This window comes from Bradyrhizobium mercantei (assembly GCF_001982635.1).
Lineage (GTDB): Bacteria > Pseudomonadota > Alphaproteobacteria > Rhizobiales > Xanthobacteraceae > Bradyrhizobium > Bradyrhizobium mercantei.
In genome coordinates this window covers 168,960-399,645 of the sequence record NZ_MKFI01000005.1, presented here as the reverse complement: position 1 = coordinate 399,645, position 230,686 = coordinate 168,960, and the positions used below count along the sequence as shown (strand labels likewise).

The window sequence follows — 230,686 nt, the reverse complement described above, 5'->3', positions numbered from 1 at the left end:
TTGCCCGGCTTGACGTCGTCGGCGACCCATTCGCGATAATCCAGCGCGCCGTGTTCGCGCCAGACCTTGCCGGCCATCTTCGACAGCTTCGCATAGGCCTTGAGTTTCTTCTTCGGCACGGCGACGACGAAACCATCGACGTAAGGCATTGCGGCGATTCCCGTTGTTTGGTTTCCCCGTCGTTGCGGGCGACAGCGAAGCAATCCATCGTTCCAGACGCTGAGGAATGGATTGCTTCGTCGCCAGCGCTCCTCGCAATGACGATCAGGAGTGACAGCAGGATGCCTGAACCGGCGCCGGTTGGTATTGGTCACGTAGCCGCACCCAGTCCATCGGATAGGGCAAGCCCTCCTCATGGCGGCCGAGTGGCGTCAGGTCGAGATAGTGATAGGCCGCATTCATCATGTCGAGGCCGCGCGCGAAGGTCGAGTAGGTGTGGAACACGCTTCCGTTCTCGTCACGATAGAACACGCTGATGCCAGGCAGCTCGGGGCCATAGAGCGGTGTCGTTCCATAATTGTATTTCGCTTCCCCCGCGTCGATCTGCCCTTGCGTGAACGATACGCCATAATCGTAGTTGAAGTCGTTGGCGCCCGACGACAGCCAGTCGAAGGTCCAGCCCATCCGTTGCTTGAAAGCCTCGAGCTTTTCCAGCGGCGCCCGCGAGATCGCGACCATGGTGGTGTCGCGCGCGGCCAGATGCGGAACCATGCGCTCGAAGCCGTCGACCCAGAACGAGCAGCTCTTGCAGGCAGCGTCCCACTCCGGCGCGAACATCACATGCTGCACCACGAGTTGCGGCCTGCCCCGGAAGAGATCGCCGAGCGTCACCTTGCCGTTTGGCCCGTCGAACACATAGTCCTTGTCGACCTTGACCCAGGGCAACTCGCGGCGCTGCCGGCTCAGCGCTTCGCGAGCCTGGGTGAGCTCCTTTTCACCGGCCATCAGCGCCTTGCGCGCCGCGATCCAGTCTTCGCGCGAAACGATCTTGTGCTGTTGCATGGAATGCTCCTTGCAGGTCAGGCGTTGACGTACTGTTCCAGATTGCCGAGGAACTCGGTCCAGCCGCGCTGGTGATTGTCGCGCGCAGTCTCGTCGACGAACTGCGCGTGATGGAACGTCAGCAACGTGCCGCCGGCATCGGGCTTGATCGACACCGTCACTTCCGACTCGCGCTCCGGCGTCGAATGCCAGGCCCAGCTGAATACGAGCGTCTGGTTCGGCACCACCTCGCGATAGATGCCGCCGACCTCGTGATATTCGCCGTTCGAGCCGGTGAACTTGATCCGGTAGCGGCCCCCGACGCGGACATCGAGTTCGGCCTGCGTCGTACCGGGCTTGACCTGGCCCGGCCCGAACCACTGCACTAGGTTTTCCGGCTCGGTCCACGCGGCGTAGACTTTTTCCGGCTTGGCGCGGAGGCGCCGCGTGAGGGTGAGGCTTGGACGCGGGAGATTTGGACGCGGGAGATTTGGACGCGCGGTGAGGCCGGCGTCGGCGGCGACTGCGGATTTGTTGGCCATGGATCTTCCTCCACAAAGGCAGCAAGGCGGTCGAGATTGTCGGACCAGAATTGCGCGTAGCGATTGAGCCAGTTCATCGCCTGCTCCATCGGCCGCGCCGTGAGCCGGCACGCCACCGTGCGGCCGGTCTTTTCGCGCGCCACGAGACCCGCATCCGTCAGCACGTCGAGATGCTTCATGATCGCGGGCAACGACATCGCGAATGGCTGCGCCAGTTCGCTCACCGACAGGCCGTCCTGCTCGCCAAGCCGCGCCAGCAGCGCGCGACGGGTGGGGTCTGACAGCGCCGCAAAGGTGCGGTCCAGCGTCTCGTCCTGATACTTAACCATGTGGTTTAGTATAGGCGCAAACGGCGCGGCGTCAAGCGCGCCCGCTCACGATCGCGCGACGATGGACCGCCCTGCGCGGAGCTGGCTCTGAAGACTGCTAGTCGGGGTAGACGGTCCGGTGCCGACGATGATGGCGGCGCGGCGGCGGAGGCGGCGGCTCGCGAAACAGAAAGCGCGGATTTTCGCCGCAAGCAAGATAGCGGCCCGACACGCTGGCCTGGCACTGCTGGTAGGTGCGATAGGCGCACTCGCCGGGATAGCCGAGGCTCGGCCCCTGCGCGCACCACGGATAGTCATAAGGATCGGCGGACGCGCGCGTGACGCTCGCCGCTCCGGCAAGCGTCATCGTTCCCAAGACAAGCACTGCCAATCGCGATGTGCGCATGACCCAACCCGTTCCGACTCTCAAGATGCCACAGTCAATCAAGCGCGGCATATCGGGTTAGGTTCCTGAATGCCATCTTATTCGACCTCAAGGACACTCAATTTTTAGAAGCCGGATGCGAGACAAGTCTGCGCCTTGCGGCTGGACTTGTCCCGCTGGTGTTCAGCCCGGAGTCTATTCGACCTTGAGGCCGGCGAACTCGACCACCTTCTTCCACTTGTCGGTCTCGGCCTTGATGTCATTGCCGAACGCTTCCGGCGTCTGAATCAGCGAGTCGCCGCCGAGCTCGACCAGGCGCTTCCTCATGTCGGGCTCGGCGAGGATGGCGTTGATCTCGGTGTTGAGCTTGGCGATCAGCTCCTTCGGCATGTTCTTCGGCGCACCCATGCCGAACAGCGCGCTCGCCTCATAGCCCTTCACGGTGTCGGCGATCGCCGGCACGTCGGGCAATTGCGAGGAGCGCTCCGTGGTCGTCACGCCGAGCGCGCGCAGCGAGCCGGAGCGGATGTGCTGGATGATCGAGGGCATGTTGTCGAAGATCACCTGCACCTGGCCGCCGAGCATGTCGGTGATCGCAGGCGCAGCGCCGCGATACGGCACATGCTGCATCTTGCAGCCGGTCATCGACATGAACATCTCGCCGGACAGATGCACCGAGGTGCCGTTGCCGGAGGAGGCCATGTTCACCTTGCCGGGATTGGCCTTCACATAGTCGATGAACTCGGCGACGGTCTTGGCCGGGACGTCCTTGTTGACTGTCATCACGTTCGGTACGCGGTTGAAGGACGCAACCGGCGCGACGTCGCGCACGAAGTTGAACTTCAGATTGGCGTAGAGCGAGGCATTGATGTAGTTCGCCGGATTGACCAGCAGCACGGTGTAGCCGTCCGGCTCGGCATTGATCGCGGCCTCGGTGCCGATATTGTTGCCGGCGCCCGGCTTGTTCTCGATCACGAATTGCTGCCCGAGCTTCTCCGACAGCCGCTGCCCGATCAGGCGCGCGATGATGTCGGTGGCGCCGCCCGGCGGATAGCCCACGATCCAGCGCACCGGCCGCGCCGGATAGTCGGCTGCGGACGCGCGGCCGATCGCGAATGTCGAAATCCCCGACCCGATCAGGCCTAGCGCGGTGCGGCGTGAAATCATGAAGTCTCTCCCCGATCCAGCAGGGTTTGGCGCCCTGCCCGTTTCTGTTGCGTTGCGTGCGGCGCGGTTTTAACAAACAATGTCTGAAGCGGCCAGTGCGACACGTGCGCCACCGACCGCGACGAAAGGCTAAGCTGCAATCTTGTTATGACGCGTTTTCTTCACGCGAACCGGTGTCCACCTCGCTCGAAAACGCTCTGGACCGAAGAGGATCGATCATGTCCGTCAAGGTGAATGGGCTCGACCATCTCGTGATCAACGTCACCGATGTCGTGCGCTCGGTTGCCTGGTACAGCAGGATCCTCGGCATGGAGGTGAAGGTGTTCGACCCCGGCAAGGGCAAGACACCGCGCACCTCGCTGGTATTCGGCAATCAGAAGATCAACGTGCGGCCGTACGATGCCGACAAGGTGGACTGGTTCACCGCCGATCATGAAGCCGCCGGCAGCGACGATCTCTGCTTTCTCACCTCGAGCACCCCTGAGGAAGTGGTCGCGCATCTGAAGGCCAATGGCGTCAGGATCGAGGAAGGCCCGGTGGCCAAGCAGGGCGCGCGCGGCACGCTGCGCTCGGTCTATTGCCGCGACCCCGACGGCAGCCTGATCGAGATCTCGTCGTATGAGCGGGATGTAACGTAACTCTCGTTCGTCATTGCGAACGCGCAGCGCGCCCGATGAGCGAAGCAATCGATGCCTTCCGCGCGGCGGAACGGATTGCGTAGGCCGCGTCAAATCCCGATTTGCTCTCGGCGCACACCGATGGCAGAACTGCTCCCAACCAAGACCAATGGCGGCCGGCAAGGCTGCGCGGGAGGACATATGAGCAATTCAAAGCCGGTGCCGGGCATCGTCGGACCGTTTGCGGGACTCGACGTGCCGTGGCTGCTCAAAATGCGCGCCGAGGTACGCCGCGATCATCCATTCCTGATCTGGGCGCCGTTCGACGCACCGGCGCGGCGCTGGAGCTACGGCGAATTCCACGAAAGCGTCGGCGCGCTGGCCGCGGGCCTCGTCAAACGCGGCATCAGGCAAGGCGATTATGTGCTGATCCACCTCGATAACTGCATCGAGGCGATCATGTCGTGGTTCGCCTGCGTCGAGCTCGGCGCCGTCGCGGTCACCACCAACACCCGCTCGGCGGCAGCCGAGATCGAATATTTCGCCGGCCATTGCGGCGCGGTTGCCGCGATCACCCAGCCGGCCTATGCCGAATTGATATCAGCCAATTGCAAGGGGCTGCGCTGGATCGCGGTGACCTCGCATGATGCGGGGCAGGCACCGGCCCAGGCGCCCGCGTTTGGCGACAGCTTTGAGGCCTTGTTTGCCGACAGCGCCGACCGGCCGCGCCGCCCGACCGATCCGCTCGCGCCCTGCAGCGTGCAGTACACGTCCGGCACCACGTCGCGGCCGAAGGCGGTGTTGTGGACGCATGCAAACGCGCTGTGGGGCGCCAAGATCAACGCCGCGCATCAGGACCTGCACGCCTTTGACGTGCACCAGACCTATCTGCCGCTGTTCCACACCAACGCGCTGGCCTATTCGATGCTGGCGAGCCTGTGGGTCGGAGCGACCTGCGTGATCCAGCCGCGCTTCTCGGCGAGCCGCTTCTGGCCGGTGGCACTCGAGCACGGCTCGACCTGGACCTCGACGATCCCGTTCTGCATGAAGGCGCTGCTCGAGCACGAGGTGCCGAAGCACCACAAGTTCCGGCTCTGGGGCACCGCCGTGAACGATCCGCCGCCATTCGCGGTGTTCGGCATCAAGATCATCGGCTGGTGGGGCATGACCGAGACCATCACCCACGGCATCATCGGCGAGGTCGATCAGCCGAACACGCCGATGTCGATCGGCCGCGCCGCGCCGGAATACGAAATCCGCATTACCAATGATGACGGCACGGCGACCGGCGTCGGCGAGACCGGCAATCTGCTGATCAAGGGCATTCCCCGCCTGTCGCTGTTCGCCGAATATCTGCACAACGAGACGGCCACGCGCGAGAGTTTTGACGAGCACGGCTATTTCATCACCGGCGACCGCGTCACGATGCTGGAGCACGGCTATATCAAGTTCGGCGATCGCTCCAAGGACATGCTGAAGGTCGGCGGCGAGAATGTCGCGGCCTCCGAGATCGAGCAGGTGATCGCGGTGGTACCGGGCGTCCGCGAGGCCGCCGTGGTGGCGAAGAAGCATCCGATGCTGGACGAGGTGCCGGTCGTCTTCATCATCCCGCAGGCCGGCGTCGCGTCCTTGCCGGCCGATCTGCACGACAAGGTCATGACCGCGTGCCGCGCCGCGCTCGCCGACTTCAAGGTGCCCCGCGAGATCCGCTTCGTCGACGAGATGCCGCGCTCGACGCTGGAGAAGGTCGCGAAGGCAGAGCTGCGGAAGATGCTGGAGTGACGTTTCTCCGTCATTGCGAGCCACCCGGTCGGCACGAAGCGCCGCCGGATGACAGGCTCAGCGAAGCAATCCATTCGCTCCGCATATGCCGAAGCATGGATTGCTTCGTCGCTCCGCTCCTCGCAATGACGGATAGATATCAACTCACCTCGAACCGGATCGGCAGCTTCTTCGGGCCGTTGACGAAATAGGCCTGCGTCATCTTCACCTCGCCGTCGAGCGAGAGCGATTTCAAATGCGGCAGCAGTTCCTCGAACAGGATGCGCATCTCGAGCTTCGCCAGATACTGGCCAAGGCAGAGATGGGCGCCATAGCCGAACGCGACGTGGCGGTTGGGCTTGCGGTCGCTGCGGAAGCGATCGGGTTCCTCGAACACCTCCTCGTCGCGGTTGCCCGAGGCGTAGCACAGCATCAGCCAGTCGCCCTTGGCGATCTTGCGGCCGCCGAGCTCGGTATCCGCAGTGGCCGAGCGCATGAAATGCTTGACCGGCGTCATCCATCGGATCGACTCGTCGACCAGGCCCGGGATCAATTCCGGATTGGCCTTCACCTTGGCGAATTCCGCGGGGTCCCTCGCCAGCGCCCAGATCGCACCCGCGGTCGAGGATGAGGTGGTGTCGTGGCCCGCGGTCGCGACGATCATGTAATAGCTGGTCTGATCATGCTCCGGCATGTAGTCGCCGCCGATCTTCGCATTGGCAATGACGGTGGCGAGATCGTCGCGCGGATTCTGCCGGCGCTCCTCGGTGATCTTGCGGAAATAGGCGGAGAAGTCGGCGATGATCGCCTGCAACATCACGGAGACCTGCTCCGCGCTCAGCGCGTCGCGGACGCGCGCGGTGTCGGGGTCCTGCGGGCCGAACAATTCCTGCGTCAGCTTGAGCATGCGCGGCTCGTCCGCCTCGGGCACGCCGAGGATTTCCATGATGACGTGCAGGGGATAGCCGAGCGCGACGTCCTCGACGAAATCGCAGGCGCCGCCGCGATCGAGCATGCGCTGCACCGTGGCGCGCGCGATCTCGCGGACGCGGGCTTCGAACTTGCCGAGATTATTCGGCATGAACCAGCCCTGGGTCAGCGCGCGGTATTTCGGATGGTCGGGTGCGTCCATCTGCACCAGCGAGCGCACCAGATTGGGGGTGCCGGTGATCTTGCGGACGCGCTCCTCGAGCGCCTGCGTCGTCAGCGTGGTCGGCCGGTCGGCATTGTGGAACAGGTCGTTCTGCCGGCTGATCGCCTGGATGTGCGCGTGCTTGGTCACCACCCAGAACGGATCGAACTTCTCGGTCCGCGCGATCCCGAGCGGATTGTTGGCGCGCAGCCAGCGATAGCTGTCGTGGATGCGGTCGTCGGCATAGGCGACGGGATCGACGAGGGTTGCCGCGATGTCGGCGGGGATGTCGAGATCCCCGGTCGTTGCCGTGTTCATGATCGTCCTCACCTGTCCCGTCATCGGTCATGCCGATGATCGCCGGAATCTAGGCGGGGTCAAGGACGCGGACTTGCGTTGATTGGCTAAAGGCGTCGTCACAAACGACATGGCGCGGCGTGACGGCAATGACGGCAAATGCCGCGAGGCCTCAATAATGCCCGAACGCCACCGGGCGGAACGCCTGCAGCAATTGCTGGTCGAGCTTGCCACCCATCTCCTCCATCATGGAGAACGCCTTGGCGTGGGTGAACTGCAGCCGGTAGGCGCGCTTCTCGACGAGGGCGGCATAGACATCGACGATCGTCGTGACGCGGACGATGTCGCTGATCTGGTTGCCGCTGAGGCCGTTCGGATAGCCGGTGCCGTCGAGGAATTCGTGATGGTGCAGAATGACGTCGAGCATTTCCGGCGGGAAGCCGCCCTGCGCCGACAGCGCCTCGTAGCCGCGGCGCGGATGCTCGCGCATCTCGGCCATCTCCTCGACCGTCAGCGCGCCGGGCTTGTCGAGCAGCGCGACCGGAACGAACGCCTTGCCGACATCATGCAGCAGCGCGGCGCGGGCGAGCCGGCGCTGATCGTCGTCGCGCATGCCGAGATGCTGCGCGAACGCGACCGCAAAGCCGGTTACGAACAAGCAGTGGCGATAGGTCTCCTGGTGATGGCAGCCGACCGTGGTCAGCCACTCACGCAGCGAATTGTGCTTGATCGCCTTCAGGATCTTGTTTTCAGCGGCGACGATGTCCTCGAACTTCAGCGGCTCGCCGGCGCGCATCCGCTCGAACATCTTGACCATCACGCCGTGCGCGGCTTCGACGCCGCGGTTGAGCGCCTTGCCGCGGTCGGTCTCGTCGTAGCCGCTGTTGTCGGGAAACGCGGCACGGATGCGCTGCAGGAGGCCGCGCGCATCGAACGGCCGCGAGATCGTGTCGGTGGCGCCGAGCGCCCAGGCCTGCATCGAGGCGTGGTGCAGCGCGTCCGCCAGCACGAACAGCCGCGGCATCTCGCGATAGGCATCGGCCTGCAGCTTGGCGCGAACCAGCTGCACGGCCTCGGGCGAGCGCAGATTGATGTCGACGACGATACCGGAGAGATCGTGGGCCGGCTGCTCGGGAATATCCGACGTCAGAACGGTATCGACCTCGCCGACCGAGCGCAGGATGCTGGCGAGTTCGTTGCTTTGATCGCTTCGATCTGACGCCAGAAGGAGACGGCGCTTCGAAGTCTGGTTATTGGCTAAGGCAGTCATGACATCCCCGTCGCGGTAACGACCGACGCTGGGACGCTACCTGACGATGCGTTCCCTCCAACTTAATGGGGATGCTGAACGGCGGCTGAGCGCAATGGATACAATTTGAACGATCGTCAAATCCGCCAGCAAAATCAGGTTCGCCGAAATTGAACGTCGCCGGACGCATCGTCGGCCAATCATGAATTTTTGGAACGTCGAAGATACTTGATGCTTCCGTTCGTCGGACGCATCGAGCAAGCGAAAACGCCGGAGAGCTTGTCGCTCTCCGGCGTCTTCATCGTTCGGGTCGTTCAGGGCCCTTATCTTACGCTTTCATTGCCGCCTTCACCGCTTCCGCGGTGATCGGCAGGCCGCGGACGCGGGCGCCGACCGCATTGAAGACGGCATTGCCGATCGCCGGCGCCACCACCGTCACTGCGGGCTCGCCGACGCCGGTCGCCTTCTCGCCATTGGCGATGACGTTGACCGCAACTTCCGGCAGCTGGCTCATCCGAAGTGGCGTGTAGCTGTCGAAGTTGGTCTGCTCGATGCCGCCGTCCTTCAACGTCGCCTTCTCGAACAGCGCCAGGGACATGCCCCACAGCGCCGCGCCCTCGACCTGGGCGCGGATGCCATCGGGATTGACCTGCGTACCAACGTCGGTCGCAACCGTCAGCTTCTTCACCGTCACTTCGCCCGACGGGGCGACCGCGACATGGGCGACGCAGGCGGTCCAGCTCGCCGTGGCGCGCTCCTGCGACGACACGCAGGCCACGCCCATGCCTTCGCCCTTGGGCAGCTGCTTGGTGCCGTAGCCGGCGAGACCCATCGCAGCGAGCAAGGTGTTGCGGAGACGCTGCGCGCCGCCGTCATTCTTGCCCTTGCCGTCGAGCAGCGAGATGCGCAGCTGCGCCGGGTCCTTGCCGGTCGCATGCGCGATCTCGTCGATCATGCTTTCGACCGCCCAGAACGTCCATCCCGGCGCCACCGAACGGAGCTGACCCGACGGGGTGGCGTTGTGCGCCATCTCGTTCTTGATCGCCCGCACATAGTGATTGGGCACGGTGTAGAAGAAGTCCGCGCCGTTCACGGTGAAGGAATCGAGCGGGCCTTTCTTGTCGACCGACGGCGTGAGGAAATCAGGGATCCCCCAGCGCGCGGTCGGCCAGGCCGAGACCACGTCATGGCTCAACGCGACGATCTTGCCGTCGCCGTCCATGCCGGCCTTTACTTTCTGGTAGGTCAGCGGACGCGAGAAATCCATCGTCATGTCGTTTTCGCGCGTGTAGATGACCTTGACCGGCTTGCCTGTGGCTTTCGCCGCCTGCACCGCGGGCACCATCATGTCGGCGTCGAGACGCCGGCCGAAGCCGCCGCCCAGCCACATCTGGTGCATCACCACGAACTTCGGATCGATCCCGGCGGCGCCGGCCGCAATCGCGCCGGAGCGCGTCGCAAACTGGTTGCCGGAATAGATGTGCAGGATGTCGCCCTTGAACTCCGCGGTGGCGTTCATCGGCTCCATCGGCGCGTGGATGTTGATGTTGGTGGTGTACTCTGCCTCCAGCACCTTGGCCGCCGAGCCGAACGCCGCATTCGGATCGCCGTCCTTGACGAAGAACTGGCCGGAATCGCTCAGTCCCTGAAGCCGCTTGGCTTCGGTGAGCAGCGATTCGCTCGACAGTTTGGCGTTCGGGCCGCCGTCATAGGCGATCTTCAGCGCCGCCGCCGCCTTCTTGGCGTTGGCGTAGGTGTTGGCGACCGCGACGACCCAACCGGTCGTGGTGGTGGTCTTGTCGTCCAGGGTGACGGCCTTGATGAAGCCCGGCACCTTCTTGGCCGCGGAGTCGTCGACCGACTTCACGGTTGCGCCGTAGCGCACCGGCGGGGTGACCAGCGCGCCGTAGACCATGCCCGGCAGCATCACGTCGATGCCGTATTTGGCCGTGCCGTTGACCTTCAACGGGATGTCGAGCTGCGGCACCGAGACGCCGATCATGGTGTACTGGTCGGCCGTCTTCAGCTTGATCGCCTTCAGATCGTCAGCCGTGAACGTCTTGGTCGCCTTGCCGCTCTTCACCACTTCGGCGAACGACATCGACTTCTTCGACTTCGGATGGCTGATCGTGGATGCGCGCACCACCAGCTCGCTGGCCGGCACGCCCATGGAGGCCGCCGCCGCCTCGCTCAGCGCGATACGGCCGGCCGCGCCGGCGCGGCTCATGGCGTCGAAGTTCATCATCGTCGACCAGCTGCCGCCGGTGATCTGCGCGCCCAGCACGGGATCGTTGAACTTCGGATCGTTGGAGGCGAGCTGGACCCGCATGTCCTTCCAGTTCGCGCCGAGCTCTTCGGCCACGATCTGCGCCATGGTCGAGGCGACGTGCTGGCCCATGTCGGCCTTGCCGCAGGTCACGGTGACGAGACCATCAGGCGCGATCGAATACCAGACGCTCGGCTCGAAATTGGCGGGCGCGGGCGCTGCGAGCGCCTGATCGATGCCCGACGCGGCGTAGCCGAGCACGAGACCGGTTGCAGCGGTGCCGACCAGGAAGGAGCGGCGGCTGAGGTCGCTCGTCTCGGGAGCGAGATTCTTCACGTGCTTGTTCATGTGGCCCTCCGCTCGGATCCGGTGGCCGATGCGGTGCGCATGTCGGACGCAGCACGCATGATCGCCTTCTGAATTCGTGAATAGGTCATGCAGCGGCAGAGATTGCCGTCCATATGCGCGACCACTTCTTCCTTCGTCGGGTTGGTGTTCTTCGACAGCAGCGCGGCTGCCTGCATGATCTGGCCGGACTGGCAGTAGCCGCATTGCGGCACCTGCTCGGCGACCCAGGCCTTCTGCAGGGGATGATCGCCCTTGGCGGAGAGGCCTTCGATGGTGGTGATCTTCTTGCCGACGGCGTCGGCGACGGAGGTCTGGCAGGACCGCACCGCTTCGCCGTTGAGGTGAACCGTGCAGGCGCCACAGAGACCGGCGCCGCAACCGAATTTGGTGCCCGTCATCTGCAATTGCTCGCGGATGACCCAAAGCAGCGGCGTATCACTGGCCGCCTCGACGGACATATTCCGTCCGTTGATATTGAGATTTGGCATCTCTCTCCCCTTCCGGTGTCGGAAGCCGCTTACGGCGGCAACTCACTTTTGGGTCATGGCTGCCGCCCACCGGGTAAGCGAACAGTTGCCGAAACAATGATCCGGTTCCCGGCTGGTGGCAATCCAATTTGGAATTGCTCGAAAAGAATAAATTTCGGAAACTGCTTGTTGTGCGATGCGGCAACGGCATGAAGCTTTTGAAATGCCAGTACTGATGCCGTATCGATCACTCCTACCAAGGTCGGTAGCGCTGCCGGACCTGACATCGACAACAGAAGGAGCCCGTCAATGGCCAAGCTCAACCGCAGCGGCGTCGATATCTACTATGAGATCCACGGCAGCGGCCCGCCTCTGATTCTCACCCACGGCTATTCGTCGACCTCGGCGATGTGGCAGGGCCAAATCGAGGCGCTGTCGAAGCAACACAAGCTCATTCTCTGGGACATGCGCGGGCACGGCCAGTCCGACTATCCCGACGATCCGGATGCCTACAGCGAAGCCCTGACGGTCGGCGACATCGCCGCCCTGCTCGACGCCGCCGGCGCCGACAAGGCGATCGTCGGCGGCCTGTCGCTCGGCGGCTACATGTCGCTTGCCTTCCATCGCGCCCATCCGGAGCGGGTGCGCGCGCTCTTGATCATCGACACCGGTCCGGGATTCAAGAAGGACGACGCCCGCGAGATCTGGAACCAGCGCGCCCGCGACACCGGCGATCGCTTCGATCGCGAAGGGCTCGAGGTGCTGAAGTCGCTCAGCGCCGAGCGCGCGTCGGTCACCCATCGCAACGCCAAGGGGCTGGCCCTCGCCGCGCGCGGCATGCTGGCGCAGCGCGACGCACGGGTGATCGAGTCGCTGCCCGCGATCAATGTGCCAGCATTGGTTGTGGTCGGAGCCGACGACACGCCGTTCCTGGCGGCGTCCGACTACATGGCGGCGAAGATTCCCGGCGCACAAAAGGCGGTGATCCCGCACGCCGGCCATGCCGTCAACATCGACCAGCCGCAGGCCTTCATCGCCGCCGTGCTGCCGTTCCTGGACGGCCTCGAGGCGGGCAAGGCGCAATAGAGGATCAAGCCATGAAGACGATCGCCGCCGCCTTGTTGCTGACCGTGGCCGCGACGGAAGCGAGCGCCGAAAGGCTGCCGCCGTTCGGCGGACCTCCATCGGCTTTTCCCGCGACGCTGTCGAACACCACGCCGCTGGTGTTCGGCATGGGCGTCGTGGATGCGCAACGCGCGCTCGGCACGCCCTTCACCTATGTCAGCGGACGGCCCGGCAACGAGATCTTCCTGACCTTCCGCGACCTCGGCGGCAGCGGGCTATTCCCGCACCACGATCGTCTCTTCCTGCAATTCCGCAGGCATCGGCTGACCGGCTGGAAGGCCGACTGGGGCGAGAACTGGATGTGGCGCTAGAGCATGATCCGGAAAAGTGCAAAGCGGTTTTCCCTCGCGACGAACGCGCAGCGTTGGCGCGGAGATCATGCTCAAACAACAGGCTTCCTCGCCAAGACCTTCATGCAACCCCCAACATGACAAGGATGGACCATGGGACAAGACATCAAGCTCAAGGCTTCGGACGGATTTGAACTCGACGCCTATCGTGCGGATCCTGCCGGCGCGACGATGGGCGCTGTCGTCGTGATCCAGGAGATCTTCGGCGTCAATCACCACATCCGCTCGGTGTGCGACCGGCTGGCGAAGGAAGGCTATGTCGCGGTTGCGCCCTCGATCTTCGACCGCATCACGCCGAACTTCCAGAGCGGCTACTCGCCCGATGAAGTCGCCGAGGCACGCAAGTTCGTCGCCAATCCGGACTTTGCCGCGATGCTGCGTGACAGCCAGGCCGCGATCGACGCGGTGAAATCGGTCGGGCCGGTCGGCATCATCGGTTTCTGCCTCGGCGGCAGCATCGCCTATGCCGCCGCCACCAAGCTCTCCGGGCTCTCCGCCGCGATCGGCTATTACGGCGGCGCCATCATCCGCTTCGCCGACGACAAGCCGGCGGTGCCGACGCAACTGCATTTCGGCGAGAAGGATGCCGGCATTCCCCTGAGCGATGTCGAGACCATCAAGTCGAAGCGGCCCGAGGTCGAGGTCTTCATCTATCCCGGCGCACAGCACGGCTTCCATTGCGACGAGCGGGCAAGCTACGACAAGGCGAGCGCCGAGATCGCCTGGCCGCGCAGCATGGAATTTTTCGCGAAGCATTTGAAGAGGTAGCGCCGACATTGCCGGGCTTGACCCGGCAATCTACCGCCTTCGGAAGAGTCTTGTCGGATGGATGCGCGGGTCAAGCCCGCGCATGACGAGCGGTGGTCAGAACCAGCGCTCGCCGACGAACACCGTATCGCCCGGGCTCATCGGTGTGCCAAGCGGCACCACGAAGCGGCCGGAGCCGGACGCATCCGTATGCGTCAGCGTCACGCCGTCGCGCTTGGCGCGTGGCGAGAAGCCGCCGGCAATCGCGACCGCGCTCTCGACGGTCATGTTCGGCACATAGGGATATTGGCCGGGAGCCTGGACTTCGCCCAGGATGAAGAACGGCCGGTAGGATTCGATCTCGACCGCCACCGAAGGCTCGCGGATGAAGCCGTTGCGCAGCCGCGCCGAGATTTCACCGGCGAGCCCGGCCGGCGTGCGGCCGCGTGCCGGCACCGAGCCGATCAGCGGCATGGTGATCGCGCCCGCGGCGTCGATCGCATAGGAGTTGGTCAGGCCTTCCTGGCCATAGACCACGACGCGGAGCTTGTCGCCCGGGCCGAGATGATAGCCATTGTCGTAACCGGCGGGCCCACCTGGTGCGGCGGCGTAAACGACCGGGGCGGGGACCGGCGCGGCATAGCCATATCCAGGGGAAGCGCTGGCGAAGGCGGAACGCAATGCGCTGATCGCACCACCGCCGCCTGCATCGGCAACCGGAGCGGGTGCGTAAGCCGGGCCATAGGTGACGGCGTCGACACCTTGCGGGCCGACGGCAACCGGACCGGACGTGCTCATGCAGCCAGACAGCGCGAGCGCAGCCACAACGGCAGTGATCGGCAATCGTAACGCGCGTGCAACCGGCACCGGACCTATCCCTCAACGGCGAGACAGGCCCAGTCTTGCACCACTTATGGTTAATAAAGGGTTTTCGCGGTCCGGGTGGGGAGCCGGAAAGTCCGGCCCCCCTCGCGATTTAAGGCATGATCCGGAAAAGCGGGAACCGGTTTTCCCTCGCGACAAACGCGAAGCGCTTGCGCGGAGATCAGGCGGCGGTAACGCCGACGCCGATCGGGCAGGACACGCCGGTGCCGCCGAGCCCGCAATAGCCCGCCGGATTCTTGGCGAGGTACTGCTGGTGATAATCTTCGGCGAAGTAGAATTCGCCTGATGGTGCGATTTCCGTCGTGATCGCGCCGAGGCCCTTGGCGGCGAGCGCCTTCTGGTACATCGCCTGCGACTCGTCTGCGGCTTTGCGCTGCGCGTCGCTGAAGGTGTAGATCGCGGAGCGATACTGCGTGCCGATGTCGTTGCCCTGGCGCATGCCCTGCGTCGGGTTGTGGTTCTCCCAGAACGTCTTCAGGAGCTTCTCGTAGGAGATCTTCTTCGGGTCGAACACGACCAGCACCACTTCGGTGTGGCCGGTGCGTCCCGAGCACACCTCCTCATAGGTCGGGTTCGGCGTGTGACCGCCGGCATAGCCGACCGCGGTGGTGTAGATCCCGTCGCCGAGTTCCCAGAACTTGCGCTCCGCGCCCCAGAAGCAGCCGAGCCCGAACACCGCCTGCTCGAGGCCTTGCGGATAAGGCGGCGTCAACTTGCTGCCGTTGACGAAATGGGTGGTCGCGGTCGGGATCGGCGTGGCGCGGCCCGGCAGCGCCTCGGCGGCGCTCGGCAACGCGGTGGTCTTGCGCATGAACAACATGGATACCTCCAGGCGGGACATCGGCCGACGCGGGCTGCGGCCTGCGGGCCGGCTGTCACCTATATAGGTCCTTACGCAAATGATGGCAGCCCCGTTACGGGGCCGCGGGCCAGCTCAGTCGCGGGCGTAGCCGATCAGCGGCTTGCGCGGCCGGAACAGGATCATCAGCAGGATGCCGGCGATGCCGAGCACCGCGAATACCGGCTGCTCCAGAAGCAACCGGATCACACCGTTCCAGAGCCAGGGCGCGAAGCGATCCACCCAGGCGTGGAATGCCTGCTGGCTCGACTGGTGGATGTCGTTCCAGAACTGGCCGAACTGGGTGAACCGCAGGCTCTGGTCGGCGACGTAGCGGGCCCCGTCATAGACCATGAAGATGAAGCTGCCAGCGAGCAGCAAAAGGCCGATCAGACGGAAAAAGCCGCGGATCATGCGTCACCCAAACTCCCTGTCGCGCCCCACGCGTCGTCAGGCCTTACCGGGCGCCCCCCGGAAATTCAACCTCTTCAGCGGCTTATCCGGCCCTTGGAGGCCGATTTCAGGCCTTTTTTCGGTCCCGAAAGCGTTGACGCTATGGCCTGCGCCATCTATAAGACCGGCCGATGGCGGCGGGCGCAATCCTGCCGCCGCTGTTCTTTGGACAGTGCCGCATGCGGGGGCAGCAATTTGCGCTCTTTGCATGGCCGCCTCAAGGACACCCAATACATCAGAGTTGAGATTTGAACCGGCCGGTGCGCGCAAGCCCGACCAAGCGATCACCGCCGAAGGACAGTTAGAGAACCATGGCCAACACCACCTCCGCCAAGAAGGCGACCCGCAAGATTGCCCGCCGCACCATCGTCAACAAGTCGCGCCGCACGCAGATGCGTGGCGCGGTGCGCACCGTCGAGGAAGCGATCAAGAGCGGCGACCGCGAAGCGGCACTCAAGGCGATGAGCCGCGCCGAGCCCGAGCTGATGAAGGCAGCGCAGCGCAACATCATTCACAAGAACAATGCGAGCCGTAAGGTGTCGCGACTCTCGCAGCGGATCGCCAAGCTCGCGAAGTAAGTCAGCTCGCCGCGCGAGCTGACTGAAGAACACATTTGTCACGAAGCCCGGCTCGCGCCGGGCTTTTTATTTTTGCATCGTCTTTTGTCGTGGAAGTTTCACAACGCGAGAACAAGTCGGCGTTGCCGAGCAACGAACGGCGTGTCATGTTTCATCGCGTCCGTAGTTCTACCGGCTAATATGCTTAACGCGCTGCACTCGCCCAGAGATTGTTCTGCACTAAGCTGGATAGATGGAATAGCGCACAGCGTCGGGACGAAAATTGCGACGCGGGTTACCCTGCAAAAGTAATCGAGAAAAATGACGTCTCGCGAATTACTTATGCACATAGCGCCGCTCAGCGATTGGAAAAATGACCGGCGCGAGACCAAATGTAAATTTTCTATGAAAAATTTTTGGTATTGCACCGTCGTTTGTGACGCGCGCGAATCTGTGCGGTGATTCAAAAACTTGCTTTCGCAACTCAGCATCGGCAACGCCGCAACAGTCGCGAAGAGTCTCGATCCCCGTCGAATCCACGGATTGTCAGAAAATGCGCTTGGTGTATTTATTTCTTGTTCGCGACGTCCACGGCTCTCCAGATCAGCGCGGTTTGAGACCCAAGGGCGGACGCACAAATCGGCGGCGGTGTGTGCGTTAGCGACGCTTTCCAAGCGAAGCTAGATTGACGGCTCATAGCGATATGAGGACGGACGACCTGTGTCAAAATATCTCCGGCGATGTCCCCGGCAATTTGGGGCATCGAACAAGAGAGACCAGGGCGTCAGTCGGAATCGGGCAGCGGGGAACGCGGAGCAAGTGAACGGGTTGACGACGGCACGGCGGCGGCGAAGCGCCGGACATTTTGGTGTTCGGTAGCGGCAGTTCGATTTTGAAGACACCAGCAAGCTGACAACTTGCCGCGATACGTCGCGGTGGGAGGGGGAGGACTTATGCCTTACGGTATCATCACTGCAGTCGAACCAGCGACAATTGAAATGCAGATCTCCCGTGGTGCCGTAATCAACCCCTCGGACGTCAGCTCTCACCCGCAGCGACCGTCGAGTACGCGCTGACCTCGCGGGACGCATCTTCTCCAAACAGCTGATCTGTCGCGTGGCGCATGGCCGCTACACGGGAGAGCTTTGTCCGGAGCAGACCGCGCCCGCTGGAGGTCGCGCCGTGGCAGGAAGTCTGCGCGGCGCTTTCGCAATCATCATCTCTCAGTTTTGGAAAAGTACGAAGGCAATGACGAACACGGAACAGGATCGCTGGTCGCGGGTGAAGGGACGTTTGCGGACGAGTGTCGGCGAGGACGTTTACACGAGCTGGTTCGCACGGATGGATCTGGAGAGCGTGCATGATGAGAGCGTGCACCTGTCGGTTCCGACCCGGTTCCTGAAGAGCTGGATCCAGGCGCATTATGCCGACCGCGTGCTCTCCTGCTGGCAGGCCGAGATGCCCGAGGTACACAAGATCGATCTCACCGTGCGCTCCGCGATCCGCGCGATGGCACCGGTGAAGGAAGCGGCGGCCCCGGTCGAAGTGCGCCGCGTCGAGCGCCACGATGGTCGTCCCGCGCCCGAGCTGCGCTCGTTTGCAACCGCGCCGGTGTCAGCAGGCCATGACGCCCTCGGTGGTTCGCCGCTCGATCCGCGCCTGACCTTTGCAAGCTTCGTCGTCGGCCGTTCCAACACGCTGGCCCACGCGGCGGCGCGCCAGGTCGCGGAAGGCCGCCGCGGCGATCCCGTGATGTTCAACCCGCTCTACATCCATGCCGGCGTCGGCCTCGGCAAGACGCACCTGCTGCAGGCAGTGACCTGGGCCGGCAATTCCGGCGCCGAGCGCAAGGTGTTGTATCTCACCGCCGAGAAGTTCATGTACGGCTTCGTCGCGGCGCTGAAGACGCAGACCGCGCTGGCGTTCAAGGAAGCGCTGCGCGGCATCGACGTGCTCGTGATCGACGATCTGCAGTTCCTGCAGGGCAAGTCGACGCAGGCCGAGTTCTGCCACACGCTGAACGCGCTGATCGATGCCGGCCGCCAGGTCGTGATCGCGGCCGACCGTCCGCCGTCGGATCTGGAAAGCCTCGATGACCGCGTGCGCTCGCGGCTCGCCGGCGGCCTCGTGGTCGAAATGGGCTCGCTCGGCGAGGAACTGCGGCTCGGCATCCTGAAGTCGCGCGTTGCCGCGGCCCGCGCCCACCATGCGACGTTCGACGTGCCGGAGGAGGTGCTCGACTATCTGGCGCGCACCATCACACATAATGGCCGCGACCTCGAAGGCGCGATCAACCGCCTGCTGGCGCACTCCAAGCTCAACAACCAGCCGGTGACGCTGGAGATGGCCGAGCGCGAGGTGCGCGACCTGATCCGCCCGCAGGAGCCGAAGCGGATCAAGATCGAGGACATCCAGCGCGTGGTCGCCCGGCAGTACAATGTCAGCCGCTCCGACCTGTTGTCGTCCCGCCGGACCGCCAATGTGGTGCGCCCGCGCCAGGTTGCGATGTATCTGGCGAAGACGCTGACCCTGCGCTCGCTGCCGGAGATCGGCCGCAGGTTCGGCGGCCGCGACCACACCACGGTGCTGCACGCCGTGCGCAAGATTGAGGCACTGGTCGCCAAGGACACGACGCTGTCGGAGGAAGTCGAATCGCTGAAGCGTCAGCTCCAAGAATAAGGCGGAGGCGTCTGCGCGTTCCATGGCCCTCCCCTTAACCAAAGGGGAGGGCTAAACTTTTTTCCGACCCAAAACGTGGGGAACGGTCCCCGTTTCCGGCCCGTGTCCCTTGCACCGGCCGCCCATCCGCGCCACCTTGCGGTCCCCCCGTGGGTTTGATCAAATCCGGTATTGATCCGGCTTTTCGGGTTTCCAATGCCGCGGTGCTGCCCTGAACGGCCGCCCGGCTTTTCCATCTGAGGGATCTGGCGGGTATTGCAATGAAGGTCACCGTCGAGCGCGCGCAACTCCTGAAATCGCTGGGTCACGTTCACCGCGTGGTCGAGCGCCGCAACACCATCCCGATCCTCGGCAACGTGTTGATCCGCGCCGAGGGCGCCAAATTGTCGCTGAAGGCGACCGACCTCGATCTCGAGGTGACGGAGACCTTGGCGGCCGAGACCGGAACCGCCGGCTCGACCACGGTGCCCGCGCACATGTTCTACGACATCGTCCGCAAGCTGCCCGACGGTTCGCAGATCGTGCTCGAGGCCGACGGCGACCGCTCGGTGCTCGCCGTGCGCGCCGGCCGCTCGCGCTTCACGCTGCAGACGCTGCCCGAGAGCGATTTCCCCGGCCTTGCCGCCGGCGACATGACGCATTCGTTCTCGCTGCCGGCGTCCGACATCAAGCGCCTGATCGACCGCACGCAGTTTGCGATCTCGACCGAGGAAACCCGTTACTACCTCAACGGCATCTACCTGCACGCGGCCGGCAGCGCCAAGGCGGCGACCCTGCGCGGCGTTGCGACCGACGGCCACCGCCTGGCCCAGATCGACCTCGCACTGCCGAAGGGCGCGACCGGCATGCCCGGCGTGATCGTGCCGCGCAAGACGGTCGGCGAAGTGCAGCGGCTGATCGAGGGCGACGATGCCGAGATTTCGATCGAGCTGTCGGACGGCAAGATCCGCTTCACGCTCGGCAATGTGGTGCTGACCTCGAAGCTGATCGACGGCACCTTCCCGGACTATGGCCGCGTCATTCCGCAGAACAACGACAAGGAACTGGTGGTCGACAAGAAGGATTTCGAGGCCGCCGTCGACCGCGTCTCGACCATTTCCAGCGAGCGCGGCCGCGCGGTGAAGCTCGCGCTGTCCGCGGGCAAGCTGGTGCTCTCGGTCACCAACCCGGATTCCGGCAGCGCCACCGAAGAGATCGAGGTCGAGTACGCCTCCGATGCGCTCGATATCGGCTTCAACTCGCGCTATCTGCTCGACATCGCCGCCCAGATCGAGGGCGAGGTCGCGGTGCTGAAGCTCGCCGATCCCGGCTCGCCGACCCTGGTGCAGGACAAGGACAGCAAGGGCGCGCTCTACGTGCTGATGCCGATGCGGGTGTGATGCATGCGGGGCCCACGTTTGCCCTCGTCATGGCCGGGCTTGACCCGGCCATCCATCCAATAAGATGACCTTTTGGGTATACATCCTCGCCAGCAAGCCCGGTGGAACCCTTTACGTCGGCGTGACCAATAATCTGATCCGGCGCATCTACGAGCATCGCGAAGGTCTGGCAGAGGGCTTTACCAAGAAGTACGGCATCAAGACGCTCGTCTATTTTGAGGCGCACGAGACCATCGCTGCCGCACTTCAGCGCGAAAAGAATATCAAGCACTGGTCTCGTGAGTGGAAGATTGATCTGATCGTTACCGGAAATCCCGACTGGCGCGACCTATATGATGAAATTGTCCGCTGATGCGGACGATGGATTGCCGGGTCAAGCCCGGCAATGACAGAGTACATATGACCCCGTCCCGCATTCATCGCCTGTCGCTGACGCATTTCCGCAATTACCGGACGGCGACGCTGCAGGTCGCGGGCGACATGGTGGTGCTGGTCGGGCCGAACGGCGCCGGCAAGACCAATTGCATGGAAGCGGTCTCGTTTCTGTCGCCGGGCCGCGGCCTGCGCCGCGCGACGCTGGAGGACATCGCCGACAATCAGGGCGACGGCTCCTGGGCGGTCTCGGCCGAGGTCGAGGGCGCGCTGGGCCTTGCCACGCTCGGCACCGGCATCGACGCGCCGACCGGCGAGGCGGGCGGCACGCGGCGTTGCCGCATCGATCGCGAGCCGGTGGGTTCCGCGACCGCCTTCGGCGACCATCTGCGCATCGTGTGGCTGACGCCCGCGATGGACGGCCTGTTCATGGGGGCCGCGTCGGAACGGCGGCGCTTCTTCGACCGCCTGGTGCTGGCAATCGATCCCGGGCATTCCAGCCGGGTCTCGGCCCTGGAGCGCTCGCTGCGTTCGCGCAACCGGCTGCTCGAGGTGCGCAACTATGACGACCATTGGTGTGATGCGATCGAGCGCGAGACCGCGGAGCTCGCGGTCGCGGTCGCCGCATCGCGCGGCCAGACCGCCGCCAGGCTCGCAATGATGCTGCGCGAGCGCGGCGCGGCGTCGGCGTTCCCGTCCGCCGAGATCATGCTGGACGGCTGGATGGAGAATGCGCTGCTCCAGGAACCCGCCACGGCCGTGGAAGATCGCTACCGCGAGATCCTGCGCGCCGGCCGCCCCCGCGACGCCGCCGCCGGCCGCACGCTCGACGGGCCGCATCTGACCGACCTGCAGGTGGTCTACGCGCCGAAGAACATGCCGGCACGCGACGCCTCGACCGGCGAGCAGAAGGCGCTGTTGATCGGGCTGGTGCTGGCGCACGCCACCATGGTTGCGGAGATGACCGGCATCGCGCCGCTGCTGCTGCTCGACGAGGTCGTCGCGCATCTCGATCCCAATAGGCGCAAGGCGCTGTTCGAGGAGCTCGCCAAGCTCGGTGCGCAGGTCTGGATGACCGGCGCCGACCCTGCCGCCTTCGCCGACATCGGTCCGCGAGGGGAGATTTTCGACGTCGAATCCGGCCGTGCCACACGGCGCGGCTGAGGCCGCGGAGCAGGTGCCAAAACGGCCTCGAATCCACCTCCGAATCGAGCTTTTCGACACCTCCGGAATCGGCCTCTGAAGACCTTGAAAAAGGCCTAAAAAATCCCATCTATTCAACAGTTTGCAGACAGAGACTTTGCGCTAGGCGCAACTCCTCTTTCGTGGCACAAATAGCGGAATCAGCGCCTCATATTGCGCAGCTGATTCGGGACATCCTCGAAGGCCTCACATGACAGAACCTGCCCGGCAGACCCCTGCCGAATCTGAGCATCCCGTTTCGGGCGAATATGACGCGGGATCGATCCGGGTGCTGAAGGGCCTCGATGCCGTGCGCAAGCGGCCGGGCATGTATATCGGCGATACCGACGACGGGTCCGGCCTGCACCACATGGTCTACGAGGTCGTCGATAACGCGATCGACGAGGCGCTGGCGGGGCATGCGAGCCGCGTCCTGGTTACCCTCAATGCCGACAATTCCGTCACCGTGTACGACGACGGACGCGGCATTCCGGTCGACATCCACAAGGAAGAAGGCGTGTCGGCGGCCGAGGTCATCATGACCCAGCTGCACGCCGGCGGAAAGTTCGACCAGAACTCCTACAAGGTTTCCGGCGGCCTGCACGGCGTCGGCGTCTCCGTCGTCAACGCGCTGTCCAGCAAGCTGAGCTTGCGAATCTGGCGCGACGACAAGGAGCACTACATCGAATTCGCGCACGGCGACGCCGTGGCGCCGCTCAAGGTGGTCGGCGATGCCCCGGGCAAGCGCGGCACCGAGGTCACCTTCCTCGCCTCGACCGAGACCTTCAAGAACATCGAGTATGATTTCGCGACGCTCGAGCACCGGCTGCGCGAGCTCGCCTTCCTCAATTCCGGCGTCAACATCGCGCTGTCAGACATGCGCCACGCGGTCGAGAAGCGCGAGGAGATGCACTATTCGGGCGGCGTCGAGGAATTCGTCAAATATCTCGACCGCAACAAGAAGGCGATCGTGCCGACGCCGATCATGGTGCGCTCCGAAGCCAACGGCATCGGCGTCGAAGCGGCGCTGTGGTGGAACGACAGCTACCACGAGAACGTGCTGTGCTTCACCAACAACATCCCGCAGCGCGACGGCGGCACCCATCTGGCCGGCTTCCGCGGCGCACTGACGCGCCAGGTCAACGGCTATGCCGAAGCCAACGCGAAGAAGGAAAAGATTGCGCTGACCGGCGACGACTGCCGCGAAGGCCTCACCGCGGTGCTATCGGTGAAGGTGCCCGATCCGAAATTCTCGTCGCAGACCAAGGACAAGCTGGTGTCCTCGGAAGTCCGCCCGGTGGTCGAGAACGTTCTCAACGAAGCGCTCCAGGCCTGGTTCGAGGAAAATCCGAAGGAAGCCAAGGAAATCGTCGGCAAGGTGATCCAGGCCGCCGCTGCCCGTGAAGCTGCGCGAAAAGCGCGCGAGCTGACGCGCAAGAACCCGCTCAGCGTCTCCTCGCTGCCCGGCAAGCTCGCCGACTGCCAGGAGAAGGATCCGGCGAAATCCGAACTGTTCATCGTCGAGGGCGACTCTGCAGGCGGCAGCGCCAAGCAGGGCCGCAACCGCGAATTCCAGGCGGTGCTGCCGCTGCGCGGCAAGATCCTCAATGTCGAGCGCGTGCGCCCGGACAAGATGCTGTCGTCCGAGCAGATCGGCACGCTGATCACCGCGCTCGGCACCGGCATCAGCGACGATTTCTCGGTCGACAAGCTGCGCTATCACAAGATCATCGTGATGACCGACGCCGACGTCGACGGCGCCCACATCCGCACGCTGCTCCTGACCTTCTTCTATCGCCAGATGCGCTCGATCATCGACGGCGGCTATCTCTATATCGCCCAGCCGCCGCTCTATAAGGTCTCGCGCGGCAAGTCCGAGCAGTACCTGAAGGACGAGCGCGCGCTCGAGGATTATCTGATCTCGACCGGGCTCGACGAATGCGTGTTCAAGCCGGCCTCCGGCGACGACCGCTCGGGCCGCGATCTGCTGTCGCTGGTCGAGGACGCGCGGGTCATCCGCTCCGTGCTGCGCAACCTGCACAGCCGCTACAATCGCGCGGTCATCGAGCAGGCCGCGATCGCGGGCGTGCTGAGCCCGCGGATCACCAGCGAGATCGCCACCGCCAACTCGGCGGCGGAATACATCGCCAAGCGGCTGGATGCTGTGGCCGAAGAGGTCGAGCGCGGCTGGATCGGCACCTTCACGGAAGGCCATGGCTTCCAGTTCGAGCGCACCGTGCGCGGCGTCAAGGAAGTGGCTGTGATCGACGACGCCTTCCTCGGCTCGGCCGATGCACGCAAGCTCGATGAATACGCGACCAAGCTGCAAGAGATCTACGTGCGGGCCGGCAAGTTGCGGCGCAAGGATGCCGAGCAGATGATCCATGGTCCGGTCGACCTGTTCGAGGCCGTGACCGACGCCGCGCGCAAGGGCATCTCGCTGCAACGCTACAAAGGTCTCGGCGAGATGAACCCGGAACAGCTTTGGGAGACCACGCTGGATACCGAGGCCCGCTCGCTGCTGCAGGTGAAGGTCAAGGAGGTCGACGAGGCCGACGATATCTTCACCAAGCTGATGGGCGACGTGGTCGAGCCGCGCCGCGACTTCATCCAGGAAAACTCGCTCAGCGCGACCGTCGACGTCTGAGGGCTCGTTCGCTCTCAGGCCGCGCTGCGCTCTCCGAAGCGATGGCTCGGCGGGAATGACGTCTCCGTGACATCACGATCGACACCGTCGCGCGGCTACCTTTCGGGTGGATGCTGCGCCGGGAATTGTGTTACGGTGCCGGCCAGCCATTGATTCCGTTACGGAATTTTGCGTGGCCGAGCTTGAATCCAAGTCTGAATGCGTTAGGGGACATTCCGCGTGCCGCCGATCCAATACATCGTCGAAGGCGGCCGCCGCCTTTCGGGCACCATCGAGCCGTCGGGCAACAAGAACTCTGCGCTGCCGATCATCGCCGCTGCCCTGCTCACCGAACATCCGGTCACGCTGACCAACGTGCCGCGTATCCGCGACACCGAGACGCTGGTCGAGCTGTGCCGTTCGGTCGGCGCAAGCGCCGAATGGACCGAGCGCAACACGTTGCAGATCCATGCCAAGGAAATCCGCGCCGCCGATCTCGATCCGGCGCTGTGCGCACGCATCCGCGCCTCGATCCTGCTGGCAGGACCGCTGCTCGCCCGCTGCGGCGAGGTCGCGCTGCCGCCGCCCGGCGGCGACGTGATCGGCCGCCGCCGGCTCGACACGCACTTCCTGGCCTTCGAGCAGCTTGGCGCCACCGTCACCGCGACGCACCGGCTCGAATTCCGCGCCTCGCGCCTGAAGGGCGCCGACGTGTTCCTCGACGAACCCAGCGTGACCGCGACGGAGAATGCGCTGGTCGCCGCCGTCGCCGCCCGCGGCACCACCTATCTGCGCAACGCGGCCTCCGAGCCGCATGTGCAGGACCTCGCCAACTTCCTGATCGCGCTCGGCGCCAAGATCGAAGGCGTCGGCACCAACACCATCATCGTGCACGGGCCGGCGACGCTCGGCAGCACGAGTTTCGCGATCCAGCCCGACCATATCGAGGTCGGATCGCTGATCGGGCTCGCCGCGGTGACGCGCTCGCCGCTGCGCATCGCGCGCGCCGGCGTCGAGCATCTGCGTTCGATCCGGATGGGCTTTGAGCGACTCGGCATCGTCTGCGGCGTCGAGGGCGACGACCTCGTCGTGCCGTCGAACCAGACCATGAAGATCCACGATGATTTCGGCGGTCACGTGCCGAAGCTCGAGGATCAGCCCTGGCCGGCCTTCCCGGCCGATCTGATGTCGATCGCGATCGTCACCGCGACGCAGTGCGACGGCGTCATCCTGATGCACGAGAAGATGTTCGAGTCGCGAATGTTCTTCGTCGATAATCTGATCGCGATGGGTGGCCGCATCGTGCTGTGCGATCCGCACCGCGCAATCGTGGCCGGCCCGAGCCGGCTGCGCGGCGCGCCGATGAACTCGCCCGACATCCGCGCCGGTATGGCGATGCTGCTGGCCGCGGTTTGCGCCAACGGCACCTCCACCATCAACAATGCCGACCAGATCGAGCGCGGCTATGAGCGGATCGACGAACGCCTCAACGCGCTCGGCGCCAAGATCAAGCGGATACCAGCCCGGTCGTGATCCGGGAAAACGTGAAACGCTTATCCGGTCGGGCCATGCTCCAACGACAGTTCGGGACGCGATGATCTCTGCGTGAGATCGTCGCGTTTCGGCAGTTCGGCCATCCTTCTGGCCAGTTTGCCGTGCTAGACGTGCCGTCATGACCTGCATCGACAAGATCGATCCGGTCGCGGCGCGCGCGGCCGTCGTCCCCTCTCGCAAGCTGCTCTCAGCCGAGCTCGCGGAAACGCTGAAGCTCGCGGTGCCGCTTGCGCTGACGCAGCTCGGGCAGATCGCGATGATGACGACCGACCTCGCCTTCATCGGCCGGCTCGGCAGCGAGAACGTCGCCGCCGCGGCGCTGGCGCATACCGTATATTTCGTCAGCTTCACCATCGGCATGGGCATGATGTCGGCGGTCTCGCCGCTGGCCGCGCAGGCATTCGGCGCGCGCGACCCGCGGGTGATGCGGCGCGCGCTCCGCGTCGGCCTGTGGGCCGGTTTCTTCATGGTGCTGCCGTTGATGGCACTGCCGTTCCACGGCGAGCGCATCCTGCTCGCGCTCGGCCAGACCCAGGCCACCGCGCATCTGGCGCAGCAATATCTGTTCGGGCTGGCCTGGGGCATCCTGCCGGCGCTGTGGTTCATTGCGCTCCGCGGCTTCATGAGCGCGGTGAACCGGCCGGAGCCGGTGCTGTGGATCACGCTGGCGGCGATCCCGGCCAACGCACTGATGGTCTATTTGTTGCTCTACGGAAAATGGGGCATGCCCGAGCTCGGCATGTTCGGCGCCGGGCTCGCGACCACGATCGTCAATCTCGGCACCTTCCTCGCCGGCGTGTGGTTCGCGGCGCGGCGCCGTCCGTTCCGCAAGTATCATGTGTTCAGCCGCGTCTGGCGCATCGACTGGCCGCTGATGGGCAAGCTCGTCGCCGTCGGCGCGCCGATCTCGATCGCCTTCCTGCTGGAATACGGCCTGTTCGGTGCCGCCGGCCTCTTGATGGGGCTGATCAGCACCACGGCGCTGGCCGCGCACCAGATCGCGCTGCAGATCGCGGCGATTTTGTTCATGGTGCCGTTCGGCGTCAGCATGGCGGCCACCGTGCGGGTCGGCCAGGCCGTCGGCCGCCGCGATACCGACGCAGTGCAGCGTGCCGGCTTTGTCGCGATCGCGCTCTCCGGCGTGTTCATGAGCGTCATGACCCTCGCGGTGATCCTGGCGCGCTTCGAGATCGCGGCGCTGTTCCTCGGCGAGGCCTCCGACGCCACGGCGCAACTCACCGCGGCGCTGCTGCTGATCGGCGCGACCTTCTTCATCGCCGACGGCGTGCAGACCACCAGCGCCGGCGCGTTGCGCGGCATGAACGACACCCAGGTGCCGCTGCTGTTCGCCGTCATCAGCTATTGGCTGATCGGCTTCGCGTCGGCCTCCGCGCTGGCCTTCTGGGCCGGGTTCAATGCCCCCGGCGTCTGGATCGGATTGTCGCTCGGCACTGCCGTTTATGCGACCCTCCTGGTCTTGCGTTTCCGTCTGCTGGCACGCAGACTGGCTGGATGAGGGTCGACGAGGTCACGCCGAACGTGGATTCCGACGCGCTGCTAACCGGCGCGCAATTCATCGACGCGTTCCGGATCGCGACCACGCAACCGGATCTCGATGCGCGGCACGCCACCGAGACGATGTTGGGCCAGCAGCCGCGCTGGGCCAAATGGCTGATTGCCTTGCGAAACGTTCTGGTCACGCCGCTCGGCCTGAAGACCTCGGGCGCGGCCGACGGCGTGGGGCGCGACATGATCGGACTATTCCCCGTGGTCAGCGAGACGCCCGAGCGGCTGGTCGCCGGCTTCAACGACAAGCATCTCGACTTCCGCCTGGTGGTCGACGTCACCAGCACCGGCGCTGCGCGCAACATCACCGCCACCACGCTGGTGCTGACCCACAACTGGCTCGGCCGCACCTATCTCGCGGTGATCATGCCGTTCCACCGGCTGATCGTGCCGGCGATGTTGCGCAAGGTGGGAGAGTAGCGCGTGGCATTGGCGGTCGACCTGTTCTTCTCGTTTCGCAGTCCCTACAGCTATCTGGCGCTACCGAAGACGTTGCGGATGGTGTCCGACTACGACGTCGAGGTGAATCTGCGGCCGGTCTATCCGCTGGCGGTGCGCGTGCCCGGCTTCTTCAAGAAGACCAATCCGCAGTTCGCCCGCTATGTCGTGCTCGACTCCCGCCGCGTCGCCGAGCACGAGAACATCCCGTTCCGCTTTCCGCGTCCGGACCCGATTGTGCAGGACATGACGACGCTCGACGTCGCCGCGCACCAGCCCTACATCCATCGCCTGACCCGGCTCGGTGCCGCCGCCCAGTTCGAGGGACGATCGCTTGCATTCACCTCGGCCATCAGCCGCGTGCTGTGGGATGGCTCGGTGAAGGGCTGGAACGAAGGCGATCATCTGGCGCAAGCGGCTGATGCCTCAGGCTTCGATCTCGCCGCAATGGATGCGGCCGTCGCCGCCGATCCCGATCGCTATGAGGCGGTCATCAAGGGCAATGAGGACGCGCATGCCGCGTCCGGCCATTGGGGCGTGCCGACCTTCGTCTTCGAGAACGAACCGTTCTTCGGTCAGGACCGCATCGACCTCCTGATCTGGCGCATGGAGAGCAAGGGCCTGACGCGCCGCAAGACATAGCCGGAGATCACGCCACGCTCTTCTCCGGTGCGTCGGCGACGATCTTCTCCGCAGTCTCGCCGTTGGTGCACCAATTGCCGTGGCAGCGCTTGAGGTCGTTGAGGTTCTGCCGCATCTGGTCGAGCGAGAAGCCGAGCGCGTAGAAGCGTTCGGCGGCATCGACCGGCAGGCCGCGGATCAGGCCATCCCTGCGAACCGCGGCGACCTCCTCGCTATAGGCATGCAGCGCCGCGTCGACCGGCGCCATATCGGCCGGTCCGCTGCCGGCGCGCAGGGCGGTCGCGACCGCCACCATGTAGGTGACGATCGCCTTGCTGACCTCGGCGAGCGGCCGCGCCAGCCTGGCCTGGATATCGGCCGGCAGCGGCACGACACAGGCGCGCCCGATCATCACGACGTCATGCCGCAGCCGCTGAATGGTTCGCAGCAGCGGGCCGGTGTCCGGTCCCGACGACAGATGCATCGAGCGCTCGCGCTCGGCCTCGAGGCCGGTCGCGTGCAGATTGGTCACCGCGGTGCCGATGCCATCCTGGATCCGGTGCAATGCGTCGTTGTCGAGACCGCGGGTCAGGCCGGCGAGCAATTCGGCGAACGCCGCCGAAAGCAATTCCAGCAGCTTCGACGCATTGACCCGGATCTGGCTGACCGCGCGCGACGGCAGCACCAGGAACGAGATCACAAGGCCGGTCAGCGCGCCGACCGTGACCTCGAGCACGCGGTCGATCGCCGAATCCAGCGGGTTGGAGTGATGCATCGTCGGCAGCAGCAGCACGATCACCGCCGTCACTGTCGCCGAGTTCAGGCTGGGATTGAGCGCGGCGATGAAGGCCAGCGGCACGATCGCCAGCACCAGCAGCGCCAGCAGGCTGCCCTCGCCGGAATGCGGGATCAGCACCGCGATCGCGCCGCCATAGATGGCGCCGCCGATGGTGCCGAGCATGTAGTCGCGGGTCGCCTTCAATGACCGGCCGACGCTCATTTGGGTCACGATCAGCGAGGTCAGCACCGCCCAGAGCGGTAGCATGAGGTTGAGCGCCAGCGCGACGGTATAGGCCGCGACGCCGGCGGACGCGATCCGGACCGCCAGCGCCAGCTGCGTCTTGCGGGTCCAGAGCTTGTCGAACATGCGTTTTGCGAAGGTCCTCATGCACCCTGATCCGCAATCAATGGAAACGCCTATGTTAAAGCACGTCGAGCATGGCTGCTGCCCGCGGCGGCAAGGTGGCTTGAAAGGCCAAACCCGCCCGCCTACCCTGCGCCGCAAAATTGAGGAAACACGATGGCCCACGAAACCGCAACGCTCGCCGCCTATGTCGCCGACCTGAAATTCGAGGACATTCCGTCCGAGGTGCTGGAGCGCGCCAAGGTTTTGACGCTGGATTTCCTGGGCAGCACCATCCGCGCCCGCCGCGATGCGGAATCCACCCCGTCGCTGATGAAGATGCTGGAGGCGCTGGCGCTCGACGGCAAGGGCGAGGCCACCGTGTTCGGCGATTCCAAGACCTGGACGCCGGCCGTGGCGGCGCTGCTCAACGGCGCGCTCGGCCATTCGCTCGACTTCGACGACACCCACGCCGATTCCTCGCTGCATCCGAGCGCACCCGTGGTGCCAGCGGCGTTCGCAGTCGGCGAGATGGTCGGCGCCTCCGGCCGCGACGTGCTGACCGCGATCGTCGCCGGCTATGAAGTGTGCTGCCGGCTCGGCAATGCGCTCGACCCGACCTCGCATTATGCCAAGGGCTTCCACCCGACCGCGACCGCCGGCACCTATGGCGCCGCCGCGGCCGCGGCCAAGCTGTTCGGCCTGTCGAAAGAGCAGATCATCTCCGCGTTCGGCGTCTCCGGCAGCCAGGCTGCCGGCTCGCTGCAATTCCTGGTCAATGGCGCCTGGAACAAGCGCTACCAGGTCGGCGCCGCCGCGATGAACGGCGTGATTGCAGCGACCTTGGCGCGCAACGACTTCATCGGTTCGAGCGAGTCGGTCGAGGGCAAGCATGGCCTGCTGGTCGGCTATACCGATGACGCGCATCCGGACAAGGCGGTGGCGGACTTGGGCCACACTTACGAGACGCTGAAGATCGGCGTGAAGCCGTATCCGAGCTGCCGCTACACCCATGCCGCGATCGACGCACTGATCGCGATGCGGCGCGAGCACAATCTGACCCCGGACCAGATCAAAAGGGTCGAGATCGGCCTGCACCGCAACGGCATCACGCTGACCGGAGATGCCGCCACCAAGCGCCATCCGACCTCGGTGGTCGGCGGCCAGTTCTCGATGTTCTTCACCGGCGCGATCGCGCTCGACCAGGGCCATTTCGGCTGGGACGATTACGACCGGCTGGGCGACAAGGCGATCGACGCGCTCGCCGACAAGTTCGACGTGGTGCAGGACGACCGGCTCGAGGTCGGCCGCACCCATCCGTTCGGCGCCCGCGTCTCGATCACGACCGATGACGGCGTGCATGAGCGCCTCTATGCCGATCCATCCGGCGAGCCGACCTCGTTTCCCGACGCGCAGGCGATGCAGCAGAAGTTCCTGACGCTGGCCCGCCCGGTGCTCGACAAGCGCGCCGACCAGCTCGCCGACGCGATCCTGACGCTGGAACGGTTTGACCGCGTGGAAAAGGCGACGCAGCTGGGACGGCAGTAGAGGGATCTATCGTTGCTGCGCAGGCTGCGCACATCACCCACAGCCGTCGTCCCTGCGAAAGCAGGGACCCATAACCACAGGGTTGCGTTGTGAACGTGAGCTGCGGCCCCAGCGTCCCGCAACAATTGAGATTTGGGGTAATGGGTCCTGGCTTTCGCCAGGACGACGATGGGGATGGTCCTCGGGAGCCTACTCCGCCCCATCAATAATCACGAAATCCCCGTCCGAATATTTCTGCCGGATCGCTTTCGCGGCTTGATAGTCGGGGCAGGTGTAGCATTCCATCGCGGTGGCGCGATCCTTGAACTCGATGACGAAGTTGCGTTGGCGCGTCGCGCCTTCCATCACCTCATACGGGCCATTGCGCACGATGAAGTTGGCGCCGTATTTCTCAAACACCGGCATCGCCGCGGCGAGATATTCGGGATAGCGGGCTTCGTCGTGAACCGTGACGTGCACGATCCAGTAGGCTTTCGGCATGATGGTCTCCTGCTGACGCGCGTTTCAAGAAACGGTGGCGCACCTCCTGCGAGATGCGCCACGACATCAGAAAATTCCTCGGCCGGAGATTCAATTCACGATCGCGCGGGTATTGTGTGACGTGCCGGTCAACTGCCGCCCGCGAGCCGTGCGCTTGTGGCGGTCGCCGTCATCACATCGCGAACCAGATCGAACACGCCGTCCGCCGCGGGCGGCACATTCGGCGAGCGGCCGAGCCGCACGATGACGAGCCGCTGCGACGGCACGATCACGACATATTGCCCGATCGTGCCCTTGGCGAAGAAGGCGTCGCGCGGCATGCCGTGCTCGACGCGGTATTTGGCGCCAAAGCTGTCGCCGAGATTGGTCCAGAAGCCCGCGCCGATACCGACCCAGGCGTTCGGCGTCGGCGACGCCGAGTATTTCACCCAGCCTTCGGGCAGGATGCGTTTGCCGCCGGCGACGCCGTCATTGAGGTAGAGCTGGCCGAACCGCGCCCAGTCGCGCGCGCTCGCGAGCATCTCGCTCGATCCTTCCGGCGTGCCCGCCGCGTCGAACTGCATCACGACATGGTGCATACCGAGCGGATCGAACAATTCGCGGTGCGCAAAGCGGACCACGTCGGCGGCACGGCCGCCGGCGGCATTGCGGATCAGATGCGAGAGGATAAGAAAATTGCCGTCGTGATAATTCCACACCTGGCCCGGCGCGGTCTCGAGCGGAATGCTCTCGGCGTAGGCGGCCATGTCGGATTCCATGAACTTCATCCGGTTGACCGGCTCGAGCGCGGACATCAGCGAGGCTTGCAGCGAGCTGCCGAGCGCAATTCCCGCGGTGTGACGCAACAGCTGATCGACCGTGATCGCGTGCCTCGGATCGTTCCGATCCTGCCAGGCCACGACCGGCGCCGGTTTATCAATCCCAAGCTTGCCGTCGCGCACCAGGATTCCGATCAGGGCCGAGATCACCGATTTGGTGGCGGAGAAGCCGAGCAGCGGCGTGTCGACACCGATGCCGTCGGCATAGCGCTCGGCGACGATGCGGCCGTCCTTCATCACGACGACCGCGCGGGTGCGCCGGAACGGCGGCTCAGCCGGCTCGGCGAAGGCGCGATCGAGCGCGGCGGCGAGTTGCGGCGTCTGCGGCGCGACGATGGCGGGGCCGGCGATCTCGGGCAGCAGCGCGGCCTGCGGCTGCATCGGCGGCAGCGGGACGTCGGCCGGCGCCGCGCCATGATCGAGCGTGCAGCCGAGCCCCTCGCGATAGACCGCATGGCTGCGCCCGACGCCGAACAGCGTCACCGTGACATCCCTGCGGTCGAGGTCGACCTCGGTGTCCATCGCCCAGGTGATCAGGCCCACCCCCGGCATCGCCTCGGTGGTCTCGGTGAAATCGCGCCTCGGATCGAGGCCGCTGACGAAGGTTTCGGAGCAGAGGATGTTGGCGACAAATCCGGTTGCCACCTTCGGCACGTCCCGGGCGCGGGCGGCGGACCAGCCCAGCGCGCCGAGGGCTGACGTGGCAGCGAGGATGAGAATGAGCTTTCGACGGGTCACTTGTGTCCTCCGGGCATGCAAGAGTGCGTTGGCGGGAGGAAGCAGGAGCGGAGGCGAAAGGGCTCGCCGGATTTGGAAATCGGGCTGGTCGAAGGTTAGATGAGGCTCGCCGATTTTGGAATTGTGCAGTGATTACAACGCCGGCTGGGCCTGCTTGCCTTTCCCCCTGGTGAGGGACGCACATCAAGTCGGACAATCGCATATGAGGTTTGAGGCGCAACGGCATCGACACTGCCCTGCCGCCGCAGGCGTGCTCGCCAAAATATCGAAAACAACCCCATGCAAAGGACCTGGCGGCTGCCGGTGTTCGACAGGGCAAACTTGACACATCGGGCAACTCAGGAATATATTTCCAATATTCCGAAATCGTGCAGGCACCCCTCGCGGGCCCCTAAGGGAGGACCTGCCGCCGGTGCGTCCTTCATATCAGCGGTGCCTTACGCCGCGCTCGCCTTCAGCTTCCGGTACTCCGTCGGGGTGACGCCGGTGGTCGCCTTGAAGGCGCGGTTGAAGGGGCCGAGGGACTGGAAGCCGGCATCCATCGCGATGGTGATGACGGGGACTTCGGCCTGGGCGGGATCGGCGAGCGCGGCCTTGGCTTCCTCGATACGGTGGTTGTTGAGGAAGACGTTGAAATTGCGGTAGCCGAGCCGCTGGTTGATCAGGCGCCGCAGCCGGTATTCGGGAATCTTCAGCCGGGTCGCCAAGGTGCCGATGGTGACGTTGTCCTGGCGATAGATCCGCTCGTCCGCCATCAGGCGCATCAGGGCATTGACCAGTTTCTGGTCGGCGGCCTCTTCCATCGCGGCCGGCTGCGCATTGACAATGACGGGCTCGACCGGCGCGGCGAACAGATCGGCGCCGTCGATACGCATCATCGACCAGGTGATACCAGCGACTATGGCGGCGAGCACGGCCATGTTGAGCAAATTGGCCCACTCCACGGTCATACGGCTGCCGGCATACGCGATCTGCAGCAGCGCGTTCATGCCGCCGTACAGCGCAGAGGCCACGACGATGAAGACACGGACACGGCGGCGGCGCTCGACCAGATCCGCCGACCATGATCCGATGGTCTGCGCCACGGCAAGCGCGATGAAGACCAGCACCAGCAGATTGACCGTGGTAATCGCCGCCTGCGCGTGGCCGCCGGGCGCGATCCACATGCAATTGACGAAGCTGAACGCGACCACCGCGATCCAGATCAGACCGTGCCACCAGCGCAAGGCGAAGGCGTCATCGAACAGCGCGCGGGTGAACAGCCAGAACACCACGATGTCGCCGGTCGCAAGCGCGATCAGCGGCGCGTGCCAGATCGAGATCGGCGGCCCGGCGCCAATCGACGCGGTCACAGCGTGCGCGGCCGCGCCGAGCGCGAAGGCGATCACGAGCCGCCCCGCCAGCACCTTGCGGAAATCCGCAAACATCGAGGCCGCAAGCACCAGCAGCAGCGTCACGGCGGCGGCGCGCAGGCAGAGTTCGGTTGCGGCCAATGTCATCGGTCGAAAGGATCTCCGGGTCCGCCGAACAATCGTCGCTCAGGCGGCGTTTTTCAAGCCGGATCGCGGCGCCAGCGCTCGCGCGTCGTGACCCAGATATCGACGATCTCGCCCTCGAGCTTGCCCGGGCCCTCATTGTCAGCCCCGAGCCGCCGCGCCACGGCCTGCGACGCCACATTAGCCGGATCGATGCAGTGGATGATGCGGTCGAGGGTGAAAGTGGCGAACACCCAGTCGATCGCGGCGCGCGCCGCCTCCACCGCGTAGCCCTTGCCGCGGCACTCCCTGGCGATGCCCCAGCCGACCTCGAAGCCCGGCCACTCAGGCGGACAATACGGGCCGACGCGGCCGATATAGCGGGTGGAGGATTTCTCCTCGACCGCGAACATGCCGAAGCCATACAGCGCCCAATGGCCGGAGATGACGGCGGCGTTGCGCCAGCCCTTCAGCTCCGAGGTGATGGGCTGATGATCCGGCGTGATGAAGCGCGCCGTTTCGGGATCGGACAGCATCCGCGTATTCTCGGCGATATCGGACGCGCGCCACGGCCGCAGGATGAGGCGCGCGGTCTCGATCACGGGACCATCGACCTGCAACAGTTTTGCGCCGGGCCTGATCAGAGAAACCATCGGCAGCTCCGGTTTCCAAGATTGCTCTGTTATCACGCGTGCGCACGCGCCAAAAGCATATCGTCGTCCCTGCGAAAGCAGGGACCCATAACCACCGTTATCGTCTGGTACGCAGGGCTGGGTCCCCAGCCTTCGTAACATAAGCATTTGTGGTTATGGGTCCCGGCTCGCGCGGAGCCTGTCATCGGGTGGCGCGTCGCGCCGACCCGTTGGCTTGGCCGGGACGACGGATAGAGAGTACGATCGCGTCAAAAGAGAAGGAGACTTTCCATGAGCTGGCAGCCCTCGACCGATCCCGAACTCGGCGACGCCAAGACCTGCGACGCGCTGGATCTGATCATCGTGCCGCGCACGCGCGATCTCGGCGACGGCTTCGCGGTGCGCCGCGCGCTGCCGCACGGCAAGCGGCAGATGGTCGGGCCGTTCATCTTCTTCGACCATTTCGGCCCGGTGCAGTACCTCGCCGGCAAGGGCATGGACGTGCGGCCACATCCGCATATCGGCCTTGCCACCGTCACCTATCTGTTCGACGGCAGCATCATGCACCGCGACAGCGAGGGCAACATCCAGGAGATCCAGCCCGGCGCGATGAACCTGATGACCGCGGGCCGCGGCATCGCGCATTCCGAGCGCACCCCCGACGTGCAGCGCCGCGACGGCCAGAAGATGCTGGGCCTGCAAAGCTGGATCGCGCTGCCTGCCGGCAAGGAGGAGATCGCGCCCTCGTTCCAGCACTACGGCGCGGGCGATTTGCCGATGATCTCCGAGCGCGATTTCACCGCGCGGGTGATCGCGGGCTCGGCGTTCGGCATCTCCTCGCCGGTCAGCATGGTCTCGCCCTGGTTCTATACCGAGGTCACCGCGCAGGCCGGCACCTCGGTTCCGCTGGACCCCGACCACGAGGAGCGCGCGATCTATCTCGTCGACGGCGAGGTCGAGATCGCGGGCGATCGCCATGAGGGGCCGCGGCTCCTGATCTTCCGGCCCGGCGACCGCATCACCGTGAAGACGCTGCGGCCGACCCGGATGATGTTCCTGGGCGGCGACGCCCTGGAAGGGCCGCGCCACATCTGGTGGAATTTCGTCTCCTCCTCGAAGGAGCGGATCGAGCAGGCCAAGCAGGACTGGAAAACCGGGCGTTTCGCCCAGGTTCCCCACGAACACGAGTTCATTCCGCTGCCGGAGTGAGCTAATTCCTGTAATAATCTGTACGCCCGCACGCCTCGTGTGCGGGCGTACGTCTTTGAGAAGCCAGCCAGAAAGACCCACGCCATGACCGCGATGCTATCCAGCGATTTGCCCCTGCCCCGGATCGGCCGCGGCAAGGTGCGCGATATCTACGCCGTCGGCGACGATCGCGTGCTGCTGCTCACCACCGACCGCATCTCGGCATTCGACGTGGTGATGGCGGAGACCATTCCGATGAAGGGCGCGGTGCTGACCCAGATCAGCGCCTGGTGGTTCCGGCAGCTCGAAGGCACCGTGCCGCACCACATGATCAGCGCCGATGCCGACGAGATCATCCGCGCGGTGCCCGAGCTGAAGAACCATCGCGCCGACATCATCGGCCGCGCGATGCTGTGCAAGCGGACCACGGTGTTTCCGATCGAATGCGTGATCCGCGGCTACATCTCCGGCTCCGCCTGGAAGGAATACGCGGCCGAAGGCACCCTTGCCGGCGAGAAGCTCGCGGCGGGCCTGGTGGAGAGCCAGAAGCTCGAGCCCGCGATCTTCAGCCCGGCGACCAAGGCCGAGGCCGGCCATGACGAGAACATCACCGTCGCGCGGGTGCGCGAGATCGTCGGTCCCGACGTCGCCGCGACGCTCGAGAAGATGGCGCGCGATGTCTATGGCTATGGCGAGCAGACCAGCCGCGCCCGCGGCATCATCATCGCGGACACGAAATTCGAATTCGGGCGCGACCAGGACGGCCGCATCATCCTGATCGACGAGGTGATGACGCCGGATTCGTCGCGCTTCTGGGCGGTCGATGCCTACAAGCCCGGCCAGCCGCAGCCGAGCTTCGACAAGCAGCCGCTGCGCGACTATCTCGACGTCGAGCGCCGCGCCGGCCGCTGGAACGGCGACGCCCCGGCCCCGCCGCTGCCGGACAGCGTGGTGGATGCGACGAGCAAGCGGTATCTCGAGGCGTATCGCCGCGTGACCGGAAGCGAGCTGAAGATTTAGCCGAGGTCCTTCCAACCCATCACCGTCACCCTGAGGAGGCCGCAACGCGGCCGTCTCGAAGGGTCGACGGCCCCGCTGGTGGCCGTGCATCCTTCGAGGCTCGCTCCGCTCGCACCTCCAGCTACAAGGCGAAGCCTTTGCGCGGGATGACGGGGAGAGAAGGACGCGCGTCTCCCTTTGCCCGCCTGACGGAATTGCACTTTCCGTCGCGGGATTGCGCGCACCTCGCCACTGATGTCACTCTCCCGGCACAACAAAAGAACAGCCCAGGGAGCGCCCCATGTCCGATGCCGATACCGTGCTCGTCGAGCGCGATGGTCCGATCACCATCATCTCCATCAACCGTCCGCATAACCGCAACGCAGTCGACGGCGCCACCGCGCGAAAACTGTATGACGCGTTCCTCGCGTTCGACGCCGATGCCAGCGCATCGGTCGCGGTGTTCACCGGCACCGGCGGCTATTTCTGCGCGGGCGCCGACCTGAAGGCGGTGGCGACGGGCGATCCCGAGAAGAAGCGCGAGGTCGGCGGCCACAACACGATCGCGCCGATGGGGCCGAGCCGGCTGCGGCTCTCGAAGCCCGTGATCGCCGCGATCGAGGGCTTTGCGGTCGCCGGCGGCATGGAGCTCGCGCTGTGGGCCGACATGCGCGTGGTCGCCGAGGACGCCACCTTCGGCGTGTTCTGCCGCCGCTTCGGTGTGCCGCTGATCGACCTCGGCACCATCCGCTTGCCGCGGCTGATCGGCCATTCGCAGGCGATCGACCTGATCCTCACCGGACGCCCGGTCACAGGCCCAGAGGCGCATCGCATGGGCCTCGCCAACCGGCTGGTGCCGAAGGGCGAGACGCGCGCGCACGCCATCGCGCTCGCCAAGGACATCGCGAAATTCCCGCAGAACTGCATGCGTGCCGACCGCCTGTCGGCGCTGCGGCAGTGGGACCTCGACGAGGAAGAGGCCATCCGGAACGAGATGCGCGGCGGCCTTGAGGTGATCGCCTCGGGCGAAACGCTGGCGGGTGCGACCCGCTTTGCCTCGGGCGTCGGCCGTCACGGCACCTTCGGCAATGAGGGCGGGCACGGTTAGTCGCAAAGCGCCCGCCTTTGCGTTCCTGCCGGCGACGTGCTGAGCTGTCGCAGCCATTCCGAAAGCAAGACAATGACCGAACAATCGATCGCAACCGAGCTGAAGACCTTCACCACGTCGGATGTCCGCTTGCAGAACGGCAGCGTGCTGCCGGAAGTCACGATCGCGTACCGCACCGTCGGTACGCTGGCGCCGAACCGTGACAATGTCGTGCTGGTCACCCACGGCAACACCAGCGGGCCGCAGATGATCGATCCCGGCGGATCGACCGGCGAAGGCAGCTGGTGCGAGATCGTCGGCCCCGGCAAGGCCGTCGACACCAACCGCTACTTCGCGATCTGCCCGAACATGCTGGGCTCGTCCTACGGCTCGACCAACGCGGCGAGCATCGATCCGCGGACGGGCCGGCGTTATGGATCACGCTTTCCTGATATCACCGTCAGCGACATCGTCGCCACCCAGCGCGCCCTGCTCGATGATCTCGGCATCGGGAAGCTGGTCGCGATCGTCGGCCCGTCCTACGGCGGATTCCAGGCGCTGCAATGGGCGGTGAACTATCCCGACGCCATGCGCGGCATCGCCGCTGTCGTCACTGCACCGCTGGTGCCGCGCGAGCGCGCCGAAGGCAACGTTGCACGCTTAATGGCAACGCTGTCGCAGGATCCGAACTGGAACGGCGGCGATTATTACGATCACGGCGGCATGCTCGAAAGCATGATCCAGATCCGTACCGCAACCTTGAAGACCTACGGCATCGAGACGCGGCTGCGCGATACGCTGAGCGATCCCGGCGACATCGAGGCCGCGATCCGCGCCGAGGCGACGGAATGGGCGAGAGGGTTCGACGCCAATTCGCTGCTGACGCTCGCCAAGGCGCTGCGCGGCTTCGACGTGACGGCGCAGTTCGGACAGATCAAGGCCAAGCTGCTCTACGTGCTGTCGCGGACCGACCGACTGTTTCCGCCGGAGCTCGCGCAGCAGGTGATGCCGGCGCTGAAGGGCGCCGGCGTCGACGCCGATTACTTCCTGCTCGACAGCGACTACGGCCACTCGGCATCGGGCCGCGACGCGCACAAGTGGGCGCCGCGGTTGCGCGCGTTCATGGATGGCCTCGGTTAGACACCTGTGATGCCCGATTGAACGGGCCTCGCGGCGTACCGGCGCCCGCGCAAGCGGGAGCGGGAGCGGGAGCGGCGAAAAATGCACGCGTTGAGAACCGCTTGTCACAAAAATCCTGTTGTGGTCCTGCGCTGGGCTCGTCTACGACTGGCGGCGAAAGTTTAGGACATTTTTTCAACGTGATTAGTCGGTCGCTTTATTTCGGCTCGCGGGCGCGGCGGGCCATGCATGACATTCTCGGCGGCGGTGCGGCCAGCGTGCTCGGCATCACCTTCGGCCTGTCCTATGCGCTGCTGATCTTCGCCGGCCCATTGTCGCCCTATCTGTCATACGGCGTCGCGGCGACCTTCATCTCCTCGGCGGTGCTCGCGACCCTGATCGCGCTCGGCAGCTCGCTGCCGTTCGCGGTCGCAGGACCCGACACCTCCACCGCGGCGGTGACGGGAATTTTGATGGCCTCGCTGGTCGAGCGCATCACTGCCGTCAATCCGACGGCGCCGCTGCTTGCGCCGGTGCTGATCACGCTGGGGCTCGCGACCATCGTCACCGGCATCGTGCTGTGCTGCCTCGGCCTGACGCGGTTCGGCCGCGCCATCCGCTACGTGCCATATCCCGTGGTCGGCGGGTTCCTCGGGGCGACCGGCCTATTGATCGTGCTCGGCGCAATCAGGGTGATCACGGGTTATCCCGTGCAGCTGAGCACCCTGTTCCACTTCACCAATATGATCACGATCTCCGAGCTGAGCGCCGCCTGCGCCATGGCGCTGGTGCTGTATCTGACCTGGCACCGCTCGCGCACCCCGTTCGGCCTGCCGATCATCCTGGTCGGCGGCGTGATCGTGGCGCATCTCACCTTCTGGATCATCGGTCTCACGCCCGAGGAAGCGCACCTGACCGGCTGGACCTTCGAGCCGCCGCCGGCATCGACCTTCATGCTGCCGTGGCACGCAGCCGAGCTTGCGCAATATCCGTGGTCGGCGGTGCCGGACCTGCTCGGCAACATGATCGCGGTCATCTTCGTCACCGCGGCGAGCACGCTGTTCAACACCACCGGAATCGAAGTCGCGGTGCATCGCGAGGCCAATCTGGAGCGCGAGCTCAACATCACCGGCTTCGCCAACATCCTGACCGGCGCGCTGGCCGGCTATGCCGGCTGCATCTCGGTCAGCCGCTCGATCCTGAATTTCTCCAGCGGCGGCCGCGGCCGGCTGTCCGGGCTGACGGTCGCGGCGATCTCGCTCTTGATGCTGGCCGTGGCGCCGCAGCTGCTCGGCTACATGCCGAAATTCGTGCTCGGCGGGCTGTTGATCTATCTCGGCGCCGACCAGCTGCACAAATGGATGATCGAGTCGCGCAAGCGGCTGTCGAAGACCGAGTATGTCTCGCTGCTTGCGATCGTCGTCATCATCGTGGCTTGGGGCTTCGTGCCCGGCATCCTGATCGGAATCATCATCGGCTGCGCCACGTTTGCGTTGAGCGCGGCGCGGGTAGAGGCGATCAAATACGGCTTTGACGGCTCGGAATATCGCAGCTCGCTGGATCGCTCGCGCGACGACCGCGAGGTGCTGTCGGCCCATGGCGGCAAGATTCAGGGACTGACCCTGCAAAGCTATCTGTTTTTCGGCTCCGCCAACCGGCTCTACCAGCACGTCAAGGCGCTGCTGCGCGAGCAGGCGGAGTGCCGCTATTTGCTGTTCGACTTCAAGCTCGTCACCGGCGTCGATTCGTCGGCGGCCTACAGCTTTGCGCAGATCAAGCGCAGCGCGCACGAGGTCGGCGTCGAGCTGGTGCTGGTGCATCTGTCGGCGAAGGCGGAGCAGGTGCTGCGCGCCAGCGACTTCATCACCGATGATGTCGCCGTGATCGACGAGCTCGATCACGCGCTGGAATGGTGCGAGAACCAGATCATTGCCCAGCACCAGGAGCTGGCGCAGGAAGAGGCCGATCTGCGCGGCTGGTTCGCCGGCATGCTCGACAGCGAGAACGATGCCGACGAACTGATCCGGCGCTGCCAGCGCATCGAGGTCGACGCCGGCGACGTCATCGTGCACGCCGGCGACGCCGCCGATTCCATGCACTTCATCCTCGACGGCCGTGTCGGCATCATGGTGCCCGCCGAGGACGGCCGTACCACGCGGGTGCGCAGCCTCGGCCGTTACACCACGATCGGCGAGATGGGCCTCGTCGCACACACCCCGCGCAGCGCGACCATCCAGGCCGAGATGGCGAGCGTGCTCTATGTGCTGAATACCCACCAGTTCGCGGCACTCCGCGACGAGGACCCCGAGCTCAGCCAGAAGCTGCTGACCTATTTCGTTTCCGTGATGGCGGAGCGGCTGACCTTCGCCAACCGCACGATCGCCGTGCTGCGGCGTTAAAGCAGGCCTCGGCTCTCGCTGGCCTGAAGTTCGTCCATCAGCGCCTTGTCGTCATAGCGTGCGAGCGAGAGGCTGCGGGCGAAACCAGGCACCGGCGCGCCGGCGACGGCGCGGGCACAGAGGTCGCCGGTGGCGCAGGCGCCCATCGTGCCATAGCCCGACAGCGCGGTGGCGAGGAACACGCCCGGCGTCTTCGCAGCGCCGATCAGCGGCCAGTTTTCCTTCGTCATCGGATAGTAGCCGCCATAATGCACGCGGTCGCGCGGCAGCGCGCCGAGATACTGCGCGAGCTTTGGCTGTAGCCGGCTCGCCGCGCGCAGCACGACTTCCGGGAAATAAGGGTTCAGCTCCGGCTCGCGGACCGGTGCCGTAGTCTGCTCTTCGTTGAAGGCCCAACCGAGCTTGATCCATTCGCCGTGATCGCCGCCGTCAGGCCGGCAATGGATGCTGCCCGGCATCGGCGCCAGCAGGCGCGAAAATTCCGGCGCCGCTGAAAGCGCCTCGCGCTCGTCGTTGGACCAGGCCAGCGTCTGACCGTCGAGATCGATCGCAAACGGCATCTTGCGATCGACCGCGCGGTTTCGGTCGGCGAACGCGATCTTTTGCTGCAGCATGTTGACGATCGGCAGCTCTTCGCCATGCATCGCCGCGACCTGCGCGGCGAACGGCCCAGCGGCGTTGACGATGATGTCGGCCTTGATGGTCTGTCGCGAGCCATTGGCCAGCACATCGACGATGAAGCGGTCGGCCTTCGCGATGCCGAGCACTTTGGCCTGCTGAAATTGCGCGCCTGATGGCCGCATGGTCTCCAGCATGTACTGGCCAAGCTGCTGGCCGCTGATGTCGCCGGCCCTGCGGATATGCAGCGCGGTCGAGACCTCCGGATCGAATGTCGGGTAATGCGCCCTGATCAGGTCGCGCCCGAGCAGGACGTCGACGCCATCGGGCGCGCCCTGCCAGTCGGCCGAATCCGGCGGCGCGTAGCCGCGGCCAGCGCCCTCATGCAGGCGGATCAGCTTTGCGGCCTGCGCGCCGTAGCCGGCGTGGATTTGCCGCAGCAATTCCTCCGGCTTTGCCTCGCGCGTGACCAGAAGATAACCGCGCCGCGTCATGTGGATGCGGTTGTCGCTGCGGCGCGCGATCTCCTCCATCAGGTCGGTGGAATGATTGGTGAAGTCGGCCATCGTCGGATGCGGCCACCAGTTGCGGTAGTTCTCGCCCGACTGTGCCGAGGTCAGCGCCATCGGCTGGCCCTCGTCGACGACGAGCAGGCGCGACCGCCTGTGTTGCACGGCGAGGTAATAGGCCGTGGCGATGCCGACGATGCCCGCACCGATCACCAGGATTTCGACGTCATTGGTCTTCACGCAGAATCTCCGATCGGCCCGCAACGGAGCCAGCGATTGTTCAAACTGTCCTACGGCGATCCGATCGGGCGTTCGGGGCCGACATCGCGCAACGCCTGGCGCTGCGCCGAGCGCAGTGTCTTCTGCGTCTCCTCGATGTGATCGCGCAGCAGGCGGACCGCCTTCTTGATCTCGCCGTCGCGGCAGAACTCGAGCAGACGGTAATGCTCGCGCTGCGGCCGCTCCTTGCCGGTCGCCTGGGAGACCAGCGCCCGCGTGAAGCGGCCGACATGGCCGTAATTCGCCTCGATCATCGAAAGCAGGCGCGGCCGGTTGCACGGCGCGTAGAGCGTGGCGTGGAATTTCCAGTTGAAGGCGCCCCATTGCGCCGGATCGGGTTCGGCGTCGTAGGCGCGGAGGATCTTCGTCGCCGCCTCGAGATCGATCTCGCCCATCGCGGGGATCGCCAGTCGCAACGCGTGGCATTCAAGTGCGATGCGAATCTCGAGCAGCTCGATCACCTCGTCGATCGATAGATCCGAGACGACGGCGCCGCGATTCGGCAGGAAGGTGACGAAACCCTCGGCTTCGAGCTGGCGCAGCGCCTCACGCACCGGGATGCGGCTGGTCCCGAACCGTGCGGCGAGCTCGTCCTGACGCAGTTGGGCGCCGGGCGCGAGCTCGCCCGAGCTGATCGCAGCCCGCAGCGCCTCGCGGACGGCGTCGGGCGCCGAACCGTGGGCTCCGGCCCCGCGATGGCTGGTGGCGGTGACTGGTTCCATCCGGCTTCTCTCTTCCTCGGTGCCACAGGATATCCGATCGAGTTCAGATTGTATAAAATCGATTTGCCGATTATGCAATCCTGTGTATAAAATCTTGGTCTATTGTATCCAGTCCCGCCGATGTTCGCGAGAACCAGATGAGCCAAACCGCCAAGCAATTGATTTGCATAGCCTTTCTTGCGGCGACCGGATCCGCGCCGGCGCTGGCCCAATCGCCTGGTGACACCCTGGCCAAGATCCGCGATGCCGGTGAAATCCGGCTCGGGCACCGCGACGTCTCGGTCCCCTTTTCCTATCTCGACGACAATCAGAAGCCGGTCGGCTTTGCGATGGACCTCTGCGCGCGGATCGTCGATGCGGTGAAGGCCGAGCTCAAGCTGCCCGCGCTACAGACCAGGCTGCAGCCGATCCAACTCTCTACCCAGATACCTCTCATCGAAAACGGCACCATCGACATCGTCTGCGGCCCCGCGACCAATACGCTGGAGCGGCAGAAGGTGGTCGCCTTCAGCGACACGATCTTCGTGTCGAGCATCCGCGCCGTCGTGCAGAAGGACGCGCCGATCAAGACCTTCGAGGATCTCGGCGGCCGGCCGGTCTCGCTGACCTCGGGCTCGACCTCGATCGGGCTGCTGAGCGCGCGTGCGCAGGAGAAGAACTTTCAGACCAAGAACATCCTGACGGCGGACCATGCCGCGTCGTTCCTTGCGCTGACCACCGGGCGCAGCGAGGCGTTCGTGATGGACGACATTCTGCTGGCGAGCCTGATCGCGGGCAGCCGCAACCCGGCGGACTGGCGCATCATCGACGACAGCCTGCGCACCGAGCCCTACGGGCTGATCATCCGCAAGGGCGATCCGGAGTTCAAGGCGCTGGTCGACAACACGCTGGTCGCCATGATGAAGAGCAACGAATTCCAGGAGCTCTACGCAAAATGGTTCACGCGGCCGATTCCGCCGAAGAACGTGAACCTGAATTTCCCGATGACGGCGCCGCTGAAGGACGCCGTCGCGAATCCGAACGACAAGGGCGTGTGAGGGGCCATCGCCAACGCGGCGGTGGATCGGCAGCAGGGCTTCACCTCTCCCTTGGGTGAGGTGAAGCGAGCCGCGTGGCCAAAACGATTCAATTCATCATGCCCTAGAAGTCGACGGTCATGGACAGCCACAGCGTCCGCGGCATGCCGCTGATCACATAGCCGGTCGGATTGCCGATCCAGTAGTGCTTGTCGAACAGATTGGTCAGCTGTGCCCTGAACGTGGTCGGACGCCCCGCGAGCGTCGTCGCGTAGCGCGCACCGATGTCGAAGGTCGCCCAGTCGGGGACGCTCTGGGTGTTGTCGGCGCTGACATAGGCCCGGCTGGTGTAAATCGCACGCGCCGTCGCGGTGAGGCCGGGCACGAAAGGGGTATCCCATTCGACGCCGAGATTGCCTTGCAGACCGGGCGCGCCGATCGCGTGATTGCCGTCGTAGAGGTGGCCTTGTGTCTGGGTGAGCCGGGCATCGAGCCAGGTCACGCCGCCGAGCACGCGGACGCCGGGCGCGACCTCGCCAAAGGTGTTGAGCTCGATGCCGCGATTCCTCTGCTGGCCGTCGAGGCTGTAGATCTTGGTGATCGGATCGATCACGCCGCTCGGTTGGCTGATCTGGAACGCCGCAAGGCTCGCGCCGAAGCCGCCGAGATCCAGCTTGGTGCCGACCTCGACTTGCCGCGTCTTGAACGGCGCAAACACCGCATTGGTATTGACCGCGCCGGAGGGCGGCGTCGGCCCGGGCGACAGGCCTTCGATGTAGTTCGCATAGAACGACAGCTGCTTGATCGGCCTGACCACGAGGGCGATCGACGGCGATGTCGCGCTCTGATCGTAGTGCGTCGTCTCGAGGCCGGTGACCGGAGCGAAGCTGTTTGCGATCACCTGCTGCTGCCGCGCGCCAACGATCAGTTGCAGCATCCCGCCCATCGTCGTGAGCGTGTCGGCGACGCCGACGCTGCGCAGCCCGAGGAAGCCGGACTTGCCCTCCGCGAACGTCGAGACCGGCGTGCCGGGCGTCGCCAGCAAGGTCGGGCTGTAGATGTTGGTAAGATAGGTCCCGTAATTGGTCTGGCCGAGCCAATCGGTCCGGTTCTGCGCGCTGCCGCTGACCACGACCTCATGACCGATTGGGCCGGTGTCGAAGCGCGCACGCACCCCCGCCTCGCCCGAGAAGGCTTCCGATTTGCCGGTCTGGAAGCGGGACGTGCCCAACGCATCGCCCGCCGTGTCGAGGATCGTCGCGCCCGGGTCTTCCCGCTTGTCGTAGCGGAATTCATTGCCGCCGATCGCGCCGAACATCGTGACGTTGTTGCTCAGATCGTATTCCGCACGGGTCAGCCCGGTCAGACTGCGCGACCGCGCATAGTCGAATGGCTGCGCCAGGTTGATGCGTGGATCGGGTGCGTTCGGCATGGCGATGCCGGGCACCGGCGTATAGCCGCGCTGGGCGGCCTTCATCCAGTCATCCTGCGAGATGATGTCGGCAGACCAGCGGAAGCGCTCGCCGTGGTAATCCACGCCGAGCGAGCCGACGCCGTTGCGCACCGACTGACGGTCGATCGCGGTGTTGCCACCGTCGATCCCGCCATTGAAGCGAACGCCCCACTCCTTTTGCTCGCCGTAGCGCCGCGCGAGATCGAGCTCGGTGCCGAAACGTCCATCCGAGATATAGCCCGCGGTGAGGCGGGTGAGGTCTTCCGTGGCCCGCTTGGTCACGACGTTGACCGTGCCGCCGATGCTGCCTTGCGGAGCCATGCCATTGAGAAAGGCAGCCGGTCCCTTCAGCAGCTCGATGCGCTCGATCGGAGCCGGATTGACGCGATAGGCCGGAACAAGGCCATAAAGTCCGTTCAAGGCGATTTCGCTGTTCTCGATCCGGAAACCGCGGATGGTCAGCGCGTCATAACGGTTGCTGCTGCCGATCGCGGCACGCACCGAAGGATCGGAGTTTGTCAGCACTTCCGCAACGCTGGTCGCCTGCTGATCCCTGATCGTCTGCTCCGTGTAGCTCGTCTGGCTGTACGGCGTGTCCATATAGTCCTTGTTGCCGAGCAGGCCGAGTTGCCCGCCGCGCGCGACCTGGCCGCCGATATAAGGCACGGGCAACGCCGCCTGCCGCGTACCGGCCGTCGGCGTGGCTGCTTGTGCCGGCGCGTGCTGCCGCTGGCTCGCTTGATGCGCTGCCGACGAGCGCGCCGGCCGCGACGATGACGACCTCCGAACCGGCGTCGAGCGATGCTGAGGCGCGGTTACGACAACAGGGGGAAGTGGAGCAACGTTGCTCACAGGTGCTTGCTGCGGCGACTGAGCAAACGAGGGAACCGCGGATAGGACGAGAGACGCGCACGCGAGCCGGAATGCGCGCGGAGCGTTTGAACTGACGAGCATGAGTTCCCCGGAGTCTTTTTGGTTTCGTTTCGAACACATCGTCAGAGTTCGAGCGCGACGACCGGGGCATAAACAGCACGCGCTGTGACGCCAACTAGAACGCATCTAAGCAACAGCGATGCAGCGCGCCGCGCGAGACTGCGTCGATGCGGCAGATTACGCGTTTCGGATATTGTTTACCGTAGGCTGCGCGTTGTTGCGGGCTGCTGACAGCGCTTTTGAGATTAGAGAGATTCTCGATGCGACCGCCGTCGCGATCGGAGCGACACATCAGTGGTCGCGGTGAATTGTCGCAGACTGCTGAGCGTCGGCAGACCGAGCCATCGACAAGCGTACGTGACACAGCAAAAAGCCCGGCCCTGATTCAATCAGGACCGGGCTCGAGCAAGCAGGCAATGACGGCGATCAGACGCCGGCCATCATCACGTATTTGATCTCGACATACTCATCCATGCCGTGGCGCGAGCCTTCGCGGCCGAGGCCCGATTCCTTGACGCCGCCGAACGGTGCGACCTCGGTCGTGATCAGGCCGGAGTTGACGCCGACCATGCCGGACTCCAGCGCCTCCGCGACACGCCAGACGCGGCCGATGTCACGCGAATAGAAGTACGAGGCCAGCCCGAATGGTGAAGCGTTACACATCGCGATCACGTCGGCCTCTTCCTTGAAGCGGATCACCGGTGCGAGCGGACCGAAGGTTTCCTCCCGCGCGACCAGCGCATCGGGTTTCACATCCGACAGCACGGTCGGCTCGAAGAAGCTGCGGCCGAGCGCGGAGCGCTTGCCGCCGGTCACGATCTTGGCGCCGCCCTTTACGGCATCGGCAATGTGCCGCTCGACCTTCTCGATCGCCTTCATGTTGATCAGCGGCCCCTGGGTCACGCCCTGCTCGGTGCCGTCGCCGATCTTCATCTCCGCGACCTTCTTCGACAGCTTCTCGACGAACTGGTCGTAGACCTTGTCCTGGGCATAGAGGCGGTTGGCGCAGACGCAGGTCTGGCCCATGTTGCGGTACTTCGAGACGATGGCGCCTTCGACCGCCGCATCGATATCGGCATCGTCGAACACGATGAAAGGCGCGTTACCGCCGAGCTCGAGGCCGAGCTTCTTCACGCCAACCGACGCCTGCTGGTAGAGGATCTTGCCGACGTTGGTCGAGCCGGTGAAGCCGACGAAGCGCACCGCCGGATGCTCGCACAGCACCTTGCCGATCGGCGGCGCGTCACCGGTGATGATGTTGAACACGCCCTTCGGCACGCCGGCCTTCTCGGCCAGCGCCGCGAGCGCAAGCGCCGACAGCGGCGTCTCGTTGGCGGGCTTCAGCACCACGGTGCAGCCCGCCGCCAGCGCCGGCGACACCTTGCGGGTGATCATCGAGTTCGGGAAATTCCACGGCGTGATGGCGCCGCAAACGCCGACCGGCTGCCGGATCGCAAGCAGGCGCGCATCCGCACGCTGGGTCGGAATCGTCTCGCCATAGACGCGGCGGGCTTCTTCGGCGAAGAACTCGACATAGGCGGCGCCGATATCGACTTCGCCGAGCGCTTCCGCCAACGGCTTGCCCTGCTCGGAGGTCAGGATCAGCGCGAGATCCTCGCGGTTGGCGATGATCAGGTCGAACCATTTGCGCAAAATGTTGGAACGCTGCTTGGCGGTGAGCTTGGCCCAGGCGGGAAACGCGCGCTCGGCCGCCTCGACGGCCTTGGTCGCATCGTCGGCGCCCAACTGCGGGATCTTGATCAGCTCGACGCCGGTCGCCGGATTGTTGACGGCGAATTCGGGCGTGCCGACCCAGGCGCCGTCGATGTAGCAGCGGTCGCGCAGCAGCGACGGGTCCTTCAAGCGGCTTTGCAGGGACGATGCTGCGGGTTGCGTGGCGCGTGCGGCAACGGGCGGGGTCATGGCGTTACTCCTGGAATTTCTTGGGAGGGTATTCGCCGCCTATATAGTCGGAAAGCCGCCGCGGTGCACCGGCGCCGGGCGCGACCCTGCTTCAAGCAATATTGGGGGCTGGCGCGCGATTGCCGCTCAGACCGCCCCGCCGGACATGTAGGCTTCACGCCGGCCGATCATGCGCTCGGCTGCGGCCTTGGCATCCGCCTTGGTCGAGGTCGCGCAGGTCCGGTATTCGAGGTCGGCCTCGGCCCGCGCATCGCGGCGGCCGAACCAGGATCTCGCGCCGGTCTGCAGCAGCGCCAGCGCCTGCGCGACATTGTCGACTGCCTCGAATGAGTGCAGTGCGCCGGTACCCGCGTAGCGGACTTCGTAAAGACCTGGGCTGATCGGCGCCTCGATATTCTCGCCGCGGCCCGGCCGCGGATAGCGCTTCCATTCACTCCATGTCGAAATCATTGCTGCGTCCCCGCAAGGCGCGAAATGACGATGCTTTTCGTCAAATTCGTCCCAATCCGCCGCACGGTTTATGCAGCGATCTGAATGCGTTAATGCAAAAAAACAGGTACGAAAATCAATCTGCCGATCACGTTACCGTGGCCGCCCTCTTGGGTCACCGGGACTTGCGCGGAGTCCACCGCAAAATCTGCGCGCGTGGTGAACACCTTCTGAGCCAGGCCGTTCCTGCGCAGCCCAGCCTTCACGACATCGCGACACCAACGCGCCGCACCCGCCTTGCGGGAGCGGAAAAGCGGGAGGATGATCCGCCCACTTCAAAACAATAAACCCCACCGGAGGAAGCCCCCTATGCAAAGCAAGGCCCAGATCGATCAGGTATTGCGTCAGAAGAGCGAGGCAAAGGAGATTCCCGGCGTGGTCGCCATCGCGGCCACCGGCAAGGACGTGATCTACCAAGGCGCGTTCGGCAAGCGCGACCTCTCCAAGAGCGATCCGATGACGGCGGACAGCGTGTTCTGGATCGCCTCGATGACCAAGGCGGTGACCTCTGCCGGCGCGATGCAGCTGGTCGAGCAGGGCAAGCTGTCGCTCGATGAGCCGATCGGCAAGCTGTTGCCCGACCTCGCCGCGCCGCAGGTGCTCGAGGGCTTCGATGCCAAAGGCGAGCCGAAATTGCGCCCGGCCAAGACCCCGATCACGCTGCGCAAGCTCATGACCCATACCGCCGGCTTCTGCTACGACCTGTGGAACGCCGACATGGGGAAATACATGGAGAAGACCGGCACGCCCGGGATCATCTCCTGCCTGAATGCCGCGCTGAAGACGCCGCTCGCGAGCGATCCGGGCACGCGCTGGGAATACGGCATCAATATCGACTTCGTCGGCAAGGCCGTGGAAGCAGCATCGGGCAAGAAGCTCGATGCGTATTTGCGTGACAACATGTTCGCGCCGCTCGGCATGAGCGACACCGGCTTCAAGATCTCGGACGACATGCGCAAGCGGCTGGTCGGCATGCACGCGCGGGGCGAGGACGGAGCGCTGGCGGCGATGCCGTTCGAGCTCGAGCAGAATCCTGAATTCCACATGGGTGGCGGCGGCCTCTATTCGACCGCCGCCGACTACATCAAGTTCTGCCAGATGATCCTCAACAAGGGCAAAGGCAACGGCAACCAGCTGTTGAAGCCCGAGACCGTCGCGGCCATGGGGCAGAACCAGATGGGCGATCTCAGCGTCAGCAAGATGACCACGGCAGCGCCGCCGTACACCAACGATGTCGACCTCTATCCGGACCAGGTGAAGAAGTGGGGACTGAGCTTCCTGATCAACACCGCCAAGACGCCGGAAGGCCGCAGCCCCAACAGCCTCGCCTGGGCGGGCCTCGCCAACACCTACTACTGGATCGATCCTTCGCGCGACGTCTGCGGCGTGATCCTGACCCAGCTGCTGCCGTTCGCCGACAAGCACAGCCTGGAGGCCTTCGCGGGCTTCGAGAAGGGCATCTATGCCGGCCTCGATGCCGGCAGCGGACAGCGAGCGGCCTGAGGTTCCAACGCGAACAGCGACTGCGATGGCAGCCTAACTCCCTCTCCCCGTTCTTACGGGAGAGGGTTGGGGTGAGGGGCTGCTTCCTCGTCGGCGGTTACAGTCGAGCTCGCGGAGACTCCCCCTCACCCGGATCGCATCTTCGATGCGATCCGACCTCTCCCCGCACGCGGGGCGAGGTGAAGCGGAGACCGCTGTTCCATCTCGTCCCTTCATCCCTCCCCTCGCGGGGAGGGATTTTTCATACCCGCCATAGGTCGGGCCTGTCCCATCGTCGCCAAACGACTAAGATTGCGCAAAAAAGTGCGACACGAACACGCCCACGAGGAGGACCAGCTTGGCACCCACACCCAAGGCAGACAGCTATGTCTGCGGCATATCAGATACGCCGCTGCTCGGCGAAACCATCGGCCGCAGCCTCGATCGCGCACGCGCGCGCTGGGGCGACCGCGAGGCGCTGGTGTCGCCCAGCCACCATGTGCGCTGGAGCTGGAACGAGTTCGCCGCGCGCGTCGAGGCGCTTGCGGCGGGCTTCCTCGCGCTCGGCCTGCAACGCGGCGAGCGGATCGGCATCTGGTCGCTGAACCGGCCGGAATGGACACTGACGCAATTCGCCGCCGCGAAAGCCGGACTGATCCTCGTCACCATCAACCCGGCGTATCGCTTGAGCGAGCTCGAATTCGCGCTGCGTAAGGTCGGCTGCGCCGCGATCGTGACCGCGACTGCATTCAAGACGTCGGCCTATATGGAGATGATCAACACGTTGCTGCCCGAGCTTGCGAGCGCCGAGCCCGGTCAATTGCGATCGGCGCGGCTGCCGCAACTGCGCGCCGTGATCCAGATCGACGGACCGGCAGCGCCGGGCACGATACCGTTCGATGCGGTGTCTCAGATGGGCGGCGAGCGCCATCGCGAGCAACTCGCGGCGCTCGGCGACAGCCTGCAATTCGACGATCCGGTCAACATCCAATTCACCAGCGGCACCACCGGCTCGCCGAAGGGCGTGACGCTGACCCATCACAACATCCTCAACAACGGCTATTTCACCGGCCGCGCCATGCGCCTGACCGAACAGGACCGCATCTGCATCCCGGTGCCGCTCTATCACTGCTTCGGCATGGTGATGGGCAACCTCGCTTCGGTCACGCTCGGCACCACCATGGTATATCCCGGCGAAGGCTTTGATCCCTTGGCGACGCTGACCACGGTCGCGCAGGAGAAATGCACAACGCTGTACGGCGTGCCGACCATGTTCATCGCCGAGCTCGACCATCCGGAATTTTCGCGCTTCGATCTGTCCTCGCTGCGCACCGGCATCATGGCCGGCGCGCCCTGCCCGATCGAGGTGATGAAGCGCGTCAACACCGAGATGAACATGCGCGAGGTGACGATCGCCTACGGCATGACCGAGACCAGCCCGGTGAGCTTCCAGAGTGCGACCGACGATCCGCTGGAGCGCCGCGTCTCCACCGTCGGCCGCATCCATCCGCATGTCGAGGTCAAGGTGGTCGATCTCGACGGCAAGGTGGTGCCGCGCGGCGAACGCGGCGAGCTCTGCACCCGCGGCTACAGCATCATGCTCGGCTATTGGGACGAGAAGGAAAAGACGTCTGATGTGCTCGACGCCAATGGCTGGATGCACACCGGCGATCTCGCCGTGATCGACGATGAGGGCTATTGCAACATCGTCGGCCGCATCAAGGACATGGTGATCCGCGGCGGCGAGAACCTTTATCCGCGCGAGATCGAGGAATTCCTCTACCGCCATCCCAAGATCCAGGACGTGCAGATCTTCGGCGTCGCCGACAGCCGCTATGGCGAGGAGTTGTGCGCCTGGGTGAGAGTCCGCCAAGGCGAGACGCTGACCGCGGACGAGGTCCGCGCCTTCTGCCAGGGCCAGATAGCCCACAACAAGATCCCGCGCTATGTCGAGTTCGTCGAGGAATTCCCGATGACGGTGACCGGCAAGATCCAGAAGTTCGTGATGCGCGACGCGGTCGAGAAGCGGCTGGGATTGAAGGCGGCGAAGACGGCGTGAGCTTTGCTCCCCCTCTCCCCGTTCTTACGGGGTGAGGGCTGACTTCGCCGGGGCGCAATGTCAAAATATCGAAAACAACCCCATGCAAAGTAGCCAACGGCTGCCAGTGTTCGACACGACGACTTGACATGTCGGGCAACTCAGCGGCATTATTCCATTATTCCGAAATCACGCGGCGTACATCGCCCGGACTATCTGGCGCTTGCCATCTGCCCTCGTGGGTAAGCAATACTCGCTCCACCACCTATTACATTGAAATATCAACGGAATTCCGGCCGGAAGAATTCGCCGGCCGAGTGAGATTAGGCAAAGTGCCGACTACCTGCGACGCAACCGCCGCTTGAGCTTGGTGGCAAACCGTATAACTTTGCGGATATGGGGGTCGCCAGCAATTTCAGCTTTCTTGCCGCGCAGGATGAACGTCTTGCGCGCCTGGGTGCCCTTGCCGAACGGTATTTTTTCGACGATGCGCCGTCGACCCTGATCAAACTGCGGCAGCTTGCCGAGTTCATCGCAAAGGACGTGGCGGCTCGCCACGGGCTTTTGCCAACAAGCTCCGCGACATTCGATGAAGTGTTGCGCAGCTTGAAAGTCAGGTCTGTCCTACCACGCGAGGTCGCAGACCTTTTCTTCCATATCAAGCGGTTGGGCAATGCAGCAGTCCACGAGAACGCTGGTACTACGGCCCAGGCGCTCTCCGCGCTGAAGATTGCGCGCGCAGCCGCGATCTGGTTCCATCAAAGCTACGGTGGAGTTCCCGGCTTCAAGCCGGGGCCTTTCGTGCCGCCGGCCGCGCCCGTCGACGCGACAAAGGCGCTGAAAGCGGACATTGAGGAGCTTCGCAAGCAGGCGCGCATCAGCTCGGACAATGAAGCCAAGGCACTCTTGGCCTACCAAGAGTCCGAGACCGCTCGCCTTGAGGCGTTATCAACGGCTGAAGCTCATCAGAAGGAACGCGAATTCTGGGAGAAATATGCGGCTGAAACGGAAGCCGGTCTTCGGAAGACCGAAGCGGCTCTCAAGGCCGCCCAAGCCACCGCCGAAGCCACCTCGCCGCTGCAACTTGATCTGCTGACCCAGCTTGCCAACAAGCAGGCAGAGAAGGTCGAACTGGACGAAGCGACAACCCGCATCCTGATCGACGATCAGCTTCGCGCAGCCGGATGGATTGTCGACAGCAGCAAGCTTCGCTATTCGGCCGGGACACGGCCGCAGCCTGAACAGTCGATTGCAATCTCCGAATGGCCCACCGAGAGCGGTCCTGTGGACTACGCTCTTTTCATCGAGGGGCGCTGTGTCGGCGTCATCGAGGCCAAGCGCGGCGTCAAGGATGTTCCGGGTCGGCTCGGGCAGGCAAAGCGCTACGCACGAGACATCAAGCTGACGCCTGACGAAACCGGCTTTGGTGGCCCGTGGATTCAGGGCCTGGATCAGTTCCGTGTACCGTTCCTGTTTGTGACCAACGGCCGTCCCTATGTGAAGCAACTCGCGACCAAGTCCGGTATCTGGTTTTGGGATGCGCGGCCTACTGGCGGGGCGCCTCGCGCGCTTTCCGAGTGGTTTTCGCCGCGCGATCTGTCGGAGCGGCTCGATCAAGAGACCGGCGAGCTGCGCGAAATTGCCGACCGCGAACTGGGCGTCACTGGTTTGCGGCCATACCAGGATGAAGCCATCTCCGCGGTTGAAACGGCGATCTCGGCTGGCCAAAGGCACATCCTCCTCGCGATGGCGACAGGCACCGGCAAGACCCGCTTGGCCATCGCGCTGATGTACGAGCTTCTTCGCCGTAAGCGGTTCCGCAGAATCCTGTTTCTCGTTGATCGCAACGCGCTCGGCCGCCAGACCCTCGATGCGATGAGCACAACGGATACCGCAGGCTTCCTGAAGTTCGATCAGGTATTCCCTGTCGCCGACCTCGCCCGCAAGTTTCCGGAGGCGACCGATCGGGTCCAGGTGGCTACGGTCCAGGCCATGATCCGGCGCATCTTCGACGATCCGGACACGAGCCGACCAACGCCCGGCACCTACGATCTCATCATCGTTGACGAGGCACACAGAGGCTACACGCTCGATGCCGAGTTGCGCGAGGATGATCTCGGCTTTCGCAACCTCGATGACTACCTGTCAGCCTACCGGCGGGTGCTCGACTATTTCGACGCGACGCAGATCGCGTTGACCGCGACCCCGGCACTGCACACCCGAGAAATCTTCGGCGCCCCGGTGTTTCGCTATGGCTACAGGCAGGCGGTCATCGATGGATATCTGATTGATCATCGGCCGCCGCGTCGCATCACAACGGCACTGAGCCAGACCGGCATCAGTTTCGAGCAGGGAGAAGAGGTCAATATCATTGACCCGCGCACCGGGCAGGTTGATTTGTTCAACCTGGAGGACCAGGTCGATTTCGAAGTCGCCGAGTTCAACAAGAAAGTCTACACCCACGCGTTCAATCGCGCGGTGGCTGACGCCGTCGCACGGGAATGCCCTCCGATGGAGCGCGGCAAGACGCTGCTGTTCGCCGCGCGCGATGATCATGCCGACATTCTGGTGGAGGAACTGCGCGCGGCTCTGATCGAGGAATATGGCACGCAGCCGCATGACCTGGTCGAGAAGATCACCGGCTCGGTCGACAAGCCGCTCGATCGTATCAAAGCCTTCAAGAACGACCCTCGCCCGAAGTATGTCGTGACGGTCGACCTGCTCACCACCGGTATCGACGTGCCGGCGATCACCAACCTCGTCTTCGTCCGCCGGGTCAACAGCCGCATCCTCTATGACCAGATGATCGGCCGCGCCACACGCCGCTGCGACGAAATCGGGAAAGAGTATTTCCGCATATTCGACGCAGTCGATATCTACGCTAATCTTCAGGACGTCACGGACATGCGGCCCGTGGTCGTCGACCCAGCCCTGTCGTTTGCCACGCTCGTAGGCGACCTCCAACGTGCGTCGACGGATGAAGATCGCGCTTTCGTCCGAGACCAGATCGTCGTCAAGCTGCGCCAGCGCATCAAGCATATCGACAGCTCCCGGCGCGAGGCGCTGGAGACCGTGCTCGGGCCGTTGATAGACCTTGCGGACAAGCTCAAGGCTACGCCACCCGCGGAAACACTCGCCCTGTTTCAACAACATCCGTTGCTGGCGTCGGTTCTCGATGCTGCCAATCCGGCGCGGAAGGGCGATGGCGTTTATATCTCGGAACATGAGGACGAACTGGTCGGCGTCGAGGACAATTACGGCGGCAATGCAAGCCCAGGCGACTACATCGAGAGCTTTGAGACCTTTGTGCGCGCCAACATGAACGCGGCGCCGGCATTGATTGCAGCGACCCAGCGGCCGCGCGAACTGACCCGCAAGGAACTGAAAGCGCTCGCTGTGCTGCTCGACGAGAACGGATTCTCGGAGGCCAGCTTACGGCAGGCCTACGGCCGCGCCCGTAACGCCGACATCGCGGCCCACATCATCGGTTTCGTGCGCCAGGCGGCGATGGGCGATCCGCTGGTGCCATATGCGACGCGGGTCGAGAACGGCGTGCAACAAATCATTGCCAGCCGAAACTGGACCTCCAAGCAGCGACAATGGCTCACTCGCATCGGTCGTGCCCTCAAGGAACAGCCCGTTGGTGATCCCGAAATCCTTGCCGATCCCCTGTTTGCACAGGCTGGCGGCTTCGAATCGGTGGACCGCGAGTTCGATCATGGATTAGGTGACGTGCTGAAAGATCTCAATTCCGCGATCTGGGATCATCCCGCTGCATAGGCCAGAGAATCAATGAATCCATCAATCGATCTCGTCAATCGCCTGTGGCGGCTCTGCGCATTGCTGCGCAAAGACGGCGTCACCTACCAGCAATACGTCACCGAACTGACTTACCTGCTGTTCCTGAAAATGGCCTCTGAGCAGAAAGATGAGAGCCGTATTCCCGAACAATATCGCTGGGCCGCGCTCAAGTCGGCCAGCGAGACCGAGGTGCTGCAACGCTATCGGCAGGCGCTGATCGACCTCGGCGACGGCACCAAGATCGCCGACCGCTCGGTGGTGGCGATCTTCCAGAATGCCGCCACCATCGTCCGCGAACCGGCCAATTTGCGCAAGCTGATCGACGCTATCGACGGACTGCACTGGTTCAGCGAAGAGCGCGACGCCTTCGGTGACACCTATGAGGGCCTGTTGCAGAAGATGGCCGAGGAGACCAAACGCGGCGCCGGCCAGTATTTCACGCCGCGCGTGCTGATCGACGTCATGGTTCGTCTGATGCAGCCAAAGGCTGGGGAAGTGCTTCAGGACCCGGCCGCCGGCACAGGTGGCTTCCTGATCGCGGCCGACCGCGCCATGCGGGCGGCGACCGACGACTATTTCGAGCTTTCACCCAAGCAGCAGACGTTCCAACTGCAATCGGCGCTGCGCGGCCTCGAGAATGTGCAGGACACCTTCCGCCTGCTGCTAATGAACCTGCATCTGCACAAGGTCGATCCGGACCACCTTGATCTTGCCGACACGCTCTCGCCGAGCGGCGCGCAGCCCAAGTTCAAAGATGCCGATCTGATCCTGACCAATCCGCCATTCGGACCAGCCGGTGGCCCGCCGACTCGCGACGACCTGACCATCACCGATCGGGTTTCGTCCTATCAACTGCCGTTCGTCGAGCATTGCATTCGCGCGCTCAAATTGGGCGGTCGCGCCGCGGTCGTCGTGCCTGACAACGTGCTGTTCGATGATGGGCGCGGAAAGCAGCTGCGCCAGCGGCTGATGAACTGGTGCGACCTGCACACCATCCTGCGGCTGCCGACGGGAATTTTTTACGCCCAGGGGGTGAAGACCAACGTTCTGTTCTTCACCCGCGCCGAGGAAGAGGCTCCGGCTGAGGATGCCACTAAGGCGGTCTGGATCTATGACATGCGCTCCAATGCGCCCGCCTATGGCAAGACCAATCCGCTTAAGCCGTCGGATTTTGAGGATTTTGTGCGGGCCTTTGGTAGCGATCCGCGGGGGCGCGCGAAAAGGAGAGACGAGGGCGAGACCGGCCGGTTTCGTTGCTTCGCACGGGAGGACATTGCTGCTCGCGGCGATAGCCTCGACGTTACTTGGCTCAGGGATATCGATGGAGACCTTGAGGACGGATTGAAAACCCCTCAAGACATCGCTGCAGCGATTGAGCTTCACCTCTCATCGGCACTAGAGGAAGTCCGTGCGCTCGTTGAGGAGCTCGAAGTTGTGACGGCCGCTTCTGCGGTCGAGGAAGCGGCGGAATGACTATCGAACGATGGTCCATCCCAAATCGATGGGTCTGGTGCACCGCCGCTGATGTCGCAAGGATCGTTGGCGGAGGCACACCCTCGACGAAGGTCCCGGAGAATTTCTCTAACAACGGAATCGCATGGATAGGCCCAGCCGATCTAACAAACTATCGAAAGACCTATATTGGCCGCGGTAGGCGCGATCTTTCCGAGAGAGGCTACGCTAATTCGGGGGCAACTTTGCTTCCGGCCGGCGCCGTCTTGTTCTCGTCGAGGGCGCCAATCGGCTACTGCGCGATTGCGGCGAACCCAATCTGCACTAATCAAGGCTTTAAGAGTTGGGTCTGCGAGAATGGTGTAAGCCCTGAGTTTGTGCGCCACTACTTACTTGCTTCGACGGATTACGCGGACAGTTTAGCCAGCGGGACAACGTTTCGTGAGGTATCGACCAAACGCGTCGAATCCATGGCGTTTCCACTGCCCCCCACAACCGAGCAGCTTCGCATCGTAGCCAAGATAGACGGACTGACGGCGCGCCTCGCCCGCGCTCGCGCGGAGCTGGATCGCAGTTCAGCGCTGGCCGCGCAACTGCGAAAGCAGTCCGTGTGCCGCGCCTTTGATGGGTCTCTTACAGCCGATTGGCGTATGGTGAGGGACGATTCTGGAATAGTCACGGACGATGCACTGGATCAAGCCTACCGGATTGAGGCAGGTTCGCCCCGCAGGAAACCTCCAAGCGAAATCGATTGGCGCCCTCGCTTCAATGTCCCGCCCTCGTGGCGCTGGGTTTCAATTGATCGGGTCGTCGCTCAAGTCCAATACGGATCATCGGCCAAGACAACATCCGACTCGAGCGGTGTTCCAGTTCTGCGGATGGGGAACATCCAGCAAGGAAAGCTCGATCGCACCGATCTGAAGTACCTCCCCAGAGATCATCACGAGTTTCCTGATCTTTTGCTCAAGCAAGGCGATGTGCTGTTCAATCGAACGAACAGCTTTGAGCTCGTGGGCAAAGCGGCTGTTTGTGGGGACTTGAACAAGCCGACGTCGTTTGCTTCCTACCTGATAAGGATTCGACCTTCTGGCATATTGCCTGAATTACTCTCCGCATATCTGAATTCGCCGTTCGCGCGGTCGTGGATCGAACGCGTGGCAAGCCAACAGGTTGGTCAGGCAAACGTCAATGGATCGAAGCTCAAGGCGCTGGGCATTCCGCTTCCACCATTCGATGAACAGGCCGAGATACTGCAACGCCTAAGCAACGTGTTCGCCCACGCCGATCGTCTCGAAGCCGAAGCTTCGCGTGTCCGCGTGCTCCTCGATCGGCTGGAAGCCTCCATCTTTACCAAGGCGTTCAGTGGTGAGTTGATGCCCCAGGACCCCAACGACGAACCGGCGAGCGTCCTGCTGGACAGAATTCGGGCCCAGCGGGCGTCTACGCCGAAGACCAAAGGCAGGCGGAAACGCGCAGTAGCGGTCTGAGTGGCGCGCAGATATACTCGTACCCCCTCACCCGGAATGCATCTGGCGATGCATTCCGGCCTCTCCCCGCAAGCGGTGCGAGGCAAGAGAGCGCCGTGCTTAAACCAGCAACCCCTTCTGCTTGGCCAGATCCTTCAGCGACACCCGCGGCCGGGCGCCGATATGCTGGATCACCTCGGCGGCGGCGAGCGCGCCGAGGCGGCCGGCATTCTCATGGCCGACATTGCGGACAAGGCCGACCAGGAAGCCGGCGGCGAACAGATCGCCGGCGCCTGTCGTGTCGACCAGTCTGTCGATCGGCGAGGCCGGCGCCGCCACAACGCCGTCGCCTGAAATCACGACGCAGCCCTTCTCGCTGCGGGTGACGACGCCGAGCTTTGTATCCTTACCGAACTGCTTCAGCGCGGTGTCGAAATCCGAGGTCTGGTACAGCGAGTGCAATTCGGATTCGTTGGAGAACACCAGATCCACGATGCCCTTGCGCATCAGGTCGAGAAATTCGTCGCGGTAGCGGTCGACGCAGAACGAATCCGACAGCGTCAGCGCGACCTGGCGGCCGGCGCCATGCGCGATCGTTGCGGCCTTCACGAAGGCGTCCTTGGCGTTCTTCGGGTCCCAGAGATAGCCCTCGAGATAGATGATGCCGGCGGCTTCAATCTGCGCCGGAACGATGTCGTCGGGCGTCAGGTCCTGCGCGGCGCCGAGATAGGTGTTCATGGTGCGCTCGCCGTCCGGCGTCACCAGGACGTAGCAGCAACCGGTGGCCGGGCCGGTCTTGGCCGGCGCGGTGTCGAAGACCACGCCGGCAGCGCGGATGTCGTGGACGTAGAGCTTGCCGATCTGGTCGTCCTTGACCTTGCCGACATAAGCGGCGCGGGCGCCGAGACTGCCGACGCCGACGATGGTGTTGGCGGCCGAGCCGCCCGACATCTCGGTCGCGGTGCCCATGTCGCTGTAGATTGCGGTGGCGCGCGCCTCGTCGATCAGCTGCATCGAGCCCTTGGTCATGCCGTGACGGGCAAGGAATGCCTCATCTGTTTGCACCAGCACGTCAAAGATCGCGTTGCCGATCCCGAGAACGTCATATTTTGCGTCAGCCATAGACCTGCCCTGTGTTAACGCCACCCAACAAGAGCCGCGACCTATCACGTTACGCCTTGGGGCAGCAAGGGAAGCGAAGGCTGCCAGTTCCGTCATGCCGCGCTCGCTGACCCGTCATCCTGAGGTGCGAGCCTCTTCGGCGAGCCTCGAAGGATGGACGGCCCCATCTGTGGCCGATTCATCCTTCGAGGCTCGCTCCGCTCGCACCTCAGGATGACGGGTCTAAGATCGAGCCGCTGGCAGCTTAACCTGCTGCTGCTATACAGACCCAATGTTCCGCTCCTTCCTCACCGTCTCCACGGGAACGCTGGCCTCGCGACTGCTCGGTTTCGTGCGCGATTCCGTGATCGCGGCGCTGCTTGGTGCGGGCCCGGTCGCGGATGCCTTCCTGGCGGCATTTCAACTTGTGAATGTTGTGCGACGGCTGCTGGCCGAGGGCGGGCTGAATGCCGCCCTGGTGCCGGCTTGGCTGAAGGTGCGCGACACTGATGGAATGGACGCGGCAACCGCGTTTGCCGGTCGCGTGCTCGGCACCGTCAGCGCCGCGGTCATCGCGGCCGCGCTCGTGATCGGCCTGGTGATGCCGCTGGTGATCGCCGCGATCGCGCCGGGCTTCGTCGGCCGCGACACGCTGCAATTCGCCGTCGACGATGCCAGGTTGATGCTGCCCTATCTCGCCTTCGCCGGCCCGGTCACCGTGATGATGGCGCTGCTCAACGCGCAGGGCCGCTTCGCGCTGGCCGCGTTCGCGCCGCTGTTGTTCAACATCGCGCTGATATCGGTGATGGCCGTGCTGCTGGTGCGGCAGCAGGAGCCGGTGCAGGCCGCGCTGGTCATGGCGGCCACCATCGGCGCCGCCGGTTTCCTGCAACTGTCGATGCTGGCGCTGCGCGGCGCCAAGCTCGCTGCGCCGCTCCGCGTCTCCTTCGATCCTGAGATGCGCAGCTTTCTCGGCCGCGCGGTCCCCGGCATGGTCGCGAGCAGCGCGCCGCAATGGCTCATGGTGGCCGGCGCGGTGATCGCATCGACCTCGCCGTCGGCGGTGTCGTGGCTGTATTTCGCCAACCGATTGCTCGAATTGCCGCTCGGCATCGTCGGCGTCGCGATGGGCACCGTGCTGATCCCGGAGATGACGCGCGCCGTGCGCAGCGGCGAGCACGCTGCCATCGCGCATGCGGAATCGCGCGCCCTCGAGCTCGCGGCCGGGCTGGCGCTGCCGGCGACGCTCGGCCTGATGGTGCTGAGCGAGCCGATCGTGCGGATGCTGTTCGAGCACGGCGCCTTCACCACGGAGGATACCGCGGCAACGGCGCAAGCTCTGGTCTGGCTGACGCTCGCATTGCCGGCGCATGTGCTGGTGAAGGCGCTGTCGCCGGCGTTCTTCGCCCGCGAGGACACGCTGACGCCACTGTTTGCGACGCTGAAGGCCATCGTGGTCGCGATCGCGGCCGCCTTCGTGCTGGGACACATCTTCGGCGCCAGCGGAATTGCCGCAGGCATCGCGCTCGGCGCCTGGAGCAATGCACTGGCGCTGATCCGCAAGGGGGCGGCGACCTTCGGCTTCTCGATCGATGCCGAGGCACGCCGCCGCCTGCCGCGCGTCCTGGCCGCCGCGCTCGCGATGGGCGCCCTGCTATGGCTCGCGGACGGCGCGTTGCCGGTCGCCGGCAGCCATGGGTTCGTGCAGGCGGTCTCCCTGCTCATGCTGATCGCAGCCGGTATCGCCGGTTACGGGCTGTTCTTGCAGCTTTTCGGCGTCACCGGCTGGCGCGCAGCGGTTAAGGCCATCAGGCAAAGGCATCCCGCCTGACTTGCGCACGCGCGGCTTAAGTGGCAAACGACGCGGCAAAACTAGCCATTTCCGGGAATTAGACCATGGCGTTCGTTGAACGGGTTTTCTCAGGCGTCCAGCCGACGGGCAATCTGCACCTCGGCAACTATCTCGGCGCCATCGTCAACTTCGTGAAGATGCAGCAGACCCATAACTGCATCTATTGCGTCGTCGACATGCATGCGATCACGCAGGGCGTCGAGGTCTGGGGCGGCCCGGCCGAGCTCGCGCGCAACACCCGCGAGGTGACCGCGGCCTTCATCGCCGCGGGCATCGACGCCAAGAAGCACATCGTATTCAACCAGAGCCAGATCGCCGGCCATGCCGAGCTGACCTGGATCTTCAACTGCGTCGCGCGGATCGGCTGGCTGAACCGCATGACCCAGTTCAAGGAGAAGGCCGGCAAGGACCGCGAGAACGCGTCCATCGGCCTCTATGACTATCCGGTGCTGATGGCCGCCGACATCCTGCTGTACCGCGCGACTCACGTGCCGGTCGGTGAGGACCAGAAGCAGCATCTGGAGCTGTCCCGCGACATCGCGCAGAAGTTCAACAACGACTTCGGCGATTCAATTCGCGGCCAGGGCTTCGCCGACGGCCTGTTCTTCCCGCAGCCCGAGCCCTTGATCACCGGGCCCGCGACGCGGGTGATGAGCCTGCGCGACGGCACCAAGAAGATGTCGAAGTCGGATGCGTCGGACAATTCGCGCATCAACCTCACCGACGATGCCGACACCATCGCGCAGAAGATCCGCCGGGCGAAGACCGATCCCGAGCCACTGCCGTCGGAGGAAAAGGGCCTGGAGACGCGCCCCGAGGCCGACAATCTGGTCGGCATCTACGCGGCGCTCGCCGGCATCTCCAAGCAGGAGGTGCTGACGCAGTTCGGCGGCGGCCAGTTCTCGACGTTCAAGAACGCGCTGGTCGAGGTTTGCGTCACCAAACTGGCGCCGATCGCCTCCGAGATGAAGAAGCTGGTCGCCGATCCCGGCCATGTCGACGCGGTGCTGGCCGACGGCGCCAACCGCGCCCGCGGCATCGCCGACGAGACCATGCGCATCACCAAGGACATCGTCGGCTTCATCCGCCCGCGCTGACACTGCAAGGTAAGAACTGCGCGCTCCCTCTCCCAAACGGCGAGGGAGTATGGCAGCATGGGTTGGTTTGGTTCAGCACCGGGACATGCATGACCACCCAGCGACGAAGCTACGAGACAGGTCACAAGCCGAAATGCCTCGTCATCGTTGACGACACCGCGGAATGGGACCGCGCGGTGTATTACGCCAGCCGATGGGCGATCCGGGTCGGAGGCGGCGTCGTGATGCTGCGGGTGATCGAGACCGAGGACCAGAACCAGCAATGGCTCGGGGTGGCCGACATCATGCGCGCGGAGGCCGAGGAGGCCGCCAATGAAGCGCTCGACCGCGCCGCCGGCCGCGCCAACGGGATCGCCGCGATCACCCCGGAGCGGGCGATTCGCGAGGGCGACCCGACCGAGCAGATCCTCGACGTGATCGACAAGGACGTCGATATCGCGATGCTGGTGCTGGCGGCCAATCCGGGCGCCGAGGGGCCCGGGCCGATCATCACCACCATGGCCAAGACCATGGGGGCGTTCCCGATCCCGGTGACCATCGTGCCGGGCGGCCTGACCGACGCCGAAATCGACGCCCTGTCCTAGCGCTTTGCCGGCTCCGGCACGGCGCCAGGGCATGGGTAAGGGCCTGGAACCGCGGTTTTGCGGCTTGATCGCGGGCTTTTTAATTGCCATTTCATAGGGGAACCCAACGCGCCGGCCTTGAACCGGCGACGCCGGAGACAGCAAATGTTCATTCAGACCGAAGCTACCCCCAATCCCGCCACCCTGAAATTCATTCCGGGCCGCATGGTGCTCGACAGCGGGACCATGGAATTCTCCACGCCCGAATCCGCCGCGCGCTCGCCGCTGGCCGAACGGCTGTTCGCCATTCAGGGCGTCACCGGCGTGTTCTACGGCGCCGACTTCGTCACCGTAACCAAGGCTGACGGCGACTGGCAGCACCTCAAGCCCGCGATCCTCGGCGCCATCATGGAGCACTACATGTCCGGCGCGCCCCTGCTCGCCGACGGCACGGCCGGCAGCGACGATGCGCGCGACGAGGCAGACGAGTTCTTCGACGAGGCCGACGCCGAGACGGTCGAGCAGATCAAGGACCTGATCGAGACCCGGGTGCGTCCCGCGGTCGCCAATGACGGCGGCGACATCACCTTCCGCGGCTTCAAGGACGGCATCGTCTATCTCAACATGAAGGGCTCCTGCGCCGGCTGCCCGTCGTCGACCGCGACCCTGCAACACGGCATCCAGAACCTGCTCCGGCACTTCGTGCCCGACGTGCAGGAAGTCCGGCCGATGTGATTTGCGCCGGGTGGGCCGCCACGCGCAGCCCACCTTCGATACGACACAGTTGATGGTGGGCAATGCACTGCGCGTTGCCCGCCCGAGAGGGGGGACGAACAGTGAGCCGGCGAATCGGAAATGGTTCTGACCTTCCGTTCGCCCTGACGTTTGCCCCATGATGATTCTCGCGATCGATACGGCACTGGACGCCTGCTCCGCGGCGGTGCTCGACACCACCTCCGGCAATACCATCGCGATCGAATCGCAGACGATGCAGCGCGGTCATGCCGAGGCGCTGATGCCGCTGATCGCGCGAGTGATGAAAGAGAGCGGCATCGGCTTTGCGGGGCTCGACCGCATCGCCGTCACCACCGGTCCCGGCAGTTTCACCGGCCTGCGCGTCGGCCTCTCGGCGGCGCGCGGCATCGCGCTCGCTGCCTCCAAGCCGGTGGTCGGGTTGTCGACGCTCGCCGCCTACGCCGCGCCCGTGGTTGCCGAGAATGGCGAGCATCCGATCCTGTCGGCGATCGATGCGCGGCACGATCACGTCTATTTCCAGCTGGTGGCCGGCGACGGCAGTCCGATCGTCAAGCCGAAGGTGGCGCCGATCGCGGAAGCGCTCGCGGCCTCGCAATTCGGCGCGCTGCATCTGGTCGGCAACGCCGCCAATATCCTCGCCGAGCGTTGGCCCGCCGATGCCATGCCGCCGGTCAAGGTCGACCGGCAACCTGCGCCCGATATCACCTGGATCGCCTGGGTCGGCGCCGCCATCGATCCCGAGACCGCGCCGCCGCGGCCGTTCTATCTGCGCGCGCCCGATGCGAAGCCGCCGAAGGATCGCCTCGTCATCAGCGCGCCGCCATCGACATGATCGGCTTTCTGTCGCGATGGTGGGGCGGTGGTCCGCCCGCGGTCGAGCCCGCATCCCTGCGTGACGCGGCGCGGCTCGCGCAATTGCACGGCGCCTCGTTTCATCGCGGCTGGGGCGAAGGCGAGTTCGAGGCGATGCTGGCCGAGCGCAACACGCTGGTGCACCGGCTGCGCCAGGGCCGCAAGGTGATCGGCTTCGCGGTGTCGCGGATGGCGGCGGACGAAGCGGAAATCCTCTCGATTGCGATCGATTCCAATCAGCGTGGCCGCGGCCTGTCGCGCGACCTGCTCTTGACCCATCTCGGCCATCTTGCCGGCCGTGGCATTCGCACCATCTTCCTCGAAGTGGAAGAGAACAATCAGCCGGCGCGACGGCTCTATGAAAGGGCCGGATTCGGCGTGATCGGCCGCCGCGAGCGCTATTACAAGCAGCCCGGCGGGGAACATTTGAACGCGCTTCTGATGCGGCGCGACTTGTCGTAACATCGGCGCGGTGGCAGAACAGCGCCCTGCTCTGCCACTCAAGGCTCTGGACCATGACGACGGTGAAAATCACGCCTGCGCAAAAGAATACCGGCATCGAGGCGCGCTGCGCCGCGACCGGCATGCGCATGACCGAACAGCGCCGCGTGATCGCGCGGGTGCTGGCGGAGGCCATGGATCATCCCGACGTCGAGGAACTCTACCGCCGCTGCGTGGCGGTCGACGACAAGATCTCGATCTCGACGGTCTACCGCACCGTCAAGCTGTTCGAGGATGCAGGGATCATCGAGCGTCACGACTTCCGCGAGGGCCGCGCGCGCTACGAGCAGATGCCGGAGAGCCATCACGACCACCTGATCAATCTCCGCGACGGCAAGGTGATCGAGTTCACCTCCGAGGAGATCGAGAAGCTGCAAGCCGAGATCGCGCGCAAGCTCGGCTACAAGCTGGTCGATCACCGTCTCGAGCTCTATTGCGTCCCGCTCGACGAAGACAGCAAGTCGTAGACGCGTGCAGCTTCACGCGACGCAGGCGCGCGCAAGGAAACGCATCACCAGACCATGAGCTTCGATCTCGTCATCTTCGATTGCGACGGCGTGCTGGTCGACAGCGAGGTGATCTCCTGTCGCGCGCATGCGGAAACACTGACGCGTCACGGCTTTCCGATCACACCCGACGGCGTGCTCAAGCGTTTCCTCGGCGTATCCGACCGCGAGGCGCGACGGATCGTGGAGAGCGAGATCGGCCGCGCACTGCCCGACACCTTCGAGGCCGAGGTCAAGCACGCGACGCTGAGTTTCTATGCCGACGATCTCAGCGCGATCGCGCATGTCGGTGACGCGATTGCCGCGCTCACTCTGCCGAAATGCGTGGCATCCAGCGGCACGCCCGAAAAGATCCATCACGGCCTGACCTGCGCCGGGCTCTACGACCAGCTCACGCCGCATATTTTCTCGGCCACCCAGGTCAAGCGCGGCAAGCCGGCGCCCGATCTCTTCCTGTTCGCCGCCACCCGGATGGGCGCACGGCCGGAACGCTGCGTCGTGATCGAGGACAGCGTGGCCGGCGTCACCGGCGCCCGCGCCGCCGGCATGACCGTGCTCGGTTTCCACGGCGGCAGCCATTGCACGGCGGAACACGAGGACATGCTGCGCAAGGCTGGCGCGGCCATAACCTTCGCCGATATGCGCCAATTGCCCGATTTGATCGCCCAGACGGGCCAAAAACACGGCTCGATCGCTGGATTTTCGCCGGTTTAGGCTATATTTCAGCCCCGGCGCCCCGATGGCGCCGCTTCCATTTTCGCACTCAGGGTTCCATGACGACGCCGCGCAAGCTGCACATCAAGTCCTATGGCTGCCAGATGAATGTCTACGATGCCCAGCGCATGGTGGACACGCTGGCCGGCGAGGGCTTTGTCGAGACCGCGAGCGCTGAAGACGCCGACCTGGTGATCCTCAACACCTGCCACATCCGCGAGAAGGCATCGGAGAAGGTCTATTCCGAACTCGGCCGGCTCCGTGTCGCCAAGGATGAGGCCGCGCGGGCGGGCCGCGAGATGAAGATCGCGGTTGCCGGCTGCGTCGCACAGGCCGAAGGCGCGGAGATCATCCAGCGTGCGCCGACCGTCGACATCGTGGTCGGGCCGCAGAGCTATCACCATCTCCCTGAGCTCTTGAAGCGCGCCAAAGAGAACGGCCGCGCGCTCGAAACCGAATTCCCGGTCGAGGACAAGTTCGGCTTCCTGCCGCAGCCGAAGCCCGATGCGATCCGCGCCCGCGGCATCTCCGCCTTCGTCACGGTGCAGGAAGGGTGCGACAAGTTCTGCACCTTCTGCGTGGTGCCCTATACGCGCGGCGCGGAAGTCTCGCGGCCGGTCGCCAGGATCATCGACGACGTCAAGCAGCTCGCCGACAACGGCGTGCGCGAATTCACGCTGATCGGACAGAACGTCAACGCCTATCACGGCGAAGGCCCCGACGGCCGTACCTGGTCGCTCGGCAGATTGTTGCAGCGGCTCGCCGAAATTCCCGGCGTCACCCGGCTGCGTTATTCGACCAGTCATCCGCGCGATGTGGATGACGACCTGATCGCGGCGCATCGCGACCTGCCGGGACTGATGCCGTTCGTGCACCTGCCGGTGCAGTCGGGGTCGGACCGCATCCTTGCCGCCATGAACCGCAAACATACCGCCGATGACTACCGGCGCGTCATCGACCGGTTCCGGGCCGCGCGGCAAGACATTGCTTTTTCATCAGATTTTATCGTGGGCTTCCCCGGCGAGACCGAGGAAGAATTTTCCGCCACCCTCGCGCTTGTCATGCAAATCGGGTACGCTGCGGCATATTCATTCAAGTATTCGCCACGGCCGGGCACGCCGGCGGCGGAGATGCGGGAGACGGTGTCAGCAGCCGAGATGGACGAGCGCTTGGGGCGGCTTCAGGGATTGATCGACAGCCAGCAATCGGCCTTCAACCGTGCTGCGATTGGCACAACGGTCGACGTGCTGTTCGAGCGCGCCGCGCGCAATCCGGGCCAGATCGTTGGCCGCACCGCCTATCTGCAGCCCGCCCATGTGATGGCGTCGCCCGACATTATCGGCCAGGTCCTCCCGGTGAGGATCGACAGCCTCGAGCGCTACAGCCTGATCGGCGAGCTTGCGACACCGGCAGCGCCGCGCCTCATTTCGCAGACCATTGGAGCCTGAAATCCTTGCCCAAAAGCGCATCGGATTCGTCTTCGCTCGCTCCCAGCCGCAAACCAGACCGCGACATGCAAATGCCACCTGAGACCCGGCCGCCTGAAACTCAGGTCGTCATCGATTTCGACGACAACCGCGCCGCATCCGCGCTGGTCGGCCCCTATGGACAGAATCTGGCGCTGATCGAACGGCGGCTCGGCGTCGTGGTCGATTCCCGCGGCAACCATGTCAGCATCGCGGGCTCCCGCGACGGCTGCGACGCGGCGCGGCGCGTGCTGGAGACACTGTACGCCCAGGCTGTCGCCGGGCACGATCTCGATCAGGGTGAGGTCGAAGGCGCGATCCGCGCCGTGCTCGCGCAGGGCTCGCTGTTCGAATTCGACAACAAGACCGCCAAGCCGACATTCGAGACCATCAATCTGCGCAAGCGGCCGGTGCGCGCCCGCACCGCGGCGCAGGATTCCTACATCCGCGCGCTGAAGCGGCATGAATTGGTGTTCGGCATCGGCCCGGCCGGCACCGGCAAGACCTGGCTTGCGGTCGCCCATGCGGCGCAGCTGTTCGAGCGCAAGGAGGTCGACCGCATCATCCTGACGCGGCCCGCGGTCGAGGCCGGCGAGCGGCTCGGCTTCCTGCCCGGCGACCTCAAGGAGAAGGTCGATCCGTATCTGCGTCCGATCTATGATGCGCTGTACGACCTGATGGATGCCCGCGTCGTCGAACGCGCGCTGCAGGGCAACGAAATCGAGATCGCGCCGCTCGCCTTCATGCGCGGCCGCACCCTGACCAATGCCGCCATCATCCTCGACGAGGCGCAGAACACCACGACGATGCAGATGAAGATGTTCCTGACGCGTCTCGGCGAGAACAGCCGGATGATCGTCACCGGCGACCCGTCGCAGGTCGACCTACCGCACGGCCAGGCTTCGGGGCTCACGGAAGCCGTGAAGCTGCTCGACGGCGTCGAAGGCATCGCGCAGGTCCATTTCAAGGCCGAGGACGTCATCCGCCATGAATTGGTGGCGCGCATCGTGGCCGCCTATGAGGGATTGCCGCAAAAGCCGGCAAACGCCAGATCTTGAGACCACCAGCTTCGGCCGCGAGCCCGCGCGATGCGGGTTCCGGCCATAACGCAGATTTTGAAACGAAGGTGTCCGCTTTTCCTGCAACCGAGGTTCTCGTCACCGCCGAATGCTGGCAGGCCGAGCCCAATGCCGACGCGGTGATTCACCGCGCCATCGAGGCTGCCGCAGGGATCGCCGATGCCGATGTCGCCGACGCCGAGCTTGCAGTGATGCTGACCGACGATGCCGGCATCCGCACCCTGAATGCCAACTGGCGCAGCATCGACAAGCCGACCAATGTGCTGTCGTTTCCCGCGCTGCAGCCGGAAGGCCCCGGCGGACCTGACGATGCCCCGCGCATGCTCGGCGATATCGCGATCGCCTATGAGACGACGCGGCGGGAAGCCGATGAGGAACAGAAACCGTTCGACCATCATTTGAGCCATCTCGCGGTGCATGGCTTCCTGCACCTGATCGGTTACGACCACGAGAACGACGACGACGCCGAGGACATGGAGGCGCTCGAGCGCGAGATCCTCTCCTCCCTCGGCATTCCCGACCCCTATGCGGATCGGATCGCCTGACATGCCGGATTCCGAACCGACCCACGACAATCCGCGCAACGTGAGCAACCTGCCCGCCGTCGTGCACGAAGGCGAGGTGCAGCGCCCGGCAGCCGAGGGCTGGCTGGTGCGCGCCATCCGCACGCTGTTCGGCTGGAAGGCCGGTTCGGTGCGCGACGATTTGCAGGTGGTGCTCGACGCCTCGACGCCGGACGACGTCGGCTTCTCGGCGATCGAGCGCACCATGCTGCGCAACATCCTGTCGCTGAACGAGCGGCGGATCGCCGACGTCATGGTGCACCGCGCCGACATCGTCGCGGTCAAGCGCGACATTCCGCTCGGCGAACTGATGAGCCTGTTCGAGAGCGCCGCGCATTCGCGGCTCGTCGTCTACAACGAAACGCTCGACGACCCCGAAGGCATGGTGCACATCCGCGACCTGCTCGCCTTCATGACCGCGAAGGCGCGCGTCACCGATACAACCAAGACGAAGCGCAAGAAGCCGTTCCCTGCCGGGCTCGACCTGCGCAGCGTCGATCTCGCGCTACCGCTCGCGGACGCCCATATCATCCGCAAGCTGCTCTACATCCCGCCGTCGATGCGCGCGATCGACCTGCTGGCGCAGATGCAGGCCTCGCGGATCCATCTCGCGCTGGTGGTCGACGAATATGGCGGCACCGACGGGCTGGTGTCGATCGAGGATATCGTCGAGCAGATCGTCGGCGAGATCGACGACGAGCACGATTCCGACGAGCCGCCGTCGATCGTCCGCCAGCCGGACAATTCCTTCATCGCCGACGCGCGCGCCAGCCTCGACGACGTCCGCTCGGTGATCGGCGAGGACTTCGTCACCGGCGAGGCCGGCGAGGAGGTCGAGACGCTGGGCGGCTATCTGGTGTCGTTCGTCGGCCGCCTGCCAGTGCGCGGCGAAGTGATTTCCGGTCCGGGCAATTACGAGGTCGAGGTGCTCGACGCCGATCCGCGGCGGGTCAAGCGCGTGCGGGTCACGACGCGCAAGGAACGGCCCGCGCCGCGCAAGGAACGCGAGCGGCGCCGCGAGCAGACACCGGACTCCGGAAACCCGCAGGCGAATGACAATCTGCCGCCGCCCGGCGAAGGAGCCGGTCCGCAGTGAGGCTCTCCGACAAGCTCCGATCGATCGGCCTTGCCGTCATCCTGACCTGGGGATGGAAGCGCGCCGTCCTCGCGCTCGCAGCCGGCGCGCTGTCCGCGCTGGCGATGGCGCCGTTCAACGCCTGGCCGGTGCTGTTTCTGACCTTTTCCATTGCAGTCTGGCTGATCGATGGTGCTGCCGCCGGACGCTGGCGCGGCGTGCCCGCCGCGGCGCTGTCCGGGTTCTGGTTCGGCCTCGGCTATTTCGTGCCGGGACTGTACTGGATCGGCTACGCCTTCTTCGTCGATGCGGACACCTTCGCCTGGCTGACGCCGTTCGCGGTGCTCGGCCTGCCCGCCTATCTCGCTTTGTTCACCGCCTTCGGCTTCGCGCTGGCGCGGCTGATCTGGCCGCGCGACGCCTCGCGCGTGCTCGCGCTTGCGGTCAGCCTGACGATTTCAGAGTGGCTGCGCGGCCACCTGCTCAGCGGCTTTCCGTGGAATGCGTTCGGCTACGCGCTGACCGAGCCGCTGGCGCTGGCGCAGACCGCGTCGCTGATCGGGCTGTGGGGCATGACGTTCCTCAGCGTTGCGATCTTCGCAAGCCCGGCCGTGCTGATCGATGGCGCCTCGCGCGGCCGCAAGCCGTGGCGCGCGCCGGTCGCCGCGGTGCTGGTCCTCGCCGCGATGCTGGCATTCGGCACCGTCCGCCTCTCGCAGCAGCCGACCAAATTGGTCGGCGGCGTCAAGCTGCGCATCATGCAGCCCGATTTGCAGCAGGACGCCAAGTTCAACTACTCCGCCAAGGCGGCGGTGATGCAGAAATATCTCACTCTGTCGGATCGCGCGTCCGGGCCGCACTCCACCGGCGTGAGCGACTCCACCATCCTGATCTGGCCGGAATCCGCGTTCCCGTTCTTCCTGACCAAGGAAGCCGACGCGATGGCGCAAATCGCCGACCTCTTGCCGAAGGGAACCGTGCTGATCACCGGCTCGGTGCGCGCACCCGACCTGCCGCCCGGCGTTCGCATCACGCGCGCCTATAATTCGATCTACGTCATCGATCACGACGGCAGCGTGCTCGCGGTCTACGACAAGCTGCACCTTGTCCCATTCGGTGAATATCTGCCGTTCCAGGACTGGATGGAGAAGATTGGCTTCGTGCAGCTCACCAAGGTGCAGGGCGGCTACATCCCCGGCACGATCCGCCGCCCGCTCGACATTCCGAACGCGCCGCGCGCGCTGCCCTTGATCTGCTACGAGGCGATCTTCCCCGGCAATGTCGTGAGCCGCGACGATCGTCCGGGCTGGATCGTCAATGTCACCAATGACGGCTGGTTCGGAATCTCGACCGGCCCCTATCAGCATCTGCAACAGGCCCGGATGCGCTCGATCGAGGAAGGCCTGCCGCTGGTGCGTGCGGCCAATACCGGCATCTCGGCCATCATCGATCCGCTCGGGCGAATCGTCGCGCAACTCGGGCTCGGCGTCGAGGGCGTGCTCGATGCCGGCCTGCCGTCGGCGATCGCGCCGACGATCTATGCGCGTGTCGGGAACGTCCCCGCCGCTGTGATTGTGATCACAGCACTTGCGTTCGTGTTGCGGCGCCGTCTTGTGAGGCGAAAAGCCTGACGGCTGCATATCGCCGGTTGTCGCGAACCCGAAAAAACGTCGAAATTTACCTCAGCGCGATTCCACCAGTTGACAGATCGACCGTGCACTTCGCATTGTACGGGTCCACGCGAAATCACAAGCCAAGTCAGCCCCTTTGCGCAAATTGTCCGCATTTCGTCCCGATCCTCCTTGCAGGATTTGACGGCACCGGCGCCTGAGGCATACTCCACGTCCAACTTGCCTCACCCCCCGGGCGCGCAATCCCTTAGGAGAGTTGGAAATGTCCACCAAAGCGCCCAATCCTGTTGACAAATATGTCGGCAGCCGCGTCCGTATGCGACGCATCATGCTCGGCATGAGCCAGGAGAAACTGGGCGAGGCGTTAGGCCTGACGTTCCAGCAGGTGCAGAAATACGAGAAGGGCACCAACCGTGTCGGCGCCAGCCGGCTGCAGCAGATCTCCGAAATCCTGCAGGTGCCGGTTTCTTTCCTGTTCGACGGCGGCCCGAGCGGCGTCAAGACCGCCGACGGCTTCAGCGAAGGCTCCTCACCGGCCTACGTCTCCGATTTTCTGGCAACCGCCGAAGGCCTGGCCCTGACCCGCGCCTTCACGCGCATCGCCGATGCCAAGCTCCGCCGCAGCATTGTCGAGCTGGTCGAGCAGATCGCGGCACGCGAGGCAGCCGAACAGGTCTGATTCGGCCATATCCGTTTGAGAGATCGTCCAATCTGGAATATGTCATTCCGGCGTACGCTAAAGCGCGGTGAACTTCGCGCTTTAGCGCCTTGTTTGAACATGATCTACGCGCAAACGCTACGCGTCTGTCGCGAGGGAAAACCGCTTCACACTTTTCCGGATCATGCTTTAAGCGCGTGCGCTGAATGACATAACGAATTCACAGGCGACGACAACAGCATGTCCAGCAACCCGTTCGAAACCGCTGCAATCCTCGACGGCATCCGCCGCTGGGTCGAGATCGAGTCTCCGACCGAGCGGCCCGATCAGGTCAACAAGCTCGCTGATCTCGTCGCGGCTGGTTATCGCGACCTGCCGGCCACCGTCGACCGCGTTGCGGGCCGCGACGGCTGCGGCGATCACCTGGTCGCGCGCTCGTCCTGGGGGCAGGACGCGCCGGGCATTCTGGTGTTGAGCCATCTCGACACAGTTCATCCGATGGGATTCATCGAACGGTTACCATTCGAGATCGAAGGCGACAGCGCGTTCGGCCCGGGCATCTACGACATGAAGGGCGGCGCCTACCTCGCCTATCATGCATTCCGGCAGATTTGCGCCGAAGACGCGCGCCCGCCGCTCGGCATCACCCAGCTCTACGTTTCGGATGAGGAGATCGGCAGCCCGACTTCGCGGGCGCTGATCGAGGCCGAGGGCCGCAAGGCCAAATACGTGCTGGTGACCGAACCCGCGCGCGACGGCGGCAAGATCGTCACCGGGCGGAAGGGCGTCGCGCGCTTCGACGTGCACATCAAGGGCGCGCCGGCGCATGCCGGCACGCGCCCCGAGGACGGCCGCAGCGCGATCCGGGAACTCGGCCATGTGATCCTGGCACTGGAGGCGATGAACGACCTCAAGCGCGGCATCACCGTCAATGTCGGCGTGGTCCGCGGCGGCACCAAGCCGAACGTGATCGCCGAAGAGGCCTATGCGGAAGTCGATCTGCGCGTGCCGACCATGGCCGACGCCGACGAACTGGTGCCGAAGATTCTCGGGGTCACCTCGCGCACCGAGGGCGTCACCGTGAAAGTGACCGGCGAACTGAACCGTCCGCCCTATGAGAAGAGCAATTCCGGCGCTGCGCTCTACGAACACGCCAGGGAGCTCGCCGCCGAGCTCGGTTTCGAGCTGCTCGATGTCTTCACCGGCGGCGGCTCCGACGGCAATTTCACCGCGCCGCATACCGCGACCCTCGACGGCCTCGGCGTCGACGGCAAGGGCGCCCATACCCATTACGAGCAGCTCTACGTCTCGTCGATCGAGCCGCGCGCGCGGCTGCTCCACCGTCTCTATCAAACACTACGATGACATCTGCTCCACGCGACACCGACGATCGCGACTCCCCAGACGACGGCGCGATGGCGCATTCGCGCGGCTCGTTCTTCGGGCGGCGCAAGGGCCACAAGCTGCGCGCGCACCAGGCCGATCTGATCGACAGCCTGCTGCCGCATCTTGCGATCGACATCGCGGCGCCCGCGCCCGCGGCGCTGACCGAATTGTTCGACGACGGCATCGAGGCTGTCAGGCTCGAGATCGGCTTCGGCGGCGGCGAGCATCTGATCGCGGAAGCGCAGGCCTTTCCGAATACGGGCTTCATCGGCTGCGAGCCCTATGTCAACGGGATGGCGAAGATCCTGACCCAGATCGAGGCGCAGAATATCGGCAACATCCGCCTGTTCGCGGGCGACGCCGCCGAGCTACTCGCCTGGGCGCCGGCGCGCTCGCTTACGCGCATCGACCTGATTCATCCCGACCCCTGGCCGAAGCGGCGGCACTGGAAGCGGCGCTTCGTGCAGGATGCAACCGTCGCTGCGATGACACGGTTGCTGCCGCCGGACGGTGAATTCCGCTTCGTCAGCGACATCGACGATTACTGCGCCTGGACGCTCGCGCATCTGATGCGCGCGCCGGACTTCGCCTGGCTCGCCGAACGCGCGATCGACTGGCTCGAGCCGTGGCCGAACTACACGATGACGCGCTACGGCGCCAAGGCCGAGCGCGAAGGGCGCAAGGCGGCGTATCTGCGGTTCCGAAGAGTCTAACATCTCGTCATGCCCGGGCTTGACCCGGCCATCCACGTCTTTCTCTCCACACGGCGTCAAAGACGTGGATGCCCAGGACAAGCCCGGGCTTGACGTGGCTATTGATTGGCCATCCGCGCCTTCCTGACGTCGGTCGCCTCCCACACCATGCGCTTGCCGCGCTCGCGGCCGAGCAGCTCGATCGGATCGTGGTTGTCGATGTGGCCGAACTGGCCCTTGTAGACGCTGTAGCCGCACAATTCCTGCAAGCGGCGCGGAAAGCGCGCCGCGGTCTCGCGTGGGATGCCGAGCTGCAAATTCTCCTGCTGCCGCATCCAGCCCCAGCAATAGGCGCAGGAGAACGCAAAGCGCCTGCTATCGCTGGTGTTGGCGCCGCCGCCATGCCACAGCGCCGAGTCGCTGGCGGATCCAAGTTTGGCAGGTCCTTTTTGCGTCCGTCACCCTGAGGAGCGCGGAACGCGCGTCTCGAAGGGTCGACGGCCACCGGCGGGGCCGTTCATCCTTCGAGGCTCGCCGAAGAGGCTCGCACCTCAGGATGACGGAATGAAGAGTCGCTTTGCCAGCTAGCGCGACTTCCAGAAATCCACCACGCGCTGCGCCGTTGACGGCATCAGGCGCGTGAAGTTGACCCGCGCACCCTCGATATCGGCCGGTGACGGCACGCGGTTGGGCCCGAGCCGCATCAGGATCAGGGCGCGCACGGTCGGCCATTCGAAGCCGATCGTCTTGCTGGCGATCAGGATCGGATCGTAACGATCGCCGGAGATCAGGCGATCGAGCGAGACGATCTTCACGCTGGTCATCGCGGCGAGCGCGGCGACGCATTCCTCGTATTTGAAAGCCTTTGCGAAGCCGAGCACCGCGGCCTCGTTCAATTCGCCGGCGCGGTGCAGCGCCAGGATCGCGCGCTGCGCGGGAGCGAAATCGCGGCCCTCGACCTGCACGACGACGCCTTCGATCTCGCTCATCGCGAGCTTGATCTCGGCTTGCCGTTCCGGCTTGGCGACATGATGCAACCGGCGGCGGATGACGTCGATCGAGCCGGCCAGCAGGCTCTTCAGATGCACGGGCGGAAGATCATCGCGGCGGCCGATCCGCAGCGTCAGCACGCCGTCCTGGCCGGCGCGCCGCACCAGCGTCGTGAAGGACGCGTCCGAGAACGCAGCGCCGGCATTGCCGGCCGCGCATCGGATCACATCGCGATCACCGCGACGGACGAGGACATCGGTCAGCGCGGTCGAGAGCTTCGATCGCTCGGCCATCGCCAGCAGATGGCCCTGGCCCTTGGCAGTGGCGATCTCGACCAGCACCTTTTCGTCGATCACCGGCGATCGGCGCAGCACCGGGCCTGCGATCGCGACCTCGTCGTCGCGGGCGAGTTGCCCGACCAGATGCCGCGGCGCATTGGCGAGCGGGGCGAGCCGTTCGGCGAAATCGATCCGCGCCGCCAGCTCGGCATGCGGCACCAGGCTGGTCAGTACCCCGTCGAACAGGTCGATATGGTCGGGGCGGAAGCTCGCGGCGCCCTGCAGGAACAACTCGCCGAGCCGCCGCGCGGCCTCGGCGCGGCGCTTGGGGTCGCCGCGGCGAACGATGTCGTCGAGTTCCGGGATCAGCGCGGGGGCTGTCGTCATGAGCCTTGTCCAACCGGCGACTTCTGCCGATTTTCGGCAATCTATGGTCCCGTTCGTAAACGGAGGGTTAGATCGAACCCGACCCCTCCGAGCCGCAAAATCGCGTTCCGCCGGACCCGGAGGCCTTGCCGGACCCCGCCAAAAGAGCTATATCCACCGCAACTTATGGTATCTCATACGATCGCGTAGGAGAGTGGGCCCCCCGGGACCCGCTCTTTTTTATTACCTGACGGGACCGAGCCGAGGCCGGGTCCAGTTTGGGTAGCGTTAGCGGCCCCTTAAGGCCACCTGAACAACACAACAGACCTCAGCAGCAATTAGACCCAAAAAGACCCAAGACAGCCTTTGACACTGGATATGACCGATCCGACCGCCACGACCGTGGACACCGAACTGCTCGCCGAGCCCAGGCTCGTCGTCGAGCCCGGGGTCGCGGCGCGCGTCGCCGCGGTCGCAGTGCCTGTGCTGCAGGGCATGGGCTATCGGCTGGTGCGCATCAAGGTCTCGGGCGATGCCGGCTGCACGGTGCAGATCATGGCGGAACGGCCCGACGGCTCGATGCAGCTCGAGGATTGCGAGGCGATCTCGCGCGCGCTGTCGCCGGTGCTCGATGTCGCCGACCCGATCGAGCGCGCCTACCGGCTGGAAATCTCGTCGCCCGGCATCGACCGCCCGCTGGTGCGCCGCTCCGACTTCGAGCGCTACACCGGGCATCTCGTGAAGATCGAGATGGCGGTCGCGCATCAGGGCCGCAAGCGATTCCGCGGCCAGCTCGCCGGGGTCGAGGGCAATGCGGTGCGCGTCAAGCGCGACGATCCGCGTCCCGCCGAGGACGCCGAGGTTCTCCTGGTGATGGAGGACATTTCGGACGCACGGCTGGTGCTGACCGACGAGCTGATCGAGGAATCGATGCGCCGCGGCAAGGCCGCCGAGCGCGAGCTGCGCCGCGAGCTCGGCCTCGCGCCGCCGCAGCCGGCGCACGCCAGGAAGAGCGATCCGACGAAGAGCCAGAAGCCGAAGCCCAAGCCTGGTCACAAGCCGGCCAAGAAGCCGGAGCCGACCAACACCAAAAAGCACCGCCTGGCCGCCGAGCGCGCGCGCCGTGGCGAGACCGATCCATTCGAAGGAGACTAAGCCATGGCAGTCAGCGCCAACAAACTCGAACTGCTGCAGATCGCAGACGCAGTTGCGCGCGAAAAGTCGATCGACCGCTCCATCGTGATCGCGGCGATGGAAGACGCCATCGCCAAGGCCGCCCGCGCCCGCTACGGCAGCGAGACCGACGTCCATGCCGAGATCGATGCCAAGAAGGGCGAGCTTCGGCTGACGCGCCACATGCTGGTGGTCGACGTCGTCGAGAACTCCTCCAACCAGATTTCGCTGATCGACGCGCAGCGCGCCAATCCGGGCGCCCAGGTCGGTGACACCATCGCCGACACGCTGCCGCCGCTGGAATACGGCCGCATCGCCGCGCAGTCCGCCAAGCAGGTGATCGTGCAGAAGGTGCGCGAGGCCGAGCGTGACCGGCAGTACCAGGAATTCAAGGACCGCATCGGCGACATCGTCAACGGCATCGTCAAGCGCGTCGAATATGGCAGCGTGATCGTCGACCTCGGCCGCGGCGAAGCGATCGTGCGCCGCGACGAGATGCTGCCGCGCGAAGTATTCCGCAACGGCGACCGCGTCCGCGCCTATATCTTCGACGTCCGCCGCGAGACCCGCGGTCCGCAGATCTTCCTGTCGCGCACCCATCCGCAGTTCATGGCGAAGCTGTTCGCGCAGGAAGTGCCGGAAATCTACGACGGCATCGTCGAGATCAAGGCGGTCGCCCGCGATCCGGGCTCGCGCGCCAAGATCGGCGTGATCTCGCGCGATTCCTCGGTCGACCCGGTCGGCGCCTGCGTCGGCATGCGCGGCTCGCGCGTGCAGGCCGTGGTCAACGAGCTGCAGGGCGAGAAGATCGACATTATCCCGTGGTCGCCGGACATCGCGACCTTCGTCGTCAACGCGCTGGCGCCGGCTGAAGTCGCCAAGGTCGTGATCGACGAGGACCGCGAGCGCATCGAGGTCGTGGTCCCCGACACCAACAACCAGCTGTCGCTGGCGATCGGCCGTCGCGGCCAGAACGTCCGCCTCGCCTCGCAGCTGACCGGCTGGGACATCGACATCCTGACCGAGCAGGAAGAGTCGGAGCGCCGCCAGGCCGACTTCGAGAACTCGACCCGCGTGTTCATGGAAGCGCTCAATGTCGACGAGGTGGTCGGCCAGCTGCTCGCCTCCGAAGGCTTCACCTCGGTCGAGGAACTCGCGCTGGTCGACGTCAAGGAACTCGCCGGCATCGAGGGTTTCGACGAGGAGACCGCGACCGAGCTGCAGACCCGTGCCCGCGAATATCTCGAGCAGCTCGAGGCCGAGCTGGAGGCCAAGCGCAAGGAACTCGGCGTCGAGGACGCCATGAAGGACGTGCCCGGCATCACCGGCAAGATGATGGTGAAGCTCGGCGAGAACGACGTGAAGACCGTCGAAGATCTCGCCGGCTGCGCCACCGACGATCTGGTCGGCTGGACCGAACGCAAGGAAGGCGGCGAGCCGACCAAGCATGCCGGGTTCCTCGACGGCATCGAGATGTCGCGCGACGAGGCCGAGGCGATGATCATGCAGGCCCGTCTGAAGGCCGGCTGGATCACCGAGGCCGATCTCGCCAAGCCTGCCGAGGAGGCCGAGGCCGCCGAAGCAGAAACGGCGTCGTAAGGAGATGCCCAACGGATGCTCGCTCAGGCTGACCCCGATCTCGACGATGGGCCGCGGACGCAGAAGTCCGCGACCACGCGGATGTGCGCGGTCAGCCGCGAGGTGCGTCCGATCGACGAGCTGATCCGGTTCGTCATCGCGCCCACGGGCGAGGTGGTCCCGGATCTGAAGCGCAAGCTGCCCGGTCGCGGATTATGGGTTTCCGCGTCGCGGCGCAGTGTTGCGGAAGCGGTCCGCCGTCACCAATTTAGCAAGGGATTCAAGCGCGATGTCCGTGTCGCGCCGACCCTTCCCACCGACACCGACACACTCCTGGTGCGCAGCGTCACCGAGGCCCTGGCGATGGCCGCCAAGGCCGGCCAGGTCGTCTCGGGCTTCGGCAAGGTCGAGGACGCACTCAACCGGAACGAAACCGCAGCCCTGATCCACGCTTCGGACGGCGCGGCGGACGGAATCCGCAAATTGGACGCGATCGTCAGGCAAAGAGGCGGAAAACGTGGTGAATCGCCGGTAATCCCCGTCGTCAATGTTTTGACGTCGGACGAATTGGATTTGGCACTTGGGCGGTCAAATGTGATACATGCTGCGCTGCTCGCGGGCCCGGCGAGCAAGACGTTCCTGTCGCGCTGCCAGATGCTGGTCCGATACCGGATGGCCGACGACGACAAGACCGCCGAAGCGGCCAGAAATTCCAGAGCCTGATCCAGGAAGGCGGATGCCGTCTTTCCGACCGGATCATGCTCAGCAAACGACGACACGTTGAAGGATTTGTGCGGCAAACGCACAGCGAAACGAGATTAGGACTGCTGAATGGTTGATACCAAGACCCCTGGCGACAAGACTTTGAGTGTTCCGAGCAAGACGTTGTCGCTGAAGCCGCGCGTCGAGACGGGCACCGTGCGCCAGAGCTTCAGCCACGGCCGGACCAAGCAGGTCGTGGTCGAGAAGCGCGGCAAGCGCCGCGTCGGTGGCGATGGCCCCGGTGAGGCGCATGCGCCGGAGCCCGTGGTTGCAAAGCCGGTGGCGCCCGCTCCCCGGCCGCCGCAGGGCCGCCCCTCGGGCCCGCCTCCCGGCCAGCAACAGCGCAACACCCGCTCCGGCGTGGTGCTGCCGACCTTGACCGAAGACGAGCGCTCCGCGCGTGCCAGCGCACTTGCCGATGCGCGGCAGCGTGACATCGAGGAGCGCCGCCAGGCCGAAGAGGAAGCCAAGCGCCGCGCCGTCCGCGAGGCTGCCGAGAAGGCAGAGCGCGAGGCCGCCGAGGCCCGCCGCAAGGCGGAAGAAGAACGTCACCGCCACGAGGAAGAGGCCAAGCGCAAGGCCGAGGTTGAGGCCAAGCGCCGCTTCGGCGAAGGCGAGGCCAAGCCTGGTGCTGCGCCCGCCGCTGCCGCACCGGCCAGGCCCGCGACGCCCGCACCTGCATCGGCTCCGGCCGCCCGTGCGCCCGCAGCACGCCCGACGACCACGACAACCGCGCGCACCCCGGCCTCCGCGCCGAGGCCGGCGGCGGTTGCGGCCGGGCCCGACGAAGACGAAGGTCCGCGCATGGTGCGCCGCCCCGGCGGCGCCGTGCGCCCCGTCGCGGCTCCGAAGACCACCCACAAGCCCGGTCCGCAGAAAGAGCGCGGCCGTCTCACGCTGACCACCGCGCTCAATGCCGACGACGTGCGCGAGCGCTCGATCGCCTCGTTCCGCCGCCGCACCCAGCGCCTGAAGGGGCATGCGTCGAACGAACCCAAGGAAAAGCTGATCCGCGAAGTCACCATCCCGGAAGCGATCACGATCCAGGAACTCGCGAACCGCATGTCGGAGCGCGCGGTCGACGTCATTCGCATGCTGATGAAGCAGGGCGCGATGCACAAGATCACCGACGTGATCGATGCCGACACCGCGCAACTGATCGCCGAAGAGCTCGGCCACAGCGTCAAGCGCGTCGCCGCGTCGGACGTCGAAGAGGGCCTGTTCGACATCGTCGACGATTCGACTGACACCGAGCCGCGTTCGCCTGTCGTCACCGTCATGGGCCACGTCGACCATGGCAAGACCTCGCTGCTCGACGCGCTGCGCCACGCCAACGTGGTGTCCGGCGAAGCGGGCGGCATCACCCAGCATATCGGCGCCTATCAAGTGCTGTCGCCCGAAACCGGCACCAAGATCACCTTCATCGACACGCCCGGCCACGCCGCGTTCACCGCGATGCGCGCCCGCGGCGCCAAGGTCACCGACATCGTCGTGCTGGTGGTCGCGGCCGATGACGGCGTGATGCCGCAGACGATCGAGGCGATCAACCACGCCAAGGCGGCGAAGGTGCCGATGATCGTGGCGATCAACAAGATCGACAAGCCGGATGCGCGGCCGGAGCGCGTGCGCACCGAATTGCTGCAGTACGAGGTGCAGGTCGAATCGCTCGGTGGCGACGTCGTCGACGTCGAGGTCTCGGCGAAGAACAAGACCAATCTCGACAAGCTGCTCGAGATGATCGCGCTGCAGGCCGAAATCCTCGATCTGAAGACCAATTCGGAGCGTCCGGCGGAAGGCACCGTGATCGAAGCCAAGCTCGATCGCGGCCGCGGTCCGGTCGCGACCGTGCTGGTGCAGCGCGGCACGCTGCGCGTCGGCGACATCATCGTGGCAGGCGCCGAGATGGGCCGCGTCCGCGCGCTGATCTCCGACCAGGGCGAGAATCTCGAAGAGGCCGGTCCGTCCGTGCCGGTCGAGGTGCTCGGCTTCAACGGTCCGCCGGAAGCCGGCGATCGTCTCGCCGTGGTCGAGAACGAAGCCCGCGCCCGTCAGGTCACGAGCTACCGCGCGCACCAGAAGCGCGAGAACGCCGCGGCCTCGATTTCCGGCATGCGCGGCTCGCTCGAGCAGATGATGTCGCAGCTGAAGACCGCGGGCCGCAAGGAGTTCCCGCTGATCGTCAAGGCCGACGTGCAGGGCTCGCTGGAAGCGATCCTGGGCTCGCTGGAGAAGCTCGGCACCGACGAAGTCGCCGCCCGCATCCTGCATGCCGGCGTCGGCGGCATCTCGGAGTCCGACGTCACGCTGGCGGAGGGCTTCAACGCCGCGATCATCGGCTTCTCGGTCCGAGCCAACAAGGAAGCGGCGGCCGCGGCCAAGCGCAACGGCATCGAGATCCGCTACTACAACATCATCTACGATCTCGTGGATGACATCAAAAAGGCGATGTCCGGCCTGCTCGCGCCCACGCTGCGCGAAACCATGCTGGGCAACGCGCAGATCCTGGAAGTGTTCAACATTTCCAAGGTCGGCAAGGTCGCGGGTTGCCGCGTCACCGACGGCACCGTGGAACGCGGCGCCAACGTTCGCCTGATCCGCGACAACGTCGTGGTGCACGAAGGCAAGCTGTCGACGCTGAAGCGCTTCAAGGATGAAGTGAAGGAAGTGGTCGCCGGCCAGGAGTGTGGCATGGCATTCGAGAACTACGGCGACATGCGTGTCGGCGACGTGATCGAATGTTACCGCATCGAGACGATCCAGCGCTCTCTGTAAGTCCAAATCTTACGAAGCGCAGATCTTACTAAGCGTTGGGTCCATTTGACTGAAAATGCGACGGCGTGGCCGGACTTTGGTCCGGCCGCCAGCGCATTGTCCGATTGAACGCAAAGCTACGACATTGATGCCCGCGGCCTTGGGCCTGCGGGCGCGACGGTTTTGGAAGAAGGTCATGCCCCGTCAAAAGAAGAGTTCCAGCCCCGGCGGCTCGCAACGTCAGCTGCGCGTCGGTGAAACGGTTCGCCATGCGGTTGCCGAGATTCTGTCGCAGGGTGAGGTCCACGATCCCGATCTCGAAGGCCACATCATCACCGTTCCCGAGGTGCGCATGTCGCCGGACCTGAAGCTCGCGACGATCTACGTGATGCCGCTCGGCGGCCGCGACACCGACACGGTGATCTCAGCGCTCGAGCGCAACAAGAAGTTCCTTCGCGGCGAGATCGCGCACCGCGTCAACCTGAAATTTGCCCCCGACATTCGCTTCCGCGTCGATGAACGGTTCGACGAGGCGGCGCGCATCGAGAAACTACTGCGGACACCTGCGGTGCAGCGAGACCTTGCACCCGATTCGGACGACGAGGAATGACTGTGATGACGACCAACAGCGTGATCGACGCGAAGGATTCCGACGCGCGCGACGCTGAGCGGGATGCTTTTGCCGGCCAGCGCAGCGACGATGCGCGCCGCACCAACAACGACCCGCGCCAGAAGCACGGCAAGCAGAACCAGCAGCCGCGCCGCGACAAGCGCGACGTCCATGGCTGGGTCGTGCTCGACAAGCCGATCGGGATGACCTCGACCCAGGCGGTCGCCGTGCTCAAGCGCCTGTTCCAGGCCAAGCGCGCCGGCCATGCCGGCACCCTCGATCCGCTCGCCTCCGGCGGCCTGCCGATCGCACTCGGCGAGGCCACCAAGACGGTGCCGTTCGTGATGGACGGCCGCAAGCGCTACCGTTTCACGGTCTGCTGGGGCGAGGAGCGGGATACCGACGACACCGAGGGCCGGCCGGTCCGGACCAGCGAGAACCGGCCGACCGCCGATTCGATCCGCGAGCTGCTGCCGCGCTTCACCGGGGTGATCGAGCAGATCCCGCCGCAATACTCGGCCATCAAGGTGCAGGGCGAGCGCGCCTATGATCTGGCGCGCGATGGCGAGACCGTGGAACTGAAGCCCCGCCCGGTCGAGATTCACGAATTAACCCTTGTGGAACACGGAGATAACGGACAGTCCGTGTTCGAAGCCGAGTGCGGCAAGGGAACCTATGTCCGGGCGTTGGCCCGCGATATGGGCCGAATTCTGGGCTGTTTCGGCCATATCTGCGCCCTGCGGCGGACCCTGGTCGGTCCGTTTACCGAGGCCGACATGATTCCGCTGGAACAGTTGGAGGCTTTATGCAATAGAGCCGCGTCGGGCGAGGGCAGCCTCGCCGACGCGCTTATGCCCGTTGAGACCGCGCTGGACGACATCCCGGCACTGGCCGTCACACGGGCTGATGCGGCAAGGCTCCACAGGGGCCAGGCCGTTTTGTTGCGCGGACGGGATGCGCCCAATACTAGCGGCACAGTCTATGTCACGGTGGCAGGCCGGCTTCTCGCGCTTGCCGAGATTGGCAATGGCGAACTCATCCCCAAGCGCGTGTTCAACCTGAACGGACTGACTGCCAGTCCGGCTCGCAACGATGAAAGTAACTGACGATGTCGATTACCGCCGAACGCAAAGCGGAAGTCATCAAGACGAATGCCAACAAAGCCGGCGACACCGGCTCGCCCGAGGTCCAGGTCGCGATCCTGTCGGAACGCATCAATAACCTCACCGAGCACTTCAAGAGCCATGTGAAGGACAACCATTCACGCCGCGGCCTCCTGAAGCTCGTGTCGACGCGTCGCTCCCTGCTTGACTACATCAAGCGCAAGGACGAGGCGCGCTACAAGGCGCTGCTCGAAAAGCACAACATCCGTCGTTGACTTGAGAAGCACGCGCGCGAGGGTTCGCGCGCGTTTTCGCATGGTCGTCCGCGAACTCGGACTTTCGAATTGTCGAAAGAAGATCATGCGCAGCATGGCAATCGCGCCATGCCAACTAGCGTCCAGCAGCAATCCGGCCGCTGGACCGGGCAAGATGCCCAGATGACCGAAAGGATGGACGCCATCCGAAATCCAGGGACCATGGCAGGATCGCCGGATGCTGATCGCGAGCGCGCATCAGCATCTCGCCGTCTTGGCATGGTCTTTGTGTTTCAGGGCGCCATGTCTTTCGTGAAACCATGAAAGAAACCGAAATGTTCAATTCGCATTCCGTCGAAATCGACTGGGGTGGACGTCCCCTCAAACTTGAAACCGGCAAGATCGCCCGCCAGGCCGACGGCGCCGTGATGGCGACCTACGGCGAGACCGTGGTGCTTGCCACCGTCGTCGCGGCGAAGGCGCCGCGCGAAGGCGTCGACTTCCTGCCGCTCACGGTCGACTACCAGGAGAAGACCTACGCCGCGGGCCGCATTCCCGGCGGCTATTTCAAGCGCGAAGGCCGTCCGACCGAGAAGGAGACGCTGGTCTCCCGCCTGATCGACCGCCCGATCCGTCCGCTGTTCGTCGACGGCTGGCGCAACGAGACCCAGGTGATCGTCACCGTGCTTTCGCACGACATGGAGAACGATCCGGACATCGTCTCGCTGGTCGCCGCCTCCGCCGCCCTGACGCTGTCGGGCGCCCCGTTCAAGGGCCCGATCGGCGCAGCCCGCGTCGGCTTCGCCAATGACGAGTTCATCCTCAACCCGACGCTCGACGAGATGACCGAGACCCAGCTCGATCTCGTGGTCGCCGGCACCGCCGACGCCGTGCTGATGGTCGAATCGGAAGCCAAGGAGCTCAACGAGGACGTGATGCTCGGCGCGGTCATGTTCGGCCACCGCCACTTCCAGCCTGTCATCAACGCGATCATCGAGCTCGCCGAGAAGGCCGCCAAGGAACCGCGCGAAGTCACCACGATCGACAATTCGGAGATCGAGAAGGAAATGCTTGGCCTTGCCGAGCAGGAGCTGCGCAAGGCCTATGCGATCCCGGTCAAGCAGGAACGCTATGCCGCGGTCGGCGCCGTCAAGGAGAAGGTGCTCGCGCACTTCTTCCCGGAAGGCCAGGAGCCGAAATACGACAAGCTCCGCGTTGCCGCCGTGTTCAAGGAGCTGGAAGCCAAGATCGTCCGCTGGAACATCCTCGACACCGGCAAGCGCATCGACGGCCGCGACGTCAAGACCGTGCGCAACATCATCGCCGAAGCCGGCGTGCTGCCGCGCGCCCACGGCTCGGCGCTGTTCACCCGCGGTGAGACCCAGGCGATGGTCGTGACCACGCTCGGCACCGGCGAGGACGAGCAGTACATCGACGCGCTGTCGGGGACGTACAAGGAAACGTTCCTGCTGCACTACAACTTCCCGCCCTACTCGGTCGGTGAGACCGGTCGCCTCGGCGGCACCAAGCGCCGCGAGATCGGCCACGGCAAGCTCGCCTGGCGCGCGATCCACCCGGTGCTGCCGCCGCACCACGAGTTCCCGTACACGATCCGCGTGGTCTCCGAGATCACCGAGTCGAACGGCTCGTCCTCGATGGCCTCGGTCTGCGGCGCCTCGCTGTCGCTGATGGACGCCGGCGTGCCGCTGAAGCGGCCGACCGCCGGTATCGCCATGGGCCTGATCCTCGAGGGTCAGCGCTTCGCGGTGCTGTCGGACATCCTCGGTGACGAGGATCATCTCGGCGACATGGACTTCAAGGTCGCCGGCACCGACCAGGGCATCACCTCGCTCCAGATGGACATCAAGATCGAGGGCATCACCGAGGAGATCATGAAGGTTGCGCTTGGCCAGGCCAAGGAAGGACGCATCCACATCCTCGGCGAGATGGCCAAGGCGCTGACCGCGGCGCGCGCCGAGCTCGGCGAATACGCACCGCGCATCGAGACCTTCAAGATCGCCACCGACAAGATCCGCGAAGTGATCGGCACCGGCGGCAAGGTGATCCGCGAGATCGTCGAGAAGACCGGCGCCAAGGTCAACATCGAGGACGACGGCACCGTGAAGGTCGCCTCCAATGACGGCGAGGCGATGAAGGCTGCGATCAAGTGGATCAAGTCGATCGCTTCCGATCCGGAGATCGGCCAGATCTACGAGGGCACCGTCGTCAAGGTGATGGAGTTCGGCGCGTTCGTGAACTTCTTCGGCGCCAAGGACGGCCTGGTCCACATCAGCCAGCTCGCCTCCAACCGCGTGCAGAAGACCTCCGACGTCGTCAAGGAAGGCGACAAGGTCAAGGTCAAGCTGCTCGGCTTCGACGACCGCGGCAAGACCCGCCTGTCGATGAAGGCGGTCGACCAGGAGACCGGCGAGGACCTCGAGGCCAAGCAGAAGAGCGACGCACCGGCGGCGCGCGAAGCCGCCGGCGAGTAAGCCAAACCAACCGGCAAACTGATCATTGCGAAAGGGCGGCCCAAGGGCCGCCCTTTTGTTTTTTGGAGCCCGAACGCAAATCAATCTCCGCTTATCGGCGTGCGCGGTTTTGACCCGACATTGTGACCAACACTGTTGGAACCCGTTCACAACTTGCGCCTAACATCAGGACGCTTTCCAGCATGGAGAATGACGATGTCCTTGATGTCCCGACGCCACTTGATCATTGCAGCAAGCGGCATCGCCGCGGCCGCCGCCTCGTCGCGCGCTGCATTCGCGCAGGCCACGGCGCAGGCACCGAGCGGACCATTCAAGATCGATCCGCTCAGCTATCCCGCCAACGCGCTCGAGCCGCATATCGATGCCAAGACGATGGAGATCCATCACGACCGGCATCATCAGGCCTATGTCACCAACCTCAACACTTTCGCCAAGGACAATCCGCAGATCGCCGAGAAGCCGATCACCGAAGTGCTCGCCAATCTCGGCAACGTCCCGGAGGCGATCCGCACCGGCGTGCGCAACAACATGGGCGGCCACGCCAATCACACCATGTTCTGGCAGATCATGGGACCGAACGGCGGCAAGCCCGACGGCGAGGTGCTCGCCGCTGTTGATCGCGACCTCGGCGGCATGGAGAAACTGCAGACCGACTTCAACGCCGCCGGCGGGCGCGTGTTCGGCTCCGGCTGGGTGTTCGTCACCGTGACCAAGGACGGCAAGCTCGCGATCGAGACGCGGCCGAACCAGGACAACCCGATCATGGACGGCAAGCGCGCGCTGCTCGGCAATGACGTCTGGGAGCACGCCTATTACCTGACCTACCAGAACCGCCGGCCCGATTACCTCAAGGCGTGGTGGAACACGGTGAACTGGAAGGGCGTGGCGGACCGCTATGCCGCCGCGAAGGCCGGCACGCTCGGCGTGTGAGCCGTCGGGCTCGCCGGTCGCAACAAACTGCGTTACGTTCGAAAGCCCCGCGATCGCTTCGCGGGGCTTTCACCTTTTCGTCCGCAGCATCGCGCCGCCGGTGTCGAACGCGATAGGGATCGACAATGACGCTGCCGACCATCCGTCCTGGCCGCCCCGACGAATACGACGAGATCGCGCGGGTCTGGATGGAGAGCTGGACCTCGACCGGGCTCACACCGCGGAGCGACGGATTGTTGACCGACCTGCGTGCCCGCCTGTCGCGCGAAATCGACAACGGCTGGACGCTGTTCGTCGCCGACGACCACGGCACCATCGCCGCGATGCTGGCGCTGCATCTGCCGACCTTGCTGCTCGACCAGCTGATGGTCGCGCCAAGCCATCAGGGCCGCAACCTGGGCCGTCATCTCCTCGCCTTCACGCGCCGGCAGATGCCCGACGAGATCTGGCTGAAATGCGTCCGTGAGAACGAGAAGGCCTGGCGCTGGTACGAGCGCGAAGGCTTTGTGTTCGAGAAGGAAGCGCCCAATCCGGTCACCGGCTTCATGATGAAGCACTACCGGTGGAAGAGAACAAACCGCACATCGGAGGCTCGCCCATGATCAAGCTGTACTGGTCGCCGCGCTCGCGCTCGTTCTCCGCGATCTGGCTGCTGGAAGAATCCGGCCTGGCTTACGAGCGGGTGCTGACCGATATCAGCACCGGCGCGCAGAAGTCGCCGGACTTCCTCAAGATCAACCCGATGGGCAAGGTGCCGGCGCTCACCGACGGCGAAGCCCAGCTCGCCGAGGCGGCGGCGATCTGTGCCTATATCGCCGACCGCTATCCCGAGACCAGGCTCGCGCCGGCCACGACCGACCCGAAGCGGGCACGCTACCTGCAATGGCTGTTCTTCTCGCCGAGCTGCATCGAGCCGGCGCTGATCCAGCTCTTCACCAAGCTCGAAGTGCCGACCAGCACCGCATCCTGGGGCAGCGCGGCGCAGGTGTTCGACGTGCTCGACGCCGAATTGCAGAAGGGGCCGTGGATCCTCGGCGATCAGTTCTCCGCCGCCGACATCGCGATCGGCGCGGGGCTGAACTTTGCCGTGCGCATGTTCAAGATGGTGCCGTCGCGGCCGTCATTCGACGCCTATATCGACCGCTGCGTGGCGCGGCCGGCATTCCAGCGTGCGGAGAAGATCGCGGCGGGGTGAGACGACCCCGCCGATCATCCACCCCTCTCCGATGACGCGTTATCGGTGGAAGAAGCGACAAGCGCGATCGCTTGCCTTGCGGACGTCTGCACGTTTTAGTTAGACTGATCCGCTTCTTAAACCTTTCGTTGATCGATATGCTCCGCCGTTTCGTCGCCGCCATCCTCTTGTCATCCGTCGCGACGCCGGGATGGGCGCAGTCTCCCCCGGCTTCACCCACACCGTCCGCACCCGTCAAACCGGCCGCAAAGAAGCCCGCGCCGAAGGCCAAGGCGGCCGCGAATCCGCCAGTTGCCGCGGAGACCGGTCCGTGCCGGCTTGGGGTGATCCCGGTACTCGGAAATCAATTCGCCGTTCAGAAGTTCGGCGTGACCATCTTCGAATACGAAGGCACCAACGTTCCGATCGACTGGGGGCTCGACGACCTCGTCGTCGCGAGGGTTCGCGCGGCAACCGGCAATGATCCCGCGGTCCGCAGGATCAGCTATCCCAAGAACGCCTTCGATCCATTCTATCATCCGAAACCGCATTTGCTGCCGGATCCGAGCGAGGGCATCCCGGCAATCGTCCAAAGCTTCACGCCGAATTCGAACTGCACGCGATATCTCGTCGTGACCAAATTCAAGTCGCATCCGCAGGGCACGAACCTCGATCTCGATGGCATCGGCACCTACAATCAGGGGCTCGGCTCGGTGCTCAGGCATTCGCATGTCTTCGCCAATGTCGCGTTGACGCTGCTTGACGGCAGGAGCTATGCGAGGATCGACCGCACGCTGGCGACGATGGGCAACCGGTTCTCCGAAAGCATGAGAATGACGGAAAATCCGCTCAAGCATCTCGACAATGCGGACTTCCCCAACCCTCCCGAGGCAGCGGCCTCCAGCGCGACACTGCGCGAGAAGACCCGCGGCCTCGTTGCGGAAGAGATCGACAAGGCGATGCCCGCCTATCTCAAGGACGAATGAATTCACGCGCCCGCTGGCTTCATGCGGGCTACGGGAAAGTGGAGTCCCGGCTGGCCTAGCCCGGCACGACGAGGGGATCGACGTCCTGCGTGTAGTCGACGCCGTCGATGCCGAAGCCGAACAGGCGGAGGAACTGGCTCTTGTACTCCTGAAGGTCCGCCAGATCGCCGAGCGTCTCGGTGGTGAGCAGCGGCCAGCGCCGTGACACTTCCGTCTGCACTTCGGGCGACAGTTCCCAGTCGTCGACCCGGATGCGCTGCGCATCGTCGAGCGCGACGTCCTTGCCGAGGCGGGTGCGGAACAGGCGATCGATCTGCTCGATGCAGCCTTCATGGAGCCCGAGCTGCTTCATGACCTTGAACAGCACGGTGCCATAGAGCGGCACCACCGGAATGGCCGAGCTTGCCTGGGTGACCACGGCCTTCAGCGCGACGACGCGGGCGGCCTCCGCACCGAGCCGGTCGCGGATCGCTTCGGCCTTGCTGTCGAGATCGACCTTTGCGCGACCGAGCGTGCCGTTCCAGTAGATCGGCCAGGTCAGTTCGCTGCCGATATAGGTGTAGTTGAGCGTACGGAAGCCAGGTGCCAACACGCCGGCATCCGCGAGCTGGTCGATCCAGCGCTTCCAGTCATCGCCGCCCATGACCGCGACGGTCGCCGCGGTTTGTTCATCGTTCGCCGGCTCGAGCGTGGTCTGGAACACCTCGCCGGTTTCGGTGTCGAGCGTCTTGATCTCGACCGGCGCGCCGAGCGGCTTGATGACCGAACGATAGGTCTTGCCGGTGTCGGGATCGGTGCGGACCGGCGCGGCCATGCTGTAGACCAGCAAATCGAGCTGGCCGAACTTTTCGCGCACGCGCTCGATGAAGTCTTTCTTCATCTCGTCGGAGAAGGCATCGCCCTCCAGCGTGAGCGGCGATCGGCCGATCTTCTCGGCCTCAATCTCGAAGGCGCGATTGTTGTACCAGCCGGCGCTGGCGCTTCTCTTTTCCGAAGGTTCGCGCTCCAGCGAAACGCCGATCGTATCGGCGCCGCCGGCGAAGGTCGCGACGATGCGGCTCGCAAGGCCGTAGCCCGTCGAGCAGCCCAGCACGGCGACGCGCTTGGGACAGTGGGCGACCGGGCCCTGCTTCAGAACGTAAGCGATTTGTTCACGGACATTCGTGGCGCAGCCGACGGGATGTGCCGTGGTGCAGATGAAGCCTCGCACGCGCGGTTCGATAATCATTCCCACCCCATTCCGGATCGTTGCAATGTCCCCATGCGCGGCCTTCTGACCTTCCTCAGCACGCGAGGAGCGGTGAAATCACGCGTCAAGGCGCCTGAACACCAGCGTGGCGTTGGTGCCGCCGAAGCCGAACGAGTTCGACAGCACGGTCGTGAGCTTGGCGTTGTCGATCCGCTTGCGGACGATCGGCATGTCGGCGAAGACAGGATCGAGCTCGGTGATATGCGCACTCTCGCAGACGAAGCCGTTGTTCAGCATCAAGAGCGAGTAGATCGCCTCCTGCACGCCGGTGGCGCCGAGCGAATGGCCGGTCAGCGCCTTGGTCGCCGAGATCGGCGGGCACTTGTCGCCGGTGCCGAACACCTTGCGGATCGCCTCGATCTCCGGCGGATCGCCGGCCGGCGTCGAAGTGGCGTGCGGATTGATGTAGTCGACCGGCGTGTCCACCGTCGACATCGCCATGCGCATGCAGCGCTCGGCACCCTCGCCCGACGGCGCCACCATGTCGTAACCATCCGAGGTCGCGCCGTAGCCGACGACCTCGCCGTAGATCCGCGCGCCGCGCGCCTTGGCGTGCTCGAGCTCTTCCAGCACGACGACACCGGCGCCGCCGGCGATCACGAAGCCGTCGCGATTGAGATCGTAGGGGCGCGAGGCGGTAGCCGGCGTGTCGTTGTATTTCGAGGACATCGCGCCCATGGCGTCGAACAGCACCGACAGCGTCCAGTCGAGCTCCTCGCAGCCGCCGGCGAAGATGACGTCCTGCTTGCCGATCTGGATCGTCTCATAGGCATTGCCGATGCAGTGGTTCGACGTCGCGCAGGCGGACGAGATCGAGTAGTTCACGCCCTTGATCTTGAACCAGGTCGCGAGCGTCGCCGACGCGGTCGACGACATGCCCTTCGGCACCGCGAACGGACCAACGCGCTTCGGCCCCTTGGCGCGCGCGATGTCGGCGGCTTCCACCAGCGTGCGCGTCGACGGTCCGCCGGATCCCATGATGATGCCGGTGCGGATGTTGGAGACCTCGTTCTCCTCGAGGCCGGAGTCGCGGATCGCCTGTTCCATCGCGACGTGATTCCAGGCAGCACCTTCGGCAAGGAACCGCATCGCACGGCGATCGATCACCTCGGCGGGATTGAGTGTCGGCGCACCGTGCACCTGCGAGCGGAAGCCAAGCTCGGCGGCTTTCTCCGCACGTGAAATGCCCGACTTCGCCTCGTAGAGGCTCGCAAGCACTTCCTGGGTGTTGTTACCGATGGACGAGACAATGCCCATCCCCGTGATGACAACCCGCCTCATGTTCGCCTCGCCCTGCCTTTATGTTGCCGCATGATGATCCTGCTCAAGATGGCGCCGTGCCCTGCTTGAACAATCCGACCTTCAAGTCCTTGGCGCGATAAATAATCTCGTCGTCCATGGAAAGCCACCCGTCGGCAATTCCAAGCACGAGCTTTGACCGCATCACGCGCTTGATATCGATGTTGTACACAACCTTGCGCGCGTGCGGCAGCACCTGTCCGGAGAACTTCAGCTCGCCGAGGCCGAGCGCGCGGCCGCGACCTTCGCCACCAATCCAGCCGAGGTAAAAGCCGACCATTTGCCACATGGCATCGAGACCGAGGCAGCCCGGCATCACCGGATCGTTCTTGAAATGGCAGCCGAAGAACCAGAGGTCCGGCTTCACTTCGAGCTCGGCGCGCACCAGCCCCTTGCCGTACTCGCCGCCATTTTCCGAGATCTCGCTGATCCGATCGAACATGAGCATCGGCGGCAGCGGCAACTGGGCGTTGCCGGGACCGAACAGCTCGCCCCGTCCGCAAGCCAGCAAATCCTCGTATTCATAACCGCCGCGCCGATCCAGCATCCTCTTTCCACCTCTGATGTCCCGATGAAGCGCTTTTGCTTGGTCGGACCTTAATCTACCCACGGGAACCGGAATAACCCGTCCCGCATCTTGGCGCTACCTGGGTACGCTACCGACCTGTTATCTCTGCCGAAAGCGCATATGTGGTCCGCGCGCTCTCTAACATAGGGCTAACTGGGCGGCAAAGCGGCATTCCGATGATAAATTGCCGTTTCACCTTAGGTTTCTACCGCAGCTTGGATTCGTTCTAGTTGCGAAAAACTTGCATCTGATAGGCATCCTTTTTATATTTATGAGGAATATTGCCTGAGTTGGGTGCATAGAGTGGATATGAACGAGGAAGTACCGGCTGTGAATGATGATGCCGTGCACCCGGCTGCCCGGGGCGCTGGGCACCACCCTGCCCTGACCGGCTGCCCGTGGCATGACGTCAACGAGATGCTGCAGTCTGCCGGCCTCCGGCCGACCCGCCAGCGCATGGCGCTGGGCTGGCTGCTGTTCGGCAAGGGTGCCCGCCACCTGACCGCTGAAATGCTGTACGAGGAAGCCACGCTGGCCAAGGTTCCGGTGTCGCTGGCGACCGTCTACAACACGCTCAACCAGCTCACCGATGCCGGCCTGCTGCGCCAGGTCAGCGTTGACGGCACCAAGACCTATTTCGACACCAACGTGTCGACCCATCACCACTTCTATCTCGAGCATAACCACGAGCTGGTCGACATTCCCGACCCGAACCTCGTGCTGCAGAAGATGCCCGACGTGCCTGATGGTTACGAGATCTCCCGCGTCGACATGGTCGTGCGGCTGCGCAAGAAGCGCTGAGTTCTGTCGTCCCGGCGTAGGCCGGGACCCATAACCACAAATCTTGGCTGCTGCTGAAGGCGTCTCCTACCGCGCGCCAACGATGAATCACGCGGTATGTGTCCTGGCCCCCGTGCGCAATTGCGCACTCGGCCGGGACGACGACAAACCTCAGTCCACCTTCTCGTCGGCGTAGACGCCCCAGAGGCGCTGCTGCTCGATCCAGCCGTCGAACCCGTTGCCGGTGACCCGGCACCAGTTGTTGGCGCATTTCTTGACCTGCGCGACGACGCCGGCCTGCAGGCGGGCGGCGATGGCGCTGGTCGCGTCCGGACGATCGTACAGCGAGGCCAGATCGTCCTTGTTCTTCATCGTGACAACCGCGGTACGGCGGCCGGACAGCAGGGAGTGATAGACCCAGCCTTCGGCGCCCTCGGAATCGCGCACCCGGCGCCAGTTCTCGAACTCGGCAGTGATTTCGACCGGCAACCCCGAGCGCGTGTAGACCCAGGCGACGTCGTTATCCTTGGTCGGGCCGGCGCGGACGTTCACATGGTCGGATTTCAGGCTGACATAGCGCGGAATCGGCAGGCCGCTGGTGGTGGGGCTCAAATCCTTCGCGGTATGTCCCGGCATGACCGACGCACTCAGCATGCTCCCGACCAGCGCCAGCAATGACCCGAAACGCCCGAACGCCACCATCAACTCGTCTCCTGCCAACCCGCATTCGGCGAGCTGCAACCCCAAACCCAAATCCAAACCACGCCTTAAGTCTCAGGCCCCGTGCCTGCGCCGTCGGCTCCCGCACCGCACGTCCGAGGGGTTCTTGTCTTGGCCCGGCCTTCTGCTAGAGAGGACGGAACGCCTGAGAGCCAGAACACCCGAATTTCCCCCGACGAAAGCCGGGACAAGTATCGGGGAACCCTAGGAAACGCGAAGGAAACGCCGGGACAGCGCGGCTATCAGCAGTGTCGAACAACCGGGTTAATGAGGCCTCAACGGCTCGGTTTTTGGCGAGCCGCGCGTCTCATGAAAGCAGGACATGTCGGTGAAGAAAAAGCCTCTCGTCGTCGTCACCCGCAAGCTGCCGGACTCGATCGAGACCCGGATGCGCGAGCTGTTCGACGCCAGACTGAATCTCGACGACACGCCGATGACGCCGGAGCAGATCGCCGAGGCGGCGAGGACCGCCGACGTGCTGGTGCCGACCGTGACCGACATGATCCGCGAGGACGTGATCAATCAGCCCGACTGCAAGCTGAAGATGATCGCCAATTTCGGCAACGGCGTCGACAATATCGACGTGGCGGCAGCGCATGCCCGCGGCATCACGGTGACCAACACCCCGAAGGTGCTGACCGAGGACACCGCCGACATGACCATGGCGCTGATCCTCGCGGTGCCGCGCCGGCTGATCGAGGGCGCCTCGATCCTGACCGAAGGCAAGCAGCACTGGGCCGGCTGGTCGCCGACCTGGATGCTCGGCCACCGCATCGGCGGAAAGCGGCTCGGCATCGTCGGCATGGGCCGTATCGGCCAGGCCGTGGCGCGCCGCGCCCGCGCCTTCGGCTTGCAGATCCACTATCACAACCGCCGCCCGGTGGCGCCTATGATCGCCGACGAGCTCGGGGCAACCTATTGGGAAAGCCTCGACCAGATGCTGGCGCGGATGGACATCATCTCGGTGAACTGCCCGCACACGCCGGCGACCTATCACCTGCTCTCGGCGCGGCGGCTCAAGCTGATCCGGAAAGAGGCCTATGTCGTCAACACTTCGCGCGGCGAGGTGATCGACGAGGACACGCTGATCAAGCTGATCGAGGCTGGAGAGATCGGCGGCGCGGCGCTCGACGTCTACGAGCACGAGCCCGCGGTGAACCCGAAGCTGGTGCGGCTCGCCAAGGCCGGCAAGGTGACGCTGCTGCCCCATATGGGCTCGGCCACCATCGAAGGCCGCGTCGAGATGGGCGAGAAGGTGATCATCAACATCCGGACCTTCCTCGACGCCCACAAGCCGCCGGACCGCGTGCTGCCGAGCATGTTGTAGGAAGTCCGTAGCCCGGATGGAGGCCAACCTCCCCTTGAAAAGGGGAGGTCGCTTTGCTCGCCAGAGCAAAGCGGGTGGGGATCTGCTCTCTCTACGCGCAGCGGCGTCTGCGGCTGACCCCCATCCCGACCTTCCCCCTTTCAGGGGGAAGGGGAAGAGGGCGGCTGGCAAAAATATCGAAAACAACCCCATGCAAAGGGGCCGGTGCGGCCTCCACGTTCGGTGTCGTCCCTGCGAAAGCAGGGACCCATAACCACTGAGGTTCCTGATTGAACCGGGCTGGAGCTCCAGCCTTCGTAGCTGTGAAAGCTGTGGTTATGGGTCCCGGCTTTCGCCGGGACGACGATGTGGGTCTAGCCCTACTTCGTCTTTCGCCGCGCCTGCTTGCGCCAATCGGCGACGAACGCCACGAAGGCGGCGAGTGCGGGCGGCGGCTGACGGCGGCTGGGGTAATAGAGGAACGGGCCGTCGAACGGCGGGCACCAGTCGTCGAGCACGCTGACGAGCGTGCCGGATTTGACGCCGTAGCGGACATAGCCTTCGAACGTCGCCCAATAGCCGACGCCGTCATGGACCGCGCGCAGCGCGAGGCCGAGATGGGTCGCGGTCAGCTTGGCCGGCGGCGAGATCTTCACCACGTGGCCGTTCTTCTCGAACTCCCAATCGAACATCACGCCGTTGCTGAAGCGGCTGCGGATGCAGGCATGCGCCAGCAAATCCTTCGGATGCATCGGCCGGCCATGCTTTGCCACATAGTCACTCGACGCCACCACCGCGTAGCGTTGTGGCGCGCCGAGAGGAACCGCCACCATGTCCTGCGCCAGATGCTCGCCGTAGCGCACGCCGGCGTCAAAACCCTGCGCGACGATGTCGACGAACGCGCTCTCGGAGACGAGATCGAGATCGACCTGCGGGTATCTGGCGAGGAACGGCGCGATCATCGGCGCCAGCACCAGATCGACCGCGGGCGGCGGCGCGTTGATGCGCAGCCGTCCCGACGGCTCGGCGCGGAGGCCGCGCACCTCCGTGATGGCGTCGGCTACATTGACCATCGCCGGTGCGACGCGCGCAAGCAGCAGCTCGCCGGCTTCGGTCAGCGCGACGCTGCGGGTGGTGCGGTTCATCAGGCGGACGCCAAGCCGCTCCTCCATGTCGCGCAAGCGCTGGCTGAGGCTCGACACCGAGACGCGGCTCTCCAGCGCCGCGCGCCGGAAGTTGCGCGTGCGCGCCACCGCTACGAAGGCGTCGAGGTCGCGAAGGTCGAAATCCTGCATTGTTCGATATAGTGAACAACCTATTCTTGATTGTCCAGCTTATCGGGAAACCCGGGTCGGCCCATATCAGCCTCGCGATTTTGGCGGCGGGAACGCACGCCGCGACACGCGAGGAAGACCACCATGAACACACGCAAACTCGGTTCCACCGGTCCCACCGTCTCAACGATCGGCCTCGGCTGCATGGGCATGTCCGATTTCTACGGCCCGAGCGATCGCAGCGAGAGCATCGCCACCATCCATGCCGCGCTCGACGCCGGCATCACGCTGCTCGACACCGGCGACTTCTACGGCATGGGCCACAATGAGATGCTGATCGGCGAGGCGCTGAAGAGCCAAAGCCGCGACAATGTGCAGATCAGCGTCAAGTTCGGCGCGCTGCGCGATCGCAACTACGGCTTCCTCGGCTACGACTGCCGTCCCGCTGCCGTGAAGAATTTCGTTGCCTATTCGCTGCAACGGCTCGGCGTCGATCACATCGACATCTATCGTCCGGCGCGGCTCGACCCCAATGTGCCGATCGAGGATACGGTCGGCGCGATGGCGGACATGATCAAGGCCGGCTGGATCAGGCATATCGGGCTGTCCGAGGTCGGCTCCGACACCATCCGCCGCGCCCACAAGGTGCATCCGATCGCCGATCTGCAGATCGAATATTCGCTGATCTCGCGCGGCATCGAGAGCGACATCCTGAAGACCTGCCGCGAGCTCGGCATCGGCATCACCGCCTATGGCGTACTGGCGCGCGGGCTGATCAGCGGTCACTGGTCGAAGGATCACACGAACGCAAAGGATTTCCGCCTGCTGAGCCCGCGCTTCCAGGCCGGCAACATCGACACCAACCTCGCGCTCGCCGATCGGCTGCGCGGCATTGCCGTTGAAATCGGCGCCTCGCCGGCGCAGGTCGCGATCGCCTGGGTTGCGGCGCAGGGCAACGACATCGTGCCGCTGGTCGGCGCGCGGCGGCGCGAACGGCTGACCGAAGCGCTCGGCGCGCTCGATGTGAAGCTGACCGCGGCGCATCTTGCCGCGCTGTCAGACGCATTTCCGCCCGGCGCGGCCGCCGGCGGACGCTATCCGGAGGAGCACCTCCGGCACATGGACAGCGAAAAGCCCGCGACCGCGTCCTAGAGCAAGATGGGTGTGAAGAGAAGCGGTTCGACTGTGCACTTGCTTCACCTCTCCCCATCGGGGAGAGGTCGATTTGCAGAGCAAATCGGGTGAGGGGCCGCAGCTCTAATGAGGGACCGTAACCCCTCACCCGGCGCTAGGCGCCGACCTCTCCCAAGGGAGAGGTGAACCGTCGATCCAGCTCAACCTGATCTCATCACGCCTGAATCCTACCGATGCCCGCTCAGATCGGTGATCCCTGCGGCATCACCATTGAGCGGGTTCTGCGGATCGCGCGCGTAACGCAGGGTTTCGAACCGCATCGCGCGCGCATCCACCATCAGGAGACGGCCGACCAGGCCCTCGCCAAAGCCAACGATCTCGCGGATCGCCTCCAGCGCCATCATCGATCCCATGAGCCCGGCCAGCGCGCCCATCACGCCGGCTTCGGCGCAGGCCGGCACGGTGCCCGGCGGTGGCGCCTCCGGAAACAGGCAGCGATAGGTCGGGTTGAACACGCCTTCCGCATTCTTCTCATGGGCGCGGATCGTGGTCAGCGAACCGTCGAACTGGCCGAGCGCCGCCGTGATCAGCGGCCGCTTGGCGAGGAAGCAGGCATCGGCGACGAGATAGCGGGTCTCGAAATTGTCGGAGCCGTCGAGCACGAGGTCGTAATTTCCGATCAGCGCCATCGCATTGTCGGCCGTCAGCCGCATGGGATGCGCCTCGAACACGACATGCGGATTGAGCGCGTGGATCTGCGCGGCTGCGCTGTCGACCTTGCGCTTGCCGATGTCGGAGGTCGTATGGATGATCTGGCGCTGCAAATTGGACAGCGAGACGATATCGTCGTCGATCACGCCGAGCCGGCCGATACCGGCGGCGGCCAGATACATCAGCACCGGCGCGCCGAGGCCGCCGGCGCCGATCACCAGCACCGACGCCTTTTTCAGCGCATTCTGGCCGGGGCCGCCCACCTCGCGCAGCACGATGTGGCGGGCATAGCGTTCAAGTTCGTCGGCACTCAGCATTGTCACGTCCTGCGCGCTGTTCCCTGAACCGGAGCGCGGTTGTTGCCGACCAAGCAGATGTGCTTAATTGCGTCGACGTCAATGGTATCAGTCATTTCCCCCGGATTTGTCATGAGATTGGTGCTTTCGGCAACATTGATGGTCGCAGGGATCGGCATGGCGCAGGCCCAGATGACGCCGCCATCGACCGCCGGTGCCAAGCCGAAGACGGTGACGACGGTGCCGGTTCGCCCCGCGCTGCAGAAGCCGGAAGATACCGCGGGCGCGATGGCGCAGGCCGAGCGGCTGGCGCTGCAATCCGACCTCGCCTGGGTCGGCGAATATAACGGCGCGATATCAGGCGACGTCAGCGAGCGCATGGTCAATGCGATCAAGGAATTCCAGAAGAACCGCGGCGGCAAGCCGACCGGCGTGCTGAACCCGCAGGAGCGTGGCGTGCTCGCCGACACCGCGCGGCGGAAGCAGGAGAGCGTCGGCTGGCGGATCGTCACCGAGCCCGCCACCGGAGCGCGGCTCGGCATTCCCACAAAGCTGGTGCCGCAACTCACCAGCGACGCTTCCGGCGCCAGATGGACGTCGCCCACGGGCACCGTCCAGGTGCTGCTGACCCGGCGCAAGGAAGCGAGCCCGACCACCGCGAAGCTCGCCGAACAGGAAAAGAAGGAGCCGGCCGGCCGCACCATCGACTACACCGTGGTGAAGCCGGATTTCTTCGTGCTGTCGGGCATGCAGGGGCTGAAGAAGTTCTATCTGCGTGGCACCTTGAAGGGCGACGAGGTCCGCATCCTCACCATTCTCTATGACCAGGCGATGCAGACCACCGTCGAGCCGGTGGTGATCGCGATGTCGAGCGCCTTCAACGCATTCCCATCAGGGGTGCAGGCCGGCCCGCCGCCGCGCAAGACCGTCGAATACGCCACCGGCGTCGTGGTCAGCGACGATGGCACCATTGTCACCGATCGCGTGGCGACCGACGAGTGCATCGCGCTGACGATCCCGGGTTACGGCAGTGCCGACCGCGTCGCCGAGGACAAGGATCACGATCTCGCATTGCTGCGCATCTATGGCGCGCGCGGGCTGAAGCCGCTCAACATCGCGGGCCAGGCGACGCAGACCGCGCTCGACATCACCGGCATCGCCGATCCGCAGAACCAGGGCGGCGGCGCGGCCGCGAGCAGCGTCAAGGCTTCGGTCGCGCAACCCGGCGGCGGCGATCAGGCGCTGTCACCACCGCCCGCGATCGGGTTCTCCGGCGCGGCAGCGCAGGACGGCGGCGGCAAGTTTGCCGGCATCGCATTGCTGAAGCCTGTCATCGTTGCAGGCCCCGCCAACGCGGCACCGCCGGCGCAGGCCACGCTGGTGCCGGCCGATACCGTACGCAGTTTCCTGAAGGCGCACAGCGTCAACGCGGCGGGCGAATCCGCGGACGCCAAATCCGCCGTGGTCCGCGTGATCTGCGTCAGGAAGTAGGATGCTGTCATCGGCCGCGCATGCGGGCGATCGGGCATTCCAAAAACTCCTGTGATTCAGCCACGGCTCTTCCCCCAACGTCGTCCTGGCTTTCGCCAGGACGACGTTGAGGATGGTGCTCGGTTCAACCTGCCAATCAGCGTAGTCGCCCTCACTCCAACGCAAACCGCACGCCCGCCCGCGCCAGACCGCCGGCAATACCGACCGGCGTGCCGTCGGCGCGCCAGCAGGCCGCGCCGGACATCGTGCCGTCGGCGTGAAACTGGATCGCGTTCATGCCGCCGGCCACCGTCCGCACCGGCTGCACCCCGTGGCCTTTCGCTGAAAGCGCCGCGCGGACGGTCTCCGGCACCACCTGCTCGACCTCGAGCGCATTGCCCTCGGTCCAGACCCGCGGCGCCTCGACCGCCTCCTGCAGGCTCATGCCGTGATCGATCAGATTGATCAGTGCCTGCATTGCGCTCGGGAAGATGCGTTTGCCGCCGGGCAGGCCGAGCGCGTAGACCAGTCTGCCGTCGCGCAGCGCCATCATCGGCGACATCGAGGTGGTGACGCGCTTGCCCGCGGCCAGCGACAGCGCGTGTCCCGGGCGCGGATCGAACAGGTTCATGTAATTGTTCGGCACGGTGCCGAGGCCCGGGATCAATATCTTCGCCCCGAACAGATTGTTGATGGTCTGGGTGGTCGCGACCACATTGCCCATCGCATCCGCCGCCGTCATGTGCGTGGTGTGCGCGCTTTCGAGCTGGCTGACGCCGGCGCCCCAGGCCTGCGCGCGATCGGGGTCGATGGCGCGGCGGCGCTCCTCGGCATAGGCCTTCGAGGTGAGCTGCTCCACCGGCACGTTGATATAGGCGGGATCGCCGCTCGCAGCTTCGCGATCGGCGAATGCGATCTTCAACACCTCGGCGAGATAGTGGATCGTCTCCGCCGTGCCGAAGCCGAGCTGGGCGATGTCATAGCCTTCGAGAATGTTGAGCATCTCCGTGATGTGCACGCCGGACGCCGCAGGCGGCGGCGGCCCGAGGATTTCCCAGCCGCGGTAATCGCAGCGGACCGGCTGCCGCTCGACGGTCTTGTAGGTCGCAAGATCCTGTTGCGCGATGAAGCCGCCGTTCTTCTTCATGTACTCGACCAGGATGTCGCCGAGCGGCCCCTGGTAAAGTGCGTTGTCGCCATGGTCGGCGATGTATTTCAGCGTCTCGGCATATTCGGCCTGGATCACGCGCTCGCCGGGCTTCAGCGGCGTGCCGTTGGGCAGGTAGATCGCCGCGATCGGCTTGTCCTTCAGCATCTCCTCGGCGCTGTCGGTGATGCATTCATGCAGATACGGCGTCGCTGCATAGCCGCGCGCGGCATGCTTGATCGCGGGCTGCATCACATCGGCAAGGCTCATGGTGCCGAAGCGGCGCAGCGTTTCGCACCAGGCCTTCAGCGAGCCCGGCACCGCGACCGCCTTCGGCCCGTTCAGATTCTCGCTGCCCACGGTGTCGAACACGTCATGCGCCGAACCGGGCTTCGAAGTGTAGGTATCCGGCTTCACCGCCTGCGGCACCGTGCTCTGGCCGTCGATGAAGCGATGGCTGCCGTCGGCGAGGCGGATGTGCGCCATGCCGCCGCCGATGATGCCGACCATCATCGGCTCGACCACGGTCAGCGTGAACAGGGTGGCGATCGCCGCATCGATCGCATTGCCGCCGGCCGCCAGCATCTCGGCGCCCGCGCTCGATGCCAGCGGGTGATTGCTGACCACCATGCCGCGGCTGCTGGTCGCCGGCTTTTTCTCGCATTGAAAGCTTGTCGCGGCGCGATCGCGCCAGTTGCCGCCCATGATCCGCACTCCCTTTGTTGTTATTTTTGCATTGTTGTTATTTTTGACATTTCGGGCACCAGAACGTCGAACGGCCGTTCTGGGTGAAACGCCTGACGATACCCTCGCAGCCCGACGTGCGGCATGTCTCGCCTTCGCGGTCGTAGACCTGGAACGAGTGCTGGAAATAGCCGAGATCGCCGTTGGTCAGGCGATGGTCGCTGATCGAGGAGCCGCCGGCCTTGATCGCCTGGTTCAGCACCGAATGGATCGCGTCGACCAGCCGTTTGGCGTGGTCGGTGGGCTCGGCCTTCCTGGTTGCGAGCGTCGCGGCCAATCGCCGCGGCGACAGATGCGAACGAAACAGCGCCTCGCAGACATAGATATTGCCAAGCCCCGCCACCACGCGCTGATCGAGCAGCGCCGCCTTCAGGCTGGTCTTCTTGTTGTGGCAGGAGCGCGCCAGCATCGCCGCGTCGAACTCGTTGCCGAGCGGCTCGGGTCCGAGCCCCTTCAGCAGCGGTTCATCCTCGATCGCGTTGCGGGCGATGATCTTCATGTAGCCGAAGCGCCTGGGGTCGTTGAAGACGACGGCCGCGCCCGACGACATGTGGAACACGACATGATCATGCGCGCGCTCGTCGCTGCGCGGATGGTGGAATTGCCCGGGCGTCGCCGCGCCGTCCTGCTTGTGGACGCGGAACGAGCCCGACATGCCCAGATGCATCAGCAGCACGTCGCCGGAGTTCAGGTCCGCCATCAAATATTTGGCACGGCGGCCGAGCCCGGTGATGGTCCGGCCCTCGAGCCGGGCGATAAAGTCTTTTTGAAACGGAAACCGTAAATCCTTGCGGCGGGCCTCGGCCTTGAGGATTTTGGAGCCTTCCATGGCCGGTTGCAGGCCGCGGCGGACGGTCTCGACTTCGGGTAATTCCGGCATGGCAGGCATTCACCTTTTGGAAGTGACGTGATAGCGCCATTGCGGCCGCCGCGCTATGGTTTGGCTGGAGCGTTTTCGAGCGGAGCGGACACCGGTTCGCGTGAAGAAAACGCGACCAAAAAGGTAAGAGTTCTGAGTGATGGATCGGCCGGATCAAACCACCCATTTCGGCTTCAGGGACGTGCCCCTGGGCGAGAAGCAGACGCTGGTGAACGACGTGTTTCACAGCGTGGCACAGCGCTACGACCTGATGAACGATCTGATGTCGGCAGGCCTGCACCGGGCCTGGAAGGACGTCATGATCACGACACTCGACCCGCCGAAGGGCGACCGGCCGTTCGCGCTGCTCGACGTCGCCGGCGGCACCGGCGATATCGCGTTCCGGGCTGCCAAGACCGCGGGCACCGGCTTCCACGCCACGGTCTGCGACATCAATTCCGACATGCTCGCCGTCGGCCGCGAGCGCGCCGTCAAGCAGCACCTCGATGACCGCGTGTCGTTCGTCGAGGGCAATGCCGAGACGCTGGGCTTCGCCGACCGCGCGTTCGACGCCTACACCATCGCGTTCGGCATCCGCAACGTGCCGCAGATCGAGCTGGCCCTGCGCGAGGCCTACCGGGTGCTGAAGCCCGGCAGCCGCTTCCTGTGCCTGGAATTCTCCACCGTCGATGTGCCCGGCCTCGACAAGATCTACGACCTGTTCTCCTTCAAGGTGATCCCGCCGCTCGGCCGCGCCGTCACCGGTGACGCCGAGTCCTATCAATATCTCGTCGAGTCGATCCGCAAATTCCCGCGGCCGAACGCGTTCGCCGAGATGATCGGCGCCGCCGGCTTCGCGCGCGTGAAGTGGCAGAGCCTCTCCGGCGGCATCGTGGCGCTGCATTCGGGCTGGCGTTTGTGATCTCTGCACTGACCCACATCGCGCGCCTTGCCCGCGCCGGTTTCGTGTTTGCGCGCGAAGGCGTGTTCGGCGTCGTCGATCCCGCGCTGGTGCCGCCGCCCGGACAGCTCGCGCTGAAGATGGCGCGGCTGATCGAGCGCCGCTCCGCCAAGTCGGGTCCGCGGCTGTCGCGGGCGCTGACCCGGCTCGGGCCCGCCTATCTCAAGCTCGGGCAATTCCTCGCCACCCGCCCCGACGTGGTCGGCGTCGCGATGGCGCGCGATCTCGAAAGCCTGCAGGACCGGCTGCCGCCGTTCGCGCAGGAAGAGGCCGAAACCGTCATCACGCAATCGCTGGAACGGCCGCTGGCGCAGGCCTTCGTGCATCTCGGTCCCGCGGTGGCCGCAGCCTCGATCGCGCAGGTGCATCGTGCCGAGGTCGAGCGCGCCGGCGTGCGGCAGCAGGTTGCGGTCAAGGTGCTCCGGCCCAACGTCGCCGCGCGCTTCCGCCGCGACCTCAGCGACTTCTTCTTTGTCGCGCACAAGGCCGAGGCGCATTCCGCCGAGGCGCGGCGCTTAAGGCTGATCGAAGTCATCAACACGATGTCGCGCTCGGTCGCGATGGAGATGGACCTGCGGCTGGAAGCGGCCGCGCTGTCCGAGATGGCCGAGAACACCCGCGACGATCCGGATTTCCGCGTGCCCACGGTGGATTGGGATCGCACCGCGCACAGCGTGCTGACGATGGAGTGGATCGACGGCATCGCGCTGAACGATCACGCTCGCCTCGCGCAGGCCCAGGTCGACCTGCCCGATCTCGGCCGCAAGGTGATCCAGAGCTTCCTGCGCCACGCGCTGCGCGACGGCTTCTTCCATGCCGACATGCATCCGGGCAATCTGTTCCTCGACGAGGCCGGCCGCCTCGTTGCGGTGGATTTCGGCATCATGGGGCGGCTCGGGCTGAAGGAGCGGCGCTTCCTGGCCGAGATCCTGCTCGGCTTCATCACCCGCGACTATCGCCGCGTCGCCGAGGTGCATTTCGAGGCCGGCTATGTGCCGGGCCACCATTCGGTGGAGAATTTCGCGCAGGCGATCCGCGCCATCGGCGAGCCGATCCACAATCGCACCGCCGAGGAAATCTCGATGGCGAAGCTGTTGACGCTTCTGCTCGAGGTCACCGGCCTGTTCGACATGCAGACGCGGCCCGAGCTGATCCTGTTGCAGAAGACCATGGTGGTGGTCGAAGGCGTGGCGCGCGGCTTCGACCCCAAGCTCGACATCTGGAAGATCGCCGACCCCGTGGTGCGCGAATGGATCACGCAGAATCTCGGCCCCGCCGGACGTATCCAGGGCGCGATCTCAGGCGCGGGCGAGCTCGGCCGCATCCTCTCCAACCTGCCGGCGATTGCCAACCGCGCCGTGACCGTGCTCGAGCAGCTGGAGAGCATGACGCTGGAGGGCCACATGCTGTCGTCGGATTCGATCGACGCAATGGCCCGCGCCGAGGCCCGCAAGGCGCGGGTGCAGACCGTCGGCCTCTGGGTCATCGCCATCGCCTCGATCGCAATCTTCTTCGCCATCCGGGCGCACTGATTGCAATGCATGCACTGTGTGCTAGCATCGCTATCATTGCGCATGATCTTTCTCGGAAAACCGCTTCGCACTTTTCCGGATCATGCCTTGAGGGCACGCCATGGCCAGCCTGACCATCCGCAAACTCGACGACACCCTGAAGGCCTATCTGCGGCTGCGTTCCGCCAGGAACGGGCGCTCGGTCGAGGAGGAGATCCGGGTGATCCTCCGGGACCTTGCAGAGGGCGGTCCGGAGCCCACGGAGACGCCCGCCGCTGGTTCCGTGACAGTGACTGCCCCTGTTCCGCGGGCCGCCAGCGTGGCCAGCGAGCCCCGGATCACCCTGATCATCGGCGGCGGGATCGCCGCGTACAAGGCGCTGGATCTGATCCGGCGGCTCAAGGAGCGGCACATCCAGGTCCGCTGCGTGCTGACCAGGGCGGCCCAGCAATTCGTCACCCCGCTCGCCGCCAGCGCGCTGTCGCATGAGCGCGTCTACACCGACCTGTTCGACGCCGAGAGCGAGTTCGACGCCGGTCATATCCGCCTGGCGCGGGACTGCGACCTGATCGTGGTGGCGCCGGCCACCGCCGACCTGATGGCCAAGATGGCGCAGGGCCATGCCGACGATCTCGCCACCGCCACGCTGCTGGCGGCCAACCGGCCGATCCTGCTGGCGCCGGCGATGAATCCCTTGATGTGGAACAACCCGGCCACCCGCCGCAACGTGCTGCAGCTCCGCCGCGACGGTGTCCATACCGTCGGCCCCAATGCGGGCGAGATGGCGGAAGCCGGCGAGGCCGGCATCGGGCGGATGGCCGAGCCTGTCGAGATCGCCGCCGCCGCCGATCGCATGCTGCGGCCACTGCTGCCGCGCCCGCTCGCCGGCAAGCGCGTGCTGATCACCGCCGGGCCGACCCATGAGGCGATCGATCCGGTTCGCTATATCGCCAACCGTTCGTCCGGCAAGCAGGGCTTTGCGATCGCCGCCGCCGCGCGCGCCGCCGGCGCCGAGGTGGTGCTGGTGACCGGCCCGGTCGAGCTCGGCGATCCCCAGGGCATCTCGGTGATGCGCGTCGAATCCGCGCGCGACATGCTGCACCGGGTCGAGGCGGCGCTGCCGGTCGACGTCGCGATCTTTGCCGCCGCGGTCGCCGACTGGCGGGTCGCCAGCGAAGGCAGCCAGAAGCTGAAGAAGACCGCGGCCGGGATGCCGCCGCTGCAACTGGTCGAGAACCCCGACATCCTCGCGACCATTTCCAGGCTGAAGGAGAAGCGGCCGCCGCTGGTGATCGGCTTTGCCGCCGAGACCGAGCACCTGATCGAGAACGCCAAGGCGAAATTCGCGCGCAAGGGCTGCGACTGGATCGTCGCCAACGACGTCTCGCCGGCGACCGGCGTGATGGGCGGCGACCGCAACACCGTTCACCTGCTGTCGCGCGAGGGCAAGGAGGTCACCGTCGACTCCTGGCCGGTCATGACCAAGGAAGAAGTCGCGACCGCGCTGGTGTCGCGGATCGCCAGAGCCGTAGGAACCGCATCGTGAGTGCCACCATCAAGGTCGAAGTCCACCAATTGCCGCACGGCGCAGACCTCCTGCTGCCGATCTACCAGACCGCCGACGCAGCCGGCCTCGACCTGTTGGCCGCGGTGCCGCGGTCGGCGCCGCTGCTGCTGCTGCCGGGCCGCTACGAGATGGTTCCGACCGGGCTGACGATCGCGCTGCCGCCGGGCTACGAGGCGCAGATCCGGCCGCGGTCCGGCCTCGCCGCCAAATACGGCGTCACGGTGCTGAACTCGCCCGGCACGATCGATGCCGACTACCGCGGCGAGATCAACGTGCTGCTGATCAATCACGGCCACGAGGTGTTCTCGATCCGGCGCGGCGAGCGCATCGCGCAGATGGTGATCGCGCCGGTCACCCGCGCCGAGCTGGTTCCGGTCGACGTGCTGTCGCCAACCGATCGCGGCAGCGGCGGCTTCGGCTCGACCGGCCGCTAGCGCAGCCGGAACCACTTCACCTCGCCCCGCGTGCGGGGAGAGGTCGGAACGCATCGTCAGATGCGTTCCGGGTGAGGGGGAGTCTCCGCGAACACAGCTATCAAACGTATCCGCTGAGACAGCCCCTCACCCCAGCCCTCTCCCCGTAAGAACGGGGAGAGGGAGCTCAGCGCCTTCGCGGCTAGAGAAGTGTGCGGACGGCTCCGGGAGATCACGCTTCGCGCGCACGCCCCGCACAATTCGCGTAAAATCCACACCACCGGCGGCATTTTTTCACAGCGGATTCTGCGTTCACGGTCTGGACTCTTACTCGCCGAGTCCCGTTGGGATTATTCTGTTTTGATTCGAGCGCGACGGGGGTCTTCGTCGGGCTGTCGGGTCCTGCTTGGGCATGATCCACGGACAAACGCGAAACGTTTGCCGTGAGGGAACACCGGTCTCCTCTTTTCCGGATCATGCCTTAAGGTTTGTGCGTTCTGGGGCAACATATGTCGGGCGTAGTCGCGGCAATGCGTCGAACCCTGCTGTCATGCACCTCACTGGCGCGCGACGGCATGATTGGGCTCGCCATGTCAGCATTGCTGCCGGCCCGCACCTCGTTCGCGGCGGAGAGCCTGGTCGCCCAGGCGATGTCAGATCATTTCGGCTTCAATCATCAGGAGGTCGCGGTTCTCGCGACGTCGTTCGCTCTGGTCGGCTTCTCGGCCGTGGCCGCGATCCTGTTGATGCGCACCCGCCTGCGCGCGACCCGCAACGAGGAGCAGTTGCAGTCCGAGATATCGGACCTGCAGGCGCAATCGGACCGGCTGCGCGCGCTGCTGTTCGTCGAGCCGCAGGTCCTGATCTCCTGGGCCGCCGGCGACAACCGGCCGCAGATCTCGGGCGACATCTCGCTGGTGATGTCGCAGGAGAGCTCGCCGCAACGCATCCTCGCCTTCGGAACCTGGCTGCCGCCCGAGCCGGCGCTGCAGATGGACCATGCCGTCGACGCGCTGCGCGAGAAGGGCGAGGCGTTCCTGCTCAACCTCTCGACCTCGGCCGGCCGCGCCATCGAGGCGATGGGCCGCGCGATCGGGGGACAAGCCATCGTGCGGATCCGCGAGCTCGGCGGCCTGCGCCGCGAGCTCGCCGAATCCAACCTGCGCTACAAGACGCTGCAGGAAGAGACCGAACTGCTGCGCGATTTCGCCGCCGCCGCCCCCTGGCCGATCTGGGCCAAGAGCCTCGAGGGCAATTTGCGCTATGCCAACGCGGCCTATGTCCGCGCCACCGAGGGCAAGAGCGTGTCGGATGCACTCCAGCGCAATCTCGAGCTGCTCGAAAGCGACCAGCGCACCGAATTGACCCGCGCCCTGAACGACAACGCGAACTACGCCGCACGGCTGCCGATCGTGGTCAGCGGCGAGCGGCGGATCTACGACGTCCAGGCGCTGAAGCTCACCGGCGGCAGCGCTGGGATCGCGATCGACGCCAGCGAGGCCGCGGCGCTGCGCGCGGCAATCGCGCGGATGGTCGAAGCGCACCGGCGCACCCTCGACCAATTATCCTCCGGTGTCGCGGTGTTCGATGCCGACCGGCGGCTCACCTTCTACAACGAATCCTACCGGCGGCTGTGGGGACTCGACCAGGCCTTCCTTGACAGCAATCCCGACGATTCCAGCGTGCTCGACCGGCTGCGCGCCAACCGCAAGCTGCCCGAGCAGCCGGACTTCCGCGCCTGGAAGGCCAAGCTGCACGAGGCCTATCGCGCGGTCGAGTCCGAGACCTACACCTGGTTCCTGCCCGACGGCCGCGCCATCAGCGTCGTCACCACGCCGAACCTCGAAGGCGGCGTCACCTATCTGTTCGACAACGTCACCGAGAGCCTCGACCTCGCGCGCCGCTATGACCGCCTGACGCGGGTGCAGCGCGAGACCCTCGACAATCTGGGCGAAGCGGTCGCGGTGTTCGGCAGCAACGGCCGCGCCGAACTGTTCAACCCGCCCTTCGCCAAGATGTGGAAGCTGCCGGCCGACGCGCTGCAGGGCGAACCGCATATCGAGCAGGTGGAAGCGCTGTGCCGGCCGCTGTTCGACGACGCGCTGACCTGGCGGACGCTGCGCGAATCGATCACCGCGATCGAGAACCGCGCCCAGGTCGCGCTGAAGCTCGAGCGCAAGGACGGCAGCGTGCTGAACTGCATGACCATCCCGCTGCCCGACGGCAAGACCCTGCTCGCGTTCCAGGACATCACCGACACCGAGAATGTCGAGCGGGCGCTGCGCGAGCGCAACGAGGCGCTGGAAACCGCCGACCAGATGAAGGTGGATTTCGTCCACCACGTCTCCTACGAACTGCGCGCGCCGCTGACCACCATCATCGGCTTCGCGCACTTCCTCAGCGATCCCTCGACCGGGCCGCTGACGCCAAAGCAGGCCGAGTATCTCGACTACGTCACCAAATCGACCAACGCGCTGCTGGCGCTGACCAACAACATTCTCGACCTCGCCACCATCGATGCCGGCGCGATGAAGCTCGAGCTCGGTCCGGTCAATATCGGCCAGGCGATCGAGGCCGCCGCCGAAGGCATCCAGGATCGTCTCGCGACCGACCGCATCACGCTGAAAGTCGATATCGAGCCCAATATCGGCGCCTTTGTCGGCGACGAGCGGCGCGTCGTGCAGGTGCTCTACAATCTGCTCGCCAACGCGGTCGGCTTCTCGCCGCATGACGCCACCGTCACGATCAGTGCGCACCGCACCGAGCACAGCGTGGTGTTCGCGGTGACCGACGCCGGTCCCGGGATTCCGGCCGAGATGCGCGACAAGGTGTTCAACTGGTTCGAGAGCCATTCCCATGGCTCGCGGCATCGCGGCGCCGGGCTCGGCCTGTCGCTGGTCCGCTCCTTCGTCGAACTGCATGGCGGACGGGTGCGGGTCGATTCGACCGTAGGCCGCGGCACGACCGTGACCTGCGACTTCCCGATCGACCAAAGCGCACATCGCAACGCCGCGGAATGACGGCGAGCTCGACATTCTCGGTGGCGCTCGCGAACGAGACCGCGACGTCAGAGCTGATGGCCGACCTCGCGCTCCTGATCGGCGCCGGCGACGTCATCACGCTGTCCGGCGACCTCGGCGCCGGCAAGACCGCGGCCGCCCGCGCGCTGATCCGCTACCTCGCCGCCGACGATACGCTGGAAGTGCCGAGCCCGACCTTCACGCTGGCGCAGAGCTACGAGCTGCCGTCGTTTCCGCTGGTTCATGCCGACCTCTACCGCATCAACGATGCCAGCGAGCTGGAGGAGATCGGGCTGTCGCCGCTGCCCGACGACGTCGTGGCGCTGATCGAGTGGCCGGAACGCGCGCCCGACGCGATGCCCGCTGACCGCATCGACATCGCCTTCAGCCATCGTCCGGCGCTGGGATCGGCCGCCCGCGCGGCCGAGATCACCGGCTATGGCAAGGCCGCGGCGAAGGTCGCGCGGCTCAACGAACTGCGCCAGTTCCTGGAGCGTGCGGGCTTCCTCCATGCCCGGCGCGAGCGCATGCCGGGAGACGCCTCGACGCGCTCCTATGCGCGGCTGCGCAACGACGACGGCACCGTGATCCTGATGAACTCGCCGCGCCGACCCGACGGTCCGGCGATCTACAATGGCCGGTCCTACAGCGCGGCGGTGCATCTCGCCGAAGATGTGAGACCTTTCGTCGCGATCGGAAACGGTCTGCGCAAGCAGGGCTTCTCCGCACCCGCGATCCGGCACACCGATCTCGAATCCGGCTTCCTCATCACCGAGGATCTCGGCGCCGAAGGCGTCATCGAGGGCGATCCGCCGCAGCCGATCGCCGAGCGTTACGAAGCTGCCGTCGACATGCTGGCGGCGCTGCATCGCGAGGCGCTGCCCGACACGCTGCCGCTGACGGCAGACGAGAGCTACGACATCCCCGTATTCGACATCGACGCCTGGCTGATCGAGATCGGGCTGATGCTGGAATGGTATCTGCCCGACCGCGACGTGCAGCCGAGCGAGGAGATCCGCAGCGAATTCCTCGGGATGTGGCGCGGGCTTCTGGAAAAGCCCGCTGCGGCACCGCAGACCTGGGTGATCCGCGACTTCCATTCGCCCAACATCATCTGGCTTGCCGAGCGCACCGGTATCCTGCGCGTCGGCATCATCGACTTCCAGGACGCGCTGCTCGGCCCCGCGGCCTATGACGTGGTGTCGCTGCTGCAGGATGCGCGGATCGATGTGCCCGAGCAGCTCGAACTGTCGCTGTTGACCCGCTACATCAAGGCGCGGCGCGCCACAGACGAGAACTTCGATCCGGCCGGCTTCGCCGAGCTCTATGCGATCATGTCGGCGCAGCGAAATACCCGCCTGCTCGGCACCTTTGCGCGACTCAACCGCCGCGACGGCAAGCCGCAATATCTCAAGCATCAGCCGCGGATCTGGACCTATCTCGAACGGTCGCTCGCCCATCCGGCGCTGACGACTTTCCGCATCTGGTACACAGCCAACGTCCCTCCCCCAGTACCTTAGTTTACGGGTTATTAGCCTTGGGTCCCCTAAGCTCGCTGAGTCCGCACCTCATCCATGGCGCGGCCGGATCGGGAGCAGGACCACACGATGGGGACGGAACGACGCAGGGGCGATCGTGTCACGTTTGAGCGCGGCATAGCGGCGCACATGATGGGCATCGACGGCACCTGGCGGCGTGACTGCACCATGGAAGACGTGTCGGAGACGGGCGCCAAGCTCACCGTCGACGGCTCGGTCGAGGGCCTGAACCTGAAGGAGTTTTTTCTGCTGCTGTCGTCCACAGGATTGGCCTATCGCCGCTGCGAGCTGGCATGGGTCAATGGCGACCAGATCGGCGTCAACTTCCTCAAACAAGGCGACAAGAAGAAGAAAACTGCCAAACGCGGCGCGCAGGCTGCCGACGTCTAGGCTGTTGCCGTCTTACGGCCGTCATGTCTCGTGACTATGGCGTCTGATTGATGTGCTTGCCGAATCGCCGTGATATGATCGGCGCATGAGAGATGATGACCGAGAATATCCGGAAAATGCCCGTCACTCCCCATAAGGCCATGGTGCTTGCTGCGGGTCTCGGCGTGCGCATGCGCCCCCTGACCAACACGATGCCGAAGCCGCTGGTCAGCGTCGCCGGCCAGCCGCTGCTCGACCATGTGCTCGACAAGCTCGCCGGCGCCGGCGTCACCGAGGCCGTCGTCAACGTACACTATTTGCCCGACCAGATCATCGAGCACGTCAAGCCCCGCAGCCGCCCCCGCGTGATCATCTCCGATGAACGCGACCAGGTGCTCGGCACCGGCGGCGCGGTCGTGAAGGCGCTGCCGCTGCTCGGCGATGCGCCGTTCTTCCATCTCAACGCCGACACGATGTGGATCGACGGCGTGCGCTCCAATCTGGCGCGGCTGGCGGAAGCCTTCGATCCCGCGCGGATGGATATTTTGCTGTTGATGGCGCCGACCGCCTCGAGCATCGGCTATAGCGGCCGCGGCGACTATTCGATGCTGCCGGACGGCGCACTGCGCAAGCGGCGGGAAAATCAGGTGGTGCCGTTCGTCTATGCCGGCGCCGCGATCATGTCGCCCTCGCTGTTCGCGGACGCTCCGGCCGGCGAGTTCTCGCTGACCAAGATGTTCGATCGCGCCAACGATCAGGAGCGGCTGTTCGGCCTGCGGCTCGACGGCGTCTGGATGCATGTCGGCACCCCCGACGCGATCCAGGCCGCGGAAGACGCCTACCTGGAAAGCGTCGCTTAAGCGACGCTTTCGTCAATCATCGGCGTCGATCGCAAGAACCGCGAAGCTCGCGAGCCAGTGCTCGCCCATATAGTCGCCGGCGATATACGGCAGGCCGGCGTCGAGATGGCGTCGCGCGACATCGAGCAGGATCGGCCGACGCGCATCGGCTTCCGGCAATGCAGCGGCCAGCGCGCGCCAGCACCAGGCGCGGCTGAGATTGAGCCCATCGAGATGTGCGAGCTTGCCGTCGCTGCGATCAGTGACCGTGGCAGGCCGAAACAGCGTCGCCGGTTCGCGTTGCGCGAGCCGCGGCAGGAAGCGGTCGAACCAGGGCTGGAAGCCGCCGGGCGGCAGCAGCCGCCGCATGCATTCCGCCTCGATCAGCGCCGAGGACTGGAAGTCGTCGCCGCTCGGCTCACCCCATGCGGGACAATCCTGATCGGCGCCGTACCAGCGCAGCGCGGTGTCGCGCAGCAGCGCGGCAAGTGCTTCGTCGTGCGTTGCTGTGGCATAGTCGGCGGCCATGCGAAGCCCGAACGCAGTGTTGAAATGCGTGCCGACCCGCACCGGATAGGTGGCGAGCGGCAGGAAATCGCGGAAGCGCTGCGCGAAGATCCCGGCGAGCGGCGCGATGCGGTCGCGCCAACTGAGGTTGGCGAGGAATGAGAGCTCCGCCGCGAGCTTCAACAGCCAGCCCCAGCCGTAAGGCCGCTTGAAGCCGCGCGCGGTCGGGGCCGCGAGATAGGCGCATTTGGCCGCGAATTTTTCGGCAACGAACTGCGCATCGAACAAGGCGCGGATCTCATCCGCCGCTTCGGATGCCGGATAGCGGCGCAGCAGCCGGGCGAGCATCCAGTAGCTGTGGACGCAGGAGTGCCAGTCGTAGCTGCCGAAGAACACCGGATGCAGCTCACGCGGCGTGCGCGCATCCTGCGGCCCTGCCAGCACGTGATCCGGCTTGTTCGGATACTCGCGCGTGACATGGCCGAGCGCGATGCGGGCGAAGCGGACGGCGAGGTCTTCGGTCAGGATCATCTCGCTCATGGTGAGGACTTCTCCTTTCGCGCGCGGCGAACCAGCAGCTCGATCAGCCGCGGCGTCATATAGATCGGAAACTGCGTGGCCGCGAAGAACAGCGCCGTCATCGGCGACACAGCCGCGCCCATCGCCGACCAGACCAGTCCGACATTGCGGTTGCCGACAACGAGACCGCCGGTCAATCGCGCCGCCAGATTGCCCGGCGTGAGCAGCGCGCCAAGCGCTTGCAAAGCGAGATTGCAGGCGAAGGCAAGCCCGACACAGGTCGCCGCGTCACTCGGCTGCGTCTCGATCTGCGCCCGCACCCCGGCCATGGCGGCAATTGCGAACAGCAACAGCGAGCCGAGCACGACGGCATCGATGATACGGGAATGCCGCACCAATTGTGCCGCGGCTTGACGGCGCAGCAGCAATGCCAGCGCGCCGGCGCCGCCGACCAGCAGCGCCAATCGCGTCGCAAGCGCCAGCGGATCGAGCGCAAGACCGGCAAATCCCGCCGCGATCAGCGGCACCGTGACCGGCGCCAGCGCCATCGACAGCAGCGTCACCGCCAGCGGAATGGTCGCGTCGAAACCGAGCATGCGCGCGACCGCTGCGGTGCCGCTCGACGGCGGTGCGCAGACCGACAGCACCAGCGCGACGATCAGCTCCGGCCGGAATCCGGCTCCGCGCGCCGCGAAGCCGGCCGCGAGCGGACAGACCAGCATCGCCAGCGCCGGCAACAGCAGCCAGACCAGCGGCCGCCGCAACGCGCGCCGGAACGCGGCGCCGTCGACCTGGAGGAAGGTGCCGAGCACCAGAACGAAGATCGCCGCCGCCATCAGCGGACGCACGCCATCCGCCAGCGCAGGGAAAGCCAGCCCTGCCAGCACGCCGATGATCAGCAATGTCGGTCCCCGCGGCACCAGCCTCGCAAATCGCGCCAAATCTCTGGGTCCCGTCGTCATGTCCTGCCAGCGAGCATAGGTCCGGGCAGATCATTATTGAAATCGATTATTGATATAGCCATTATTGTCGTAATGAATTTAGCTTCCGTCGATCTCAACCTGCTGGTCGCCTTCGAGGCGCTGATGGAGGAGCGCCACGTTACCCGCGCGGCCGAGCGGATCGGGCTGGCGCAGCCCTCCATGAGCAGCGCGTTGCGGCGACTGCGCGCGCTGTTTGCGGACGAATTGTTCCTGCGCGCCGGTGCCGGCATGCAGCCGACCGAAAAGGCGCTGGCGCTGGCCGGACCGATCGGCGAAGCGCTGCGCCAGATCCGGGGCGCGTTGGCGCCCGACGAAGGCTTCGATGCGGCCACCGCGCGACGGCGCATCACCATCGCGGCGACCGACTATGGCGATCTCGTCCTGGTGCCGGAACTGACGCGCCTGCTGCGCATCGAGGCGCCCGGCATCGACCTCGCCGTGCGCCCACTGATTGAAACGACGATGGCGCTTGCAAAACTCGAGCGTGGCGAACTCGATGCGCTGATCGGCGGCCATCTGCCCGACTCGCCCCGCTGCGTCCGGCACCGGCTGTTCGAAGAGCGCTTCGTCTGCATCCGCGACTCCGCGCGCGCGAGCCGATCTGCACGCTTGAGCCTGGAAGACTATGCGACGCTGCCGCACGCGCTGTTCTCGGCGGCCGGCGGCGACGGCTTGCCCAGCGTGATCGACGCGCTGCTGGCGCGCCATGGATTGAAGCGGCGCGTGGCGGTGACGCTTGCGCATGTGGTGGCCGTTCCTTTCGCCGTGGCCGGCACCGACCTCATCGCCACCATGTCCGAGCGCGTCGCCCGGTGCTTCACGCATCTGGCCGAGATTGCCGTCGCCGCGCCGCCGATCGAGATCCCCGCCTTCGCGATCGACCTGATCCATACAAGCCGCGCCGCCCAGGATCCGGCGCTGCGCTGGTTCCTGGATGCCGTCGATCGCTGCGCCGCCCGGCTGCGGCATTGAACGATGTGCCTGACCGGCAGGGGTGGCTAACGATGGCCGCGGCTTCCTATATTGGCGCCTGATTCGAACAAGGCAGCCCATGCGCGTCTTCAGCGTTCCCGTCTCCGCGCCGTTCCTGCGCACCGTGATTGCGGCGCTGGTCGACGGCCGGCTGGTCCCGGGGTTCGAGGCGCGCAACGATCCGGCGAAGCTCGCCAACGCCACGCTGTATCTGCCGACCCGCCGCGCCGGGCGGCTGGCGCGCGAAATCTTCCTCGACGTGCTCGATTCCGACGCCGCGGTGCTGCCGCGCATCGTAGCCCTCGGCGAGATCGACGAGGACGAGCTCGCCTTCGCCGACCAGGGCGACGACGTCGGCGGCGCCGCGCCGCTGGAGATCCCGCCCCGGCTCGGCGAACTCGAGCGCCGGCTGACCTTGGCGCATCTGGTCGCGGCCTGGGCCAAGACGCCGGTATCGGCGCCGCTGGTGGTCGGCGGCCCGGCCTCGACCTTGCAGCTCGCGGGCGATCTGGCGCGGCTGATGGACGACATGGTGACGCGCGGCGTCGACTGGCGCGCGCTCGACCGCCTGGTTCCGGACCAGCTCGACAAATACTGGCAGCACTCGCTCGACTTCCTGCGCATCGCGCGCGACGCCTGGCCGAACTACCTCAAGGAGATCGGCCGGATCGAGCCGGCCGCGCGGCGCGATCTGCTGATCGAGGCGGAGGCGGCGCGGCTGACTTCGCACCCCACGGGCCCGGTGATCGCCGCCGGTTCGACCGGCTCGATGCCGGCGACGGCGAAATTCCTGCACGCGGTGGCGAAGCTGCCGAACGGCGCCGTGGTGCTGCCCGGGCTCGACACCGATCTCGACGAGGAGAGCTGGGAGACAATCGGCGGCGAGCGCGGCGACGATGGCCGCTTCACCACGCCGCCCTCGTCGAACCATCCGCAATTCGCGATGCACGCGCTGCTCGACCGCTTCGGCATCAAGCGCCGCGACGTCGAGAGCCTTGCCGAGCCGGCGCCGCTCGGCCGCGAGGTGCTGGTGTCGGAGACCATGCGCCCCTCGACCGCGACCGCGCAGTGGCATGACCGGCTGGAACGGCCCGAGATCGTGGCGCGGATTTCCGCCGGGATGAGCAACCTCACCGTGGTCGAGGCGCCCAATCCGGAGATGGAGGCGCTGGCGATCGCGGTCGCGATGCGCGAGGCGCGGCATCTCGGCAAATCGGCCGCGCTGGTGACGCCGGATCGCGCGCTGGCGCGCCGGGTGATGGCCTCGCTGACGCGCTGGCAACTGGAATTCGACGATTCCGGCGGCGACGCCCTGATCGAAACGCCACCCGGCGTGTTCGCCCGCCTCACCGCGGAGGCCGCGGCCAGCGGGCTGGAGCCGCCGACATTGCTCGCCCTGCTCAAGCATCCGCTGTTCCGGCTCAGCGGCGCGCATGGCGCGCTGAAGCGTGCGATCGAGGTGCTGGAGATCGCGCTGCTGCGCGGGACACGGCCGCAAGCCGGAACCGGCGGCCTCGCCCGCGACTTCGCGCGCTTCCGCGCCGAACTCGTCAAGCTGCATGGCGGCGAGACCTCGTCGCTGCACGCCATGGAGCCGCGCGCCCGGCTGCGCGATAACGAGCTCAACCAGGCCGAGGGCCTGATCGCGAAATTGCAGGCGGCGCTGGCGCCGCTCGAAGGCGTGGCGTCGTCAAAGCCCTATGATTTCGCTGAGCTCGCCGCACGCCACCGCGAGGCGCTGATCGCGCTGTCGGCCAATCAGAACGGCGTCGCCATCGTGTTCGAGGAGCGCGCCGGTGCCTCGCTGGCGTCGGCCTTCGACGAGCTGCTCGCCAAGCAGCAGCCGAGCGGGCTGATGACGCCGCTGTCGGATTATCCCGAGGTGTTCCAGACCGCATTCGCCGACCGCATGGTGCGGCGGCCGGAATCGGCGCGCGCACAGCTCAACATCTTCGGCCAGCTCGAAGCCCGTCTGACCGAATCCGATCGCGTCATCCTCGGCGGCCTGGTCGAGGGCGTCTGGCCGCCGGCGCCGCGGATCGATCCCTGGCTGAGCCGGCCGATGCGGCACGAGCTCGGGCTCGATCTCCCGGAGCGACGCATCGGCCTGTCCGCCCACGACTTTGCCCAGCTGCTCGGCCAGAACGAGGTGATCCTCACCCATGCCGCAAAAGTCGGCGGCGCGCCGGCGGTCGCCTCGCGCTTCCTGCACCGGCTCGAAGCGGTCGCAGGCGCCGCGCGCTGGAAGGCCGCGACCTCGGCCGGCGAAACTTACGTGCAATATGCCGCCGAGCTCGATCGCCCCGACAAGGTCGAGCCGATCCCGCAGCCGGAGCCGCGGCCGCCGCGCGAGGCGCGGCCGCTGAAAATGTCGGTCACCGCGATCGAGGACTGGCTGCGCGATCCCTACACGATCTACGCGCGCTATATCCTGAAGCTCGATCCGCTCGATCCCGTCGACATGCCGCTGTCGGCGGCCGATCGCGGCTCCGCAATCCACGAAGCGCTCGGCGAATTCACGCAGGTCTATGCCGACGCGCTGCCTGACGACATCAAGAGCGCGCTGCGCGACATCGGGGCCAAGCATTTCGCGCCGTTGATGGAGCGGCCCGAGGCGCGCGCGCTGTGGTGGCCGCGCTTCCAGCGTATCGCGGCGTGGTTTGCCGAATGGGAGCAGGCCCGGCGCGGCACTATTGACTCGATCAAGGCCGAGATCCGCGGCGAGATCGGGATTCCGCTCGACGATACCAGGACCTTCACCCTCTCCGCGCGCGCCGATCGCATCGAGCGGCGCGACGACGGCAGCTTTGCGATCCTCGACTACAAGACCGGCCAGCCGCCGACCGGCAAGCAGGTCCGCATGGGCCTGTCGCCGCAGCTGACGCTGGAAGCCGCGATCCTGCGCGAGGGCGGTTTTGCCGACATCCCGGCCGGACGCTCGGTCGGCGACCTCGTCTATGTCAGGCTGAGCGGCAACAACCCACCGGGCGAGCAGCGGTCGCTGGAACTGAAGATCAAGACCAGCGACACGCCGCAGCCGCCCGATGAAGCCGCCGACGCCGCGCGGCTCAAGCTGGAAGCCTTGATCCGCGCCTTCGACGACGAGAGCCAGGCCTACACCTCGCTGAACCTTTCGATGTGGGCGAACCGCTACGGCGCCTATGACGACCTCGCGCGGATCAAGGAATGGTCCGCCGCCGGCGGCCTGGGGATCGAGGAATGGTGAAAGCGCCCCGTCCCATCCCGCCGGCGGTGCGCGACGCGCAGGCCCGCGCGTCCGATCCGAAGGCGTCGACCTTCGTGTCGGCCAATGCCGGCTCGGGCAAGACGCATGTGCTGGTGCAGCGCGTGATCCGCCTGCTGCTGTCGGGCGTGCCGCCGGAAAAGATCCTCTGCATCACCTTCACCAAGGCCGCCGCGGCGAACATGGCCGAGCGCGTGTTCACGACGCTCGGGCATTGGGTGACGCTCGACGATGATGCGCTCAACGCAGCGATCCGCGAGGCCGGCATTGCGCATCCGGATTCGAGGCTCCGTAAGGAAGCTCGAAAACTGTTTGCCTGCGCGCTGGAGACGCCCGGCGGGTTGAAGGTGCAGACCATCCACGCGCTGTGCACCCGCCTGCTGCAGCAGTTTCCGTTCGAGGCCAACGTGCCGGCGCGCTTTGCCGTGCTCGACGACCGCGACCAGAACGAGATGATGGAACGGGCCAATCTCGCCGTGTTCCTGGAGGCGTCGCGGATTCCCGACAGTCCGATCGGCCGCGCGCTGCGGACGGCGATGGCAAACGCCGCCGACGTCACCTTCAAGGAGGTGGTCCGCGAGGCCTGCCTCAGCCGCGACCACTTCATGGCCTGGACCGATACCGCGGGCAGCGCCGCGGCCGCCGCCGCGCAGATGTCGACCGCGCTCGGCGTTTCCACTGAAGATCGCATCGAGGATGTCGAGCGCGAGATCGTCGACGGGCCGCACCTGCCGCGATCGAGCTGGAAGGAGTTGGCGACGCTGCTCGACACCAGCAGCAAGGCGGATCAGAAGCAGGCCGAGCGGCTGCGGGCCGCGCTGACCTTCACCGGTGCAGCCCAGGTCGACGAATATCTCGGCGTGTTCCTGACCGATGACCGCGCGCCGCGCGCGTCCGTCATCACCAACAACTTCATCAAGAAGAATGCGGTCGCAGGCAACAGGTTCGAGGCGGAGATCGACCGGCTCGGTCCCCTGATCGAGCGCCGCCGCGCCGTGGTCGCACGCGACCGCACCGAGGCGCTGATCCACATCGCGACCGCGGCGGCCGCGCACTACCGGCGCGAGAAGCTGGAACGCGGCCTGCTCGACTATGACGATTTGATCGACAAGACGCTTTCGATGCTCGACCGCGTCTCCTCCGGCTGGGTGCATTACAAGCTCGACCGCGGCGTCGATCATGTGCTGATCGACGAGGCGCAGGACACCAGCCCGCGGCAATGGGACATCGTCGCGCACATCATCTCGGAATTCACCTCGGGCGCCGGCGCGCGTGACGGTCTGGTCCGCACGGTGTTCGCGGTCGGCGACGAGAAGCAGTCGATCTTCTCGTTCCAGGGCGCCGCGCCGCGCGAATTCGATTTGCGCCGGCGCGAGCTGAAGCGGCGGTTCGAGGAAGCCGGGCTGAAATTCGATCCGGTGTCGTTCACCTATTCGTTCCGCTCGGGGCCGGTGATCCTGCATTCGGTCGACCATGTGTTCCGCGAGCAGGAGATCTTTCGCAGCATCCATGCGGTCGAGAACGGCTATCCGATCCACAATGCGATGGCCGATGCCGGGCCCAGCCTGATCGAGCTGTGGGATCTCGCCGTCGCCGACGATCGCCAGGACATCGAAGGCTGGCGCGCGCCGTTCGACGGCGTCTCGGTGACCAGCCCCGAGGTGAAGCTGGCGCGGCGCATCCAGGCCGAGATCAAGCGCCTTGTCTCTAGCGGCACCATGACCGGCAGCGCCGGCGGACGGCGGCCGCTGCGTTACGGCGACATGCTGATCCTGGTGCGGCGGCGCGGCAACGCCTTCGACGCGGTCATCCAGGCGCTGAAGCACGCGGGCATTCCGGTCGCCGGCGCCGACCGGCTGAAGCTGACCGAGCACATCGCAATCATCGACCTGATGAACCTCGCCGACGCCCTGCTGCTGCCGCAGGACGACCTCGCGCTCGCGGTGGCGCTGAAGAGCCCGCTGTTCGGCCTCGACGACGACGATCTGTTCAAGCTGGCGTACCAGCGCCGCGGCTCGCTGCGCGAGGCACTGACCGCGCAGGCGCCAACCGACGAACGTTTCTCGGCCGCGCTGCGCCGCCTGGAACAGTGCGAGCGGCGCTTCACCCAGGAGACGCCGTTTGCGTTCTACGCCTGGCTGCTCGGCGGTGACGGCGGGCGGGCGCGGATCCTGCGCCGGCTCGGCCATGAGGCCAACGACGCGCTCGACGAATTCCTCGAACTCGCGCTCGGCTATGAGCGCAAGGCGCCGGCCTCGCTGCAGGGCTTCGTGGCCTGGCTGCGCGCCGCCGACACCGAAGTGAAGCGCGACATGGAGATTTCGCGCGACGAGGTCCGCGTGATGACCGTGCACGGCGCCAAGGGCCTCGAGGCCTCGGTGGTGTTCCTGGTGGACACCACGACCTCGCCGTCGGACACGCAGCGGCTGCGGCTGATCCATCTGCCGCAGGGCAACGCCGCGCCGAACGCGCCCGGCGTCGTGGTGTGGGCCGGCAAGAAGGCCGAGGATCCGCCTGCGGTCGCCGACGCGCGCAAGGCGATGCTCGGCGATACCGAGGACGAGTATCGCCGCCTGCTCTATGTCGCGATGACCCGCGCCGCCGACCGCCTGATCGTCGCCGGCTGCATGCCCGGCAACATGAACACGGTGCGGAAATCCTCCTGGTACGACCTGATCACCAGGGGGCTCGCCAATTCCGGACTCAGGCTCGAGGAAGAGGAGACGCCGGCCGGCAAGGTGATGCGCTATTCGCGGCCCGACGACGCTGCCGATCTCACCGGCGCTGCGGCATCAGCGGCCGTGGCGCCGGTCGCGTTGCCGGACTGGCTGCGGACGGCGGCCGTGCCTGAAGCCGCCGCCGCGGGCGTGCTGCGCCCGTCCGACCCGGCCGATGACGACCGCCATCCGATTCGATCAGGCGAATCGGTGCTGCTGCGCGCCCGCGCCCTGCAACGCGGCACGCTGGTGCATCGCCTGCTGCAATCGCTGCCCGACATCACGCTGGAACGACGGCTCAACGCGGCGCTCGACTATCTCGCGCGTAACGCCGATGGCTGGAGCGAGGAAGAGCGCGCGGCGCTGGCTCGGCAGGTGGTCGCCCTGACCGTCGATCTGCGCTTCGCGCCGGTATTTGCCCCCGGCAGCCGTGCCGAGGTTTCGATCGTGGGCCGGCTGGAGCGGCCAGGCCAGCCGAAGGCGCTGGTCTCGGGCCAGATCGACCGCCTGGTGGTGACGGCGAACGAGGTCCTGATCGTCGATTTCAAGACCAACCACGCCCCGCCGAAGAACGCCGCCGAGGCCCCCAAAAGTTATATCCGGCAGCTCGCGCTGTACCGCGCGGTGCTGGCAAAACTTTATCCCCAAAGGATCATCCACGCCGCCCTGCTCTGGACCGAAACCCCTGAAATGATGGAGATTTCCGCCTCCGCGCTGGACGCCGGGCTGGCATAAGTTCATGTCGGCGTGAGCGAGCTTGACCCGGCAAGGGGGCGTTCATACGTTTGCCCCATGCTCCCGGGCGCGATTCTCCACCGCGCCCTTTTGTCCCAACCGAACGAGGTACTCACATGGCCGTTGGCAAGGTTTCTGACGCCGATTTCGAAGCCGAAGTGCTCAAGGCGACCGGGCCGGTGGTCGTCGACTTCTGGGCCGAATGGTGCGGCCCCTGCCGCATGATTGCGCCCGCTCTCGATGAGATTTCCGGCGCGATGGGCGACAAGGTCAAGATCGTGAAGCTCAACGTCGACGAGAGCCCGAAGACCGCGTCGAAGTATGGCGTGATGTCGATCCCCACCCTGATGATCTTCAAGGGCGGTGAGATGGCATCGCGTCAGGTCGGCGCCGCGCCGAAGGCCAAGCTGCAGCAGTGGATCACCGCTGCGGTCTGATCCGATTCGAATTAGCTGATTTGCGAAACGGCCGGCGCCAAGCCGGCCGTTTAGTTTGCGCAGGATCGCCCCCACTCGTCATGGGCGGGCTTGACCCGGCCATCCATCCACTTTCGAAAAACGTTCTTGCGAAGATTGATGGACACGCGGGTCAAGCCCGCGTGTGACGAGTCTTCGCTGGGACGGATTACCTGATCCATCCGGTCGCCAGCGCCGAGGCGAGCTCGGCCTGGCCGTGCTGGCGCGCCAGCGCGGCCATTGCCGCGTGGTCGTAGGGGATGTGGCGGAAGGTGACGTCCCAATCGCCACCAACCCGTTCGAGGATGGCGTAGCGCGCATCGGGCGAGCCGGCCTCGACGACATGCGGATACGGCTTGCCGGCGCGATAGCCCGGCGAGCCGACGCTGCCGGGATTGACGATCAGCCGGCCGTCGGAAAGCCGCACCGCGCGCGCCGTGTGGGTATGCGCGCAGAGGATCAGCGATTGCGTCACGCCGGCCGCCCTCGCCTCGATCGATTCCTGCGACGACATCACGACCTCGCCGCCCGGCAGGACGGTGTCGAGCCAGTAGGTCTCGTCATCCTGCGGCGTCGCGTGGCAGAGGAAGACCTGGTCGCGATAGACGGCACTGGCCGGCAGCGTGCGCAGCCAGTCGAGATGCCGCGGCTCAAGCTCGGTGTAGGTACGGCGCTCCCAGGAGCCCATTTTCTCATGCGGGCGGTCGATCAGATAGCGGTCGTGATTGCCGAGCAGATGGATCGCATCGAGCTCCATCAGCATGTCGATCGTCGGCCGCGCGTCGAGCGGCCCGCTGACCATGTCGCCGAGATCGACGATGTCGGAAATGTCCTGCGCGCGAATGTCTGCGAGCACGGCTTCGAGCGCGAGGTGATTGCCGTGGATGTCGGCGATCGCAGCAAAACGCATGATTTCCGTCCTCCCTCATGCGCACCGCATCCGGGACGCGAGGCCACTTATGCAGGAGGCGTGCCGTTGGCTGCAAGCACCGGGCCGGCCAGGTACAGCGAACCCGTGATCAGGATGCGCGGCGGCACCTCATAGGCGAGCGTGGCAAGCCGCTGCAGCGCGGCGTCGACGCCGGATGCGATCTCGACCCGCATACCGAGCGCGCGCGCGGCGTCGGCGAGCTTATCGGGCGCCATGCCGTTGTCGCGGCCGGGCACCGGGACTGCGATGATGTGGCGCGTCAGCCCGGCGAAATTGGCGAGGAAGGCGTCGGCATCCTTGTTGGCCATCATGCCTGCGATCACGACCAGCGGCCGCGACACGCGCTCTTCGAGATCACCGAGCGCCGCGGCGGCAACGCGGCCGCCCTCGGCATTGTGGCCGCCATCGAGCCAGACCTCGGAGCCCTGCGGACCCTGGCAGACCAGACTGCCTGAGACCAGCCGCTGCATCCGCGCCGGCCATTCCGCGTTGACGATACCGGCCTCGAAGGCTGCGATACTGAGCTTGAACGTGTCGATCGCGCGCAAGGTCGCGATCGCAAGGCCCGCATTGTCGAACTGATGACGGCCGAACAGCTTTGGCGCGGCGAGATCCATCAGGCCGCGCTCGTCCTGATAGACCAACCGGCCGCGCTCGACACCGACATGCCATTGCTGGCCGGCCGCATGCAGCGGCGCGCGCATGCGGTTCGCCTCCGCCTCGATCACGGCCATCGCATCTGGCGCTTGCTCGGCGCAGACCACCGGCACCTTGCGCTTGATGATCGCGGCCTTCTCGCCGGCAATCGCCGCCAGATTGTCGCCGAGGAATTCCATGTGGTCCATGCTGACCGGCGTGATCACCGACGCCAGCGGCGTCTCGACCACATTGGTGGAATCGAGCCGGCCGCCGAGGCCGACCTCGAGCAGCGCGACGTCGGCCGGATGCTTTGCGAACAGGCAGAACGCGACCGCCGTTTCCATCTCGAAGATGGTGATCGGATTGCCGGCGTTGATGCGCTCGCAATCCTCGAATGTCGCGCGCAGCTCGTCGTCACCGACGAGCTTGCCGCCGCCGACCGCGCCGAGCCGGTAGCACTCGTTGAGCCGCACCAGATAGGGCGAGGTGAAGACGTGGACGCGCAGGCCCGAGGCCTCGAGGATCGCGCGCAGATAGGCGATGGTCGAGCCCTTGCCGTTGGTGCCGGCAACATGGATCACCGGCGGCAGCTTGCGCTCGGGATGGCCGAGCCGCTCCAGCAGGCCGCGCATGCGATCGAGGCTGAGATCGATGCGCTTCGGATGCAGCGCCGATATCCGCGCGATCAACGCCTCGAACGAGGCCTGCGATGGGGCGGCGCTTGCGGTCACGCGTGCGGCGCGGCCGGCACCGTCTCCGGTGCCGTGACGATCTGGGCCGGCTCGGTGACCGGAGCCGTGGGCTTCGATGCGGTTTCCAGCGCCGGCGCCTTGGTCAGCAGGCGGCACAGCCGCGCCAGCGTCGCCTTCATGTCGTGGCGGTGCACGACCATGTCGACCATGCCGTGCTCGCGCAGATATTCGGCACGCTGAAAACCGTCCGGCAGCTTCTCGCGGATGGTCTGCTCGATCACGCGCGCGCCGGCGAAGCCGATCAGCGCACCGGGCTCCGCAATCTGGATGTCGCCGAGCATCGCATAGGACGCGGTGACGCCGCCGGTGGTCGGATTGGTCAGCACGACGATGTAGGGCTGGCGCGCCTCGCGCAGCATCTGCACGCCGACGGTGGTGCGCGGCATCTGCATCAGCGACAAAATGCCTTCCTGCATCCGCGCGCCGCCGGAAGCGGCGAACACGATGAAGGGCGACTTCTTCTCGACCGCGAGCTCGAGCCCGCGCACCATCGCTTCACCGGCGGCCATGCCGAGCGAACCGCCCATGAAATCGAAATCCTGCACCGCGACCACGACGCCGGCGCCTTCCAGCTTGCCGTAGCCGACCTTGATCGCGTCGTTCAGCCCGGTCTTGGCGCGGGCGTCCTTGATGCGGTCGACATATTTGCGCTCGTCGCGGAATTTCAGCGGGTCCGCCGTCACCTCGGGCAGTGCGACGTCGAACCAGGTCTCGTTGTCGAACACCGACTTCAGCCGCGCCACCGCGCCCATGCGCATGTGGTAGTTCGAGCCGGGGATCACGAACTGGTTGGCTTCGACGTCCTTGTAGAACACGAGCTGCCCGGAATCCGGGCACTTGATCCAGAGATTCTCCGGCGTCTCGCGCCGCAGGATGTTGCGGATCTTCGGCCGGACGACGTTGGTGAGCCAGTTCATGGTTCGCTCCGAAATGCGGGTCGGTCCCGCACCGACTGGATATATGGCGGGCCGGGCAAACCCGGCAAGCCGCTCTACGCGGCCTTTTTGCCGCAAAATGTGGCTTATTCAGCGGCCTGTTTGGCGCCCCGGACGCCCTGCGCCAGCGCGGACACCAGGTCCGCGACCGCGCTCACGGTCTTCGGCGTCGCGCGGCCCTCGGCATCGAGGCTGCCCTTCAGGGCATCGACCAGCGCGGTGCCGACCACGGAGCCATCGGCGTTCTCGGCAATCGCACGCGCCGCTTCCGGAGTTCGGATGCCGAAGCCGACACAGACCGGCAGCGCGGTGTGCCGCTTGATGCGCGCCACGGCCGCTCCAACGACCTTCGAATCGGCCGCGGCACTGCCGGTGATGCCGGTGACCGCGACGTAGTAGACAAAGCCCGAGGTGTTGGCGAGCACCGCCGGCAGGCGCTTGTCGTCGGTGGTCGGCGTCGCCAGCCGGATGAAGTTCAGCCCGGCCTTGATCGCGGGGATGCAGAGCTCGGTGTCCTCCTCCGGCGGCAGGTCGACGATGATCAGTCCGTCGACGCCGGCGGTCTTGGCATCGGCCAGGAAAGAGTCGACGCCGTAGATGTAGATCGGATTGTAGTAGCCCATCAGCACGATCGGGGTGGCGTTGTCCTCCTTGCGGAAGTCGAGGACCATCGCCAGTGTCTTCTTCAGGGTCATGCCGCCCTTGAGCGCGCGCAGGCCGGCCGCCTGGATCGACGGGCCGTCGGCCATCGGATCGGTGAACGGCATGCCGATCTCGATGACGTCGGCGCCGGCCTTCGGCAGCGCCTTGAGGATGTCGAGCGAAGTTTTCGGGTCGGGGTCGCCGGCCATCACGAAGGTGACGAAAGCGGAGCGGCCCTGCTGCTTCAGCTCGGCGAAACGTGCGTCGATACGGGTGGTCATGGTGTGACAGTCGCTGTGCTATACCTCTCCCCTCCGGGGAGAGGTCGGCTGCGCAGCAGCCGGGTGAGGGGGATGGAGCGGTTCAAGGCAAGAGCGCGAAGCCTCCGCGCGTCACAGACAAACGCCGAGGCAAAGCTTTGGCAGGCGCTGCGCAATCGCAGGCTGGCGCGATGGAAATTCCGTCGCCAGCATCCGATTGACCGATACATCGTCGATTTCGTCACGCTCGACGGCAAACTGATCGTCGAAGTCGATGGCGCGACACATTCGACATCATCAGAACTGAAACGCGACGAGGCCAGGACCAAGGCCCTCGAAGCTTGCGGCTTTCTCGTCGTGCGGGTTACCAACATCGATGTGTACGACAATCTCGAGGGGGTGCTCGAGATGATCGAAACATCACTGCGGTTCGAATGAGTGGAGAGACCCCTCACCCGGCTGCTGCGCAGCCGACCTCTCCCCKMCGGGGAGAGGTAAGGAAGGAGCGCCCAGGCCGTCACTTCTTCCTCGCCTTCAAGATGTCGCCGACCTGCGGCACGTCCTTGTCGCCACGGCCCGAGAGATTGACCACCATCAGATGATCCCTGGGCCGCTGCGGCGCGAGCTCGGACAATTTCGCAATAGCGTGCGCGGATTCCAGCGCGGGGATGATGCCCTCGAGCCGCGACAGCAGCTGGAACGCGGCCAGCGCCTCCTCGTCGGTCGCCGAGAGATATTTCACGCGGCCGGTCTCGTGCAGCCAGGCGTGCTCGGGGCCGATGCCGGGATAATCGAGGCCCGCGGAGATGGAGTGCGCTTCCTCGATCTGACCGTCCGCGTCCATCAGGAGATAGGTGCGATTGCCGTGCAGCACGCCGGGGCGGCCGCCGGCGAGCGAGGCCGCATGCAGCTGCGTCAGGCCGTGACCGGCGGCTTCGACACCGAAGATCTCGACCGAGGGATCATCGAGGAACGGATGGAACAGGCCCATCGCATTGGAGCCGCCGCCGATGCAGGCGATCAGCGAGTCCGGCAGGCGGCCCTCGGCTTCCTGCATCTGCTTGCGCGTCTCGTGGCCGATGATCGACTGGAAATCGCGCACCATCATCGGATAGGGGTGCGGGCCCGCGACCGTGCCGATGCAGTAGAACGTGTCGTGCACGTTGGTGACCCAATCGCGCAGCGCGTCGTTCATCGCGTCCTTTAGCGTGCGCGCACCGGACTGCACCGGGACGACCTTGGCGCCGAGCATCTCCATGCGGATCACGTTCGGCTGCTGCCGCTCGACGTCGACCGCGCCCATATAGACCACGCATTCGAGCCCGAACCGCGCGCACAGCGTCGCGGTCGCCACGCCATGCTGGCCGGCGCCGGTCTCGGCGATGATCCGCTTCTTGCCCATCCGGCGCGCGACCATGATCTGGCCGAGCACGTTGTTGACCTTGTGCGAACCGGTGTGGTTGAGCTCCTCGCGCTTCAGATAGATCTTGGCGCCGCCGAGATGCTCGGTGAGCCGTTCGGCGAAATACAGCGGCGAGGGCCGGCCGACATAGTCCTTCAGGTAGACATTCATCTCGGCCTGGAACGCCGGATCGGCCTTGGCGTCGGCATAGGCCTTCTCGAGATCGAGGATCAGCGGCATCAGCGTTTCCGCGACGAAGCGTCCGCCGAAAATGCCGAAATGCCCGCGCTCGTCGGGGCCGCTGCGGAAGGAATTGGGCAGGTTTGGATTCATCGAACCATCAGTTCTTGGGTTGCGCGTGCCGCGCGGATGAAGGCGCGGATCAATTCGGGATCCTTGGCGCCGGGCGTGCGCTCGACGCCCGACGACACGTCGACGCCGCCGGCGCCGGTGACGCGGACGGCTTCAGCGACGTTGCCGGCGTTGAGCCCGCCGGAGACCATGTAGGGCAGCGCGAGATCGAGGTTTTCCAGCACGTGCCAATCGAACGGCGCGCCGAGACCGCCCGGCCGCGTGGCGTCCTTCGGCGCGCGGGCGTCGAACAGGATGCGGTCAGCGACACTGACATAACCCGGCAGCGGGGCGAGATCGGCCGAGGTCTCGACCGGCAGCGCCTTCATCAGCGGCAGGCCGAACTTCTGCTTGATGTCGCGCAGCCGCGCCGTGGTCTCCTTGCCGTGCAATTGCAGGATATCCGGCCGCAGCGTCTCGACGATGTTCTCGAGCGTCGCGTCGTCGGCATCGACGGTCAGCGCGACCTTGACGGCGCAGCCCTTGGCGCGGCTGCCGAGCTCGCGCGCGGTCTCGAGGCTGATATGGCGCGGCGACGGCGGGAAGAACACGAAACCCACCATGTCCGCACCGCCCTCGAGCGCGACGTCGAGCGTCTCGCGCGTGGACAGGCCGCAGATTTTGACGAGCAGGGGCATGGTCTCGAAACGGGGTCTCGCAACGGGTTTTCGGGCGGCCGGAACCGGGGTGAACCACGGTCCGACGGGGCGGGTTCTACAACGTCGCGCCCTGCTTGTCTCGCCCATTGGGCCCGTAAAAGCCGAGCTGGGCCGCGGCCGGGCGGCGCTGGGCGTCGTCCCGGGAGGCGGCAGCCCTGAGGTCGGCGAGCTCGGCGCGGACGTGGCGGGCATCGGCCTCGTGCTGCCGGGCGGCGCGGCGCCAGCGTCCCTGCTTGAACCAGGTTGCCATGCCGCCGGCGATCACGCCCAGGATCGCGGAGGCGATGATGACGACGAACAGCGGCAGTGTGACCGCAACCGCCGGCGTCACGGAGTTGAAGGGATCGAACGACACCGTCACCCAGTGACGGTTGGCGACGGCAAAGATGATGAAGATCAGCCCGAGCGGAATGACGACCACTGCCGTGAAGAACTTTCGCATGACCATCTCTCGCAGCGATGGAGAAAGCGCGGGCACCTCGCCCGCAGCACGGCAACGCCGGACGGCGCGCTTACGCGCCAGCCTTGTTAGGCATCAGCCTTAAGCATCAGCCTTGGGCGCGTCGACCTTGGAGGCGCCGGCCTCGGTCACGTCGCGGTTGAGACGCTCGCGCATTTCCTTGCCGGTCTTGAAGAACGGCACGCTCTTCTGATCGACCGGCACATGCTCGCCGGTGCGCGGATTGCGGCCGGCGCGCGCCGGGCGATGCTTCACCGAGAATGCACCGAAACCACGCAGCTCGACGCGGTCGCCACGCGCCAGCGCCGCGACGATTTCATCGAGAATCGCATTCACAATGTTCTCGACATCCCGCTGGTAGAGGTGCGGGTTGTGCTCGGCGATACGCTGAACAAGTTCGGATTTGATCATCGAAAATGGGATCCGGGCTCTTGCGGAAACCCATTTCCGTGAAAATGCCGTGCACTGTCAAGACGCTAAATCGATTTAGAGCGCCGTGAAATCGCGTGACAAATAGCCCAATTGGGGCATGCGACGATTCCCGCAGAGCGGGAATAGCCTGATGAGCACGCCTTTAGCAGCGAACTAGTTGGTTCCTCCCGGGCTCCACAATGCCAGCATGCCGTCGAGCCCAAACCGGTCGACCGCCTGGGCCACGCCGCCCTGCTCGATTCGCCGCGCGATGGCGCCGAGGCCGAACGCATCGAGCGTCATCGACGCCGCGGTGCGCAGGAAGGTCAGATCGCCAAAGCGCGGATTAAGCTTGTAATTGCGCACCGGCAGGTCGCTTTTGACCTTCTTCTCCGCGACCAGCCAGGCGATCGCGGTTTTTTCATCGCCGAGCTGATCGATCAGCTTGAGATCGACCGCCTGCCGACCGGTGAAGACGCGTCCGTCAGCGACCTTCTCCAGCAGGGCGTCGTCCATGCCGCGCCGTTCCTTCACCAATCCACGGAACCATGCATAGGAATCCTTGACCAGACCGTCGATCGCGGCGCGGGCCTCCGGGCTGGTCGGCTCGAAACCGTTGGGCGCAGCCTTCAGCGGCGAAGATTTGATCTCCTCCATCTTCACGCCGACGGTCTTGAGCAATTCCGAAACGTTCGGAAACTGGAAGAGCACGCCGATCGAACCGACCAGCGAGGTCTGCTGGGCGACGATATGATCGGCAGCGATCGCCGTGATGTAGCCGCCCGAGGCCGCCAATCCCTCGACCACGACGACAAGCGGCTTCTTCGCCTTCAACTGCATCAGCGAGTCGTAGAGCTGCTCGGAGCCCGCGGTGGTGCCGCCAGGCGAGTTGATGTGCACGACAACAGCCGCATAGCTCGACTTGCCGAGCCGCTCCAGCGCCTCGACGCGCTCCTGGTCGCTGCGGATCAATCCATCGATATTGATCCGCGCGATCGTGTTCGACGTCGAGAAGTTACCGCGTCCGCCGGCGGCGATCACGCCCACGCCGACGATGGCCGCGATTGCGATGACCGCAGCGGCAACACGCCAGAACGTCAGCTTGCGCCTGATACGGCGACGGTCGACGATCACGTCCGAATCCAGCGACATCCGATCTCTCCAGACATAGTCAGCGCGCAATCCGCGCGTTTTGCAGTCGCAGCGTCACTATCAGCTTAGCCAAATACATCAATTGCGACGCAATATGAAGAAAACAAGGCCCGCGGCATTTGCGCGACGTCCGAACCTCCCCTTGAAAAGGGGAGGTCGCTTTGCTCGTCAGAGCAAAGCGGGTGGGGATCTGCTCTCTCCGCATAGAGCATCGCCTGCGGCTGACCCCCATCCCGACCTTCCCCCTTTCAGGGGGAAGGGGAAGACAGACCTGTAGCCATTCAAACAAAAAGGGCCCCGACTTTCGTCGGGGCCCCGATTGTTCGCCTGAACGAGCGAACGCTTACTTGTCGGTGCCGCGGTTCTTCAGCGCGGTGCCGAGGATGTCGCCGAGCGTCGCACCCGAATCGGAGGAGCCGTACTGCGCGATTGCTTCCTTCTCTTCGGCGACTTCGAGCGCCTTGATCGAGACCTGCACCTTGCGGGCCTTCTTGTCGAACTGGATGACGCGGGCATCGACCTTCTCGCCGACGGCGAAGCGCTCGGCGCGCTGGTCGTTGCGATCGCGGGCCAACTCGGACCGCTTGATGAAGGTGGTGAACTCGGTGCCCGAGATCCGGACCTCGATGCCGCTCTCCTTCACTTCGAGCACTTCGCAGGTCACGACCGCGCCCTTCTTGACGTCGCCCGGCTCCGCGAAGGGGTCGCCTTCGAGCTGCTTGACGCCGAGCGAGATGCGCTCCTTCTCGACATCGACGTCGAGCACCACGGCCTTGACCATGTCGCCCTTCTTGAAGTTGTCGATGACCTGCTCGCCCGGAAGCTTCCAGTCGAGGTCGGAGAGATGGACCATGCCGTCGACGTCGCCGTCGAGACCCAGGAACAGACCGAACTCGGTCTTGTTCTTGACCTCGCCTTCCACGGTCGAACCGACCGGGAACTTCTCGACGAACACTTCCCAGGGATTGCGCATGGTCTGCTTGAGACCGAGCGAGATGCGGCGCTTGACCGAATCCACTTCCAGCACCTGCACTTCGACTTCCTGCGAGGTCGAAACGATCTTGCCGGGGTGCATGTTCTTCTTGGTCCACGACATCTCGGAGACGTGGATCAGGCCTTCGATGCCCGGCTCGAGCTCGACGAACGCGCCGTAGTCGGTGATGTTGGTGACGCGGCCGGTGAAGCGGGCACCCAGCGGGTACTTGGCTTCGATGCCCTGCCACGGATCATCCAAGAGCTGCTTCATGCCGAGCGAGATGCGGTGCGTCTCGTGGTTGATCTTGATGATCTTGACCTTCACGGTCTGGCCGATGGTCAGCACCTCGGTCGGGTGGTTGACGCGGCGCCAGGCGATATCGGTCACATGCAGCAGGCCGTCGATGCCGCCGAGATCAACGAACGCACCGTAATCGGTGATGTTCTTGACCACGCCGTCGATCACCTGACCCTCTTCGAGGTTCTGCACCAGCTCCTGGCGCTGCTCGGCGCGGGTCTCTTCGAGAACCGTGCGGCGCGACACCACGATGTTGCCGCGGCGGCGGTCCATCTTGAGGATCTGGAACGGCTGCGAGTTGTTCATCAGCGGCGCAACGTCGCGGATCGGACGGATGTCGACCTGCGAGCGCGGCAGGAAGGCCACCGCACCGTCGAGGTCGACCGTGAAGCCGCCCTTGACCTGGTTGAAGATGACGCCGTTGACCTTTTCGTTGTTCTGGAACGCCTTCTCGAGCTTGCCCCAGCTTTCCTCGCGGCGCGCCTTGTCGCGCGACAGCACGGCTTCGCCGAGCGCATTCTCGATACGGTCGAGGAACACCTCGACTTCGTCACCGACCTTCAGATCGCTCTCGCGGCCGGGGCCGGCGAATTCGCGCAACGCAACGCGGCCCTCGGTCTTCAGGCCGACGTCGATGACGGCCATGTCCTTCTCAATTGCAACCACCTTGCCCTTGATGACCGAGCTTTCCTGCAGATTGCCGCCGGCAAAGGACTCATCAAGCATCGCCGCGAAGTCGTCGCGGGTCGGGGTATAAGAAGACGCAGAATTCGAAACCATTTGATCTCCAGATGCGGGATTTCGCCGGCTGTTCGGGTTGATGGGCGTACCCCACGTGAAGTGTCAGGGTTCCGCAAACCCTGACGACCGCTCATTGCAGGAGGTGCAACAGCGGGCCGGCAGCAAGACTGCACGTTCGGTACGTTTTGATGATCCGGAGCTTGATTACGAAAATATCGACTGCAAGACCTGGGAGCGGGCGTTCCTCCAGATGCGGCGTCAGTTTTGCTTGAGGATGGCTCAAACCCGGCGCCGGCCCGCTCAGACACGGCCTCGACATGGTCGATGCTGCTCCGAACGGCGCTGATATAGCCCCGGCGGCGATTTTGGGCAAGCCGGAAACGCCCGATTCACGGGCGCTTAAGGCTGATCGCGCCGCCGCTGGCGCCCCCAAATCCGGCATCTCAACGCGCCGTTGACCTCGTCGGGCGAAATGCTCCTCAGGAACAGGTTCCGGAACCCGCCCTTAAGCAGCGCCCCATACGATAGCACCGTTCAAAACAGGGGGACTGACAATGAAGAGCTTCGTGGTGCTGGCGGCGATCGCCGTCCTGACGATTGGAAATGCGATTGCCGGGATGCCCGGCGCAACTCCGGCTGCGCACGGCACCTCGGCCACGGCGGCACAGCCGCTGCCGAGCATGGCCGAGCAGGAACTGCCGTTCGACCGCTACTGGTCCAAGAACTGATCCGGCTGACCCACCGGTCCAGGCCGCAGCAGAATTGAAAGCAGATTTGGCGCGATGACCCCGTCATCGCGCTTTTTCTTGTCCAGGCCTCTTCCTGAAGCCTCGTTGGATCAGCGCCGGGCGCGCGCGGCCTCGACGATGGCAATAGCGGCACGGACGCCGGCCTCGATGTCGAGATTGGAATTATCCAGCGTGTGGGCGTCGTGAGCCGGCCGCAACGGCGCGATCGCCCGGTTCTGGTCGCGCTCGTCGCGCTTGAGGATGTCGGCCAGCACCGCCGCCTCGTCGGCGTCCTCACCGCGCGCGCGCGCTTCCAGGGTGCGCCGGCGCGCCCGCACGCGGGGATCGGCGACCACGAAGATCTTCACGTCGGCATCCGGACAGATCACGGTGCCGATGTCGCGTCCATCCAGCACCGCACCGGGCGGATCGGCGGCGAACTGACGCTGGAAGTTGACCAGCGCCTCGCGCACCTTCGGAAAAGCCGAGACGACCGAGGCGCCCTCACCGACCTTCTGGGTCTTCAGAATCGGATTGCCGAACTTCTCGGGATCGAGCTCGAGCGCCACGGCCACCGCCAGCGCCTCATCGTTGAGATCGGCGCCCATCGCGATCATCGCATAGGCCACTGCGCGATAGATCACGCCGGTGTCGAGATGGCGATAGCCGTAGTGGTGGGCGAGCCGCTTGCCGAGCGTGCCCTTGCCGGAGGCGGCGGGTCCGTCGATGGCGATGATCATGCGAAATCAGCTCCGAGCGAGCGCATCATCGGAATGAAATCCGGGAAGCTGGTGGCGATGAAGGCGGTGTCGTCGATCTTCACCGGCCGATCCGCAGCACAGCCCATCACCAGCGCCGACATCGCGATACGATGATCCATATGGGTGGCGACGAGGCCACCGCCTGGAACATGGCCGCGGCCCTCGACGATCAGATCGTCGCCGGAGACCTCGACCTTGACGCCGTTGACGCGAAGCATGTCCGCGGTGGCTTCGAGACGGTCGGATTCCTTGACACGCAGCTCCTGCAAGCCGCGCATGATCGTGGTGCCCTCGGCAAACGCAGCCGCGACCGCCAGCACCAGATATTCGTCGATCATCGACGGCGCGCGCTCCGGCGGCACCTCGACGCCTTTCAGCTTCGAGGCGCGCACGCGAAATTGCGCCATCGGCTCGCCGGCATCGCCGCGCACGTCGCTCTCCTCGATCGCGGCGCCCATTTCGCGCAGCGTGGTGAACAGGCCGGTGCGTAGCGGATTGGTCATCACGTCGGAGAACACGACGTCGGAGCCCTCGACGATCAGCGCCGCGACGATCGGGAACGCCGCGGAGGACGGATCGGCCGGCACCACGACGTTGGCGCCGTGCAGCTCGGGTTCGCCGTTCAGCGTGATCCTGCGGCCATGGCTGCCTTCGTTCTCCGAGAAGATCTCGGCGCCGAAATGCTTGAGCATCAGCTCGGTGTGGTCGCGGCTTGCTTCCTGCTCGATGACCGTGGTGATGCCGGGCGCGGACAGGCCCGCCAGCAGCACCGCGGACTTGATCTGGGCCGAGGCGACCGGCGTCTTGTAGACGATCGGCACCGGATAGCGGGCGCCATGCAGCGTGAGCGGCAGCCGGCCGCCCTCCCTGATGTCGCTGGTCCGGGCGCCCATCAGCTCGAGCGGATCGAGGATGCGGCGCATCGGCCGGGTTCGCAGCGAGGCGTCGCCGTCGAAAATGGCCGCGATCGGACAGCCGGCCACCGCGCCCATCACCAGCCTGCAGCCGGTGCCGGAATTGCCGAAATCGAGCGGGGCTGCGGGCTGGGCGAAGCCGCCGACCCCGACGCCGGACACCGACCAGCTAAACGGCGCCGTCCGCTCCACCTTGGCGCCCAGCGCGCGCATGGATTTGGCGGTATTGAGGACGTCTTCGCCCTCCAGAAGGCCGGAAATGCGGGTCTCGCCGACCGCAAGCGCCCCCAGGATCAGGGCACGGTGGGAAATCGATTTATCGCCGGGCACGCGGACATTGCCGGCCAGGGGGCCGCATGCGCGCGATTCCAGCGGGGTTGGGGTGTCAGAATGGGCCAAATTGTGTCCTCTCGCGCCGCGGCAGGTATCACATAGGCAACACCGCGTCACGCGCCCGTCAAATGCGCGCAGACCGCTATTGACAGCGGCTCCTCAACTAGCCAAGTGAAGCTCCGTTTTTCAGCAAAATTCTGGGATGACCACGTTGGCCAAGTCCGAGCTCGGAACCAAGCGCATTTGCCCGACCACGGGCAAGAAGTTCTACGACCTCAACAAGAATCCGGTGATTTCGCCCTACACCGGTGAGGTCGTGCCGATCGCGCCGGTGGCCCCGCCGCGAGGCCGTGGCGCCACCGTCAGTTCGCCCGCGACCGCCGCCGACATGCCGGAGCCCGCCGAGGCCGAAGAAATGGTCTCGCTCGAGGAGGCCGATGCCGAGGAGAACACCGGCAAGGTCAAGGCCCAGGTTCCCGAATCCGAGGACGATATCGAGGTCGACGAGACCATCGATGACGATGACGACGACGATTCGACCTTCATCGCCGACGAGGAAGAGGGCGATGAGGACGTGACCGACATCATTGGTGACGTCGGCGGCGACGAAGAGACTTGATAGAAGAGACTTGAGATCGGCGCCGATCTATGATCAACGGTGCTGCCGCGCGAGTCGTCTAGGCCGCGCGGGCCGGGATTGATCCCCCAGGATCATCCCAACTGGATAAGGGGCCATAGCTCAGCTGGGAGAGCGCTTGCATGGCATGCAAGAGGTCGGCGGTTCGATCCCGCCTGGCTCCACCACGCTTCGCCCTTCGGGCTACGCGTGGCGCAGCCACGAGTTGCCTGAAGGGCGAAGCGTGGTGTCCGGCGTAGCCCGAAGGGCGAAGACGGACTGGTTCAACCGCCACTTCCTAAGTCCACTCCCGATCGTTAGGCTAAGCTGTCCCTGCTACGCGTGGCGCAGCCACGGGTTGCCTGAAGGGCGAAGCTGGCGTCCGGCGTAGCCCGACGGGCGAAGACGGACCGGTCGGTACTCCGGCAATTCGTGGATGCGAATGTGGTACGTCTACATCATCCGCAGCATCGACTTCCCTGATCAGGAATACGTTGGGGCCACCGAGGATCTGAAGCGACGGATTCCCGCGCACAACGCCGGCAAGTCCGCGCACACCTCAAAATTCAAACCTTGGCAGCTCGTCTGGTACTGCGCGTTCCCGGACAAATACAAAGCCCTGGCCTTCGAGAAATATCTGAAATCTCACTCCGGCCGCGCCTTCGCCAAAAAGCGCCTCTAGCCCCCGCCCGCTACTCCCCCAGCGCCGCATTCAGCCGGTCACGCAGCGCCACGATCTCATCCTTCATCGCCAGCAGTTCGCCGACCGAGCAGTCCGAGGCCGCGAGGATCGACTGCGGGACGGCCTTGGCCTTTTCGCGCAGTGCGTGACCCTGCGCGGTCAGCGCGATCAGCACCACGCGCTCGTCCTCGGTGCTGCGGGTCCGCTTGATCAGTTCCGCTGCCTCCAGCCGCTTCAACAGCGGCGTCAGCGTGCCGGAATCCAGGAACAGCCGCTCGCCGAGGTCCTTCACCGCCACGTCGTCGCGCTCCCACAGCGCGAGCATCACCAGATACTGCGGATAGGTCAGCCCGAGCCGGTCGAGCAGCGGCTTGTAGACGCGGTTGAAGGCGTGCGCGGTCGAATAGACCGCAAAGCAGATCTGGTTATCGAGCCGCAGCGCCTGATCCGCCGCCGTCTGTTTCCTGACCATGATTCCCATCGAATCCATCTCGTTTCCGGGTCATTCTGGGCTCACCGGACCGCGGATTCAATTGCGAACAATTAAATGTGAGACCGCATAATTTATATTGCGCACAATTCAATTGAGTGCAATACATAAACCGTCGAATTCAAACCCAAGCCCCAACCAAGGGAGACTGCGATGTCTGTGAACGTGCTCTACAAGACCAGCGCCAAGGCAACCGGCGGCCGCGACGGCCATGCGGCAACCCTCGACGGCGCGCTCGACGTCAAGCTGACGACCCCGAAGGAGCTCGGTGGCGGCGGTGGCGCCGGCAACAATCCGGAGCAGCTGTTCGCGGCTGGCTACGCCGCCTGCTTCATCGGTGCCATGAAGTTCGTGGCCTCGCAGGGCGGCCCGAAGGTTCCCGCCGACGCCTCGGTCACTTCGACGGTCGGCATCGGCCCGCGTTCGGAAGGCGGCTTCGGCCTCGCCGTCGACCTCGCCGTCTCGCTGCCCGGCCTGTCCCGTGCCGACGCCGAGGCGCTGGTCGAGAAGGCCCACCATGTGTGCCCCTATTCCAACGCAACCCGCGGCAATGTCGACGTCAAGCTGAGCGTCGTCTAATTCGGCTCTTGCCAATGGTCCGCCACGCCTTGCCGCGTGGCGGACCATTTTGTTTTGCATTCGAGATGCCAGTTCGCTCTTTCCAGTTCGCTTGCCAGTTCGCTTGGCGAACGCCCGTGCCGCCCGCTGCATGGGCCTGCGCAGACGAGAGCATTGCTGCCTCGCCTGAAGACCGCTAGCTCTGGGACCTCGTTTTTGATCCCAACTGAGCGAAGGTTGTTTCCATGAATACCCCAGCGGCTACGGGCGCGATGACCGGCCTGCGCGTGATCGATCTGACGCGCGTGCTCGGCGGCCCGTATTGCACCCAAATCCTCGCCGACCACGGCGCCGACGTGATCAAGGTCGAGCCGCCCGCCGGTGACGAGGTGCGCGACTGGGGCCCTCCCTTCCATGAGGAAGACGCGGCCTATTTCGTCGGCATCAACCGCAACAAGCGTTCGATCGGCCTCGACCTCGCCTCCGAAGGCGGCCGCGTTGTGCTGATGAAGATGCTCGAGACCGCCGACGTGCTGATCGAGAACTTCAAGCCTGGCACGCTCGACAAATGGGGTATCGGCAACGACGTGCTGCGCGAAAAGTTTCCGCGCCTCGTGCATTGCCGGATCTCCGGCTTCGGCGCCGACGGCCCGCGCGGCGGCAATCCCGGCTATGACGCGATCATCCAGGCGATGACCGGCATGATCGCCGCGACCGGCTCGCCGGAGAGCGGCCCGATGCGGATCGGCGTGCCGCTGGTCGACATCACCACCGGACTCTATGCCGCGATCGGCATCCTGATGGCATTGTCGGAACGGCAGCGCTCGGGGCTCGGCCAGTTCATCGAGACGACGCTGTACGAGACCGGGCTTGCGATCATGCATCCGCACACCGCGAACTATTTCATGCATGGCAAGCCACCGTCGCTCACCGGCAACGAGCATCCGAACCTCGTGCCTTACGCGATCTTCCCGACCAAGACCGACAACATCTTCATCGGCGTCGGCAATGACGGCACCTTCCGCAAGCTCGCCAAGGAGATCGGCAAGCCGGAGCTCGGCACCGATCCGCGCTTTGCCCGCAACAAGGACCGCATCGCCAACCGCGATGCGTTGCGGGTCGAGCTCGCCGCGGTGTTCAGCCAGCACGAGGCCGAACCGCTGTGCAACCGGCTGCTCGCCGCCGGCTTGCCGGCAGGCCCCGTGCAGAAGATCGACCAGGCGCTGACCAACCCGCACACGATCCATCGCGGCGACGTCATCGAGAAGGACTGGTACAAGGGCGTCGCCTCGCCGATCCGGCTCGAACGCACCAAGCCGAACCTGCGCCGCACGCCGCCGAAATTCAGCCAGCACGCTGCGGAAGTGCTGGGCGAGTTCGGCTACTCCAGGGATGAGATCAACGGCCTCCTCGACAAGGGCGTGGTCTGCGGTCCCCAGCGCAAGCGCTAGCAAATAACAGCCCACCGTGCGGTGCAACGTCACGTCCGGCGTTGCACCGGCATGGAGCCGACCGCGATCTCCGCCTTTTTTACCGCTTCCCTTTGTCGCGGCTTCCCCCCTACGATGGCTTTCGTTTATACGGTCATTTGAACGTCATCCGGCGCTGATAACGCGCGCAACGAAAGATGGTGTTCCAACCGGGAGGGGCTTTTGATGATTTTTCGACGATTAGGCGCTGCTGCTGTAGCCGCTGCTACGCTTGCATTCGCGTCGCCTGCATTTGCGGTGACCGAGATTCAGTGGTGGCACGCGATGACCGGCGCCAACAATGACGTCATCGTCAAGCTGGCCAACGACTTCAACGCCTCGCAGTCCGACTACAAGGTGATCCCGACCTACAAGGGCGGCTACGCCGACACCATGAACGCCGGCATCGCCGCCTTCCGTGCCGGCAACGCGCCGCACATCATGCAGGTGTTCGAGGTCGGCACCGCCACCATGATGGCCGCCACCGGCGCCGTGAAGCCGGTCTACAAGCTGATGGCCGACGCCGGCGAGAAGTTCGATCCGAGCGTCTATCTGCCGGCGATCACCGGCTACTACTCGACCTCGAAGGGCGAGATGCTGTCGTTCCCCTTCAACTCGTCGTCGACGGTGATGTGGGTCAATCTCGACGCGCTGAAGAAGGCCAACATCGCCGAGATTCCGAAGACCTGGCCGCAGGTGTTCGAGGACGCCAAGAAGCTGAAGGCCGCCGGCTACAATACCTGCGGCTTCTCCGGCTCGTGGGTCACCTGGGTCAATCTCGAGCAGCTCTCGGCCTGGCACAACGTGCCGCTCGCCAGCAAGGCCAACGGCCTCGACGGCTTCGACACCGTGCTCGAATTCAACGGCCCGCTGCAGGTCAAGCATCTCGAGAACCTGGTCGAGCTGCAGAAGGACAAGACCTACGACTATGCCGGCCGCACCAACACCGGCGAAGGCCGCTTCACCTCGGGCGAGTGCCCGATCTACCTGACTTCGTCGGCCTTCTTCGGCAACGTCAAGGCGCAGGCCAAGTTCAACTTCACCGCGGCGCCGATGCCGTATTATCCCGACGTCAAGGGCGCGCCGCAGAACTCGATCATCGGCGGTGCCTCGCTCTGGATCATGGGCGGCAAGTCGGCGGAGGAGTACAAGGGCGTCGCCAAGTTCCTGACCTTCCTCTCGGACACCGACCGCCAGGTCTGGATCCACAAGGCCTCGGGCTATCTGCCGATCACCAAGGCGGCCTATGCCAAGGCCAAGGAAGAGGGCTTCTACAAGGACCAGCCCTATCTCGAGACCCCGCTGCTCGAGCTCACCAACAAGGAGCCGACCGAGAATTCGCGCGGTCTGCGTCTCGGCAACATGGTGCAGCTGCGCGACATGTGGTCGGAGGAGATCGAGCAGGCGCTGGCCGGCAAGAAGACCGCCAAGCAGGCGCTGGACTCGGCCGTCGAGCGCGGCAACCAGATGCTGCGGCAGTTTGAAAAGACCGCCGTCCGCTGACATGATGGTTTGAGGCCATCAACCGGCAGGCCGCGACCAGCGGCCTGCCATTTCGTTAGAGATCATGCAAAAGCAAGCGATTTTCCAATCAAAGCTGTTGCCTTACGCGCTGGTTGCTCCGCAACTCGCGATCGTCCTGATCTTTTTCTACTGGCCGGCCGTGCAGGCGGTGATCCAGTCCTTCCTGCTGCAGGACGCCTTCGGCCTGTCCACGAGCTTCGTCTGGTTCGAGAACTATCTTGAGCTGTTCAAGGAGCCGGCCTATTTCGCCGCGATCGCCAGGACCTTCGCGTTCTCGTTCGCGATCGCGGTCTCCTCGCTGTCGTTTGCGCTGCTGCTCGCAGTCATGGCCGACAGGCCGCTGCGCGGCTCGACGCTCTACCGTACGCTTTTGATCTGGCCCTATGCCGTGGCCCCGCCGGTCGTCGGCGTGCTCTGGGTCTTCATGCTGCACCCCTCGCTCGGCGTGCTGTCGCGCTATCTGCGCGCCATGGGCGTCGACTGGAATCCGCTGCTCGACGGCAACCAGGCCGCAGCCCTGATCATCCTGGCCGCGGCGTGGAAGCAGATCTCCTACAATTTCCTGTTCTTCCTCGCCGGGTTGCAGAGTATCCCGAAGAGCGTGATCGAGGCCGCCGCGATCGACGGCGCGCGTCCGATGCGGCGGTTCTGGACCGTGATCTTCCCGCTGCTGTCGCCGACCATCTTCTTCCTGCTGGTGATCAACATCGTCTACGCCTTCTTCGACACCTTCGGCATCATCGACACGATGACCCGCGGCGGCCCCGGCAAGGCGACCGAGACGCTGGTCTACAAGGTCTATACGGACGGCCTGCTCGGCGGCAATCTCGGCTCCTCGGCGGCGCAATCGGTCATCCTGATGGTCATCGTCATCGTGCTGACCGGCATCCAGTTCCGCTTCGTCGAGCGCAAGGTGACCTACTGATGGTCGAGGAAGAGGGCTTCCAGCGCTATCTGGCTCACATCATCCTGTGGATCGGGATCGCGATCGTCGCCTTCCCGGTGTATCTCGCGATCGTCGCCTCGACCCAGGACAACGCCGTCATCGCCAACGGCCAGATGTCGCTGTTGCCCGGCGGCCATTTCTTCGAGACCTACTACCAGACGCTGTTTGTCGGCACGAGCGGCTCGACCCGCGAGCCGGTGCTCAACATGATGCTGAACTCGCTGATCATGGCGCTGCTGATCGCGGTCGGCAAGATCGCGATCTCGATCATCTCGGCCTACGCGATCGTCTATTTCCGGTTTCCGTTCCGGATGGCGATCTTCTGGACCATCTTCATCACCCTGATGCTGCCGGTCGAGGTCCGCATCTATCCGACCTACAAGATCGTCGCCGATCTGCATCTGCTCGATAGCTACGCCGGCCTGTCGCTGCCGCTGATCGCATCCGCCACTGCGACGCTGCTGTTCCGGCAGTTCTTCATGACGGTGCCGGACGAATTGCTGGAAGCTTCGCGGATCGACGGCGCGGGCCCGTTCCGCTTCTTCTGGGATACGCTGCTGCCGCTGTCGCGCACCAACATGGCCGCGCTGTTCGTGATCCTGTTCATCCTCGGCTGGAATCAGTATCTCTGGCCGCTGTTGATCACGACGCGCGACGACATGCAGACCATCCAGGTCGGCATCCGCAAGATGATCACCACGACCGACGCGCTGACCGAATGGCCTGTCGTGATGGCGACCGCGCTGCTCGCGATGCTGCCGCCGGTATTCGTCGTCGTCGTGATGCAGAAACTGTTCGTGCGTGGATTGGTGGAGACGGAAAAGTAGCTCATGGCAAACGTCACGCTGCGCAGCGTCCGCAAGACCTATCCCGGCGGCTTCGAGGCCATCAAGGGCGTCGATGTCGACGTCGGCGACGGCCAGTTCTGCGTGCTGGTCGGCCCCTCCGGCTGCGGCAAATCCACGCTGCTGCGCATGGTCGCGGGGCTCGAGACCATCACCGGCGGCGAGATCGACATCGGCGGCCGCGTCGTCAACCAGGTCGAGCCCGCCGATCGCGACATCGCGATGGTGTTCCAGAACTACGCGCTCTATCCGCATATGAGCGTCTACAACAACATGGCCTACGGCCTGCGCAACCGCGGCATGGCCGAAGCCGAGATCAGGACCCGGGTCGAGGAAGCCGCGCGCGTGCTCGAACTGTCGCCGATGCTGGAGCGCAAGCCGCGCCAGCTTTCCGGCGGCCAGCGCCAGCGTGTCGCGATGGGCCGCGCCATCGTGCGCCAGCCGAAAGTGTTCCTGTTCGACGAGCCGCTGTCGAACCTCGACGCCAAGCTGCGCATCGCGATGCGGGTCGAGATCCGCAAGCTGCAGCGCCGGCTCAACACCACCTCGATCTACGTCACCCACGACCAGCTCGAGGCGATGACGCTGGCCGACATCCTCGTGGTGATGAACGGCGGCCAGGTCGAGCAGATCGGCAATCCGCTGGAGATCTACCAGCGGCCTGCGACCACCTTCGTCGCCTCCTTCATCGGCGCGCCGCCGATGAACCTGATGCCGCTGCGCTCGGACGAGCTGACTTCCCAGATCGCGGGTGCCGACGGCGCCGGCATCGTCGGGATCCGGCCGGAGGATTTCGTGATCTCCGGCGAGACCGCGTCCGGCGGCGTCGCGCTCGGCCTGACGGTCGAGGCGATCGAGCATGTCGGCGCCGAGACGTTCGTCTATGGCAGCCGCCAGCGCGAGGAGCAGGGGGTTGCCGCCAATCCGGGCGAGTTGCCGCCCGGCGAGGTCATCGTCCGGGTTCCCGGCGCCACCGGCCCTGCGATCGGCGAACGGATCCGGGCGGTCGCTCCGCGCGACAAACTGCATCTTTTTACCGCTGATGGCCGGAAGCGGGTCGCCGGGTAACCGATCGAGAAGAATTTGCCCTCATGTTGCGGGCGTTTAGGCTGGTTTCGGGGCTGCTTGAACGCTATCCAGATCGCCCCCATATCCCTCACTGACCGGAGGCCAGACGGCCCGCCGGTTGCATGGGGCGCCGCAAGGGCCCCTCAAAGTCGCTTCGAGAGGACTTTGTAATGTCTCGTGTTCCATCGTTGTCCAGTCCGTTCCTTCTGGGATTCGACGAGATCGAGCGTGCGCTCGACCGCGTCGTGAAGGGCGCCGACGGCTATCCTCCGTACAATATCGAGCGGTGCGACCGTACCAACGGCCAGCCTGAGCGGCTGCGCATCACGTTGGCGGTGGCGGGCTTCACCCGCGACCAACTCGATGTAACTATTGAGGAAAATCAGCTCGTCATCCGCGGCCGCCAGCAGGACGACAAGGCTCGGCAATACATCCATCGCGGCATCGCCGCGCGCCACTTCCAGCGCACCTTCGTGCTGGCGGAGGGGATGCAGGTGCTGGGCGCGGATCTGAAGAACGGGCTGCTGTCGATTGACCTGGCCAGGCCAGAGCCTGAACGGGTCATTAAGACAATCGCTATCAATGAGCACGAATAATAGAAACAAGGAGCGGACTCGACCGCTTATCTGACTGAGGAGTCGAGACCATGAGTGAAGCGAGTATCATCTTCCAATCCGACAGCGTCACGCCGGAAGCACTGGCTCATCTGGGCGAGGGCCATATCGCCTATGTGAAGCAGGTCCGTTCCGAGGACGTGCCCGATCTCTTTCCGCAGGCGCCGAAGATCGCGCCGGGCCTCAAGCTGTTCGCACTGCATGCCGCCGATGGCACGCCGATCATGCTGACCGACAGCCGCGAAGCCGCGATCGCCAACGCCTGGAGCAACGAGCTGCAAGCCGTCAGCGTCCACTGACATCAGGCTGAATTCAGCATCCGCGAATTCAAATGCGCGGGCATGCCTCGACCTAAGGCGGCCCGCGCATTTTTTATGGCGATATGGTCGATGTGGTGAGCATCGGGCTCATGCTGAGCTGCACCTCGCCGGGCACGTTGTAGTCGCGCATCAGCATGCGATTGTTGCGCAGCCCGCAGGCCTCCCGCTGCACCACGAACATCCAGAGCGCATGGCCGGCTTCCTTCACCAGCGTACGCCGCGCCTGCTGTCTTGCTCCAGAGGGCGGATGCGCGGCGTCGAACTCACGCAGCTTGGCGAGCGCCTGTTCCAGCACGCGGCCCATCCGCCCAAGCGCGCTCGCACGTTCTTCGGCGAGCTCGTAGGCGAGAACGTCGACGGGAACACGATCAAGGCGAAAATCGCGGGACATCAGCCATCCCTGGTTCGCACGCGCAATGTTGCGCACGTCCGTCTTCCGGCGTCACCGGGTTGTTGTCAATAGGTGCCCGTGCCCTCGATCACGCCAGGCGAACGCTCGCTCAAGATGAGCAGTTCTTCTGCGCAGCTGTCGGCAGCGGGCCGTGGTCGCAGCTCCATTTTGCTCTGCACGGTTCCGTGCTGTAATCAATTCTCGTGAAACGGAATGCGACAAGGGAATTTCAGCAAGATTTATCCGCCACCACATCGATTGAAGGAGATGCGACCATGCAGAAGAGCTCGCTGATCAATCTCGTTGCTTCGGTGTCGATTTCCGTCCTGGCGACTGGTGTCGCGATTTCCGCGCAGGACAAATACAGTCTGCAAGTGCCGAACGGGCTCGCGTTCTCCGAGTTCAGGGGATACGAGGACTGGTCCGCGATTGCGATCAGCGAGAACGAAGGTGTGATCGCCGTGATCCTGGGCAATCCGGCGATGATCGGCGCTTACCGGGAGGGCGTGCCCGGCAACGGCAAGCCGTTCCCGGATGGCGCCAAGATGGCGAAGATTCATTGGATCCCGAAAAAGCAGGAGGCGTATCCAGGTCAGCCTACCGTGCCGGGCACCCAGCACGACGTCGATTTCATGGTGAAGGACAGCAAGAGGTTCGCCGATAGCGGCGGCTGGGGATACGGCGCATTCGAGTACGACGCGGCGACGGATGTGTTCAGGCCCGCCAACACGACCGACAATCCGCCGCAGGAAAACGACGCCAAGTGCGGCTATGCGTGCCACACCGTGGTGCAGAACCGCGACTATGTGTTCACCGAGTACGGCAAGAGGTAGCTGCCGGATCACGCAGGCTGACGCTGTGCCAACCGCAAGCGCAAATCCCTGCGCCTGCTGCCTGGTCGAGCTTGCTCGCGGATCATTCGATCAAGGCAAGTCGTGCTCCTCCGAAATGTCCCTGTTGGTGTAGTCGGGCATCAAGGCGGTCGCGATAATACTGACGACCGCGCAGAACAGAATGTAGAGCGCGATCGTGTAACCGGATCCGGTGGCCGCGAGCAGCGCGGTGGCGATCAGCGGTGCCGGTCCGCCTGATATCACCGAGGAGAGCTGATAGCCGATCGAGCAGCCGCTGTAGCGCAGCCGCGGGGTGAAGCACTCCGCGATCAACGCTGCCTGTGGTCCGTACATCAGGTCGTGCGGCACGAATGACAGCACGATGGCGATGAAGATCAGCACCGGCGCCGCAGTGTTGAGCAGGCCGAAATACACGAAGCCGAACAGCCCTGTGAGGACGGAGCCGATCAGATACATGCGCTTGCGTCCGATGCGATCCGACAGGTGCCCGGCCAGCGGAATCGTGACAAGCGACAGGACGCCGGCACAGATCAGGCAGATGAGCAGGAAGTCGCGATCCTGGTGGATCACCTGGGTGCCGTAGGCGAAGACGAAGGCGAGGTAGATATAGGCCGGCGCCTGCTCGGCCATCCGCGCCAGCGCCGCCAGAATGATCGACCGCGGCTGACGCTTGATCACCTCGAGGACCGGGACCCGCGCGACACGGTTCTCGGCCACGATACGGCGGAACGTCGGCGTCTCCATGATGCCGAGCCGGATGTAGAGCCCGATGGCAATCATCACGAGGCTGAGCAGGAAAGGAATGCGCCAGCCCCAGACCAGGAACTGATCGCCGGAAATGCGGCTGAACACCAGCACCGCGATGTTCGCCAGCAACAATCCGGCGGGACCACCGAGCTGCGGCCATGAGGTGATGAAGCCGCGATGCTGGTTGGTGCGTGCCCATTCCATCGAGAGCAACACCGAGCCGCCCCACTCGCCGCCGACGCCCACGCCCTGGATGAAACGGATGACGGTCAGGATGACCGCGCCCCAGATGCCGATCTGGTCATAGGTCGGGACGAGGCCGACCGCCGCGGTGGCAAGCCCGGTCAGGAGCAAGGTGGCGATCAGCGCGCCCTTGCGGCCGATGCGATCGCCATAATGGCCGAAGATCGCAGCACCGATCGGCCGCGCGATGAAGCCCACCGTGTAGATGGCGAATGCCTCCAGCACGCCGACAAGGGGATCGGACTTCGGAAAGAACAGCTTGCCGAACACGAGGCCGGTCACCGTGCTGTAGAGCAGGAAGTCGTACCATTCGATGGTGGTGCCGACCGTGCTGGCGATCAATGCGCGACGCAATTGCGCCTGGTGCTCGGCTTCCGGCAATGGGGTGGTTGCAATGTCCAATGTCGTCATGTGCATCTCCCTGGCCGACATATTCGGCCTTCTGGAATGCGTTGCGTCACCGTCCACGGCGGTGGACGATGCGAGCGATGCCCATTTGCTAGTTTGGTGGGGGCGGCGCCGCTGTTGCGCGGGTCGTGCCCATGCAGGGCCTCAGGAAGCCGGTCCCTGGATCGCGAGCGGCACAACCGATCGCCATCGCGGGAGTACGACATCCCTTATGACACGGTCTTGCAGGCCGAAATCTAGCCCTCCGGTCCGCCCGGTAAATTCGACCTTGGTCTGCCTCAACTCCCCGGACGCTCAGGCCAGTCGCGCGCGGATGTCCGGCTTCAGCACCTTGCCGACCTTGGAGCGCGGAAGATCGTCCCAGACCTCGATCTGCTTCGGCGTCTTGATGCTGCCGATCTGCTGCTTGACGAAAGCCGCAAGCGCAGTCGCATCGACGGTGTGGCCGGCACGCGGCTGCACCACGGCAACGATGCGCTCGCCCCATTTGTCGTCGGGCAACCCGACGACAGCACAATCCTGCACCGCCTCATGGGCGCGCAACGCGTTCTCGACCTCGATCGAGTAGACGTTGAAGCCGCCGGTGATGATCATGTCCTTGGCGCGGTCGACGATGTAGAGATAGCCGTCGCCGTCGATGTAGCCGATGTCGCCGGTATGGTGCCAGCCATGCACTGACGCTTCGCGTGTCGCTTCCGGGTTCTTGTAGTAGCCCTCCATGACAAGCGAACCGCGCACCACGATCTCGCCGCGTGATCCCACCGGCAACAGCTTGCCGTCGCCATCCATGATGCCGGCCTGCACCAGCGGGCCGATCCGCCCCGCCGACAACAGTCGCTCCATGGCGATGGTGCCGTCCGGATTGTAGTGATCGGCGGGTGCCATCATCGAGATCATCATCGGTGCCTCGGTCTGGCCGAACAGCTGCGCCATCGGTCCGATCCGCTGCAAGGCCTCCGCGAGCCGCGTCGCCGAGATCGGCGCGGCGCCATACCAGAAGCATTGCAGCGAGGAGCGATCAGTCGCGTCGAGCTTCGGATGATCGAGCAGCATGTAGATCACGGTCGGCGGCAGGAAGGTGTGGGTGACGCGATAGCGCTCGATCAGCGTGAGGAACTCGCCGATGTCAGGGTGATGCATGATCACGATCCGGCCGCCCAGCGTCATGATCGGGAAACACAGCACGCCCGCGGCGTGCGTCAGCGGCGCCAGCGCGAGATAGATCGGGCGTCCCTTGAACGGGTACCCCATCAGGGTCAGCGCAGTCATCGCCTCGATGTTGCGGCCCGAGAGCATCACGCCCTTCGGCTTGCCGGTGGTGCCGCCGGTGCCCGGGATCATCGCGAGATCGTCGATCGTGTCGCGCTGAAAGACATCATCGGCGAGCCCGCCGAGCCAGCGGTCGAAGGACGGGGCGAACGGCAACTCGGTATCGAGACAGACGAGCGTACGCAGCTTGGATAGATCCTGCCTCACGGCCTCGACCATCGGCGCAAAGCTCGAATGAAACAGCAGCAGGCGGCAATCGAACTGGTCGAGGATGAACCTGTTCTCGGCCGCTTCGTTGCGCGGATTGATCGGGCACCACACCGCGGCCGCGCGCGAGATGCCGAACACGCAGGCAAACGCGAGCGGATCGTTGCCTGAGAGGATCGCGACCTTCTCGCCGGGAGCGATGCCCGAGCGCGCGAGCCCACGCGCGATCCGGTAGCTCAGCCGCTGCACATCGCCATAGCTGAGGTCGCGCCCGTCCATGGTGAGGCACGGCGCGTCGGCGCCGAGCGAGGCACCCTTGTCGAGATAATCGATGAAGCGCATGGCGGGTCTCGCGAGAGGCGCGGGTGACGCGCGACAGCGTCACCCGCGGATACTGCGTTTTCGAGCAAAGTGGAAACCAGTCCGCTTGACGAAAACGCTTCAGGGAACGGCGTGTCGAGCCCCGATCTGATCGGGGCTCAGGCTCAATCGTGCACGGTCAGGACCGGCTTGCCGACCAGGCCGAAGCTGCGCAATTGCCCGAGCAGTTCGTGATGGCCGAACGCCTGGCAGCCGGAGGCGAAGCCGACGCGCTTCGGCGGCTGTTGCAGCAGGTACGCCGCGGCGAAGGCCTGCAGCATGCCGGTCTGCTTGTAGTTGCTGTTGCCGTAGATAACGCAGTGCGCGCGCCCCAGCGGGCCGGAGGCATACACCGAATCCAGCGACTTGTTGACGCGCGGGTTCTCGCGCGGCGGCATGGTGTTCATCACGCCGGCCGCGGTCTGCGCCAGCGCGGCGTAGCGCTCGTCGGGCTTCATGTCCTTGGTCGCCTCCAGCGCGGCGGCGACGATCTGCGGCACGCCCAGCATCAGCGCGCGATTGAACACGCCGCCCAGCACCTTCACGTTGGCCACGCGCGGATCGCGCTTGAACCACACCGGGTGCGAGGTGCCGCCCCAGGGCAGCGCCAGCGCCAGTTCGTGCTGGCCGGGGATCGCGAGGTTGTAGAGGCCGGCATCGGGCTGATGTTCGACATACTTGTTCTGCTCGAGATAGTAGGCCTTGGCCATCGCGGCGTTGACCAGGATGGTCTGCGTCGAGGCGATGGTCGGGCTGCCACCCCAGAACACGGCGATATCGAGCGTGTCGAGGCCGGGCGTCTCCAGGCACAACTGCGCGGCGATCTCGCCGGTGGTGTACATTTGCGCGATGCCCGGCGCCAGCAGCAGGCCGGCATTGGCGAACTTCGTGCCGAACTCCTGCTCGAGCGTGATCAGCCAGTCCTGCTCGCCGGTCGTGTCGGTGTAGTGGCACTTGGCAGCCAGGCAAGCCTGCACCACCTCGACGCCGAACTTGGCGAACGGGCCCACGGTGTTGAGCACCACCGAGGCGCCCTTGAACAGCTCGGTCAGTGCGGCCGCAGTGTGCGGCACCGTCACCACCTCGTAGTCGGCGGTCTCGATGCCGGCCACGTTCGACTTCATCGCCGCGTTGAGCTTGTCGGCGCTGCGGCCGGCGGCGATGAAGGGGATGTTGTACTCGCGCAGATATTCGCAGACCAGCCGGCCGGTGTAGCCGGACGCGCCGTAGACGATGACGGGCTTTTTCTCGCTCATTGCGTTCCTCCGAAATGCTTGTTGTCGGCTTTGCTGCTACATGCCCATGCCGCCATCGACCGGCAGGCCGATGCCGGTGATGAAGCGGGCATCGTTCGAGCACAGGAACACCGCGGCATCGGCGATGTCGGAGACCTCGGCGAGCTTGCCGAGCGGCGTCTGCTCCACCACCGAGCCGACGGCGGCATTGACGTCGGGCGCGAGACCGATTTTCACGATGTCATTGGCGAGCTGCAGGCCCATGTCGGTCGGGATCAGCCCGGGATAGATGCAGTTGACGCGCACGCCATAGCCGAGCTTGCCGGCTTCCATCGCGCCGACCCGGGTCATGCGGTCGACCGCGGATTTGGTGCCGGAGTAAACGGCGATGCTCGGGAAGGCGATCGTCGCAGCAACCGAGGCGATGTTGACCACCGCGCCGCCCTTGCCTGCCGCACCGCCCGGCCGCATCGCGCGGAAGGCGTGCTTCATGCCGAGCACGGTGCCGACGATGTTGACGTCGCACATCCGGCGCGCGTCCTCGGCCTTGATGTCGGCGACCAGCGAGGTGATCTCGATGCCGGCATTGTTGATCAGGATGTCGAAGCCGCCGAGGGTTTCGACGGTTGCGGCTGCGGCCCGCTCCCATTGCACATCGTCGGTGACGTCGAGCTTGACGAAACCGGTCTTCACCCCGGCCTTGGCGATCTCGGCGGCGCTCGCCTTGCCGGCGTCATCGAGAATATCGCCGATCATGACCGCGGCGCCGGACCGCGCCAGCGCCTGCGCGATCGCCGCGCCAATTCCCCGGGCGCCGCCGGTGACCAGGGCTTTCCGGCCTTCAAGGCTCTTCCCACTCATGACGTAGTCCTCCCTTTGCTTGGTGATTTTGGTGCGTGCTGAGATTGGCTGCGCGGGCCCGGGCCTTGCGCATCTGGAGCGCATTGATGGTCACGGCCGGCGTCGGCGGGCGCAGCGTTGGCGCGCCCGGCGGTGCATTTCCTCCTGCTTAATCGATTGGTCAGCCGTCTTGACGGTTGTCCAAATTATTTCGCCAACCCTCGTCCAGGAACTTGACACTTGTCAAGCCTGAATTTGACAAGTGTCAAAGATGGTGATGTGAAGGGATTGAGCGCGCCGCGGTCCGCCGCGATATAGTCGCTCAAGGGAAGAGACAGAGGGAAGGCACGAGATGGCGCGGCAAGCGACAGGAGCGGCTCAACGCGTGGCAGTAGCGACCGAGGCGCTGCGCGACGAGAAGTTCAACGCGCGGCGCATCGAGCTTGCGGAAGCCGCACTGGAAACGCTCGGCGAACTCGGCTTCGCGCGCACCAGCCTGCGCGAGATCGCGCAGAACTCCGCATTCACGCACGGCGTGTTTCACTACTACTTCAGCGACAAGCTCGATCTGATCTGCTGCTGCGTGCGTCACTACAAGGCGAAATGCGTGACGCGCTATGACGAGGTGGTGACGACGGCGCAAAGTCGCGACGAACTGACCGAAGGCTTCCTCGCCAAGCTCGCGGCCACGCTCGAGAACGAAGCGCGCATGCACCGGCTCTGGTACGATCTGCGCTCGCAGGCGATGTTCGAGCCGGCGTTCCGCAAGGACGTGCTCGAGATCGACAAGAGCCTGGAAGCGATGATCTGGCGCATCGCTGTGCGCTATGCCGAGCTCGGCAACAAGAAGCCGGCATCGTCTCCAGCCGCGCTCTACGCGCTGTTCGACGGCCTGTTCCAGAGCGCGCTGCTCAGGCATCTCGCCAATGACGAGAAGGCCGTGCCCGATCTGCTCGACGAAGTCCGCCGTCTGCTGCCGACGATCTGCTGACGCTTCCGCAGCGCACCAGCGCGCGCGAACGCACGACCAACGACTATACCCTGATGACAGTTGCGCGAACGAATTCGCGGATGCGGATGATTTACGCCGCGCTCGCCGGCGGCAGCGCGAGCACCGAGTAGATCGCCTGCGCGTCGCGCGAGGCCCGCAGCTTCTTGGCGACGTCCTGGTCGCGCAGCAGGCGGGCGATCCGCGCCAGCGCCTTGAGGTGGTCGGCGCCGGCGCCTTCGGGTGCCAGCAGCAGGAAGATCAGGTCGACCGGCTGGCCGTCCATCGCCTCGAAATCGATCGGGCGCTCGAGGCGGGCGAAGAAGCCGAACAGCTTCTCGAGCTTCGGCAGCTTGCCGTGCGGAATGGCGACGCCATAGCCGACCGCCGTGGTGCCGAGCTTCTCGCGCTGCAGCAGCACCTCGAAGACGGCGCGTTCATTCTGCCCGGTCAAGGCCGACGCACGCGCGGCGAGTTCCTGCAGCGCCTGCTTCTTGCTGATGACTTTCAAAGCCGGAAGTATCGCCTCGGGTGCGACCAAATCGGTAATCGGCATTGGGACGTTCCGAGGTGAATGAACCGTCAGGTTGCGAAATAGGCTTTACAGCGGCGGCGTCAAGAAGTTGAGGTAGGATGCGGGCTTAGCCCGGGTCCAGCTGGCAGGGCTTCTACTCCAACGTATCGGCGGTGCCAACACCTGCGAACCCTGTTCCGCCCCCCTTGTTCCTGGAGGCGGCGGACCATAAGCAGGGCCGGCTTCGGACGTCAATGCCATCTGCCAACTATCCTCAGGGGCTCACCGCGGGCGGGTCGACCCAGCCGACATTGCCGTCCGTGCGGCGGTATATGATGTTCAACCGGCCACTGCCGCCATGCTGGAACACCAGGCAGGAGGCGCCGGTCAGATCGAGCTCCATCACGGCTTCGCTGACCGACAGCCGCTTCAGCGCGGTGGTTGCCTCGGCAATGATGACAGGGCTGTATTCGGTGACCTCGTCCTCGTTCTCGGGTGCCTCGATGACGTAGCTCGGCGCGTCGAGCCCGACGCCGTTCAATTCGGCAAGCGCGGCGGTTGCGGCATAGGTCTTGCGGGCCGAGCGGTCCTTGAGCCGGCTCTTGTAGCGGCGCAGGCGCTTCTCGATCATCAGGAGCGCGGCATCTGCGCTGGCATAGGCGTCGGCGGCGTTGGATTCGGCTTCCAGCGTGATGCCGGAATCCAGATGCAGCGCGCAGTCGGTTCGGAAGCCGAAGCCATCCTTGCTCAGGGTGATGTGACCGGAATAGTTGCCATCAAAATACTTTCGCAGGACCTCGTCGGTGCGCTCGCTGACGCGGTCGCGGAGCGCCTCGCCGATGCTGATGCTCTTTCCCGAGATTCGAAGGGTCATTTGATGCCTCAATTGCTGGGATGCCTCGGTCACTCTTGCGGGAGCATGATGGTTGCTGGATTCCGGTTACCTCCCTTTCTGGACGATGCTTGACCTGGAAAGGTTGAGACTATCGCGATTTGACGCGAACGCAACGAGCGCATGGATTAGTCCGTACTTGGACGGGGCCATGCTCAAGAAGTAACCTAAACGGGGGCTGTATCTCGCGACCGGTCGGACGAGGAGGCGGGGGCCGAAAGCGCATTACCAAGCATGCTCTGTTTGTCACGGCGGCGCTGGACCGAGGACGGTATCCGCATCGCTTCGCGGTACTTCGCGACGGTGCGGCGGGCAATATCAATGCCCGAAGCGCGCAAACGTTCCACGATCGTGTCGTCGGACAGGATCGCCGACGGCGCCTCGCCGTCGATCAATTGCTTGATGTGGTGACGCACCGCCTCGGCCGAATGCGCTTCGCCGCCGTCGGCGGACGCGATCGACGCGGTGAAAAAATACTTCAATTCAAAACTGCCGCGATTGGTCGCCATGTACTTGTTGGCGGTGACGCGCGACACCGTCGATTCATGCATCTGGATCGCATCCGCCACCGCCTTCAGATTGAGCGGCCGCAGATGCGCGACACCATAGGTGAAGAATCCGTCCTGCTGGCGGACGATCTCGGTCGCGACCTTCAGGATGGTGCGGGCGCGTTGATCGAGCGCGCGCACCAGCCAGGTCGCGTTCTGCAGGCAGTCGGTGAAGTACGACTTGTCACCGTCCTTGCGGATCGTCTTCGACAGCTCAGAGTAATAGGTCTGGTTGACCAGCACGCGCGGCAGAGTGTCGCTGTTGAGCTCGACATGCCAGCCGCCGTCGGGACCCGGGCGGACATAGACGTCGGGCACCATGGTCTGCGTTCGCGAGGTGCCGAACTTCAGGCCGGGCTTCGGATCGAGCCTGCGGATCTCGGCGATCATGTCGGTGATGTCTTCGTCGTCGACGCCGCACAGCTTTCGCAAGCCCGCGATGTCGCGCTTCGCAAGCAGATCGAGATGCTCGACCAGCGCCTGCATCGCCGGATCGTAGCGATCGAGCTCGCGCAGCTGGATCGCCAGGCACTCGCTCAGATTTCGCGCGCAGACGCCCGGCGGATCGAATTTCTGCAGCACCGCGACGACCTCGTCGACCGCTTGCTGCGACGCACCGAGCCGCTCGGCGGCCTGGCCGAGATCGGCCGGCAGGTAGCCGGCGTCGTCGACCAGGTCGATCAGATACTGTCCGATCATGCGCTGCGCGGGGGCGGAGAACGCCACCGCGAGCTGTTCGGCGAGATGGTCGGCCAGCGTCACCTCGGCGGCCACGAAGGCTTCGAGATTGTATTCGTCGTCGCTGGAGGCGCCGCCACCCCATTCGGTGTAGACCGACGGCGGCGCGTCCTGGGCAGCGCGCGCCGCGGCTTCGGCCGGCTCCTCGGAAAACACGTTGTCGAGACCGGTATCGAGGGTCTGCTCGATCTCGGCGCGGGTGCCGAGGTCGCGGTTCAGCCATTCCTCCTGGCCCGGCTCGAACGCGGCTTCGCCGCCCGAGCCCGCGGTCATGTCGGACGAGTCACCGTCATCCCCGTAGCTCGAGGAACCGTCGGAATCGCCGTAGTCTGCCCGCTCCATGGCCGGCTCACCAGCCACCGGCGGCTCCGGCCCGTCGGCCGCCCGCTCGAGCAGCGGGTTGCGCTCCAGCTCCTCCTCGACGAAGGCCGACAGATCCAGGTTCGACAGTTGCAGCAGCTTGATCGCCTGCATCAGCTGCGGCGTCATCACCAGCGACTGCGACTGGCGGAACTCTAGTCTTTGCGTCAGTGCCATGGAGGCAAGATCGATTCCAAAAGTTGGCTCGATTCTTGCTTATATTAGTCCGAAGCCCTTGTACACGGCTTGACGGATAGGAAAATAGCGCTACAGGCGGAATTCCTCGCCAAGGTAAAGCCGGCGTACATCGGGATCGTTAACGATCTCCTCCGGGCTTCCCTCAGTCAAGATCTCACCGGCATAGACGATGTAGGCGCGGTCGGTCAGGCCGAGCGTCTCGCGGACATTGTGGTCGGTGATGAGCACGCCGATGCCGCGGTTGGTGAGATGGCGGACGAGGTCCTGGATGTCGCCGACCGCAATCGGGTCGATGCCGGCGAACGGCTCGTCGAGCAGCATGTAGTTCGGCCGCGTCGCCAGTGCGCGCGCGATCTCGACGCGGCGGCGCTCGCCGCCGGACAGCGCGATCGACGGGCTCTTGCGCAGCCGCGTGATGTTGAACTCGTCGAGCAGCGAATCGAGCTCATGCTCGCGCTTCTTCTTCGAGGGCTCGACGACCTCGAGCACGGCGCGGATGTTCTGCTCGACCGAGAGGCCGCGGAAGATCGAGGCTTCCTGCGGCAGATAGCCGATGCCGAGGCGCGCACGCTGATACATCGGCAGCTTGGTGACGTCATGGCCATCGAGCTCGATCGCGCCGCGATCGGCCTTGATCAGGCCGGTGATCATGTAGAACACGGTGGTCTTGCCGGCGCCGTTGGGCCCGAGCAGACCGACCGCCTCGCCGCGGCGCACATAGATGCTGACGCCGCGCACGACCTGGCGGCTGCCGAAGCTCTTTTCCACGCTGTGCACGGCCAGATAGCCCGGCCGCTTGATCAGCTGCGGCGCAGCAGGCGCGCTGTTCCTGGCGGGTCTCGCGCGCGCCGGAGCCGGCGCAGCTGCGGGTTGGGATCGCGGCAGCTCGACCGCGGGAGCCGATGCGGCGCGCGCCATCGGCGGCGCGTCACGCACCGGCGACGTCAGCATCTCGCCGAACTGGTCGCCGAGCGCTGTGATGTCGTCATGCGAGCGCGCAAATCCGGCACTGCGTTTCGCAGGACGCCGCCGGAACATGCCGAGAAAATCCACCATCCCCGCTTCGCTTCAGCCTTTCACGGTGATCCCGCGACTTTGCCTGCGGACCCATCGATTCGCACGCAAGCATGAACCGGAAAACAGATCCCGGCCTTCCCTCGCGACAAAAGCGGACGCGTCTGCGCGGAGATCATGCTCATACAACACGGCAAGGCGCGATCACCCGCGCCTTGAATGAATGGATGCCCCTGTCCCGGCCAACATAACTCCCCCTCAAAGGCGCACCGTTCGGCCGGGCCGCAGCAGTAGATACAGTCTCGCCCCGCGCGCTTCAACCTCGCGGCCGCAAAATATTATCTAACTGGTTGATTTTACTTGCCCTTACGTGAAGCTTACTGGGGCCTTACTTGGACTTGCTGCCCGGCAGGAGCTGAAGCGGCGACGGGGCTGCCGGGGCCGCGCCGGGGGCGGCCGGCGTCCCGCAGCCTCCCTTGCCGTTCTGTCCGCCCTGCGACTGGATGAACAGGCCCTGCACCTTGCCGTTGTCGGATTCGACGCGCGAGACGCCGGTGGTCATGTCGACCAGCAGGCGGTCGCCGCGCAGTACGTTCTGGCATTGGGTCAGCACCACCTGGCTGCCGCCGCCGCCGAGCATCGTGATCAAATTGGTCTTGGTGTCGAAGATCGCGGTCTCGCCGGTGACGACCTGATCCTTCTGGGTCACGACGACATTGCCCTTCGCCTCCAGCCGCTTGATCGAGGACGCGCCGCCGGGGCCTGGTGTCGCCGACTGCATCGGCGCGGCACCCTTGGCGGCGGCACCCTTGGTGCCGGTCGAAGCAGGCGCCGGCGTCTGGGTCGATCTATCCTCGTAGAACACCACGAGGACTTTCGAGGTCATGGTGGTGTCGCCCTGCACGACCTTCACATTGCCGGAGAAGGTCGCCTCCTTCTTCTTGTCGCGCATTTCGAGCGCAGCAGCCTCGATCTGGATCGGCTGGTCGCGATTCTGCGAAAAGCCCTGCATGGCGTTGGGAACGCCTGACATCGAGCCCTGCGCCGACGCAGCACCGGCTGCGAACAGCGCGAGCAGAAAGACCGCAATTGCGATGCCGTGCGGAAAACGTCTCATCATCAAAATCATTTCGGGTTGGCGGATTTGCGCGCCTTCGGCGGCGACGGAGGTGGCGGTGGAGCAGGCTCGGCAGGCGGGCTCGCATCGTTGTCGCCGAGCTTGTCGAGATACATCACGACATTGCCTTCGAACCGCACCAGTTCGCCGCTGTTGTAGATCCTGAGCCGGTCTGATGTCAGCGTACCCTGGAGCAGCTTGACATCGACATGCTCATCCGAGGACACGTTGCCCTTGTTGATATCGACGAAGGCCTGCGTCAACTTCGCTTCATAGCCGGTGGACGACTGCAGGAAGATATCCTGGCGCAGGTCGAGCAGCTGCTTCTTGTTGTCGAAGAAGCCGGTGCGCGCATCCATCGTCACGGTCGACTGATCCTGCTGCGCCACCTTGGCGCGGATCGTCTTCAGCTCAACGTGATCGGGATCGGTGACGTCCTGGATCGCCGCCTTGGCCCACATTTCGTAAGGCCGCCCGTCGGCCGAGAAGCCGGCGATATGCGGCGCTTCCATCGTGATCTTGGTGCCGGACACCACGAGATTATCCATCTCGACCGGCAGTTTCGGGATCATCTCGCGGAATGGATTGTAGACCGAGACGAAGATGATGGAAGCCATCGACAGTCCCACCACCGCGGGCACCGCAACGCGCAGAATCCGCACCATGCGACTGTGCCGCGCGGCAGCGGCAAAGCGCGCCTCGAGGCCCGTGACATAGGCTGGATTCTGAACCGAATTCACCTGAGCTCCAGAGGCACGAAATTGCCCCTATTCTAGCCGGAGCCGCCCAAATATGCAGCCCGGACCTCGCGTCGCGCCCCGCAGGTGACCACGCGTGAACAGTTTGGCCGAAACGGGGCGGAACCGCCCCCGACGCCACGAATTCGTCGCCCATCATTAACGGGCGAAATCAGGAATGGGCGAAGATGTCCTCGGCCTCCCAGCCGTCGAGATCGAGCCTGGCGCGGGTCGGCAGGAAATCGAAGCACGCCTGGGCGAGATCCGTGCGTCCCTCGCGCGCGAGCATCACATTCAATTTTTCGCGCAACGCATGCAGGTGCAGCACGTCGGATGCGGCGTAGGCGAGCTGGGCTTCGCTCAGGCTTTGCGCGCCCCAATCGCTCGACTGCTGCTGCTTCGACAGTTCGACATTCAGCACCTCGCGCACCAGATCCTTCAGGCCGTGGCGATCGGTATAGGTGCGCGACAGGCGCGAGGCGATCTTGGTGCAATAGACCGGCGCCGGCATCACGCCGAAGGTGTTGTAGAGCACGGCGACGTCGAACCGCGCGAAATGGAAGATCTTGGTGATCTTGGGATTGGCGAGTAGCGCCTTCAGGTTCGGCGAATCGGTGTGGCCCTTCGGAATCTGGATCACGTCGGCAGTGCCGTCGCCGTTCGACATCTGCACCACACAGAGCCGGTCGCGATGCGGATGCAGTCCCATGGTCTCGGTGTCGATCGCAACGGAATCGGTGTAGCGCGTGAGATCGGGCAGGTCGCCGCGATGCAGGCGGATGGTCATGTATGAGGGCCTCGGGTCTCGGTTCGATTCGACAGGCGACACTAGCCCCCAAACGCCGGGGATGCGAGCGGATAGGCAGTCTCCGGGCCGCTCAGGTGCGGGTTTTCCGCCCGGCTCCTGCCATATCCCGACCCGGCGGCCCGCCATCGCGCGAACGCTGTTGCATTTGGATCACGCTGCAATTCAAACGATCAGAGCAGGGATGATCGGACGCGGCGCAATTCCCATATAGAATCGGAAAATTTCGCGATTTCTGATCGCACGTCCGCGCAGTTTTTTGCTTATCGGCGCCGATGAAATTGACGAACGGCGCCCCTATCTGTGCCCAGCCGCTCGCACCCTTCGCATCATCACGAATGAGTCCCATGTCGGAACAGACCATCGCCGCGCCGATCGAGGAGCCGCAGGAACGCGGTTTCTCGCGCTATCAGACGCTTTTGATCGCGCTGCTTGCCTTCACGCAGTTCACCCTGATCCTCGACTTCATCATCATGTCGCCGCTCGGCGCCATCCTGATGCCGTCGCTCAACATCACGGCCGGGCAGTTCGGCGTCGCGGTCTCGGCCTACGCCTTCGCCGCCGGCATCTCCGGCATCCTGGCCGCCGGCTTTGCCGACCGCTTCGACCGCAAGAAGCTGCTGCTGTTCTTCTATGTCGGCTTCATGCTCGGCACCGTGCTCTGCGCGCTGGCGCAGAATTTCCACGTGCTGCTGCTCGGCCGCATCGTCACCGGCCTGTTCGGCGGCGTGATCGGTTCCGTCGTGCTCGCGATCGTCACCGACCTGTTTCCGCTGCAACAGCGCGGCCGCGCGATGGGCGTGATTCAGACCGCGTTCGCCGCAAGCCAGGTGCTCGGCGTCCCGGCCGGACTTTTCCTGGCCAATCACTGGAACTGGCACATCTGCTTCGTGGCCATTGTCGGCCTGTCGATCGCGGCAATCGCGACCATTGCGCTGTTCATGGAGCCGGTCGACGGCCACCTCAAGCTGCAGCACGACAGCAATCCGTTCCGCCATCTGATCGCGACGGTGGGCGAGCCGCGCTACACGCTGGCCTTCCTGGTGACGACGCTGCTGGCGACCGGCGGCTTCATGCTGATGCCGTTCGGCAGCGCCTTCACCGTGCACAATCTCGGCATCGATATCGTCCATCTGCCGACGATCTATCTCGTCTCCGGCCTGTTCAGCATCATCATGGGTCCGCTGGTCGGCCGCGCCAGCGATGCGTTCGGCAAATATCCGACCTTCATCTTCGGCTGCGTGGTGTCGGCCATCATGGTGCTGATCTACACCCATCTCGGTCACGTCTCGCTGCTGACCGCGATCATCGTCAACGTGCTGATGTTCGTCGGCATCTTCTCGCGCATGATCCCGTCGCAGGCGCTGATGTCGGCGATCCCCGACGCCAGCCAGCGCGGCGCATTCAGCGCGGTCTCGGCCTCGGTACAGCAGCTCTCGGGCGGGCTGGGCTCGGTGGTCGCAGCCGCGATCGTCGCCGAGAATGCGGACGGCTCGCTGCTGCATTTCGACCGGATTGGCTATGTCGTCGTGGCGAGCTCGATGATCTCGCTGATCGCGATGTATTTCGTGCAGCGGCCGATCGCGCGACGGGCGGGACGGCGGGTCGTGTGAGGGGAGCGGCGCCCGCACGGTCTTATCGATGTTGAATGGATCGGACCGTTTCGAGCGCGCGGGTCGGATTCGCCGACGACATCGGCTGCAACTCAACAAGCGCAGTCGGAACTGACCATCCGCCATCTCATCCGCCCGCGGCGGGTGACGGCGTCGTCGTAGCCGCCCCGCGGATGCTGAGCGATTTCAATCGCTTAAAAAAGGGGGTGGTGCCCAGGAAAGGACTCGGAAATTTCCGTTCCACTGGCCTGATTTCGCTGCGGTTTCCGCCTCCGCCGGAGGCTGACGTGTACCACCGGCGTGTACTCGCCGCAACGCGACTCGATAGTAGCGAACGAGAACAAGCCTATTCGTCCGCCGAGTCCTCCTCTTCCGTGCCTTCAGCTTGAGGTCCCGGCTCTTGCAGGCGAGCCGCATCTAACGCCTGTCGAAGCTCAACTTGAGCCCGCCGGGCTCGCCTCAGTCGTGCATTTCTCAAGATTTGGGCCGCTCGCGGTGAAGTGGTGCCCACCTGCGGATTACTAGACGGAACAACGTATACACGTCCATTCTGTTTTACGATCTTGTATGCGTCCAAAGGGCCTTCGCGCTCGGCTGCGCGGTCCGCGGCCGTGGATTGCTCTTCTGCGGTCTTCGCATCATTCACCACGCTGGCCGGCGCCTTAAGCGCATTGAGCAACTGGGGCAGACTCATTAGGCGCAGGGACCGACCATCGGATGCGCGGCGATACTCGTCAACCAACTCAAAACGCGGGTAGATATGCTCTCCACCTGATCGAACGAACCAGTCGTTCTTCTGCTCGCCAGTAACAAAAGCTAGGTGCTGCTTTCTCTCGCTCCCCAACTGGAGCAACGACTTCCAGATCAAGAAGTCGCCGATGCCCTCATCATCCTTACCTGCATCTTGATACCCAGGCGGGATACGGTTGCGCGTACGGTCTCGCGCTTCCTTCAGCAGCTCCTGCCTTGCCTCAACATCGCTGATAGGCAGATCGATTATCGCGTCGCCGCTCAACACGGTCGCGTAGAGCTTGGCGATAGGGTTTGGCTCGTGAGATCAATCGCCGCCGGAAGACAAACTACAAGCCCACGACTGCTATTCTGAACGCGGCTGAGCGCAAAGCTTTCCGCAAGCGCGAGGTAGAACGAGATTTGCCCCGCCTGTCAGCTGGAGAGCGGTTTGAGAGGCTCATGGAAGCGCTGAGGGCGGTTGCAGAGAAGGAGGAAGCGAGAGCCGGGCATGGCTGTTAGGGCCGCTGCCCGACTCCAATTGCGAGGAGCGCGTCAGGTTGGACCTTCGGTGCGCTTCTCGGAGGTCATGCGCCCCCTGAGCGTAACCTTTCTTGCTTCCAACTCAAGTAACAGCCAACTGCTGGCTGCACGCGCCTCAGCACGCCAGAGAGCCAGCAGCGATGAAGCCGGCGCCAGAAAAACCAGAGCCGCAACGAGGGCATCCATTCCCTGCCGCGGCAACCCCTTGGACTCGAGCAAGAGAGCCCAAAGTGCCAAGAGCGCAACATTGCAAACCGCCGCGACAGCAATCATCGTCCCGCTCCTTCCGCCGCAGTCATCGGCGATTGAGCTTGGCCTGCGGGTATCGGAACTGAATCAATGGCGCGAGAAAGGGTTCGGAGCATCGCCTCCCCGTAACCCTTGTTGACGTTCGATGCGCCGTGTCCGGTGAGCCTTTCGATCACACTGTCATTGATCTCGAGATCGCGAAGCACGGTGATAAAATAGTGCCGCCATGCGTGGTTCGGGTCCTTTCGCTGGGCGCGACCGACCCCGAGGTCCCGCTTATGGACCCATGCTGCGACGTTCTTGGCTACGATCTTGGCCGGCGGCTTCTTTGCGCCGGGGTTCCGTCGCTTCTCGTCATAGAACAGGGGGCCACTTCCTACACTCTCAACGAATTTCAGAAAGCCGTGCTCGAGCAGATAAGGATGCAGAGGAACGAGCCGCTCTGAGCTTACCGTCTTTAGCGAGCCAGCTTCCGGCGCGAACTGCATCACCCAGAACCCCAGCTCCCTGCGAACGTCCTCCGCCCTTAGCTGGCAAACCTCGGCAACGCGAGCACCGGAGAGAGCGCACAGGGCCGGAACCCAACGATAGACCTTGCTGGTCTGCTTCTCCGCCGCTCGAAAGATCGCTGCAGCTTCATCAAGACTGAAGCCTCGCATGCGCTCGCCAGCGCGCACCTTCTGGCGAACCCGAACACGACTGGCGACATTCTCGGTCAAGCGATGGTTGTCTACACCCCACTGGAGGACCGTCTTGAGTGCCGCAAGCTTGCTGCCATTGATCGTCTTGGCGCTATCTCCGCGTTGAACGAGGGCGTCCTTCCACCGGGCAACATCATGGCTGGTAAAGCGCATAGCGTCATCGTGGCCGGTCAACCCAATGAAGCCCTGCAGGTAGGGACGCCAACCATCCACCGTCGCAGCTACGGGCTTGGCCTCCGCCGCCCATCTGCCGAACAGGTCGAGAAGCGGCACAGCCGCAGCCTCCGTGCTCCTGCCGTCCGAGTCGCGCCAGATTGGATAACGAGCCGCGTGCTCGTCCGGAGAGTAGTCCCCCAGTGCCCGCCTCGAGAGAGTATCGTATGCCCGCCAGAGCGCGCCGCCGGCCTGCTCGACGAACTGGCGGTAGCTTTGCGGGGTAAGGCCGAGGCCCCTCGCCTGCAGGAAGCCGTCGACTTGGATGAGACGGGATACCTCCCACTCTCCCTGCTTGGGGTTCAGTGGCGTGCCATCCTCGTCCCGCTCAAACCACGACAAAGCGTCCGAGAGCTGACCCTGAAGGAAGTCCCAATCGGCGGGAGAGCCGGGTTCGGCCTCGTTGGCCGCCAAGGTCTCACGTCGCATCTCCCCGGCGAGCGCGCACACCTGCTCGAAGGTGAGATGCGTAGCCCCTCGCCGCTCCGCCTCCCAAAGTGTCCCGAGCTGGGTCTCCACTTGGGCATTTCGGGTCTTGGCGGTTTGGACGTCCTTGGTCTGAAGAGAGACCTTGCAGTGGCTGCCCAGCCTGACGAGCGAAGGCGTCTCGCCCACGTCGACCGAGATGCTTCTGCCCTTGAGCTGCTTGACTAGGTCGGCCGGAACGCGGCCACGGTAGTAGAACATCCCGGTCAAGGGATGCTTGGTCGGATGAGCCATTATGAAGGCCATGTGTACCTCTCGTGTGTACCTGTACGAGAGGCAGAAACCGCTGCGTCAGCTCATCTTCTTGAACGCATTAGCGTTTTAGATGAGGTGGTGCCCAGGAAAGGACTCGAACCTTCACGGCCGTTAAGCCACTGGCACCTGAAGCCAGCGCGTCTACCAATTCCGCCACCTGGGCATGTGGAGCGGCTTAGTAAGGATCGGTTACGCGCTTGTCAAATTCGCGATCGAAAAATCAAATAGCCTGTACAGGATTGGGCTGATGGCGTATCGCGAGAAGCGGTAAATGCGCTCAATCGCTCTCGAATCCGGCAGGAATGGACCTCATGGCATCGAACCTGGAAACGCTCGTCACGGTCTTCGGCGGATCGGGTTTTCTGGGACGGAACGTGGTCCGGGCGCTCTGCAAGCGCGATTACCGCGTGCGAGTCGCGGTGCGGCGGCCCGAACTGGCCGGCCATCTGCAGCCACTCGGCCGGGTCGGGCAGATTCACGCCGTCCAGGCCAATGTGCGCTACCCGGCCTCGGTCGAGGCGGCGATGCGTGATTCGCATATCGCCATCAACCTGGTCGGCATCCTGGCCGAGGGCGGCGGGCAGAGCTTTGACGCCGTGCAGGTGAAGGGCGCCGAGACCATCGCCAAGGCCGCGGCTGCAAACGGCGCCCGGATGGTCCATGTCTCGGCGATCGGGGCCGATGCGGATTCGCCGTCGGGTTATTTCCGCGCCAAGGCGGAGGGCGAGAAGGCGGTGCAGGCGGCCCTGCCGTCGGCCACCATCATGCGGCCGTCGCTGCTGTTCGGGCCCGAGGATCAGTTCACCAACCGCTTCGCGGCGCTGGCGCGGATCTCGCCGGTGCTGCCGCTGGTCGGCGGTGGCGTCAACACGGTGCAGCCGGCCTATGTCGCCGACGTCGCGGACGCGGTGGCCGATGCCGTCGACGGCAAAGCGAAGGCGGGCGCGACCTACGAGCTCGGCGGGCCGGAAGTGCTGACCATGCGCGAGGTGATGGAGATCATCCTCCAGATCACCCAGCGCGACCGCATGCTGGCGCCGCTGCCGTTCGGTCTCGCCAAGCTGCAGTCGTACTTCCTGCAATTTGCGCCCGGGCCGTTCACCCTGACCCCGGACCAGGTCGCGATGCTGCGCGTGGACAATGTGGTGTCCGACGCCGCCAAGGCCGCCGGCCTGACCTTTGCGGGCCTCGGCATCACGCCGGACTCGATGGAAGCCGTCGCCCCGCAATATCTCTGGCGCTTCCGCGCGACGGGCCAGTTCCAGAAGAAGAGCGCGTAGGCCGCCCTTTCCCCTGTCGTCCTGGCGAAAGCCAGAACCCATAACCACAAATGCCCGAGATGCAGGACGCTGGGGCCACAGCCCTGCGCCCCTGAGAAAGCCGTGGTTATGGGTCCCTGCTCCCGTGCGCAATTGCGCACTAGGCGGGGACGACAGCGGAGAATGCCTTACCGGCCCATCGCCAGCGCGATCAGGCCGAGCGTGCCGACGATCACGCGCCACCAGGCAAAGAAGGTGAAGCCGCGGCGGGTGACGAAGTTGAGGAATGCCCGCACCACGATCATCGCCGTGATGAACGACACCACGAAACCGACCGCGATCACGCTGAGATTGTCTGACGTGAAGTCGGCGCGGTTCTTGTAAAAATCATAGACGAACGCGCCGACCATGGTCGGGATCGCGAGGAAGAACGAGAATTCCGCCGCCGAGCGCTTGTCGGCGCCGAGCAGCATCGCAGCCACGATACTGGCGCCGGAGCGCGACACGCCTGGGATCATCGCCAGGCACTGCGCGACGCCGATCCAGAAATACATCAACAGCGGAAAGCGCGTCGCATCGTCCTCGTAGACCTTGAGATCGAGCTGATCGACCCAGAGCAGGACGGCGCCGCCGACGATCAGCGTGAAGCAGACCACCCACGGATTGAACAGGAATTCCTTGATGTACTTGCCGGCGATCAGGCCGATCACGACGGCGGGCAGGAACGCCACCAGCACGCCGATCACGAAGCGGCGGTCGTCGGGATTGGAGAACATGCCGAGCGCGACGCGCCACAATTTGGTGAAGTAGAGCACGAGGATCGCGAGGATCGCACCGAGCTGAATCAGGATCGCGAAGCTCTTCCAGAAATTGCCTTCGCCGAGATTGAAGAAGCGTTCCGCGAGCAGCAGGTGGCCCGTCGAAGAGACCGGCAGGAACTCTGTGACACCCTCGACGATGCCGAGAATCACCGCCCGCAGCATATCCGTCATCATGATCTGGCCTGTCCTGTGTGGAAAAACCGGATTCTTCTCGCTTATTCGCACATTGGCCGCAATCGCAAAAAATCGTCAAACAATGGGTTACCCGGCCGATTTGCTGAGCTATAGCGTTTTTGTGACCCGCACCATCTGCGGGGGTGGCTACCGGTTTGCGTGCTGACGCGACATAGAGACGACCGGTGCAGATCTGGCCAAATTGTGGGTTCAGGTCACACAGGTTGATGGTTTCTTAAGCGCCGCGAAACTACCAAGGGCTTCATGTACACGCTGTATCACCACCCGTTCTGTCCGCATTCGCGATTCATCCGCCTCGTGCTCGGCGAGTATGGCCTCGATCTGCGCCTGGTGGAGGAACGGGTCTGGGAGCGGCGCGAGGCCTACCTCGCGCTCAATCCGGCGGCAACCACGCCGGTGCTGATCGCCGAGGGCTTTCCGCCGATTCCGGGTGCGCCCATCATCGCCGAATATGTCGACGAGACCCACGGCCTCGATGCCGGCGAGCGGCGGCTGTTGCCGACGTCTTCGGCCGAGCGCGTCGAGGTGCGCCGGCTGATGGCGTGGTTCAACGAAAAGTTCTTCGAGGAAGCCTCCAACCCGCTGGTGACCGAGCGGATCTACAAGCGCTTCATGAGCGAGGACAATGGCGGCGGCCCGCCGGCGCCCGACATCATGCGCGCCGCCAAGGTCAATGTGCGCTATCATCTGAGCTATATCGGCTGGCTGGCGAAGACGCGGAACTATCTCGCCGGCGACCGCCTCACCTACGCGGATCTCGCCGCCGCGGCGCATCTCTCGGCGATCGACTATCTGGGCGACGTGCCATGGAGCGAGGACGACGCGGCAAAGTCGTGGTACGCGCGGGTGAAATCCCGCCCGTCGTTCCGCCCGCTGCTCAGCGAGTGGCTGGCGGGGGTGCCGGCATCGCGCACCTATGTGGACCTCGACTTCTGAACCCGGCGGTCAGGCTCTCTCCCTCCGATCTCAAGACGGCACTCACGCGCGAGGCACGCGCGCTCGGCTTCGATGCCATCGGATTCACCGGTCCCGATGCGACCAGTGAGGCCGGGAAATATTTCCTCGAATTCCTCGGCGCGGGTGGCCATGGCGACATGGACTGGCTTGCGGCCAATCCGGAACGGCGCGCCGACCCGCGGGTGCTGTGGGGCGGTGTGCGCTCGATCATCATGCTCGGCGTCAACTACGGGCCCGACGACAATCCACTCGATATCCTCGCGCGCCGGTCGCATGGCGCGATCTCGGTCTATGCGCAGGGCGACGACTATCACGACGTGATCAAGAAGCGGCTGAAGATCCTGGCGCGCTGGCTCGCCGCGATCACCGGCGACGAGGTGAAGGTGTTTGTCGACACCGCGGCCGTGATGGAGAAGCCGCTCGCGCAGGCCGCCGGCGTCGGCTGGCAGGGCAAGCACACCAATCTCGTCTCGCGCGAATTCGGCTCGTGGCTGTTTCTCGGCGCGATCTATTCGGCGACCGAGCTGCCGCGCGACGAAAGCGACACGGATCATTGCGGCAGCTGCCGCGCCTGCCAGGACATCTGTCCGACCGCGGCGTTTCCGTCCGCCTACAAGCTCGATGCGCGGCGCTGCATCTCGTATCTGACGATCGAGAACAAGGGCCCGATCCCGCACGAATTCCGCAAGGCCATCGGCAACCGCATCTATGGCTGCGACGATTGCCTCGCGGTGTGCCCGTGGAACAAGTTCGCCGAAGCCGGACGCGAGCAGAAGCTCGCCGCGCGCGATGCATTGCGCGCGCCTGCGCTCGCCGATCTCGCGCGGCTCGACGACGCGGCGTTTCGCGCGCTGTTCACGAAGTCGCCGGTCAAGCGCATCGGCCGCGACCGCTTCATCCGCAATGTGCTGATCGCGATCGGCAATTCCGGCGATGCGAACCTCGCCGGCGAAGCACGGCGCCTGCTCGACGATGCAAGCCCGCTGGTGCGCGGCGCCGCGGTGTGGGCGCTGTCGCAACTGATGGCGCGCGACGAATTCGCGGCGCTGGCCTCACGGGCCGGCGGCGAGCCCGACATCGGCGTGCAGCAGGAGTGGCGCGCGGCGGCCTCTTGATTTCATCGCGCCGTTCCCGTCATGGTCAACGACCATGACAAACCAGCCCTTCTTCACCAGGCACGGCGACGGCTTCATGCCGACGGCAGTTGCCAACGGACCGTGGAGTCCGGAATCACTGCACGGCCGCGTCGTGATCGGCCTGCTCGCCTTCGTCATCGAGGAACGCCACGGCTCCGACGATTTCGTCCCGGCGCGGCTGACGGTCGACATGTTCCGGCTGCCCAACATCACGACGCCGATCGAGGTGACGACGAAGCTGGTCCGCGACGGCATGCGCATCAAGATGATCGAGGCCGAGTTTGTCTCCGGCGGCACCAGCATGGCGCGCGCTTCGTGCCAGCTGTTGCGCAGGACGGAAAATGCGCCCGGCAATGTGTGGTCGCCGCCGAACTGGCAGGTGCCGGCGCCGGCAGACATTCCGAAGCCGACCGATCCAAGGCTCGGCATGAACGGCAAATGGGAGACGCGGCCGATTGTCGGTCACATGGGGTCGCTCGGCGAGCGCCGGCTCTGGATGAGCGAGGTGCGCGAGCTCGTCGAGGGCGTGAAGATGACACCGTTCGTCCATGTCGCGACCGGCGCGGATTTCGCGAGCCCCTTTGCCAATGCCGGCGATCAGGGCCTCGGCTACATCAACAGCGACGTCACGATCTATCTGCACCGTTTGCCGGTGACCAACTGGATCGGCTTCGAGGTCGTCAACCATCACGCCACAGACGGCATCGCAATCGGCGAATGCTGGCTCTATGACGAGCAGGGCCCGATCGGCACGTCGACCGTGGCGGCGCTCGCCCAGCGCAAGCCGATGACCAACCCCCCGCCGCCGTAACCGGTCTCAGTCGTCATTGCGAGCGAAGCGAAGCAATCCATGCTTCCGCGAATGTGGACCTATGGATTGCTTTCGTCGCGACGCTCCTCGCAATGACGGAGAATTAGTCGGCCAAATGCCGCTTCATCTCCGGCCGCGCCCGTAGCGCGGCGCCCTGCTTGCCGACGATCTTCGCGATCCGTTCCGGCGCGAAATTCAAATCGACGAAGGCCGGCGCGGTGTTGGCGACCTCGTGGTACTCCGTGATCCTGCCGTCGCGCAGCCGCATGATCGCGACACCCTCGAACATCGCACGCGCCCCCTTGGCTTCGGGTAAGGTCGAGCGGTAGCTGAACGTGTAGCGCGCGTAGAGCGTCGTGCCGTCGCTGACGGGATCGTGCATCACCCAACGGAAATCGGTCGCGGTCCGGTAGAACCAGTCGTCGATCATCTCGGCGATCTTCGCGTGGCCCTCGAAGGCGCCGTAGAACACGTCATGATAGACGCCGTCCTCGGTGAAAAGGCTTGCAAAAGCCTTGCCTTTGCGCTGCTCGACCGCGTCGCAGAACGCGCGCAGCATTGTTGTCGTGTCCATTCGGCGTCTCTCCTTCGCGCGCGCGGCCCATCCTTCGAGGCTCGCTAGCGCTCGCATCTCAGGATGACGTCTTTATCCGTAGCCGTCACCCTGAGGAGGCCGCGAAGCGGCCGTCTCGAAGGGCGGCGGCGTGCTTATATCTCCGCCACCGCGGCGATGATCCGCGCGATGTCCTGCGGCCGCGACAAGCGGTGGTCGCCGTCCTGGATCATGGTCAGCACCACGTCCTCGGCCGGCAGCCGGTGCACCAGCGCGAAGGCGTGCTTCCACGGCACGTCGGGATCCTGCGCACCCTGCAGGATGCGCACCGGACAGCCGACGTCGATCTTGCTTCCGAGCAGCAGGTGATTGCGGCCTTCCTCGATCAGGTTGCGGGTGATCGGATAGGGCGAGCCGTCGCCATATTCGGACGGACGCAGCCACATGCCCTTGGTCTCGATCTCGGCGCGGATCTCCGGCGAGAACGACTTCCACATCAGTTCCTCGGTGAAGTCGGGCGCCGGCGCGATCAGCACCAGGCCGGCGAGTTGTGCCTTCGCATTGCCCCGTCTGGCGATCTCGCGCGCCAGCAGCAGCGCCATCCAGCCGCCCATCGAGGAGCCGATCACGACCTGCGGCCCGCTGCAGAACTGCGAGAACACCGCAAAGCTCTCCTCGAGCCAGCGTCCGATCGTGCCGTCGACGAAATCGCCGCTGGACTCGCCATGGCCGGAATAGTCGAACCTGACGCAGGCGCGGTCGTGCTCGGCAGCCCACGCATCGAGCGCGATCGCCTTGGTGCCGGTCATGTCGGATTTGAAGCCACCGAGCCAGATCAGGCCCGGCGCGCCGCTTGCGCTGCCGGGCGCACCACTTGCGCTGCCGGGACTGCCGCCGGGGCGGGCGCGCACCGCGATCCGGCGCGCATCGCTGCCCTCGCCGACCTCGATGAAGGCGGGTTCCTGTCCGGCTGCGGCGGTTTGGCTCATGGTTCGGTCACTCGCGTGTCAGAGATCTGGTTTTCAATCGTCGCGCGGCACCGGTCAACCGCGGTACGCCAAGCCTTTGACACTAAGCCTTGCGGAGCGGGTGCGCCCGCTATATGTGCCGGGCGTGGCTAAAATGCCTCGCAATTGACGGTTTTGCCGCATAAGGAAGCGAGTTCGCTTGCCCGCCGCAGCGTCTTGCTTCAAAATATCCGCCTTCCCTTTCACAACTTTGGAGAGTTACCCATTCGCCGTCCCAATAGAGCCCCGCCCACAGTCGCCAAAGACGGGCCGCGCACCAATGATGAGATTCGCAACGCGCAGATCCAGCTGATCGATGCCAACGGTGACAACAAAGGCACCGTTGAGACCATGGTGGCCATCAAGATGGCCATGGAAGCCGGCATGGACCTCGTCGAGATTTCGCCGAACGTCAGTCCGCCGGTCTGCAAGATCATGGACTACGGCAAGTACAAATATTCCGCGCAGAAGAAGGCCGCCGAGGCCCGCAAGAAGCAGAAGGTCGTCGAGATCAAGGAGATCAAGCTCCGCCCGATGATCGACGATCACGACTACGACGTGAAGATGCGCGCGATGCAGCGCTTCTTCGAGGAAGGCGACAAGGTCAAGATCACCTTGCGCTACCGCGGTCGTGAGATGGCGCACCAGGAGATCGGCACCAAGCTGTTGGACAAGGTGAAGGCCGACGTCGCCGAGTTCGCCAAGGTCGAGCAGGACGCGAAGTTCGAAGGCCGCCAGGTCGTGATGGTGCTGGCGCCACGCTAATTCGAATTTGTCGCTTTGTTGAATGGAACGGCCCGCGGGATGACCCGGCGGGCCGTTTCCGTTTTTGCGGCCAGTGGCCCCCCGCACCCGGATCCGGGCGCGATTTCCGGCTTCAAACGTTGCAAAACCGCCGATCCTCTGTCATAAGCCGGGCCTTCGCCGCCCGGCTGATCAAGGGCTGCCGTGGCGACGTCTAGTGCAGGTTCTTTCAATTCGGAAAAAACCACAGCACTTTCAACGCTCTAACGAGCATTTTAGCCGGCCGGACGCCTCTCGGGGCGATTTTCGTGCTGTGCCACAGGAGAGCTAAATGCCCAAGTTGAAGACCAAGTCGGGCGCTAAAAAGCGCTTCAAGGTGACCGCCACTGGCAAGGTCATGCACGCCCAGCGCGGCAAGCGCCACGGCATGATCAAGCGGACGAAGAAGCAGATCCGTCAGCTCCGCGGCACCCGCGTGCTGTTCAAGACCGACGGCGACAACGTCAAGAAGTACTTCTTGCCGAACGCCTGATCGCGCTCATTCGCTTGAACCCTGCCGCGTCTGCGCGGCGCCCCGTCTCTTCTAGATCTCAAGGATTTCCGTCATGTCTCGCGTCAAACGCGGTGTGACCGCTCACGCCAAGCACAAGAAAGTCTACAAGGCCGCCAAGGGCTACTACGGCCGTCGCAAGAACACCATCCGCGTCGCCAAGCAGGCCGTCGAAAAGGCCGGCCAGTACGCCTTCCGCGATCGCAAGCGCAAGAAGCGCACCTTCCGCGCGCTCTGGATCCAGCGTATCAACGCCGCGGTCCGTCCGTTCGGCATGACCTACAGCGTGTTCATCAACGGCCTGTCCAAGTCGGGCGTCGTCGTCGACCGCAAGGTGCTGTCGGATCTCGCGATCCACGAGCCGGTGGCGTTCCAGGCGATCGCCGAGAAGGCCAAGGCCGCCCTCGCGGCCTGATCTGAGCATGATCCGGAAAAGTGGGTACCGGTTTTCCGATCAGATCATGCTCAAATAAAAGGCCTAGCGGGCTTTCGAGCCCGCTTTCAGCCCCTTCTGCGAAAAGCGCTGGGCGACGATCGCCCGGCAGAATGCTGTGAACGAGCGGTACATGGTGCCGCTTTCGTTGTCGTATTTGTGGTCACAGCGCTTGAGCTGGCTGGCATAGGCCTTCTTCTGCGACGCTCCGAGGCCGGGCAGGAAGTCTGCCTCGCATTTCTTCTCGACCACGGCACCGAACTGGACGTCACCGCTGGCGCCGTATTCGCACGCCTCGAAAACCTTCATCGCGCGGTTGCAGCTCGGCGCCTTCTCGAGCTCCGCGATGATGTCGTCCATCTGGGTCGATTTGGCGGGGCATTCCCCGGTCGCGGCCTGCGCCGTTCCGAGCATCAACAGGACCGCCGGCACGGCCAGGCAAGATCGCAGCAACATCGCGTGGGTCTCCTTCAGCTCCCCTTGGGTAGCCCGGTCTCCGCGCCGGGTTCAATGCAGCCGGCCATGAGGGCGAAATGACCGGCTTTTTGCTTGACGTTACCGCCTTCGGGCGGCGACAACCCAGCCGCATTTTGGCGCGTGGTCCGCAAGGCGGAGGCCGGTTCGCTTCCCGGTTCTTCCCGCCAGGCCATGCTCCGCTCAAGCGCAGGAATTGACCGTGTCCGACCTCGCAACGCTCGAACAATCCATCCTCGACCAGATCGCCTCGGCCGCTGACGAAGCCGCTCTCGAGGCGGTGCGGGTCTCGGCGCTCGGCAAGAAGGGCTCGATCTCGGCCTTGCTCGCCACCCTCGGCAAGATGTCGCCGGAGGAGCGCAAGACCGAGGGCGCGAAGATCAACCTCGCCAAGGATGCGGTGACGCAGGCGCTCGCAGCCAGGCGCGACGTGCTGAAGGCGGCCGCGCTCGATGCGCGCCTCGCCGCCGAGACCATCGACGTCACGCTGCCGCTGCGCGAGGCACCGGCCGAGACCGGCCGCATCCATCCGCTGAGCCAGGTGTTCGACGAGGTCAACACCATCTTCGCCGACATGGGTTTTGCGATCGCCGAAGGTCCCGACATCGAGACCGACGATTACAACTTCACCAAGCTGAACTTCCCGATCGGGCATCCTGCTCGCGAGATGCACGACACCTTCTTCTTCAATCCGAAGGACGACGGCTCGCGCATGCTGCTGCGTACCCACACCTCGCCGGTGCAGGTGCGCACGATGCTGAGCCAGAAGCCGCCGATCCGCATCATCTGCCCGGGCCGCACCTATCGCATCGACTCCGATGCGACGCATACGCCGCAATTCCACCAGGTCGAAGGGCTCGTGATCGACAAGGGTTCGCATCTCGGCCACCTCAAATGGATCCTGCACGAGTTCTGCAAGGCGTTCTTCGAGGTCGACCACATCAACATGCGGTTCCGGCCGTCGTTCTTCCCGTTCACCGAGCCGTCGCTCGAGGTCGACATCCAGTGCCGTCGCGACAAGGGCGAGATCCGCTTCGGCGAGGGCGAGGACTGGATGGAGATCCTCGGCTGCGGCATGGTGCACCCGAACGTGCTGCGCGCCTGCGGCATCGATCCCGACGTCTACCAGGGTTTTGCCTGGGGCATGGGCCTCGACCGCATCACGATGCTGAAATACGGCATCGCCGATCTCCGCCAGCTGTTCGAGAACGACGTCCGCTGGCTCAACCATTACGGCTTCAAGCCGCTCGACATCCCGACCATCGCGGGGGGATTGAGTTCGTGAGTCTGGTTCTCCTTGACCCACGGCGCGCTCTCTCCGTTCCCTCCCCCCTTGCGGGGGAGGGAGCCCTACCGCCGGCGCAAGTAGTCAACACCAACAAGAACCGAGGCATGCAGCCGTGAAGTTCACCCTCTCCTGGCTGAAGGAACATCTCGAGACCGACGAGCCGCTCGACAAGCTCGCCGACAAGCTCACCATGATCGGGCTCGAGGTCGAGAACATCGAGGACAAGGCGAAGGCGCTTTCGCCGTTCACCATCGCGCGCGTGATCTCGGCCGAGCAGCATCCGAATGCCGACCGGCTGCGGGTCTGCATGGTCGACACCGGTGACGGCGGCGCGCCGGTGCAGGTGGTGTGCGGTGCGCCGAATGCGCGCGCCGGGCTGATCAGCGTGTTCTCGCCGCCCGGCACCTACATCCCCGGCAAGGACATCACGCTCGGCATCGGCACGATCCGCGGTGTCGAGAGCCGCGGCATGCTGTGCTCGGCCGCCGAATTGCAGATCTCCGAAGACCATGACGGCATCATGGAGCTGCCGACCGACGCGCCGCTCGGCAAGGGCTATGCTGACTGGGCCGGGCTCGGCGATCCCGTCATCGAGATCAATCTGACGCCGAACCGGCAGGACTGCACCGGCGTGCACGGCATCGCGCGCGATCTCGCCGCCGCCGACATGGGCAAGTTCAGGGATCCCGGCATCAAGCCGATCAGGGGCGAATTCGCCTGCCCGGTCGAGGTGAAGGTGGAAGACGCCACGCTGTGCCCGGGCTTCGCGCTACGGCTGGTGCGCGGCGTCAAGAACGGTCCGTCGCCGGAATGGCTGCAGAAGCGGCTGACCTCGATCGGCCTGCGCCCGATCAACGCGCTGGTCGACATCACCAACTTCATGACCTACGACCGCGCCCGCCCGCTGCACGTGTTCGACGCCAAGAAGGTGCAGGGCAACCTCACCGTCCGACGTGCCAGGGACGGCGAGACGCTGCTGGCGCTCGATGGCCGTACCTACACGCTCGACAGCAACATCTGCGTGATCGCCGACGAGCACGGCGTCGAATCGCTCGCGGGCATCATGGGCGGCGAGGCCTCGGGCTGCGACGACAACACGACAGACGTACTGATCGAATCGGCGCTCTGGAACGAGATCAACATCGCGCAGACCGGCCGCAAGCTCGGCATCAATTCGGACGCGCGCTATCGCTTCGAGCGCGGCGTCGATCCGGCCTTCATGGTGCCCGGGCTCGAGCTCGCGACCAGACTGGTGCTGGAATTGTGCGGTGGCACGCCGTCCGAGAACGTCGTGGTCGGCAAGCAGTTCGGCGAGGATCGCATCATCGATTTCCCGCTCAGCGAGGTGAAGCGTCTTGCCGGCATCGAGGTGCCGCTGGTCGAGGTCAAGCTGATCCTCACCCGGCTCGGCTTCATGCTGGCCGGCAACGGCCCGGTCGTGAAGATCGCAATCCCGTCCTGGCGCACCGACGTGCAGGGCAAGGCCGATATCGTCGAGGAGATCGTGCGCATTGTCGGCGTCGACAAGGTGCCGATGACGCCGTTCGAGCGTGGCGAAGAGCCGCGCAAGCCGGTGCTGACGCCGATGCAGCTGCGCACCCGCCGCGCCAAGCGCGCGCTCGGGGCCCGCGGCATGGTGGAAGCCGTCACCTGGTCGTTCATCACCAATGATGCGGCAAAACTGTTCGGCGGCGGCCAGAGCGAGCTCGTGCTCGCCAATCCGATCGCAGCCGACCTCTCCGACATGCGGCCGAGCCTGCTGCCCGGCCTCGTCGCCGCCGTTCAGGCCAATATCAATCGCGGCACTTCCGATGTCGCGCTGTTCGAGGTCGGCCAGGTGTTCCGCGGCGACAAGCCCGAGGACCAGCTGGTGGCAGCTTCGGGCGTACGCCACGGCTACGCCTCGTCGAACGGGCTGGGACGGCACTGGACCGGCTCGGCCACGGCGGATGCGATGGATGCCAAGGCCGACGCCTTCGCCGTGCTGGCGGCCGCCGGCGCGCCGATGCAGGCGCTGCAGATCGTGCCGGGAGGGCCTGCCTGGCTGCATCCCGGACGCTCCGGCACCATCCAGATCGGGCCGCAGAATGTGCTCGGCTGGTTCGGCGAGTTGCATCCGCGTGCGGCCGAGGCGCTCGGCGCCGACGGCCCGATGATCGTGTTCGAGGTGATCCTCGAGCGTATCCCGCAAGGCAAGCAGCGGGCGACGCGCGCCAAGCCGGTGCTGGAGCTCTCGGCATTCCAGACGGTGTCGCGCGATTTCGCCTTCATCGTCGATCGCAGCGTCAAGGCGGGCGACATCGTCCGCGCGGCGCAGAACGTCGACAAGAAGCTGGTCACTGACGTCACCGTGTTCGACGTCTATGAGGGCAAGGGCATCGATCCCGACAAGAAGTCGATCGCGATCGCGGTGACGATCCAGCCGCGCGAGAAGACCATGACCGACCAGGAGATCGACGCGGTTGCGGCCAAGGTCGTCGCCGAGGTGACGAAGAAGACCGGCGGCACGCTGCGGGCGTGACGCCGCAAAGTCGCACGGAGCGAACACCGTCACCCTGAGGAGCGCGCACTTGCGCGCGTCTCGAAGGATCGACGGCCCGTCTGTGGCCGTGCATCCTTCGAGGCTCGCTTCGCTCGCACCTCCAGCGACGAAGGCAAAGCCTTCGCACGGGGATGACGGGTCCAATAGAATGGCCTTTCGGCATGAGTGCAATTTTCGCGTAGCTAGTTGAACCTCATTGCCTTCCCATGACCTCCCTCACCCTCATCCCCTCCGACATCTCGACCAGCATCGCGCTTGCGATCTGCGCGATCGCGTTTGTATCGGGCACGGCACGCGGCTTCTCGGGCTTCGGCTCGGCGCTGATCTTCATGCCGCTGGCGAGCAGCGTCGCGGCGCCGCGGCTGGTGGCGGCACTGCTGCTGATCATCGACTTCGTCGCTGCGACGCCGCTGCTGCCGAACGCCTGGACCCATGCCGATCGCAAGGCCACCGCCGTGATGGTCGCCGGCGCGCTGGTCGGCGTTCCCATCGGCACCTATTTCCTGACCGTGCTCGAGCCCGTGACCACGCGCTGGATCATCTCCTGCTTCGTCGCGGCGCTGCTCGTGCTGCTGCTGTCGGGCTGGCGCTATCACGGCAAGGACCACACCGCGCTCTCGATCGGCGTCGGCGGCCTCTCCGGCTTCTGCAGCGGCCTCGCGCAGACCGGCGGCCCGCCGATCGTCGCCTACTGGCTGGGACGCCCGATCTCGTCGGTGATCTCGCGCGCCAACATCGTGCTGTTCTTCGGCGCCTCGGATTTCTTCTCGCTGGTCAGCTACTGGTTCACCGGATTGATCACGATCGAGTCGGTCAAGTTCTCGCTGATCGTGGGTCCGATCTACGGCATCGGCGTCTGGTTCGGCGCCTCGCTGTTCGGCAAGGCCAGCGAGCAGGTGTTTCGTGCGATCTGCTATGCACTGATAGCGGCCGCCGTCATCGTCGGCCTGCCGGCGCTTGATGGCATTTTGCGCGGCGGCTAGGTTCGCAGCAGTCAAAAAAGACCCGGGAGAGAAACGATGATCGATCGCCGCAATGCGCTGAAACTGGCGCTCGGTAGCGCCGCCATGCTGGCGGCGCCCGTGGTGCGCGCGCAAAATGCGAAACCGCGCACCCGCATCGTGTTCCTCGGCACCAAGGGCGGACCGCGCGTCGGCATCGGCGCGTCCAATCCGGCCAACCTCGTCGTCGTCAACGACACGCCCTTCGTCATTGATTGCGGCATGGGCGTCAGCCGCCAGCTGGTCAGCGCCGGCGTGCCGATCCCATCGGTGAAGTACATCTTCATCAGCCATCACCATTCCGATCACAATCTCGAATACGGCAATTTGTTCTACAACGCCTGGGCGGCCGGCCTCTCGACGCCGATCCATTCGTTCGGTCCCAAGGGCATCGAGGCGATGACAAAGGAATATTGGGAGCTGAACAAGTTCGACGTCGAGACCCGGATCGAGGACGAAGGCCGGCCCGATCCGCGAAAGCTCCTGATCGCGAAAGACATCACCGACGACGGCGTGGTGCTGAAGACATCAGATGTCACCGTCACCGCGTTCCGCACACCGCATCCACCGATCACGGACAACTTCGCTTACAAGTTCGAGACCCCCGATGGCGTCATCGTGTTCTCCAGCGACACCGCCTACAATCCGAAGCTTGCCGAGTTCGCCAAGGGCGCCGACGTGCTGGTGCACGAATGCCTTTACATTCCGGCGGTCGATCGGCTGGTCGCAAAGACCAAGAACGGCGCGACCCTGAAGAAGCATCTGCTCGACAGCCACACCTCGACCGAAGACGTCGGCCGCATCGCAGCCGCCGCCGGCGTCAAGACGCTGGTGCTGAGCCATTTCGTCCCCGGCGACGATCCGCAAGTGACCGACGACGACTGGACCAGGGACGTGAAGACGAATTTCAAGGGCCGGATCGTGGTGGCGAAGGATCTGATGGAGCTGAAGCTGCCGGTGTGAGGCCCTCGTCATTCCCCGGTCCGCAATTGTGCACCTGAGGGCATGCGAAGCAGGAATGCAGTCGCGCCTCAAACCCCGCTGTCATCGCCCGGCTCGACCGGGCGATCCAGTATTCCAGAGACAGCCGTTATTCTGCCGATGGTCCGCGGCGTACCGGGTCACCCGGTCCCGTCTACGCCAAGACTTCGACGGGGCTTGCGGTCTTAGGCGCGCCGGAGCATCAGCGGAGGCGGCAAGCCGGGTGACGACTGAACGGGTTCCTGGCAGGTGCCCCGCCCTGGCCACTCCTACCCCGCGGCGGCGGTAAGGCATGAGCATTTGGCAGACCCCAACCCGTTGACCCCGCAGGCGCTTTTGTGGCCTAGTCCGCCGTCCCCGGATGGGACCCGAAAACCACCCAAAGCCACTAAAATCCCTGCGATTTCATGACCGCCGAACGCTACAACGCCCGTGAATCCGAACCCCGCTGGCAACGCCTGTGGGACGAAAAGGCGATCTTCGCCTCCAAGAACGACGATAAGCGGCCGAAATACTACGTCCTCGAGATGTTCCCCTACCCGTCGGGGCGCATCCATATCGGTCATGTCCGCAATTACACGCTCGGCGACGTGCTGGCTCGCTTCATGCGCGCGAGGGGCTACAACGTGCTGCATCCGATGGGCTGGGATGCGTTCGGCCTGCCGGCGGAGAATGCCGCGATCGAGCGCAAGGTGGCGCCGAAGGCCTGGACCTACGACAACATCGCGGCGATGAAGAAGCAGCTGCGGTCGATCGGGCTGTCGCTCGACTGGAGCAGAGAATTCGCGACCTGCGACCCCAGCTACTACAAGCATCAGCAGAAGATGTTCCTGGACATGCTGGCCGCCGGTCTCGCCGAGCGCGAGAAGCGCAAGCTGAACTGGGATCCGGTCGACATGACCGTGCTCGCTAACGAGCAGGTGATCGATGGCCGCGGCTGGCGCTCGGGCGCTGTTGTCGAACAGCGCGAGATGAGCCAGTGGGTCTTCAAGATCACGAAATACTCGCAGGAGCTGCTGGAGGCGCTGGATGGCCTCGATCGCTGGCCCGACAAGGTGCGGCTGATGCAGCGCAACTGGATCGGCCGCTCCGAGGGCCTGCTGGTCCGCTTCGCGCTTGATGCGGCCACCACACCGGCCGGCGAGACCGAGCTGAAGATCTTCACGACCCGGCCGGACACGCTGTTCGGCGCCAAGTTCATGGCGATCTCGGCGGATCATCCGCTGGCGCAGGCGGCTGCCGCCAAGAACCCCAAGCTCGCGGAGTTCATCGCCGACATCAAGAAGATCGGCACCGCGCAGTCGATCATCGACACCGCCGAGAAGCAGGGTTTCGACACCGGCATCAAGGCGGTGCACCCGTTCGATCCGAGCTGGAAGCTGCCGGTCTATGTCGCGAACTTCGTGCTGATGGAATACGGCACCGGCGCGATCTTCGGCTGCCCGGCGCACGACCAGCGCGACCTCGACTTCGTCAACAAATACGATCTCGGCAACGTGCCGGTGGTCTGCCCCGAGGGCCAGGACCCGAAGACCTTCGTGATCACGGATGTCGCCTATGACGGCGACGGCCGCATGATCAATTCGCGCTTCCTCGACGGCATGACCATCGATCAGGCTAAGGAAGAGGTCGCGAAGCGTCTGGAAGCAGAGCTGCGCGGCAATGCGCCGGTCGGCGAGCGGCAGGTGAATTTCCGCCTGCGCGACTGGGGCATTTCGCGTCAGCGCTATTGGGGCTGCCCGATCCCGGTGATCCACTGTCCCAAGTGCGACGTGGTGCCGGTGCCCGACGACCAGCTGCCGGTGACGCTGCCGGAGGATGTGAGCTTCGACAAGCCCGGCAACGCGCTCGACCATCATCCGACCTGGAAGCACGTCAGCTGCCCGAAGTGCGGCGGCAAGGCGGTGCGCGAAACCGACACGATGGACACCTTCGTGGACTCGTCCTGGTACTTCGCGCGCTTCACCGACCCGTGGAACACGACCGCGCCGACCACGCCCGCGGTCGCCAACCGGATGATGCCGGTCGACCAGTATATCGGCGGCGTCGAGCATGCGATCCTGCATCTGCTCTACAGCCGCTTCTTCACCCGGGCGATGAAGGCGACCGGCCACATCGACATGAGTGAACCATTCGCCGGCATGTTCACCCAGGGCATGGTGGTGCACGAGACCTACCAGAAGGCCGACGGCTCTTGGGTCACGCCGGCCGAGGTGAAGGTCGAGATCGCCGGCAATGACCGCCGCGCGGTGCTGCTGGCGACCGGCGAGGACATCGCGATCGGCCCGATCGAGAAGATGTCGAAGTCGAAGAAGAACACCGTCGACCCCGACGACATCATCGCGAGCTATGGCGCCGACGTCGCGCGCTGGTTCATGCTGTCGGACTCGCCGCCGGATCGCGACGTGATCTGGAGCGACGAACGCGTGCAGGGCGCCTCCCGCTTCGTGCAGCGGCTGTGGCGGCTGGTCAACGAATCGGCCGAAATCGCCAAATCCGCCCCCGCGGCCCGGCCGGCAACCTTTGGTCCCGAGGCGCTGGCGTTGCGCAAGGCGGCTCATGGCGCGCTCGACAAGGTCTCGTCCGGGATCGAACGGCTGCATTTCAACGTCTGTCTCGCCCATATCCGCGAATTCGCCAACGCGCTGTCCGAGGTGCTGGCGAAGGGCGACAAGCCGGCGGCCGACATCGCCTGGGCCGTTCGGGAAGCCGCGACCATCCTGGTCCAGCTGTTTTCGCCGATGATGCCGCATCTGGCCGAGGAATGCTGGGTGGTTCTGGGCCAGACCGGGCTGGTCTCCGAGGCCGATTGGCCGCAAATCGAACGCGATTTGCTGGTCGAAGACAGCGTGACCCTCGTCGTCCAGGTCAACGGTAAAAAACGAGGTGATGTTACCGTGCCACGCACCGCCCAAAATGCGGATATAGAGGCTGCCGTTTTGGCGCTCGATGCGGTAAAAGCCGCCTTGGGCGGCAAAGCCGTCCGCAAGGTGATCGTGGTGCCCATGAGGATCGTCAATGTTGTCGGCTAGGATTGGGATCGCCGCCCGGCTCGTGGCCGTGGCCGCCTTGGCCGCGCTGACGGCCGGATGCTTCCAGCCGATGTACGCCGAGCGCACCCTCGACGGCCAGTCGTCCGCCCTGCGCGAAAAGCTGATGGGCGTCGAGGTTCCGCCGGTCGACAAGCCGAACGCCTCCCGCGAGGCCCGGGTCGGCGTCGAGGTCCGCAACGCGCTGGCCTTCAAGCTCTACGGCACCGCGACCGGTCTGCCGCCGACGCACCGGCTGGTGCTGCGCTTCAACACCAGCCGCTCCTCGCTGATGATCGACCCGACCACCGCGCTGCCGACCAGCGAGAATTACGGCATCGACGCCCAGTTCAACCTGATCGAGATTGCGTCGAACAAGTCGGTCATGACCGGCACCACCTTCTCGCGCGTGTCCTATGACATGCCGGGCTCCTACCAGCGCTTTGCCCGCGCCCGCGCCTTCCGCGACGCCGAGGACCGCGCGGCGCAGGAGATCGCCGACAACATCCAGACCCGGCTCGCCTCCTTCTTCTCCACCGGAACCTGATCGCCGCATTGGCAGCACTTCGCGGAAAAGAGATCGACAGTTTCCTCGCCCGGCCTGACGCCGGCCGTCCGATCATCCTGCTGTACGGTCCGGACCTCGGCCTGGTGCGCGAGCGAGCCGACGCGCTGATGGCCTCCGCCGTCGACGATCCCAATGATCCATTCTCGCTGGTGCGGCTCGATGGCGATGAGCTCGCCGCCGAGCCGTCGCGGCTGGTCGATGAAGCGATGACGGTGCCGCTGTTCGGCGGCCGCCGCGCCATCCGCGTCCGCGCCGGCTCGCGCAATTTCTCAAGCGGCGTCGAGACGCTGACCGAGACCCCAGCGTTGAAGGATTGCCGCATCGTGATCGAAGCCGGCGAGCTCAGGCCGGAATCGCCGCTGCGCAAGATCTGCGAGCGCGCCAAGAACGCGGTGGCGATCGGCTGCTATCCTGACACCGAGCGCGATCTGACCAAGCTGATCGAGGACGAGTTAGGGGTGTCGAATCTGCGCCTCGCCGGCGATGCGCGCGCGGTGCTGATGTCGCTGCTCGGCGGCGACCGCATGGCCTCGCGCAACGAGCTGCGCAAGCTTGCGCTGTTCGCGCATGGCAAGGGCGAGATCACGCTCGACGACGTGATGACCGTGGTCTCCGACGCCTCCGAGCTGAAGCTCGATCCGATCGTCGATGGCGCCTTCGCCGGCAACGCCGCGCTGGTCGAGAGCGAGTTCACGAAAGCAATGGTCGCCGGCACGTATCCCGGCGTGATCATCTCGGCCGCGCAGCGCCAGGCCGCGTGGCTGCACAAATCGGCGCTGGCTATCGCGGACGGCACGCCGGCGTCGACCGTGCTCGAAGGCGGATTCCCGCGGCTGCACTTCTCGCGCAAGCCGGCGGTCGAGATCGCGCTGCGCAACTTCACGCCGCCGCGGCTGGTGAACGTGATCGACCAGCTCGCGACCGCGGCGCTCGACATGCGCAAGCAGGCCTCGCTCGCCGCCGTGATCGCGCAGCGCGCGCTGCTCTCGATCGCGGCGAATGCGAAGCGGCGGGGGTGAAATCGTTATGCCTTGGGGTCGTCATTGCGAGCGAAGCGAAGCAATCCATCGCTCCGCGCATGCGGACAGGTGGATTGCTTCGTCGCTGACGCTCCTCGCAATGACGGTGGAAGCAACCTACGCGGGCTAACCGCCCTCGAGCCGCCGCACCACCTCGTCGAGCTGCTCGAGGTTGCGGTAATTGATCTGGACGGTGCCGCCGGGATCGCGGTGGCTGACGGTGACGGCGAGGCCGAGCGCGTCGCTGACGCGCTTCTCCAGCGCCAGCGTGTCGGCATCCTTGTCGACCTTGGCCGCACTGCCGCTGCGCGCCTTCTGCGGCTTGCGCTCCGGCACGCCCTCCTCATGCGCCAGCGCCTCGGCCTGACGGACGTTGAGGCCTTCGGCGACGATGCGCTTCGCGGCCGTGAGCGGATCCGGCACGCCGATCAGCGCACGGGCGTGGCCGGCGGAGAGATCGCCCTTCGAGATCAGCGCCTGCACCTCTGCGGGCAGCTTGGTCAGCCGCATCATGTTGGCGACATGGCTGCGGCTCTTTCCGACGATCTTGGCGATGTCTTCCTGGCTGCGTTTGAACTCGTCGGCGAGCGCGTGATAGCCGAGCGCCTCTTCCATCGCATTGAGATCTTCGCGCTGGACGTTCTCGATGATCATGATCTCGAGCGCATCGGAATCGGAGACCTCGACCGGCACGATCGGCACTTCGTGCAGCCCGGCGAGTTGCGAGGCGCGCCAGCGGCGCTCGCCGGCGATGATCTCGTAGCGATCCTGCGCGCCCTTGATCGCGCGCACCACGATCGGCTGGATCACGCCGCGCGCCTTGATCGAATCGGCGAGCTCGCCGAGCTCGGCATCGGCGAAAGTACGCCGCGGATTGCGCGGGTTGGCCTTGAGGAATTCGATCGGCACCTTGCGCTGGTTGCGCGGCCGCTCGACATGCGCGGCAGCCTCGCCGCCGACATCTCCGATCAGGCTTGCCAGCCCGCGCCCCAGTCGCGAACGCGCTTCATCGGCCATAGTTGCGAGCTCCCTTGGATTCACGCGCAGTACTCCAGACTTGAATTTCAGAATCGCAGGATGGGCCGCGCGCGGCGAAACCCATCACTCTCGTTAAGTGCCGCGATGGGGTTCGCTTCGCTCCACCCATCCTACGCACTTCCATCAGTGCGCGCGCAGCTCGCGCTCGCGCTGGATCACTTCGGTGGCGAGCTTGAGATACGCATCGCTGCCGGCGCATTTGAGGTCGTAGACCAGGACCGGCTTGCCGTAGGACGGCGCCTCCGAGATGCGCACATTGCGCGGGATCATGGTCTCGTAGACCTTGTTGCCCATGAACTGGCGCACGTCGGCAACCACCTGGTTGGAGAGGTTGTTGCGCGAGTCGAACATCGTCAGCACGATGCCGTGGATCGACAGCGTCGGATTGAGCGTCGAGCGCACCTGCTCCACGGTCTGCAGCAATTGCGACAGACCTTCGAGCGCGAAGAACTCGCATTGCAGCGGCACCAGGATCGCGTCCGATGCCGCCATCGCATTCACCGTGAGCAGGTTGAGCGAGGGCGGGCAGTCGATCAGCACGTAGGTGTAGTCGGCTTCCGGCGACACATTGTTGTTCAGCCCGGCGATCGCATCGCGCAGCCGGAAGGCGCGGCCCGGCGTGGTGCCGAGCTCGAGCTCGAGGCCGGAGAGGTCCATGGTGGAGGCTGCGATGTGCAGCCGCGGCACCGCGGTCGCGACCACCGCATCGCGCAGCGGCGCTTCGCCGATCAGCACGTCGTAGGTCGAGCAGTTGCGGCTGCGGCGATCGATGCCGAGCCCGGTCGAGGCGTTGCCCTGCGGATCGAGATCGACGATCAGGACGCGCTCGCCAATCGCAGCGAGTGCGGTGCCAAGATTGATCGCTGTGGTGGTCTTGCCGACGCCGCCCTTCTGGTTGGCGAGCGACAGGATACGCGGCTGGCCGGGCGGCTGGGACGTCCTATCCTCTTGATAAACCTCGTCCATCACAGTCATACCAAAATACCATTTGCTCGTGCGGAGTCCCCTAGCGCCGCTCGATTGACCCGAGTTCGACGATCCAGCCCTGTCCGCCGGTCCGGCTGGAGTGTAGCTTTGGCCCAATATTCCAATATTTAGTGGCCTCGGTCAATTCGGCCTCTACATCTTGACCCTTCAAAAACAGCGCCTTGGCGCCCTTTTTGACCCACGGCTCCGCAAAGCCGATGAGTTGATGTAACGGAGCCAGCGCCCGCGCGGTGACGCAATCGATCGGCCCCGCGATTCTATCCACAGTATCCCCGATGTCAGCCAGATGCACCGTCCCCGGAGACGCCGTCACGCGGATCGCCTCGCGCAAGAATGCGGCCTTCTTGGCGATTCGCTCAACCAGATGAATCCGTGCCCCGGGGATTTCGGCCAGCGCACAGGCGAGCACGACGCCGGGGAAGCCGCCGCCGCTGCCGAGGTCGACCCAGGACTTCGCGGTCGGCGCGAGGCTGAGGAGCTGCAGCGAATCGGAGACGTGGCGAGTCCAGAGATTCGGCAGCGTCGACGGCGCGACGAGATTGGTCTTGGCCTGCCATTCGAGGAGGAGGGCGATGTAGCGATCGAGCCGCGCCTCTGTTTCACGTGAAACAGGGGTGAGGGCGAGGGCCGCGGCCTTGTCCTTGAGTGAGACGCTGAGTTCGGCGGATTGTGGAGCTGGAGCCATTCTCTGGAATGCCGGTCGAGCTCGTCATTGCGAGCGAAGCGAAGCAATCCATAGTGCCACCTGCGGAAGCGATGGATTGCTTCGTCGCTTCCGCTCCTCGCAATGACGCGGCCGCCGTTTCACGTGAAACGTCAGGCGGTGGCCTTGGCCGATTTCCGCCGCGCCTCGCGCCGCAGATAGGCGGCCAGAATTCCCAACGCCGCCGGCGTCATGCCATCGATCCGGCCCGCCTGCCCGACCGTCCGCGGCTGCGCCTTCTGCAGCTTGACACGCGCCTCGTTCGAGAGACCGGGCACGTCGGCATAGTCGACATCGGTCAGGACCAGGCCCTCGTCGCGCCGGAAGGCGTCGACGTCGGCGGTCTGGCGCTTCAGATAGACATCGTATTTGGCGTCGATCTCGAGATGCACCGCGATCGCGGGGTCAATGGCCGACAGCTCCGGCCAGATTGCCTGGACCGCCGGCCATTCGATCTCGGGATAGGCCAGCAATTCAAAGGCGGATCGGCGATTACCGTCGCGATTGAGCGCGAGCCCGTGCTTGGCGGCCTCATTCGGCGTGATCGCAAGCGACTTCGCCAAGGTCTTGGCCGCATCCAGCGCCGCCATCTTGGTCCGATGACGTTCCGCACGAGCCGTCCCGACGCATCCGAGCGCTATGCCCTTGTCGGTCAGCCGCTGGTCGGCATTATCAGCCCGCAGCGTCAGCCGGTACTCGGCGCGCGAGGTGAACATCCGATAGGGCTCGGTGATCCCGCGGGTCACGAGGTCGTCGATCATCACGCCGAGATAGCCGTCAGCGCGGTCGAACACGACCGGCTCGGTGCCGCCGGCAGCCAGAGCGGCATTGAGGCCAGCAACGATGCCCTGCCCCGCCGCCTCTTCGTAACCCGTGGTGCCGTTGATCTGACCTGCCAGGAAAAGCCCGCGCAGACGCTTGGTCTCGAGCGTCGGATCGAGCTCGCGCGGATCGACATGGTCGTATTCGATGGCATAGCCCGGCCGGACCATCTTCACCCGCTCGAGGCCGGGAATGCTGGCGAGGATCGCGAGCTGGACCTCTTCCGGCAGCGAGGTCGAGATGCCGTTCGGATAGACCGTGCTGTCGTCGAGCCCTTCCGGCTCCAGGAAGATCTGATGCCCGTCGCGATCGCCAAAGCGGACGATCTTGTCCTCGATCGAGGGACAATAGCGCGGTCCGGAGCTCTTGATCTGGCCGGAATACATCGGCGAGCGATGCACATTGGCCCGGATCACCTCATGGGTCGCCGGCGTGGTCCGGGTGATGCCGCACTGGATCTGTGGGGTCGTAATCCGGTCGGTCATGACCGAAAACGGCTCCGGCGGATCGTCTCCGGGCTGCATTTCGACCGCCGACCAGTCGATAGTGGTGCCGTCGAGGCGTGGCGGGGTCCCGGTCTTGAGCCGGCCAAGCACAAAGCCTGCCCGCTCGAATGAGGCAGACAGGCCCATGGCCGGCGCCTCGCCGACCCGGCCCGCCGGCCAGTTCTTCTCACCGAGATGAATCAGACCACGCAGAAAGGTCCCGGTCGTGATGACGACGGCGCCCGCCGAAAGCTGGCGGCCGTCGCCCAGCCGAATGCCGGTCACGCGCCCATCAACGACGATCAGCTCATCCGCCTCGCCTTCGATGACGCTGAGGTTCGCGGTCTCGGTGATCGCGGCCTGCATCGCGGCCGCATAGAGCTTGCGGTCGGCCTGCGCCCGGGGCCCGCGGACCGCCGGACCCTTGCGCCGATTGAGCATGCGAAACTGGATGCCGCCGGCGTCGGCGACCCGGCCCATCAGGCCGTCCAGGGCGTCGACCTCGCGGACCAGATGGCCCTTGCCAAGCCCGCCGATGGCGGGATTGCAGGACATCGCACCGATGGTCGCAAAACGATGAGTCACCAAGGCCGTCTTGGCGCCCATCCGCGCAGAAGCGCTCGCGGCTTCGCAGCCGGCATGGCCGCCGCCGATGACGATGACGTCAAATGAGTCTGCCCTGGAAGTCATGGCGGGACTTCTATCGTGGAGTGATGAAAGCCGGAAGAACGAAGTTGAGCTGGCCAGTCTGAGACCGGATCGTCCCAGCGAAATATGGATTGCTTGGGTGGGCTCGCAATGACGGGCGAGATTGTTTCACGTGAAACAGCGCGATCGTGCGGCGCCAATTGTTTCACGTGAAACGAGCGGGGGCCTTAACCAACCAGAAACCATGTTTCACGTGAAACAGCTCCGGTCTCATCTACTTCCCGACGCAGAACTCGCGGAAGATGACATCCAGGATGTCCTCGACATCGACCCGGCCGAGCAGACGGCCGAGTGAAGTGGCGGCCCGGCGGAGCTCCTCGGCCGCCAGCTCCTCGCCCTGCCCGACCACATCGATGCAGCGTTGGAGCGATTCAACGGTCTCCTGGAGCAACTGGCGCTGCCGGGTCCGGCTGATCAAACCGCCTTCGCTGGTTCCAAAATAGTCATGGGCGAAACCGACCAGTGCGGCAATCAGCTCTGAGAGGCCATCGCCGCGGGCGGCCGAGATCCTGAATTCGGGCTGGCTGCCTCCCTCACCCGGCAAGGTCCGGACAAGGTCGATCTTGTTTCGCACCAGCCAGGTCGGCACCCCGCCGCTATGGCCGGCCTTTGCGTTGCCATTGTCGGCCAGCCAGAGCACGAGGTCGGCCTCAGCGGCACGGGCCCGGGCGCGACGAACACCCTCCTGCTCCACAGGGTCGCTGGTCTCGCGGATCCCGGCGGTGTCGATGACCGTAACGGGATAACCGTCGAGGTCGAGCTGCACCTCGATCACGTCGCGGGTGGTGCCGGCATGCGGCGAGACGATCGCGACCTCGCGCTTGGCCAGCTGATTGATCAGGGTCGATTTGCCGACATTCGGCGGACCGGCGATCGCGACCACCAGACCGTCGCGCAGCCGTTCACCTTGGCCCTGCCCCGCAAGCACGTCCTTGATCTCGTCATGCAGCGCCCGAATCCGCTCGAGCGCCGGCGCGATCAGTTCCGCCGGCACATCGCCCTCGTCGGAGAAATCGATGCCGGCCTCGAGCAGCGCCGACGCCGAGATGATCCGCTCGCGCCAGTCACGCGCACGATCGCCGAGCAGCCCCTTCAACTGGCGCAGCGCCTGACGCCGCTGGCGATCCGTATCGGCGTGGATCAGGTCGTCGAGACCTTCGGCCTCGGTCAGGTCGAGCTTGCCGTTCTCGAATGCCCGCCGGGTGAACTCGCCGGGCTCGGCCGGCCGCACATTGTCGAATGCCGCGATGGCGTCGAACACGGCCGACAAAACCGCGCGCCCGCCATGGACATGAAATTCGGCGACGTCCTCGCCGGTCGCACTCGCCGGACCAGGGAACCAGAGCACGACCGCGTCGTCGATCGGCTGGCTTTTCGAATCGCGTAGCAGCGCCCGGGTCGCCATCCGCGGCGGCGGCGTTTTGCCCGCCAATCCTCCAATGACCGATTCGGCCATTGGACCAGACAGCCTGACAATGGCGATCGCGCTCGGTGGCCGTCCGGAGGACAATGCGAAGATGGTCTGATCGCGCGGATGCATCGCCTATTTCCTCCAGCAAATCGGCAAACGCAATGCCGCTTCGGTTTCGCAGGCAGCACCGCAATATGCTGCGATGCAGCATGTCGGATTTCAGTGCGGCATCCTCGCGGCAATTTTGCTGCGCAAATGTCGGCCTTGGACACCGCTATAGGATATAAACATAAACTATATCAGATAGTTATGTGAATATTCAGCGAACCAAACCGGCTCGCCTGATGCTGCGCTCCGCTGCAGCAAACCCGCAGCATGAAAAAGGCGCCCCGCTTGTGCGGAGCGCCCTGTTCTCTTCGGCTCTCTTCGGCTGTGACCTCAGGTGTTCATCGAATCGAAGAATTCCGAGTTGCTCTTCGTGTTCCGGAGCTTGTCGAGCAGGAAGTCGATCGCGTCCATGGTGCCCATCGGATTGAGGATGCGGCGCAGCACGTACATCTTCTTCAGCACCTGCGGATCTGTGATCAGCTCCTCCTTGCGGGTGCCGGAGCGGGCAATATCGATCGCCGGGAAGGTCCGCTTGTCCGAGACCTTGCGGTCGAGGATCAGTTCGGAGTTACCGGTGCCCTTGAACTCTTCGAAGATGACTTCGTCCATGCGGCTGCCGGTATCGACCAGCGCGGTCGCGATGATGGTCAGCGAACCGCCCTCCTCGATGTTGCGCGCGGCGCCGAAGAACCGCTTCGGGCGCTGCAACGCGTTGGCGTCGACACCGCCGGTCAGCACCTTGCCGGATGACGGCACGACGGTGTTGTAGGCGCGGCCGAGGCGGGTGATCGAATCGAGCAGGATCACGACGTCGCGGCCATGCTCGACGAGGCGCTTGGCCTTCTCGATCACCATCTCGGCGACCTGGACGTGGCGCACGGCGGGTTCGTCGAAGGTCGACGACACCACCTCGCCCTTCACCGAGCGCTGCATGTCGGTGACTTCTTCCGGACGCTCGTCGATCAGCAGCACGATCAGATAGCAGTCGGGATGATTGGCGGTGATGGAGTGCGCGATGTTCTGCATCAGCACCGTCTTGCCGGTGCGCGGCGGCGCCACGATCAGTGCGCGCTGGCCCTTGCCGATCGGCGCGACGATATCGATCACGCGGGCGGAAAGGTCCTTCTTGGTGGAATCCTCGAGCTCCATGCGGAAACGCTGATTGGGAAACAGCGGCGTGAGGTTGTCGAAATTGACCTTGTGCTTCGACTTTTCCGGGTCTTCGAAATTGAGCGTGTTGACCTTCAGCAGCGCGAAATAGCGTTCGCCTTCCTTCGGGCTGCGAATATGGCCTTCGATCGTATCGCCGGTGCGCAGGCCGAAACGGCGGATCTGCGACGGCGAAACGTAGATGTCGTCGGGGCCGGGCAGGTAGTTCGCATCGGGCGAACGAAGGAAGCCGAAGCCGTCGGACAGCACCTCGACAACGCCTTCACCGATAATGTCTGTCTCGGCGATCGCGAGCTGCTTGAGAATAGCGAACATCAGCTCCTGCTTGCGCATGGTGCTGGCATTCTCGACCCCGTTCTCTTCCGCAAACGAGACGAGCTCGGCCGGCGTTTTCGATTTGAGGTCCTGGAGTTTGATTTCCCGCATTGGGGTCGTCCTGTGAGGAAGTAGGTAGGGAAGGGGTGCGAGGTGGCTATGGAAAAAGCGGACGCCAAAGGAAGGTCCGCAGGTCTCAGCCAGGAAAGTGCCGTTTGGGCTTTCAAACCTGATGCGGCGCCGGCCCGAAAAGAACCGGAACGCGACCACATCCGCCTGCGTGGGGTGGGATAAATCCTATATAGAAAATCGATTCGCCCTTCGCAAGAAGGACTGAAGCATGCGTCCTGGACATCGCGCTGTCTAGAACGGCTTCACGACCACCATGATCACGATCAGGATCATCAGGAGTGTCGGCACCTCATTGATAATACGATAGAATTTCTGGGTTCGCTGATTCCGGTCGGCGGCGAAATCTTTCACGCAGCGGGACAAAAAGCCGTGGATACCCGACATGATCAGCACAAGCATGAATTTGACGTGAAACCAGCCCGATAGGTACCAGTGTCCGGCCCAGACCAGATAAAGCCCGGCGAGCCAGGTCACGATCATCGCAGGGTTGATGATCGCCTTCAAAAGCCGCCGCTCCATGACCTTGAAGGTCTCGGACTGCTTCGAGCCGGCCTCGGCCTCGCAATGGTAGACGAACAGCCGCGGCAGATAGAGCATGCCTGCCATCCAGGAGATGACGGCAATGATGTGCAGCGCCTTGATCCAGTCATACAACATCGCAGCGATGCCTTTCTGGGAACAGCTCGTCAGGGAACAACTCGGGCGGGCTCAGCCTTGCGAGCAAAGCTTCGCAAGCGAGGGACGGATACATATCCGCACACACGGCTCTCCTAAACCTAATTAATTTTAGAATCTAAGGTTTGAGTCTTAATGGCGGTGAATTTGACTCATGCAAGCCGGTCCAGCGGTTCTTGCCGGCTTGTTCACATCCCTCAACATTTTGGCGGGCAGGGGCGGATATCCGGAATCTGTCGCGGGACTCAATTGGTTGCGCAGCTCTGTGGCCAGCTTATGAAGAGACAAATCCACACCGGTTCACTATCATCCTGCCGGTGACGTCGACTTATCCTTTCGCGAGGTGCTGTGAAGAAACGGATGAGATATTCACGGGCCGGGCGGCGGACCCGGATTCTTCTCCTCGACCTCCACAGGGATTCACAGGATAGACAGGGGCTCTGGTGCCGACGACTTCCAATTACTTCCACCTGCATCTGGTGTCTGATTCGACCGGCGAGACGCTGATCACCGTGGCGCGCGCGGTCGCCGCGCAATACGCCAACGTGACCGCGGTCGAGCATGTCTATCCGCTGGTGCGCAGCCAGAAGCAGCTCGATCGCGTGCTCGACGAGATCGAGGAATCACCCGGCATCGTGCTGTTCACGCTGCTGGAGAAGGATCTGGTCGGCCGGCTCGAGGGCAAGTGCAAGGAGATCAACGTTCCGAGCCTGTCGATCATCGGGCCGGTCATGCAATTGTTCGAGGCGTATCTGGGTGCCGCGACGACCGGCCGCGTCGGCGCGCAGCATGTGCTCAACGCGGAATATTTCAGCCGGATCGACGCGCTGAACTACACGATGATCCATGACGACGGTCAGCATGTCGAAGGCCTCGAGGAGGCCGACGTCGTGCTGGTCGGGGTGTCCCGCACCTCGAAGACGCCGACCTCGATCTATCTCGCCAACCGCGGCATCCGCACCGCAAACGTGCCGCTGGTGCCGGGCATTCCGCTGCCGCACCAGCTCGAGACCCTGAAGAAGCCCCTGGTGGTCAGCCTGCATGCGACGCCCGAGCGCTTGATCCAGGTCCGGCAAAACCGCCTGCTGACGATGGGCGACCGCGACAACGACACCTATATCGACAAGCAGGCGGTGGCCGACGAGGTCGCGTTTGCGCGACGACTGAGCGCGAAATTCAACTGGGCGCTGCTCGACGTGACGCGTCGCTCGATCGAGGAGACCGCGGCCGCGATCATGAAGCTCTACAATGACCGCCAGCGCGCGCGGCCGCCGGAGTGATCGCCACATCATGAGTATCTGGCGCGGCCCACAGAAGCTGATCCTTGCGTCGCAAAGCCGTGCGCGAAAAATGCTGCTGGAGAATGCTGGTCTCGAGTTCGAGGCGCTGCCGGCCGATATCGATGAACGCGCAGTGCAGAAAAATTCCGGGCTTGCGGCGCCCGGCGAGATCGCTTCGCTGCTGGCGCGCGAGAAGGCGCTGTTCGTCTCCAGGCAGAAGCCGGGTCAATATGTCATCGGTGCCGATCAGACGCTGGCGCTGGGGCAGCTCATGTTCAGCAAGCCCGCCGGCCGCGTGCAGGCTGCCGAGCAGCTCGGCCGGCTCGCCGGGGAGACCCATGAATTGCATTCCGCCGTCGCGGTTGCCCGCGATGGCAAAACCCTGTTCGACGATGTGAGCGTGGCCGGCATGACCATGCGGCGGCTCGCCGCCGGCGAGATCGAGGCCTATCTCGACCAGGCCGGGACGGCGGTGACGACCAGCGTCGGCGCCTACCAGCTCGAAGGCCTCGGCGTGCATCTGTTCGAGCGGATCGAAGGCGACCATTTCACCATCCTCGGCCTGCCGCTATTGTCGCTGCTGGCGTTCCTGCGTGGTGAGAAGCTGCTCGCGGTGTAATGTTGAGGCGCGACGGAGAGATACTGAACCGATGTTGATGCGATGCTGATTCTGGGACTGACCGGCTCGATCGGGATGGGGAAATCCACCACGGCCAAATTGTTCATGGAGGCCGGCGTGCCGGTGTACGACGCCGATGCGGCCGTGCATCAGCTCTACGAAGGCGAAGCGGCACCGGCGATCGAGGCCGCGTTTCCCGGCACCACCACGGACGGCAAGGTCGATCGTGCAAAGCTGTCGGCACGCGTGGTGCACGATGCGGCGGCGATGAAGCAGCTCGAGCAGATCGTGCATCCGATGCTCGGTGCATCGCGCCAGAAATTCTTTGCCGACGCGGAAGCCGCAGGCAACCCGATCGTCGTCGTCGACATACCTTTGCTGTTCGAGACCGGCGGCGAGAAGCGGGTCGATGCTGTCGTCGTGGTCACCACCTCGCCGGAACTGCAGCGCGAGCGCGTGCTGGCGCGCGGCACCATGGATGCCGCCAAGCTGGATGCCATCATCGCCAAGCAGATGCCCGACGCCGAGAAGCGCAAACGTGCGGATTTCATAGTGGATACCTCGCACGGACTTGATCCGGTGCGGGCGCGCATCCGCGACATTCTGGCCGAGGTTGTTAAGATGCCGATGCGGCGCGCCTGATTCGCGCAGCCTTCCGGATATCCCCACGTCATGCGCGAAATCGTTCTCGATACCGAAACCACTGGCCTCGATCCGCTGCGCGGCGACCGGCTGGTTGAGATCGGCTGCGTCGAGATCTTCAACCGCATGCCGACGGGGCAGACCTACCACGTCTACATCAATCCGGAACGCGACATGCCGGCGGAAGCGTTCAACGTGCACGGGCTGTCGACCGAGTTCCTGGCCTCCAAGCCGCTGTTCACTGAAGTGGTCGACGAGTTCCTGGCCTTCATCGGCGACACGCCGCTGGTGATCCACAACGCCTCGTTCGACATCAGCTTCATCAATGCCGAGCTCGACCGCATCAAGCGGAAGGCGATCCCGAAGGACCGGCTGGTCGATACGCTGCTGCTGGCGCGACGCAAGCATCCCGGTGTGTCGAACCGGCTCGACGATCTCTGCTCGCGCTATCAGATCGACAATTCCCGCCGCACCAAGCACGGCGCCTTGCTCGACGCCGAGCTGCTGGCCGAGGTCTATATCGACCTGATCGGCGCGCGGCAGTCGCAGCTCATCCTGGCGTCGGAAAGCTCGGATGCGCGTGCGGGCAGCCATAGCGATATGCCGCGGCGGCAGCGTGAGACGCCGCTCTTCGCGCGGGTCAGCGACGCGGATCGCGAAGCCCACAGGGCCTTCGTCGCCACGCTCGGCGACAAGCCGATCTGGAACGATTATCTGCCGCCGCCAGCGCCTGCTGAAGCCCCGGCGGCTTGATATCTTCGGTTATATCTTGAGGCTGTGGCGCTTCGCCCCGTCGTCATTGCGAGGAGCGGAAGCGACGAAGCAATCCATCTCTGCGCTCGTGGCGCGATGGATTGCTTCGCTTCGCTCGCAATGACGGTACCCGGATCAGCTCGGCTTGACGCCCGAGGCGGCCTGGGCGGCGGCCTGCCGCTCCATGTTCTGGCGGTACAGACCGACGAAATCGACCGGGTCGAGCAGCAAGGGCGGGAAGCCGCCGTCGCGCACCGAGGTCGCGACGATCTCGCGCGCGAACGGGAACAAGAGCCGCGGGCACTCGATCATGACCAGCGGGTGCAGGTTCTCCTGCGGCACGTTCACGATCCGGAACACGCCGGCGTAGGCAAGATCGAAGCTGAACATCACCTTGCCAGCCGTCTCGGCCTTGCCCTCGATCGAGAGGATCACCTCGTACTCATTGTCCGACAGGTTGTTGGCCGAGACGTTGATCTGGATGTTGATCGCCGGCTGCTGCTGCTGCGGGCCGAGCGAGGCCGGCGCATTCGGGTTCTCGAACGACAGATCCTTGGTGTACTGCGCCAGCACGTTGAGCTGGGGAGCGGCCTGGTCGAGGGGGGCGCCGTTGCCATTGGTCATGAAATGTCTCCTGGAGCGGCGCTCGGGACAGAATGTCCGACGGCACGCGTTTAAGGTGTTTGGAATGCCGATGCCGGCGAGTGGCTATCATAGGCCCGGCTCGGTCCACAAGGACGACGAGCGGGCGCGTCCCGGGGCCTTGCGACCAAATGGCCGGCAAGGGGCTTGCGAGCGCAACTCCGCCCAATCTCTTAACGTCTTCCTAAATTATTGAAGATGCGCGATTTCCGGGAAGGAACGGGTTTCCCCCCGGGGTCAAAACGCGCTACACTTGCCCGTGCCAAAAAGCGCCATTGGCCGGGCATAGTTTCGTGCCTACATGCTGCGGACTCAATCGGTGATGTAATCTCTGCCGTTCCCGACCGGGAACGCTTTGATGTCCGGCCAGTTGCCGGCAGAGACCAGAAAGCGAACTCGACGTGGATATCTACACCATCATCTTCCTGGCGCTGGCCGTGTTTATCTTCCTGCGCCTGCGCAGCGTTCTCGGACAGCGCACGGGAAGCGAGCGGCCGCCGTATGATCGTGCAGCACCCAACGTCCTGCAGCGCGGCCAGGACAACAACGTGGTCCCGATCCCGGGATCGGTGATCGACCAGCCGGCTCCGGCCGCGCCCGCCGAGCCGGTCGAGCCTGCGGAACGCTGGAAGGGCATCGCCGAGCCCGGCACGTCGCTGGCGCAGGGTCTCGACGCCGTGGCCGCCCAGGATTCCTCGTTCGATCCGCGGCATTTCCTCTCAGGCGCCCGCTCGGCCTATGAAATGATCGTGCTGGCCTTCGCCAATGGCGACCGCCGTGCGCTGCGCGACCTGCTGTCGACGGAGGTCTATGAGAGCTTCGAGGCCGCGATCAAGGATCGCGAGAAGCACGAGCAGAAGACCGAGACGCGCTTCGTTTCGATCGACAAGGCCGAGATCGTCAGCGCGGAGACGCGCGATCGCTCGACCCAGCTGACCGTCCGCTTCGTGTCGCAGATGATCTCGGTGACGCGCGACAAGTCCGGCACCATCGTCGACGGCAGCCCGGACAAGGTCGCCGACATCACCGACATCTGGACATTCGCCCGCGACTCGACTTCCCGCGATCCGAACTGGAAGCTGGTTGGCACTGGAAGCGCTCACTAAACATCTCAGCTACGGGCGCCTCGCGGTCGCGTGCTGCGCGCTCGCGGTGCTGTGTTCCACCGCGGCGATTGCCGCGCGCTACCGGTCGAGCCGGCATCCTCCGCCGCGGCACGAGCAGTCCCACCCGATTCCCTATCCCAACCTGGAATTGCCGCTGCAGGTCAGCGGCAGCCAGTATGAGCCGCTGACCTGGGCCAACGTCGCCGGCTGGAACGACGACGATCATCTCGCCGCCTACAAGGCGTTCCGCACCAGCTGCAAGCCGATCGCGGCCCAGCAGGGGGCGCCCGCGGATTCGAAGGCGCTCGGCAGCTCGCTGCGCGATCCGTGCCGGATCGCCAAGGGGCTCGATCTCGCCGACGGCAGCAAGGCGAAGCAATTCTTCGAGCAGAATTTCGTGCCGCTGCGCATCTCGCGGCTCGGCGAGGATGCCGGTTTCGTCACCGGCTATTACGAGCCGGTGCTCGACGGCTCGAAGACGCAGACCGACGTCTACAACGTTCCGGTCTATCGCCGGCCGTCCAACCTGTTCGTGCGCGGCAAGACGCAAGCGTCGGTCGGCCTGCCGAACAGCGGCCCTGTCTATCGCAAGATCGGCCGGCGCAAGCTCGTGCCCTATTACGACCGCGCCCAGATCGAGGACGGCGCGATCGCCGGCCGCGGGCTCGAGATCTGCTGGCTGAAGAGCCAGACCGATCTTTTGTTCGCCCAGATCCAGGGCTCGGCCCGGATCAAGCTCGAGGACGGCACCACGCTGCGCATCAATTACGACGCGCATAATGGCTATCCCTATACGGCGGTCGGACGCGTCCTGATCGACCGCGGCATCATTCCGAGGGACCAGATGTCGATGCAGAAGATCAGGGAATGGATGGAGCAGAACCCCGAGGGCGCCAACGAGGTGCGGCGGCAGAACCGTGCCTACGTGTTCTTCCGCGAGGTGCCGCTGTCCGACAAGGACGAAGCCGTCGGCGCACAGGGCGTGCCGCTGACGCCGGGCCGCTCGATCGCGGTCGACAAGGCGCTGCACGTCTATGGCACGCCGTTCTTCATCGCGGGCCAGTTGCCGATCGAATCCGAGCAGTCCAAGACGCCGTTCCACCGGCTGATGATCGCGCAGGACACCGGCTCTGCGATCGTCGGCCCGGCGCGCGCCGATCTCTATTTCGGCGCCGGCGCCGACGCCGGAAAGGTCTCGGGCCGGCTGCGGCACAACATGCAGTTCGTGATGCTGGTGCCGAAGGGGCTCGACCCCGTCGCGCGCGGACACAAGCTGCCTGTTCCGGAGGAGCGGCCCTCGGCCAGGATCGCGAAGCTGTTTCCGCAGACCGATCCGCAGAAGGATAAACCGGCGGCGAAGCCTGCCGATGTGCCGACGGGGACCGTTGCGAAAGCCGGGGCAAACGCCGAGACAAAAGACGCCGGCAATGGAGCCGCCAAGAACCCGGCTGCGAACAAGGATGCCGCGCCCGCTGCTGCAACGGCATCGACCCCTGTCGCGCAGGCCGCGCCTGTGGCAGAACCGGTGCCGTTGCCGGTCGCCCGGCCCGACATTCCGCAACCGGAGAAGCGGCGCTTCCGGCGCTATCGCCATCACCGCGAGCAATGAAACGACCCGCGCCGATCCCCGACCTGTCCGCTCCGTCGCGGCGCAAGCGTGCGCTGAGCGAGGAGGAGCGTGCGCTCTGGGAAAGCGTCGCGAAGCAGGTCAAGCCGCTGCGCAAGCGAGCGGCCGTTGCGAAGCCGCATGCCGCCCCGCCTGACCCGGCTATTCATCACGCCACTGCAAAGCCTATCCCGGTCAAGCCGGTCACATCGGTCAAGGCTGCGCCGGCGCTGCGACCGCAGGTGCCGCCGCTGGCGCCGATCGGCCGCCGCGACCGCGCAAAATTGTCGCGCGGCCGGCAGGAGATCGATGCGCGGCTCGATCTGCACGGCATGACCCAGATGCGTGCGCATCGCGTGCTGTTTGCCTTCCTGCAGCGCGCGCATTCAGACGGGCTCACCTTCGTGCTCGTCATCACCGGCAAGGGCAAGGTCGGCGGGCTGGAGTCTGAACGCGGCGTGTTGCGCCGCCAGGTGCCGGAATGGCTCAGCCTGCCGGAATTCCGCTCGCTGGTGGTCGGCTTCGAGGAAGCGCATATCGGCCATGGCGGCGAGGGCGCGCTCTATGTGCGCGTGCGGCGCGCGCGCTGAGTCTAAAAGGGTCTGACGATCCCGACGCGCGGGATCAGCGTGACGATCCAGCCGAGGACCGTTGTTCTGCGATCGTCGGATGGGATCGGCGGCACGTCCTTCGACGCCGGCAGCATCTTCACAGCGTGCAGCATCAGGAACATGCAGACCGCCCAGTTCGAGATCCAGCGCGAATAGTCGAACACGGTCACGAACATCACGAGATAGCCGGCGCTGATCACAACGAGCGCGGCGAACACGATCCGGCGATGCATCTCATTCGCGAGCGCGCCGATCAGCCGCGCGAAATAGCGCCACAGCGGCGTGTGCAACCAGATCAAGAGCGCAAACACCGGCACGCCCAGGATGTTCGAGGGCATCCGCGCCCAGGTGTCGGCGAACTCCTTCGACAGCGGCTGGTACCAGATGTAGCCGAACTGAAGCAGGTCGGTGCGTGACGGATCGGCCATCCGGCTTTGCAGGTGGCGGAGGAATTCGTCATAGGGCACGTCGACCGTGCCGGCGAATTGCGTGACCAGGAACAGGATGCCGACCGCCGCGAGCGCGACCAGCCCGATGGCGATGTTTCGCGGCGTGGCGGCCTGCACGAGGTAGAAGCGCGTCACCACGATCGCGGCGATCGTCGGCACGTACATCAGGACGAAGATGTGGTGGATCAGGATCAGCACGATCGAGAACGTTGCTGCGATCATCACGTACATGACCGAGCGCGCCGGGATCAGCAGCAGCACGATGGCCAATGCACAGCCATAGATGTCGAAATGGCCGAGCGTGTGCATGAAGTTCTTCAGGAAGAACGGCGATCCCGCCATGAAGACGAACAGCGGCCAATGCGCACCGTCGAAGCCGAAGGTGCGGCGGAACAGCTTGACGAACAGGGCGAGTGTCAGCAGCCAGATCGCGCCGGCCAGCGCGAACACCAGCCACACCGGCACCTTGTCGGTGAACAGCGACACGATCGCGCCGACCAGCGCGCGCTTGGTGAAGCCGTAGTGATAGTCGACCAGCAAGTGGATGTAGGGGACGAATGGCGGCAGCGCGATCTTGTGCAGGAACACCCCGACCAGCACGGCCGCGTTGACGGCCAGCATCAAGCGCCAGGGGTTTTGCCACCATCCTTGCTTCAAACTCATCGTCGTCCCGGCCAAGCCACCGGGTCGGCGCGAAGCGCCGCCCGATGATAAACTCCGCGCGAGCCGGGACCCATAACCACAGGTCCGCGTTTGACAGGGACTGGTGCTGCAGCTTGCTTCAACGACGGGTGCCGGTGGTTATGGGTCCCTGCTTTCGCAGGGACGACGATCTTAGCGGGGCCGCCTACAAAATAAACCGGCTCAGATCGGCGTTCTTGGCGAGGTCGCCGACATGCTTGGTCACGTAGTCGGCGTCGACCTGGATGGTCTCGCCGTGGCGATCGGGGGCGGTGAAGGAGATTTCGTCGAGCACCCGCTCCATCACGGTCTGCAACCGCCGCGCGCCGATGTTCTCGACCGTGGAATTGACCGCGACCGCGACGTCGGCCAGCGCGTCGATCGCGTTGTCGGTGATGTCGAGCGTGACGCCCTCGGTCTTCATCAGCGCGACATATTGCTTGATCAGCGACGCTTCCGGCTCGGTCAGGATCCGGCGCATGTCGTCGCGGGTCAGCGCCTGCAGCTCGACGCGGATCGGCAGGCGGCCCTGCAGCTCCGGCAGCAAGTCCGACGGCTTGGCGATGTGGAAGGCGCCGGAGGCGATGAACAGGATGTGGTCGGTCTTGACTGCGCCGTGCTTGGTCGAGACCGTGGTGCCTTCGATCAGCGGCAGCAGGTCGCGCTGCACGCCCTCGCGGGAGACATCGCCGCCGGCGCGGTTCTCGCGCACGCAGATCTTGTCGATCTCGTCGAGGAACACGATGCCGTTGTTCTCGACCGCGTTGATCGCCTCCTGCACCAGCTGGTCGGTGTCGAGCAGCTTGTCGGATTCCTCGTTGACGAGGATCTCGTGCGAGCCTTCCACGGTCAGGCGGCGGGTCTTGCTGCGTCCGCCCATCTTGCCGAAGATGTCGCCGAGCGAGATCGCGCCCATCTGGGCGCCGGGCATGCCGGGGATCTCGAACATCGGCATGCCGCTGCCGCCCGACTGCGTCTCGATCTCGATCTCCTTGTCGTTGAGCTCGCCGGCGCGCAGCTTCTTGCGGAACGATTCGCGCGTCGCCGGGCTCGATCCCGGGCCCACCAGCGCATCCAGCACGCGCTCCTCGGCGGCGAGCTGGGCGCGGGCCTGGACGTCCTTGCGCTTGCGTTCGCGGGTCTGCGCGATCGCGACCTCGACGAGGTCGCGGACGATCTGCTCGACGTCGCGGCCGACATAGCCGACCTCGGTGAATTTCGTCGCCTCGACCTTGAGGAACGGCGCGCCGGCGAGCTTGGCCAGCCGCCGCGCGATCTCGGTCTTGCCGACGCCGGTCGGCCCGATCATCAGGATGTTCTTGGGCAGAACCTCCTCGCGCAGGGAACCGGCCAGCTGCAGCCGCCGCCAGCGGTTGCGCAGCGCGATCGACACCGCGCGCTTGGCGTCGGTCTGGCCGACGATGAAGCGATCAAGTTCAGAAACGATTTCGCGGGGGGAGAAGTGAGTCATTGGCTTTAGCTAGGTTGAAATGGCGGTCTCGGCAAGCGGCAGTCTATAGAAGGGGCGGCCCGGCCTGCCACTGCCTGATCGCCTCGAACGGGTGGATCAGCATGATGATGTTCAGGGTCAGATTGTCGCGAATGTGGAGCAGCATCACGATTTCGAACAAAACTCCGAGTGCCACTGTTGCGGCGATCGGCAGCTTGCGCGCCAGCAGGAAGCCGAGAACCATCGCGAGCGTGTCCGACACCGAATTGACGATGGTGTCGCCGTAATAGTCCAGCGAGATCGTGCCGGCGCGGTAGCGCTCGATGATCCAGTTGGAGTTTTCGACGAGCTCCCAGCTGCCCTCGATCAGCATCGCGACAATCAGCCGCCCCGGCCAGGAAAGCCGCGGCAGCACGAGGAAGGTCAGCCCATAGAACAGCAGGCCATGCACGATGTGCGACAGCGTGTACCAATCGGCGATGTGCTGCGAATTCTCCGAGCTCTGAACCGTGCCGTGCCAGAGCTTGACATAGCCGCAGGCGCAGATCGGCAACCGGCCCATCGCATAGAGCAGTGCCGCCTGCAGTGCGAGCAGCGCGACGGCCATCGCGAGCCATTGCCATGCTGAAATGCCAATCGCGGGCTTGGGCGCGAGCGTCATGCGTCGCGGACCATCAGCAGCGCCGGCCCGTCAGGCGTATCGACCCTTCCGGCCTTCTGAAAGCCCGCTTTCGCATAGGCGCGCACCGCCCGCGCGTTGGCCGGATCGGGATCGGTAACGATGCGCGGCGCACCTTGCGCCAGCCGATCATCGGCAAAGGCGCGGATCAGTGCCGAGCCATGGCCGCGCGCGATCATGTCGGGCGCGCCGATGAAGAGGTCGATGCCGCGGGTGCCCACCGGCTGGTCGCCGAAGCCGGAATTCCACGCCGTCAGATCGTAGCACTGGATGTAGCCCAAATCGGACGCATCGGTTGCGACGATGAACTGGTCCATCGCCGGCTCGTCGAGGTCGCCGCTGACCAGCGCATATTGCTCGGCCGGATCGCCCCACCACTCCTGGACATGCGGCAGCGCCAGCCACCGCCGGATCTGCGCCAGGTCAGCCGGCGTCATCGGCCGGAAATGGTAGGAGCCGGCCATGCTCAGCCGCCGATCGTCTCGATCGTCACGTTCCGGTTGGTGTAGACGCAGATGTCGGCGGCGATATCCAGCGCACGCCGGACGATGGTCTCGGCGTCCTTGTCGGTATCGACCAGCGCGCGGGCCGCGGCGAGGGCATAATTGCCGCCGGAACCGATCGCCATCACCCCGGATTCGGGCTCCAGCACGTCGCCGGTGCCGGTCAGCACCAGGGAGACGTCCTTGTCGGCCACGATCATCATGGCCTCCAGCCGGCGCAGATAGCGGTCGGTCCGCCAGTCCTTGGCGAGCTCGACGGCCGCCCGGGTCAGCTGCCCCGGATATTGCTCCAGCTTGCTTTCCAGCCGTTCGAACAGGGTGAAGGCGTCGGCGGTGGCGCCGGCAAAGCCGCCGATCACGTCACCCTTGCCGATCCGGCGGACCTTCTTGGCGTTGGCCTTGATCACGGTCTGGCCGATCGAGACCTGCCCGTCGCCGCCGATCACCACCTTGCCGCCCTTGCGGACCGTGCAGATCGTGGTGCCATGCCAGACCGGCAGCTCATTTTGGGATGCTTGCATAGGTTACCTCTCTTCCGGGCAGATTTAGGCGGTCGGGCAGGGGGTTACAATCGGGGCCAAACCAGAGCGTTTTCGAGCGAAGTGGGCACCGGTTCGCGTGAAGAAAACGCGTCAGAATTAGACCAGCAAGGATTTCCGGTCACCATGGCCTGAAGTTGGGTCATTTCGGGGTCATCCCGCAGTAGCGAAGGTGACATCAGCCTGTTAAAAGACCGGCGTTTTCGGCACGGGAAAGCTCAATCTTCATGCGCACGGCAACCATCAAGCGCAAGACCAAGGAGACCGACATCGAGGTGACGGTCAACCTCGACGGAGCGGGCGTATCCACGGTTTCGACCGGGATCGGCTTCTTCGACCATATGCTCGATCTCCTGGCCCGGCATTCGCGCATCGACATCACGGTGAAGGCGGATGGCGACCTCCATGTCGATTACCACCACACCACCGAAGACGTCGGGATCGCGCTCGGGCAGGCCGTGAAGCAGGCGCTCGGCAACATGGCCGGCATCACCCGCTACGCCTCGATCCACATGCCGATGGACGAGACGCTGTCGCGCGTCGTGATCGACATTTCCGGCCGCCCGGTGCTGGTGTTCAAGGTCGAGTTCCCGCGCGACAAGATCGGCGAGTTCGACACCGAGCTGGTGCGCGAATGGTTCAACGCCTTCGCGATGAACGCCGGCGTGACTCTCCACGTCGAGACCCTATATGGCGAGAACAGCCATCATATCTCCGAATCCTGTTTCAAAGGTTTGGCGAGGGCGCTCCGGACCGCGGTCGCGATCGATCCGCGCGCCCAGGGCGAAGTGCCCTCGACCAAGGGTCAGCTCGGCGGCTGATCCCGGGAGCATGATCCGGAAACGGTGGTACCGGTCTTCCCGGAGATCATGCGGTAAGTAAAAGTCCATCCTCGGCGGAGCGTTCGATGCCGGTCTATACAGTGCATGCCCCCGTGGCCAACGGCGCCGATCTCGCGGCGACCGACAAGTTCGTCTTCGTGCGCGACGGCTTCCATTTCTGGGCCGCGGTTGCCGGCGTGATCTGGCTCGCCTGGAACAGGCTGTGGCTGGCGCTGATCGGCTGGCTCGTCATCACCTTCGCGATCGATTATGCGCTCGCCAAGCTCGGGATCGGCCGTGGCGCGATCTTGCTCATCGACCTGGTGTTGATGGTGCTGATCGGGCTGGAGGCGGCAACCTTGCAGCGCTGGACGCTGTCGCGGCGCAAATGGCGCCAGCTCGACATCGTCGTCGCCGACAATGTGGAGGCCGCCGAGCACCGCTTCTTCGAGCGCTGGACCGCGCGGCATCGCGGCGCCCTCAACGACCAGCGGTCGGTCGATCGCGGCGGGCCGCCGCCGACCCGCGACGTTCCGGGTCAATCATTCTCAAAACCCCCGCCGATGCCGCAGGGCGGCATCATCGGACTGTTTCCAGAGCCAGGAGGATCGCGATGACCGTTGCAATCATCGATTACGGCTCCGGCAATCTGCATTCGGCGGCGAAGGCGTTCGAGCGCGCCGCGCGCAGCATGGAGGATCCGCAAGCCATCAAGGTGACGCGCGATCCCGACGCGGTGTATCGCGCCGATCGCATCGTGCTGCCCGGTGTTGGCGCGTTCGCCGATTGCCGCCGCGGCGTCGACGCGGTCGACGGCATGCTGGAAGCACTCACCGAGGCGGTGCGGGTCAAGGCGCGGCCGTTCTTCGGCATCTGCGTCGGAATGCAGCTGATGGCGACGCGCGGCAAGGAGCACGTGATCACCGAGGGCTTCAACTGGATCGGCGGCGACGTCGAGAAGATCGAGCCGCGCGACGAGAGCCTCAAGGTCCCGCACATGGGCTGGAATACGCTCGACATGGTGCGCGAGCACCCGGTGCTGGAGCGGCTGCCGCTCGGACCGAAGGGACGTCACGCCTATTTCGTGCACTCCTATCACCTCAATGCCGCCAACGAGGCGGACGTGCTGGCGCGCGCCGACTATGGCGGGCCGGTGACCGCGATCGTGGCCAAGGACACCGCGATCGGCACCCAGTTTCACCCCGAGAAGAGCCAGCGCTTCGGCCTCGCTTTGATCTCCAATTTCTTGAAGTGGAAGCCGTGATCCTCTTTCCAGCGGTTGATCTGAAGAACGGCCAGTGCGTGCGCCTCGAGCAGGGCGACATGGCGCGCGCCACCGTGTTCAATCTCGATCCGGCGGCGCAGGCGAGGAGCTTCGCCGCGCAGGGCTTCGAATATCTCCACGTCGTCGACCTCGACGGCGCCTTCGCCGGCAAGCCGATGAACGCCCACGCGGTTGAGGCGATGCTGAAGGCCGTCACCATGCCGGTGCAGCTCGGCGGCGGCATCCGCGACCTCGCGACCATCGAGGCCTGGCTCGACAAGGGCATCACCCGCGTCATCATTGGCACCGCGGCGGTGCGCGATCCCGAGCTCGTGAAGGGTGCGGCGAAGAAATTCCCCGGCCGCGTCGCGGTGGGCCTCGATGCCCGCGACGGCAAGGTCGCGGTCGAAGGCTGGGCCGAGACCTCGCATGTGACCGCGCTCGAGATCGCGCAGCGCTTCGAGGATGCCGGCGTCGCCGCGATCATCTTCACCGACATCGCGCGCGACGGCCTGCTCAAGGGCCTCAACCTCGACGCCACCGTCGGCCTCGCCGACCGCATCTCGATCCCGGTGATCGCTTCGGGCGGCTTTGCCTCGATCGACGACGTCAAGGCGTTGCTGGAGCCGCGGGCGAAGAAGCTCGCCGGCGCCATCGTCGGCCGCGCGCTCTATGACGGTCGGCTTGATCCCGCCGCCGCGCTCAAGCTGATCCGCAGCGCGGCTTAGGAGACAGAGACATGTTCAAGGTTCGCGTGATCCCCTGTCTCGACGTCAAGGACGGGCGCGTGGTCAAGGGCGTCAACTTCGTCGATCTGCGCGACGCCGGCGATCCGGTCGAGGCCGCGATCGCCTATGACGCCGCCGGTGCCGACGAGCTCACCTTCCTCGACATCACCGCCACCCATGAAAACCGCGGCATCATCCTGGACGTGGTGCGGCGGACGGCGGAAGCCTGCTTCATGCCGCTGACCGTGGGCGGCGGCGTCCGCACGGTCGACGACATCAAGACCCTGCTGCGGTCAGGCGCTGACAAGGTCTCGATCAATTCGGCGGCGGTCAGCCGGCGCGAATTCGTCAAGGAAGCCGCCGAGAAATACGGCGAGCAGTGCATCGTGGTCGCGATCGACGCCAAGCGGGTCAAGCGCGCCGGCGGCTCGGACCGCTGGGAGATCTTCACCCATGGTGGACGGAATGCCACCGGGATCGACGCCATCGAATATGCCCAGGAGGTCGTCTCGCTCGGCGCCGGCGAAATCCTACTGACCTCGATGGACCGCGACGGCACGCGGCAGGGTTTTGACCTGCCGCTGACCCGGGCGATCGCGGACAGTGTCCCCGTACCGGTTATCGCCTCCGGCGGCGTCGGCAATCTCGATCATCTGGTCGACGGCGTCCGCGAGGGTCACGCCACCGGCGTGCTGGCGGCGTCGATCTTCCACTTCGGGGAATTCACCATCCGCCAGGCCAAGGATCACATGGTGCGCGCCGGCCTGCCGATGCGCCTCGATCCCTGATGCATGGTCCGGAAACAGAGTGGTCTGGGACTCCTTGTCACAAAAATGCTAAGTCCCAACTTAGGGATGGCACCCTGGCGGTGCCGCTGCGCATGCTTGAGTTGAGTTGATGTCGCGTTTCACGGTCCATGATTTGGCCGCCACCATCGATGCCCGTGCTGCAACGGGCGGCGAGGCGTCCTACACCCGCAAGCTGCTCGACAAGGGCGCGGAGCATTGCGCCAAGAAATTGGGTGAGGAAGCGGTCGAGACCGTGATCGCCGCAGTCGAGAACAATCGCGATCACCTGATCGCGGAAAGTGCCGATCTCGTGTTTCACCTGCTGGTTCTGTTGAAATCACGCGGCGTGAAGCTGGAGGACGTCGAGGCGGCGCTGGAGAAGCGCACCGCGATGTCGGGGCTGGAAGAGAAGGCGTCGCGCAAGCGCGATTGATCACGGGGAGGGCCTCATGGACATCCGGGCACCAGATCAGCAGTACAACCCCTACCGCATCTTCACGCGCCAGCAATGGTCGCATCTGCGCGACGATACGCCGATGACGCTCGAGCCCGGCGAATTCGATCGTCTGCGTTCGATGCACGACCGCCTCGATTTGCAGGAGGTCGAGGACATCTACCTGCCGCTGTCGCGGCTGCTCTCGACCTATGTCGATGCGACCCAGCGGCTGTATTATTCGCAGCGCCAATTCCTCAACATCCGCGATCGCAAGATGCCCTACATCGTCGGCGTCGCCGGATCCGTCGCGGTCGGCAAGTCGACCACCGCCCGCGTGCTGCAGGCGCTATTGGCGCGCTGGTCGCCGCGGCCGAAGGTCGACCTGATCACGACCGACGGTTTCCTGTTTCCCAATGCCGTGCTCGAGCGGCAGGGCATCATGCAGAAGAAGGGCTTTCCGGAGAGCTACGACCTGCCGACGCTGCTGTCGTTCCTTTCCGACATCAAGGCGGGACGGCGCCGCGTGCGCGCCCCGGTCTATTCGCATCTGACCTACGACATCGTGCCGAACAAATGGGTCGAGATCGACCAGCCCGACATCCTGATCGTCGAAGGCGTCAACGTTCTGCAGACCGGACGGCTGCCGCGCGACGGCAAGGCGGTGCCGTTCGTCTCCGACTTCTTCGATTTCTCGGTCTATATCGACGCCGACGAGGCCGTGCTGCGGGAGTGGTACATCAAGCGCTTCCTGGCGCTGCGCGACACCGCGTTCACCGATCCGAGGTCCTACTTCCACCGCTACGCGCCGCTGTCGGACGAGGAAGCGACCGCGACCGCGATCGCGATCTGGGAGCGCACCAACCTCGCCAATCTCGAGGACAACATCCTGCCGACCCGTCCGCGCGCGACGCTGATCCTGAAGAAGGGCGCCGACCACGTGGTGCAGTCGGTCGCGCTGCGCCGGCTGTAATTCTTAGCCACTCAAGCTTGCCACATCACAGCTGTCGTCCCCGCGAACGCGGGGACCCATCACCACAGCCGTTTGCGATTCGCAGGCTGTGGCCACAGCGCGTCGCAAAACCAAATTCGGTGGCTATAGGTCCCTGCTTTCGCAGGGACGACATCGAGTTTTTGGCTGGTTACGCCGCGATATGTCGCGCAGCGGCGAGGCCGGCCAGCGCTTCTTCCAGCTTCTCGCGGTCGAGCGGCTTGATCAGGAAGCCGTCCATGCCGGCTTCGAAGCAGGCATAGCGGTCTTCCACCAGCGTGTTGGCCGTTAGCGCCAGGATCGGGGTCCGGCGGATGGACTGGCCGGCCAGCCCGCCGGATTCTTGGGCGCGGATCTGCTTGGTGGTCTCGATGCCGTTGAGGCGCGGCATCTGGATATCCATCAGCACGATGTCGTAGGGCGTGCCGGCTGACGTCGCCGACAGCCAGGATTCCATCGCCTGCTCGCCATTGGTCGTGATGACCACGCTGTGGCCGAGCCGGGTGAGCAGCGAACGCATCAGGAGCGCGTTGATCTCATTGTCTTCGGCGACCAGGATCGAGAGCCCCTTGTCCGGCGGTGCCGCCGGCGCAGTGGGCGCGGACTCGGTGGCAGTCTCGATCGCAATGCCTGGCACCCCCGGGCTTGGCATCACAAGGCTTGGCGCGGCGATTTCGGGCGATGCGGTCAGGCGTGCGGCGAGTGACGAGGCGCGCAACGGCTTGACCAGATAGCCGGTGAGCATAGCCGTCTCGGCGGCCGCAAGATCCTGCCGCGTTGCCGGCGTGACCATCACGATGCGATGGATTGCATGGATGCGGGCGGCGCTGGCGAACGCTTCCATGGCGGGCGTGCCGAGCGTGTGGTCGATCAGCACCGCGTGCCAGCTCCGCTCCGGCAGTAGCGCCTCGGCGACATTGGCATCCGACACGATGCAGGTCTGCGCGCCCCAGCGCTGCAACCGTCGCGAGATCAGCGAAACCTCGATGCTGTGCGGCGCAACCAGCATGATCGACTGATTGGTGAGGTCGGGCGCGGTGAAGCCGTTGGCCTCGCCGGTGTCGGCGGCGGCCAGCGGGATAGAGACCTCGAAGGTTGAGCCCGCACCCGGCGTGCTGGCGAGCGTGATGCGGCCGCCCATGCGCTTGACGATGCGGTCGCTGATCGACAGGCCGAGACCGGTGCCGCCATAGCTGCGCGCGATGCGGTCGTCGGCCTGCTCGAATTCCCGGAAGATGCGCTGCTGCGCCTCCGGTGCGATGCCGATGCCGGTGTCGCGAACCAGGAAGCTGATCTCGTTCGGCCAGATCCCGGGCTCGACGATCAGCGCCACGCCGCCGCTCGCCGTGAACTTGATGGCATTGCCGGCGAGGTTGAGCAGCACCTGACGCAGCCGCGCGGCGTCGCCCGTCACCTGGATCGGCAGCCGCTCGTCGACATAGGCGGCGATCTCGATGCCTTTGGTTTGCGCGCGCGGCGCCAGCAGCTCGGTGATGTCCTCGATCAGGCCGGACAGCGCAAAGGCGCGGTGCTCGAGGTCGATCTTGCCGGCTTCGATCTTGGAATAGTCGAGCAGCTCCTCGATCAGCGCGAGCAGCGCGTCGCCGGATGTCTTGACCGCCTTGGCGTAGGTCGTCTGCTCCGGTGTCAGCTGGGTATCCATCAGCAGTCCGCTCATGCCGATGATGCCGTTCAGCGGCGTGCGGATCTCGTGGCTCGCCATTGCAAGGAAGCGCGATTTGGCGCGGTTGGCCGCATCGGCCTGATCGCGCGCTTCGGCCAGCGCGCGCTCGCTCTCGGTGCGGTCGGTGACGTCGCGGCCGACGCTCTGCATCTCGGCGGGCGCGCCGGCGTCGTTGCGCACGAGACCTTCGCGCCAGGCGATCCAGCGCGGCCCGAGCGGTCCCTCGACCTTCTGGTCGTAGACGCGGGTCCCGCTGGGCTCGAGCGCGGTGTCGCCCTGCTCCAGCACGGTCAGCGTGGCGGTGCTGTCGATCAAATTGTCGCGCGAGACCTGGGCGAGCTCGCAATAGGCGTCGTTGGCATAGGTGATGCGTCCCTCGAGGTCGCGCAGCACGATCAAATCGCCCTGCGCCTCGAACAGCTTGCCGGCGCGCTGCTCGGCCTCCTGGAGTTCCCAGTTGCGGTCGGCCATTGCCTCATTGTGCGTGGCGATGGTGCGCAGCCTCCTGCGCATCAGCCGCAGGCGGATGCCGAGCGTCACGATCCAGAGGCAGGCGAGCGCGAACAGGAAGCTGACCCCGATCGCGAATGTATTGGGGTCGTAGCCGCTGTGCTGCGAGAGCGCGCCCGAAATGAACCCGAAGGCGCCGCCGAATGCGACCGAGAAGATCGTGAAGGAACGGACGATCGTCGCGAGCCAGGAATGGCGCCGCAGGAAGCGGCGAAGGCGTAACTTGATCCGGAAGAAACGCCCCATCAATGGTGGCCCTGAGATAGCTTGGTCTGGCAACGACGATGCGTCGGCCACCTTGCAAAGTGCTTGAAGTTGATGGCCGTTTCGCGCTGCCCTCGGAACAGGGTTAGCGCGAGGTTAACTCCGCCAGCGTCTGGCCGCGGACGCGCGCGCGAGGCTCGTGCAAGGCTGCCTCGAGGCCGCGATGTCCGCCGCGGGCGCTGACGATCAGGGCCGCGGCATCGCGCACCGAGAACGTCTTCGACTGCACGTAGACGCGGTAGTCGAACGGACCGTCATGCGAAAGATAGATCACGGGGCCGGTTGCGGCCGGTTCGCTGGAAATCCCGATCAGCTGCGGCACCGCGCTGCTCTCGCACGCGCCGGCCTCGGCGTCGTCGATGTCGTCGATCACGGTGAAGTCGGCGGCGTCGGCGTTCTCGGCGATCTGGACCCGGACGGTCGCAAGGCTGGGGTCGTCGGTGAAGCTGACGTGAAGCTGGGCCAGCCAGGGCACCGATGCGATCTGCATCGTGGTCCCGCCCACCTCGATGCAGGGGCGGGGACCCGGCAGGAATTCAGCGCGGGCAAATACCGCGGCCACGGCAAGCGGGACCACCGAGGCCAAAACTTTCAAACGCAACATGACACAACTCGCTCGACCCAAGCTTGCCGCGGATCGCGGTGCTTATGGTTTGCGGAGCGTAAATGAGAGTGGTTACCGTCACGTTGACGCGCGCTACTCAGCCGCGAGTTGAAGCAGGCTTGGGTTCTCGTCAGGCCGCGCGACGCAGATCGTCGGCCAATGCACGATAGGACAGCGCTTCGGCGAGGTGCAGCCGGCCGATCGTAGCGGCGCCGTCGAGATCGGCGAGCGTGCGCGCCACCCGCAGCACGCGGTGATAGCCGCGCGCCGTGAGGTGCATGTTGTCGGCCGCCTCGCGGAGCAGCTTCTGGCCATGCGCATCAGGCTGCGCGATGGTCTCGAGCAGCGAGCTCGGCGCCTCCGCATTGGTGCGGACATGCGGCATGCCGGCTGCGGCATAGCGCGCCAGCTGGATGTCGCGCGCCGCCGCGACGCGCGCGGCGACCTCGGCCGAGCCCTCCGCCGGCGGCGGCAGGATCAGGTCCGCCGCGGTCACGGCGGGCACCTCGATGCGCAAATCGATGCGATCCATCAGCGGACCGGAGATCCGCATCTGGTAATCGGCGGTGCAGCGGTCGAGCCGGCCGCGCTTGCAGGAATAGCCGGGCTCATAGGCGTGGCCGCAGCGGCACGGGTTCATGGCCGCGACCAGCATGAAGCGCGCCGGATAGGTGACGCGATGGTTGGCCCGGCTCACCGAGACTTCGCCGTTCTCGAGCGGCTGGCGCAGCGAATCCAGCACGCGCGGATCGAATTCCGGCAGTTCGTCGAGGAACAGCACGCCCTGATGCGCGAGCGAGATCTCGCCGGGCTTGGCGCGCATGCCGCCGCCGGTCAGCGCGGCCATGCTGGCGGAATGATGCGGGCTGCGGAACGGACGCCGCGCGGTCAGGGCGCCGTCGCGGATCTCGCCGGCGACGGAGGCGATCATCGAGACTTCGAGCAGCTCCGATGGCGACAGCGGCGGCAGGATCGAGGGCAGCCGCGCCGCCAGCATCGACTTGCCGGCGCCGGGCGAGCCGATCATTAAAAGATGATGTCCGCCGGCGGCGGCGATCTCCAGCGCGCGTTTGGCGCTTTCCTGGCCCTTGATGTCGCGCAGGTCGAGCAGCGCCTCCTCGCGCTCATGCACCTTCGGCTGCGGCCGCGACAGCAGCTGCGTGCCCTTGAAGTGATTGGCGATCTGGATCAGCGAGTGCGCCGCGATGATCTGGATGTCCGGGCTGGCCCAGGCGGCCTCCGAGCCGCAGGCGGCCGGACAGATCAACCCCTCGTCGCGCGAATTGGCGCCGATCGCGGCCGGCAGCACGCCGGCAACGGCTGCGATCGAGCCGTCGAGCCCGAGCTCGCCGAGCACCGTGAAGCCGCTGAGCGCATCCGGCGGGATCGCCCCGATGGCGGCCATCAGGCCGAGCGCAATCGGCAGGTCGTAATGGCTGCCCTCCTTGGGCAGGTCGGCGGGCGCAAGGTTGACGGTGATGCGGCGAGCGGGCAGCGCGAGGCCCGAGGCGATCAGCGCCGAGCGCACCCGCTCCCGCGCCTCCGACACCGCCTTGTCGGGCAGGCCGACGATCGCGAACGCCGGCAGTCCCGGCGCGACCTGCACCTGCACGTCGACCGCGCGGGCCTCGATGCCCTCGAATGCGACGGTAGAAACCCGCTGGACCATGCTGCCCCTGTCTTCCGCAATCGAAGGTAGCGGAACGGACCGTCCAGCGCAAGAACATTAAGAGAACATCCGGGGGCGACGTGCGCCGTCCCCGGATGGTCAGCCGTCACAGCGTCATCTGCATCGGCTCCGGATAGTAGTGGAAGCCCTCGCCGGCCTTGGCGACGTGGCCGTAGCCCGGCCAGGCGAAGTGATAGGACATCACCGCCGTCTTGTTCGCCGCCAGCATCTCCAGCAGCTTGACCCGCGACGCCGCGGCCTGCTTCGGATCGGTGTCGTAGGAGAACTCCATCCGCGGCCGTTCCAGCAGCAGCACCGCGTGATGCGAGAGGTCGCCGAGGAAGGCGAAGGATTTGCCGCCCGAGCTCACCATGAAGATGCTGTGGCCCACGGTGTGGCCGGGAGCCGCGATCGCCGTCACGCCGGGCAGGAATTCCTGGCCATCCTTGAAGAACACGATGCGGTCGCGCACCGGCAGCAGGTTCTTGCGGGCATGCACGATGAAATCCTTCAGCCCGCTGCCCATCTTGCCTTCGTCAGTCCAGAACTCGAGATCGCTCTGCGCGATGTAGTACTGTGCGTTCGGGAACAGCGGCTTGCCGTCGGCGCCGACAATGCCGCCGATATGATCGATGTGGGCGTGCGACAGCACGACGGCGTCGATATCCTCCGGCTTGATGCCGGCTTCCTGCATGCTCTTCTGCTGCCGGCCGGTGGTCTTGCCGAACAGTTGCGACGTGCCCATGCCGGTATCGAACAGGATCAGCCTGTCGCCCATGTTGACGATCGGCGAGTTCTGCTCGAGCACGACATTGTCCGGCGAGAGGAAGTTGTCGGAGAGCATCTTCTTCACCTCTTCCTTCGGCACGCCGGTGAAGGTGCCGGAGGGATCGCCGAGCGGAAGCGGGCCGTCGGAGACGACGGTCACTTCGGCATCGCCGAGTTCGAAGCGGTGCCAATAGGGAGTCTGTGTGCCGAGTTTCGGCGCGCGCGCCTGCGCGGTGCTACCGAGCAGTGTGCTGGCGCCGAGACCGGCACCAAGCGCGAGCAAGGATCGTCGTGAGACATTGAGCGTCATAACGTCTTCCTCCACATTTTTTATGAGATTGTCGCGTTGTTGCCCGCGCGTTGACCCGCCGCTTGACCTGACGCAGGCAACAGGATGCTGCCTTCGCCCGCGCAAGCTGGCAAGTAGAATAAGGAGAACGCGTGCGCGGTCGAACTCTGGCGCGAGTTCAACCTGGATGTGCGACGCACAAGGGAGGGCTATTTGGCGGCGCGCTTCTTCTCGATGGTATCCCAGATCATCGCCGCGACGTCGGGGCCGTTGAGCCGCGCAATGGCGCGGATGCCGGTCGGCGATGTGACGTTGATCTCGGTCAGGTTGCCGTCGATCACATCAAGGCCGACGAACAGCAGGCCGCGCTCGCGCAGCGCGGGCCCGACGGTGGCGCAGATTTCGCGCTCGCGATCCGACAGCTCGGTCGCCTTGGCCGCGCCGCCGCGCACCATGTTGGAGCGCAGGTCGTCCGCCGCCGGCACGCGGTTGACGGCGCCGGCGAATTCACCGTCGACCAGGATGATGCGCTTGTCGCCATGCTTCACCTCGGGGAGGAAGCGCTGGATCACCCAGGGCTCCTTGAAGGTGACCGAGAACATGTCGAACAGCGATCCGAAATTCATGTCCTGCGGCATCACGCGGAACACCGCGGCGCCGCCATGGCCGTGCAACGGTTTCATGACGACGGCGCCGTGCTGGTCGCGGAACGCGTTGATCTCGTCGAGGTCGCGCGAGATCAGGGTCGGCGGCATCAGCTGCGGGAAATTCATCACGAACAGCTTTTCCGGCGCGTTGCGCACGCTGGCCGGGTCGTTGACGACAAGGGTCTTCGGATGGATGCGCTCGAGCAAATGGGTCGAGGTGATGTAGGCGAGGTCGAACGGCGGATCCTGCCGCAGCAGCACGACGTCGAAGCCGTTGAGCGCCTCGCGCTTCGGCTCGCCGAGCGTGAAGTGATCGCCGACCTCGTCGCGCACGGTGAGAAGCTGCAGCGGCGCCACCAGCTCCTCGCCGCGCAGCGACAGCTTGTCGGGCGTGTAGTAGGAAATGCCGTGGCCGCGCTTCTGCGCCTCGAGCAGCAGCGCAAAGGTCGAATCGCCGCGGATGTTGATGCGCGCGATGGGATCCATCTGGACGGCGATCTTCAATTTCATAGGCGTGTCCCGCGAGGTCTTGAGGTTAATTGGGGTTGGCGTCGAATGCTGCTAACAGATGGCGCGGCAGGCTCCTCGGCGCAATCAGCACGGCGTCGAATCTGAGATCAAATTCGGCATGTTCGGGATGCGCCATCAGCCAGGCCTGGGCGGCGTTGACGATGCGCTGCTGCTGGCGCGGCGTCACCGCATAGGCGGCGTCGTCGAGGCTGGCACGGGCCTTGACCTCGACGAAGGCGACGAGGTTGCGTCGCCGCGCCACCAGGTCGATCTCGCCATAGGGGGTGCGGAAGCGCCTTGCGAGGATGCGATAGCCCTTGGCGATCAGCAGCGCCGCGGCACGACTTTCGGCCGAGATCCCGGTGCGGAACGCAGCGACGCGCTCGGGCGAGGCGCTGTCAGTCTTCGCCATCGCCGTCCCCGATGGCTTTTGCGAGCTCAAGCGCGCGGGCGTAGACCTCGCGACGCGGCCGGCCCGACAATTCGACGGCGTGCGCGACCGCATCCTTGACGCTGCCGCGGGCAAGCTGCGCGCGCAGGAGGTCGTCGAGCGAATTCTCGTCCATCACCCCGGCATCGTCGGCCGGCGGCCCGATCACGAGCACGAATTCGCCACGGGTTTCCAATGCGTCCGCGCCCGCCGCTAGCTCGGCGATCGGCGCACGCTTGACCTCCTCATGCAGCTTGGTCAGCTCGCGGCAGATCGCGGCATCGCGTCCGGTCATGGTGGCGGCGAGGTCGCGCAGCGTGTCCTGCACGCGATTGCCGGATTCGAACATCACCAGCGTCGCATCGATCCGGGCGAGCTCGTTGAGCCGGGCGCGGCGCGCGTGCTCCTTCGCTGGCAAGAATCCCTCGAAGAAGAACCGGTCGGTCGGCAGCGCCGCAACCGACAATGCTGATAGCACCGACGACGGCCCCGGTACCGCGATGACGGCATGGCCGGCGGCGCAGACCTCGCGCACCAGCTTGAATCCGGGATCGGAGATCAGCGGCGTGCCGGCGTCGGAAACCAGCGCGATCGCGGCGCCCTGCGCCAGCCGCTCGAGGATCTTGGGCCGGGCCTGGGCTGCGTTGTGCTCGTGATAGAGCGCGAGCTCGGCGGTGATCGCGTAACGCTCGGTCAGCCGGCGCGTAATCCTGGTGTCCTCGCAGGCGATGACGTCGACGCCGGCCAGCGTCTCCAGCGCGCGCAGGGTGATATCGGCGAGATTTCCGATCGGGGTCGCGACCAGATGGAGCCCGGGCGCAGCCCTGGGCGCGGCCAGCTGCTGGCCGCCGATCGAAAAGGTTCTGGCCGCAGCGCCTGTCGTGGCATCCGAATGGTGGAGGGAACTGGCTTTTGCGCGCATAATGCCAATCTAGAGGGATGGCAGCGCTTGCGCCACATCCGCAAAACGGCGGTGGCGGGAGCTTGCCGAGGAGGGAAATGAAGGCCGCGGCAACGGCGCCGCGGGGCCATAATCCTTTTGTTTTAGTTAACTATTCGCCGACAATATGCCCAAATCCACCCGCCTCATCAGAGGTCGATGGAGTCCTGGCCGATCCTGGTCGGCCAAGAGAAGAGAGACGATGGAAGGCCCGCATCACCGCAACTCCTCGCCGTCGGGCGCGACCCGGCGCACGGCGCTCGGCCTGCTCGTGGGCGCGCCGCTGCTGACGGCCTGTTCCGGCATCCAGCAGAGCCTGAGCCAGTTTTCCAGCAGCAACCCGGAAGCCGGGCCCGCCGGTCCGCAGCAGCAACCGCAGGCGGTCGGCACCGGGCAGGTCAAGATCGGATTGATCCTGCCGCTGTCGGCGTCCGGCAATGCCGGGCTCGCCGCGCAGTCGATGCGCAATGCCGCCGAAATGGCGCTGGCGGAATTTCAGAACCCGAACATCCAGCTCCTGATCAAGGACGACGGCGGCAGCCCGCAGGGCGCATCGCAGGGGGCCCAGCAGGCATTGTCCGAGGGCGCCGAGATCATTCTGGGACCGCTATTCGCAGGCTCGGTGCCGGCCGTCGCGCAGCTGACGCGGCCGCGCGGAACCTCGGTGATCGCGTTCTCTACCGATTCGAGCGTGGCCGGCCGCGGCGTCTATCTGCTGAGCTTCCTGCCGGAGTCCGACATCAATCGGATCGTCGATTATTCCTCCGGGATCGGAAAGCGATCGTTCGCCGCGATGGTGCCGGACAATGCCTATGGCAACGTGGTCGAGGCCGCGTTCAAGCAGGCGGTCGGCCGCAAGAACGGCCGCGTCGTCGCATTCGAGAAATATGGCGCCGACCGCGCCACGCCGGCGCGGACCGTGGCGCAGGCGCTCGGCCAGGCCGATGCGCTGCTGATCGCCGACGACGGTGATTCTGTCGTTGCGACCGCCGACGCGCTGACCGCAGCCGGCGCCAACCTGCGCAACATCCAGCTGCTCGGTACCGGGCTGTGGGACAATCCGCGGGTGTTCGCGAGCCCCGTTTTGCAGGGCGGCCTGTACGCCGCGCCCGATCCGTCCGGCTTCCGCAGCTTCGCCGGCCGCTACCGCACCAAATACGGCAGTGAGCCGGTGCGCACCGCAACGCTTGCCTATGACGCCGTCGCGCTGATGGCGGCGCTGGCACGCACCCAGGGCGCGCAGCGCTTTGCGCCGGAGACGCTGACCAATCCGTCGGGCTTTGCCGGTATCGACGGCCTGTTCCGCTTCCGCTCCGACGGCACCAATGAGCGCGGCCTTGCGGTCATGAAGGTGGCGTCCGGCGGCGGCACGCCTGTTGCGGGCTCGCCGAAGAGTTTCGGCGCTTAATTTTCGTCGGGCGGTGGAGCTGCCTTGTCGAGCGCCGGCACCCGCCGGCTCCTTTGCATGGGGTTGTTTTCGATATTTTGGCAGCGTGCAGCTAGGCGGGATGAGTTTTGGTTGAATCGGCTTGGCGCGGTCTCGGTTCACCTCTCCCCGCTGGGAGAGGTCGGATTGCGAAGCAATCCGGGTGAGGGCTCTTGCTCTCTCGATAGACCGTAACCCCTCACCCGATTTGCTGCGCAAATCGACCTCTCCCAAGGGAGAGGTGAACCTTGGACGCCGTTCCAGCTCAGCCTAATCTCGTTAGGCTCTAGGCCGCGAGATCCGCGACGACGGCGTCGAGCACCGGGAAGCCCGACTTGGTCACCCGCAGCCGTCCGTCGGCATCGACGGCGATCGCGCCTTCTTCGCGCAGCATCGTGATGCGGTGCGGATCGAGCGCGCGGCCGGAGAGTGCCGCGTAGCGCTTGGGATCGATGCCCTCGGCGAGCCGCAGCCCCATCAGCAGGAACTCGTCGGCGCGCTCTTCGCTGTTGAGTCGGTCATCGGTGACGACGCCGTGGCCGCGCTCCTCGACGTTCAACAGCCAGGCCTCGGGCCGCCGCTCGGTCGCGGTGGCGTGCCTGACGCCGTCGATGTCGAGCCTTCCATGCGCGCCGGGGCCGATGCCGGCATATTCCTCGCCGCGCCAGTAGACCAGATTGTGCTTGCACTCCGCGCCTGCGCGCGCGTGGTTGGAGATTTCGTAGGCCGGCAATCCCTCGCGGGCGCAGACCTCCTGCGTCACGTCGTAGAGTGCGCGCGAAGTCGCTTCATCCGGCGTCTGCAACTTGCCGGCGGCGTGCAGCCCGAAGAACGGCGTGCCTTCCTCGATCGTGAGTTGATAGAGCGACAGATGCTCGGCCGCTTCCGAGATCGCCTGCTTCAATTCGTCGGCCCACATCCGCGGCGTCTGGTCGGGGCGAGCATAGATCAGATCGAACGAGTAGCGATCGAACGCCGAGCGCGCGATCGCCACCGCGTCGAGCGCCTCGCGCGCGGTGTGCAGACGGCCCAATGCTTTCAGCGACGCGTCGTCCAGCGCCTGCACGCCGAGCGACACGCGGTTGACGCCGGCGGTGCGATAGCCGCGAAAGCGCGTCGCCTCGACGCTGGTCGGGTTGGCCTCGAGCGTGACCTCGACGTCGCGCGAGACCCGCCAGTGCTTGCCGATGGCATCGAGCACGGCGCCGACGGTCTGCGGCTGCATCAGCGAGGGCGTGCCGCCGCCGAGGAAGATCGAGGACACCTCGCGTCCCGGCACCCGCGCCGCGGTGGTCTCGATCTCGCGGGCGAAGGCGCGCACGAAGCGCGCCTCGTCGATGGGCGCATGCCGCACGTGGCTGTTGAAGTCGCAATACGGGCATTTCGACAGGCAGAACGGCCAGTGCACGTAGACGCCGAAAGCTTCTCGTTCAGCGTGGCTCAAGGCAGATCTCCGCGAGCTTCACGAAGGCGCGGGCGCGATGCGACAGGCCGAGTCCGAGCGGCGGCAGGCCGTGCTTCTCGATGCTGCTCATCTCGCCAAAGGTCCGCGTGTAATCGTCCGGCAGGAAAGCCGGATCATAGCCGAATCCGGCGGTGCCGCGCGGCGGCCAAACCAGGGTTCCATCGACCCGGGCCTCGACCTCCTCGAGGTGATCGTCGGGCCAGGCCACGCACAGCGCGGAGACGAAGTGCGCCTTGCGCTGGTCCGGCGCGGTGGCGCCGCGTTCCTGCAGCAGCCGCTCGATCCGCGTCATCGCCGCCATGAAGTCCCTGCCCTCGCCGGCCCAGCGCGCCGAATAGATCCCGGGCGCGCCGTCGAGCGCGTCGACCACCAGGCCGGAATCGTCGGCGAAGGCCGGCAATCCGGTCGCTTTCGCCGCCGCGATCGCCTTGATCGCCGCATTGGCGCGAAAACTGTCGCCGGTCTCCTCGGGCTCGACCAGATCGAGCTCGCCGGCCGACACCGCCTCGACGCCGTGCGGCGCCAGCAGTTCCCGCATCTCGGCAAGCTTGCCGGGATTATGGGTGGCGATCACGAGCCTTCCGGTGATTCGGCGATGCATGACCAATCTGACTACGCCACCGCGATCTTTTGCAAGTCGACCAGACGCGCGACACCTTTGCGCGCCAGCGCCATCAGGGCTAGGAATTCATCCTGGGTGAACGGCGTCTTCTCGGCGGTGCCCTGCACTTCGATGATGCGGCCGTCGCCGGTCATGACGAAATTGGCATCGGTTTCGGCCTCGGAGTCCTCGGCATAGTCGAGGTCGAGCACCGGCGTGCCCTGATAGATGCCGCAGGAGATCGCGGCCACATTGTCGCGCAACACGTTGGCCTTCAGCATATTGCGGGTCTTCATCCAGTTGAGGCAGTCGGCCAAAGCCACCCAGGCACCGGTGATCGAGGCGGTGCGGGTGCCGCCATCGGCCTGGATGACGTCGCAATCGACCGTGATCTGGCGCTCGCCCAGCGCCTCGAGGTCGACGGCTGCGCGCAGCGAGCGGCCGATCAGCCGCTGGATCTCGACGGTACGGCCGCCCTGCTTGCCGGCGGAGGCCTCGCGGCGGGTGCGTTCCAGGGTGGCGCGCGGCAGCATGCCGTATTCGGCCGTGACCCAGCCGCGGCCCTGGCCCTTCAGCCATGGCGGCAACCGCTCTTCCAGCGTCGCGGTCACCAGCACATGGGTGTCGCCGAACTTCACCATGCAGGAACCCTCGGCGTATTTGACGACGCCGCGTTCCAGCGACACGGGGCGCAGCTCATCGGGCGCACGGCGGCTTGGCCGCATGAAAACCTCCAAAAATCCGACAGATATGGCTGGGCGTGCTTGTAGGAGGGGCAGGGGGCAGCGGCAAGGGTTTTGGCGAGGGTTTTCGGCCCCGGATTGGTCCGGTACCAGAGGGCCGAATGCATGCTTGTCACCGGCCCTCCGGATCGACAAATTAGGCAGTAATTGTGAGGGACTGGAGTGTGACTCACCACGATCCGATCGGCCTGATCGCGCCGCATGCCGGGCTTGCCCAGCTCAACGAGCGTTCGCGCGATATTTTTCGTCAAATCGTCGAAAGCTATCTCGCGACCGGCGAGCCGGTCGGCTCGCGCAACATCTCGCGCCTGATCGCCTTACCGCTGTCGCCGGCCTCGGTCCGCAATGTGATGTCGGACCTCGAGCAGCTCGGCCTGATCTATGCGCCGCACACCTCTGCCGGCCGGTTGCCGACCGAGCTCGGCCTGCGTTTCTTCGTCGACGCCCTGATGCAGGTCGGCGACCTCACCGAAGCCGAGCGTCAATCGATCCAGACCCAGCTTGCCGCCGTCGGCCGTGCGCAATCCGTCGAGGCGGCGCTTGGCGAGGCGTTGACGCGGCTGTCGGGGCTGACCCGTGCCGCGGCCGTCGTGCTGACGCAGAAGTCGAATGCGCGGCTGAAGCACATCGAATTCGTGCGGCTGGAGCCGGAGAAGGCGCTGGTCGTGCTGGTCGGCGAAGACGGCCAGGTCGAGAACCGGGTGCTGGCGCTGCCGCCGGGCGTTCCATCCTCGGCCCTGACCGAAGCGACCAATTTCCTCAATGCGCGAATTCGCGGCCGGACGCTGGCCGAAGCCCGGCTCGAGCTCGAGACCGCCTTGACGCAAAACCGCGCCGAGCTCGACCTGCTCACGCAAAAGGTGGTCGCGGCCGGCATCGCGAGCTGGTCCGGCGGCGAGAGCGAGGACCGCCAGCTGATCGTGCGCGGCCACGCCAATCTGCTCGAGGATCTGCACGCGCTCGACGATCTCGAGCGGATCAAGTCGCTGTTCGACGACCTCGAAACCAAGCGCGGCGTGATCGACCTGCTCGGCCGCGCCGAGCGCGGCGAGGGCGTGCGGATCTTCATCGGCTCGGAGAACAAGCTGTTCTCGCTGTCGGGTTCCTCGACCATCATCGCGCCCTATGGCGACGCCCAGGGCCGGATCGTCGGCGTGCTCGGCGTGATCGGGCCGACCCGGCTGAACTATGCGCGGGTGATCCCGACCGTCGATTATGCCGCGCGCATCGTCAGCAAGATGCTGGGCGGCTGACCGGAGTGGATTTCGCTTTCATTTGACGGGTTTCGTTCACCCAAGCCGGAGATCCCTGTGCCCGAAACCGGTATCTTGCGCTTGATTTTCGCCGCCTAAAGCACGATATCCCGGGCAGCCAATCCCCAAGATTTGAACCGACGCGAGTTTTCGAGAAGGCAAGCCATGACCGATCCGAACCGGGCCAATGACAACACCGAGAATTCGGCGCCGACGGGTGAGCCCGTGGTCTCGAAGCCCTACATCATGCCTGACGATCCCGAGGTCGGATCGGCCGAGGCGCTGGCCAAGGAACTCGCCGAGGCGAAGGACCGCACGCTGCGCACGCTGGCCGAGATGGAGAACCTCCGTCAGCGCACCCGCCGCGAGGTGGCCGACGCCAAGACCTATGGCATCACCGGCTTTGCCCGCGACGTGCTCGATATCGCCGACAATCTGCAGCGCGCGCTCGACGCGGTGCCGGCCGAGACCAAGGAAGCCGCCGATCCCGGCCTGAAGGCGCTGATCGAAGGCGTCGAGCTGACCGAGCGTTCGCTGCTCAACGCGCTGGAGAAGAACGGCGTCAAGAAGTTCGATCCGATCGGCGAGAAGTTCGATCCGAATTTCCAGCAGGCGATGTTCGAGGTGCCCGATCCGTCGGTGCCGTCGGGCACCGTGGTGCAGGTGGTGCAGGCCGGCTACATGATCGGCGAGCGCATCCTGCGTCCGGCGCTGGTCGGCGTCTCCAAGGGCGGCGCCAAGGCTGCGCCGAGCGCCGACTTCACGGTCTGATCGGTCCAATCTGCAAACGGATGAGCGCGCTGTCGTGGCGTCACGGCAGCGGCTTCTCATGCGCTTTCGGCCAATAGGTGCCGAAGTTCCAGAGATTCCCTTCCGGATCACGGCAGGCGAAATCGCGGCTGCCATAGTCGGTGTCGCGCAGTTCCATTTCGATCTTTGCGCCCGCGGCCCGCACCTTCGCATGCAGGGCGTCGGGATCGTCGACGGCGACGTAGATTGAATCGGTGCGGCGGCCGGAGAGATCACCAACCAGCTTGCCATAGGCATCGTCGCGCGCCTGGCCCAGCATCAGCATCGAGGAGCCGTAGGCGAGCTCGGCATGGTGGATCACGCCGTCGTTGCGATAGACCACGTGCTCGGTGAATCCGATCACCGTCTTGAGCCAGGCGGTCATCGCTTCAGTGTCCTTGCAGCGCAGGGTCGGGTAGATGCGGGGCGGTTCGATGTCGTGCGTCATGGTCGTGGCCTCCTTGGCTGATGGGGCCACTCTGCACGAGCCAACGCGGTCCCGGCTTGAAGGTTTGTTACCAGTCCGGCAGTCCGTCGTCGGCGTGAACCAGCCGGCGGTCGGTCAGCGCCTGGCGGCGCGCCCAGGCGGTTGGCGGTTCGCCGGCGAATTCGACGAACTCGCGGGCGAGATGGGCCTGGTCGGCATAGCCGCTTTCCGCCGCGATCCCCGCCCAGCCAAGTTTGGATCCGTCTAGTGCGAGCCGGCTCGCCCGGTGAAACCGCATCATCCGCGCCAGCGATTTCGGCGCGAGGCCGAGCTCGGTTCGAAACCGGCCGACCAGATGCTTGCGGCTCCAGCCGATCTCGTCGGCCAGCGCCGTGATGCTGACAGCGCCGGCCGAACGCGCCAGCCGTCGGTAGGCGAACGCGACATCGGGCGACGGCGTATGGCGGGCGCGGCGCAGCACGAAGGCCTCGATCAGGTCGAAGCGGCGCTGCCAGCACGCCACCGCGCCGAGCCGCTCGCGCAACCGGTGGCCCTCATGGCCGAGCACATCGTCGAGTTCGACCATGCGCCCGACCAGCTCGGTCACCGCGCCGCCGAAGAAGCGGTAGGCGCCGAGCGGCGTGAAATCCACCTGCACGCAGGCGGCCTGGCCGTCGGATTCGATATAGACCGGCCCTGCATGCAGGCCGGCGGCGAAGCTCGATTGACGATCGGCCGCGCTGGGCTGGCGCGACAGCGCGATCAGGAACGGCGAGCCGAAGCTGATGATCAGCGGCACGATGAGCGGCGCGCTCTGCCGCTGCGCGAACCTGCCGGTCGCGATCTCGCGATAACCCGTGATCCGGGCGATCAGGCCCGCCAAGCGCGGCGACGGCAGGCGCTGCGCGAGATCGAATGCAACGGGTGACGCGAACTCGGCCATGCGAATCTCGAGCGGCGGCGTGTCAGGCGATATCCGAGGACTGGATGCGCTTGACGCCGGCCTTGGCCATGTCATCCCAGGCCTTGGCGAGCGATCCCTGGGTGTCGATGCCGCGGCAGGCATCTTCCACCACGTAGGTCTCGAAGCCGGCCTTGCGCGCATCGAGCGCGGTCCACGCCACGCAGAAATCGGTGGCGAGCCCGGCCACGAAAACCCGCCCGACGTTCCGTGCCTTCAGATAGGCGGCGAGCCCGGTGGTGGTCTTGCCGTCGGCTTCGGTGAAGGCCGAGTAGCTGTCGACGTCCTTGTGAAATCCCTTGCGGATGATCAGCTCGGCCTGCGGGATCGCGAGGTCCTTCGACAGACCTGCGCCGTCGGTGCCTTGCACGCAATGGTCGGGCCACAGCACCTGCTTGCCATAGGCGAGGTCGATGGTTTCGAACGGCTTCTTGCCGGAATGGGTCGAGGCAAAGGAGACGTGTCCGGGCGTGTGCCAGTCCTGCGTCATCACCACATTGGCAAAGCTCTTGGCGATCTTGTTGATGATCGGCACCACCTGTTCGCCGTCCTTCACCGCAAGGCTGCCGCCGGGCAGGAAGCAGTTCTGCACGTCGATCACCAGCAGCGCGGAGCCATCGTCGGGCTTGATCGCAGCCGCCCACAGGCTCCTTGGAACCAGCGTCGCCAGCGCCAGCGTACCGAGGCCTGCAACAACCTGTCGTCGATCCAACATCGCGCCCCTCCTCGCTCTGATAACCGTGCGAGGAGGCTAGTTCCGTTCGGCGAACGACGAAAGTGGGATTTTTCCGACCGGGGCAATGGACCGCTGATCAGCCGCGCGGCTGGATGCCGTCGCGCACCGCGCGGAAGCGCGGGAAGGCCTTCTCCCAATCGGTGCGCGGCGAGCTGCCGATGATCCGCATCGATGTTTGCGCGCCGAACCGCAGCCACTGCACGATGGTCACCGGGGTGTTGTCCTTGCCGCTGACGGCGTCGATCCGCGTCTCGAAGCCGGGCTGACCGTCGATCCGGATCGGCTCGGACATGGTGATCCGTCCGTCGCGCACGCCGGGGATCGTGGTCGCGATCTGCTGGGCGAAGCGGCCGCGATCATCGGGCGTGGCCGGGGCCGAGCCGATGATGCCGAGCAGCATGAAGGGCTTGGTTTCAAGAGCCTTGTCGTCGCCATCGGCCATCAGCAGCGCCGCGCCCGGTGCCAGCATGCGGATATTCTTGAAACCGCTGAGCTCGGTGACCTTGAACGGCATCATGCCGAGCTGCTCGTCGACCGGCACCTCCTTGCGGATCTCGGCGGAGGCGAACATCTGCCGCACGGCATCGTCGGTGTAGATCTTGCTCGCGTTCTCCGGCACCTGCACCGCGACATAGCCGGAGAAGGTCGGTCCCGGCAGGATCATGGAATAGCGCCGCACATTGCTAGCACCGTCGCGCGCGCTCTCCACGGTGTAGTAGGCAAGGCCGGCCGGCGTTTCGAGGCTCTCGGGCTTGATGTTTCCGGTGCCGGCGGGGTTGGCCTTGAAGGCGTTCACGACCTCGTTGTAGGCGTCGGCGGGCAGGTCGGCGATCAGCACCTTGACGCCCTGATCCTCGGTCTCGAAGCCGATGAACGACTTGGCGCGGACGAGGCCCACCAGCGGTTTCATCCCGACATGCGCGCCCGGCGGAAACACCACGTCGGCGGCAAAGCCACGACAGGTGGCAGCAATCAGCAAGGCAACCGCAAAGAGAACTCGAAAAGGCGTCATGGGGGATCTACCGGTTTTGCTTGGTGGCCGCGCAGCGGGGCCGGGCGCAGGGCTGGATGGCCTCTTTCAGTCGGACCGCTTTTAGCGGTTTTGATGACCCTGCAACAGGCCGCCAGATCTCCGCTCCGGGCCTGCGAGCCCGATTCCGTGGGCTTTTCGCCCTGATTGGCAGGCACTTTCCAGTTTCCCGACGTTT

Annotated in this window: 214 protein-coding genes and 2 tRNA genes (1 of these 216 running past the window's edge); 120 read left to right on the top strand and 96 right to left on the bottom strand. The window is 65.0% G+C overall.

Annotated features, from left to right (window positions below; translation table 11 throughout):
- From BI327_RS24555 to BI327_RS24530, 6 genes are all read right to left on the bottom strand, one after another.
- Positions 1–149 carry the 5' portion of a DUF1428 domain-containing protein gene (locus BI327_RS24555; RefSeq protein WP_076863760.1) on the bottom strand. It extends 208 nt beyond the left edge of the window, so the window shows 149 of its 357 coding nt (coding positions 1–149); it begins with the start codon at positions 147–149; the stop codon falls past the left edge of the window.
- A 115-nt stretch (positions 150–264) separates the two neighbouring features.
- Positions 265–1,002, bottom strand: a complete 738-nt coding sequence (locus BI327_RS24550) for a DUF899 domain-containing protein (protein ID WP_076863758.1) — start codon at positions 1,000–1,002, stop codon at positions 265–267.
- Between the two features lie 17 nt (positions 1,003–1,019).
- Positions 1,020–1,367 carry an SRPBCC family protein gene (locus BI327_RS24545; protein ID WP_089025573.1) on the bottom strand — a complete coding sequence of 116 codons (348 nt, stop codon included), beginning with the start codon at positions 1,365–1,367 and terminating at the stop codon, positions 1,020–1,022.
- Positions 1,367–1,852, bottom strand: coding sequence for an ArsR/SmtB family transcription factor (locus tag BI327_RS24540; protein ID WP_076863754.1), 486 nt, complete (start codon positions 1,850–1,852; stop codon positions 1,367–1,369). The genes BI327_RS24545 and BI327_RS24540 overlap by 1 nt, the downstream gene beginning before the upstream one ends.
- A 97-nt stretch (positions 1,853–1,949) precedes the next feature.
- Positions 1,950–2,237 (bottom strand): DUF3551 domain-containing protein, encoded by a 288-nt coding sequence (locus tag BI327_RS24535; protein WP_076863752.1) that lies wholly within the window; start codon positions 2,235–2,237, stop codon positions 1,950–1,952.
- Between the two features lie 174 nt (positions 2,238–2,411).
- Complete coding sequence (locus tag BI327_RS24530) at positions 2,412–3,383, bottom strand: Bug family tripartite tricarboxylate transporter substrate binding protein (RefSeq protein WP_076863750.1); 972 nt, start codon at positions 3,381–3,383, stop codon at positions 2,412–2,414.
- 218 nt (positions 3,384–3,601) lie between these two features.
- Between BI327_RS24530 and BI327_RS24525 the strand changes: the two genes are divergently transcribed.
- Positions 3,602–4,021: a VOC family protein gene (locus BI327_RS24525; RefSeq protein WP_076863749.1), complete on the top strand. Its 420-nt coding sequence runs from the start codon at positions 3,602–3,604 to the stop codon at positions 4,019–4,021.
- 180 nt (positions 4,022–4,201) lie between these two features.
- On the top strand, positions 4,202–5,782 hold the full coding sequence (locus tag BI327_RS24520; protein WP_076863747.1) for an AMP-binding protein: 1,581 nt from the start codon (positions 4,202–4,204) through the stop codon (positions 5,780–5,782).
- 139 nt (positions 5,783–5,921) lie between these two features.
- Here BI327_RS24520 and BI327_RS24515 read toward each other — a convergent pair whose 3' ends face one another.
- From BI327_RS24515 to BI327_RS24500, 4 genes are all read right to left on the bottom strand, one after another.
- Entirely contained in the window at positions 5,922–7,211 is a 1,290-nt protein-coding gene (locus BI327_RS24515; RefSeq protein WP_076864270.1) for a cytochrome P450, read from the bottom strand.
- A gap of 151 nt (positions 7,212–7,362) precedes the next feature.
- On the bottom strand, positions 7,363–8,460 hold the full coding sequence (locus BI327_RS24510; protein WP_076863745.1) for an HD-GYP domain-containing protein: 1,098 nt from the start codon (positions 8,458–8,460) through the stop codon (positions 7,363–7,365).
- Positions 8,461–8,767: 307 nt separating this feature from the next.
- Positions 8,768–11,053 (bottom strand): xanthine dehydrogenase family protein molybdopterin-binding subunit, encoded by a 2,286-nt coding sequence (locus BI327_RS24505; protein ID WP_076863743.1) that lies wholly within the window; start codon positions 11,051–11,053, stop codon positions 8,768–8,770.
- Positions 11,050–11,541 (bottom strand): (2Fe-2S)-binding protein, encoded by a 492-nt coding sequence (locus BI327_RS24500; RefSeq protein ID WP_076863742.1) that lies wholly within the window; start codon positions 11,539–11,541, stop codon positions 11,050–11,052. The genes BI327_RS24505 and BI327_RS24500 overlap by 4 nt, the downstream gene beginning before the upstream one ends.
- A gap of 288 nt (positions 11,542–11,829) precedes the next feature.
- Between BI327_RS24500 and BI327_RS24495 the strand changes: the two genes are divergently transcribed.
- The 3 genes from BI327_RS24495 to BI327_RS24485 all read left to right on the top strand — a co-directional run bounded on the left by BI327_RS24495 (position 11,830) and on the right by BI327_RS24485 (position 13,763).
- Positions 11,830–12,606, top strand: coding sequence for an alpha/beta fold hydrolase (locus BI327_RS24495; RefSeq protein ID WP_076863740.1), 777 nt, complete (start codon positions 11,830–11,832; stop codon positions 12,604–12,606).
- An 11-nt stretch (positions 12,607–12,617) separates the two neighbouring features.
- Positions 12,618–12,956 carry a hypothetical protein gene (locus BI327_RS24490; RefSeq protein ID WP_076863738.1) on the top strand — a complete coding sequence of 113 codons (339 nt, stop codon included), beginning with the start codon at positions 12,618–12,620 and terminating at the stop codon, positions 12,954–12,956.
- Positions 12,957–13,088: 132 nt separating this feature from the next.
- Complete coding sequence (locus BI327_RS24485; protein WP_076863736.1) at positions 13,089–13,763, top strand: dienelactone hydrolase family protein; 675 nt, start codon at positions 13,089–13,091, stop codon at positions 13,761–13,763.
- Between the two features lie 96 nt (positions 13,764–13,859).
- Here BI327_RS24485 and BI327_RS24480 read toward each other — a convergent pair whose 3' ends face one another.
- From BI327_RS24480 to BI327_RS24470, 3 genes are all read right to left on the bottom strand, one after another.
- Positions 13,860–14,609 carry a polysaccharide biosynthesis/export family protein gene (locus tag BI327_RS24480; protein ID WP_076863734.1) on the bottom strand — a complete coding sequence of 250 codons (750 nt, stop codon included), beginning with the start codon at positions 14,607–14,609 and terminating at the stop codon, positions 13,860–13,862.
- A gap of 178 nt (positions 14,610–14,787) precedes the next feature.
- Positions 14,788–15,447 (bottom strand): peptide-methionine (S)-S-oxide reductase MsrA, encoded by a 660-nt coding sequence (gene msrA / locus BI327_RS24475; protein ID WP_076863732.1) that lies wholly within the window; start codon positions 15,445–15,447, stop codon positions 14,788–14,790.
- 114 nt (positions 15,448–15,561) lie between these two features.
- Positions 15,562–15,879 carry a hypothetical protein gene (locus BI327_RS24470; protein WP_021077660.1) on the bottom strand — a complete coding sequence of 106 codons (318 nt, stop codon included), beginning with the start codon at positions 15,877–15,879 and terminating at the stop codon, positions 15,562–15,564.
- A gap of 350 nt (positions 15,880–16,229) precedes the next feature.
- Between BI327_RS24470 and rpsT the strand changes: the two genes are divergently transcribed.
- The 10 genes from rpsT to BI327_RS24420 all read left to right on the top strand — a co-directional run bounded on the left by rpsT (position 16,230) and on the right by BI327_RS24420 (position 28,913).
- Positions 16,230–16,496, top strand: a complete 267-nt coding sequence (gene rpsT, locus BI327_RS24465) for a 30S ribosomal protein S20 (protein ID WP_016842667.1) — start codon at positions 16,230–16,232, stop codon at positions 16,494–16,496.
- Between the two features lie 1,227 nt (positions 16,497–17,723).
- On the top strand, positions 17,724–19,154 hold the full coding sequence (dnaA, locus tag BI327_RS24460; protein ID WP_076863730.1) for a chromosomal replication initiator protein DnaA: 1,431 nt from the start codon (positions 17,724–17,726) through the stop codon (positions 19,152–19,154).
- 260 nt (positions 19,155–19,414) lie between these two features.
- Positions 19,415–20,533 (top strand): DNA polymerase III subunit beta, encoded by a 1,119-nt coding sequence (gene dnaN / locus BI327_RS24455; protein WP_076863729.1) that lies wholly within the window; start codon positions 19,415–19,417, stop codon positions 20,531–20,533.
- A 64-nt stretch (positions 20,534–20,597) separates the two neighbouring features.
- Positions 20,598–20,885 carry a GIY-YIG nuclease family protein gene (locus tag BI327_RS24450; protein WP_076863727.1) on the top strand — a complete coding sequence of 96 codons (288 nt, stop codon included), beginning with the start codon at positions 20,598–20,600 and terminating at the stop codon, positions 20,883–20,885.
- A 47-nt stretch (positions 20,886–20,932) separates the two neighbouring features.
- Complete coding sequence (gene recF / locus BI327_RS24445) at positions 20,933–22,069, top strand: DNA replication/repair protein RecF (protein WP_076863725.1); 1,137 nt, start codon at positions 20,933–20,935, stop codon at positions 22,067–22,069.
- A gap of 229 nt (positions 22,070–22,298) precedes the next feature.
- Positions 22,299–24,734 carry a DNA topoisomerase (ATP-hydrolyzing) subunit B gene (gene gyrB / locus BI327_RS24440; RefSeq protein WP_076863723.1) on the top strand — a complete coding sequence of 812 codons (2,436 nt, stop codon included), beginning with the start codon at positions 22,299–22,301 and terminating at the stop codon, positions 24,732–24,734.
- A gap of 219 nt (positions 24,735–24,953) precedes the next feature.
- Entirely contained in the window at positions 24,954–26,246 is a 1,293-nt protein-coding gene (gene murA / locus BI327_RS24435) for a UDP-N-acetylglucosamine 1-carboxyvinyltransferase (RefSeq protein WP_076863721.1), read from the top strand.
- Positions 26,247–26,385: 139 nt separating this feature from the next.
- Entirely contained in the window at positions 26,386–27,783 is a 1,398-nt protein-coding gene (locus BI327_RS24430; RefSeq protein WP_089025572.1) for an MATE family efflux transporter, read from the top strand.
- Positions 27,780–28,253 (top strand): DUF2867 domain-containing protein, encoded by a 474-nt coding sequence (locus BI327_RS24425; protein ID WP_076863719.1) that lies wholly within the window; start codon positions 27,780–27,782, stop codon positions 28,251–28,253. Before BI327_RS24430 ends, BI327_RS24425 begins: the two co-directional genes overlap by 4 nt.
- 3 nt (positions 28,254–28,256) lie before the next feature.
- A complete protein-coding gene (locus BI327_RS24420; protein ID WP_076863717.1) occupies positions 28,257–28,913 on the top strand; it encodes a 2-hydroxychromene-2-carboxylate isomerase in 657 nt (218 codons plus the stop codon).
- 7 nt (positions 28,914–28,920) lie between these two features.
- On the opposite strand, the gene BI327_RS24415 is transcribed toward BI327_RS24420, so the two are convergent.
- Complete coding sequence (locus BI327_RS24415; RefSeq protein WP_076863715.1) at positions 28,921–30,060, bottom strand: FUSC family protein; 1,140 nt, start codon at positions 30,058–30,060, stop codon at positions 28,921–28,923.
- A 132-nt stretch (positions 30,061–30,192) separates the two neighbouring features.
- On the opposite strand from BI327_RS24415, the gene BI327_RS24410 reads away from it, so the two are divergent.
- On the top strand, positions 30,193–31,563 hold the full coding sequence (locus tag BI327_RS24410) for an MmgE/PrpD family protein (protein ID WP_076863713.1): 1,371 nt from the start codon (positions 30,193–30,195) through the stop codon (positions 31,561–31,563).
- Positions 31,564–31,752: 189 nt separating this feature from the next.
- Here BI327_RS24410 and BI327_RS24405 read toward each other — a convergent pair whose 3' ends face one another.
- From BI327_RS24405 to BI327_RS24390, 4 genes are all read right to left on the bottom strand, one after another.
- Entirely contained in the window at positions 31,753–32,043 is a 291-nt protein-coding gene (locus BI327_RS24405) for a DUF1330 domain-containing protein (RefSeq protein ID WP_076863711.1), read from the bottom strand.
- A 128-nt stretch (positions 32,044–32,171) separates the two neighbouring features.
- Positions 32,172–33,599, bottom strand: coding sequence for a serine hydrolase domain-containing protein (locus BI327_RS24400; protein ID WP_076863709.1), 1,428 nt, complete (start codon positions 33,597–33,599; stop codon positions 32,172–32,174).
- A 437-nt stretch (positions 33,600–34,036) separates the two neighbouring features.
- The gene (locus BI327_RS24395) at positions 34,037–35,098 is read right to left on the bottom strand and encodes a helix-turn-helix domain-containing protein (RefSeq protein ID WP_076863707.1); all 1,062 of its coding nucleotides are present in this window, start codon (positions 35,096–35,098) and stop codon (positions 34,037–34,039) included.
- Positions 35,099–35,151: 53 nt separating this feature from the next.
- Positions 35,152–35,727, bottom strand: coding sequence for a GNAT family N-acetyltransferase (locus BI327_RS24390; protein WP_076863704.1), 576 nt, complete (start codon positions 35,725–35,727; stop codon positions 35,152–35,154).
- Positions 35,728–35,997: 270 nt separating this feature from the next.
- Between BI327_RS24390 and BI327_RS24385 the strand changes: the two genes are divergently transcribed.
- The 5 genes from BI327_RS24385 (at position 35,998) to BI327_RS24365 (ending at position 42,498) form a co-directional block, all read left to right on the top strand.
- Positions 35,998–36,915: a pirin family protein gene (locus tag BI327_RS24385; protein WP_076863702.1), complete on the top strand. Its 918-nt coding sequence runs from the start codon at positions 35,998–36,000 to the stop codon at positions 36,913–36,915.
- An 84-nt stretch (positions 36,916–36,999) separates the two neighbouring features.
- On the top strand, positions 37,000–37,914 hold the full coding sequence (locus BI327_RS24380) for a phosphoribosylaminoimidazolesuccinocarboxamide synthase (protein WP_076863700.1): 915 nt from the start codon (positions 37,000–37,002) through the stop codon (positions 37,912–37,914).
- Between the two features lie 280 nt (positions 37,915–38,194).
- Positions 38,195–39,001 (top strand): crotonase/enoyl-CoA hydratase family protein, encoded by an 807-nt coding sequence (locus tag BI327_RS24375; protein WP_076863698.1) that lies wholly within the window; start codon positions 38,195–38,197, stop codon positions 38,999–39,001.
- Between the two features lie 72 nt (positions 39,002–39,073).
- Entirely contained in the window at positions 39,074–40,120 is a 1,047-nt protein-coding gene (locus BI327_RS24370; protein WP_076863696.1) for a homoserine O-acetyltransferase family protein, read from the top strand.
- 224 nt (positions 40,121–40,344) lie between these two features.
- Entirely contained in the window at positions 40,345–42,498 is a 2,154-nt protein-coding gene (locus BI327_RS24365; protein ID WP_083742213.1) for an SLC26A/SulP transporter family protein, read from the top strand.
- Here the strand turns inward: BI327_RS24365 and BI327_RS24360 are convergent.
- The gene (locus BI327_RS24360) at positions 42,495–43,865 is read right to left on the bottom strand and encodes an NAD(P)/FAD-dependent oxidoreductase (RefSeq protein WP_076863694.1); all 1,371 of its coding nucleotides are present in this window, start codon (positions 43,863–43,865) and stop codon (positions 42,495–42,497) included. The genes BI327_RS24365 and BI327_RS24360 overlap by 4 nt on opposite strands.
- A gap of 50 nt (positions 43,866–43,915) precedes the next feature.
- The gene (locus tag BI327_RS24355; RefSeq protein WP_076863692.1) at positions 43,916–44,626 is read right to left on the bottom strand and encodes a GntR family transcriptional regulator; all 711 of its coding nucleotides are present in this window, start codon (positions 44,624–44,626) and stop codon (positions 43,916–43,918) included.
- 137 nt (positions 44,627–44,763) lie between these two features.
- Between BI327_RS24355 and BI327_RS24350 the strand changes: the two genes are divergently transcribed.
- A complete protein-coding gene (locus tag BI327_RS24350; protein ID WP_076863691.1) occupies positions 44,764–45,663 on the top strand; it encodes an amino acid ABC transporter substrate-binding protein in 900 nt (299 codons plus the stop codon).
- Positions 45,664–45,766: 103 nt separating this feature from the next.
- On the opposite strand, the gene BI327_RS24345 is transcribed toward BI327_RS24350, so the two are convergent.
- From BI327_RS24345 to BI327_RS24335, 3 genes are all read right to left on the bottom strand, one after another.
- Positions 45,767–47,761, bottom strand: a complete 1,995-nt coding sequence (locus BI327_RS24345) for a TonB-dependent receptor (RefSeq protein WP_245334946.1) — start codon at positions 47,759–47,761, stop codon at positions 45,767–45,769.
- Between the two features lie 693 nt (positions 47,762–48,454).
- Positions 48,455–49,951 (bottom strand): NAD-dependent succinate-semialdehyde dehydrogenase, encoded by a 1,497-nt coding sequence (locus BI327_RS24340; protein ID WP_076863687.1) that lies wholly within the window; start codon positions 49,949–49,951, stop codon positions 48,455–48,457.
- Positions 49,952–50,077: 126 nt separating this feature from the next.
- The gene (locus tag BI327_RS24335; RefSeq protein WP_076863686.1) at positions 50,078–50,401 is read right to left on the bottom strand and encodes a hypothetical protein; all 324 of its coding nucleotides are present in this window, start codon (positions 50,399–50,401) and stop codon (positions 50,078–50,080) included.
- On the opposite strand from BI327_RS24335, the gene BI327_RS41840 reads away from it, so the two are divergent.
- The 6 genes from BI327_RS41840 (at position 50,389) to BI327_RS24310 (ending at position 60,700) form a co-directional block, all read left to right on the top strand.
- A complete protein-coding gene (locus BI327_RS41840) occupies positions 50,389–50,727 on the top strand; it encodes a hypothetical protein (protein ID WP_143271681.1) in 339 nt (112 codons plus the stop codon). The genes BI327_RS24335 and BI327_RS41840 overlap by 13 nt on opposite strands.
- A 22-nt stretch (positions 50,728–50,749) precedes the next feature.
- A complete protein-coding gene (locus BI327_RS24330; protein WP_076863684.1) occupies positions 50,750–51,943 on the top strand; it encodes a serine hydrolase domain-containing protein in 1,194 nt (397 codons plus the stop codon).
- Positions 51,944–52,280: 337 nt separating this feature from the next.
- Positions 52,281–53,981 (top strand): AMP-binding protein, encoded by a 1,701-nt coding sequence (locus BI327_RS24325; protein WP_076863682.1) that lies wholly within the window; start codon positions 52,281–52,283, stop codon positions 53,979–53,981.
- Positions 53,982–54,356: 375 nt separating this feature from the next.
- Positions 54,357–57,740: a type I restriction-modification system endonuclease gene (gene hsdR / locus BI327_RS24320; RefSeq protein ID WP_076863680.1), complete on the top strand. Its 3,384-nt coding sequence runs from the start codon at positions 54,357–54,359 to the stop codon at positions 57,738–57,740.
- A gap of 12 nt (positions 57,741–57,752) precedes the next feature.
- Positions 57,753–59,234 (top strand): class I SAM-dependent DNA methyltransferase, encoded by a 1,482-nt coding sequence (locus BI327_RS24315; protein WP_076863678.1) that lies wholly within the window; start codon positions 57,753–57,755, stop codon positions 59,232–59,234.
- On the top strand, positions 59,231–60,700 hold the full coding sequence (locus BI327_RS24310; RefSeq protein ID WP_076863676.1) for a restriction endonuclease subunit S: 1,470 nt from the start codon (positions 59,231–59,233) through the stop codon (positions 60,698–60,700). The genes BI327_RS24315 and BI327_RS24310 overlap by 4 nt, the downstream gene beginning before the upstream one ends.
- 99 nt (positions 60,701–60,799) lie before the next feature.
- On the opposite strand, the gene BI327_RS24305 is transcribed toward BI327_RS24310, so the two are convergent.
- Positions 60,800–61,801, bottom strand: a complete 1,002-nt coding sequence (locus tag BI327_RS24305) for an adenosine kinase (protein WP_076863675.1) — start codon at positions 61,799–61,801, stop codon at positions 60,800–60,802.
- Positions 61,802–62,072: 271 nt separating this feature from the next.
- On the opposite strand from BI327_RS24305, the gene murJ reads away from it, so the two are divergent.
- From murJ to BI327_RS24225, 16 genes are all read left to right on the top strand, one after another.
- Positions 62,073–63,611 (top strand): murein biosynthesis integral membrane protein MurJ, encoded by a 1,539-nt coding sequence (gene murJ, locus BI327_RS24300; protein ID WP_076863673.1) that lies wholly within the window; start codon positions 62,073–62,075, stop codon positions 63,609–63,611.
- Between the two features lie 65 nt (positions 63,612–63,676).
- Positions 63,677–64,729, top strand: a complete 1,053-nt coding sequence (trpS, locus tag BI327_RS24295) for a tryptophan--tRNA ligase (protein ID WP_076863671.1) — start codon at positions 63,677–63,679, stop codon at positions 64,727–64,729.
- Positions 64,730–64,818: 89 nt separating this feature from the next.
- A complete protein-coding gene (locus BI327_RS24290; RefSeq protein WP_076863668.1) occupies positions 64,819–65,313 on the top strand; it encodes a universal stress protein in 495 nt (164 codons plus the stop codon).
- A gap of 144 nt (positions 65,314–65,457) precedes the next feature.
- Positions 65,458–66,027 carry a NifU family protein gene (locus BI327_RS24285; protein ID WP_076863666.1) on the top strand — a complete coding sequence of 190 codons (570 nt, stop codon included), beginning with the start codon at positions 65,458–65,460 and terminating at the stop codon, positions 66,025–66,027.
- Between the two features lie 157 nt (positions 66,028–66,184).
- Entirely contained in the window at positions 66,185–66,880 is a 696-nt protein-coding gene (tsaB, locus tag BI327_RS24280; protein WP_076863664.1) for a tRNA (adenosine(37)-N6)-threonylcarbamoyltransferase complex dimerization subunit type 1 TsaB, read from the top strand.
- Positions 66,877–67,362, top strand: coding sequence for a ribosomal protein S18-alanine N-acetyltransferase (gene rimI / locus BI327_RS24275; protein ID WP_076863662.1), 486 nt, complete (start codon positions 66,877–66,879; stop codon positions 67,360–67,362). Before tsaB ends, rimI begins: the two co-directional genes overlap by 4 nt.
- Before the next feature lie 53 nt (positions 67,363–67,415).
- A complete protein-coding gene (locus tag BI327_RS24270) occupies positions 67,416–67,868 on the top strand; it encodes a Fur family transcriptional regulator (RefSeq protein WP_016840396.1) in 453 nt (150 codons plus the stop codon).
- A 54-nt stretch (positions 67,869–67,922) separates the two neighbouring features.
- Positions 67,923–68,621 (top strand): HAD family hydrolase, encoded by a 699-nt coding sequence (locus BI327_RS24265; protein ID WP_076863660.1) that lies wholly within the window; start codon positions 67,923–67,925, stop codon positions 68,619–68,621.
- A 59-nt stretch (positions 68,622–68,680) separates the two neighbouring features.
- Positions 68,681–70,069 carry a tRNA (N6-isopentenyl adenosine(37)-C2)-methylthiotransferase MiaB gene (gene miaB, locus BI327_RS24260; protein WP_076863659.1) on the top strand — a complete coding sequence of 463 codons (1,389 nt, stop codon included), beginning with the start codon at positions 68,681–68,683 and terminating at the stop codon, positions 70,067–70,069.
- Between the two features lie 5 nt (positions 70,070–70,074).
- Positions 70,075–71,145, top strand: coding sequence for a PhoH family protein (locus tag BI327_RS24255; protein WP_083742211.1), 1,071 nt, complete (start codon positions 70,075–70,077; stop codon positions 71,143–71,145).
- 68 nt (positions 71,146–71,213) lie between these two features.
- Positions 71,214–71,711, top strand: coding sequence for an rRNA maturation RNase YbeY (gene ybeY / locus BI327_RS24250; protein WP_076863655.1), 498 nt, complete (start codon positions 71,214–71,216; stop codon positions 71,709–71,711).
- A gap of 1 nt (position 71,712) precedes the next feature.
- Positions 71,713–72,825 carry a hemolysin family protein gene (locus tag BI327_RS24245; protein WP_076864267.1) on the top strand — a complete coding sequence of 371 codons (1,113 nt, stop codon included), beginning with the start codon at positions 71,713–71,715 and terminating at the stop codon, positions 72,823–72,825.
- On the top strand, positions 72,822–74,435 hold the full coding sequence (gene lnt, locus BI327_RS24240; protein WP_076863653.1) for an apolipoprotein N-acyltransferase: 1,614 nt from the start codon (positions 72,822–72,824) through the stop codon (positions 74,433–74,435). Before BI327_RS24245 ends, lnt begins: the two co-directional genes overlap by 4 nt.
- A gap of 262 nt (positions 74,436–74,697) precedes the next feature.
- Positions 74,698–75,114, top strand: a complete 417-nt coding sequence (locus BI327_RS24235; RefSeq protein ID WP_021082652.1) for a helix-turn-helix domain-containing protein — start codon at positions 74,698–74,700, stop codon at positions 75,112–75,114.
- A gap of 219 nt (positions 75,115–75,333) precedes the next feature.
- The gene (locus tag BI327_RS24230) at positions 75,334–76,458 is read left to right on the top strand and encodes a M20 family metallopeptidase (protein WP_076863651.1); all 1,125 of its coding nucleotides are present in this window, start codon (positions 75,334–75,336) and stop codon (positions 76,456–76,458) included.
- Positions 76,455–77,192 carry a tRNA (guanine(46)-N(7))-methyltransferase TrmB gene (locus BI327_RS24225; protein WP_076863650.1) on the top strand — a complete coding sequence of 246 codons (738 nt, stop codon included), beginning with the start codon at positions 76,455–76,457 and terminating at the stop codon, positions 77,190–77,192. Before BI327_RS24230 ends, BI327_RS24225 begins: the two co-directional genes overlap by 4 nt.
- A gap of 98 nt (positions 77,193–77,290) precedes the next feature.
- Here BI327_RS24225 and BI327_RS24220 read toward each other — a convergent pair whose 3' ends face one another.
- Together BI327_RS24220 and BI327_RS24215 are read right to left on the bottom strand one after the other, a co-directional pair.
- A complete protein-coding gene (locus BI327_RS24220) occupies positions 77,291–77,506 on the bottom strand; it encodes a hypothetical protein (protein WP_245334919.1) in 216 nt (71 codons plus the stop codon).
- Positions 77,507–77,755: 249 nt separating this feature from the next.
- Entirely contained in the window at positions 77,756–78,826 is a 1,071-nt protein-coding gene (locus BI327_RS24215) for a DUF2336 domain-containing protein (protein WP_076863648.1), read from the bottom strand.
- A 357-nt stretch (positions 78,827–79,183) separates the two neighbouring features.
- Here BI327_RS24215 and rimP point away from each other — a divergent pair, with 357 nt between their 5' ends.
- From rimP to BI327_RS24155, 13 genes are all read left to right on the top strand, one after another.
- Complete coding sequence (rimP, locus tag BI327_RS24210; protein ID WP_076863646.1) at positions 79,184–79,960, top strand: ribosome maturation factor RimP; 777 nt, start codon at positions 79,184–79,186, stop codon at positions 79,958–79,960.
- A gap of 3 nt (positions 79,961–79,963) precedes the next feature.
- Positions 79,964–81,577, top strand: a complete 1,614-nt coding sequence (gene nusA, locus BI327_RS24205) for a transcription termination factor NusA (RefSeq protein WP_076863644.1) — start codon at positions 79,964–79,966, stop codon at positions 81,575–81,577.
- A 15-nt stretch (positions 81,578–81,592) separates the two neighbouring features.
- The gene (locus BI327_RS24200) at positions 81,593–82,279 is read left to right on the top strand and encodes an RNA-binding protein (RefSeq protein ID WP_076863642.1); all 687 of its coding nucleotides are present in this window, start codon (positions 81,593–81,595) and stop codon (positions 82,277–82,279) included.
- Positions 82,280–82,387: 108 nt separating this feature from the next.
- Complete coding sequence (gene infB / locus BI327_RS24195) at positions 82,388–85,090, top strand: translation initiation factor IF-2 (RefSeq protein WP_076863640.1); 2,703 nt, start codon at positions 82,388–82,390, stop codon at positions 85,088–85,090.
- Positions 85,091–85,265: 175 nt separating this feature from the next.
- Positions 85,266–85,679, top strand: a complete 414-nt coding sequence (gene rbfA, locus BI327_RS24190) for a 30S ribosome-binding factor RbfA (protein ID WP_024584604.1) — start codon at positions 85,266–85,268, stop codon at positions 85,677–85,679.
- Complete coding sequence (truB, locus tag BI327_RS24185; protein WP_076863638.1) at positions 85,676–86,785, top strand: tRNA pseudouridine(55) synthase TruB; 1,110 nt, start codon at positions 85,676–85,678, stop codon at positions 86,783–86,785. The genes rbfA and truB overlap by 4 nt, the downstream gene beginning before the upstream one ends.
- A gap of 2 nt (positions 86,786–86,787) precedes the next feature.
- Positions 86,788–87,057, top strand: a complete 270-nt coding sequence (gene rpsO / locus BI327_RS24180) for a 30S ribosomal protein S15 (protein WP_016844725.1) — start codon at positions 86,788–86,790, stop codon at positions 87,055–87,057.
- A 69-nt stretch (positions 87,058–87,126) separates the two neighbouring features.
- Positions 87,127–87,360, top strand: a complete 234-nt coding sequence (locus tag BI327_RS41835; protein WP_128089553.1) for a hypothetical protein — start codon at positions 87,127–87,129, stop codon at positions 87,358–87,360.
- 11 nt (positions 87,361–87,371) lie between these two features.
- Complete coding sequence (pnp, locus tag BI327_RS24175) at positions 87,372–89,528, top strand: polyribonucleotide nucleotidyltransferase (RefSeq protein ID WP_076864266.1); 2,157 nt, start codon at positions 87,372–87,374, stop codon at positions 89,526–89,528.
- Between the two features lie 195 nt (positions 89,529–89,723).
- The gene (locus BI327_RS24170; protein WP_076864265.1) at positions 89,724–90,458 is read left to right on the top strand and encodes a superoxide dismutase; all 735 of its coding nucleotides are present in this window, start codon (positions 89,724–89,726) and stop codon (positions 90,456–90,458) included.
- A 125-nt stretch (positions 90,459–90,583) separates the two neighbouring features.
- Positions 90,584–91,060, top strand: coding sequence for a GNAT family N-acetyltransferase (locus tag BI327_RS24165; protein ID WP_076863636.1), 477 nt, complete (start codon positions 90,584–90,586; stop codon positions 91,058–91,060).
- Positions 91,057–91,653: a glutathione S-transferase family protein gene (locus BI327_RS24160; RefSeq protein WP_076863635.1), complete on the top strand. Its 597-nt coding sequence runs from the start codon at positions 91,057–91,059 to the stop codon at positions 91,651–91,653. Before BI327_RS24165 ends, BI327_RS24160 begins: the two co-directional genes overlap by 4 nt.
- A 368-nt stretch (positions 91,654–92,021) precedes the next feature.
- Positions 92,022–92,618: a hypothetical protein gene (locus BI327_RS24155; RefSeq protein ID WP_245334918.1), complete on the top strand. Its 597-nt coding sequence runs from the start codon at positions 92,022–92,024 to the stop codon at positions 92,616–92,618.
- Between the two features lie 55 nt (positions 92,619–92,673).
- Here BI327_RS24155 and fabV read toward each other — a convergent pair whose 3' ends face one another.
- The 3 genes from fabV to fabA all read right to left on the bottom strand — a co-directional run bounded on the left by fabV (position 92,674) and on the right by fabA (position 95,713).
- Positions 92,674–93,846: an enoyl-ACP reductase FabV gene (gene fabV / locus BI327_RS24150; protein ID WP_076863633.1), complete on the bottom strand. Its 1,173-nt coding sequence runs from the start codon at positions 93,844–93,846 to the stop codon at positions 92,674–92,676.
- A 78-nt stretch (positions 93,847–93,924) separates the two neighbouring features.
- Complete coding sequence (fabB, locus tag BI327_RS24145; protein WP_076863631.1) at positions 93,925–95,148, bottom strand: beta-ketoacyl-ACP synthase I; 1,224 nt, start codon at positions 95,146–95,148, stop codon at positions 93,925–93,927.
- Positions 95,149–95,191: 43 nt separating this feature from the next.
- On the bottom strand, positions 95,192–95,713 hold the full coding sequence (gene fabA, locus BI327_RS24140; protein ID WP_076863629.1) for a 3-hydroxyacyl-[acyl-carrier-protein] dehydratase FabA: 522 nt from the start codon (positions 95,711–95,713) through the stop codon (positions 95,192–95,194).
- A 330-nt stretch (positions 95,714–96,043) separates the two neighbouring features.
- Between fabA and irrA the strand changes: the two genes are divergently transcribed.
- Positions 96,044–96,535 (top strand): iron response transcriptional regulator IrrA, encoded by a 492-nt coding sequence (gene irrA / locus BI327_RS24135; protein WP_076863627.1) that lies wholly within the window; start codon positions 96,044–96,046, stop codon positions 96,533–96,535.
- Positions 96,536–96,685: 150 nt separating this feature from the next.
- Here irrA and BI327_RS24130 read toward each other — a convergent pair whose 3' ends face one another.
- Positions 96,686–97,213, bottom strand: coding sequence for an SH3 domain-containing protein (locus BI327_RS24130; RefSeq protein WP_076864263.1), 528 nt, complete (start codon positions 97,211–97,213; stop codon positions 96,686–96,688).
- 343 nt (positions 97,214–97,556) lie between these two features.
- Here BI327_RS24130 and BI327_RS24125 point away from each other — a divergent pair, with 343 nt between their 5' ends.
- On the top strand, positions 97,557–98,561 hold the full coding sequence (locus tag BI327_RS24125) for a 2-hydroxyacid dehydrogenase (RefSeq protein ID WP_076863625.1): 1,005 nt from the start codon (positions 97,557–97,559) through the stop codon (positions 98,559–98,561).
- 359 nt (positions 98,562–98,920) lie between these two features.
- Here BI327_RS24125 and BI327_RS24120 read toward each other — a convergent pair whose 3' ends face one another.
- A complete protein-coding gene (locus BI327_RS24120; RefSeq protein WP_076863623.1) occupies positions 98,921–99,835 on the bottom strand; it encodes a LysR family transcriptional regulator in 915 nt (304 codons plus the stop codon).
- Positions 99,836–99,958: 123 nt separating this feature from the next.
- Between BI327_RS24120 and BI327_RS24115 the strand changes: the two genes are divergently transcribed.
- Complete coding sequence (locus BI327_RS24115) at positions 99,959–100,966, top strand: aldo/keto reductase (protein ID WP_076863621.1); 1,008 nt, start codon at positions 99,959–99,961, stop codon at positions 100,964–100,966.
- Between the two features lie 209 nt (positions 100,967–101,175).
- On the opposite strand, the gene BI327_RS24110 is transcribed toward BI327_RS24115, so the two are convergent.
- Complete coding sequence (locus BI327_RS24110; protein WP_076863619.1) at positions 101,176–101,976, bottom strand: HesA/MoeB/ThiF family protein; 801 nt, start codon at positions 101,974–101,976, stop codon at positions 101,176–101,178.
- A gap of 111 nt (positions 101,977–102,087) precedes the next feature.
- Between BI327_RS24110 and BI327_RS24105 the strand changes: the two genes are divergently transcribed.
- On the top strand, positions 102,088–103,446 hold the full coding sequence (locus BI327_RS24105; protein WP_076863617.1) for a serine protease: 1,359 nt from the start codon (positions 102,088–102,090) through the stop codon (positions 103,444–103,446).
- A gap of 151 nt (positions 103,447–103,597) precedes the next feature.
- On the opposite strand, the gene ggt is transcribed toward BI327_RS24105, so the two are convergent.
- Both ggt and mutM read right to left on the bottom strand, forming a co-directional pair.
- Complete coding sequence (gene ggt, locus BI327_RS24100; protein ID WP_076863616.1) at positions 103,598–105,277, bottom strand: gamma-glutamyltransferase; 1,680 nt, start codon at positions 105,275–105,277, stop codon at positions 103,598–103,600.
- Between the two features lie 37 nt (positions 105,278–105,314).
- Positions 105,315–106,196, bottom strand: coding sequence for a bifunctional DNA-formamidopyrimidine glycosylase/DNA-(apurinic or apyrimidinic site) lyase (gene mutM / locus BI327_RS24095; protein WP_076864262.1), 882 nt, complete (start codon positions 106,194–106,196; stop codon positions 105,315–105,317).
- Between the two features lie 139 nt (positions 106,197–106,335).
- Here mutM and ubiE point away from each other — a divergent pair, with 139 nt between their 5' ends.
- The 8 genes from ubiE to BI327_RS24055 all read left to right on the top strand — a co-directional run bounded on the left by ubiE (position 106,336) and on the right by BI327_RS24055 (position 116,414).
- The gene (gene ubiE, locus BI327_RS24090; protein ID WP_076863615.1) at positions 106,336–107,097 is read left to right on the top strand and encodes a bifunctional demethylmenaquinone methyltransferase/2-methoxy-6-polyprenyl-1,4-benzoquinol methylase UbiE; all 762 of its coding nucleotides are present in this window, start codon (positions 106,336–106,338) and stop codon (positions 107,095–107,097) included.
- A complete protein-coding gene (gene ubiB, locus BI327_RS24085; RefSeq protein WP_076863613.1) occupies positions 107,094–108,668 on the top strand; it encodes a 2-polyprenylphenol 6-hydroxylase in 1,575 nt (524 codons plus the stop codon). Before ubiE ends, ubiB begins: the two co-directional genes overlap by 4 nt.
- Before the next feature lie 100 nt (positions 108,669–108,768).
- Complete coding sequence (coaBC, locus tag BI327_RS24080; RefSeq protein ID WP_076863611.1) at positions 108,769–110,193, top strand: bifunctional phosphopantothenoylcysteine decarboxylase/phosphopantothenate--cysteine ligase CoaBC; 1,425 nt, start codon at positions 108,769–108,771, stop codon at positions 110,191–110,193.
- A complete protein-coding gene (dut, locus tag BI327_RS24075; RefSeq protein ID WP_076863609.1) occupies positions 110,190–110,648 on the top strand; it encodes a dUTP diphosphatase in 459 nt (152 codons plus the stop codon). Before coaBC ends, dut begins: the two co-directional genes overlap by 4 nt.
- A 488-nt stretch (positions 110,649–111,136) precedes the next feature.
- On the top strand, positions 111,137–113,647 hold the full coding sequence (locus BI327_RS24070) for a sensor histidine kinase (RefSeq protein WP_076863608.1): 2,511 nt from the start codon (positions 111,137–111,139) through the stop codon (positions 113,645–113,647).
- Positions 113,644–115,167: a tRNA (adenosine(37)-N6)-threonylcarbamoyltransferase complex ATPase subunit type 1 TsaE gene (tsaE, locus tag BI327_RS24065; protein WP_076863606.1), complete on the top strand. Its 1,524-nt coding sequence runs from the start codon at positions 113,644–113,646 to the stop codon at positions 115,165–115,167. Before BI327_RS24070 ends, tsaE begins: the two co-directional genes overlap by 4 nt.
- A gap of 87 nt (positions 115,168–115,254) precedes the next feature.
- On the top strand, positions 115,255–115,575 hold the full coding sequence (locus BI327_RS24060; RefSeq protein WP_076863605.1) for a PilZ domain-containing protein: 321 nt from the start codon (positions 115,255–115,257) through the stop codon (positions 115,573–115,575).
- 116 nt (positions 115,576–115,691) lie between these two features.
- Positions 115,692–116,414: a nucleotidyltransferase family protein gene (locus BI327_RS24055; RefSeq protein ID WP_076864261.1), complete on the top strand. Its 723-nt coding sequence runs from the start codon at positions 115,692–115,694 to the stop codon at positions 116,412–116,414.
- Positions 116,415–116,426: 12 nt separating this feature from the next.
- Here BI327_RS24055 and BI327_RS24050 read toward each other — a convergent pair whose 3' ends face one another.
- Both BI327_RS24050 and BI327_RS24045 read right to left on the bottom strand, forming a co-directional pair.
- Positions 116,427–117,440 (bottom strand): DUF2891 domain-containing protein, encoded by a 1,014-nt coding sequence (locus BI327_RS24050; protein ID WP_076863603.1) that lies wholly within the window; start codon positions 117,438–117,440, stop codon positions 116,427–116,429.
- A complete protein-coding gene (locus tag BI327_RS24045; RefSeq protein ID WP_245334917.1) occupies positions 117,437–118,360 on the bottom strand; it encodes a hypothetical protein in 924 nt (307 codons plus the stop codon). Before BI327_RS24045 ends, BI327_RS24050 begins: the two co-directional genes overlap by 4 nt.
- Positions 118,361–118,453: 93 nt before the next feature.
- On the opposite strand from BI327_RS24045, the gene BI327_RS24040 reads away from it, so the two are divergent.
- The 4 genes from BI327_RS24040 (at position 118,454) to trxA (ending at position 126,507) form a co-directional block, all read left to right on the top strand.
- Entirely contained in the window at positions 118,454–119,374 is a 921-nt protein-coding gene (locus BI327_RS24040) for a LysR family transcriptional regulator (RefSeq protein WP_076863600.1), read from the top strand.
- Between the two features lie 79 nt (positions 119,375–119,453).
- The gene (gene addB, locus BI327_RS24035; protein WP_076863597.1) at positions 119,454–122,600 is read left to right on the top strand and encodes a double-strand break repair protein AddB; all 3,147 of its coding nucleotides are present in this window, start codon (positions 119,454–119,456) and stop codon (positions 122,598–122,600) included.
- Complete coding sequence (gene addA, locus BI327_RS24030) at positions 122,594–126,070, top strand: double-strand break repair helicase AddA (RefSeq protein WP_076863596.1); 3,477 nt, start codon at positions 122,594–122,596, stop codon at positions 126,068–126,070. Before addB ends, addA begins: the two co-directional genes overlap by 7 nt.
- 116 nt (positions 126,071–126,186) lie before the next feature.
- The gene (gene trxA, locus BI327_RS24025; protein ID WP_016847387.1) at positions 126,187–126,507 is read left to right on the top strand and encodes a thioredoxin; all 321 of its coding nucleotides are present in this window, start codon (positions 126,187–126,189) and stop codon (positions 126,505–126,507) included.
- 187 nt (positions 126,508–126,694) lie between these two features.
- Here trxA and BI327_RS24020 read toward each other — a convergent pair whose 3' ends face one another.
- The 4 genes from BI327_RS24020 to trpA all read right to left on the bottom strand — a co-directional run bounded on the left by BI327_RS24020 (position 126,695) and on the right by trpA (position 130,705).
- The gene (locus tag BI327_RS24020; RefSeq protein ID WP_076863593.1) at positions 126,695–127,435 is read right to left on the bottom strand and encodes a metallophosphoesterase family protein; all 741 of its coding nucleotides are present in this window, start codon (positions 127,433–127,435) and stop codon (positions 126,695–126,697) included.
- Positions 127,436–127,482: 47 nt separating this feature from the next.
- Positions 127,483–128,727 (bottom strand): bifunctional folylpolyglutamate synthase/dihydrofolate synthase, encoded by a 1,245-nt coding sequence (locus BI327_RS24015; protein WP_245334945.1) that lies wholly within the window; start codon positions 128,725–128,727, stop codon positions 127,483–127,485.
- 95 nt (positions 128,728–128,822) lie between these two features.
- Positions 128,823–129,764: an acetyl-CoA carboxylase, carboxyltransferase subunit beta gene (gene accD, locus BI327_RS24010; protein ID WP_076863588.1), complete on the bottom strand. Its 942-nt coding sequence runs from the start codon at positions 129,762–129,764 to the stop codon at positions 128,823–128,825.
- 104 nt (positions 129,765–129,868) lie between these two features.
- The gene (trpA, locus tag BI327_RS24005; protein ID WP_076863587.1) at positions 129,869–130,705 is read right to left on the bottom strand and encodes a tryptophan synthase subunit alpha; all 837 of its coding nucleotides are present in this window, start codon (positions 130,703–130,705) and stop codon (positions 129,869–129,871) included.
- A 72-nt stretch (positions 130,706–130,777) separates the two neighbouring features.
- Here trpA and BI327_RS24000 point away from each other — a divergent pair, with 72 nt between their 5' ends.
- Entirely contained in the window at positions 130,778–131,122 is a 345-nt protein-coding gene (locus BI327_RS24000; protein WP_076863586.1) for an endonuclease domain-containing protein, read from the top strand.
- Between the two features lie 79 nt (positions 131,123–131,201).
- Here BI327_RS24000 and trpB read toward each other — a convergent pair whose 3' ends face one another.
- The 6 genes from trpB to rpsA all read right to left on the bottom strand — a co-directional run bounded on the left by trpB (position 131,202) and on the right by rpsA (position 137,172).
- The gene (trpB, locus tag BI327_RS23995; RefSeq protein WP_076863585.1) at positions 131,202–132,419 is read right to left on the bottom strand and encodes a tryptophan synthase subunit beta; all 1,218 of its coding nucleotides are present in this window, start codon (positions 132,417–132,419) and stop codon (positions 131,202–131,204) included.
- The gene (locus tag BI327_RS23990; protein WP_076863583.1) at positions 132,416–133,075 is read right to left on the bottom strand and encodes a phosphoribosylanthranilate isomerase; all 660 of its coding nucleotides are present in this window, start codon (positions 133,073–133,075) and stop codon (positions 132,416–132,418) included. The genes trpB and BI327_RS23990 overlap by 4 nt, the downstream gene beginning before the upstream one ends.
- Before the next feature lie 76 nt (positions 133,076–133,151).
- On the bottom strand, positions 133,152–133,538 hold the full coding sequence (locus BI327_RS23985; protein ID WP_076864260.1) for a LapA family protein: 387 nt from the start codon (positions 133,536–133,538) through the stop codon (positions 133,152–133,154).
- A gap of 99 nt (positions 133,539–133,637) precedes the next feature.
- Positions 133,638–133,967, bottom strand: a complete 330-nt coding sequence (locus tag BI327_RS23980) for an integration host factor subunit beta (protein ID WP_076863582.1) — start codon at positions 133,965–133,967, stop codon at positions 133,638–133,640.
- 174 nt (positions 133,968–134,141) lie between these two features.
- On the bottom strand, positions 134,142–135,119 hold the full coding sequence (gene sppA / locus BI327_RS23975; protein ID WP_076863581.1) for a signal peptide peptidase SppA: 978 nt from the start codon (positions 135,117–135,119) through the stop codon (positions 134,142–134,144).
- 343 nt (positions 135,120–135,462) lie between these two features.
- Complete coding sequence (gene rpsA, locus BI327_RS23970; RefSeq protein WP_076863580.1) at positions 135,463–137,172, bottom strand: 30S ribosomal protein S1; 1,710 nt, start codon at positions 137,170–137,172, stop codon at positions 135,463–135,465.
- A 515-nt stretch (positions 137,173–137,687) separates the two neighbouring features.
- Between rpsA and BI327_RS42420 the strand changes: the two genes are divergently transcribed.
- On the top strand, positions 137,688–137,861 hold the full coding sequence (locus BI327_RS42420; protein ID WP_159450485.1) for a hypothetical protein: 174 nt from the start codon (positions 137,688–137,690) through the stop codon (positions 137,859–137,861).
- A 110-nt stretch (positions 137,862–137,971) separates the two neighbouring features.
- Here BI327_RS42420 and cmk read toward each other — a convergent pair whose 3' ends face one another.
- A complete protein-coding gene (gene cmk / locus BI327_RS23965) occupies positions 137,972–138,601 on the bottom strand; it encodes a (d)CMP kinase (protein ID WP_076863579.1) in 630 nt (209 codons plus the stop codon).
- Complete coding sequence (aroA, locus tag BI327_RS23960; RefSeq protein ID WP_076863574.1) at positions 138,598–139,935, bottom strand: 3-phosphoshikimate 1-carboxyvinyltransferase; 1,338 nt, start codon at positions 139,933–139,935, stop codon at positions 138,598–138,600. Before aroA ends, cmk begins: the two co-directional genes overlap by 4 nt.
- 145 nt (positions 139,936–140,080) lie before the next feature.
- On the opposite strand from aroA, the gene BI327_RS23955 reads away from it, so the two are divergent.
- From BI327_RS23955 to BI327_RS23945, 3 genes are all read left to right on the top strand, one after another.
- Positions 140,081–140,488, top strand: a complete 408-nt coding sequence (locus BI327_RS23955) for a TIGR02300 family protein (RefSeq protein WP_028337537.1) — start codon at positions 140,081–140,083, stop codon at positions 140,486–140,488.
- 109 nt (positions 140,489–140,597) lie between these two features.
- Positions 140,598–140,673: transfer RNA gene (locus BI327_RS23950), tRNA-Ala, on the top strand.
- A 254-nt stretch (positions 140,674–140,927) separates the two neighbouring features.
- Entirely contained in the window at positions 140,928–141,167 is a 240-nt protein-coding gene (locus BI327_RS23945) for a GIY-YIG nuclease family protein (RefSeq protein WP_076863572.1), read from the top strand.
- 10 nt (positions 141,168–141,177) lie between these two features.
- Here the strand turns inward: BI327_RS23945 and BI327_RS23940 are convergent, their stop codons facing one another.
- Positions 141,178–141,639, bottom strand: a complete 462-nt coding sequence (locus BI327_RS23940) for a MarR family winged helix-turn-helix transcriptional regulator (RefSeq protein WP_076864259.1) — start codon at positions 141,637–141,639, stop codon at positions 141,178–141,180.
- Positions 141,640–141,810: 171 nt separating this feature from the next.
- Between BI327_RS23940 and BI327_RS23935 the strand changes: the two genes are divergently transcribed.
- The 8 genes from BI327_RS23935 (at position 141,811) to BI327_RS23900 (ending at position 148,980) form a co-directional block, all read left to right on the top strand.
- Positions 141,811–142,236 carry an organic hydroperoxide resistance protein gene (locus BI327_RS23935; protein WP_076863571.1) on the top strand — a complete coding sequence of 142 codons (426 nt, stop codon included), beginning with the start codon at positions 141,811–141,813 and terminating at the stop codon, positions 142,234–142,236.
- A gap of 224 nt (positions 142,237–142,460) precedes the next feature.
- Positions 142,461–143,666, top strand: a complete 1,206-nt coding sequence (locus tag BI327_RS23930; RefSeq protein ID WP_076863568.1) for a CaiB/BaiF CoA transferase family protein — start codon at positions 142,461–142,463, stop codon at positions 143,664–143,666.
- 204 nt (positions 143,667–143,870) lie between these two features.
- On the top strand, positions 143,871–145,187 hold the full coding sequence (gene ugpB / locus BI327_RS23925; RefSeq protein WP_076863567.1) for a sn-glycerol-3-phosphate ABC transporter substrate-binding protein UgpB: 1,317 nt from the start codon (positions 143,871–143,873) through the stop codon (positions 145,185–145,187).
- 64 nt (positions 145,188–145,251) lie between these two features.
- Positions 145,252–146,133: a sn-glycerol-3-phosphate ABC transporter permease UgpA gene (gene ugpA / locus BI327_RS23920; RefSeq protein ID WP_076863566.1), complete on the top strand. Its 882-nt coding sequence runs from the start codon at positions 145,252–145,254 to the stop codon at positions 146,131–146,133.
- Positions 146,133–146,981 (top strand): sn-glycerol-3-phosphate ABC transporter permease UgpE, encoded by an 849-nt coding sequence (ugpE, locus tag BI327_RS23915; RefSeq protein ID WP_076863565.1) that lies wholly within the window; start codon positions 146,133–146,135, stop codon positions 146,979–146,981. Before ugpA ends, ugpE begins: the two co-directional genes overlap by 1 nt.
- A gap of 3 nt (positions 146,982–146,984) precedes the next feature.
- Positions 146,985–148,067 carry a sn-glycerol-3-phosphate import ATP-binding protein UgpC gene (locus BI327_RS23910; protein ID WP_076863564.1) on the top strand — a complete coding sequence of 361 codons (1,083 nt, stop codon included), beginning with the start codon at positions 146,985–146,987 and terminating at the stop codon, positions 148,065–148,067.
- Positions 148,068–148,237: 170 nt separating this feature from the next.
- On the top strand, positions 148,238–148,663 hold the full coding sequence (locus BI327_RS23905) for an Hsp20 family protein (RefSeq protein ID WP_021082592.1): 426 nt from the start codon (positions 148,238–148,240) through the stop codon (positions 148,661–148,663).
- A gap of 50 nt (positions 148,664–148,713) precedes the next feature.
- Positions 148,714–148,980 (top strand): BQ00720 family protein, encoded by a 267-nt coding sequence (locus BI327_RS23900; RefSeq protein WP_021082591.1) that lies wholly within the window; start codon positions 148,714–148,716, stop codon positions 148,978–148,980.
- 73 nt (positions 148,981–149,053) lie between these two features.
- On the opposite strand, the gene BI327_RS23895 is transcribed toward BI327_RS23900, so the two are convergent.
- Positions 149,054–149,392, bottom strand: a complete 339-nt coding sequence (locus tag BI327_RS23895; RefSeq protein ID WP_076864258.1) for a DUF6665 family protein — start codon at positions 149,390–149,392, stop codon at positions 149,054–149,056.
- 275 nt (positions 149,393–149,667) lie between these two features.
- On the opposite strand from BI327_RS23895, the gene BI327_RS23890 reads away from it, so the two are divergent.
- Positions 149,668–150,225, top strand: a complete 558-nt coding sequence (locus BI327_RS23890; protein ID WP_076863562.1) for a cytochrome P460 family protein — start codon at positions 149,668–149,670, stop codon at positions 150,223–150,225.
- A gap of 90 nt (positions 150,226–150,315) precedes the next feature.
- Here BI327_RS23890 and BI327_RS23885 read toward each other — a convergent pair whose 3' ends face one another.
- From BI327_RS23885 to BI327_RS23870, 4 genes are all read right to left on the bottom strand, one after another.
- Positions 150,316–151,647 (bottom strand): MFS transporter, encoded by a 1,332-nt coding sequence (locus tag BI327_RS23885; RefSeq protein WP_076863560.1) that lies wholly within the window; start codon positions 151,645–151,647, stop codon positions 150,316–150,318.
- A 291-nt stretch (positions 151,648–151,938) separates the two neighbouring features.
- Positions 151,939–153,462, bottom strand: coding sequence for an AMP-binding protein (locus BI327_RS23880; RefSeq protein ID WP_076863558.1), 1,524 nt, complete (start codon positions 153,460–153,462; stop codon positions 151,939–151,941).
- Positions 153,463–153,605: 143 nt separating this feature from the next.
- Positions 153,606–154,736, bottom strand: coding sequence for a DUF5938 domain-containing protein (locus BI327_RS23875; protein ID WP_076863555.1), 1,131 nt, complete (start codon positions 154,734–154,736; stop codon positions 153,606–153,608).
- Between the two features lie 36 nt (positions 154,737–154,772).
- Complete coding sequence (locus BI327_RS23870) at positions 154,773–155,576, bottom strand: SDR family NAD(P)-dependent oxidoreductase (protein WP_076863553.1); 804 nt, start codon at positions 155,574–155,576, stop codon at positions 154,773–154,775.
- 364 nt (positions 155,577–155,940) lie between these two features.
- On the opposite strand from BI327_RS23870, the gene BI327_RS23865 reads away from it, so the two are divergent.
- A complete protein-coding gene (locus tag BI327_RS23865) occupies positions 155,941–156,546 on the top strand; it encodes a TetR/AcrR family transcriptional regulator (RefSeq protein ID WP_076863551.1) in 606 nt (201 codons plus the stop codon).
- Between the two features lie 91 nt (positions 156,547–156,637).
- Here BI327_RS23865 and ptsN read toward each other — a convergent pair whose 3' ends face one another.
- The 7 genes from ptsN to BI327_RS23830 all read right to left on the bottom strand — a co-directional run bounded on the left by ptsN (position 156,638) and on the right by BI327_RS23830 (position 163,448).
- Positions 156,638–157,099, bottom strand: coding sequence for a PTS IIA-like nitrogen regulatory protein PtsN (gene ptsN, locus BI327_RS23860; protein ID WP_029082506.1), 462 nt, complete (start codon positions 157,097–157,099; stop codon positions 156,638–156,640).
- A 232-nt stretch (positions 157,100–157,331) separates the two neighbouring features.
- Entirely contained in the window at positions 157,332–157,931 is a 600-nt protein-coding gene (gene hpf, locus BI327_RS23855; protein ID WP_076863549.1) for a ribosome hibernation-promoting factor, HPF/YfiA family, read from the bottom strand.
- 185 nt (positions 157,932–158,116) lie between these two features.
- Positions 158,117–159,772, bottom strand: a complete 1,656-nt coding sequence (gene rpoN / locus BI327_RS23850; protein WP_076863547.1) for an RNA polymerase factor sigma-54 — start codon at positions 159,770–159,772, stop codon at positions 158,117–158,119.
- Positions 159,773–159,862: 90 nt separating this feature from the next.
- The gene (gene lptB, locus BI327_RS23845) at positions 159,863–160,849 is read right to left on the bottom strand and encodes an LPS export ABC transporter ATP-binding protein (RefSeq protein WP_076863545.1); all 987 of its coding nucleotides are present in this window, start codon (positions 160,847–160,849) and stop codon (positions 159,863–159,865) included.
- A gap of 346 nt (positions 160,850–161,195) precedes the next feature.
- Complete coding sequence (locus BI327_RS23840; RefSeq protein ID WP_076864257.1) at positions 161,196–161,927, bottom strand: LptA/OstA family protein; 732 nt, start codon at positions 161,925–161,927, stop codon at positions 161,196–161,198.
- 5 nt (positions 161,928–161,932) lie between these two features.
- The gene (gene lptC, locus BI327_RS23835; RefSeq protein WP_076863543.1) at positions 161,933–162,664 is read right to left on the bottom strand and encodes an LPS export ABC transporter periplasmic protein LptC; all 732 of its coding nucleotides are present in this window, start codon (positions 162,662–162,664) and stop codon (positions 161,933–161,935) included.
- Positions 162,665–162,833: 169 nt separating this feature from the next.
- Positions 162,834–163,448: a ribonuclease D gene (locus BI327_RS23830; RefSeq protein WP_076863541.1), complete on the bottom strand. Its 615-nt coding sequence runs from the start codon at positions 163,446–163,448 to the stop codon at positions 162,834–162,836.
- Positions 163,449–163,813: 365 nt separating this feature from the next.
- Here BI327_RS23830 and BI327_RS23825 point away from each other — a divergent pair, with 365 nt between their 5' ends.
- Positions 163,814–165,079: an MFS transporter gene (locus BI327_RS23825; protein ID WP_076863539.1), complete on the top strand. Its 1,266-nt coding sequence runs from the start codon at positions 163,814–163,816 to the stop codon at positions 165,077–165,079.
- Positions 165,080–165,425: 346 nt separating this feature from the next.
- Here BI327_RS23825 and BI327_RS23820 read toward each other — a convergent pair whose 3' ends face one another.
- From BI327_RS23820 to BI327_RS23805, 4 genes are all read right to left on the bottom strand, one after another.
- A complete protein-coding gene (locus BI327_RS23820) occupies positions 165,426–166,118 on the bottom strand; it encodes a PIN-like domain-containing protein (protein WP_283807814.1) in 693 nt (230 codons plus the stop codon).
- Between the two features lie 245 nt (positions 166,119–166,363).
- Positions 166,364–166,624, bottom strand: coding sequence for a hypothetical protein (locus tag BI327_RS23815; protein WP_076863536.1), 261 nt, complete (start codon positions 166,622–166,624; stop codon positions 166,364–166,366).
- Positions 166,621–168,246 (bottom strand): DUF6538 domain-containing protein, encoded by a 1,626-nt coding sequence (locus BI327_RS23810; protein WP_083742208.1) that lies wholly within the window; start codon positions 168,244–168,246, stop codon positions 166,621–166,623. Before BI327_RS23810 ends, BI327_RS23815 begins: the two co-directional genes overlap by 4 nt.
- A gap of 85 nt (positions 168,247–168,331) precedes the next feature.
- Positions 168,332–168,418, bottom strand: a tRNA-Leu gene (locus BI327_RS23805).
- A 148-nt stretch (positions 168,419–168,566) separates the two neighbouring features.
- Here BI327_RS23805 and BI327_RS23800 point away from each other — a divergent pair.
- Entirely contained in the window at positions 168,567–169,535 is a 969-nt protein-coding gene (locus BI327_RS23800; RefSeq protein ID WP_076864256.1) for a complex I NDUFA9 subunit family protein, read from the top strand.
- Positions 169,536–169,702: 167 nt separating this feature from the next.
- On the opposite strand, the gene BI327_RS23795 is transcribed toward BI327_RS23800, so the two are convergent.
- Entirely contained in the window at positions 169,703–170,509 is an 807-nt protein-coding gene (locus BI327_RS23795) for an undecaprenyl-diphosphate phosphatase (protein WP_076863532.1), read from the bottom strand.
- Positions 170,510–170,773: 264 nt separating this feature from the next.
- Here BI327_RS23795 and BI327_RS23790 point away from each other — a divergent pair, with 264 nt between their 5' ends.
- Genes BI327_RS23790 through BI327_RS23780 form a run of 3 tightly spaced genes read left to right on the top strand, consistent with a single transcriptional unit; the run spans position 170,774 to position 173,434 of the window.
- The gene (locus BI327_RS23790) at positions 170,774–171,466 is read left to right on the top strand and encodes a glutathione S-transferase family protein (RefSeq protein WP_021082574.1); all 693 of its coding nucleotides are present in this window, start codon (positions 170,774–170,776) and stop codon (positions 171,464–171,466) included.
- The gene (gene queG, locus BI327_RS23785) at positions 171,415–172,602 is read left to right on the top strand and encodes a tRNA epoxyqueuosine(34) reductase QueG (RefSeq protein ID WP_076863530.1); all 1,188 of its coding nucleotides are present in this window, start codon (positions 171,415–171,417) and stop codon (positions 172,600–172,602) included. Before BI327_RS23790 ends, queG begins: the two co-directional genes overlap by 52 nt.
- A 34-nt stretch (positions 172,603–172,636) precedes the next feature.
- Positions 172,637–173,434, top strand: a complete 798-nt coding sequence (locus tag BI327_RS23780) for an acyl-CoA thioesterase domain-containing protein (protein WP_076863528.1) — start codon at positions 172,637–172,639, stop codon at positions 173,432–173,434.
- A gap of 103 nt (positions 173,435–173,537) precedes the next feature.
- Here BI327_RS23780 and BI327_RS23775 read toward each other — a convergent pair whose 3' ends face one another.
- Both BI327_RS23775 and BI327_RS23770 read right to left on the bottom strand, forming a co-directional pair.
- On the bottom strand, positions 173,538–174,008 hold the full coding sequence (locus BI327_RS23775; RefSeq protein WP_076863526.1) for a nuclear transport factor 2 family protein: 471 nt from the start codon (positions 174,006–174,008) through the stop codon (positions 173,538–173,540).
- A gap of 134 nt (positions 174,009–174,142) precedes the next feature.
- A complete protein-coding gene (locus BI327_RS23770; protein ID WP_076863525.1) occupies positions 174,143–174,976 on the bottom strand; it encodes an alpha/beta hydrolase in 834 nt (277 codons plus the stop codon).
- A 243-nt stretch (positions 174,977–175,219) separates the two neighbouring features.
- Here BI327_RS23770 and infC point away from each other — a divergent pair, with 243 nt between their 5' ends.
- The 3 genes from infC (at position 175,220) to rplT (ending at position 176,703) form a co-directional block, all read left to right on the top strand.
- Positions 175,220–175,759, top strand: a complete 540-nt coding sequence (infC, locus tag BI327_RS23765; protein ID WP_076864255.1) for a translation initiation factor IF-3 — start codon at positions 175,220–175,222, stop codon at positions 175,757–175,759.
- Between the two features lie 310 nt (positions 175,760–176,069).
- A complete protein-coding gene (rpmI, locus tag BI327_RS23760; RefSeq protein ID WP_008539890.1) occupies positions 176,070–176,270 on the top strand; it encodes a 50S ribosomal protein L35 in 201 nt (66 codons plus the stop codon).
- Positions 176,271–176,343: 73 nt separating this feature from the next.
- Entirely contained in the window at positions 176,344–176,703 is a 360-nt protein-coding gene (gene rplT / locus BI327_RS23755) for a 50S ribosomal protein L20 (RefSeq protein WP_018269297.1), read from the top strand.
- Between the two features lie 63 nt (positions 176,704–176,766).
- Here the strand turns inward: rplT and BI327_RS23750 are convergent, their stop codons facing one another.
- Positions 176,767–177,177 carry a hypothetical protein gene (locus tag BI327_RS23750; RefSeq protein WP_076863523.1) on the bottom strand — a complete coding sequence of 137 codons (411 nt, stop codon included), beginning with the start codon at positions 177,175–177,177 and terminating at the stop codon, positions 176,767–176,769.
- Between the two features lie 220 nt (positions 177,178–177,397).
- Between BI327_RS23750 and pheS the strand changes: the two genes are divergently transcribed.
- The 7 genes from pheS (at position 177,398) to holA (ending at position 187,623) form a co-directional block, all read left to right on the top strand.
- On the top strand, positions 177,398–178,480 hold the full coding sequence (gene pheS, locus BI327_RS23745; RefSeq protein WP_076864254.1) for a phenylalanine--tRNA ligase subunit alpha: 1,083 nt from the start codon (positions 177,398–177,400) through the stop codon (positions 178,478–178,480).
- 115 nt (positions 178,481–178,595) lie between these two features.
- Positions 178,596–181,004, top strand: coding sequence for a phenylalanine--tRNA ligase subunit beta (gene pheT / locus BI327_RS23740; RefSeq protein WP_076863522.1), 2,409 nt, complete (start codon positions 178,596–178,598; stop codon positions 181,002–181,004).
- 227 nt (positions 181,005–181,231) lie between these two features.
- Entirely contained in the window at positions 181,232–182,008 is a 777-nt protein-coding gene (locus tag BI327_RS23735; RefSeq protein WP_076863520.1) for a sulfite exporter TauE/SafE family protein, read from the top strand.
- A 36-nt stretch (positions 182,009–182,044) separates the two neighbouring features.
- A complete protein-coding gene (locus tag BI327_RS23730) occupies positions 182,045–182,989 on the top strand; it encodes an MBL fold metallo-hydrolase (protein WP_076863518.1) in 945 nt (314 codons plus the stop codon).
- 425 nt (positions 182,990–183,414) lie between these two features.
- A complete protein-coding gene (gene leuS / locus BI327_RS23725; RefSeq protein WP_076863516.1) occupies positions 183,415–186,039 on the top strand; it encodes a leucine--tRNA ligase in 2,625 nt (874 codons plus the stop codon).
- Complete coding sequence (gene lptE / locus BI327_RS23720) at positions 186,026–186,583, top strand: LPS assembly lipoprotein LptE (protein ID WP_076863514.1); 558 nt, start codon at positions 186,026–186,028, stop codon at positions 186,581–186,583. The genes leuS and lptE overlap by 14 nt, the downstream gene beginning before the upstream one ends.
- 8 nt (positions 186,584–186,591) lie before the next feature.
- Positions 186,592–187,623, top strand: coding sequence for a DNA polymerase III subunit delta (holA, locus tag BI327_RS23715; protein ID WP_076863512.1), 1,032 nt, complete (start codon positions 186,592–186,594; stop codon positions 187,621–187,623).
- 126 nt (positions 187,624–187,749) lie between these two features.
- On the opposite strand, the gene BI327_RS23710 is transcribed toward holA, so the two are convergent.
- The 7 genes from BI327_RS23710 to hemJ all read right to left on the bottom strand — a co-directional run bounded on the left by BI327_RS23710 (position 187,750) and on the right by hemJ (position 196,156).
- The gene (locus tag BI327_RS23710; RefSeq protein ID WP_076863510.1) at positions 187,750–188,640 is read right to left on the bottom strand and encodes a ParB/RepB/Spo0J family partition protein; all 891 of its coding nucleotides are present in this window, start codon (positions 188,638–188,640) and stop codon (positions 187,750–187,752) included.
- 144 nt (positions 188,641–188,784) lie between these two features.
- Entirely contained in the window at positions 188,785–189,636 is an 852-nt protein-coding gene (locus BI327_RS23705) for a ParA family protein (RefSeq protein WP_076863508.1), read from the bottom strand.
- 31 nt (positions 189,637–189,667) lie between these two features.
- Positions 189,668–190,333 carry a 16S rRNA (guanine(527)-N(7))-methyltransferase RsmG gene (rsmG, locus tag BI327_RS23700; RefSeq protein ID WP_076863506.1) on the bottom strand — a complete coding sequence of 222 codons (666 nt, stop codon included), beginning with the start codon at positions 190,331–190,333 and terminating at the stop codon, positions 189,668–189,670.
- A gap of 131 nt (positions 190,334–190,464) precedes the next feature.
- Positions 190,465–192,348, bottom strand: coding sequence for a tRNA uridine-5-carboxymethylaminomethyl(34) synthesis enzyme MnmG (mnmG, locus tag BI327_RS23695; protein ID WP_076863505.1), 1,884 nt, complete (start codon positions 192,346–192,348; stop codon positions 190,465–190,467).
- Between the two features lie 232 nt (positions 192,349–192,580).
- Positions 192,581–193,906 carry a tRNA uridine-5-carboxymethylaminomethyl(34) synthesis GTPase MnmE gene (gene mnmE / locus BI327_RS23690; RefSeq protein ID WP_076863503.1) on the bottom strand — a complete coding sequence of 442 codons (1,326 nt, stop codon included), beginning with the start codon at positions 193,904–193,906 and terminating at the stop codon, positions 192,581–192,583.
- Positions 193,907–194,215: 309 nt separating this feature from the next.
- The gene (gene rho, locus BI327_RS23685; protein ID WP_021078151.1) at positions 194,216–195,481 is read right to left on the bottom strand and encodes a transcription termination factor Rho; all 1,266 of its coding nucleotides are present in this window, start codon (positions 195,479–195,481) and stop codon (positions 194,216–194,218) included.
- Between the two features lie 252 nt (positions 195,482–195,733).
- On the bottom strand, positions 195,734–196,156 hold the full coding sequence (gene hemJ / locus BI327_RS23680; protein ID WP_076864253.1) for a protoporphyrinogen oxidase HemJ: 423 nt from the start codon (positions 196,154–196,156) through the stop codon (positions 195,734–195,736).
- Positions 196,157–196,620: 464 nt separating this feature from the next.
- Between hemJ and BI327_RS23675 the strand changes: the two genes are divergently transcribed.
- From BI327_RS23675 to dnaQ, 4 genes are read left to right on the top strand one after another with little or no spacing between them, the layout of a single operon-like run.
- Positions 196,621–197,457 carry a pyruvate, water dikinase regulatory protein gene (locus BI327_RS23675; protein WP_050425362.1) on the top strand — a complete coding sequence of 279 codons (837 nt, stop codon included), beginning with the start codon at positions 196,621–196,623 and terminating at the stop codon, positions 197,455–197,457.
- Between the two features lie 10 nt (positions 197,458–197,467).
- Complete coding sequence (locus tag BI327_RS23670; protein ID WP_076864252.1) at positions 197,468–198,076, top strand: Maf family protein; 609 nt, start codon at positions 197,468–197,470, stop codon at positions 198,074–198,076.
- A 42-nt stretch (positions 198,077–198,118) separates the two neighbouring features.
- On the top strand, positions 198,119–198,718 hold the full coding sequence (gene coaE / locus BI327_RS23665; protein ID WP_076863502.1) for a dephospho-CoA kinase: 600 nt from the start codon (positions 198,119–198,121) through the stop codon (positions 198,716–198,718).
- Positions 198,719–198,748: 30 nt separating this feature from the next.
- A complete protein-coding gene (gene dnaQ / locus BI327_RS23660) occupies positions 198,749–199,471 on the top strand; it encodes a DNA polymerase III subunit epsilon (protein ID WP_076863500.1) in 723 nt (240 codons plus the stop codon).
- Between the two features lie 135 nt (positions 199,472–199,606).
- Here the strand turns inward: dnaQ and secB are convergent, their stop codons facing one another.
- The gene (gene secB / locus BI327_RS23655; protein ID WP_076863499.1) at positions 199,607–200,095 is read right to left on the bottom strand and encodes a protein-export chaperone SecB; all 489 of its coding nucleotides are present in this window, start codon (positions 200,093–200,095) and stop codon (positions 199,607–199,609) included.
- 419 nt (positions 200,096–200,514) lie between these two features.
- Between secB and BI327_RS23650 the strand changes: the two genes are divergently transcribed.
- From BI327_RS23650 to BI327_RS23640, 3 genes are read left to right on the top strand one after another with little or no spacing between them, the layout of a single operon-like run.
- Complete coding sequence (locus BI327_RS23650; protein ID WP_076863497.1) at positions 200,515–201,219, top strand: Tim44/TimA family putative adaptor protein; 705 nt, start codon at positions 200,515–200,517, stop codon at positions 201,217–201,219.
- On the top strand, positions 201,197–202,828 hold the full coding sequence (gene mltA, locus BI327_RS23645) for a murein transglycosylase A (protein WP_394329883.1): 1,632 nt from the start codon (positions 201,197–201,199) through the stop codon (positions 202,826–202,828). Before BI327_RS23650 ends, mltA begins: the two co-directional genes overlap by 23 nt.
- The gene (locus BI327_RS23640; protein WP_076863495.1) at positions 202,825–203,415 is read left to right on the top strand and encodes a Smr/MutS family protein; all 591 of its coding nucleotides are present in this window, start codon (positions 202,825–202,827) and stop codon (positions 203,413–203,415) included. The genes mltA and BI327_RS23640 overlap by 4 nt, the downstream gene beginning before the upstream one ends.
- A 2-nt stretch (positions 203,416–203,417) precedes the next feature.
- Here the strand turns inward: BI327_RS23640 and BI327_RS23635 are convergent, their stop codons facing one another.
- The 5 genes from BI327_RS23635 to hslV all read right to left on the bottom strand — a co-directional run bounded on the left by BI327_RS23635 (position 203,418) and on the right by hslV (position 207,719).
- Positions 203,418–204,548 (bottom strand): hypothetical protein, encoded by a 1,131-nt coding sequence (locus tag BI327_RS23635; protein WP_076864250.1) that lies wholly within the window; start codon positions 204,546–204,548, stop codon positions 203,418–203,420.
- 184 nt (positions 204,549–204,732) lie between these two features.
- Positions 204,733–206,037 carry an ATP-dependent protease ATPase subunit HslU gene (gene hslU / locus BI327_RS23630; protein ID WP_016841472.1) on the bottom strand — a complete coding sequence of 435 codons (1,305 nt, stop codon included), beginning with the start codon at positions 206,035–206,037 and terminating at the stop codon, positions 204,733–204,735.
- Between the two features lie 43 nt (positions 206,038–206,080).
- Positions 206,081–206,677 (bottom strand): DUF2585 domain-containing protein, encoded by a 597-nt coding sequence (locus BI327_RS23625; RefSeq protein ID WP_076863493.1) that lies wholly within the window; start codon positions 206,675–206,677, stop codon positions 206,081–206,083.
- The gene (locus BI327_RS23620) at positions 206,674–207,159 is read right to left on the bottom strand and encodes a GNAT family N-acetyltransferase (protein ID WP_076863491.1); all 486 of its coding nucleotides are present in this window, start codon (positions 207,157–207,159) and stop codon (positions 206,674–206,676) included. The genes BI327_RS23625 and BI327_RS23620 overlap by 4 nt, the downstream gene beginning before the upstream one ends.
- A gap of 2 nt (positions 207,160–207,161) precedes the next feature.
- Positions 207,162–207,719, bottom strand: a complete 558-nt coding sequence (hslV, locus tag BI327_RS23615) for an ATP-dependent protease subunit HslV (RefSeq protein WP_024583062.1) — start codon at positions 207,717–207,719, stop codon at positions 207,162–207,164.
- A 245-nt stretch (positions 207,720–207,964) separates the two neighbouring features.
- On the opposite strand from hslV, the gene hisB reads away from it, so the two are divergent.
- From hisB to coaA, 7 genes are all read left to right on the top strand, one after another.
- Positions 207,965–208,558 carry an imidazoleglycerol-phosphate dehydratase HisB gene (hisB, locus tag BI327_RS23610; RefSeq protein WP_021078165.1) on the top strand — a complete coding sequence of 198 codons (594 nt, stop codon included), beginning with the start codon at positions 207,965–207,967 and terminating at the stop codon, positions 208,556–208,558.
- Positions 208,559–208,644: 86 nt separating this feature from the next.
- Positions 208,645–209,175 carry a DUF2628 domain-containing protein gene (locus tag BI327_RS23605; RefSeq protein ID WP_076863489.1) on the top strand — a complete coding sequence of 177 codons (531 nt, stop codon included), beginning with the start codon at positions 208,645–208,647 and terminating at the stop codon, positions 209,173–209,175.
- Positions 209,172–209,822, top strand: a complete 651-nt coding sequence (gene hisH / locus BI327_RS23600) for an imidazole glycerol phosphate synthase subunit HisH (protein WP_076863487.1) — start codon at positions 209,172–209,174, stop codon at positions 209,820–209,822. Before BI327_RS23605 ends, hisH begins: the two co-directional genes overlap by 4 nt.
- Positions 209,819–210,550, top strand: a complete 732-nt coding sequence (hisA, locus tag BI327_RS23595; RefSeq protein ID WP_076864249.1) for a 1-(5-phosphoribosyl)-5-[(5-phosphoribosylamino)methylideneamino]imidazole-4-carboxamide isomerase — start codon at positions 209,819–209,821, stop codon at positions 210,548–210,550. The genes hisH and hisA overlap by 4 nt, the downstream gene beginning before the upstream one ends.
- A gap of 11 nt (positions 210,551–210,561) precedes the next feature.
- Positions 210,562–211,338: an imidazole glycerol phosphate synthase subunit HisF gene (hisF, locus tag BI327_RS23590; RefSeq protein ID WP_076863485.1), complete on the top strand. Its 777-nt coding sequence runs from the start codon at positions 210,562–210,564 to the stop codon at positions 211,336–211,338.
- A gap of 109 nt (positions 211,339–211,447) precedes the next feature.
- On the top strand, positions 211,448–211,771 hold the full coding sequence (locus BI327_RS23585) for a phosphoribosyl-ATP diphosphatase (RefSeq protein WP_076863483.1): 324 nt from the start codon (positions 211,448–211,450) through the stop codon (positions 211,769–211,771).
- Positions 211,772–211,787: 16 nt separating this feature from the next.
- On the top strand, positions 211,788–212,744 hold the full coding sequence (gene coaA / locus BI327_RS23580; RefSeq protein ID WP_076863481.1) for a type I pantothenate kinase: 957 nt from the start codon (positions 211,788–211,790) through the stop codon (positions 212,742–212,744).
- A gap of 169 nt (positions 212,745–212,913) precedes the next feature.
- Here coaA and BI327_RS23575 read toward each other — a convergent pair whose 3' ends face one another.
- From BI327_RS23575 to rsmI, 7 genes are all read right to left on the bottom strand, one after another.
- A complete protein-coding gene (locus BI327_RS23575; protein ID WP_076863478.1) occupies positions 212,914–215,202 on the bottom strand; it encodes a PAS domain-containing hybrid sensor histidine kinase/response regulator in 2,289 nt (762 codons plus the stop codon).
- Between the two features lie 103 nt (positions 215,203–215,305).
- Entirely contained in the window at positions 215,306–215,824 is a 519-nt protein-coding gene (locus BI327_RS23570) for a hypothetical protein (RefSeq protein ID WP_076863476.1), read from the bottom strand.
- Positions 215,825–215,954: 130 nt separating this feature from the next.
- Positions 215,955–217,493 carry a YifB family Mg chelatase-like AAA ATPase gene (locus BI327_RS23565; RefSeq protein WP_076863474.1) on the bottom strand — a complete coding sequence of 513 codons (1,539 nt, stop codon included), beginning with the start codon at positions 217,491–217,493 and terminating at the stop codon, positions 215,955–215,957.
- Between the two features lie 106 nt (positions 217,494–217,599).
- On the bottom strand, positions 217,600–218,571 hold the full coding sequence (locus BI327_RS23560; protein ID WP_076863472.1) for an MBL fold metallo-hydrolase: 972 nt from the start codon (positions 218,569–218,571) through the stop codon (positions 217,600–217,602).
- Positions 218,572–218,759: 188 nt separating this feature from the next.
- Positions 218,760–219,707, bottom strand: coding sequence for a glutathione synthase (gene gshB / locus BI327_RS23555; RefSeq protein ID WP_076863471.1), 948 nt, complete (start codon positions 219,705–219,707; stop codon positions 218,760–218,762).
- Positions 219,708–219,732: 25 nt separating this feature from the next.
- On the bottom strand, positions 219,733–220,119 hold the full coding sequence (locus tag BI327_RS23550; RefSeq protein ID WP_076863469.1) for a YraN family protein: 387 nt from the start codon (positions 220,117–220,119) through the stop codon (positions 219,733–219,735).
- The gene (gene rsmI, locus BI327_RS23545) at positions 220,106–221,059 is read right to left on the bottom strand and encodes a 16S rRNA (cytidine(1402)-2'-O)-methyltransferase (protein ID WP_076863467.1); all 954 of its coding nucleotides are present in this window, start codon (positions 221,057–221,059) and stop codon (positions 220,106–220,108) included. The genes BI327_RS23550 and rsmI overlap by 14 nt, the downstream gene beginning before the upstream one ends.
- Positions 221,060–221,279: 220 nt before the next feature.
- On the opposite strand from rsmI, the gene BI327_RS23540 reads away from it, so the two are divergent.
- Positions 221,280–222,485, top strand: a complete 1,206-nt coding sequence (locus BI327_RS23540; RefSeq protein ID WP_076863466.1) for a penicillin-binding protein activator — start codon at positions 221,280–221,282, stop codon at positions 222,483–222,485.
- 304 nt (positions 222,486–222,789) lie between these two features.
- On the opposite strand, the gene hemW is transcribed toward BI327_RS23540, so the two are convergent.
- The 3 genes from hemW to rph are packed head-to-tail and all read right to left on the bottom strand — an operon-like array spanning position 222,790 to position 225,294.
- Complete coding sequence (gene hemW / locus BI327_RS23535; protein WP_076863464.1) at positions 222,790–223,947, bottom strand: radical SAM family heme chaperone HemW; 1,158 nt, start codon at positions 223,945–223,947, stop codon at positions 222,790–222,792.
- A complete protein-coding gene (gene rdgB / locus BI327_RS23530) occupies positions 223,934–224,569 on the bottom strand; it encodes an RdgB/HAM1 family non-canonical purine NTP pyrophosphatase (protein WP_076863462.1) in 636 nt (211 codons plus the stop codon). Before rdgB ends, hemW begins: the two co-directional genes overlap by 14 nt.
- 11 nt (positions 224,570–224,580) lie before the next feature.
- Entirely contained in the window at positions 224,581–225,294 is a 714-nt protein-coding gene (rph, locus tag BI327_RS23525; RefSeq protein WP_076863460.1) for a ribonuclease PH, read from the bottom strand.
- Between the two features lie 182 nt (positions 225,295–225,476).
- Between rph and hrcA the strand changes: the two genes are divergently transcribed.
- Both hrcA and grpE read left to right on the top strand, forming a co-directional pair.
- Complete coding sequence (hrcA, locus tag BI327_RS23520) at positions 225,477–226,565, top strand: heat-inducible transcriptional repressor HrcA (protein WP_076863458.1); 1,089 nt, start codon at positions 225,477–225,479, stop codon at positions 226,563–226,565.
- Positions 226,566–226,730: 165 nt separating this feature from the next.
- Positions 226,731–227,336, top strand: coding sequence for a nucleotide exchange factor GrpE (gene grpE, locus BI327_RS23515; RefSeq protein WP_076863456.1), 606 nt, complete (start codon positions 226,731–226,733; stop codon positions 227,334–227,336).
- Between the two features lie 40 nt (positions 227,337–227,376).
- Here the strand turns inward: grpE and BI327_RS23510 are convergent, their stop codons facing one another.
- From BI327_RS23510 to BI327_RS23495, 4 genes are all read right to left on the bottom strand, one after another.
- Entirely contained in the window at positions 227,377–227,802 is a 426-nt protein-coding gene (locus BI327_RS23510; protein ID WP_076863454.1) for a VOC family protein, read from the bottom strand.
- Between the two features lie 67 nt (positions 227,803–227,869).
- Positions 227,870–228,724 carry an AraC family transcriptional regulator gene (locus tag BI327_RS23505; protein WP_076863452.1) on the bottom strand — a complete coding sequence of 285 codons (855 nt, stop codon included), beginning with the start codon at positions 228,722–228,724 and terminating at the stop codon, positions 227,870–227,872.
- Positions 228,725–228,746: 22 nt separating this feature from the next.
- Positions 228,747–229,457 (bottom strand): bifunctional nicotinamidase/pyrazinamidase, encoded by a 711-nt coding sequence (gene pncA, locus BI327_RS23500; protein WP_076863450.1) that lies wholly within the window; start codon positions 229,455–229,457, stop codon positions 228,747–228,749.
- A gap of 97 nt (positions 229,458–229,554) precedes the next feature.
- A complete protein-coding gene (locus BI327_RS23495) occupies positions 229,555–230,490 on the bottom strand; it encodes a hypothetical protein (RefSeq protein ID WP_076863448.1) in 936 nt (311 codons plus the stop codon).
- Positions 230,491–230,686 lie beyond the last annotated feature (196 nt).

Coding starts and splice junctions, on each gene's coding strand:
- BI327_RS24335 (WP_076863686.1), bottom strand. CDS start 50,401: ATGATTTCGACATGGAGTGAATGGAAGCGCTATCCGCGGCCGGGCCGC.
- BI327_RS23550 (WP_076863469.1), bottom strand. CDS start 220,119: ATGGCGAAGACTGACAGCGCCTCGCCCGAGCGCGTCGCTGCGTTCCGC.
- dnaN (WP_076863729.1), top strand. CDS start 19,415: ATGAAGGTCACCGTCGAGCGCGCGCAACTCCTGAAATCGCTGGGTCAC.
- msrA (WP_076863732.1), bottom strand. CDS start 15,447: ATGTTGTTCATGCGCAAGACCACCGCGTTGCCGAGCGCCGCCGAGGCG.
- BI327_RS24000 (WP_076863586.1), top strand. CDS start 130,778: ATGGAGCGGTTCAAGGCAAGAGCGCGAAGCCTCCGCGCGTCACAGACA.
- BI327_RS23875 (WP_076863555.1), bottom strand. CDS start 154,736: ATGAGCGAGAAAAAGCCCGTCATCGTCTACGGCGCGTCCGGCTACACC.
- BI327_RS23795 (WP_076863532.1), bottom strand. CDS start 170,509: ATGATGACGGATATGCTGCGGGCGGTGATTCTCGGCATCGTCGAGGGT.
- dnaQ (WP_076863500.1), top strand. CDS start 198,749: ATGCGCGAAATCGTTCTCGATACCGAAACCACTGGCCTCGATCCGCTG.
- pncA (WP_076863450.1), bottom strand. CDS start 229,457: ATGTTGGATCGACGACAGGTTGTTGCAGGCCTCGGTACGCTGGCGCTG.
- fabV (WP_076863633.1), bottom strand. CDS start 93,846: ATGATTATCGAACCGCGCGTGCGAGGCTTCATCTGCACCACGGCACAT.
- ugpA (WP_076863566.1), top strand. CDS start 145,252: ATGCAAAAGCAAGCGATTTTCCAATCAAAGCTGTTGCCTTACGCGCTG.
- BI327_RS24125 (WP_076863625.1), top strand. CDS start 97,557: ATGTCGGTGAAGAAAAAGCCTCTCGTCGTCGTCACCCGCAAGCTGCCG.
- BI327_RS23780 (WP_076863528.1), top strand. CDS start 172,637: ATGACAAACCAGCCCTTCTTCACCAGGCACGGCGACGGCTTCATGCCG.
- trxA (WP_016847387.1), top strand. CDS start 126,187: ATGGCCGTTGGCAAGGTTTCTGACGCCGATTTCGAAGCCGAAGTGCTC.
- BI327_RS24105 (WP_076863617.1), top strand. CDS start 102,088: ATGAGATTGGTGCTTTCGGCAACATTGATGGTCGCAGGGATCGGCATG.
- truB (WP_076863638.1), top strand. CDS start 85,676: ATGACTGTGATGACGACCAACAGCGTGATCGACGCGAAGGATTCCGAC.
- BI327_RS24510 (WP_076863745.1), bottom strand. CDS start 8,460: ATGACTGCCTTAGCCAATAACCAGACTTCGAAGCGCCGTCTCCTTCTG.
- BI327_RS24235 (WP_021082652.1), top strand. CDS start 74,698: ATGTCCACCAAAGCGCCCAATCCTGTTGACAAATATGTCGGCAGCCGC.
- BI327_RS24060 (WP_076863605.1), top strand. CDS start 115,255: ATGGGGACGGAACGACGCAGGGGCGATCGTGTCACGTTTGAGCGCGGC.
- BI327_RS24350 (WP_076863691.1), top strand. CDS start 44,764: ATGAGCCAAACCGCCAAGCAATTGATTTGCATAGCCTTTCTTGCGGCG.
- BI327_RS23585 (WP_076863483.1), top strand. CDS start 211,448: ATGTCGCGTTTCACGGTCCATGATTTGGCCGCCACCATCGATGCCCGT.
- rimI (WP_076863662.1), top strand. CDS start 66,877: ATGATCGGCTTTCTGTCGCGATGGTGGGGCGGTGGTCCGCCCGCGGTC.
- BI327_RS23985 (WP_076864260.1), bottom strand. CDS start 133,538: ATGCGAAAGTTCTTCACGGCAGTGGTCGTCATTCCGCTCGGGCTGATC.
- BI327_RS23540 (WP_076863466.1), top strand. CDS start 221,280: ATGGAAGGCCCGCATCACCGCAACTCCTCGCCGTCGGGCGCGACCCGG.
- hslU (WP_016841472.1), bottom strand. CDS start 206,037: ATGACTCACTTCTCCCCCCGCGAAATCGTTTCTGAACTTGATCGCTTC.
- rpmI (WP_008539890.1), top strand. CDS start 176,070: ATGCCCAAGTTGAAGACCAAGTCGGGCGCTAAAAAGCGCTTCAAGGTG.
- BI327_RS23565 (WP_076863474.1), bottom strand. CDS start 217,493: ATGGTCCAGCGGGTTTCTACCGTCGCATTCGAGGGCATCGAGGCCCGC.
- BI327_RS23830 (WP_076863541.1), bottom strand. CDS start 163,448: ATGACCATCCGCCTGCATCGCGGCGACCTGCCCGATCTCACGCGCTAC.
- leuS (WP_076863516.1), top strand. CDS start 183,415: ATGACCGCCGAACGCTACAACGCCCGTGAATCCGAACCCCGCTGGCAA.
- BI327_RS23640 (WP_076863495.1), top strand. CDS start 202,825: ATGAAACGACCCGCGCCGATCCCCGACCTGTCCGCTCCGTCGCGGCGC.
- BI327_RS24500 (WP_076863742.1), bottom strand. CDS start 11,541: ATGCCAAATCTCAATATCAACGGACGGAATATGTCCGTCGAGGCGGCC.
- ubiE (WP_076863615.1), top strand. CDS start 106,336: ATGGATCGGCCGGATCAAACCACCCATTTCGGCTTCAGGGACGTGCCC.
- BI327_RS23750 (WP_076863523.1), bottom strand. CDS start 177,177: ATGTTGCTGCGATCTTGCCTGGCCGTGCCGGCGGTCCTGTTGATGCTC.
- BI327_RS23735 (WP_076863520.1), top strand. CDS start 181,232: ATGACCTCCCTCACCCTCATCCCCTCCGACATCTCGACCAGCATCGCG.
- fabB (WP_076863631.1), bottom strand. CDS start 95,148: ATGAGGCGGGTTGTCATCACGGGGATGGGCATTGTCTCGTCCATCGGT.
- BI327_RS24375 (WP_076863698.1), top strand. CDS start 38,195: ATGTCCGATGCCGATACCGTGCTCGTCGAGCGCGATGGTCCGATCACC.
- BI327_RS24305 (WP_076863675.1), bottom strand. CDS start 61,801: ATGGCTGACGCAAAATATGACGTTCTCGGGATCGGCAACGCGATCTTT.
- BI327_RS24515 (WP_076864270.1), bottom strand. CDS start 7,211: ATGAACACGGCAACGACCGGGGATCTCGACATCCCCGCCGACATCGCG.
- coaE (WP_076863502.1), top strand. CDS start 198,119: ATGCTGATTCTGGGACTGACCGGCTCGATCGGGATGGGGAAATCCACC.
- BI327_RS24015 (WP_245334945.1), bottom strand. CDS start 128,727: ATGCGCGGCCTGCTGGAGCGGCTCGGCCATCCCGAGCGCAAGCTGCCG.
- BI327_RS23895 (WP_076864258.1), bottom strand. CDS start 149,392: ATGTCCCGCGATTTTCGCCTTGATCGTGTTCCCGTCGACGTTCTCGCC.
- BI327_RS24285 (WP_076863666.1), top strand. CDS start 65,458: ATGTTCATTCAGACCGAAGCTACCCCCAATCCCGCCACCCTGAAATTC.
- BI327_RS24265 (WP_076863660.1), top strand. CDS start 67,923: ATGAGCTTCGATCTCGTCATCTTCGATTGCGACGGCGTGCTGGTCGAC.
- gyrB (WP_076863723.1), top strand. CDS start 22,299: ATGACAGAACCTGCCCGGCAGACCCCTGCCGAATCTGAGCATCCCGTT.
- rdgB (WP_076863462.1), bottom strand. CDS start 224,569: ATGCATCGCCGAATCACCGGAAGGCTCGTGATCGCCACCCATAATCCC.
- BI327_RS23730 (WP_076863518.1), top strand. CDS start 182,045: ATGATCGATCGCCGCAATGCGCTGAAACTGGCGCTCGGTAGCGCCGCC.
- BI327_RS24225 (WP_076863650.1), top strand. CDS start 76,455: ATGACATCTGCTCCACGCGACACCGACGATCGCGACTCCCCAGACGAC.
- BI327_RS24365 (WP_083742213.1), top strand. CDS start 40,345: ATGCATGACATTCTCGGCGGCGGTGCGGCCAGCGTGCTCGGCATCACC.
- BI327_RS23880 (WP_076863558.1), bottom strand. CDS start 153,462: ATGCGCTTCATCGATTATCTCGACAAGGGTGCCTCGCTCGGCGCCGAC.
- ptsN (WP_029082506.1), bottom strand. CDS start 157,099: ATGCCGATTACCGATTTGGTCGCACCCGAGGCGATACTTCCGGCTTTG.
- ggt (WP_076863616.1), bottom strand. CDS start 105,277: ATGGGCGGCAACTGGCGCGATCGCGCCGCGACAAGCTTTCAATGCGAG.
- BI327_RS23980 (WP_076863582.1), bottom strand. CDS start 133,967: ATGATCAAATCCGAACTTGTTCAGCGTATCGCCGAGCACAACCCGCAC.
- BI327_RS24415 (WP_076863715.1), bottom strand. CDS start 30,060: ATGAGGACCTTCGCAAAACGCATGTTCGACAAGCTCTGGACCCGCAAG.
- BI327_RS23945 (WP_076863572.1), top strand. CDS start 140,928: ATGTGGTACGTCTACATCATCCGCAGCATCGACTTCCCTGATCAGGAA.
- BI327_RS24340 (WP_076863687.1), bottom strand. CDS start 49,951: ATGACCCCGCCCGTTGCCGCACGCGCCACGCAACCCGCAGCATCGTCC.
- secB (WP_076863499.1), bottom strand. CDS start 200,095: ATGACCAATGGCAACGGCGCCCCCCTCGACCAGGCCGCTCCCCAGCTC.
- BI327_RS24215 (WP_076863648.1), bottom strand. CDS start 78,826: ATGACGACAGCCCCCGCGCTGATCCCGGAACTCGACGACATCGTTCGC.
- ugpE (WP_076863565.1), top strand. CDS start 146,133: ATGGTCGAGGAAGAGGGCTTCCAGCGCTATCTGGCTCACATCATCCTG.
- dnaA (WP_076863730.1), top strand. CDS start 17,724: ATGACGAACACGGAACAGGATCGCTGGTCGCGGGTGAAGGGACGTTTG.
- BI327_RS24170 (WP_076864265.1), top strand. CDS start 89,724: ATGTCCTTGATGTCCCGACGCCACTTGATCATTGCAGCAAGCGGCATC.
- BI327_RS24490 (WP_076863738.1), top strand. CDS start 12,618: ATGAAGACGATCGCCGCCGCCTTGTTGCTGACCGTGGCCGCGACGGAA.
- fabA (WP_076863629.1), bottom strand. CDS start 95,713: ATGCTGGATCGGCGCGGCGGTTATGAATACGAGGATTTGCTGGCTTGC.
- BI327_RS23770 (WP_076863525.1), bottom strand. CDS start 174,976: ATGAGCCAAACCGCCGCAGCCGGACAGGAACCCGCCTTCATCGAGGTC.
- mnmG (WP_076863505.1), bottom strand. CDS start 192,348: ATGACTTCCAGGGCAGACTCATTTGACGTCATCGTCATCGGCGGCGGC.
- BI327_RS23570 (WP_076863476.1), bottom strand. CDS start 215,824: ATGTTGCGTTTGAAAGTTTTGGCCTCGGTGGTCCCGCTTGCCGTGGCC.
- trpB (WP_076863585.1), bottom strand. CDS start 132,419: ATGAATCCAAACCTGCCCAATTCCTTCCGCAGCGGCCCCGACGAGCGC.
- BI327_RS24385 (WP_076863702.1), top strand. CDS start 35,998: ATGAGCTGGCAGCCCTCGACCGATCCCGAACTCGGCGACGCCAAGACC.
- coaA (WP_076863481.1), top strand. CDS start 211,788: ATGGACATCCGGGCACCAGATCAGCAGTACAACCCCTACCGCATCTTC.
- coaBC (WP_076863611.1), top strand. CDS start 108,769: ATGGCCAGCCTGACCATCCGCAAACTCGACGACACCCTGAAGGCCTAT.
- addA (WP_076863596.1), top strand. CDS start 122,594: ATGGTGAAAGCGCCCCGTCCCATCCCGCCGGCGGTGCGCGACGCGCAG.
- trpA (WP_076863587.1), bottom strand. CDS start 130,705: ATGACCACCCGTATCGACGCACGTTTCGCCGAGCTGAAGCAGCAGGGC.
- BI327_RS23885 (WP_076863560.1), bottom strand. CDS start 151,647: ATGACGACATTGGACATTGCAACCACCCCATTGCCGGAAGCCGAGCAC.
- pnp (WP_076864266.1), top strand. CDS start 87,372: ATGTTCAATTCGCATTCCGTCGAAATCGACTGGGGTGGACGTCCCCTC.
- lptE (WP_076863514.1), top strand. CDS start 186,026: ATGTTGTCGGCTAGGATTGGGATCGCCGCCCGGCTCGTGGCCGTGGCC.
- BI327_RS23800 (WP_076864256.1), top strand. CDS start 168,567: ATGGCATCGAACCTGGAAACGCTCGTCACGGTCTTCGGCGGATCGGGT.
- BI327_RS23940 (WP_076864259.1), bottom strand. CDS start 141,639: ATGGTCAGGAAACAGACGGCGGCGGATCAGGCGCTGCGGCTCGATAAC.
- accD (WP_076863588.1), bottom strand. CDS start 129,764: ATGAACTGGCTCACCAACGTCGTCCGGCCGAAGATCCGCAACATCCTG.
- BI327_RS23620 (WP_076863491.1), bottom strand. CDS start 207,159: ATGGCCGGCTCCTACCATTTCCGGCCGATGACGCCGGCTGACCTGGCG.
- tsaE (WP_076863606.1), top strand. CDS start 113,644: ATGACGGCGAGCTCGACATTCTCGGTGGCGCTCGCGAACGAGACCGCG.
- hisH (WP_076863487.1), top strand. CDS start 209,172: ATGACCGTTGCAATCATCGATTACGGCTCCGGCAATCTGCATTCGGCG.
- ugpB (WP_076863567.1), top strand. CDS start 143,871: ATGATTTTTCGACGATTAGGCGCTGCTGCTGTAGCCGCTGCTACGCTT.
- BI327_RS23705 (WP_076863508.1), bottom strand. CDS start 189,636: ATGACTGTGATGGACGAGGTTTATCAAGAGGATAGGACGTCCCAGCCG.
- BI327_RS24230 (WP_076863651.1), top strand. CDS start 75,334: ATGTCCAGCAACCCGTTCGAAACCGCTGCAATCCTCGACGGCATCCGC.
- trpS (WP_076863671.1), top strand. CDS start 63,677: ATGGCGTTCGTTGAACGGGTTTTCTCAGGCGTCCAGCCGACGGGCAAT.
- rsmG (WP_076863506.1), bottom strand. CDS start 190,333: ATGGCTCCAGCTCCACAATCCGCCGAACTCAGCGTCTCACTCAAGGAC.
- BI327_RS24070 (WP_076863608.1), top strand. CDS start 111,137: ATGTCGGGCGTAGTCGCGGCAATGCGTCGAACCCTGCTGTCATGCACC.
- BI327_RS41840 (WP_143271681.1), top strand. CDS start 50,389: ATGTCGAAATCATTGCTGCGTCCCCGCAAGGCGCGAAATGACGATGCT.
- BI327_RS24425 (WP_076863719.1), top strand. CDS start 27,780: ATGAGGGTCGACGAGGTCACGCCGAACGTGGATTCCGACGCGCTGCTA.
- BI327_RS23810 (WP_083742208.1), bottom strand. CDS start 168,246: ATGGCCTTCATAATGGCTCATCCGACCAAGCATCCCTTGACCGGGATG.
- BI327_RS23900 (WP_021082591.1), top strand. CDS start 148,714: ATGAGTGAAGCGAGTATCATCTTCCAATCCGACAGCGTCACGCCGGAA.
- BI327_RS24450 (WP_076863727.1), top strand. CDS start 20,598: ATGACCTTTTGGGTATACATCCTCGCCAGCAAGCCCGGTGGAACCCTT.
- BI327_RS23825 (WP_076863539.1), top strand. CDS start 163,814: ATGTCGGAACAGACCATCGCCGCGCCGATCGAGGAGCCGCAGGAACGC.
- irrA (WP_076863627.1), top strand. CDS start 96,044: ATGAACGAGGAAGTACCGGCTGTGAATGATGATGCCGTGCACCCGGCT.
- BI327_RS23890 (WP_076863562.1), top strand. CDS start 149,668: ATGCAGAAGAGCTCGCTGATCAATCTCGTTGCTTCGGTGTCGATTTCC.
- BI327_RS23840 (WP_076864257.1), bottom strand. CDS start 161,927: ATGATGAGACGTTTTCCGCACGGCATCGCAATTGCGGTCTTTCTGCTC.
- BI327_RS23910 (WP_076863564.1), top strand. CDS start 146,985: ATGGCAAACGTCACGCTGCGCAGCGTCCGCAAGACCTATCCCGGCGGC.
- hpf (WP_076863549.1), bottom strand. CDS start 157,931: ATGACCCTTCGAATCTCGGGAAAGAGCATCAGCATCGGCGAGGCGCTC.
- BI327_RS23815 (WP_076863536.1), bottom strand. CDS start 166,624: ATGATTGCTGTCGCGGCGGTTTGCAATGTTGCGCTCTTGGCACTTTGG.
- BI327_RS24120 (WP_076863623.1), bottom strand. CDS start 99,835: ATGCAGGATTTCGACCTTCGCGACCTCGACGCCTTCGTAGCGGTGGCG.
- BI327_RS23560 (WP_076863472.1), bottom strand. CDS start 218,571: ATGACGCTCAATGTCTCACGACGATCCTTGCTCGCGCTTGGTGCCGGT.
- BI327_RS23905 (WP_021082592.1), top strand. CDS start 148,238: ATGTCTCGTGTTCCATCGTTGTCCAGTCCGTTCCTTCTGGGATTCGAC.
- BI327_RS23935 (WP_076863571.1), top strand. CDS start 141,811: ATGTCTGTGAACGTGCTCTACAAGACCAGCGCCAAGGCAACCGGCGGC.
- addB (WP_076863597.1), top strand. CDS start 119,454: ATGCGCGTCTTCAGCGTTCCCGTCTCCGCGCCGTTCCTGCGCACCGTG.
- murJ (WP_076863673.1), top strand. CDS start 62,073: ATGTTCCGCTCCTTCCTCACCGTCTCCACGGGAACGCTGGCCTCGCGA.
- BI327_RS24505 (WP_076863743.1), bottom strand. CDS start 11,053: ATGAACAAGCACGTGAAGAATCTCGCTCCCGAGACGAGCGACCTCAGC.
- lptB (WP_076863545.1), bottom strand. CDS start 160,849: ATGGTGGATTTTCTCGGCATGTTCCGGCGGCGTCCTGCGAAACGCAGT.
- BI327_RS23870 (WP_076863553.1), bottom strand. CDS start 155,576: ATGAGTGGGAAGAGCCTTGAAGGCCGGAAAGCCCTGGTCACCGGCGGC.
- BI327_RS24525 (WP_076863749.1), top strand. CDS start 3,602: ATGTCCGTCAAGGTGAATGGGCTCGACCATCTCGTGATCAACGTCACC.
- hisB (WP_021078165.1), top strand. CDS start 207,965: ATGCGCACGGCAACCATCAAGCGCAAGACCAAGGAGACCGACATCGAG.
- BI327_RS23505 (WP_076863452.1), bottom strand. CDS start 228,724: ATGGCCGAGTTCGCGTCACCCGTTGCATTCGATCTCGCGCAGCGCCTG.
- rho (WP_021078151.1), bottom strand. CDS start 195,481: ATGCGGGAAATCAAACTCCAGGACCTCAAATCGAAAACGCCGGCCGAG.
- BI327_RS23990 (WP_076863583.1), bottom strand. CDS start 133,075: ATGCCCCTGCTCGTCAAAATCTGCGGCCTGTCCACGCGCGAGACGCTC.
- BI327_RS24495 (WP_076863740.1), top strand. CDS start 11,830: ATGGCCAAGCTCAACCGCAGCGGCGTCGATATCTACTATGAGATCCAC.
- BI327_RS24330 (WP_076863684.1), top strand. CDS start 50,750: ATGCAAAGCAAGGCCCAGATCGATCAGGTATTGCGTCAGAAGAGCGAG.
- rimP (WP_076863646.1), top strand. CDS start 79,184: ATGACCGATCCGACCGCCACGACCGTGGACACCGAACTGCTCGCCGAG.
- BI327_RS24430 (WP_089025572.1), top strand. CDS start 26,386: ATGACCTGCATCGACAAGATCGATCCGGTCGCGGCGCGCGCGGCCGTC.
- BI327_RS23510 (WP_076863454.1), bottom strand. CDS start 227,802: ATGACGCACGACATCGAACCGCCCCGCATCTACCCGACCCTGCGCTGC.
- hsdR (WP_076863680.1), top strand. CDS start 54,357: ATGGGGGTCGCCAGCAATTTCAGCTTTCTTGCCGCGCAGGATGAACGT.
- rpoN (WP_076863547.1), bottom strand. CDS start 159,772: ATGGCACTGACGCAAAGACTAGAGTTCCGCCAGTCGCAGTCGCTGGTG.
- BI327_RS24530 (WP_076863750.1), bottom strand. CDS start 3,383: ATGATTTCACGCCGCACCGCGCTAGGCCTGATCGGGTCGGGGATTTCG.
- BI327_RS24055 (WP_076864261.1), top strand. CDS start 115,692: ATGCCCGTCACTCCCCATAAGGCCATGGTGCTTGCTGCGGGTCTCGGC.
- BI327_RS24405 (WP_076863711.1), bottom strand. CDS start 32,043: ATGCCGAAAGCCTACTGGATCGTGCACGTCACGGTTCACGACGAAGCC.
- BI327_RS23605 (WP_076863489.1), top strand. CDS start 208,645: ATGCCGGTCTATACAGTGCATGCCCCCGTGGCCAACGGCGCCGATCTC.
- BI327_RS24395 (WP_076863707.1), bottom strand. CDS start 35,098: ATGACATTGGCCGCAACCGAACTCTGCCTGCGCGCCGCCGCCGTGACG.
- BI327_RS24050 (WP_076863603.1), bottom strand. CDS start 117,440: ATGAGCGAGATGATCCTGACCGAAGACCTCGCCGTCCGCTTCGCCCGC.
- BI327_RS24540 (WP_076863754.1), bottom strand. CDS start 1,852: ATGGTTAAGTATCAGGACGAGACGCTGGACCGCACCTTTGCGGCGCTG.
- cmk (WP_076863579.1), bottom strand. CDS start 138,601: ATGATCATCGCCATCGACGGACCCGCCGCCTCCGGCAAGGGCACGCTC.
- BI327_RS23790 (WP_021082574.1), top strand. CDS start 170,774: ATGTACACGCTGTATCACCACCCGTTCTGTCCGCATTCGCGATTCATC.
- BI327_RS24160 (WP_076863635.1), top strand. CDS start 91,057: ATGATCAAGCTGTACTGGTCGCCGCGCTCGCGCTCGTTCTCCGCGATC.
- tsaB (WP_076863664.1), top strand. CDS start 66,185: ATGATGATTCTCGCGATCGATACGGCACTGGACGCCTGCTCCGCGGCG.
- BI327_RS24270 (WP_016840396.1), top strand. CDS start 67,416: ATGACGACGGTGAAAATCACGCCTGCGCAAAAGAATACCGGCATCGAG.
- BI327_RS24115 (WP_076863621.1), top strand. CDS start 99,959: ATGAACACACGCAAACTCGGTTCCACCGGTCCCACCGTCTCAACGATC.
- gshB (WP_076863471.1), bottom strand. CDS start 219,707: ATGAAATTGAAGATCGCCGTCCAGATGGATCCCATCGCGCGCATCAAC.
- BI327_RS23575 (WP_076863478.1), bottom strand. CDS start 215,202: ATGGGGCGTTTCTTCCGGATCAAGTTACGCCTTCGCCGCTTCCTGCGG.
- BI327_RS24470 (WP_021077660.1), bottom strand. CDS start 15,879: ATGATCCGCGGCTTTTTCCGTCTGATCGGCCTTTTGCTGCTCGCTGGC.
- BI327_RS24390 (WP_076863704.1), bottom strand. CDS start 35,727: ATGGTTTCTCTGATCAGGCCCGGCGCAAAACTGTTGCAGGTCGATGGT.
- rbfA (WP_024584604.1), top strand. CDS start 85,266: ATGCCCCGTCAAAAGAAGAGTTCCAGCCCCGGCGGCTCGCAACGTCAG.
- BI327_RS24245 (WP_076864267.1), top strand. CDS start 71,713: ATGCCGGATTCCGAACCGACCCACGACAATCCGCGCAACGTGAGCAAC.
- BI327_RS23775 (WP_076863526.1), bottom strand. CDS start 174,008: ATGGACACGACAACAATGCTGCGCGCGTTCTGCGACGCGGTCGAGCAG.
- rplT (WP_018269297.1), top strand. CDS start 176,344: ATGTCTCGCGTCAAACGCGGTGTGACCGCTCACGCCAAGCACAAGAAA.
- mnmE (WP_076863503.1), bottom strand. CDS start 193,906: ATGCATCCGCGCGATCAGACCATCTTCGCATTGTCCTCCGGACGGCCA.
- BI327_RS24310 (WP_076863676.1), top strand. CDS start 59,231: ATGACTATCGAACGATGGTCCATCCCAAATCGATGGGTCTGGTGCACC.
- BI327_RS24380 (WP_076863700.1), top strand. CDS start 37,000: ATGACCGCGATGCTATCCAGCGATTTGCCCCTGCCCCGGATCGGCCGC.
- rsmI (WP_076863467.1), bottom strand. CDS start 221,059: ATGCGCGCAAAAGCCAGTTCCCTCCACCATTCGGATGCCACGACAGGC.
- BI327_RS24165 (WP_076863636.1), top strand. CDS start 90,584: ATGACGCTGCCGACCATCCGTCCTGGCCGCCCCGACGAATACGACGAG.
- BI327_RS23670 (WP_076864252.1), top strand. CDS start 197,468: ATGAGTATCTGGCGCGGCCCACAGAAGCTGATCCTTGCGTCGCAAAGC.
- BI327_RS24535 (WP_076863752.1), bottom strand. CDS start 2,237: ATGCGCACATCGCGATTGGCAGTGCTTGTCTTGGGAACGATGACGCTT.
- BI327_RS42420 (WP_159450485.1), top strand. CDS start 137,688: ATGAAGAGCTTCGTGGTGCTGGCGGCGATCGCCGTCCTGACGATTGGA.
- mutM (WP_076864262.1), bottom strand. CDS start 106,196: ATGCCGGAATTACCCGAAGTCGAGACCGTCCGCCGCGGCCTGCAACCG.
- BI327_RS24520 (WP_076863747.1), top strand. CDS start 4,202: ATGAGCAATTCAAAGCCGGTGCCGGGCATCGTCGGACCGTTTGCGGGA.
- infB (WP_076863640.1), top strand. CDS start 82,388: ATGGTTGATACCAAGACCCCTGGCGACAAGACTTTGAGTGTTCCGAGC.
- sppA (WP_076863581.1), bottom strand. CDS start 135,119: ATGTCGCTGGATTCGGACGTGATCGTCGACCGTCGCCGTATCAGGCGC.
- hisF (WP_076863485.1), top strand. CDS start 210,562: ATGTTCAAGGTTCGCGTGATCCCCTGTCTCGACGTCAAGGACGGGCGC.
- recF (WP_076863725.1), top strand. CDS start 20,933: ATGACCCCGTCCCGCATTCATCGCCTGTCGCTGACGCATTTCCGCAAT.
- miaB (WP_076863659.1), top strand. CDS start 68,681: ATGACGACGCCGCGCAAGCTGCACATCAAGTCCTATGGCTGCCAGATG.
- rpsT (WP_016842667.1), top strand. CDS start 16,230: ATGGCCAACACCACCTCCGCCAAGAAGGCGACCCGCAAGATTGCCCGC.
- BI327_RS23495 (WP_076863448.1), bottom strand. CDS start 230,490: ATGACGCCTTTTCGAGTTCTCTTTGCGGTTGCCTTGCTGATTGCTGCC.
- BI327_RS24110 (WP_076863619.1), bottom strand. CDS start 101,976: ATGCTGAGTGCCGACGAACTTGAACGCTATGCCCGCCACATCGTGCTG.
- BI327_RS23930 (WP_076863568.1), top strand. CDS start 142,461: ATGAATACCCCAGCGGCTACGGGCGCGATGACCGGCCTGCGCGTGATC.
- BI327_RS24410 (WP_076863713.1), top strand. CDS start 30,193: ATGGCCCACGAAACCGCAACGCTCGCCGCCTATGTCGCCGACCTGAAA.
- rpsO (WP_016844725.1), top strand. CDS start 86,788: ATGTCGATTACCGCCGAACGCAAAGCGGAAGTCATCAAGACGAATGCC.
- BI327_RS23635 (WP_076864250.1), bottom strand. CDS start 204,548: ATGAGTTTGAAGCAAGGATGGTGGCAAAACCCCTGGCGCTTGATGCTG.
- rpsA (WP_076863580.1), bottom strand. CDS start 137,172: ATGGTTTCGAATTCTGCGTCTTCTTATACCCCGACCCGCGACGACTTC.
- BI327_RS24020 (WP_076863593.1), bottom strand. CDS start 127,435: ATGCGTTTTGCTGCGATCGCCGACATCCACGGCAATCACCTCGCGCTC.
- nusA (WP_076863644.1), top strand. CDS start 79,964: ATGGCAGTCAGCGCCAACAAACTCGAACTGCTGCAGATCGCAGACGCA.
- rph (WP_076863460.1), bottom strand. CDS start 225,294: ATGCGGCCAAGCCGCCGTGCGCCCGATGAGCTGCGCCCCGTGTCGCTG.
- BI327_RS23625 (WP_076863493.1), bottom strand. CDS start 206,677: ATGACGCTCGCGCCCAAGCCCGCGATTGGCATTTCAGCATGGCAATGG.
- BI327_RS24550 (WP_076863758.1), bottom strand. CDS start 1,002: ATGCAACAGCACAAGATCGTTTCGCGCGAAGACTGGATCGCGGCGCGC.
- BI327_RS24200 (WP_076863642.1), top strand. CDS start 81,593: ATGCTCGCTCAGGCTGACCCCGATCTCGACGATGGGCCGCGGACGCAG.
- grpE (WP_076863456.1), top strand. CDS start 226,731: ATGACCGATCCGAACCGGGCCAATGACAACACCGAGAATTCGGCGCCG.
- BI327_RS24290 (WP_076863668.1), top strand. CDS start 64,819: ATGACCACCCAGCGACGAAGCTACGAGACAGGTCACAAGCCGAAATGC.
- BI327_RS24370 (WP_076863696.1), top strand. CDS start 39,074: ATGACCGAACAATCGATCGCAACCGAGCTGAAGACCTTCACCACGTCG.
- hslV (WP_024583062.1), bottom strand. CDS start 207,719: ATGCAAGCATCCCAAAATGAGCTGCCGGTCTGGCATGGCACCACGATC.
- BI327_RS24040 (WP_076863600.1), top strand. CDS start 118,454: ATGAATTTAGCTTCCGTCGATCTCAACCTGCTGGTCGCCTTCGAGGCG.
- BI327_RS23710 (WP_076863510.1), bottom strand. CDS start 188,640: ATGGCCGATGAAGCGCGTTCGCGACTGGGGCGCGGGCTGGCAAGCCTG.
- BI327_RS24355 (WP_076863692.1), bottom strand. CDS start 44,626: ATGGAACCAGTCACCGCCACCAGCCATCGCGGGGCCGGAGCCCACGGT.
- BI327_RS24220 (WP_245334919.1), bottom strand. CDS start 77,506: ATGCGGCAGCAGGAGAATTTGCAGCTCGGCATCCCACGCGAGACCGCG.
- BI327_RS24485 (WP_076863736.1), top strand. CDS start 13,089: ATGGGACAAGACATCAAGCTCAAGGCTTCGGACGGATTTGAACTCGAC.
- BI327_RS24315 (WP_076863678.1), top strand. CDS start 57,753: ATGAATCCATCAATCGATCTCGTCAATCGCCTGTGGCGGCTCTGCGCA.